Annotated in this window: 210 protein-coding genes, 4 tRNA genes, 4 pseudogenes and 1 riboswitch; of the genes and pseudogenes, 61 read left to right on the top strand and 157 right to left on the bottom strand. The window is 72.8% G+C overall.

Annotated elements, in window-relative coordinates; all coding sequences use genetic code 11:
• Window positions 1–125 precede the first annotated feature (125 nt).
• A complete protein-coding gene (locus tag ACGF4F_RS14650) occupies window positions 126–524 on the bottom strand; it encodes a VOC family protein (RefSeq protein WP_357437933.1) in 399 nt (132 codons plus the stop codon).
• An 83-nt stretch (window positions 525–607) separates the two neighbouring features.
• Between ACGF4F_RS14650 and ACGF4F_RS14655 the strand changes: the two genes are divergently transcribed.
• Window positions 608–1,408 (top strand): TetR/AcrR family transcriptional regulator, encoded by an 801-nt coding sequence (locus tag ACGF4F_RS14655; protein WP_357437937.1) that lies wholly within the window; start codon window positions 608–610, stop codon window positions 1,406–1,408.
• 63 nt (window positions 1,409–1,471) lie between these two features.
• Here ACGF4F_RS14655 and mdh read toward each other — a convergent pair whose 3' ends face one another.
• Together mdh and ACGF4F_RS14665 are read right to left on the bottom strand one after the other, a co-directional pair.
• Window positions 1,472–2,422, bottom strand: a complete 951-nt coding sequence (gene mdh, locus ACGF4F_RS14660; RefSeq protein ID WP_357437940.1) for a malate dehydrogenase — start codon at window positions 2,420–2,422, stop codon at window positions 1,472–1,474.
• Window positions 2,423–2,522: 100 nt separating this feature from the next.
• Window positions 2,523–3,386 (bottom strand): bifunctional methylenetetrahydrofolate dehydrogenase/methenyltetrahydrofolate cyclohydrolase, encoded by an 864-nt coding sequence (locus tag ACGF4F_RS14665; RefSeq protein WP_357437943.1) that lies wholly within the window; start codon window positions 3,384–3,386, stop codon window positions 2,523–2,525.
• 2 nt (window positions 3,387–3,388) lie between these two features.
• On the opposite strand from ACGF4F_RS14665, the gene ACGF4F_RS14670 reads away from it, so the two are divergent.
• Window positions 3,389–4,354 carry an ABC transporter ATP-binding protein gene (locus ACGF4F_RS14670; protein WP_393077939.1) on the top strand — a complete coding sequence of 322 codons (966 nt, stop codon included), beginning with the start codon at window positions 3,389–3,391 and terminating at the stop codon, window positions 4,352–4,354.
• 106 nt (window positions 4,355–4,460) lie between these two features.
• Here ACGF4F_RS14670 and ACGF4F_RS14675 read toward each other — a convergent pair whose 3' ends face one another.
• The 4 genes from ACGF4F_RS14675 to purN form a co-directional block, all read right to left on the bottom strand.
• Window positions 4,461–7,094: a glycosyl hydrolase gene (locus ACGF4F_RS14675; protein ID WP_393077730.1), complete on the bottom strand. Its 2,634-nt coding sequence runs from the start codon at window positions 7,092–7,094 to the stop codon at window positions 4,461–4,463.
• 155 nt (window positions 7,095–7,249) lie between these two features.
• Complete coding sequence (locus ACGF4F_RS14680; protein WP_357437951.1) at window positions 7,250–7,660, bottom strand: hypothetical protein; 411 nt, start codon at window positions 7,658–7,660, stop codon at window positions 7,250–7,252.
• Between the two features lie 264 nt (window positions 7,661–7,924).
• On the bottom strand, window positions 7,925–9,496 hold the full coding sequence (gene purH, locus ACGF4F_RS14685; RefSeq protein WP_357437953.1) for a bifunctional phosphoribosylaminoimidazolecarboxamide formyltransferase/IMP cyclohydrolase: 1,572 nt from the start codon (window positions 9,494–9,496) through the stop codon (window positions 7,925–7,927).
• A complete protein-coding gene (purN, locus tag ACGF4F_RS14690; RefSeq protein WP_357437956.1) occupies window positions 9,493–10,113 on the bottom strand; it encodes a phosphoribosylglycinamide formyltransferase in 621 nt (206 codons plus the stop codon). Before purN ends, purH begins: the two co-directional genes overlap by 4 nt.
• Before the next feature lie 245 nt (window positions 10,114–10,358).
• Between purN and ACGF4F_RS14695 the strand changes: the two genes are divergently transcribed.
• Entirely contained in the window at window positions 10,359–11,030 is a 672-nt protein-coding gene (locus tag ACGF4F_RS14695) for a DUF4190 domain-containing protein (RefSeq protein ID WP_073834829.1), read from the top strand.
• Between the two features lie 136 nt (window positions 11,031–11,166).
• Here the strand turns inward: ACGF4F_RS14695 and ACGF4F_RS14700 are convergent, their stop codons facing one another.
• Window positions 11,167–12,507: a DUF6350 family protein gene (locus ACGF4F_RS14700; RefSeq protein WP_357437962.1), complete on the bottom strand. Its 1,341-nt coding sequence runs from the start codon at window positions 12,505–12,507 to the stop codon at window positions 11,167–11,169.
• 157 nt (window positions 12,508–12,664) lie between these two features.
• Between ACGF4F_RS14700 and ACGF4F_RS14705 the strand changes: the two genes are divergently transcribed.
• Window positions 12,665–12,931, top strand: coding sequence for a DUF4190 domain-containing protein (locus ACGF4F_RS14705; protein ID WP_357437964.1), 267 nt, complete (start codon window positions 12,665–12,667; stop codon window positions 12,929–12,931).
• Between the two features lie 104 nt (window positions 12,932–13,035).
• On the opposite strand, the gene sucD is transcribed toward ACGF4F_RS14705, so the two are convergent.
• The 3 genes from sucD to ACGF4F_RS14720 all read right to left on the bottom strand — a co-directional run bounded on the left by sucD (window position 13,036) and on the right by ACGF4F_RS14720 (window position 16,101).
• Window positions 13,036–13,923: a succinate--CoA ligase subunit alpha gene (sucD, locus tag ACGF4F_RS14710; RefSeq protein ID WP_357437967.1), complete on the bottom strand. Its 888-nt coding sequence runs from the start codon at window positions 13,921–13,923 to the stop codon at window positions 13,036–13,038.
• Between the two features lie 2 nt (window positions 13,924–13,925).
• Window positions 13,926–15,104, bottom strand: a complete 1,179-nt coding sequence (sucC, locus tag ACGF4F_RS14715) for an ADP-forming succinate--CoA ligase subunit beta (protein WP_357437969.1) — start codon at window positions 15,102–15,104, stop codon at window positions 13,926–13,928.
• A 592-nt stretch (window positions 15,105–15,696) separates the two neighbouring features.
• Entirely contained in the window at window positions 15,697–16,101 is a 405-nt protein-coding gene (locus tag ACGF4F_RS14720) for a cobalamin B12-binding domain-containing protein (RefSeq protein WP_357437971.1), read from the bottom strand.
• Window positions 16,102–16,576: 475 nt separating this feature from the next.
• Between ACGF4F_RS14720 and ACGF4F_RS14725 the strand changes: the two genes are divergently transcribed.
• Together ACGF4F_RS14725 and ACGF4F_RS14730 are read left to right on the top strand one after the other, a co-directional pair.
• Entirely contained in the window at window positions 16,577–17,290 is a 714-nt protein-coding gene (locus ACGF4F_RS14725; RefSeq protein ID WP_357437973.1) for a M23 family metallopeptidase, read from the top strand.
• 253 nt (window positions 17,291–17,543) lie between these two features.
• Window positions 17,544–18,329: a M23 family metallopeptidase gene (locus ACGF4F_RS14730; protein ID WP_357437976.1), complete on the top strand. Its 786-nt coding sequence runs from the start codon at window positions 17,544–17,546 to the stop codon at window positions 18,327–18,329.
• Between the two features lie 55 nt (window positions 18,330–18,384).
• Here ACGF4F_RS14730 and pcrA read toward each other — a convergent pair whose 3' ends face one another.
• Window positions 18,385–20,784 carry a DNA helicase PcrA gene (gene pcrA / locus ACGF4F_RS14735; RefSeq protein WP_073834837.1) on the bottom strand — a complete coding sequence of 800 codons (2,400 nt, stop codon included), beginning with the start codon at window positions 20,782–20,784 and terminating at the stop codon, window positions 18,385–18,387.
• Window positions 20,785–21,079: 295 nt separating this feature from the next.
• On the opposite strand from pcrA, the gene ACGF4F_RS14740 reads away from it, so the two are divergent.
• Window positions 21,080–21,433, top strand: a complete 354-nt coding sequence (locus tag ACGF4F_RS14740) for a chorismate mutase (protein WP_357437978.1) — start codon at window positions 21,080–21,082, stop codon at window positions 21,431–21,433.
• Between the two features lie 175 nt (window positions 21,434–21,608).
• Here the strand turns inward: ACGF4F_RS14740 and ACGF4F_RS14745 are convergent, their stop codons facing one another.
• The 5 genes from ACGF4F_RS14745 to ACGF4F_RS14765 all read right to left on the bottom strand — a co-directional run bounded on the left by ACGF4F_RS14745 (window position 21,609) and on the right by ACGF4F_RS14765 (window position 27,358).
• Complete coding sequence (locus ACGF4F_RS14745; RefSeq protein ID WP_357437980.1) at window positions 21,609–22,625, bottom strand: dipeptide ABC transporter ATP-binding protein; 1,017 nt, start codon at window positions 22,623–22,625, stop codon at window positions 21,609–21,611.
• On the bottom strand, window positions 22,618–23,646 hold the full coding sequence (locus ACGF4F_RS14750) for an ABC transporter ATP-binding protein (protein WP_073834959.1): 1,029 nt from the start codon (window positions 23,644–23,646) through the stop codon (window positions 22,618–22,620). Before ACGF4F_RS14750 ends, ACGF4F_RS14745 begins: the two co-directional genes overlap by 8 nt.
• Window positions 23,647–23,670: 24 nt before the next feature.
• Entirely contained in the window at window positions 23,671–24,651 is a 981-nt protein-coding gene (locus ACGF4F_RS14755) for an ABC transporter permease (RefSeq protein WP_357437983.1), read from the bottom strand.
• Window positions 24,644–25,570 carry an ABC transporter permease gene (locus tag ACGF4F_RS14760; RefSeq protein WP_357437986.1) on the bottom strand — a complete coding sequence of 309 codons (927 nt, stop codon included), beginning with the start codon at window positions 25,568–25,570 and terminating at the stop codon, window positions 24,644–24,646. The genes ACGF4F_RS14755 and ACGF4F_RS14760 overlap by 8 nt, the downstream gene beginning before the upstream one ends.
• A gap of 147 nt (window positions 25,571–25,717) precedes the next feature.
• Window positions 25,718–27,358 (bottom strand): ABC transporter substrate-binding protein, encoded by a 1,641-nt coding sequence (locus ACGF4F_RS14765; RefSeq protein WP_357437988.1) that lies wholly within the window; start codon window positions 27,356–27,358, stop codon window positions 25,718–25,720.
• 431 nt (window positions 27,359–27,789) lie between these two features.
• Here ACGF4F_RS14765 and ACGF4F_RS14770 point away from each other — a divergent pair, with 431 nt between their 5' ends.
• Window positions 27,790–28,524, top strand: a complete 735-nt coding sequence (locus ACGF4F_RS14770) for a PIG-L deacetylase family protein (protein WP_357437991.1) — start codon at window positions 27,790–27,792, stop codon at window positions 28,522–28,524.
• 79 nt (window positions 28,525–28,603) lie between these two features.
• On the opposite strand, the gene ACGF4F_RS14775 is transcribed toward ACGF4F_RS14770, so the two are convergent.
• Window positions 28,604–29,284, bottom strand: coding sequence for a response regulator transcription factor (locus ACGF4F_RS14775; protein ID WP_073834844.1), 681 nt, complete (start codon window positions 29,282–29,284; stop codon window positions 28,604–28,606).
• A gap of 2 nt (window positions 29,285–29,286) precedes the next feature.
• Window positions 29,287–30,540, bottom strand: a complete 1,254-nt coding sequence (locus ACGF4F_RS14780; RefSeq protein ID WP_357438518.1) for a PspC domain-containing protein — start codon at window positions 30,538–30,540, stop codon at window positions 29,287–29,289.
• A 168-nt stretch (window positions 30,541–30,708) separates the two neighbouring features.
• Between ACGF4F_RS14780 and ACGF4F_RS14785 the strand changes: the two genes are divergently transcribed.
• The 3 genes from ACGF4F_RS14785 to ACGF4F_RS14795 all read left to right on the top strand — a co-directional run bounded on the left by ACGF4F_RS14785 (window position 30,709) and on the right by ACGF4F_RS14795 (window position 34,463).
• Window positions 30,709–32,445, top strand: a complete 1,737-nt coding sequence (locus tag ACGF4F_RS14785; RefSeq protein WP_357437995.1) for a PspC domain-containing protein — start codon at window positions 30,709–30,711, stop codon at window positions 32,443–32,445.
• Window positions 32,442–33,023, top strand: coding sequence for a hypothetical protein (locus ACGF4F_RS14790; RefSeq protein WP_393077741.1), 582 nt, complete (start codon window positions 32,442–32,444; stop codon window positions 33,021–33,023). The genes ACGF4F_RS14785 and ACGF4F_RS14790 overlap by 4 nt, the downstream gene beginning before the upstream one ends.
• Window positions 33,024–33,215: 192 nt before the next feature.
• Entirely contained in the window at window positions 33,216–34,463 is a 1,248-nt protein-coding gene (locus tag ACGF4F_RS14795) for a phosphatidylserine decarboxylase (protein WP_357437997.1), read from the top strand.
• A 61-nt stretch (window positions 34,464–34,524) separates the two neighbouring features.
• Here ACGF4F_RS14795 and ACGF4F_RS14800 read toward each other — a convergent pair whose 3' ends face one another.
• The 3 genes from ACGF4F_RS14800 to ACGF4F_RS14810 form a co-directional block, all read right to left on the bottom strand.
• Window positions 34,525–35,436, bottom strand: coding sequence for a CDP-alcohol phosphatidyltransferase family protein (locus ACGF4F_RS14800; protein ID WP_357438000.1), 912 nt, complete (start codon window positions 35,434–35,436; stop codon window positions 34,525–34,527).
• 344 nt (window positions 35,437–35,780) lie between these two features.
• Complete coding sequence (locus ACGF4F_RS14805; RefSeq protein WP_357438003.1) at window positions 35,781–36,695, bottom strand: NUDIX hydrolase; 915 nt, start codon at window positions 36,693–36,695, stop codon at window positions 35,781–35,783.
• A gap of 127 nt (window positions 36,696–36,822) precedes the next feature.
• Window positions 36,823–37,770, bottom strand: coding sequence for an NUDIX domain-containing protein (locus tag ACGF4F_RS14810; protein WP_357438006.1), 948 nt, complete (start codon window positions 37,768–37,770; stop codon window positions 36,823–36,825).
• Between the two features lie 144 nt (window positions 37,771–37,914).
• Between ACGF4F_RS14810 and ACGF4F_RS14815 the strand changes: the two genes are divergently transcribed.
• Window positions 37,915–38,331, top strand: coding sequence for a PspC domain-containing protein (locus ACGF4F_RS14815; protein WP_357438009.1), 417 nt, complete (start codon window positions 37,915–37,917; stop codon window positions 38,329–38,331).
• Window positions 38,332–38,338: 7 nt separating this feature from the next.
• Here ACGF4F_RS14815 and guaA read toward each other — a convergent pair whose 3' ends face one another.
• On the bottom strand, window positions 38,339–39,892 hold the full coding sequence (gene guaA, locus ACGF4F_RS14820; protein ID WP_357438011.1) for a glutamine-hydrolyzing GMP synthase: 1,554 nt from the start codon (window positions 39,890–39,892) through the stop codon (window positions 38,339–38,341).
• Between the two features lie 92 nt (window positions 39,893–39,984).
• A complete protein-coding gene (locus tag ACGF4F_RS14825) occupies window positions 39,985–41,679 on the bottom strand; it encodes a GMC family oxidoreductase (RefSeq protein ID WP_357438014.1) in 1,695 nt (564 codons plus the stop codon).
• 143 nt (window positions 41,680–41,822) lie between these two features.
• Here ACGF4F_RS14825 and ACGF4F_RS14830 point away from each other — a divergent pair, with 143 nt between their 5' ends.
• A complete protein-coding gene (locus ACGF4F_RS14830; RefSeq protein WP_357438016.1) occupies window positions 41,823–42,950 on the top strand; it encodes an LCP family protein in 1,128 nt (375 codons plus the stop codon).
• Window positions 42,951–43,001: 51 nt separating this feature from the next.
• On the opposite strand, the gene ACGF4F_RS14835 is transcribed toward ACGF4F_RS14830, so the two are convergent.
• The 4 genes from ACGF4F_RS14835 to guaB all read right to left on the bottom strand — a co-directional run bounded on the left by ACGF4F_RS14835 (window position 43,002) and on the right by guaB (window position 48,721).
• The gene (locus tag ACGF4F_RS14835) at window positions 43,002–44,462 is read right to left on the bottom strand and encodes a M1 family metallopeptidase (protein ID WP_357438019.1); all 1,461 of its coding nucleotides are present in this window, start codon (window positions 44,460–44,462) and stop codon (window positions 43,002–43,004) included.
• Between the two features lie 84 nt (window positions 44,463–44,546).
• Window positions 44,547–45,944, bottom strand: a complete 1,398-nt coding sequence (locus tag ACGF4F_RS14840; protein ID WP_357438022.1) for a M1 family metallopeptidase — start codon at window positions 45,942–45,944, stop codon at window positions 44,547–44,549.
• 67 nt (window positions 45,945–46,011) lie between these two features.
• On the bottom strand, window positions 46,012–47,130 hold the full coding sequence (locus ACGF4F_RS14845; RefSeq protein WP_357438025.1) for a GuaB3 family IMP dehydrogenase-related protein: 1,119 nt from the start codon (window positions 47,128–47,130) through the stop codon (window positions 46,012–46,014).
• A 28-nt stretch (window positions 47,131–47,158) separates the two neighbouring features.
• Entirely contained in the window at window positions 47,159–48,721 is a 1,563-nt protein-coding gene (gene guaB, locus ACGF4F_RS14850) for an IMP dehydrogenase (RefSeq protein WP_357438028.1), read from the bottom strand.
• A 198-nt stretch (window positions 48,722–48,919) separates the two neighbouring features.
• Here guaB and ACGF4F_RS14855 point away from each other — a divergent pair, with 198 nt between their 5' ends.
• Entirely contained in the window at window positions 48,920–49,330 is a 411-nt protein-coding gene (locus ACGF4F_RS14855) for a DUF5319 domain-containing protein (protein ID WP_357438031.1), read from the top strand.
• A gap of 18 nt (window positions 49,331–49,348) precedes the next feature.
• Here ACGF4F_RS14855 and ACGF4F_RS14860 read toward each other — a convergent pair whose 3' ends face one another.
• Complete coding sequence (locus ACGF4F_RS14860; RefSeq protein WP_357438034.1) at window positions 49,349–50,164, bottom strand: LuxR C-terminal-related transcriptional regulator; 816 nt, start codon at window positions 50,162–50,164, stop codon at window positions 49,349–49,351.
• A gap of 253 nt (window positions 50,165–50,417) precedes the next feature.
• Here ACGF4F_RS14860 and ACGF4F_RS14865 point away from each other — a divergent pair, with 253 nt between their 5' ends.
• Window positions 50,418–50,801 carry a WhiB family transcriptional regulator gene (locus ACGF4F_RS14865; RefSeq protein WP_357438037.1) on the top strand — a complete coding sequence of 128 codons (384 nt, stop codon included), beginning with the start codon at window positions 50,418–50,420 and terminating at the stop codon, window positions 50,799–50,801.
• Window positions 50,802–51,095: 294 nt separating this feature from the next.
• Here the strand turns inward: ACGF4F_RS14865 and ACGF4F_RS14870 are convergent, their stop codons facing one another.
• From ACGF4F_RS14870 to groES, 3 genes are all read right to left on the bottom strand, one after another.
• Complete coding sequence (locus ACGF4F_RS14870; RefSeq protein WP_357438040.1) at window positions 51,096–52,727, bottom strand: molybdopterin-dependent oxidoreductase; 1,632 nt, start codon at window positions 52,725–52,727, stop codon at window positions 51,096–51,098.
• A gap of 117 nt (window positions 52,728–52,844) precedes the next feature.
• Window positions 52,845–54,491, bottom strand: a complete 1,647-nt coding sequence (gene groL / locus ACGF4F_RS14875) for a chaperonin GroEL (protein WP_357438043.1) — start codon at window positions 54,489–54,491, stop codon at window positions 52,845–52,847.
• A 70-nt stretch (window positions 54,492–54,561) separates the two neighbouring features.
• Window positions 54,562–54,876 (bottom strand): co-chaperone GroES, encoded by a 315-nt coding sequence (gene groES / locus ACGF4F_RS14880; RefSeq protein ID WP_018222648.1) that lies wholly within the window; start codon window positions 54,874–54,876, stop codon window positions 54,562–54,564.
• A 436-nt stretch (window positions 54,877–55,312) separates the two neighbouring features.
• Here groES and ACGF4F_RS14885 point away from each other — a divergent pair, with 436 nt between their 5' ends.
• From ACGF4F_RS14885 to ACGF4F_RS14910, 6 genes are all read left to right on the top strand, one after another.
• On the top strand, window positions 55,313–56,533 hold the full coding sequence (locus ACGF4F_RS14885) for a methyltransferase domain-containing protein (RefSeq protein ID WP_357438045.1): 1,221 nt from the start codon (window positions 55,313–55,315) through the stop codon (window positions 56,531–56,533).
• Between the two features lie 51 nt (window positions 56,534–56,584).
• Complete coding sequence (gene ybaK / locus ACGF4F_RS14890) at window positions 56,585–57,064, top strand: Cys-tRNA(Pro) deacylase (RefSeq protein ID WP_357438047.1); 480 nt, start codon at window positions 56,585–56,587, stop codon at window positions 57,062–57,064.
• A 204-nt stretch (window positions 57,065–57,268) separates the two neighbouring features.
• Window positions 57,269–58,363, top strand: coding sequence for a substrate-binding domain-containing protein (locus tag ACGF4F_RS14895; protein WP_357438049.1), 1,095 nt, complete (start codon window positions 57,269–57,271; stop codon window positions 58,361–58,363).
• 115 nt (window positions 58,364–58,478) lie between these two features.
• The gene (locus tag ACGF4F_RS14900) at window positions 58,479–59,288 is read left to right on the top strand and encodes an ATP-binding cassette domain-containing protein (protein ID WP_357438051.1); all 810 of its coding nucleotides are present in this window, start codon (window positions 58,479–58,481) and stop codon (window positions 59,286–59,288) included.
• Entirely contained in the window at window positions 59,285–60,544 is a 1,260-nt protein-coding gene (locus ACGF4F_RS14905) for a sugar ABC transporter permease (RefSeq protein ID WP_073834866.1), read from the top strand. The genes ACGF4F_RS14900 and ACGF4F_RS14905 overlap by 4 nt, the downstream gene beginning before the upstream one ends.
• 23 nt (window positions 60,545–60,567) lie before the next feature.
• Window positions 60,568–61,749, top strand: coding sequence for an ROK family transcriptional regulator (locus ACGF4F_RS14910; protein WP_357438055.1), 1,182 nt, complete (start codon window positions 60,568–60,570; stop codon window positions 61,747–61,749).
• Window positions 61,750–61,809: 60 nt separating this feature from the next.
• On the opposite strand, the gene ACGF4F_RS14915 is transcribed toward ACGF4F_RS14910, so the two are convergent.
• Both ACGF4F_RS14915 and ACGF4F_RS14920 read right to left on the bottom strand, forming a co-directional pair.
• Window positions 61,810–63,570 (bottom strand): ABC transporter ATP-binding protein, encoded by a 1,761-nt coding sequence (locus tag ACGF4F_RS14915; RefSeq protein WP_357438057.1) that lies wholly within the window; start codon window positions 63,568–63,570, stop codon window positions 61,810–61,812.
• Complete coding sequence (locus ACGF4F_RS14920; RefSeq protein WP_357438060.1) at window positions 63,567–65,273, bottom strand: ABC transporter ATP-binding protein; 1,707 nt, start codon at window positions 65,271–65,273, stop codon at window positions 63,567–63,569. Before ACGF4F_RS14920 ends, ACGF4F_RS14915 begins: the two co-directional genes overlap by 4 nt.
• A gap of 268 nt (window positions 65,274–65,541) precedes the next feature.
• Between ACGF4F_RS14920 and ACGF4F_RS14925 the strand changes: the two genes are divergently transcribed.
• The 4 genes from ACGF4F_RS14925 to ACGF4F_RS14940 are packed head-to-tail and all read left to right on the top strand — an operon-like array spanning window position 65,542 to window position 67,608.
• Entirely contained in the window at window positions 65,542–65,925 is a 384-nt protein-coding gene (locus ACGF4F_RS14925; RefSeq protein ID WP_357438063.1) for a YbaB/EbfC family nucleoid-associated protein, read from the top strand.
• Window positions 65,922–66,248 carry a hypothetical protein gene (locus ACGF4F_RS14930; protein ID WP_357438065.1) on the top strand — a complete coding sequence of 109 codons (327 nt, stop codon included), beginning with the start codon at window positions 65,922–65,924 and terminating at the stop codon, window positions 66,246–66,248. The genes ACGF4F_RS14925 and ACGF4F_RS14930 overlap by 4 nt, the downstream gene beginning before the upstream one ends.
• Before the next feature lie 2 nt (window positions 66,249–66,250).
• On the top strand, window positions 66,251–67,300 hold the full coding sequence (locus ACGF4F_RS14935; protein WP_357438068.1) for a toxin glutamine deamidase domain-containing protein: 1,050 nt from the start codon (window positions 66,251–66,253) through the stop codon (window positions 67,298–67,300).
• Window positions 67,301–67,311: 11 nt separating this feature from the next.
• The gene (locus tag ACGF4F_RS14940; RefSeq protein ID WP_357438071.1) at window positions 67,312–67,608 is read left to right on the top strand and encodes a hypothetical protein; all 297 of its coding nucleotides are present in this window, start codon (window positions 67,312–67,314) and stop codon (window positions 67,606–67,608) included.
• Between the two features lie 36 nt (window positions 67,609–67,644).
• On the opposite strand, the gene ACGF4F_RS14945 is transcribed toward ACGF4F_RS14940, so the two are convergent.
• From ACGF4F_RS14945 to ACGF4F_RS14995, 11 genes are all read right to left on the bottom strand, one after another.
• On the bottom strand, window positions 67,645–67,899 hold the full coding sequence (locus ACGF4F_RS14945) for a hypothetical protein (RefSeq protein WP_073834870.1): 255 nt from the start codon (window positions 67,897–67,899) through the stop codon (window positions 67,645–67,647).
• 15 nt (window positions 67,900–67,914) lie between these two features.
• Entirely contained in the window at window positions 67,915–68,961 is a 1,047-nt protein-coding gene (tsaD, locus tag ACGF4F_RS14950; protein ID WP_393077758.1) for a tRNA (adenosine(37)-N6)-threonylcarbamoyltransferase complex transferase subunit TsaD, read from the bottom strand.
• Between the two features lie 5 nt (window positions 68,962–68,966).
• Window positions 68,967–69,419: a ribosomal protein S18-alanine N-acetyltransferase gene (gene rimI / locus ACGF4F_RS14955; RefSeq protein ID WP_357438077.1), complete on the bottom strand. Its 453-nt coding sequence runs from the start codon at window positions 69,417–69,419 to the stop codon at window positions 68,967–68,969.
• Window positions 69,416–70,093: a tRNA (adenosine(37)-N6)-threonylcarbamoyltransferase complex dimerization subunit type 1 TsaB gene (gene tsaB / locus ACGF4F_RS14960; protein WP_357438079.1), complete on the bottom strand. Its 678-nt coding sequence runs from the start codon at window positions 70,091–70,093 to the stop codon at window positions 69,416–69,418. The genes rimI and tsaB overlap by 4 nt, the downstream gene beginning before the upstream one ends.
• 81 nt (window positions 70,094–70,174) lie before the next feature.
• Window positions 70,175–71,026 (bottom strand): maleylpyruvate isomerase N-terminal domain-containing protein, encoded by an 852-nt coding sequence (locus ACGF4F_RS14965; protein ID WP_357438082.1) that lies wholly within the window; start codon window positions 71,024–71,026, stop codon window positions 70,175–70,177.
• Between the two features lie 118 nt (window positions 71,027–71,144).
• Window positions 71,145–71,846, bottom strand: a complete 702-nt coding sequence (gene ung / locus ACGF4F_RS14970) for a uracil-DNA glycosylase (RefSeq protein ID WP_357438084.1) — start codon at window positions 71,844–71,846, stop codon at window positions 71,145–71,147.
• Between the two features lie 59 nt (window positions 71,847–71,905).
• A complete protein-coding gene (gene tsaE / locus ACGF4F_RS14975; RefSeq protein WP_357438086.1) occupies window positions 71,906–72,388 on the bottom strand; it encodes a tRNA (adenosine(37)-N6)-threonylcarbamoyltransferase complex ATPase subunit type 1 TsaE in 483 nt (160 codons plus the stop codon).
• A gap of 13 nt (window positions 72,389–72,401) precedes the next feature.
• Entirely contained in the window at window positions 72,402–73,493 is a 1,092-nt protein-coding gene (locus ACGF4F_RS14980; RefSeq protein WP_357438089.1) for an alpha/beta hydrolase, read from the bottom strand.
• A gap of 106 nt (window positions 73,494–73,599) precedes the next feature.
• Window positions 73,600–74,718, bottom strand: coding sequence for an alanine racemase (gene alr / locus ACGF4F_RS14985; protein ID WP_357438091.1), 1,119 nt, complete (start codon window positions 74,716–74,718; stop codon window positions 73,600–73,602).
• Between the two features lie 111 nt (window positions 74,719–74,829).
• Entirely contained in the window at window positions 74,830–76,299 is a 1,470-nt protein-coding gene (locus ACGF4F_RS14990; RefSeq protein WP_393077763.1) for an NAD(P)H-hydrate dehydratase, read from the bottom strand.
• Window positions 76,300–76,355: 56 nt separating this feature from the next.
• Window positions 76,356–76,724, bottom strand: coding sequence for a holo-ACP synthase (locus ACGF4F_RS14995; RefSeq protein WP_073834878.1), 369 nt, complete (start codon window positions 76,722–76,724; stop codon window positions 76,356–76,358).
• Between the two features lie 222 nt (window positions 76,725–76,946).
• Between ACGF4F_RS14995 and ACGF4F_RS15000 the strand changes: the two genes are divergently transcribed.
• Together ACGF4F_RS15000 and ACGF4F_RS15005 are read left to right on the top strand one after the other, a co-directional pair.
• Window positions 76,947–77,243, top strand: coding sequence for a type VII secretion target (locus tag ACGF4F_RS15000; RefSeq protein WP_357438096.1), 297 nt, complete (start codon window positions 76,947–76,949; stop codon window positions 77,241–77,243).
• Window positions 77,240–78,982, top strand: a complete 1,743-nt coding sequence (locus tag ACGF4F_RS15005; protein ID WP_393077768.1) for an alpha/beta hydrolase — start codon at window positions 77,240–77,242, stop codon at window positions 78,980–78,982. Before ACGF4F_RS15000 ends, ACGF4F_RS15005 begins: the two co-directional genes overlap by 4 nt.
• Before the next feature lie 65 nt (window positions 78,983–79,047).
• Here ACGF4F_RS15005 and glmS read toward each other — a convergent pair whose 3' ends face one another.
• Both glmS and ACGF4F_RS15015 read right to left on the bottom strand, forming a co-directional pair.
• Window positions 79,048–80,961, bottom strand: coding sequence for a glutamine--fructose-6-phosphate transaminase (isomerizing) (gene glmS / locus ACGF4F_RS15010; RefSeq protein WP_073834880.1), 1,914 nt, complete (start codon window positions 80,959–80,961; stop codon window positions 79,048–79,050).
• Between the two features lie 247 nt (window positions 80,962–81,208).
• A complete protein-coding gene (locus ACGF4F_RS15015; protein WP_357438102.1) occupies window positions 81,209–82,984 on the bottom strand; it encodes a hypothetical protein in 1,776 nt (591 codons plus the stop codon).
• Window positions 82,985–83,283: 299 nt separating this feature from the next.
• Between ACGF4F_RS15015 and ACGF4F_RS15020 the strand changes: the two genes are divergently transcribed.
• From ACGF4F_RS15020 to ACGF4F_RS15035, 4 genes are read left to right on the top strand one after another with little or no spacing between them, the layout of a single operon-like run.
• On the top strand, window positions 83,284–83,973 hold the full coding sequence (locus ACGF4F_RS15020) for a DUF305 domain-containing protein (RefSeq protein ID WP_357438104.1): 690 nt from the start codon (window positions 83,284–83,286) through the stop codon (window positions 83,971–83,973).
• A gap of 4 nt (window positions 83,974–83,977) precedes the next feature.
• Complete coding sequence (locus ACGF4F_RS15025; protein ID WP_357438106.1) at window positions 83,978–84,883, top strand: MmpS family transport accessory protein; 906 nt, start codon at window positions 83,978–83,980, stop codon at window positions 84,881–84,883.
• A 47-nt stretch (window positions 84,884–84,930) separates the two neighbouring features.
• On the top strand, window positions 84,931–86,118 hold the full coding sequence (locus tag ACGF4F_RS15030; protein ID WP_357438109.1) for a pyridoxal phosphate-dependent aminotransferase: 1,188 nt from the start codon (window positions 84,931–84,933) through the stop codon (window positions 86,116–86,118).
• Window positions 86,115–87,224, top strand: a complete 1,110-nt coding sequence (locus tag ACGF4F_RS15035; RefSeq protein ID WP_357438112.1) for a beta-eliminating lyase-related protein — start codon at window positions 86,115–86,117, stop codon at window positions 87,222–87,224. Before ACGF4F_RS15030 ends, ACGF4F_RS15035 begins: the two co-directional genes overlap by 4 nt.
• 198 nt (window positions 87,225–87,422) lie before the next feature.
• Here the strand turns inward: ACGF4F_RS15035 and glmM are convergent, their stop codons facing one another.
• The 7 genes from glmM to ACGF4F_RS15070 all read right to left on the bottom strand — a co-directional run bounded on the left by glmM (window position 87,423) and on the right by ACGF4F_RS15070 (window position 92,902).
• Complete coding sequence (glmM, locus tag ACGF4F_RS15040) at window positions 87,423–88,778, bottom strand: phosphoglucosamine mutase (RefSeq protein ID WP_357438115.1); 1,356 nt, start codon at window positions 88,776–88,778, stop codon at window positions 87,423–87,425.
• 119 nt (window positions 88,779–88,897) lie between these two features.
• Window positions 88,898–89,362, bottom strand: coding sequence for a 30S ribosomal protein S9 (rpsI, locus tag ACGF4F_RS15045; protein WP_030501567.1), 465 nt, complete (start codon window positions 89,360–89,362; stop codon window positions 88,898–88,900).
• 20 nt (window positions 89,363–89,382) lie between these two features.
• The gene (rplM, locus tag ACGF4F_RS15050; protein ID WP_073834885.1) at window positions 89,383–89,826 is read right to left on the bottom strand and encodes a 50S ribosomal protein L13; all 444 of its coding nucleotides are present in this window, start codon (window positions 89,824–89,826) and stop codon (window positions 89,383–89,385) included.
• 190 nt (window positions 89,827–90,016) lie between these two features.
• Window positions 90,017–91,387, bottom strand: coding sequence for an MFS transporter (locus ACGF4F_RS15055; protein ID WP_393077775.1), 1,371 nt, complete (start codon window positions 91,385–91,387; stop codon window positions 90,017–90,019).
• Between the two features lie 122 nt (window positions 91,388–91,509).
• The gene (locus ACGF4F_RS15060) at window positions 91,510–91,803 is read right to left on the bottom strand and encodes a type II toxin-antitoxin system PemK/MazF family toxin (RefSeq protein WP_357438120.1); all 294 of its coding nucleotides are present in this window, start codon (window positions 91,801–91,803) and stop codon (window positions 91,510–91,512) included.
• Window positions 91,793–92,053, bottom strand: a complete 261-nt coding sequence (locus ACGF4F_RS15065; protein WP_265007346.1) for a DUF6364 family protein — start codon at window positions 92,051–92,053, stop codon at window positions 91,793–91,795. Before ACGF4F_RS15065 ends, ACGF4F_RS15060 begins: the two co-directional genes overlap by 11 nt.
• 153 nt (window positions 92,054–92,206) lie before the next feature.
• On the bottom strand, window positions 92,207–92,902 hold the full coding sequence (locus ACGF4F_RS15070; RefSeq protein ID WP_357438123.1) for a class I SAM-dependent methyltransferase: 696 nt from the start codon (window positions 92,900–92,902) through the stop codon (window positions 92,207–92,209).
• 146 nt (window positions 92,903–93,048) lie between these two features.
• Between ACGF4F_RS15070 and ACGF4F_RS15075 the strand changes: the two genes are divergently transcribed.
• The 5 genes from ACGF4F_RS15075 (at window position 93,049) to ACGF4F_RS15095 (ending at window position 100,810) form a co-directional block, all read left to right on the top strand.
• Window positions 93,049–95,244 carry a molybdopterin oxidoreductase family protein gene (locus tag ACGF4F_RS15075; protein WP_357438125.1) on the top strand — a complete coding sequence of 732 codons (2,196 nt, stop codon included), beginning with the start codon at window positions 93,049–93,051 and terminating at the stop codon, window positions 95,242–95,244.
• A 64-nt stretch (window positions 95,245–95,308) separates the two neighbouring features.
• A complete protein-coding gene (locus ACGF4F_RS15080) occupies window positions 95,309–96,742 on the top strand; it encodes an FAD-dependent oxidoreductase (protein WP_393077943.1) in 1,434 nt (477 codons plus the stop codon).
• A 35-nt stretch (window positions 96,743–96,777) separates the two neighbouring features.
• Window positions 96,778–99,309 carry a nitrite reductase large subunit NirB gene (gene nirB, locus ACGF4F_RS15085; RefSeq protein ID WP_357438129.1) on the top strand — a complete coding sequence of 844 codons (2,532 nt, stop codon included), beginning with the start codon at window positions 96,778–96,780 and terminating at the stop codon, window positions 99,307–99,309.
• Window positions 99,306–99,722, top strand: a complete 417-nt coding sequence (gene nirD / locus ACGF4F_RS15090) for a nitrite reductase small subunit NirD (protein WP_357438131.1) — start codon at window positions 99,306–99,308, stop codon at window positions 99,720–99,722. Before nirB ends, nirD begins: the two co-directional genes overlap by 4 nt.
• Window positions 99,722–100,810 (top strand): uroporphyrinogen-III synthase, encoded by a 1,089-nt coding sequence (locus tag ACGF4F_RS15095; RefSeq protein ID WP_357438133.1) that lies wholly within the window; start codon window positions 99,722–99,724, stop codon window positions 100,808–100,810. The genes nirD and ACGF4F_RS15095 overlap by 1 nt, the downstream gene beginning before the upstream one ends.
• An 80-nt stretch (window positions 100,811–100,890) precedes the next feature.
• On the opposite strand, the gene ACGF4F_RS15100 is transcribed toward ACGF4F_RS15095, so the two are convergent.
• The 4 genes from ACGF4F_RS15100 to ACGF4F_RS15115 all read right to left on the bottom strand — a co-directional run bounded on the left by ACGF4F_RS15100 (window position 100,891) and on the right by ACGF4F_RS15115 (window position 105,324).
• The gene (locus ACGF4F_RS15100) at window positions 100,891–101,514 is read right to left on the bottom strand and encodes an ATP/GTP-binding protein (RefSeq protein ID WP_357438135.1); all 624 of its coding nucleotides are present in this window, start codon (window positions 101,512–101,514) and stop codon (window positions 100,891–100,893) included.
• Entirely contained in the window at window positions 101,495–101,857 is a 363-nt protein-coding gene (locus ACGF4F_RS15105; RefSeq protein ID WP_073834894.1) for a DUF742 domain-containing protein, read from the bottom strand. The genes ACGF4F_RS15100 and ACGF4F_RS15105 overlap by 20 nt, the downstream gene beginning before the upstream one ends.
• 66 nt (window positions 101,858–101,923) lie before the next feature.
• Window positions 101,924–102,331: a roadblock/LC7 domain-containing protein gene (locus ACGF4F_RS15110; RefSeq protein ID WP_073834895.1), complete on the bottom strand. Its 408-nt coding sequence runs from the start codon at window positions 102,329–102,331 to the stop codon at window positions 101,924–101,926.
• The gene (locus tag ACGF4F_RS15115; protein ID WP_357438139.1) at window positions 102,328–105,324 is read right to left on the bottom strand and encodes a nitrate- and nitrite sensing domain-containing protein; all 2,997 of its coding nucleotides are present in this window, start codon (window positions 105,322–105,324) and stop codon (window positions 102,328–102,330) included. Before ACGF4F_RS15115 ends, ACGF4F_RS15110 begins: the two co-directional genes overlap by 4 nt.
• Window positions 105,325–105,769: 445 nt before the next feature.
• On the opposite strand from ACGF4F_RS15115, the gene ACGF4F_RS15120 reads away from it, so the two are divergent.
• On the top strand, window positions 105,770–106,951 hold the full coding sequence (locus ACGF4F_RS15120) for an ABC transporter substrate-binding protein (protein ID WP_357438143.1): 1,182 nt from the start codon (window positions 105,770–105,772) through the stop codon (window positions 106,949–106,951).
• Between the two features lie 189 nt (window positions 106,952–107,140).
• Here ACGF4F_RS15120 and ACGF4F_RS15125 read toward each other — a convergent pair whose 3' ends face one another.
• Both ACGF4F_RS15125 and ACGF4F_RS15130 read right to left on the bottom strand, forming a co-directional pair.
• Window positions 107,141–107,971 carry an ABC transporter permease gene (locus ACGF4F_RS15125; RefSeq protein ID WP_357438145.1) on the bottom strand — a complete coding sequence of 277 codons (831 nt, stop codon included), beginning with the start codon at window positions 107,969–107,971 and terminating at the stop codon, window positions 107,141–107,143.
• 101 nt (window positions 107,972–108,072) lie between these two features.
• The gene (locus ACGF4F_RS15130) at window positions 108,073–109,104 is read right to left on the bottom strand and encodes an ABC transporter substrate-binding protein (protein ID WP_357438148.1); all 1,032 of its coding nucleotides are present in this window, start codon (window positions 109,102–109,104) and stop codon (window positions 108,073–108,075) included.
• Between the two features lie 285 nt (window positions 109,105–109,389).
• Between ACGF4F_RS15130 and ACGF4F_RS15135 the strand changes: the two genes are divergently transcribed.
• The 4 genes from ACGF4F_RS15135 (at window position 109,390) to ACGF4F_RS15150 (ending at window position 114,861) form a co-directional block, all read left to right on the top strand.
• Complete coding sequence (locus tag ACGF4F_RS15135) at window positions 109,390–110,184, top strand: ABC transporter ATP-binding protein (RefSeq protein ID WP_357438151.1); 795 nt, start codon at window positions 109,390–109,392, stop codon at window positions 110,182–110,184.
• Window positions 110,185–110,186: 2 nt separating this feature from the next.
• Window positions 110,187–111,137, top strand: coding sequence for an LLM class F420-dependent oxidoreductase (locus ACGF4F_RS15140; protein ID WP_393077946.1), 951 nt, complete (start codon window positions 110,187–110,189; stop codon window positions 111,135–111,137).
• Window positions 111,134–111,442, top strand: a complete 309-nt coding sequence (locus ACGF4F_RS15145) for a cupin (RefSeq protein WP_148793507.1) — start codon at window positions 111,134–111,136, stop codon at window positions 111,440–111,442. The genes ACGF4F_RS15140 and ACGF4F_RS15145 overlap by 4 nt, the downstream gene beginning before the upstream one ends.
• 74 nt (window positions 111,443–111,516) lie before the next feature.
• Window positions 111,517–114,861, top strand: a complete 3,345-nt coding sequence (locus tag ACGF4F_RS15150; RefSeq protein WP_357438153.1) for a hypothetical protein — start codon at window positions 111,517–111,519, stop codon at window positions 114,859–114,861.
• Window positions 114,862–114,907: 46 nt separating this feature from the next.
• Here the strand turns inward: ACGF4F_RS15150 and ACGF4F_RS15155 are convergent.
• From ACGF4F_RS15155 to ACGF4F_RS15200, 10 genes and pseudogenes are all read right to left on the bottom strand, one after another.
• Window positions 114,908–115,192, bottom strand: a pseudogene (locus ACGF4F_RS15155) (phosphomethylpyrimidine synthase ThiC); the annotation flags it as partial.
• A 46-nt stretch (window positions 115,193–115,238) separates the two neighbouring features.
• Window positions 115,239–116,027, bottom strand: coding sequence for a bifunctional hydroxymethylpyrimidine kinase/phosphomethylpyrimidine kinase (gene thiD / locus ACGF4F_RS15160; protein ID WP_357438156.1), 789 nt, complete (start codon window positions 116,025–116,027; stop codon window positions 115,239–115,241).
• The gene (locus ACGF4F_RS15165) at window positions 116,024–116,797 is read right to left on the bottom strand and encodes a thiamine phosphate synthase (protein WP_393077788.1); all 774 of its coding nucleotides are present in this window, start codon (window positions 116,795–116,797) and stop codon (window positions 116,024–116,026) included. The genes thiD and ACGF4F_RS15165 overlap by 4 nt, the downstream gene beginning before the upstream one ends.
• Window positions 116,794–117,564, bottom strand: a complete 771-nt coding sequence (locus tag ACGF4F_RS15170) for a thiazole synthase (protein ID WP_393077790.1) — start codon at window positions 117,562–117,564, stop codon at window positions 116,794–116,796. Before ACGF4F_RS15170 ends, ACGF4F_RS15165 begins: the two co-directional genes overlap by 4 nt.
• Before the next feature lie 5 nt (window positions 117,565–117,569).
• Window positions 117,570–117,770, bottom strand: coding sequence for a sulfur carrier protein ThiS (gene thiS, locus ACGF4F_RS15175; RefSeq protein ID WP_357438162.1), 201 nt, complete (start codon window positions 117,768–117,770; stop codon window positions 117,570–117,572).
• Window positions 117,761–118,855, bottom strand: coding sequence for a glycine oxidase ThiO (gene thiO, locus ACGF4F_RS15180; RefSeq protein WP_393077793.1), 1,095 nt, complete (start codon window positions 118,853–118,855; stop codon window positions 117,761–117,763). The genes thiS and thiO overlap by 10 nt, the downstream gene beginning before the upstream one ends.
• Window positions 118,849–119,475 carry a thiamine phosphate synthase gene (thiE, locus tag ACGF4F_RS15185; RefSeq protein ID WP_357438168.1) on the bottom strand — a complete coding sequence of 209 codons (627 nt, stop codon included), beginning with the start codon at window positions 119,473–119,475 and terminating at the stop codon, window positions 118,849–118,851. The genes thiO and thiE overlap by 7 nt, the downstream gene beginning before the upstream one ends.
• Window positions 119,470–119,577: riboswitch (TPP riboswitch) on the bottom strand. It overlaps the preceding gene by 6 nt.
• Window positions 119,578–119,727: 150 nt before the next feature.
• A complete protein-coding gene (locus ACGF4F_RS15190; protein WP_357438171.1) occupies window positions 119,728–120,690 on the bottom strand; it encodes an aldo/keto reductase in 963 nt (320 codons plus the stop codon).
• Between the two features lie 147 nt (window positions 120,691–120,837).
• A complete protein-coding gene (locus tag ACGF4F_RS15195) occupies window positions 120,838–122,517 on the bottom strand; it encodes an ATP-binding cassette domain-containing protein (protein ID WP_357438174.1) in 1,680 nt (559 codons plus the stop codon).
• 41 nt (window positions 122,518–122,558) lie between these two features.
• Window positions 122,559–123,164, bottom strand: a complete 606-nt coding sequence (locus tag ACGF4F_RS15200; RefSeq protein WP_357438176.1) for a methyltransferase — start codon at window positions 123,162–123,164, stop codon at window positions 122,559–122,561.
• A 127-nt stretch (window positions 123,165–123,291) separates the two neighbouring features.
• Here ACGF4F_RS15200 and ACGF4F_RS15205 point away from each other — a divergent pair, with 127 nt between their 5' ends.
• Window positions 123,292–124,482: a hypothetical protein gene (locus ACGF4F_RS15205; RefSeq protein WP_393077797.1), complete on the top strand. Its 1,191-nt coding sequence runs from the start codon at window positions 123,292–123,294 to the stop codon at window positions 124,480–124,482.
• A 25-nt stretch (window positions 124,483–124,507) separates the two neighbouring features.
• On the opposite strand, the gene truA is transcribed toward ACGF4F_RS15205, so the two are convergent.
• From truA to ACGF4F_RS15490, 57 genes are all read right to left on the bottom strand, one after another.
• Window positions 124,508–125,341, bottom strand: a complete 834-nt coding sequence (truA, locus tag ACGF4F_RS15210) for a tRNA pseudouridine(38-40) synthase TruA (protein ID WP_357438181.1) — start codon at window positions 125,339–125,341, stop codon at window positions 124,508–124,510.
• Window positions 125,342–125,415: 74 nt separating this feature from the next.
• A complete protein-coding gene (gene rplQ / locus ACGF4F_RS15215; RefSeq protein ID WP_357438184.1) occupies window positions 125,416–125,973 on the bottom strand; it encodes a 50S ribosomal protein L17 in 558 nt (185 codons plus the stop codon).
• A gap of 34 nt (window positions 125,974–126,007) precedes the next feature.
• On the bottom strand, window positions 126,008–127,030 hold the full coding sequence (locus tag ACGF4F_RS15220; RefSeq protein ID WP_013735931.1) for a DNA-directed RNA polymerase subunit alpha: 1,023 nt from the start codon (window positions 127,028–127,030) through the stop codon (window positions 126,008–126,010).
• A 97-nt stretch (window positions 127,031–127,127) separates the two neighbouring features.
• Window positions 127,128–127,754 (bottom strand): 30S ribosomal protein S4, encoded by a 627-nt coding sequence (gene rpsD / locus ACGF4F_RS15225; protein ID WP_357438186.1) that lies wholly within the window; start codon window positions 127,752–127,754, stop codon window positions 127,128–127,130.
• Window positions 127,755–127,768: 14 nt separating this feature from the next.
• On the bottom strand, window positions 127,769–128,176 hold the full coding sequence (gene rpsK, locus ACGF4F_RS15230; protein ID WP_007073011.1) for a 30S ribosomal protein S11: 408 nt from the start codon (window positions 128,174–128,176) through the stop codon (window positions 127,769–127,771).
• A gap of 18 nt (window positions 128,177–128,194) precedes the next feature.
• On the bottom strand, window positions 128,195–128,575 hold the full coding sequence (gene rpsM / locus ACGF4F_RS15235) for a 30S ribosomal protein S13 (protein ID WP_073834916.1): 381 nt from the start codon (window positions 128,573–128,575) through the stop codon (window positions 128,195–128,197).
• A gap of 263 nt (window positions 128,576–128,838) precedes the next feature.
• Complete coding sequence (gene rpmJ, locus ACGF4F_RS15240) at window positions 128,839–128,952, bottom strand: 50S ribosomal protein L36 (protein WP_073834917.1); 114 nt, start codon at window positions 128,950–128,952, stop codon at window positions 128,839–128,841.
• A gap of 93 nt (window positions 128,953–129,045) precedes the next feature.
• Window positions 129,046–129,267 (bottom strand): translation initiation factor IF-1, encoded by a 222-nt coding sequence (infA, locus tag ACGF4F_RS15245; protein WP_007073013.1) that lies wholly within the window; start codon window positions 129,265–129,267, stop codon window positions 129,046–129,048.
• A gap of 268 nt (window positions 129,268–129,535) precedes the next feature.
• Window positions 129,536–130,036 carry a DUF1707 domain-containing protein gene (locus tag ACGF4F_RS15250; protein WP_393077803.1) on the bottom strand — a complete coding sequence of 167 codons (501 nt, stop codon included), beginning with the start codon at window positions 130,034–130,036 and terminating at the stop codon, window positions 129,536–129,538.
• Window positions 130,037–130,303: 267 nt separating this feature from the next.
• A complete protein-coding gene (gene map, locus ACGF4F_RS15255; RefSeq protein ID WP_393077806.1) occupies window positions 130,304–131,155 on the bottom strand; it encodes a type I methionyl aminopeptidase in 852 nt (283 codons plus the stop codon).
• Window positions 131,156–131,244: 89 nt separating this feature from the next.
• A complete protein-coding gene (locus ACGF4F_RS15260) occupies window positions 131,245–131,898 on the bottom strand; it encodes an adenylate kinase (protein WP_073834919.1) in 654 nt (217 codons plus the stop codon).
• On the bottom strand, window positions 131,899–133,227 hold the full coding sequence (gene secY / locus ACGF4F_RS15265; RefSeq protein ID WP_073834920.1) for a preprotein translocase subunit SecY: 1,329 nt from the start codon (window positions 133,225–133,227) through the stop codon (window positions 131,899–131,901).
• Window positions 133,228–133,462: 235 nt separating this feature from the next.
• Window positions 133,463–133,906 (bottom strand): 50S ribosomal protein L15, encoded by a 444-nt coding sequence (rplO, locus tag ACGF4F_RS15270; protein WP_148793479.1) that lies wholly within the window; start codon window positions 133,904–133,906, stop codon window positions 133,463–133,465.
• Window positions 133,906–134,088, bottom strand: coding sequence for a 50S ribosomal protein L30 (gene rpmD / locus ACGF4F_RS15275; protein WP_302771512.1), 183 nt, complete (start codon window positions 134,086–134,088; stop codon window positions 133,906–133,908). The genes rplO and rpmD overlap by 1 nt, the downstream gene beginning before the upstream one ends.
• A complete protein-coding gene (gene rpsE / locus ACGF4F_RS15280; protein WP_073834922.1) occupies window positions 134,088–134,702 on the bottom strand; it encodes a 30S ribosomal protein S5 in 615 nt (204 codons plus the stop codon). The genes rpmD and rpsE overlap by 1 nt, the downstream gene beginning before the upstream one ends.
• Before the next feature lie 33 nt (window positions 134,703–134,735).
• Window positions 134,736–135,125, bottom strand: a complete 390-nt coding sequence (gene rplR / locus ACGF4F_RS15285; protein WP_073834923.1) for a 50S ribosomal protein L18 — start codon at window positions 135,123–135,125, stop codon at window positions 134,736–134,738.
• Entirely contained in the window at window positions 135,122–135,664 is a 543-nt protein-coding gene (rplF, locus tag ACGF4F_RS15290) for a 50S ribosomal protein L6 (RefSeq protein WP_073834924.1), read from the bottom strand. The genes rplR and rplF overlap by 4 nt, the downstream gene beginning before the upstream one ends.
• Before the next feature lie 16 nt (window positions 135,665–135,680).
• The gene (gene rpsH / locus ACGF4F_RS15295) at window positions 135,681–136,088 is read right to left on the bottom strand and encodes a 30S ribosomal protein S8 (protein ID WP_013288624.1); all 408 of its coding nucleotides are present in this window, start codon (window positions 136,086–136,088) and stop codon (window positions 135,681–135,683) included.
• A gap of 70 nt (window positions 136,089–136,158) precedes the next feature.
• Window positions 136,159–136,344 carry a type Z 30S ribosomal protein S14 gene (locus tag ACGF4F_RS15300; protein WP_007073023.1) on the bottom strand — a complete coding sequence of 62 codons (186 nt, stop codon included), beginning with the start codon at window positions 136,342–136,344 and terminating at the stop codon, window positions 136,159–136,161.
• 1 nt (window position 136,345) lies between these two features.
• Window positions 136,346–136,915 (bottom strand): 50S ribosomal protein L5, encoded by a 570-nt coding sequence (gene rplE, locus ACGF4F_RS15305; protein WP_073834925.1) that lies wholly within the window; start codon window positions 136,913–136,915, stop codon window positions 136,346–136,348.
• The gene (rplX, locus tag ACGF4F_RS15310) at window positions 136,915–137,235 is read right to left on the bottom strand and encodes a 50S ribosomal protein L24 (protein ID WP_172896341.1); all 321 of its coding nucleotides are present in this window, start codon (window positions 137,233–137,235) and stop codon (window positions 136,915–136,917) included. The genes rplE and rplX overlap by 1 nt, the downstream gene beginning before the upstream one ends.
• Window positions 137,232–137,600 (bottom strand): 50S ribosomal protein L14, encoded by a 369-nt coding sequence (gene rplN / locus ACGF4F_RS15315; protein WP_007073026.1) that lies wholly within the window; start codon window positions 137,598–137,600, stop codon window positions 137,232–137,234. Before rplN ends, rplX begins: the two co-directional genes overlap by 4 nt.
• Before the next feature lie 98 nt (window positions 137,601–137,698).
• Window positions 137,699–137,977, bottom strand: a complete 279-nt coding sequence (gene rpsQ / locus ACGF4F_RS15320) for a 30S ribosomal protein S17 (RefSeq protein ID WP_073834926.1) — start codon at window positions 137,975–137,977, stop codon at window positions 137,699–137,701.
• Window positions 137,974–138,210, bottom strand: coding sequence for a 50S ribosomal protein L29 (gene rpmC / locus ACGF4F_RS15325; protein WP_007073028.1), 237 nt, complete (start codon window positions 138,208–138,210; stop codon window positions 137,974–137,976). The genes rpsQ and rpmC overlap by 4 nt, the downstream gene beginning before the upstream one ends.
• Window positions 138,210–138,635: a 50S ribosomal protein L16 gene (gene rplP / locus ACGF4F_RS15330; protein WP_073834927.1), complete on the bottom strand. Its 426-nt coding sequence runs from the start codon at window positions 138,633–138,635 to the stop codon at window positions 138,210–138,212. Before rplP ends, rpmC begins: the two co-directional genes overlap by 1 nt.
• A gap of 3 nt (window positions 138,636–138,638) precedes the next feature.
• On the bottom strand, window positions 138,639–139,508 hold the full coding sequence (gene rpsC, locus ACGF4F_RS15335; protein WP_148793473.1) for a 30S ribosomal protein S3: 870 nt from the start codon (window positions 139,506–139,508) through the stop codon (window positions 138,639–138,641).
• On the bottom strand, window positions 139,508–139,963 hold the full coding sequence (gene rplV, locus ACGF4F_RS15340; protein WP_357438197.1) for a 50S ribosomal protein L22: 456 nt from the start codon (window positions 139,961–139,963) through the stop codon (window positions 139,508–139,510). Before rplV ends, rpsC begins: the two co-directional genes overlap by 1 nt.
• Before the next feature lie 40 nt (window positions 139,964–140,003).
• Window positions 140,004–140,285, bottom strand: a complete 282-nt coding sequence (gene rpsS / locus ACGF4F_RS15345; protein ID WP_007073032.1) for a 30S ribosomal protein S19 — start codon at window positions 140,283–140,285, stop codon at window positions 140,004–140,006.
• Window positions 140,286–140,300: 15 nt separating this feature from the next.
• Window positions 140,301–141,140: a 50S ribosomal protein L2 gene (gene rplB / locus ACGF4F_RS15350; protein ID WP_148793471.1), complete on the bottom strand. Its 840-nt coding sequence runs from the start codon at window positions 141,138–141,140 to the stop codon at window positions 140,301–140,303.
• A 12-nt stretch (window positions 141,141–141,152) separates the two neighbouring features.
• Window positions 141,153–141,455, bottom strand: coding sequence for a 50S ribosomal protein L23 (gene rplW / locus ACGF4F_RS15355; protein WP_073834931.1), 303 nt, complete (start codon window positions 141,453–141,455; stop codon window positions 141,153–141,155).
• The gene (rplD, locus tag ACGF4F_RS15360; RefSeq protein WP_148793469.1) at window positions 141,452–142,102 is read right to left on the bottom strand and encodes a 50S ribosomal protein L4; all 651 of its coding nucleotides are present in this window, start codon (window positions 142,100–142,102) and stop codon (window positions 141,452–141,454) included. Before rplD ends, rplW begins: the two co-directional genes overlap by 4 nt.
• On the bottom strand, window positions 142,099–142,764 hold the full coding sequence (gene rplC / locus ACGF4F_RS15365; RefSeq protein ID WP_357438199.1) for a 50S ribosomal protein L3: 666 nt from the start codon (window positions 142,762–142,764) through the stop codon (window positions 142,099–142,101). Before rplC ends, rplD begins: the two co-directional genes overlap by 4 nt.
• Before the next feature lie 11 nt (window positions 142,765–142,775).
• Window positions 142,776–143,084, bottom strand: a complete 309-nt coding sequence (gene rpsJ / locus ACGF4F_RS15370; RefSeq protein WP_007073037.1) for a 30S ribosomal protein S10 — start codon at window positions 143,082–143,084, stop codon at window positions 142,776–142,778.
• Window positions 143,085–143,438: 354 nt separating this feature from the next.
• Window positions 143,439–144,632 (bottom strand): elongation factor Tu, encoded by a 1,194-nt coding sequence (tuf, locus tag ACGF4F_RS15375; RefSeq protein ID WP_073834934.1) that lies wholly within the window; start codon window positions 144,630–144,632, stop codon window positions 143,439–143,441.
• Between the two features lie 223 nt (window positions 144,633–144,855).
• Entirely contained in the window at window positions 144,856–146,952 is a 2,097-nt protein-coding gene (fusA, locus tag ACGF4F_RS15380) for an elongation factor G (protein WP_073834935.1), read from the bottom strand.
• A gap of 75 nt (window positions 146,953–147,027) precedes the next feature.
• Window positions 147,028–147,498: a 30S ribosomal protein S7 gene (gene rpsG / locus ACGF4F_RS15385; RefSeq protein ID WP_073834936.1), complete on the bottom strand. Its 471-nt coding sequence runs from the start codon at window positions 147,496–147,498 to the stop codon at window positions 147,028–147,030.
• A 1-nt stretch (window position 147,499) separates the two neighbouring features.
• Window positions 147,500–147,874, bottom strand: a complete 375-nt coding sequence (rpsL, locus tag ACGF4F_RS15390; protein ID WP_007465318.1) for a 30S ribosomal protein S12 — start codon at window positions 147,872–147,874, stop codon at window positions 147,500–147,502.
• Between the two features lie 579 nt (window positions 147,875–148,453).
• On the bottom strand, window positions 148,454–148,879 hold the full coding sequence (locus ACGF4F_RS15395; protein WP_357438524.1) for a hypothetical protein: 426 nt from the start codon (window positions 148,877–148,879) through the stop codon (window positions 148,454–148,456).
• A 587-nt stretch (window positions 148,880–149,466) separates the two neighbouring features.
• Window positions 149,467–149,835: a hypothetical protein gene (locus tag ACGF4F_RS15400; protein WP_357438202.1), complete on the bottom strand. Its 369-nt coding sequence runs from the start codon at window positions 149,833–149,835 to the stop codon at window positions 149,467–149,469.
• Between the two features lie 164 nt (window positions 149,836–149,999).
• Window positions 150,000–153,887 (bottom strand): DNA-directed RNA polymerase subunit beta', encoded by a 3,888-nt coding sequence (locus ACGF4F_RS15405; protein ID WP_357438205.1) that lies wholly within the window; start codon window positions 153,885–153,887, stop codon window positions 150,000–150,002.
• Between the two features lie 81 nt (window positions 153,888–153,968).
• Window positions 153,969–157,400 carry a DNA-directed RNA polymerase subunit beta gene (locus ACGF4F_RS15410; RefSeq protein ID WP_357438208.1) on the bottom strand — a complete coding sequence of 1,144 codons (3,432 nt, stop codon included), beginning with the start codon at window positions 157,398–157,400 and terminating at the stop codon, window positions 153,969–153,971.
• A 572-nt stretch (window positions 157,401–157,972) separates the two neighbouring features.
• Entirely contained in the window at window positions 157,973–158,359 is a 387-nt protein-coding gene (gene rplL / locus ACGF4F_RS15415) for a 50S ribosomal protein L7/L12 (RefSeq protein WP_357438212.1), read from the bottom strand.
• A 55-nt stretch (window positions 158,360–158,414) separates the two neighbouring features.
• Complete coding sequence (gene rplJ, locus ACGF4F_RS15420) at window positions 158,415–158,960, bottom strand: 50S ribosomal protein L10 (protein ID WP_073837339.1); 546 nt, start codon at window positions 158,958–158,960, stop codon at window positions 158,415–158,417.
• 445 nt (window positions 158,961–159,405) lie between these two features.
• On the bottom strand, window positions 159,406–160,095 hold the full coding sequence (locus ACGF4F_RS15425) for a hypothetical protein (RefSeq protein WP_357438215.1): 690 nt from the start codon (window positions 160,093–160,095) through the stop codon (window positions 159,406–159,408).
• Complete coding sequence (locus ACGF4F_RS15430) at window positions 160,092–161,003, bottom strand: ATP-binding cassette domain-containing protein (protein ID WP_357438217.1); 912 nt, start codon at window positions 161,001–161,003, stop codon at window positions 160,092–160,094. Before ACGF4F_RS15430 ends, ACGF4F_RS15425 begins: the two co-directional genes overlap by 4 nt.
• Window positions 161,004–161,080: 77 nt before the next feature.
• Window positions 161,081–161,797 carry a 50S ribosomal protein L1 gene (gene rplA / locus ACGF4F_RS15435; protein WP_073837336.1) on the bottom strand — a complete coding sequence of 239 codons (717 nt, stop codon included), beginning with the start codon at window positions 161,795–161,797 and terminating at the stop codon, window positions 161,081–161,083.
• An 83-nt stretch (window positions 161,798–161,880) separates the two neighbouring features.
• Complete coding sequence (rplK, locus tag ACGF4F_RS15440) at window positions 161,881–162,312, bottom strand: 50S ribosomal protein L11 (protein WP_073837335.1); 432 nt, start codon at window positions 162,310–162,312, stop codon at window positions 161,881–161,883.
• A gap of 184 nt (window positions 162,313–162,496) precedes the next feature.
• Window positions 162,497–163,213, bottom strand: coding sequence for a transcription termination/antitermination protein NusG (nusG, locus tag ACGF4F_RS15445; protein WP_073837334.1), 717 nt, complete (start codon window positions 163,211–163,213; stop codon window positions 162,497–162,499).
• Between the two features lie 35 nt (window positions 163,214–163,248).
• Window positions 163,249–163,650, bottom strand: a complete 402-nt coding sequence (gene secE / locus ACGF4F_RS15450) for a preprotein translocase subunit SecE (RefSeq protein ID WP_357438220.1) — start codon at window positions 163,648–163,650, stop codon at window positions 163,249–163,251.
• A 215-nt stretch (window positions 163,651–163,865) separates the two neighbouring features.
• Window positions 163,866–163,938: transfer RNA gene (locus tag ACGF4F_RS15455), tRNA-Trp, on the bottom strand.
• A 126-nt stretch (window positions 163,939–164,064) separates the two neighbouring features.
• Entirely contained in the window at window positions 164,065–164,457 is a 393-nt protein-coding gene (locus ACGF4F_RS15460; RefSeq protein WP_357438222.1) for a MaoC family dehydratase, read from the bottom strand.
• Between the two features lie 3 nt (window positions 164,458–164,460).
• On the bottom strand, window positions 164,461–164,907 hold the full coding sequence (locus tag ACGF4F_RS15465) for a MaoC family dehydratase N-terminal domain-containing protein (RefSeq protein WP_357438225.1): 447 nt from the start codon (window positions 164,905–164,907) through the stop codon (window positions 164,461–164,463).
• A gap of 127 nt (window positions 164,908–165,034) precedes the next feature.
• Window positions 165,035–165,202, bottom strand: coding sequence for a 50S ribosomal protein L33 (rpmG, locus tag ACGF4F_RS15470; protein ID WP_013288652.1), 168 nt, complete (start codon window positions 165,200–165,202; stop codon window positions 165,035–165,037).
• 130 nt (window positions 165,203–165,332) lie between these two features.
• A tRNA-Met gene (locus ACGF4F_RS15475) sits at window positions 165,333–165,405 on the bottom strand.
• 25 nt (window positions 165,406–165,430) lie between these two features.
• Window positions 165,431–165,503, bottom strand: a tRNA-Thr gene (locus ACGF4F_RS15480).
• A 96-nt stretch (window positions 165,504–165,599) separates the two neighbouring features.
• Entirely contained in the window at window positions 165,600–168,128 is a 2,529-nt protein-coding gene (locus ACGF4F_RS15485) for a bifunctional diguanylate cyclase/phosphodiesterase (RefSeq protein WP_357438228.1), read from the bottom strand.
• A 62-nt stretch (window positions 168,129–168,190) separates the two neighbouring features.
• Window positions 168,191–168,349, bottom strand: coding sequence for a hypothetical protein (locus ACGF4F_RS15490; protein WP_357438230.1), 159 nt, complete (start codon window positions 168,347–168,349; stop codon window positions 168,191–168,193).
• 407 nt (window positions 168,350–168,756) lie between these two features.
• Between ACGF4F_RS15490 and ACGF4F_RS15495 the strand changes: the two genes are divergently transcribed.
• Complete coding sequence (locus ACGF4F_RS15495; RefSeq protein ID WP_357438233.1) at window positions 168,757–169,317, top strand: DUF3592 domain-containing protein; 561 nt, start codon at window positions 168,757–168,759, stop codon at window positions 169,315–169,317.
• A gap of 116 nt (window positions 169,318–169,433) precedes the next feature.
• Here the strand turns inward: ACGF4F_RS15495 and ACGF4F_RS15500 are convergent, their stop codons facing one another.
• Together ACGF4F_RS15500 and ACGF4F_RS15505 are read right to left on the bottom strand one after the other, a co-directional pair.
• Complete coding sequence (locus ACGF4F_RS15500) at window positions 169,434–170,087, bottom strand: class I SAM-dependent methyltransferase (protein ID WP_357438235.1); 654 nt, start codon at window positions 170,085–170,087, stop codon at window positions 169,434–169,436.
• A 189-nt stretch (window positions 170,088–170,276) separates the two neighbouring features.
• Window positions 170,277–170,360, bottom strand: a tRNA-Tyr gene (locus ACGF4F_RS15505).
• A gap of 149 nt (window positions 170,361–170,509) precedes the next feature.
• Between ACGF4F_RS15505 and ACGF4F_RS15510 the strand changes: the two genes are divergently transcribed.
• Window positions 170,510–171,004, top strand: coding sequence for a YajQ family cyclic di-GMP-binding protein (locus ACGF4F_RS15510; RefSeq protein WP_357438236.1), 495 nt, complete (start codon window positions 170,510–170,512; stop codon window positions 171,002–171,004).
• Window positions 171,005–171,164: 160 nt separating this feature from the next.
• Window positions 171,165–171,263: pseudogene (locus ACGF4F_RS15515) on the top strand (DUF1275 domain-containing protein); the annotation flags it as partial.
• 52 nt (window positions 171,264–171,315) lie between these two features.
• Here the strand turns inward: ACGF4F_RS15515 and ACGF4F_RS15520 are convergent.
• From ACGF4F_RS15520 to ACGF4F_RS15555, 8 genes are all read right to left on the bottom strand, one after another.
• Complete coding sequence (locus ACGF4F_RS15520) at window positions 171,316–172,578, bottom strand: MFS transporter (protein ID WP_357438238.1); 1,263 nt, start codon at window positions 172,576–172,578, stop codon at window positions 171,316–171,318.
• 163 nt (window positions 172,579–172,741) lie between these two features.
• Window positions 172,742–173,620, bottom strand: coding sequence for a zinc metalloprotease HtpX (gene htpX, locus ACGF4F_RS15525; protein WP_357438241.1), 879 nt, complete (start codon window positions 173,618–173,620; stop codon window positions 172,742–172,744).
• Window positions 173,621–173,771: 151 nt separating this feature from the next.
• Window positions 173,772–175,235 carry a proton-conducting transporter membrane subunit gene (locus ACGF4F_RS15530; RefSeq protein WP_357438243.1) on the bottom strand — a complete coding sequence of 488 codons (1,464 nt, stop codon included), beginning with the start codon at window positions 175,233–175,235 and terminating at the stop codon, window positions 173,772–173,774.
• A 55-nt stretch (window positions 175,236–175,290) separates the two neighbouring features.
• Complete coding sequence (locus ACGF4F_RS15535; RefSeq protein WP_357438246.1) at window positions 175,291–176,796, bottom strand: NADH-quinone oxidoreductase subunit M; 1,506 nt, start codon at window positions 176,794–176,796, stop codon at window positions 175,291–175,293.
• A 118-nt stretch (window positions 176,797–176,914) separates the two neighbouring features.
• Entirely contained in the window at window positions 176,915–178,840 is a 1,926-nt protein-coding gene (locus ACGF4F_RS15540) for an NADH-quinone oxidoreductase subunit L (protein ID WP_357438248.1), read from the bottom strand.
• Window positions 178,837–179,244 (bottom strand): NADH-quinone oxidoreductase subunit NuoK, encoded by a 408-nt coding sequence (nuoK, locus tag ACGF4F_RS15545; protein ID WP_357438251.1) that lies wholly within the window; start codon window positions 179,242–179,244, stop codon window positions 178,837–178,839. Before nuoK ends, ACGF4F_RS15540 begins: the two co-directional genes overlap by 4 nt.
• Window positions 179,241–179,831 (bottom strand): NADH-quinone oxidoreductase subunit J, encoded by a 591-nt coding sequence (locus ACGF4F_RS15550; RefSeq protein WP_357438254.1) that lies wholly within the window; start codon window positions 179,829–179,831, stop codon window positions 179,241–179,243. Before ACGF4F_RS15550 ends, nuoK begins: the two co-directional genes overlap by 4 nt.
• The gene (locus ACGF4F_RS15555; protein ID WP_393077832.1) at window positions 179,828–180,418 is read right to left on the bottom strand and encodes a NuoI/complex I 23 kDa subunit family protein; all 591 of its coding nucleotides are present in this window, start codon (window positions 180,416–180,418) and stop codon (window positions 179,828–179,830) included. The genes ACGF4F_RS15550 and ACGF4F_RS15555 overlap by 4 nt, the downstream gene beginning before the upstream one ends.
• A gap of 232 nt (window positions 180,419–180,650) precedes the next feature.
• On the opposite strand from ACGF4F_RS15555, the gene ACGF4F_RS15560 reads away from it, so the two are divergent.
• Both ACGF4F_RS15560 and ACGF4F_RS15565 read left to right on the top strand, forming a co-directional pair.
• A complete protein-coding gene (locus ACGF4F_RS15560; RefSeq protein WP_393077835.1) occupies window positions 180,651–183,173 on the top strand; it encodes a carboxypeptidase regulatory-like domain-containing protein in 2,523 nt (840 codons plus the stop codon).
• 104 nt (window positions 183,174–183,277) lie between these two features.
• The gene (locus ACGF4F_RS15565) at window positions 183,278–185,806 is read left to right on the top strand and encodes a carboxypeptidase-like regulatory domain-containing protein (RefSeq protein WP_357438260.1); all 2,529 of its coding nucleotides are present in this window, start codon (window positions 183,278–183,280) and stop codon (window positions 185,804–185,806) included.
• A 69-nt stretch (window positions 185,807–185,875) separates the two neighbouring features.
• On the opposite strand, the gene ACGF4F_RS15570 is transcribed toward ACGF4F_RS15565, so the two are convergent.
• Window positions 185,876–186,283: an ester cyclase gene (locus ACGF4F_RS15570; RefSeq protein WP_357438264.1), complete on the bottom strand. Its 408-nt coding sequence runs from the start codon at window positions 186,281–186,283 to the stop codon at window positions 185,876–185,878.
• A gap of 161 nt (window positions 186,284–186,444) precedes the next feature.
• On the opposite strand from ACGF4F_RS15570, the gene ACGF4F_RS15575 reads away from it, so the two are divergent.
• Window positions 186,445–187,491 (top strand): glutathione S-transferase family protein, encoded by a 1,047-nt coding sequence (locus tag ACGF4F_RS15575; RefSeq protein WP_393077839.1) that lies wholly within the window; start codon window positions 186,445–186,447, stop codon window positions 187,489–187,491.
• 35 nt (window positions 187,492–187,526) lie between these two features.
• On the opposite strand, the gene nuoH is transcribed toward ACGF4F_RS15575, so the two are convergent.
• Window positions 187,527–188,489, bottom strand: a complete 963-nt coding sequence (gene nuoH, locus ACGF4F_RS15580) for an NADH-quinone oxidoreductase subunit NuoH (RefSeq protein ID WP_357438271.1) — start codon at window positions 188,487–188,489, stop codon at window positions 187,527–187,529.
• Between the two features lie 260 nt (window positions 188,490–188,749).
• Window positions 188,750–189,391: pseudogene (locus tag ACGF4F_RS15585) on the bottom strand (NADH-quinone oxidoreductase subunit C); the annotation flags it as partial.
• Window positions 189,392–189,604: 213 nt separating this feature from the next.
• Here ACGF4F_RS15585 and ACGF4F_RS15590 point away from each other — a divergent pair.
• On the top strand, window positions 189,605–190,651 hold the full coding sequence (locus tag ACGF4F_RS15590; RefSeq protein WP_393077841.1) for a glucose 1-dehydrogenase: 1,047 nt from the start codon (window positions 189,605–189,607) through the stop codon (window positions 190,649–190,651).
• A 21-nt stretch (window positions 190,652–190,672) separates the two neighbouring features.
• Here ACGF4F_RS15590 and ACGF4F_RS15595 read toward each other — a convergent pair whose 3' ends face one another.
• A complete protein-coding gene (locus ACGF4F_RS15595; RefSeq protein ID WP_357438277.1) occupies window positions 190,673–191,989 on the bottom strand; it encodes a DUF2252 domain-containing protein in 1,317 nt (438 codons plus the stop codon).
• Between the two features lie 29 nt (window positions 191,990–192,018).
• The gene (locus ACGF4F_RS15600) at window positions 192,019–192,594 is read right to left on the bottom strand and encodes an NADH-quinone oxidoreductase subunit B family protein (RefSeq protein WP_357438280.1); all 576 of its coding nucleotides are present in this window, start codon (window positions 192,592–192,594) and stop codon (window positions 192,019–192,021) included.
• Window positions 192,595–192,731: 137 nt separating this feature from the next.
• Between ACGF4F_RS15600 and ACGF4F_RS15605 the strand changes: the two genes are divergently transcribed.
• From ACGF4F_RS15605 to ACGF4F_RS15620, 4 genes are all read left to right on the top strand, one after another.
• The gene (locus tag ACGF4F_RS15605; protein ID WP_357438283.1) at window positions 192,732–193,292 is read left to right on the top strand and encodes a SigE family RNA polymerase sigma factor; all 561 of its coding nucleotides are present in this window, start codon (window positions 192,732–192,734) and stop codon (window positions 193,290–193,292) included.
• A complete protein-coding gene (locus ACGF4F_RS15610; protein WP_357438286.1) occupies window positions 193,285–194,490 on the top strand; it encodes a hypothetical protein in 1,206 nt (401 codons plus the stop codon). Before ACGF4F_RS15605 ends, ACGF4F_RS15610 begins: the two co-directional genes overlap by 8 nt.
• 207 nt (window positions 194,491–194,697) lie before the next feature.
• On the top strand, window positions 194,698–195,651 hold the full coding sequence (locus ACGF4F_RS15615; protein WP_357438288.1) for a hypothetical protein: 954 nt from the start codon (window positions 194,698–194,700) through the stop codon (window positions 195,649–195,651).
• 170 nt (window positions 195,652–195,821) lie between these two features.
• Entirely contained in the window at window positions 195,822–196,778 is a 957-nt protein-coding gene (locus tag ACGF4F_RS15620) for a hypothetical protein (protein WP_357438290.1), read from the top strand.
• Between the two features lie 53 nt (window positions 196,779–196,831).
• On the opposite strand, the gene ACGF4F_RS15625 is transcribed toward ACGF4F_RS15620, so the two are convergent.
• Genes ACGF4F_RS15625 through ACGF4F_RS15635 form a run of 3 tightly spaced genes read right to left on the bottom strand, consistent with a single transcriptional unit; the run spans window position 196,832 to window position 200,062 of the window.
• The gene (locus tag ACGF4F_RS15625; protein ID WP_357438293.1) at window positions 196,832–198,304 is read right to left on the bottom strand and encodes an aminotransferase class V-fold PLP-dependent enzyme; all 1,473 of its coding nucleotides are present in this window, start codon (window positions 198,302–198,304) and stop codon (window positions 196,832–196,834) included.
• Window positions 198,305–198,338: 34 nt separating this feature from the next.
• Window positions 198,339–199,718 carry an MFS transporter gene (locus tag ACGF4F_RS15630; protein WP_393077847.1) on the bottom strand — a complete coding sequence of 460 codons (1,380 nt, stop codon included), beginning with the start codon at window positions 199,716–199,718 and terminating at the stop codon, window positions 198,339–198,341.
• 32 nt (window positions 199,719–199,750) lie between these two features.
• Window positions 199,751–200,062: an MGMT family protein gene (locus ACGF4F_RS15635; RefSeq protein ID WP_357438297.1), complete on the bottom strand. Its 312-nt coding sequence runs from the start codon at window positions 200,060–200,062 to the stop codon at window positions 199,751–199,753.
• Between the two features lie 13 nt (window positions 200,063–200,075).
• On the opposite strand from ACGF4F_RS15635, the gene proB reads away from it, so the two are divergent.
• A complete protein-coding gene (gene proB, locus ACGF4F_RS15640) occupies window positions 200,076–201,233 on the top strand; it encodes a glutamate 5-kinase (protein ID WP_393077951.1) in 1,158 nt (385 codons plus the stop codon).
• Window positions 201,234–201,277: 44 nt separating this feature from the next.
• Window positions 201,278–202,519, top strand: coding sequence for a glutamate-5-semialdehyde dehydrogenase (locus ACGF4F_RS15645; RefSeq protein ID WP_357438303.1), 1,242 nt, complete (start codon window positions 201,278–201,280; stop codon window positions 202,517–202,519).
• Between the two features lie 390 nt (window positions 202,520–202,909).
• Here ACGF4F_RS15645 and ACGF4F_RS15650 read toward each other — a convergent pair.
• The 6 genes and pseudogenes from ACGF4F_RS15650 to ACGF4F_RS15675 all read right to left on the bottom strand — a co-directional run.
• Window positions 202,910–203,770, bottom strand: a pseudogene (locus ACGF4F_RS15650) (hypothetical protein); the annotation flags it as partial.
• Between the two features lie 79 nt (window positions 203,771–203,849).
• Entirely contained in the window at window positions 203,850–205,031 is a 1,182-nt protein-coding gene (gene moeZ / locus ACGF4F_RS15655) for an adenylyltransferase/sulfurtransferase MoeZ (protein WP_357438305.1), read from the bottom strand.
• 107 nt (window positions 205,032–205,138) lie between these two features.
• Window positions 205,139–206,026 carry a DUF3152 domain-containing protein gene (locus ACGF4F_RS15660; RefSeq protein WP_357438308.1) on the bottom strand — a complete coding sequence of 296 codons (888 nt, stop codon included), beginning with the start codon at window positions 206,024–206,026 and terminating at the stop codon, window positions 205,139–205,141.
• Between the two features lie 86 nt (window positions 206,027–206,112).
• Complete coding sequence (locus ACGF4F_RS15665; RefSeq protein WP_357438311.1) at window positions 206,113–207,021, bottom strand: DUF3152 domain-containing protein; 909 nt, start codon at window positions 207,019–207,021, stop codon at window positions 206,113–206,115.
• A gap of 5 nt (window positions 207,022–207,026) precedes the next feature.
• Window positions 207,027–208,133 (bottom strand): alpha/beta fold hydrolase, encoded by a 1,107-nt coding sequence (locus tag ACGF4F_RS15670; RefSeq protein WP_393077852.1) that lies wholly within the window; start codon window positions 208,131–208,133, stop codon window positions 207,027–207,029.
• Between the two features lie 46 nt (window positions 208,134–208,179).
• Window positions 208,180–210,240: a hypothetical protein gene (locus ACGF4F_RS15675; protein WP_393077954.1), complete on the bottom strand. Its 2,061-nt coding sequence runs from the start codon at window positions 210,238–210,240 to the stop codon at window positions 208,180–208,182.
• 917 nt (window positions 210,241–211,157) lie between these two features.
• Here ACGF4F_RS15675 and ACGF4F_RS15680 point away from each other — a divergent pair.
• Together ACGF4F_RS15680 and ACGF4F_RS15685 are read left to right on the top strand one after the other, a co-directional pair.
• On the top strand, window positions 211,158–211,796 hold the full coding sequence (locus ACGF4F_RS15680; RefSeq protein WP_073834371.1) for a TetR/AcrR family transcriptional regulator: 639 nt from the start codon (window positions 211,158–211,160) through the stop codon (window positions 211,794–211,796).
• A 65-nt stretch (window positions 211,797–211,861) separates the two neighbouring features.
• Entirely contained in the window at window positions 211,862–212,089 is a 228-nt protein-coding gene (locus ACGF4F_RS15685) for a DUF3107 domain-containing protein (protein WP_073834372.1), read from the top strand.
• Window positions 212,090–212,140: 51 nt separating this feature from the next.
• On the opposite strand, the gene ACGF4F_RS15690 is transcribed toward ACGF4F_RS15685, so the two are convergent.
• Window positions 212,141–212,785: a ferritin-like fold-containing protein gene (locus tag ACGF4F_RS15690; RefSeq protein WP_357438317.1), complete on the bottom strand. Its 645-nt coding sequence runs from the start codon at window positions 212,783–212,785 to the stop codon at window positions 212,141–212,143.
• Window positions 212,786–213,102: 317 nt separating this feature from the next.
• Here ACGF4F_RS15690 and ACGF4F_RS15695 point away from each other — a divergent pair, with 317 nt between their 5' ends.
• The 3 genes from ACGF4F_RS15695 to ACGF4F_RS15705 all read left to right on the top strand — a co-directional run bounded on the left by ACGF4F_RS15695 (window position 213,103) and on the right by ACGF4F_RS15705 (window position 216,738).
• Window positions 213,103–214,752: a DEAD/DEAH box helicase gene (locus ACGF4F_RS15695; protein ID WP_357438319.1), complete on the top strand. Its 1,650-nt coding sequence runs from the start codon at window positions 213,103–213,105 to the stop codon at window positions 214,750–214,752.
• 259 nt (window positions 214,753–215,011) lie between these two features.
• On the top strand, window positions 215,012–216,163 hold the full coding sequence (locus ACGF4F_RS15700) for an SAM-dependent methyltransferase (protein ID WP_357438321.1): 1,152 nt from the start codon (window positions 215,012–215,014) through the stop codon (window positions 216,161–216,163).
• Window positions 216,164–216,321: 158 nt separating this feature from the next.
• A complete protein-coding gene (locus tag ACGF4F_RS15705; protein WP_357438324.1) occupies window positions 216,322–216,738 on the top strand; it encodes a helix-turn-helix transcriptional regulator in 417 nt (138 codons plus the stop codon).
• Between the two features lie 4 nt (window positions 216,739–216,742).
• Here the strand turns inward: ACGF4F_RS15705 and ACGF4F_RS15710 are convergent, their stop codons facing one another.
• The 4 genes from ACGF4F_RS15710 to ACGF4F_RS15725 form a co-directional block, all read right to left on the bottom strand.
• The gene (locus ACGF4F_RS15710; protein WP_393077858.1) at window positions 216,743–217,783 is read right to left on the bottom strand and encodes a hypothetical protein; all 1,041 of its coding nucleotides are present in this window, start codon (window positions 217,781–217,783) and stop codon (window positions 216,743–216,745) included.
• Window positions 217,776–218,006 carry a heavy-metal-associated domain-containing protein gene (locus ACGF4F_RS15715; RefSeq protein ID WP_073834377.1) on the bottom strand — a complete coding sequence of 77 codons (231 nt, stop codon included), beginning with the start codon at window positions 218,004–218,006 and terminating at the stop codon, window positions 217,776–217,778. The genes ACGF4F_RS15710 and ACGF4F_RS15715 overlap by 8 nt, the downstream gene beginning before the upstream one ends.
• Window positions 218,007–218,151: 145 nt before the next feature.
• Complete coding sequence (locus ACGF4F_RS15720) at window positions 218,152–220,338, bottom strand: DEAD/DEAH box helicase (RefSeq protein WP_357438328.1); 2,187 nt, start codon at window positions 220,336–220,338, stop codon at window positions 218,152–218,154.
• A gap of 37 nt (window positions 220,339–220,375) precedes the next feature.
• Window positions 220,376–222,157: a BTAD domain-containing putative transcriptional regulator gene (locus tag ACGF4F_RS15725; protein WP_393077862.1), complete on the bottom strand. Its 1,782-nt coding sequence runs from the start codon at window positions 222,155–222,157 to the stop codon at window positions 220,376–220,378.
• A 142-nt stretch (window positions 222,158–222,299) separates the two neighbouring features.
• Between ACGF4F_RS15725 and ACGF4F_RS15730 the strand changes: the two genes are divergently transcribed.
• Window positions 222,300–223,121 carry a hypothetical protein gene (locus tag ACGF4F_RS15730; RefSeq protein ID WP_357438333.1) on the top strand — a complete coding sequence of 274 codons (822 nt, stop codon included), beginning with the start codon at window positions 222,300–222,302 and terminating at the stop codon, window positions 223,119–223,121.
• 60 nt (window positions 223,122–223,181) lie between these two features.
• On the opposite strand, the gene ACGF4F_RS15735 is transcribed toward ACGF4F_RS15730, so the two are convergent.
• On the bottom strand, window positions 223,182–223,931 hold the full coding sequence (locus tag ACGF4F_RS15735) for an SDR family NAD(P)-dependent oxidoreductase (RefSeq protein ID WP_393077865.1): 750 nt from the start codon (window positions 223,929–223,931) through the stop codon (window positions 223,182–223,184).
• Window positions 223,932–224,005 lie beyond the last annotated feature (74 nt).

A 224,005-nucleotide genomic window follows, 5' to 3' on the forward strand; every position in this document is an offset into this window, starting at 1 on the left:
CGGGGGGGTCGTTTCGGCTGTCCCCGCCCCGGGCGGGGGGCGGGGGGGGGGGGTGGGGGCCCCGCCCCCCGGGGGCGCGCGGTCCCCCGGGGGGCGGCCCCCGGGGTCAACGGCGCTACGCCGGATCAGCCCGCCTCGCCCGGGGCGTGCACCCACTCCACCAGCTGGATGATCACCCCGTTGGGGTCGGTGACCTGGAAGAAGCGCTCCCCCCACGGCTCGGTCTGGATCGGGGTCGTGACCGGCACGCCGGCGGCCTGGATCCGGGCGTGCTCGGCGTCGATGTCGTCCACCACGAAGGCGACGATCAGGCCCTGAGCCCGCTGCTGCTTCAGGCTCTCCGGCTGGATGCTGGCCAGCCCGGCCCGCAGGAAGATCAGGTTGAAGCCGACCCCCTCGCGGGCCAGCGAGACGAACCCGTCGGCCGCCATCTCCTGCCGGAAACCGAAGTGCCGCTGGACGAAGGCGGCCGAGGCCGCCACGTCGTCGACGTTGAGCGAGATGGCCGATGCGGTGATCTGCACGTGGTCTTCCTGATGTCGGGGGGATTACTTCGTACATTGTACAACGTACTGTGTACGGGGTTTTTGCCTGAGAGGATCGGCAGGTGCCCAACCACCGCAGCGGAGCCGACGACCCGGCCCGCACCCTGCGACTGCTCTGGCGGCAACCCGACGAGAGTCCGCGTCGAGGTCCGCGCCAGGGTTACTCGCTGGACGACATCGTCACGGCCGCGATCGAGCTGGCGGACACCGACGGGCTGGACGCGGTGACCATGCGGGCGGTCGCCCAGGCCGTCGGCGTCGCGCCGATGACCCTCTACACGTATGTGCCCGGCAAGGCCGAGTTGCTCGACCTGATGTTGGACGCGAGCTACGCCCGGATGCCCCGGCCGGACCGCTCCGGCGAGCCGTGGCGGGCCCGGGTGGCGGCGCTCGCCGAGGACAACCGCGGGCTGTTCGCCGCCCACCCCTGGGCCGCCGAGGTCGCCACCGGCCGACCGCCGCTCGGCCCGGGGCTGATGGCCAAGTACGAATACGAACTGCGCGCCTTTGACGGCACCGGCCTGCCCGACGTGCAGCGGGACGCGGCGTTGACGTACGTCCTCGACTTCGTCCGGGCCGCGGCCCGCTCGGCGGCCGAGGCACGGCTCGCGAGCCGGGAGAGCGCGTGGAGCGATGAGCAGTGGTGGGCGGCGAACGGCCCGCTGCTCGCCCGGGTGCTCGATGAGCAGCGGTACCCGACCGCGGTCCAAGTCGGCGCCGCCGCGGGGGCCGCACAAAACGCCGCGTACAGCCCGGAGCAGGCGTACAACTTCGGCCTGGCCCGGGTCCTCGACGGCCTGGGCGTCCTGATCGACGGTGGAAGCGGCGGTCGAGGCGGTTCCGGCGCGGGCCGGGCCGACTGATCCCCGCCCGGACGCGAAAGCGCCCCGCGACCGGCGGTCGCGGGGCGCTTCGGGCAGCCGGGATCACATGTTGGCGACGTCGGACTGCTTGGCGCGGACCGCCTCGGCGGCCTCCTTCAGGCTGGCCAGCTCGTCGGCGTCCAGGTCGGTCTCGACGACCCGCCGGACGCCGTCGCGGCCGATCTCGGCTTCGACGCCCAGGTAGACGCCGGAGATGCCGTACTGGCCGTCGACCCAGGCGCAGACCGGCATGACCTCGCCGGAGTCCTCCGCGACCGCCTTCGCCATCCGGGCGGCGGCGGCGGACGGGGCGTAGTACGCCGAGCCGGTCTTCAGCAGCGCGACCACCTCGGCGCCACCGTTGCGGGTCTTGACGACCAGGTCCTCGATCTGCTCGGCCGGCATGACGTCGCGCAGCGGCTTGCCGTCCACGGTGCTCTTCGACGGGACCGGCACCATGGTGTCGCCGTGCGAGCCGAGGGTCAGGGTCTTCACCGACTTCACCGGTACGCTCAGCGCCTCGGCCACGAAGTTGGTGAACCGGGCGCTGTCCAGCATGCCGGCCTGGCCCAGCACGCGGTTCTTCGGGAACTGGGTGGCCTTCTGGGCCAACGCGGTCATCTCGTCGAGCGGGTTGGAGACGACGATGACGACGGCGTTCGGGGCGTACTTGGCGACGTTCTCGGAGACCTGGCGGACGATCTTGGCGTTGGTCTCCAGCAGGTCCATCCGGCTCATGCCCGGCTTGCGGGGCAGGCCGGCGGTGATGACGACGACATCGGAGCCCTCGATGGCCTCGTAGCCCTCGCCGTTCGGACCGGTGGTGACGCCGACGACCTTGGTCTCGAAGCCCTCGACCGGACGCGACTGGTTCATGTCCAGCGCGATGCCTGCCGGCTTCCCCTCGATGATGTCCGTGATCACCACGGTGTCGAAGATGTCGTACTCGGCCAGGCGCTGCGCGGTGGTGGAGCCGTAGAAGCCGGCCCCGACGACAGTGACCTTCTTACCCATGGTCGTCCCACTCCCTGATACCAGTCGGTTTTCCGGACCGTATCAGCCATCCTGTCACCGATCCGGCCAGGGGCGGACGGTTATGACGTGCTTGGGATGGTCAGGCGCCACGCTCGGCGCGTTCCACCACGTTGGTCAGCAGCATGGCCCGGGTCATCGGGCCTACGCCGCCGGGCATCGGGACCAGCTTGCCGGCGACCTCGGCCACCTCCGGGTCCACGTCGCCGGTGTAGCGGCCCTTGCCGTCCGGGCCGATCACCCGGGTGATGCCGACGTCGACGACGGTGGCGCCCGGCGTGATCATGTCGGCGGTGAGCAGGCCCGGCACGCCGGCCGCGACGATGACGATGTCGGCGGCCCGGGTCTGCTCGGCCAGGTCGAGCGTGCCGGTGTGGCAGAGGGTGACGGTGGCGTTCTCGCTGCGCCGGGTGAGCAGCAGGCCGAGCGGGCGGCCGACGGTGTTGCCCCGACCGATCAGCGCCACCTTGGCGCCGATCAGCGCGACGTCGTGCCGGCGGAGCAGTTCGACGATGCCGCGCGGGGTGCAGGGCAGCGGGGCGTCGTAGCCGAGCACCAGCCGGCCCAGGTTGACCGGGTGCAGGCCGTCGGCGTCCTTCGCGGGGTCGATCATCTCCAGCGCCCGCTGGGTGTCCAGCTGGGCCGGCAGCGGCAGCTGGACGATGTAGCCGTGGCAGGCCGGGTCGGCGTTCAACTCGGCGAGGACGGCGTCGAGCTGCTCCTGGGTGGCGTCGGCGGGCAACTCCCGGCGGATCGAGGCGATGCCGACCTCGGCGCAGTCGCGGTGCTTGCCGTTCACGTACGCCTCGGAGCCGGGATCGGTGCCGACCAGGACGGTGCCGAGCCCCGGGACGACGCCCCGATCCGCCAGCGCCTTGACCCGTGTCCGCAGCTCGTCCTTGATCTCCGCCGCGGTCGCCTTGCCGTCCAGGATGATCGCCGTCACGTCTGGATCGTCTCACGCCGCGCGCCCGGCCGGCCCGCGACGGCCAACGGTGCCGATCTGCTACGCAGGCTTCGTCACCCAGAGTTACGCAATGTGGATTTCGCCACACGCCGGGGCGGACAGCCGACGCTCAACCAGGGTGGAACGGACGGCTGCTCATGCGGCTGGAGACCCCGACCGCCGGCCGGGCCAGCCTGGAGGGGAAGGACCTGTTCAAGGCCTCCGGCGCGGAACTACGCCGGCTGCGCCGGAACATGCAGATGGTGATGCAGGACCCGTACACCTCGCTCAACCCGCGGATGACGGTCGGCGACATCATCGGCGAGCCGTTCGACATCCACCCGGACGCGGCCCCGAAGGGCAGCAAGCGGCGCCGGGTGCAGGAACTGCTGGACGTGGTCGGGCTCAACCCCGAGCACGTCAACCGCTACCCGCACCAGTTCTCCGGTGGCCAGCGGCAGCGCATCGGCATCGCCCGGGCGCTCGCCCTGCGGCCCGAGATCATCGTCTGCGACGAGCCGGTCTCCGCGCTCGACGTGTCGATCCAGGCCCAGGTGATCAACCTGCTGGAGCAGCTGCAGGACGAGTTCGGGCTGTCGTACATCTTCATCGCGCACGACCTGTCGGTGGTCCGGCACATCTCGGACCGGGTCGCGGTGATGTATCTCGGCAAGATCGTGGAGACCGGCACCGAGCAGGAGATCTACGAGCGGGCCACCCACCCGTACACCCAGGCGCTGCTCTCGGCGGTGCCGGTGCCGGACCCGGGGGCACGGGCGACCCGGAGCATCATCCGACTCACCGGCGACGTGCCGAGCCCGGCCGACCCGCCGTCCGGCTGCCGATTCCGCACCCGGTGCTGGAAGGCGCAGGACATCTGCGCCACCCGGGAGCCGCACGCGGTGCTCCGCGCCGCGGACCCGCACCCCTCGGCCTGCCACTTCGCCGAGGTCCGCCCCGCCGCCTGACCGGGCTGGCCGCGACGCAGGCCCCGCCCCCGGAGGAAGAGGGGGCGGGGCCTGCGCGGTCGCGGCCTACGGGCCGGCCGGTCCCCAGGGACCGACCGACCCGAGGTCAGAGCTGGGCGAGGGGGAACGCCCAGATGCCACGGCCGTGGGTCGCGACGTAGACCGAGTTGTCCACCGCGTTGTACTCGACGTCCATGCCCACGGTCAGCGGCAGGCCGGAGCCGAGCCGCTGCCAGTTGGTGGCGCCGGGTGCGCGGTAGAGGGTGGCCAGGTCGGTGGCCAGCACCAGGGCGCCGTTGGACAGCTCCTTGATCGAGCTGGCCGGCACGTCCGGCAGGTTCGCCGAGACGTCCTTCCAGCTCGCGCCCGCGTCGGTGGTCTCGTAGACGTGGCCGAAGCCGACCCCCGGTCCCTCGGTGAACCGGCGGGAGAACCCGTTGATCGCGAGGAAGGCGTGCGCGGCGTTCGCCGGGTCGATCCCGACGCCCTGCACGAACCGGTTCGGGAAGTCACCCGGCAGGGTGAGCTGGTGCCAGCTCGACGGGTCGCCGACCTTGCCGACCGCGACGCCCCGGGCGAACCCGGCGTTGTTGCACGGCCCGCACCAGCCGACGTACGCCATGCCGTTGGAGACGGCGACCGAGGTGGCGGTGTGCCCCGCGCCCAGGTCGAAGACGTTCGTCCAGCCCTTGCCGTTCTGGATCGCGTAGCCCTTGGTGTTCACCCAGACGTGCTGGCCACCGGCCACCCAGACGTTGGCGTCGTGGTCGTCCGGCGCGAACGGCGCGATGAACCGGGCCGGCTCGTCGCCCGGCCGCGAGGTGTACGGCCGGATGTCCCGCGAGGTGGAGGTGCTCGCCGTGCCGGGGCCGGGGTTCTCGTTGCAGTTCTCGGTCACCCGCATGGCCAGGTTGGTGTACTCCTGGACCTGCCGGCAGCCGTTGGCCGGGTCGGCCAGGGAGTCGCCACCGTCACCGCCGAAGTTGGACCCCATCACGGTGTCGCCGGGGCGGAGCACCGAGACGCCGTTGTCCTGCAGGCCGCCGGAGACGACCGTGCCGGCCTTGGCCGGGTCCTTGCCCACCGCCACCGCGTAGTACTGGAGGGCGTCGATGGTGCCGTCGTTGAGACTCTCCCAGTCGGTCGCGTGCCCGGCCTTGTCGGTCTTGCCGTTGATCGGCCGCCGGTACACCCCGCCGTCGTTGCCCACGTAGACGAAGCCGTTGCCGACCGCCACCGAGTGCTGGTCGGAGTGGGTCGTCTTGCTGCAGGTGTTCTGCGCGTCGTAGATGTTCCAGCAGGAGAAGTTGAAGTTCCAGTAGGGACCGACGGTCTTCCAGGTGGCGCCGGCGTCGGTCGTCTCGTAGACCTCCTCCAGCCCCGCCCAGAGGTGGTTCGGGTTGGCCGGGTCCACCGCGAGGAACTGGTTGTACCAGGCCTGGATGCCCGGGCCGTAGCCCTTGCCACCGACGGCCTGCTTGAGCGCCGAGCCGGAGTTGCCCAGCTTCGACGAGTCCGCGATCTTGTTCCACGGGCCGGCCGGGTTGCCGGTGTTGGCGACGTAGATGCCGTCCAGGTAGCTGTTCACGTTGCCGGCCGGCTTGTTGAGCAGCCGCGGCGACTGGTTGATCGCGTACAGCCGGCCGCCGTCGGCGGAGAAGGCGAACGTCACGTAGCCGATGTCGTCGGCCGGCATGGCGCCGGTCGGGTTGACCTTCGTCCAGCCCCCGGCGGTGTAGTCGGCGGTCTCGTAGAAGCCGTTGTACGTGTCGCCGGAACGCCAGGCCGAGGCCACCACCACGTGCTTCGGGTTGCGCGGGTCGTTCGCCACGTCGTTGACGATGTTCTTGTACGCGGCGTTCGCGTCACCCGCGTTCGCCCCGCCCGGCAGGTAGCTCGGGTTCGGCGCGAACTCCTGCTTCCAGGCGCCCGAGGTGCTGCTCATCGGGTGCGAGAACAGGCCCCGGTTGGTGGCGACCCAGACCTTCCCGTCGAAGAACCGCAGCTTGTTGATGACCGTGCTCTCCAGCTCGGTCCCACCGACCCGGTCGGTCGGCTTGAACGCGCCGCTCTTCGGGTTGGCCAGCCGGTAGACGCCGGCGCCCACGTACGAGGTGCCGCCGGTGTTCGCCTCGCCGGTGGCGTACCAGAGCGAACCGTCGGCGGCGAGCACGAGGTCGCCGCTGGACAGCGTGGGCAGCGCGTCCGTGATCGGCGTCCAGCTCCCGCCGCCGGTCGAGGAGCGCCACACGCCGCCGTCCGCGCCGGCCGCGTAGACGTAGCCGCCGTTGTCCGCCGCGAGGCCGGTGATCCGGCCGGTGACCAGGCCGGCGCCGCCCGAGGAGTTCGACGCGTAGTCGCGGTAGCGCGGGTCGTCGCCGTCGTACTTGACGTTGGTGACCTCGCGCCAGGTGCCCTTGGTGGCGGCGAGCCCGTTGAGCTGGCTCAGCGCGTTGGAGTACGCGCCCGGCGAGACGATGCCCGGGGCGTAGCGGGCCTGGGCGAACTGCTCGGCGATGGTCCGGGCCTCGAAGGCCTCCTCGCCGGCCTCCTCGGACGACTCCCCGGCCGCCATCTCCGTGAACTCCCTGGGGTGCCAGGGCAGGTTGGCGCCGGGCTCGTCGGCCAGGCCGAGCTTCTCCTGCACCTCGTGGTTGGTGGCGACGACGCCACCGAGCGCGGCGGCCAGCACCAGCGCGCCCGCGATTGTCGCCGGCTTACGCCAGCGGGACTTGGACATGTGAATCCTCCGGGATTCAAGGGGCCCGGGCAGGTGGCCCGGGCTGGGAAAGCCGGGGCGGCGGATGGCCACCTGGGCAGGTTCGGGATCGGACGGATCGTCCGGATTCGACGGTCCGCAGCGCGCCGGTGCCGAGGGGCGGGCGCGTGGGCGGGTCAGGCGACGGTCGGCGGGGCCCGGGCGAGCAGGGTGCCGCGCGGCGGCAGCGGCAGGGCCGGCGGCCGGTAGCGGGTCGGGGCGACGCCCGGATGGGGCGGGCCGCCGACGGCCACGGGCGGGGCCGGGAGGAGATCGTCCGGTCCATCTGTGGAGACGACGCCGGGGCGGTGGTCACCACAGTGTCCGCCGACGAGTTCCGTCCGCAGGTCCCGGGGAGCGTCGGGAGGCGCTGGGCGCGCCACAACGGCTCGGGGGTCGACCGACGGCGTGTCGTGGCCGATCGACCGGTGCGCGGCGGTGACCACCGCGCCGGGACCAGGGGTTTCCCCGTGGGTGGGCGCCCCCAGACCGACCAGGACGAACGCCAGCGCCACGACGACGGCGGTCAACCGGTCGAACACGCGCATGGGGCGGACCTGTCGGTAGGAGGGGGCCGCTCGGGCGGGCGCCGCGAGGGACCCGGGCCGCGAACGGGGGCTGGCCGAGAGGAGAGAAGTATCGATCGCTTGCTGCCGGGGCCACGCTAGCAACAACTTTTGCCGGCGAGCAATGGCCAGGTGCTCCTACTTACGGCTGGTCAGCAGCCGCCATGTGACGGTGCCATCGGACGACGGCCCGGCACGTGCAACGCCGGGCGCGGCCGGCCGGCCGCGCCCGGCGGACGACGGTGCTCAGTGGAAGAAGTGCCGGGTGCCGGTGAGGTACATGGTCACCCCGGCCTCCTTGCAGGCGGCGATGGTCTCCTCGTCGCGGATCGAGCCACCGGGCTGGACGATCGCCCGGACCCCGGCCTCGATGAGGATCTTCGGGCCGTCGGCGAAGGGGAAGAAGGCGTCCGAGGCACAGACCGCCCCGCGAGCGCGGTCGGCACCGGCCCGGCGGACCGCGAGCTGCGCCGAGTCGACCCGGTTCACCTGGCCCATCCCGACGCCGACAGTGGCGCCGTCCTTGGCCAGCAGGATCGCGTTGCTCTTCACCGCACGGACCGCCCGCCAGGCGAACACCAGGTCGCGCAGGGTCGCCTCGTCGGCCGCCTCGCCGGTGGCCAGCCGCCAGTTGGCCGGGTCGTCGCCCTCGGCGTCGATCCGGTCCCGCAGCTGCACCAGCACCCCGCCGGTGACCTGCCGCCACTCGGCCGGCAGCGGGTTGAACTCCGGGGCGCGCAGCAGCCGGATGTTCTTCTTGGCCTGGAGGACCTCCACCGCACCCTCGTCAAAGCCGGGAGCCACCAGGACCTCGGTGAAGATCTCCGCGACCTGCCGGGCCAGCGCCACGCTCACCGGCCGGTTGACCGCGATCACGCCGCCGTACGCCGACACCGGATCGCAGGCGTGCGCCTTGCGGTGCGCCTCGGCCACGTCCGCGCCGACCGCGATGCCGCACGGGTTGGCGTGCTTGATGATGGCCACCGCTGGCTGCGCCGGGAAGTCGTTCGCGGCCCGCCAGGCGGCGTCCGCGTCGACGTAGTTGTTGTACGACATCTCCTTGCCGTGCAGCTGCGCCGCCTGCGCCAGCCCGGCCGGGCTCGCCGGGTCGGCGTAGAGCGCGGCCGCCTGGTGCGGGTTCTCGCCGTAGCGCAGCACCGCCTGCCGGCGCAGCGCCAGGCCGGCGAACTCCGGCCAGCCGTCGGCGGCCGGTGCCAGGGTGGCCGCGAACCAGTCGGCGACGGCCACGTCGTAGTCGGCGATGTCGGCGAAGGCCCGGGCGGCGAGGGCCCGCCGCTGGGCCAGCGTGAAGCCGCCCTCGGCGAGCGCGGCCAGCAGCGCCGGGTACGCCGCCGGGTCGGTCACCACGGCGACCGAGGCGTGGTTCTTGGCCGCGGCCCGGACCATCGCCGGACCGCCGATGTCGATCTGCTCGACGCACTCGTCCTGGTCGGCGCCGGAGGCGACCGTGGCCTGGAACGGGTAGAGGTTGGAGACCAGCAGGTCGATGCCGGCGATGCCGTGCTCGTCGAGCTGGGCGGCGTGCGCGTCCTTGCGCAGGTCGGCGAGGAGGCCGCCGTGGATCTTCGGATGCAGGGTCTTGACCCGGCCGTCGAGGATCTCCGGGAAGCCGGTCACCTGCTCGACCGGGGTCACCGGCACGCCCGCGCCGGCGATCGTGGCCGCCGTGCTGCCGGTCGAGACGATCTCCACTCCGGCCCCGTGCAGGGCCCGGGCCAACTCGACCAGACCGCTCTTGTCGTAGACGCTGACCAGCGCCCGTCGGATCGGGCGGCGCGCGTCCTCAGTGGTGCTCACGGAACCCTGACCTTTCTACCGGTGATCGTCCAACCTTCACGGACCAGCCGACCGACCTGCTCGACGAGCTGGCGACGCTCGGCCTCCTTGATGCGCTCGGTGAGCGTCTCCTCGTCGTCATCGTCCAGCACCGGCACGGCGACCTGGGCGACGATCGGCCCGGTGTCCATCCCGGCGTCGACGAAGAACAGCGTGGCCCCGGTGACCTTCACGCCGTAGGCGAGGGCGTCCCGGGGGCCGTGGATGCCGGGGAACGCCGGCAGCAGGGTGTTGTGGGTGTTCAGGTAGCGGTCGCCGAACGCGGCCAGGAACTGCGGGCCGACCAGCTTGAGGAACCCGGCGCTGAGCACCAGGTCGGGCCGATGCTCGGCGACCCGGGCGGTGAGCGCGGCGTCCCAGTCGGCGCGGGTCGGATGGTCCTTCAGTCGCTCCACGAAGGTGGGTACCCCGGCCGCGGCGGCCCGGTCCAGGCCGGCGATCCCGTCCCGGTCGGCGCCCACGGCCACCACTCGTGCGCCGTACCCGGGGTCGGCCGTGGCGTCCAGCAGCGCCTGGAGGTTGCTGCCGGAGCCGGAGACGAGGACTACGAGGCGGGCGACGGACGCGGGCTCGGTCACCCGGCCACCCTATCGGGCAGGCCGGGGCGTCCAGCGTGCGGGCGGTGAACCTCGCGGGTGATCTCCGGGTGGTGCGGGCACGATACGCTGCCGTCGCCCGGTTCGTTGGCGTAGGCCCGGCCCGGTGTCGGCATCGTGACCTTGGTTCCGGGCCCGTCTGCCGCGGGGTCCCGGTGCTGGGCGAAGTGATGCGCAGCAGCAACGGACCATGGACCGTCGACCCCCAGTTTGAGGAGCACCCCGCAATGCAGCCCGGTTACCCCGGTCAGGACCCGTACGGTCAGCAGCCCAACCAGAACCCGACCTCCCCGCAGCACCAGGACCCGTACGCCCAGCCGCCGCAGGCGCCGCAGTACGGGCAGCAGCCCACCTCCGGCCAGCCGTACGGTCAGCAGCCCGACCCGTACGCCCAGCCGCCGCAGGCACCGCAGTACGGGCAGCAGCCCACCTCCGGCCAGCCATACGGCCAGCAGCCCGACCCGTACGCCCAGCCGCCGCAGGCACCGCAGTACGGGCAGCAGCCCACCTCGGGCCAGCCGTACGGCCAGCCGACCTCCGGGCAGCCCTACCAGGACCCGTACGCGCAGCAGCAGCCGTACGGCGCCGCGCCGACGTACCCGGCCGCGGGCTACCCGCAGCCGCAGGGGCAGGGGCAGAACAACAACCTCGGCCTGATCGGCATGATCGCCGGTATCGCCTCGATCGTGCTGGGCCTCTGCTGCCCGCTGCTCGGCATTCCGGCCGGCATCGCCGGCGTGGTGCTCGGCGTGATGGGCCAGAAGAAGGCCCAGCAGGGCCTGGCGACCAACGCGGGCCAGGCCAAGGCCGGCCTCATCTGCGGCGGAATCGGCGTGGTCATCGGCATCATCAACGCCATCGCGGGCGCCGCGATCAACCTGAGCAACCTCGGCTCCTGACCCCAACAGAAGGGGGCGTCCGGCACCGCCGGCCGCCCCCTTCTCCTTTCCCAGCTCCTTGCCCAGCCCACACCCCACCGGGTCGATCAAGAAGTTTGCGTCCGGCTCGGCGGTCGTCCCGACGCAAACTTCTTGATCAACGCGGCGGGGCGGGTGGGCGCGGGGCGGCGGGGCGGGTGGGAGTGGCGCGGGAGGGGGTGGGGGTGGTGGTGCGGGCGAGGGTCTTGGTGGCGGCGGCGCCGAGCAGCGCGCCGGCGGCGACCACCAGGGTCGCCACCCCGGCCACCTGCCACCAGACCGGGCCGATCTCGGCGAGCCGGCCGCCGCCGAGCGGACCGCCGGAGAGCGCGGCGGCCAGGCCGAGCAGCGCCCCGGCGACCGGGCCGGCGAGCGCCGCCGGGACGAGCAGCGCGGGCCAGCCCACCGTCGCCCGCCCGTCGGTCGCGGCCCGCAACAGCCGCCGGGCCAGCAGCCAGCCGGCCGCCATCCCGGCCAGCACCGGCACCGCGAGCAGTCCCGCGCCGGCCCCGTCCATCGGGCCGCGCGGCAGCCCGGCCAGCAGCGGTACGGCCGGCAGCGCGCCGAGCGAGACCTCTCTGACCTGGACGGCGGTGCCGCTGCCGACGGCGAACCCGGGGCCGAGCAGATAACTGGCCGACCAGACGGTGGCGTTCGGGGCGTACGCGAGGCTGACCAGGGTGATCCCCGCCTGACCGGCCACCCCGGTCCGGTACGCGCCGATCATGTCGGCCGCGTCGCCGCCCCCGGTGGCCACCGACAGGCCGGCCGCCCCGGCACCCGCCGCGAGCAGCAGCAGCCCGGCGACCAGCCCGGTCCGCACCCCGTCCCGCAGCGGCGGCGGGGAGCGCCGGGCCAGCAGCACCGACACGGCCGTGGTGCGCGCCGCGCCGACCAGTGCGCACACCGTACCGAAGATCCAGAAGGTCACCGCGGCCCGGACCGGGGACACCTGCGGGCCACCGGCACTGACCGCGATCGCGGCGACGGCGCCGAGCAGCGCGTACCCGACGCCGACGGCGACCCCGGCGGTGAGCGCCTGCCGGGGCGAGCGACCGCCGCGCGCGCCGATGGCCCGGCTCACGTGCACGCCGGCCCGGGTGAGCCGCCAGACGGCGAGCACGGTGAGGGCGAGCGGCGCCAGGCCGAGCGGCCCGGCGGAGGTCCCCAGCGGCACCCCGTGGCCGAGCAGCCAGCCGGCGGCGCCGACACGCAGCGCACCGGGCAGCGAGCCGGCGTCCGCGCTGAGCTGGGCCAGGCCGAGCACCAGGGTGACCGGCAGCCAGGACGTCACGGCCGCCCACCCGGCCGCCACCCCGGCGGCGACGGGCAGCGGGGCCCGGCCGCGCGAGCCCTCCCCGGACCGGGGCGCGGGCACCCGCGGCGCCGGTCGGGCGCGGCCGGTCGGCCGGGCACCGGCGGCGGGACGGCGTGGCTGGTCAGGGGTGACGGGTGGCATCGCGTTCTACTCTGGCATGTCACGCGGGCGGCGGCAGTCCGATACCGCTCCGGCAGAGCGGCGAGTTCCCTGATCCACCGGCTCTCTGCCCCCGATCCGGTTAGCCTCGGCCCAGGACGTGACCGTTCGTCGCCGGCCCGTCCGTCCGGAGGAAGCCGTGAACGCTCCATACCCGCCGCCACCACCACCGCCGGCCCCCGGCCGGGACCGCACCATTCTCTGGGGCGTCCTGGGGATCGTCCTCGGCGTGCTCTGTTGCGGCATCCTGGGCATCGTCTTCGGCTACCTGTCGATCCGGGACGCGCGGCGTTTCGGGCGTTCGCAACTGCTCGGCTGGCTGGCCGTCGCGCTGGGCGTCATCAACCTCATCGCCAGCGCGATCGTCCGGGCTCGGGGCGCCCACTACCCCTACTGGTACCGCTGACCCGCCGGGCCGGCCGCACCGGACTCGCCCGCCCAAGCGCCGCGCAACAAGCCCGCGGGGGCCGACCGGACCCGGTCGACCCCCGCGGTACGTGACCCGGCAGCTCAGCGGCCGGACATGATCTCCCGCATCAGCTTGGCGGTCTCGGTCGGCGTCTTGCCGACCTTCACGCCGACCGCCTCCAGCGCCGCCTTCTTCGCGTCGGCGGTGCCCGCCGAGCCGGAGATGATCGCGCCGGCGTGGCCCATGGTCTTGCCGGGCGGGGCGGTGAAGCCGGCGATGTAGCCGACCACCGGCTTGGTGACGTTGGCCTTGATGAACTCGGCCGCCCGCTCCTCGGCGTCACCGCCGATCTCACCGATCATCACGATGGCGTCGGTCTCCGGGTCCGCCTCGAACGCGGCCAGCGCGTCGATGTGGGTGGTGCCGATGATCGGGTCACCGCCGATGCCGACGCAGGTCGAGAAGCCGATGTCGCGCAGCTCGTACATCATCTGGTAGGTCAGCGTGCCGCTCTTGCTGACCAGGCCGATCCGGCCGCTGCCGGTGATGTCGGCCGGGATGATGCCGGCGTTGGAGGCGCCCGGCGAGGCGATGCCCGGGCAGTTCGGGCCGATGATCCGGGTCCGCTCGCCCTTCGCCACGTTGTACGCCCAGAGCGCGGCGGTGTCGTGCACCGGCACACCCTCGGTGATCACCACGGCCAGCTCGATGCCGGCGTCGATCGCCTCGATGGCCGCGGCCTTGGTGAACTGCGGCGGCACGAAGATGACCGTGACGTCCGCCCCGGTCTCCTTCATGGCGTCGGCGACGGTGGCGAACACCGGCAGCTCGGTGCCGTCGAAGTCGACGGTCTGGCCCGCCTTGCGCGGGTTGACGCCACCGACCACGTTGGTGCCGGCGGCGAGCATCCGCCGGGTGTGCTTGGAACCCTCGGAACCGGTCATCCCCTGCACGATGACCTTCGAGTCCTTGGTCAGCCAGATAGCCATGATCAGACCCCCGCAGCCGCCAGCTCGGCGGCCCGCTCGGCCGCGCCGTCCATGGTGTCGACCCGCTCGATCAGCGGGTTGTTCGCGCCGTCGAGGATCGCCCGGCCGGCCTCCGCGTTGTTGCCGTCGAGGCGGACGACGAGCGGCTTGGTGACCTGCTCGCCGCGCTGCTCGAGCAGCGCCAGCGCCTGCACGATGCCGTTGGCGACCGCGTCGCAGGCGGTGATACCGCCGAAGACGTTGACAAAGACGCTCTTGACCGAGGGGTCGGAGAGCACGATCTCCAGGCCGTTCGCCATCACCGCGGCGCTCGCGCCACCGCCGATGTCGAGGAAGTTGGCCGGCTTGACGCCGCCGTGCCGCTCGCCCGCGTACGCCACCACGTCGAGGGTGGACATGACCAGGCCCGCGCCGTTACCGATGATGCCGACCTCGCCGTCGAGCTTGACGTAGTTGAGGTCCTTCTCCTTGGCGGCCTGCTCCAGCGGGTCCACCGCGGCCTGGTCGACCAGGGCCTCGTGATCCGGGTGCCGGAACGCGGCGTTCTCGTCCAGGCTGATCTTGGCGTCCAGCAGCAGCAGCTTGCCGTCCTTGGTCTTGGCCAGCGGGTTCACCTCGACCAGCGTGGCGTCCTCGGCGACGAACGCCTGCCACAGCTTCACCGCGACCTCGACGACCTGGTCGGCCACCTCGGCGGGGAAGCCGGCTGCGGTGACGATCTCGCGTGCCTTCGCCTCGTCCACGCCGACGTTGGCGTCGATCGGAGCCTTGACCACCTTCTCCGGGGTCTCGGCCGCGACCTGCTCGATGTCCATGCCGCCGGCCACGCTGGCGATGCAGAGGAAGGTACGGTTCGCCCGGTCGAGCAGGTAGGAGAAGTAGTACTCCTCGGCCACGTCCGCGGTCACCGTGATCATGACCTTGTGGACCGTGTGACCCTTGATGTCCATGCCGAGGATGTCGGTGGCCCGGGCCACCGTCTCCTCCGCGCCCTCGGCCAGCTTGACCCCGCCGGCCTTGCCGCGGCCGCCGACCTTCACCTGCGCCTTGACGACCACCCGGCCGCCGAGGCGTTCGGCGATCGCGCGGGCCTCCTCCGGGGTAGTGGCGACGCCGCCGGCGAGCACGGGCAAGCCGTGCCGCTCGAACAGGTCCCGCCCCTGGTACTCGTACAGGTCCACGATTGCGCGTCCCGTCCCGTCTCCGCGGCGCGCCCTCGCGCCGCCACCAGCGTTGGAAAATAAGTTTGACGCCTGTCATCAGATGAGACAGGCCATTTGCCGCAGCCTAACGAGATGGGAACCGGGGGCAACCGAGCGGGTGCGCGGTGTGCCGTAATGCACAGCCACCGTTCCCCGGTACGCCCAGGCGGCCCAGCGAAGAGATGTCCGCGCCGCGATCGGTAGACCCAGGCCTCTCCCCTACCGCATGGAGGCCGTACCGGGGCCGCTCCACCAACGACGGCGATCTGGTCGGGCGGACTCATTCCGGAGGGCGGGTCAGCCATCCGGGGGATTTACGGAAGAGGCGTAACCGCCCGGTGGGGGCGTCGTTGAGTCTGATGTCGGAGCGCTGGTACAGCGCGGCGACGGGAGCGGCCGATGCCCTGTCGGTCGAGGGGTGGCGGCGGGGCATCGTGCATAGAGGGGCCGGGCGTGTGAGGGGTGCGTCCGGCCCCTCCCCCCTGTCCGGAGTTCCCCGGTCGCGTCCGCCCGGCATTCTTCTTTACCGCCGCTCGCGCGGACGTCGATCGAGGACCGGGCGCGACCCGGGTCAGGCGACCGGCTGGGCGACGTTCTCCCGGACCCACTCGACGATCGACTGGGTGGTGGCGCCGGGGGTGAAGATCTTGGCGACGCCGAGCCGCTCCAGCTCGGGGATGTCGGCGTCCGGGATGATGCCGCCGCCGAAGACCACGATGTCGGCCGCTTCGCGCTCGGCGAGCAACTCCAGCACCCGCTTGAAGAGCGTCATGTGCGCGCCGGAGAGCACGGAGAGGCCGACCGCGTCGGCGTCCTCCTGGATGGCGGTCTCCACGATCTGCTCCGGGGTCTGGTGCAGCCCGGTGTAGATGACCTCCATGCCGGCGTCCCGCAGGGCACGCGCGACGACCTTCGCGCCCCGGTCGTGGCCGTCCAGGCCGGGCTTCGCGACGACGACCCGGATACGAGAGCTCATCAGGGCACACCTTTCACCGGCTACGGCACTGTCACCTGAACGAACGGTAACCCGCCCGGTCGGGTGCCGGGAACCCGGGCCGGCAGCGTTGGGGCCTGTCTCATACGACCGCGCCCGCATCAGGCGGATCCGACGTGCGGAACCCGGGCGGCAGTCACCTGGAGCACCGCGCCCACTACCGCGCGCCCCCGTACGCCCAAAGCCGGACGCCTCCGCCGAACGGTCACTGTCCGCGACGAACGGACAGTGATCGGGCCCTCCAACCGGCGGCACGAGACATGACAAGAGCGGATGTAAAGGGACAGAAAGAAACACTATTTCGGCGCTTTGGCTTGTGACCAGTGTGGCTGTTGGCTAACGTGTCCACGGTTGTCATCAGGTCCACGGACGGGTGACGACGCGGCCACCGGACGTTCGACGGAGCTTCATCGAACGGCTGGAGGTCGCATCGGATCCCCGACAACGGAGGGTGTGCGTGCGCCAGCGCCTGTCGTCTGAGCCCGATAGATATCGCGGTCGACGCCGCGTACCCACCCCCCCGCGGAGCCGCTACGCCGCGGTCGTGACGACCGCTTTCGTGGGAGCCGGCATCGTCGCCCTCGGCGCGAACGCCCTCCCGGACGCCAAGAGTGTCAGCCCGTCGGCCATCGACGAGCTCAAGCGGGCCTCGATCACCAGCGAGGACGTAGCGAGCCGCGCCGACAGTGCTGACGTGCCGACCCGCGCCGACCGCGGGCAGAGCAAGGCCGCGACCGAGCAGGACACCTGGCTGCTGCCCCTGCACGGATACGACTTCAACGCGCCCTACGGCGTGCGCTGGGGCAAGTTGCACACCGGCATCGACCTGGTCGCCCCGGAGGGCACGCCGTACACCGCGATCCACAGCGGCACGGTCACCAAGGCGGGCTGGTTCGGCGGCTACGGCTACGCGGTGATCGTCCAGCACCCGGACGGCAGCGAAGCCATCTACGGTCACTCCTCCGAGGTCAGCGTCAAGGAGGGCCAGCAGGTCAAGGCCGGCGACCAGCTCGGCCTGGTCGGCAACACCGGCCACTCCTACGGCTCCCACCTGCACCTGGAGATCCATGTCAACGGCCAGCCGCAGGACCCGGTGCCGTGGCTCATGAAGCGCGGAGTGGACATCCAGATGGAAATCGAGACAATCTACGCCGAGCCAGCCGCGTCCTGACGCTGCGCATCGTGCATTGACCGCCCGGATCGCAGGATCTGGGCGGTTTTTCGTTGGCGCAGAAGTTGGCTGGGTCACAGCGAGAAGTGTGAGCAGCGCCACGACCACGCATGATCCTTTTTTCCAGCAAATCGCACTGGAACGGGCTGAACCCGGACACGATCGATCACCAGTCCGACCCGGCCTCCCGGACCCAGTACCCGCCACGACCGGAGCCGACACCAGTATTTCGAGGTCACGTGCCCCTCGACTGATGAAGGTCCCCGTGCAGGAAGCCAGCTCCAGCCAGAACGAGAAAACCCCGGACGCCCCCGCCCGGCATCGGCGGCGCGCGAGCACGGGTCGCCGTGCCACCTACCTGGTCCTCGGCGCGGTCGCCCTGGTCGGCCTCGGCTTCGGCGGCGTCTCCGTCGCCACCACCGACCATGGCACCCCGGCACCGGCCGCCGTCGACTTCGACGCCCAGGCCCGCGCCGAGGACGCCGCCCGCGCCGACCGCTCCGTCCGCGAGTCGACCGCCCCGGTCACCCCGTCGGCCACCCCGGCCAGCCCCTCGCCGAGCCCGACTGCGGCCAGCCCCACGCCGACGAGGACGGCCACCGCCAAGCCGAAGCCGAAGAAGACGGTCCCGCCGAAGCCCGCCTGGGTCATCCCGATGAAGGGTGCCACGGTCACCTCCTGCTACGGGCCGCGGTGGGGCACCCTGCACGCCGGGATCGACTTCGCGATGCCCGCGGGCACCCCGATCCACGCGGCTGCGGCCGGCACCGTGGTCAAGGCCGGCGACGCCGGCGACGGGTACGGCAACTCGGTCTTCATCGACCACCGCAACGGCTACCTGACCCACTACGGGCACCAGAGCCGGCTGATCGTCAGCGTCGGCGACAAGGTGAGCGCCGGCCAGGTCATCGGCTACGAGGGCGCCACCGGCGACGCCACCGGCCCGCACCTGCACTTCGAGGTGCACCAGGGCGCCATGTGGAACCAGATCGACCCGGCGCCTTTCCTGCGCGCCCGGGGCATCGACGTGGCCTGCTGACGGCCACGGCACGAGGAGGGGCCCGGTCCGGCACCCGCCGGGCCGGGCCCCGCCGTCAGAGCTTGTCGATCGGGGCGTGCCGGAGCACCAGCCACATGGTCTGGTCGCCGAAGTCGATCTGCGCCCGGGCGCCCGGGCCGTGCCCCTCGACGGCCAGCACCCGGCCCAGCCCGTAGCGCTGGTGGTTGACCCGGTCCCCCACCGACACCTTCGGCGCCTGCCGCAGCTCGCTGGCCGTGGACAGCCGGCTGGCATCCACCCCGAGCCGCTTCGCGAGCTGGGTCGCCTTCGGCGTACCCCCGGTGAAGCCGCCCCGGCCGCCGGGCGCGCGGTCCGCGCGGCCGCCGACGCCGCCGCCACCGCCGGCCCACGAGGTGTACGAGGCCTCGAGGCGCTCCCAGCGGACCAGCTCCGGCGGCAGCTCCTCGAGGAAGCGCGACGCCGGGTTGTACGCCGGTGCCCCCCAGGCCGACCGGGTGACCGCCCGCGACAGGTAGAGGCGCTGCCGGGCCCGGGTGATGCCCACGTACGCCAGTCGCCGCTCCTCCTCCAGCTCCCGGTTGTCGCCGAGCGAGCGCAGGTGCGGGAAGACGCCGTCCTCCAGGCCGCTGAGGAAGACGACCGGGAATTCCAGGCCCTTCGCCGTGTGCAGCGTCATCAGGGTGACCACACCCTGGTGCTCGGGGTCGTCGGCGGGGACCTGGTCGGCGTCGGCGACCAGCGCCACCTGCTCCAGGAACCCGGCCACCGTGGCCCGCTCCTCCTCCTCGCCCAGCGCCTCGATCCGCTCGGTGTATTCGCGGGCGACGCTGACCAACTCCTGAAGGTTGTCCACCCGGCCGGCGTCCTGCGGATCCAGGCTCTCCTCCAGCTCGCTGAGGTAGCCCGAGCGGGTCAGCAGGGCCTCCAGCACGTCCTCGGGGGTGCCGGTCGCGGCCAGCTCGCGCGCCGAGTCGAGGAGCGCGACGAACTCGGCGATGCCGTTGGCGGCCCGGGTGGAGATCCCGGGTGCGTCCTTGGCCCGGCGCAGCGCCGCACCGAAAGAGATCCGGTCCCGGCTGGCCAGGGCCTCCACGCACGCCTCGGCCCGCTCGCCGATGCCCCGGCGCGGGGTGTTGAGGATCCGCCGCAGGCTGACCGTGTCGTCGTCGTTAACCACCGCGCGCAGGTAGGCCAGTGCGTCGCGGACCTCCTTGCGCTCGTAGAAGCGCACGCCACCGACCACCTTGTACGGCAGGCCGACCCGGATGAACACCTCCTCGAAAACCCGGGACATGGCGTTGGTGCGGTAGAAGACCGCCACGTCGCCGGGGCGGGTGTCACCCTGGTCGACCAGCCGGTCGATCTCCCGCGCCACCCAGTCGGCCTCGGCGTGCTCGGTGTCGGCCACGTAGCCGACGATCTGCTCGCCAGCGCCGGCGTCGCTCCACAGCCGCTTCGGCTTGCGGGAGGTGTTCCGGTCGATCACCGCGTTGGCGGCGTTGAGGATGGTCTGGGTGGAGCGGTAGTTCTGCTCCAGCAGGATCGTCCGGGCGTCGGTGAAGTCGCGCTCGAACTCGAGGATGTTGCGGATGGTCGCGCCCCGGAACGCGTAGATCGACTGGTCGGCGTCACCCACCACGCACAGCTCGGCCGGCGGGATCCCCTCGGTGCCGGAGACCAGCTCCTTGATCAGCACGTACTGGGCGTGGTTGGTGTCCTGGTACTCGTCCACCAGCACGTGCCGGAACCGGCGCCGGTAGCTCTCCGCGACGTGCGGGTGCGACTGGAGCAGGTGCACCGTGGTCATGATCAGGTCGTCGAAGTCCAGCGCGTGCGCCTCGCGCAACCGCCGCTGGTAGAGCGTGTAAGCCTCGGCCAGGGCCCGCTCATTGGGCCCCTTGGCCCGGGCGGCGAACGCCTCCGGGTCGACCAGCTCGTTCTTCAGGTTGGAGACCTGGGCCGCCAGGCCGCGCGCCGGGTAGCGCTTCGGGTCCAGGTCCAGCTCGCGGGCGACGAGCTGCATCAACCGGCGCGAGTCGTCCGCGTCGTAGATCGAGAAGGTGGACTTGAGCCCGGCGTGCTCGTGCTCGGCGCGCAGGATCCGGACGCAGGCCGAGTGGAAGGTCGACACCCACATCAACCGGGCGCGTGGGCCGACCAGGGCGGCCACCCGCTCCTTCATCTCGCCGGCGGCCTTGTTGGTGAAGGTGATCGCGATGATCTCGCCCGGGTGCACGTCCCGCGCGGCGAGCAGGTACGCGATCCGGTTCGTCAGCACCCGGGTCTTGCCGGAGCCGGCGCCGGCCACGATCAGCAGTGGGGAACCGGCGTGGGTGACCGCGTCCCGTTGGGGACCGTTCAACCCGTCGAGGAGTGCCTGCGGGTCCGGCCGGACGGCCCCGGGCCGGCGCGACGGGGCCGGGCGGGACTCCGGCGCGGGCGGGGGCGCGGGAATGTCGAAGAGAGGATGCATCGCACGGCGAGTCTATGCCGCCCGGCGGACACTTCCCGCCCACGCCGGCCCGGACGAGACGAAGCCGCCAGTGCCCCGTCCCATCTGTTGGCGGGTTTCCTTGCGCGCCGGGCCCGCCGGTCGGCATACTCGACGACGTGTTCGGTCAGCGCTTCTACTTTTACTACGGCACCGGGAGTCCGGCAGCCGTAGGTCGCGCCTGATCACAGACCTGCGAAAGCCCCGGGCTCCTGGAGCCCGGGGCTTTTTCGTCCCGGGATCCGGGCACCGGGCCCGAGACCCGAAGGGTACGACGATGATGACTGACGTGGTGGAGTCCAGCGGCAGCCCGGCGCGACACGACCGGACCGGCGACACCGACCCGACCGGGGCCGCTGCGGCGCGGACCGGCACCGACGACTCGGCGGCCGCCGAGCGGATCGTGGCCATCCGCGAACGGATCGACGAGATCGACCGCACGATCATCGCCCTCTGGCAGGAGCGGGCCGCGCTGTCGCAGGAGGTCGGGGCCACCCGGATGGCCTCCGGCGGCACCCGCCTCGTGCTGTCCCGGGAGCGGGAGATCCTGGAGCGGTTCCGGGAGGCGCTCGGCGCGGACGGCACCCAACTCGCGCTGCTGCTGCTCCGCGCCGGCCGTGGCCCGCTGTGAGGAGCTCGGACGGCGGCTTCAGGTCGTGGCGCGGCGAAAGACCGGCCTTCATTCGGTCCGAAGCGCCGCCCAGCGGCGCGGAGGCCGAATTATGGCCGCCAGCCGAGCTGGAGTCGCCGGACATGACGAACCGCCTGCCGGCGTCGAGCTGACGCCGGCAGGCGGTCCGGATCGATCAGGCCACCTCGTGGGCGGGCACGATCTCCCGCCGCTCGGCGAAGTGGCAGGCGCTCGGGTGATCCGAGCCGGGGCGGATCTGGAGCAGCGGCACCTCCTGGGCGCAGAGGTCCTGCGCCTTCCAGCACCGGGTGCGGAACCGGCAGCCCGAGGGCGGGCTGATCGGCGAGGGGACGTCACCGGTGAGCCGGATGATCGCCTTGTTGTCCCGCAGCGTCGGGTCCGGCACCGGCACCGCCGACAGCAGCGCCTGGGTGTACGGGTGGGTCGGCCGCTCGTAGATCTCGTCCTCGGTGCCGATCTCCACCATCTTGCCCAGGTACATCACGGCGACCCGGTCGGAGAGGTGACGCACGACCGACAGGTCGTGGGCGATGAAGACGTACGACAGACCGAACTCGGCCTGGAGCTTCTCCAGCAGGTTCATCACCTGCGCCTGGATCGACACGTCCAGGGCCGACACCGGCTCGTCGCAGACGATGACCTCGGGCCGCAGGGCGAGCGCCCGGGCGATGCCGATGCGCTGCCGCTGACCGCCGGAGAACTGGTGCGGGTACCGGTTGATGTGCTCCGGGTTCAGGCCGACCAGGTCGAGCAGCTCCTTGACCTTGGTCCGGCGGCTGCCGCGCGGGGCCACCTCGGGGTGGATCTCGAACGGCTCGCCGATCAGGTCACCGACCGTCATCCGCGGGTTCAGCGAGGTGTACGGGTCCTGCATCACCAGCTGGATCTGCCGGCGCAGGCGCCGCAGTGCGCCACCGGACAGCTTGGAGATGTCCTGCCCCTTGTAGAGCACCTGGCCGCTGGTCGGCCGCTCCAGGTTCATCAGGACCCGGGCGAGCGTCGACTTGCCGCAGCCGGACTCGCCCACCACGCCCAGGGTCTCGCCGGCCTTCAGGTCGAAGGAGACGCCGTCGACCGCCTTGACCTGACCGATGGTCTTCTTGAACACGATGCCCCGGGTCACGGGGTAGTGCTTGACCAGGTCACGGACCTCGATGATGTTCTCAGTCACGGTTCACGAGCTCCTCGGCGAAGTGGCAGGCGCTGGCCCGGCCGCTGCCGATCTGCAGCAGCGGGGGCAACTTCTCCCGGCACACCGGCTGCGCCATGGGGCAGCGCGGGTTGAACGGGCAGCCCGACGGGATGTTCATCAGGTTCGGCGGGAGGCCCTTGATGGTGCGGAGCTCCTGCCCCTTCTCGTCCAGCCGGGGGATCGAGTTGAGCAGGCCGAGGGTGTACGGGTGCGCCGGCTTGGCGTACAGGTCGTACACGTTGGCTTCCTCGACGATCCGGCCGGCGTACATCACCGCGATCCGGTCCGCGACGTCGGCGACCACGCCGAGGTCGTGGGTGATCAGGATCATGCCCATCTGCCGCTCCCGCTGGAGCTCGCCGAGCAGGTCCATGATCTGGGCCTGCACGGTCACGTCCAGCGCGGTGGTCGGCTCGTCGGCGATCAGCACCTCCGGGTCCAGCGCCAGCGACATCGCGATCATGGCGCGCTGCCGCATGCCGCCGGAGAACTGGTGCGGGTAGTTGCTGAACCGGCCCTTGGCGTTCGGGATCTTCACCTGGTCGAGCATCTCGATCGCGCGCTTCTTGGCGTCCGAGCGGCTCATGCCGCGCCGGACGCGGAACTGCTCGGCGATCTGGAACCCGACGGTGAAAACCGGGTTGAGGGCGGAGAGCGAGTCCTGGAAGATCATCGCAATGCCCTCGCCCCGGATCCTTCGCCGCTGCTCGGCGGACATCTTGAGCATGTCCTTGCCGTGGAAACGGACCTGGCCACCGGTGACGAAGCCGGGCGGAGTGTCGAGGATGCCCATGATGGTCTGCGCGGTGACGCTCTTGCCGGAGCCGGACTCGCCGAGCACGGCGAGGGTCTCCCCCGCGTCGACGTGGTACGTCACCCCGTTGATGACCTTGGCGACGCCGTCCCGCGTGCGGAACTCGACCCGCAGGTCGTCAACCTCGAGCAGGCGGCCCGAGGGGCGGCCGGATCCGTCGGCGCCCGGCGCGGACTGCTCGGACACGAGAATGTCGGACAACTGAATCCCCTATCGGAGCTTCGGGTCGAGGGCCTCGCGGACCGCCTCGCCGAGCATGACGAAGCTCAGCACGGCGGTGACGAGGAACGCGGCGGGGAAGAACAGCAGGTAGGGCGAGACCCGGATGTAGTTCTGCGCCTCGCTGATCATGATGCCCCAGGACACGACGGGCGTCTTCAGGCCGATGCCCAGGAAGGACAGGGTGGCCTCGGCGCCGATGAAAGAGCCGACCATGATCGTCCCGTACACCAGCAGCGGGGCGAGGCAGTTCGGCAGCAGGTGCTTGAGGATGATCCGGCCGGTGCCGGCGCCCAGCGCCCGGGCCGCGACGATGTAGTCGGCCTCCTTGGTGGCCAGCACCGAGGAGCGCATCAGCCGCATCACGACCGGCCAGCTCAGCACGGTCAGCGACATGATGACCAGACCCATGATCGTCCACTCGTTGTTGTCCGAGCCCGAGCCGTTGAAGGTGGTCAGGATGACGATCGAGCCGAGCACGAACGGCAGGCCGAAGAAGATGTCCGCGATCCGGGAGAGCAACGCGTCCACCCAGCCGCCGCGGTAGCCGGCGATGATGCCCATGGTGCCGCCGATCAGCAGCGTGCCGATCACGGAGAGCAGCGCCACCATGATCGAGGCGCGGGCGCCGTAGATGGTCCGGGCGAAGACGTCCCGGCCCTGCACGTCGTAGCCGAACCAGGCGTCGGCCGAGGGCTTCACCTGGCTGCGGGCCAGCGCGCCGTTCACCGCGTCGCCGGAGGTGAACAGCGACGGGAAGGCCGCCATCAGCACGAAGATCACGATGAGCGTGGCGGAGATCCAGAACAACGGCTTGCGGCGCAGGTCGATCCAGGCATCACCGAGCAGACCGCGTGGCTTCTGCTGCTTCTGCGCGCTCTCCGGGAGCCCGGCGTTGGCCGGGGCGCTGGCCTCGGACGGCTGCTCGGGGCGGGGGGTGCTGACAAGCGATGCGGCGCTCGGGTCACTCATAGCGAATCCTCGGGTCCAGGGCGGCGTAGAGCAGGTCCACCAGCAGGTTCATCACCAGATACACGACGACCAGCACCACCACGATGCCGACAACGGTAGCGCTCTCCTTGGTGACGATGGCGCGCAGCACCTGACGGCCGATGCCGTTGATGCCGAAGATGCCCTCCGTGATGATGGCGCCACCCATCAACGCGCCGAGGTCGGTGCCGAGCAGGGTGACGACCGGGATGAGCGAGTTGCGCAGCAGGTGCACGCCGACCACCCGGCGCATGGGCAGGCCCTTGGCGATGGCGGTACGGACGTAGTCGGCACGCCGGTTCTCGGCGATGCTGGTGCGCGCCACCCGGGCGACGTACGCCGTCGAGGCGCTGCCCAGGACGAAGCCGGGCAGGAGCAACTCGGTGATCCGCATCTCGCTGGAGACGGTGGGGTGGACGATGTGCCAGTTGACGCCCAGGAGCCACTGGAGCACGAAGCCGATGACGAAGACCGGCAGGGCGATCAGGAAGAGGGTGGAGACCAGGACCAGGTTGTCCAGGAACCCGTTGCGCCGGAGACCGGTCAGCACGCCCGCGCCGAGGCCGATGACGGCCTCGATGGCCAGCGCCACCACCGCCAGCTTCAGCGTGTTGGGGTACGACGTCAGGATGATGTCGCTGATTTCCCGGCCGCCGAAGGTGATGCCGAAGTCACCCTGGAACAGGTTCTTCATGTAGCTGGCGTACTGCAACCAGATCGAGTCGTCGAGGTGGTACTTCGCGGTCATGACCGCTCGGAAGTTCTCCGGGCAGCCCCGGTCGCCGCACTTGCCGGCGAACGGGTCGCCGGGCACCGACCAGACGAGCCAGTAGATCAGGAATGTCGTGCCGATGAACACCGGCACGAGTTGCAGCAGCCGTCTCAAGAGATAACGGCCCATGGGGTGGTCCTCCAGACAAGGGGCGCGTCGGATCGGCCGACACGGGTGGCGACAACGTGCGAGGGGTTTGTTGTACACCCCCTCGCGGAACGGCCCCGGGTCGGGCTCACCGGTAGGCGAGCCCGACCCGGGGTCAGACCGTTCGGATCAGAGCTCGACCGAGGTGATGTCGAGCTCGCCGACGTTGGTCAGCTCCATCTTCTTGATCTTCTCCGAGTGGCCGGACTGCTGGCCACCGAAGTAGATCGGCATGGACGGGACGTCCTCGTCGATGAGCTTGACGGCCTCAGCGAACTTCTTGTGCGACTCCTCGAGGCTGGGGGCCGCGGAGGCCTCCTTGGCGAGGGCGTTCACCTGGTCGTTGCTGTACAGACCGTCGTTCGAGGAGCCACCCTTCACGTAGAGCGGGTTGATCCAGTTCTCCACGTCCGGGTAGTCCTGCTGCCAACCGGCCCGGTAGGCGCCGTCCATCTTGTGGGCGTTGATGTTCGCCCGGAAGACCGCGAAGGTCGGCACACCGACGGCGACGGCGTCGATACCCAGGTTGGTCTTGACCTGCTGGGCGACGGCCTCCATCCACTCCTTGTGGCTGGCGTCGGCGTTGTAGTACATCTTCAGCTGCCCGGTGAAGCCACCGGCCTCGGTGAGGAGCTGCTTGGCCTGCGTCGGGTCGAACTTGCAGGCGGTGCAGTTGCCCGGCTCGGCGCCCGGGGTCAGCGGGTTGGCCCAGCTGTCGGCCGGCTTGCGGTTACCGAAGAAGATCTTGTCGGTGATCTCCTGCCGGTTGATCGACAGCGAGATCGCCTTGCGCAGCTTCGGGTTCTTGAACCGCGCGTCGTAGATCGGGAAGGCGATGATGCCCGTCGACGGGGTGGTGGAAGCGATGGCCCGGTCGCCCAGGTCGGTCTTCCACTTGTCACCGGCCAGCGACGAGACCGGGACCTGCTGCTGGAAGTCCAGGTTACCCGAGACCAGGTCGGCGTACGCCGCCGTGTCGTCCTGGTAGATCTTGACGGTGACGTCCTTGATCTTCATCTTGTCGCTCAGGCTGTAGTCGTCGAAGCGGGTGAGCTTGATGTCGACGTCGTCCTGCCACGAGACGAACTTGACCGGGCCGTTACCGATCGGCTTCTTGCCGAACTCCTCCGCCTTCTGGTTGAAGAAGGCGTCCGGCAGCGGCATGAAGGCGCTGTAGCCCAGCTTGGTCGGGAACACCGCGGTCGGCGCGGAGAGCGTGACCTCGAAGTTCCAGTCGTCGACGACCTTGAGGCCGGACATCTCCTTGACCGTCGGGGTCGGGGCCTTCTTCGGGCCGTCGCCGTCCGGGTCCTCCGGGTTCAGGTCCGAGTAGCCCTGGATGTCGGCGAAGAAGCTGGCGTTCTGCGCGCCGTTCGGGGCGTACGCCGCCCAGTTCCAGGCCTTGACGAAGCTCTCGGCCTTGACGGTGGTGCCGTCGTGGAACTTGGTGTTCTGCTTGATCTTGATCTTGAAGACCTTGGAGTCGCTCGTCTCGATCGACTCGGCGACCGCGTTCTGCGGCGCCCCACCGTTGTTGGGGTACTCGACCAGACCGGTCCACATCCAGTCGATGATCGCGCCGCCGCCGGTCTCGGTGGTGTTCGCCGGAACCAGGGGGTTCTCCGGCTGGGTGCCGTCGATGACGATGGCGCCGTCCTTGCTGGCGCTGGCGTCGCCACCGTTGTCGTTCCCGCTCGAGCAGCCGGACGCGACGAGCGCGAAAGCCGCGCCCACCGCGAGCGCGCCGCTCGCCCGCTTCGAGACTCTCATTCCGAGGGGCCTCCTCTTTCTAACCTGGTTCCGTCGTGGGTTTCACGCACGTCTTGGGGGGTGACACCAACCGCCGACCCGAACCACAGGCCGCCGGCTTACCGCAGAGGAAATCGGGACACCCCAGGGGTACCGATCCGCCGGGCACCGCACCCCCCGAGGACACCGCGCAGGGCCGACGGCCACATGCCGCCGCGCAGCGGCGGCGTCACGTGGTCGGCGGGCCCGACGAGTTGCCTCACACCCGGGGGTGAGGTGCTGCAACTGTGACACCCACCGGCCGCTTCCGTGAAGGTGCCGTTATCAAGACGTTAGTTGGCCGCCACGTTGCCGATACTTGAGAAAAGATCATGAAATCGACGTGCCGTACCGGTCTGAACAGGCAAAATCCGGCCACAACGGTCGAAGGGCGACGCGTAGTCTCGACGACTGTGAGCCTTCCTGCCTCCGCTTCGGTACTTCCCGACGTACGCCGGGCGCTGGCAGTTTTTGCCCATCCGGATGATGTCGACTTCGGCTGTGCGGCCACCATCGCCGGCTGGGTGGATGAGGGTATCGAAGTGGCGTACCTCATCGTCACCCGGGGGGACTCCGGCGGCTTCGACGACACCCCGCGCGCGGAACTGCCCGCCCGACGTGAGGCGGAGCAGCGGGCGGCGGCCGCTGCCGTCGGCGTACACCGGGTCGACTTCCTCGACGGCCACCCCGACGGCATCCTCTCCCCCAGCCCGGAGCTACGCCGCGACATCGCCGCCGGGATCCGCCGGTTCCGCCCGGACCGGGTGCTGACCAGCTCCCCGCTGCGCCGCTGGGAGCACCTCACCGGCCCGAGCCACCCCGACCACCTGGCCGTCGGCGAGGCCACCACCTGCGCCGTCTACCCCGACGCCCGCAACCGCTTCGCCTTTCCCGAGCTGATCGACGCGGGCCTGGAGCCGTGGGTGGTCCGGGAGATCTGGTACGCGGGCGGGCCGGCACCGGACCACGCCGTCGACGTCACCGACCGGGTGGACCGGAAGATCGCCGCGATGCGGGCGCACCACTCGCAGACCGCGCACCTGGACGTGGTGGCCTGGGTGCACGACCTGCTCGGCAGGATCGCCGGCGACGCCGGACTGCCCGCCGGCCGGCTGGCCGAGGCGTTCACCGTGCTGCGCACCGAGTGATCTGAACCGGTCACCGGCAGCCCGGACAGCCCGCGGCCCCGGCGCCACGAGGGCACCGGGGCCGGCCGGTCGGGGCGATTCAGACCAGGCGGCGGTCGGCCGCCCAGCGGGACAGCTCGTACCGGTTGGACATCTGCAGCTTGCGCAGCACGTTGGAGACGTGCGTCTCGACCGTCTTTATCGAGATGTACAGCTCCCGGGCGATCTCCTTGTACGCGTACCCCCGGGCCAGCAGCCGGAGCACCTCACGTTCGCGGTTGGTGAGCTGGTCCAGCTCCGGGTCGGCGACCGGCGCGTCCGGCCGGGCCGCGAACGCGTCCAGCACGAACCCGGCCAGCCGCGGGCTGAACACGGCGTCGCCGTCGGCCACCCGGCGGATCGCGTCGGTCAGCTCCTCCGGCGAAATGGTCTTGGTGACGTAGCCCCGGGCGCCCGCCCGGATCAGCCCGATCACGTCCTCCGCCGCATCGGACACACTCAACGCCAGGAACCGCACCTGCGGGTGGGTACGCCGCATCGCGTCCAGCACCGCCCGGCCGCCACCGTCGGGCATGTGCACGTCGAGCAGCACCACGTCGGGCTGGGTGGCGGCGATCCGGCTGACCGCCTCGGCCACCGTGCTGGCCTCACCCACCACCTCGACGCGCGCGCCGAGCTCGGCGCGTACGCCAGCCCGGAACATGGCGTGGTCGTCGACGAGGAACACCCGCAGCCGCCCGTCGCGGGGCTGCGCCTCCTCGACCGGTTCGTGCTCGGCCATGGTCACCTGTCCCTTTCCGTCGTGCCGTGCGAGCCGCTGATCGGCAGGATCAGCCGGACCTCGGTGCCTTCCCCGGGCGCGGAGCGGATCTCCGCCCGGCCCCCGTGCCGCTTCATCCGCCCGATGATCGAACCCCGGACGCCGTGCCGGTGATCCTCCACCGTATCCGGGTCGAAGCCCTTGCCCCGGTCCCGGACGAAGGCGCTGACCTGGTCCGGCTCCACCTCGGCGTAGAGCGACACCGTGCGTACCTCGGCGTGCCGGGCCGCGTTGACCAGCGCCTCCCGGGTGGCGGCGACCAGCGCGCCCACCCGCTCGTCGGTCTCCCGGTCGCCCACCACCACGACCTCGACCGTGATGGCGAAGGTGTCCTCCACCTCGGCGGCGGCCTGCTCCAGGGCGGCGGCGAAGCGCTCGGTCGGCGAGGCGGTCGGCTTGTAGAGCCAGTTCCGCAACGACCGCTCCTGGCCCCGGGCCAGCCGCTGCACGGTCTTGACGTCGCTGGCGTTGCGCTGGATGAGGGCCAGGGTGTGCAGCACCTGGTCGTGCACCATCGCGGCCAGCTCGGCCCGTTCCTGCTCCCGGATGCGCCCCTCCCGCTCGGAGCGGAGCTGGTTCCAGGTACGCCAGAGCACCGGGCCGGCCACCACGCCCACGCCGGCCAGCCCGACCAGCGCGAAGATCACGCCGTTGAGCACGGCGTCGAAGTTCTGCACCGGCGAGTAGACCGCCGCCACGCCGATGATGCCGACCGCGACGAGCACCCCGCCGCCGACGAAGCGGAGCACGAACGCCCGCCGGTCGCTCTCCTCCACCACCGCGCCCAGCCAGGGCACGGGCATCGACCCGCCCCCCTGCCGGCGGCGCTCCGGGGCGGACTGGTGCCAGATCACGCCGGCGCCCACCGCGATGATCGCGACCAGCCAGCCGGCGGTGCCGGCCGCGCCGACGGAGTGGAAGGCCATCATCTGGACCATCAGCACGCCGAGCCCGATCGCCACGAACGGCAGGAGCTGGGCGAGGTCGCGGCGGGGCGGGACGGCGGTGTCGCCGGGGCGCGGTGGCACCACCGCCCAGAAGGCGGCGTAGAGGAGCAGTCCGAGGCCGTTCAGCCCGAGCAGCACCATGAAGGCGATCCGGACGCGGAGCACGGAGACGCCGAGGTGCTCGGCGATGCCGGCGGCCACCCCCGCGGCCAACCGGTGCTCGGTGGCCCGGTAGAGCCGCGGTGGGGGCGGGGTCGTGGTGGTGCTGATCGGAGGCTCCCAGGTCGGGGACGGAGGCGGTGCCGGTCCGATCGTCACACGGCTGGCCGGCCCCCGACCACGGGGACGCCCCCGACATTCGGGGGCCGAGGATCTCAGGGTGGGGTCAGGGTCGGGTCCGGAGGACGCTCGGGCGACCAGGGCAGCAGGATCGAAGGCATGACCGACGACCCTGCCCGTCCGCCCCGGCCCGGGGCGGCACCATCGGACGGGCCACCGCCACCCCCGCCGCCGGGGCCGGCGGCCACCCCTGCCGATGCCCCGACACCGCCGCCGGCCGGATCCGCCGGCCCGCCGCCGGGCGCGGGTTCCGCGCCGTTCGCTGACGCGCCACCCCCGGGGTACGCCCCACCGCCCGGCACCGCCGGCTTCACCTCCCGGTACGGGCTGGTCCGCCCGCGGGACGGCCGCTACCTGGCCGGCGTCTGCGCCGCCATCGGCCGGGCCACCAACACCGACCCGGTGCTGTGGCGGGTGCTGCTCGCCGTGCTGGGCTTCTTCGGCGGCATCGGCATCCTGGTCTACGTCACCGCGTGGCTGATCATCCCCGGCGAGGGAGACACCGCCTCGCCGGTCGAGTCGATGCTCGGCCGGGGCCGGTCGAGCATGTCCCCGATCACCGTGATCGTGCTCAGCATCGCGGTCGCGGTCGGCTTCGGCTACGTCGTCACCAACGCGTTCCGGGCGATCCTCCTCGGCGCGGTGATCCTCATCGGCGGTGCGCTGCTGCTCAACCGGGACCAGCGCAACCCGCTGGGCCGGCAGCCGGCCACCGCCGCGCCCGGCACGCCACCGGGCCCGCCGGCCTGGCCCGCGCCCGGCGCCACCCCGCCGGCCGGTACGCCCGCCCCGGCCTGGTCCGGCTCCGCCACCGCCGGCCCGGCCGCGGCGCCGACGACCGGCGCGCCCGGCTGGCCGGCGAGCGCCCCGGCGAACCCGGGTGGCTGGGCGGCCACCACGGCGTCGCCGGCCTGGCCGGCGGCCGCACCCACCCGGACCGGTGACGAGCCGGTCGGCGGCACCCCGCCGGCTCCCGACGCCGGGTCCGCCCCGGAGGCCCCGGCCTGGTCCGACCCCGAGCGCACCGCCGCGCAGCCGGCCTGGCCGGGCGCGCCGACGACGGGTGCCCCGCTCGGGCAGCCGGTCTCCGTGCCGGCGCCGGTGGGCGCGCCGCTGCCGCCGGGCGGCTACCGGCCGCCGTTCGCGCCGCACGGCCCGTACGCCCAGGCGTACCCGCCGGCGCCGCCGGCCCCCGCACAGCCGGCGCGGCCACCGAAGCGGCCGAAGGAGCGCTCCGCGCTCGGCGCGGTCACCTTCTCACTGATCTTCCTGGCGCTGGGCGTGGTGACCGTGCTCGACCTGCTCGACGTCTTCACCGTCGGTGCGGCCGGCTACTTCGCCGCGGCGCTGGCCACCATCGGGATCGGGCTGCTGGTGGGCACCTGGTTCGGGCGGGCCCGCTGGCTGATCGCGCTCGGCCTGGTGACCGCGGCGGCGCTCGGCATCGCCACCGTCGCCGACTCCTACGACCGGATCCGCGGCATCGACGGCAACGTCACCTGGGCCCCGCCCAGCTACCGCGACCTGGCGGACCGCTACGAGAACAACTTCGGCGACGCGGTGCTCGACCTGCGGGCGGTGGACTTCGACAAGAAGGACACCCAGGTCACCGTGGAGGTCAACTTCGGCAAGGCGACGGTGGTCGTACCGCCGAACGTGGACGTCACCACGGTGGCCGACGTGAACGCCGGTAACGCCACCGTCTTCGGTCGGCAGACCGGCGGGGTCAACGGCCGCCAGTGGGAGACCACCGACCTCGGGCCGGACGGCCGCGGCGGGGGCACCCTGCGCCTGCTCGTCCACGTGAACGCCGGAGACCTGGAGGTGACCCGGTGAAGGCCCACCGCACCGACGTCGTGTCGTTCGCCTTCGGGCTGGTCTTCCTCGGCCTTTCCGTCTGGTGGCTGCTCGCCCGGATCCTCGGGCTGACCCTGCCCCCGGTGGGCTGGTTCCTGGCAGGCGGGCTCATCCTGATCGGGCTGCTCGGCCTGGTCGGCGCGCTGCGCTCCGGGCGGCACGCCGACAGCGGACCGGTCCACCAGCGACCCGAAGCGACGGCCGCCTCGTCCTATCTGGAGACCGCCCCGACCGGCGGAGCGCCCACCGCCCCCGAGGCCGACGAGTGGGCCACCGACGCGGTGGCCGACTGGCCGGTCCAGGCGCGGGAGGACCGGCCCGGCGGCGGCGAGCCGCACTGGTCGCCCACCACCCCCCCGGGCGACCCCGGCGACCTCGCCACCCGCGAGCTGCCCGCCGTCGAGCCGGCGGCCGGGGGAGGTCCCGGCGAGAGCGCGCCGGTGACCCGCGAACTGCCCGCGGTGGACGGTCCGGAGCAGCCAGGCGGGCGCGGTGCCTCGGCCGGTCCGGGCGCCGACGGGGCTACGGCCGACCGGTCGGAGCGGCCGCCGAGCTGACCACGACGGTGCAGGGCGGCGACGCTGCCGCCTATGCTGGCTGGTGGAGATCTCGCCTCCGCCGGCCGGCCCACCGCGTGACCGTCCCGGCCGCGGCCGGTGCCTCCGGTCGTCGGGGCCCGTCCCGACCGGCCAGGTCACCGTGGTGGTCCCGCCGCCGTCCGTCGCTACCTCGTCAGGAGCCCGTCCGACATGACCCAGTCCCCCGCCGTGCGCACCCCCGGTCCGTTCGGTGCGGTCGGCATCGGCGAGCGTGCCGCCCGTACCCTCGTCAGCGAACTCGCCCGGCGCAACGACCCGAAGGCCGGCCTGCTGGTCGGCGCGACCCCGGAGTCCGCGGTGCTGGCGGCGGCGATCGAGGCGCTGCTCCCCGGCGACCGGCTCACCGTGGTGCCGGCGGATGACTTCTCCGCCGCCGCGCTCCGCGAGCACGTGACGGCCCAGGGCCGCTGGGTCGCCGACCGGGTACGGGTGGCCGACACCCTCGCCGAGGCGGACGCCGCCGAGGTGGTCATCGCCGCCGAACCGTTCACCGGCAGCGCCGACGAGACCCGGGTGGCCGTCGACGGGCTGTCGAAGTACCTGACCGAGGGCGGGGTGCTGAGCGTGGCCGCGCCGGTCTTCCGTACCGAGGGCGCCGGGGCCGAGCTCGACCGGCAGGGTGTGCTGCACGGGGTCCGCGTCGACCTGGTGCTGCGCAACTCCCCGCCGGTACGCGTGCACCACCTCCGCTTCACCCCGGCGACCGCCGCGCTGGCCGCCAAGCTGTCGCCGGCGTACCGGCCGTCGAGCGTGCCGCTGACCCGGACCATGCACATCGACTCCAACGGCGTGGCGGCGGCCGGTATCAGCCTCGGCCTGGCCGCGCTGGCCCGGGTGGCCCGGCCGAAGTCGAAGCTCTGGCTGCTGCCGGCGCTGGCCGCCGCCCCGGTGGCCGCGTTCTTCCGGGACCCGGAGCGGGACGTTCCGGAGGACCCGTCGGCCGTGGTCGCCGCGGCGGACGGCCAGGTGCTCTCGGTGCAGCGGCTGCACGACGAGCGATTCGGTGACGGCGAGTGGCTGCGCGTCGCGGTCTTCCTGTCCGTGCTGGACGTGCACGTCAACCGGTCGCCGGTGGCCGGCAAGGTGATCGACTACTTCGTCGCGGACGGCGGGTTCGTCAACGCGATGAAGCCGGACGCCGAGCACAACGTGGCCGCGTACACGGTGCTGGACACCGAGCACGGCACCGTGGTGGTGGCGCAGCGTACCGGCCTGATCGCCCGGCGGATCGTGCAGCGGGCACCGGTCGGCGCGCTGCTGGCGAAGGGCGAGCGCTTCGGCCTGATCCGGTTCGGCTCGCGGACCGACGTCTACCTGCCGGCGGACGCGGCCGAGCCGCTGGTCGGCCCGGGCGACAAGGTGGTCGGCGGCGCCACCGTGATCGCCCGCTGGCGCTGATCCCGGATACGAAGAAAAGGGGCGCCGCTCGTCGCGGCGCCCCTTTTCGCGTCGGTACGGGTCAGGCGGCGCGGCGCTGGTGCAGCCAGAGCACCGGACCGCTGACCAGGTAGCCCACCACCACGAGGCCGAAGGTGAGCCGGATGTCGACCAGCGCGCCGATCACCGGGGCCAGCCAGAGCCACGGCGGCAGCTTCACCAGCCGGGCGAGCTTCGCGTACGGGAAGCTGGAGACCATGGCGAAGGCGAGCAGGGCCACCCCGCCGACCATCACCAGGCCGGAGACCGGCACCCCGATCGCCACGGTCAGGGCCAGCACGGCCGCCGCCATGGTGGTCGGTACGCCGCAGAAGAACCGGCCGTCCTTCGGCGAGACGTTGAACCGGGCGAGCCGGATCGCGGCGCACCCCGCGACCAGGGCGCAGGCGACCGCGGCGGCCGCGGCCGGGACCGAGCCGGCCAGCGAGGCGTAGACGACCACCGGGGCGGCGAGGCCGAACGAGCACATGTCGGCCAGCGAGTCCATCTGGGCGCCGAACGGGCTGGCCACGCCGAGCTTGCGGGCCAGCGCGCCGTCCAGGCCGTCGAACGCGACGCAGGCGATCAGGCAGAGCGCCGCCACCCGGACCTCGCCCCGCATGGCCAGGAAGATCGCCAGCATGCCGAGCATCAGGCTGCTCAGCGTGCAGGCGTTGACCAGGGCGAACTTGGCACGGCGGGCGGTGGTGCGGTCACCCGGCAGGAGCGGGATCGACATCCCCGGCGAGTCGTCGACCGGCGCGGCGGGGGCGAGTGCGGGGCTTACCGGCCGCACCGCCTCGACCTCCGGGTCGAACCGGCCGTAGCGGCGGCGCTGGCGGTCGGTCCAGCGGTGGTCGGGGGTGACCAGGTCGGCCGCGCTTGCGGCGGCGCCGTCCCGGCGGCCCACCCGGACCAGCAGCACCTGGCGGGCGAACGTGCTGCTGCGGCGCAACCGGCCCGCCCAGCGACGCCCTGCGGGGCGCGGACTGTCACTCGTACGACGCCGGCGCCATGGGGCTCTCGGCACGTTTCCTCCATCACCGGATCGGCTGAACCGCCGTGGGGGCGGGTGTCCGGCTGTCTCGTGCCGGACCCATTCTGGTCCGGCAGCCCGTTTGCGGAGTACACCATTGCACAGGCAAGTGGGGCTTGGCGATAGCTGCCGGCGGTACTTATAACTCCCTTAACCGCGCGGATCGCTCAGATCTTCCCATCTCGGGCGTCATCGCCCGTTTTCGTTCGCCAAGTACCCCCGACTGTACCGGAGGCCGCCCACCCCGAGCCGACGAGCGGGTGTCACCTGCGCCGATGTCCGGTTGCCCGGGCCGCCACGTCCGTCATCCGCAGGCCGCCCACCCGGTCCGGACCGAACCAGGCGGCGCGCGCGGTGGACCCGCCGGCCAGTTCTGTGACGACCGCCTCGGTCGGGGCGTCGACGCGTACCCGGTAGATCACCCGGACGCTGTGCCAGTCCATCGGCCGTCCCTCCGGGCCGAGCGCGGCGGGGTTGTGCAGGCTGTCCACCGCCAGCAGGTCGACCACCCGGCCGAGCTGGCCGGCCTCCTCCACCAGCTCGCGGAGCAGCCCGGCCGCCGGCTGCTCGCCGTGGTCGGTGCCACCGCCGGGCAGGTGCCACTTCCCGGCCCCCGGATACCCGTCGGCGATCATCGTGAGCAGCACCCGCCCGGCCGGGTCGGTGACCAGCCCGTACGCGGCGAAGCGCTGCCGGCGGTCGGCGGGTGCCGGGGCGGCCTGCCCGAGCGGCAGGGCCCGGGGTAACTCCGACGGCAGCGGCGTGACCGGCAGCCCGAGCAGCTCGGCGGTGAACGGCATGAGCGGCAGGGCCGCCGCCCCCGCGGACGTGTACCAGCCCAGCTCGTCGCTGCCCCCGGAGGGCTCCGGGCGAAGCGTCCCGCTCCGCGCCTCGACGTCGAAGACCAGCCGGTCGGTGTGCACGGTGACACCGGCGTCCCGGAAGGTGGCGACGTCTGCGACCGCGGCCCGCACCCCGGTCACGTCGACGGCCAGGCCGGTCTCCTCGGCGAACTCCCGCAACACCGCGTCGGCGGGGTGCTCGGCGTGCTCCAGCCCACCCCCGGGCAGCTGCCACACCCCGGGGTACGGACAGGCCGCGGACCCCCGCACGAGCAGCACCCGCCCGTCGGCGTCCCGCAACACCCCGTACGCCCCGATCCGCCGCCGTTCCTCCACCCCGCACCACTCCCGTCGCCGCCACCTGCGTCGATCATGAGGTTAGCGGCCTGGCGATGGACGTACCGCACCGTCAACCTCATGATCACCGAGGGCTGACGGGCCGGCGGGGGGGGGGGGGGGACGATCAGATGAGTTGGGCGGCCTGGACGGCCTCGGCGGTGACCTCGGTGAGGCGGTCGGTGGGGAGGGCACCCAACTCCTCGCGGCGGAACCAGCGGGCCTCGCAGGTGGAGCCGCCGATGTCGGCCACGGTGGGCGGGGCCGGTTGGTCGACGACCACCCGGTAGAAGGCGCGTACGCCGTGCCAGTCGATCGGGTAGCCCTCCGGGCCGAGCGAGGCCGCGTCCCGGTGGCTGGCGACGCCGAGGAGCTCGACCAGCCGGCCGGTCTGCCCGGTCTCCTCGACGAGCTCGCGGATCAGCGCGGCGCCCGGCTGCTCCCCGTAGTCGGTGCCGCCGCCGGGCAGGTGCCAGCAGCCGGCGCCCGGGTACCCGTCGGAGACCCGGGTGAGCAGCACCCGCTCCTCCGGGTCGGTCACCACGGCGTACGCGGCGAAGCGCTGCGCCCGGTGCAGCCCGTCCGGCCCGGGGACCGCGTAGAACGAGGGGAACTCGGGGACCTCCTCCGGGACGATGTCCCCGGTGGCGGAGGGCAGGCCCAGGGCCCGCGCGGTGAACGACCGCAGCGGCAGCTCCCTGGCCTCGTCGAGGGTGAACCAGCGGGCCAGGTCGGTCGGCCGGCCCTCCCGTGCGGTCAGCGTCCCGCCGCGCACCGAGACGGTGTAGAGCAGCCGGTCGGTGTGGATGGTGATGCCCCGCTCGGGCAGCGCCCGCATGTCGGCGATCACGTCCCGGAGGCCGGCGACGGCGACCGAGAGCCCGGTCTCGGCCGCGGTCTCCCGGACGACCGTGTGGTTGGGGTCCTCACCATGATCGACCGCCCCGCCGGGCAGGGACCAGGTGCCGGGGGTGCCGGAGCGGTCCGATGCGCGGACCAGCAACACTCGGTCGTCTGAATCAGCACAAACTGCGTATGCCGCGATCCTGCGGAGCGGCTCCAGCGAGGTGGTCACGGGACAAAATTCTCCCCCGCTACCGTTACGTCCATCGAAAAGAGTCAGATTCCTGACTCTTTGCTGGCGCCTCAGGGATCGGTCAGGGTAGGAGTCCGGGCGGTCACCGAGGTCGTCCGGCACACCGCGCGGGACCGTGGACGCATGACCTACCAGAGCACCCCTCACGCCCCGTACAAGCAGCTCCGTCGTCCCACCACCGACCGGATGGTCGCCGGCGTCGCGAGCGGCCTCGGCCGCTACTTCGCCGTCGATCCCACCCTGGTCCGGGTGGTCTTCGCCGTCGCCACCCTGCTCACCGGCGGGCTCGCCGCGCTGGCGTACCCGATCATGTGGTTCCTGATGCCGGAGGAGCCGGCGAGCGCCCCCGCCTGGCCGCACCCGGCGGGCACCGCGCCGGGCTGGCCGCCGGTCCCGCAGGCGACCGCCGCCCCCACCCACGCGGGGACGACGCCGCAGACCGCGCCCGCCCCGCCCGCGCCGCAGGCCGGGCCGACCCCGCCGGCCGGACCCACGCCGGAGCCGGCGCCCGGGACCGCTCCTCAGCCGCCGGCGGCCTGAGCCCGAATCACTCCCACTCGATGGTGCCCGGCGGCTTGCTGGTCACGTCCAGGACCACCCGGTTCACCTCGGCGACCTCGTTGGTGATCCGGGTGGAGATCCGGGCGATCACCTCGTAGGGCAGCCGGGACCAGTCCGCGGTCATCGCGTCCTCGCTGGAGACCGGGCGCAGCACCACGGGATGCCCGTACGTGCGCCCGTCACCCTGCACACCGACGCTGCGCACGTCGGCCAGCAGCACCACCGGGAACTGCCAGACGCCCCGGTCCAGCCCGGCGGCGGACAGCTCCTGCCGGGCGATCAGGTCGGCCTTGCGGAGCAGGGCAAGCCGCTCCTCGTCGACCGCGCCGATGATCCGGATGGCCAGGCCCGGGCCGGGGAACGGGTGCCGCCACACCATCGCCTCGGGCAGCCCCAGCTCCAGGCCGAGCGCCCGGACCTCGTCCTTGAACAGCGTGCGCAGCGGCTCGACCAGCGCGAACCTCAGATCCTCCGGCAGGCCGCCCACGTTGTGGTGGCTCTTGATGTTGGCGGTGCCGGTGCCACCGCCAGACTCCACCACGTCCGGGTAGAGCGTGCCCTGCACCAGGAACTCGACGTCGCCGTGCGCGGCGATCTCCCGGGCGGCGGCCTCGAAGACCCGGATGAACTCGCGGCCGATGATCTTGCGCTTCTGCTCGGGGTCGGTCACCCCGGCCAGTGCGCCCAGGAACCGCTCCCGGGCGTCGACCACCTTGAGCTTGATGCCGGTGGCCGCGACGTAGTCCTTCTCCACCTGCTCGGCCTCACCGGCCCGGAGCAGGCCGTGGTCGACGAAGACGCAGGTGAGCTGATCGCCGATGGCCTTGTGCACCAGCGCCGCGGCGACCGCGGAGTCGACGCCACCGCTCAGGGCGCAGAGGACCTCCTTGTCGCCAACCTGCTCCCGGATCCGGGCCACCTGGTCGTCGATGATGTTCTCGGGCGTCCAGGTCGGCTCGATCCCGGCGATGTCGTAGAGGAAGCGGGTGAGCATCTCCTGGCCGTGGGCGGTGTGCCCGACCTCCGGGTGGAACTGCACGCCGGCCCGCCGGCCGACCAGGTCCTCGAACGCGGCGACCGGCGCGCCGGCGGACTCGGCGGTGACCGTGAAACCGGTCGGCGCCTCGGTGACGCAGTCACCGTGGCTCATCCAGACCGGCAGGTCGTCCGGGAGATCGCGGAGCAGCACACCGGCCTCCGGGCGGGCGTGCAGCGGGGTGCCGCCGTACTCCCGGTTGCCGGTCCGCGCGACGGTGCCGCCCAGCGCCTGGGCCATCGCCTGGAAGCCGTAACAGATGCCGAAGACCGGGACCCCGGACTGGAACATGTCGGCGTCGACCTGGGGGGCGCCCGGCGCGTAGACGCTGGCCGGGCCGCCGGACAGGATGATCGCGGCCGGGTTCTTCGCCAGCATGTCGGCGACCGGCATGGAGTGCGGGACGATCTCCGAGTAGACCTTCGCCTCGCGTACGCGGCGCGCGATGAGCTGGGCGTACTGGGCTCCGAAGTCCACCACGAGGACGGGGCGAGGCGTGCTCATGTGCAGCAAGCCTACCGACAGTCACCGCCGGACCGGGCGCGGCCCGGCCGCGTCCCGCCGTGAGGTCGATGACAGCCCTCCGGGCGACCCCCTCAGCGCAGCGCGGCGGGGGCGTGCCCGGGGACGGCGGGCCGGTGCGGGGCGACCGGGTCGAGCCGCCGGTACGCCGACCCGAGCGGCGGCCGGGGGTCCGCCTCGCCCTTGTTCGGCCAGCACGACATGGCCCGCTCGGCCTGGGCGGTGATGGTCAGCGACGGGTTGACCCCCAGGTTCGCCGACACCGCCGCGCCGTCCACCACGTGCAGCCCAGGGTGGCCGTAGACCCGGTGGTACGGGTCGATCACCCCACGCTCCGGGGTGGCCCCGATCACCGCCCCGCCGAGGATGTGCGCGGTCATCGGAATGTTGAACGGCTCGGTGATCGCCCCGCCGGGCGTGCCGTCGATCTCCTCGGCGAGCAGCCGCACCGCCTGGTTGCCGGCCGGGATCCAGGTCGGGTTGGGTGCCCCGTGCCCGGGGCCGGAGACCAGCCGCCGACCGAACCACCCGCGCCGGACCCGGGTGGTGAGCGAGTTGTCGACCGACTGCATGACCAGGGCGATCACGGTCCGCTCGGACCAGCCGCGCACCGAGAGCAGCCGGGCCGCCAGCCGGGGCTGCCGGACGATGCTGCCCAGCCAGCGCCGGACCCGGTGCGGGCCGCCGTCGACCAGCAGCGACTGGAGCAGGCCCATCGCGTTCGAGCCCCGGCCGTAGCGGACCGGCTCGATGTGGGTCTGTGGGTCCGGGTGGAACGAACTGGTGATCGCCACCCCCTCGGTGAAGTCGAGCCCGCGCTGCCGGGCCTGCCGTGGGGCGACCGAGGCGCCCAGGATCGCCTCCGAGTTGGTCCGGGTCAGCTCGCCGAGGCGGGGTGAGAGCCCGGGGAGCGCACCAGTGGCCCGCATCTCGTGCAAGAGCCGCTGGGTGCCCAGCGCGCCCGCCGCGAAGACCACCTGGTCGGCGTGGATCACCTGGCGGCGCCGGCGCACCCAGGCGCCGGTGCGCACGGCGTGGACGTCGTACCCGCCGCCGGTGGCCGGCCGGACCGCGGTCACCGTGGTCAGCGGATGGACCTGGACGCCGAGCCGCTCGGCGAGCCACAGGTAGTTCTTGACCAGCGTGTTCTTCGCGCCGTGCCGGCAGCCGGTCATGCATTCGCCGCAGTGGCGGCAGCCCGTCCGGTCCGGCCCGGCCCCACCGAAGTACGGGTCGGGCACCCGCTCGCCGGGCCGGCCGAGGTGCACGCCCACCGGGGTGGCGTGGAAGGAGCGCCCCACCCCCATCCGCTCGGCCACCGCCCGCATCGCCTTGTCCGCGCCGGTGCGGACCGGGTACGTGGTGGCGCCGAGCATCCGCTTCGCCTGGTCGTAATGCCGGGCCAGCTCGTCCCGCCAGTCGGTGATGTCCCGCCACTGCGGGTCGGCGTAGAACGCGTCGAGGGGTTCGTAGAGGGTGTTCGCGTAGACCAGGGAGCCGCCACCCACCCCGGCTCCGGAGAGCACCAGGACCCCGCCACCGGCCTGCCGGTCGGCCGAGCGCAGCAGGTCGATCCGCTGGAGGCCGTAGCAGCCGAGCTTCGGCGCCCACAGGAAGCGCCGGACCCGCCAGGAGGTCTCCGGGAACTCCTCGTCCGCGAACCGCCGGCCGGCCTCCAGGACGCCGACGTGATAGCCCTTCTCGGCCAGGCGGAGCGCGGTGACGCTGCCCCCGAATCCGGACCCGACGACCACCACGTCGTACCGCATGAACGCATCATTACCGACGAGTAGCCATCGCGCCAGGGCCAGTTTTCGGAGATCATGCAGAGCGCTCGACGGGCCGGGAGCCGGGCCATGCAACCAGCGGCGCCCCCTGACGCGTCGAGTGGACATCGGGGAAGGGGTCCACCATGCCGGGCGCGACACCGAGACGACGCTGGCCACTGGGGTTGGCCGCGCTGACGGCCGTACTGCTGGTCGCCGCCGGGGCGGTGGTGGCCGCCCGGCTGGTCTCCCGCCCGTCCCCCGGCGCCTCGCCCGGCCCCGCCGCCGGCGCGGCCACGCCCACGGCGTCCGCCGGCACCCCGAGCCCGACCCCGGCCAGCCCCACCCCGCCGCCGGGCGCCGACCTCACCGGCCCGCTCAACCTGCTGCTGGTCGGGGTGGACACCCGGGTCACCGTGCCCGGCTGGGAACCGCACGGCGACGCCGTGCTGGTCCTGCACGTGCCGGCCGGGCTGGACCGGGCGTACCTCTTCTCCCTCCCCCGCGACCTGGTGGTGGACATCCCGGCCTTCCCGAAGTCCGGCTACCCGGGCGGCCGGACCAAGCTGACCCACGCGATGAGCTACGGCAGCCGGGTTCCCGGCGACAAGGCCCACCCCAGCACCGCCCAGGGGTACGAACTGCTGCGCACCACGGTCAGCCGGTACACCGGCCTGCGCATCGACGCGGGCGCGGTGATCAACTTCGGCGGATTCGACAAGCTGGTCGACATCCTCGGCGGCGTGGACCTCTATGTGGACCAGCGGGTCGCCTCGATCCACCGCCGGCCCGACGGGCGCTACCGGGACCGGGCCGGCAGCACCTACACCGGCCCGCAGATGGTCTACGAGAAGGGCGACCGCCACCTGACCGGCTGGCAGGCGCTGGACTACGCCCGGCAGCGCTACACCGCCGGCGGCGACTACACCCGGCAGCGCCACCAGCAGCAGCTCATCCGGGCGCTGGCCCGGAAGATCCTCGACCAGGGGCTGGCCCGGGACCCGGCGCGGGTCGACCAGGTGGCCGCCGCCCTCGGCGACACCCTGGTGTACGCCGGCGGCGGGCGCCGGCTGGTGGAGTTCGCGTACGCCCTGGGCGGGCTGCCCGCCGACGGTTTCGTCCTGGTCGGACTTCCTGGCGACGCGGTGGGCAAGGGTGGGTCCTACCGCGGCGAGCAGCTCCAGCCCGTGGGCCGGCAGTTCCTGGCGGCGCTGCGCGGCGGCACCGCGGACGCGTTCCTGACCGCGCACCCGGCGCTACGCATCAAGACCTGACCACGGTCGGCCGGAACGGCCCGCGGTGCCGGCGTTGACCGCGGCCCTTCCTCACAGCCGCTTCGGTGCGGCCGGCCGCTCGGTGTCGTAGAGCCAGGCGTCGAAGAGCTTGCCGAGCTTCTTGTGCGAGATCCGCTCGGCCAGGGCCACGAAGTCCTGCGTGGTGGCGTTGCCGTTCTTCTTCTCCTCCGCCCAGGTCCGCAGGATGGAGAAGAAGGCGGCGTCGCCGACGGCCACCCGCAGCGCGTGCACGGTCATGCCGCCCCGCTCGTACACCGACTGGCTGAACAGGTTCGCCACCCCCGGCTTGCCCGGCGGCGTGCGCCAGACCTGCCCCGAGGCACCCGCGTACTTCTGGTCGAAGGTGCGCTGGACGGTGGACTGGCCGGTGTGCTCGGCCCAGAGCCATTCGGCGTACGTGGCCAGGCCCTCGTTGAGCCAGATGTCCTGCCACTTCTGCAGCGCCACGCTGTTGCCGAACCACTGGTGGGCCAGCTCGTGCGCGACCACCCCGGTGTTGTCGCCCTGCCGGAAGAAGCTGGCCGAGTAGACCGGGCGGCTCTGCGTCTCCAGCGCGTACCGGATCCGGTCGTCGGCGACCACCACCCCGCCGTACGCGTCGAACGGGTACGGCCCGAAGACGCTCTCCAGGTAGTCGGCGACCTCGGTGGTCCGGGCGATCGACCGGTCCGGCGCGCCCTCGGCCACCTTCGTGGTGACCGCGCTGTACACCGGCCGTCCCCGGTGCTCCCCGGTGGTCACCCGGAACTTCCCGATCGCCACCGTGGCCAGATAGCTGGCCATCGGCGACCCCTCCGACCAGCGCCAGGTGGTCCAGTCGCCCCGGGTGGTCCGTCCCTTCGGGACACCGTTGCTGACCGCGGTGAGCCCCTTCGGCACGGTGATCTCGAAGTCGTAGGTGGCCTTGTCGGAGGGGTGGTCGTTGACCGGGAACCAGGTGCTCGCCGACTCCGGCTGGCCGAGCGCGATCGCCCCGTCGGCGGTGTGCAGCCAGCCGCCCTCGCCGAGCGCGTCGTTGGGCAGGGCGGCCGGCTCGCCGTCGTACCTGATCTGGACGACGAAGCCGTTGCCGGAGGTCAGGCCGGTGGCCGGGGTGACCACCAGCTCGTCGTCGGTGCGGGCGTGGGCGGCCTGCGCCCCGTCCACGGTCACCGACCGCACGGTCAGCCCGGCCAGGTCCAGGTTGAACGCGGATAGGTTCGCCGTCGCGGTGGCCCGCACCTCGGTGGTGCCGGTGAGCTGGTCCTTGGCCGGGTCGTAGCGCACCCGCACGGTGTAGTGGGTGACGTCGTAGCCGCCGTTGCCGTAGCTCGGGAAGTAGGCGTCGCCAGCCCCGGCCGCACCCGGCCCGGAGGTCCGCGCGGCCGTCGCGCTGGGCGGCCCGACGGTCGGCGTCGCGGCCGGGTCGGCCGAGCCACAGCCGGCGAGCAGCAGCGTGCCGCAGGCCAGCAGCCCGAGGCGTCGTCGTCCGCTCCGCCGTGCCCGCGTCATCGCCCTCGATCCCTCCTCGGCCCGTCTTCGCCTGCCCGGGCCGCTCCGCCCGCGGCAGCCTACCGATCGATGATCACGCCCGCGTCACGGCAGGGCCGGCGCGGTGGCACCGACCAGCCAGGCGTCGAAGAGCGGGCGCAGCGACCGGCCGGCGACGCGCTCCGCGTAGCCGATGAAGTCGGCGGTGGTGGCGGTGCCGTTCCGCCGCTCGGCCAACCAGCCGCGCAGCATGCGGAAGAAGGTCTCGTCGCCGACCGCGCGGCGCAGCGCGTGCACGGCCAGCGCGCCGCGCTGGTAGACCGCGTCGCCGAACATCGCCGCCCGGCCCGGGTCCACCGTCGGTTTCGTCCAGTCGGTCACCGCGTACCGGTCGGCGACGGCCTGCGCCACGGTGCGGACGCCGTCGTGCTCGTTCCAGAGCCACTCGGCGTACGTGGCGAAGCCCTCGTTGAGCCAGATGTCGCTCCACCGCGACAGCGAGACACTGTCGCCGAACCACTGGTGGGCCAGCTCGTGCGCCACCACCTCGGTGTTCGGCCGGCCGCCCCGGAAGAAGCCCGGCCCGTAGACCGGCCGGGTCTGGGTCTCCAGCGCGTACCGGATGCGCTCGTCGGCAACCGCGATGCCGCCGTACGCGTCGAACGGGTACGGCCCGAACCGCCCGGCCAGGAAGTCGGCGACCTCGCCGGTCCGGGCCAGCGCCCGGGCAGCCGGCCCGTCCGCCGGCAACCCGGCGGCGACCGCGGTGACCAGCGGCTTCCCGGCGTGCGTGCCGGTCGACACCCGGTAGTTCCCGATCACCAGGGTGGTCAGGTAGCTGGCCATCGGCGACCCCTCGGACCAGCGCCAGGTGGTCCAGCCGTCCTTGCTGGACTGTCCCTTGGGCACCCCGTTGCTCAGCGCGGCGAGCCCGTCCGGGACGGTCACCTCGAGGTCGTAGGTGGCCTTGTCGGAGGGGTGGTCGTTGACCGGAAACCAGGTGCTCGCCGACTCCGGCTGGCCGAGCGCGATCGCCCCGTCGCCGGTGGCGTGGAAGCCGCCGTCGCCCAGCTCGCCGCTGGGCAGCGGCTGCGGCACCCCGCCGTACGCCACCTCGACGGTGAACCGCTTCCCGGCCGGCAGCCCGTGCGCCGGGGTGACCACCAGCTCGTTGCCGTCCCGCCGGTGGGTGGCCGGGGCGCCGTCGACGCGTACCCGGTCGACGGTGAGGCCGGCGAGGTCGAACTGGAACCGGGACAGCCCGGCGGTCGCGGTGGCGGTGACGGTGGCCTGGCCGGTGAGCCGGTCGCTGGCCGGGTCGTAGCGGACCTGCAGCGCGTAGTGGGCGACGTCGTAGCCGCCGTTGCCGGCCCCCGGCACGTACGGGTCGCCGAGGTCGGCCGCCCCTGGTCTGAACCGCGCGTTTGCGTCCTCGTCGGTGCACCCGCCCGCCAGCAGCGCGACCGCCAGCACCGCCGCCGACCAGCGCCGCCCCCGTGTCATCCGCCGAGCCTAGACGCGCGACGGCGCGGGTGAGACCGAATCCACACCCGCGCCGTCGCCGGTCGAGTCAGCGGTCGAGGACCAGGCCGACCTTCTGGAACTCCTTGAGGTCGCGGTAGCCGCACTTGGCCATCGCCCGGCGCAGGCCGCCGAAGAGGTTGAGCTGGCCGTCCGGCTCGTCGGCCGGGCCGAAGAGCAGCTTCTCCATCGCGCCCAGCGGCTCGCCGGCCACCTCGAACGCACCGCGCGGCAGCGACGGGTGGCTGGCCGCCGAGTGCCACCAGGCACCGCCGGCCGGGGCCTCCGCGCAGCGGGAGAGCGGCTCGCCCAGCATCACCGCGTCCGCGCCGCAGCCGAGCGCCTTGGCGATGTCGCCGGAGGTCTGGATGTCGCCGTCGGCGATCAGGTGCACGTACCGGCCGCCGGTCTCGTCCAGGTAGTCCCGGCGGGCCGCGGCGGCGTCGGCGATGGCGGTGGCCATCGGCACCCGGATGCCGAGCACCGACTCCGTGGTCGACCAGTCGTCGCCGCCGATGCCGACGATCACGCCGGCCGCGCCGGTACGCATCAGGTGCAGCGCGGTCTTGTAGTCGGTGCAGCCGCCGACGATGACCGGCAGGTCGAGGTCGGCGATGAACTCCTTGAGGTTCAGCGGCTCGTCGGTGGTGGAGACGTGCTCGGCGGAGACGATCGTGCCCTGGATGACCAGGATGTCCACGCCGGCGTCCAGGATCACCGGGGCGAGCGCGAGGGTGTGCTGCGGGGACACCCGGACGGCCACCGTGCCGCCCCCGGCCCGCAGCTCGCGGACCCGCTCGGCGATCAGGTCCGGACGGATCGGCTCGGCGTACACCTCCTGGAGCCGCTTGGTCGCCCGCGCCTCCTCGTCCAGGCCGGCCAGCTCCTCCAGCACCTTGGTCGGGTTCTCGTACCGGGTCCACAGGCCCTCGACGTTGAGCACGCCCAGGCCGCCGAGCTGGCCGAGCTGCACTGCCGAGGAGGGGCTCATGGTCGCGTCGGACGGGTGCCCGACGCAGGGGATGCCGAACTGGTAGGCGTCGAGCTGCCAGGCCGTGGAGACGTCGTCGACGTCCCGGGTGCGGCGGCTCGGCACGATGGCGATTTCGTCCAGGTGGTAGCCGCGCTGCGCGGTCTTGCCCAGCCCGATCTCGACCACGTCACGCATGGGGACTCCAGGTGGTTGGGGGTGATGGTCAGCGGGTGTGGTAGTTGGGCGCCTCGACCGTCATCTGGATGTCGTGCGGGTGGCTCTCCTTGAGCCCGGCCGCGGTGATCCGGATGAGCTGGCCACGCTCGTGCAACTCCGGGATGCTCTCGGCACCGGCGTACCCCATCGCCAGCCGCAGCCCGCCGACGAGCTGGTGGGCGACCTGGGCGAGCGGGCCCCGGTAGGGCACCTGGCCCTCGACGCCCTCCGGGACCAGCTTCTCGTCGCTGGTCACGTCCTGCTGGAAGTAGCGGTCCTTGGAGTACGACTTGGCCTGGCCGCGGGACTGCATCGCGCCGAGCGAGCCCATCCCCCGGTACGCCTTGTACTGCTTGCCGTTGATGAAGAGCAGCTCGCCCGGGCTCTCCTCGCTGCCTGCCAGCAGGCCGCCGAGCATCACCGTGTCGGCGCCGGCCACCAGGGCCTTGGCGATGTCGCCCGAGTATTGGATGCCGCCGTCGCCGATCACCGGCACGCCGGCCGGGCGGGCCGCCCGGGCGGCCTCCATGATCGCGGTGATCTGCGGTACGCCCACCCCGGCCACGATCCGGGTGGTGCAGATGGCGCCGGGGCCGACGCCCACCTTGACGCCGTCCGCGCCCGCGTCGACCAGCGCCTTCGCACCGGCGTACGTGGCCACGTTGCCGCCGACGATGTCGATGGCGACGTCCTTCTTGAGCCGGGCGACCATCTCCAGCACGGCGCGCTGGTGGCCGTGCGCGGTGTCCACGATCAGCACGTCGACGCCCGCGTCGACCAGGGTGCGGGCCCGCTTGTACGCGTCCTCGCCCACGCCGATCGCGGCGGCGACCCGGAGCCGGCCGGCGGAGTCCTTGGTGGCGTTCGGGTACTGCTCGCTCTTGGTGAAGTCCTTGACCGTGATCAGGCCACGCAGCTTGCCCGAGTCGTCGACGATCGGCAGCTTCTCCACCTTGTGCTGCCGGAGCAGCGCCAGCGCCTCGTCCTTGCTCACCCCGACCGGGGCGGTGACCAGCGGGGTGCGGGTCATGATCTCGCGGACCGGGGTGGACGGGTCGGAGACGAAGCGCATGTCGCGGTTGGTGACGATGCCGACGAGCTCGCCCTGCCCGTCGACCACCGGCACGCCGGAGATGCGGTAGCGGCCACAGAGCGAGTCGACCTCGCGGAGGGTGTCGTCCGGGCTGGCGGTCACCGGGTTGGTGATCATGCCGGACTCGGAGCGCTTCACCAGGTCGACCTGGAGCGCCTGGTCCTCGACGGAGAGGTTGCGGTGCAGCACACCGATGCCGCCCTGGCGGGCCATGGCGATCGCCATCCGCGCCTCGGTGACGGTGTCCATCGCGCTGGACAGCAGCGGGATGTTGAGCTCGACGGTGCGGGTGAGCTTGGTGCGGGTGTTCACCCGGCTCGGGACGACGTCCGACTCGCCGGGCTGGAGCAGCACGTCGTCGAAGGTCAGCCCGAGCGGCACCACCCGCGCCGAGCCGGCCGGCAGTTCGGGCAGGTGACCGCCCAGCTCGCCGCCGTCGACGCCGGCAGTAAGGTCGGTGCTGGGCGAATTCTCCACGATTGCTCCCCTGAGCTGTTTCGGACGGGCTTCAGCGAGGCGGCGCGCGCCTGGACCGGCGCACGCCGAGATGACGGCGCGTCGCTTCATCGTACCCACCAACCAGCGCGGGTCCCGGCAGCGGCGGGCCAGGGTAGGCGGCGCCACAGGGAGTCCCGGGGGCGGACTTTTCGGTGTGGCGGGGACTACGGTGAGGGGGTGCACGACGAGCCCATCGACCCGTTCAACGGCGACCCGGCCGATCCGGCTGCCAGCCTGCACGACCCGCGCGCGGACGACCCGCTCGACCCGCTGACCGAGGTCGAGCGGCAGGATGTCCTGGAGGACCTCGCCGACCTGGAGATCTACCAGGCCCTGCTCCAGCCGATCGGGGTGCGTGGCCTGGTCATCGAGTGCGAGGACTGCCGCGAGCCGCACTACTTCGACTGGGACCTGCTCCGGGGCAACCTGCGCCACCTGCTCAACTCCGGGCGCCCGCGGGTGCACGAGCCGGCCTACGACCCGGACCCGGACCACTACGTCAGCTGGGACTACGCCCGGGGCTACGCGGACGGCGTGCACGACACCCTGACCGAGGGCACCGAGGACGACCCGTCCGCCGAGGACTGACCGCCCGGCCGGTGCCGCTCAGGCGACCAGGCCGGCGCGGAAGCCCGCGGCCACGGCGTGCGCCCGGTCCCGGGCGCCCAGCTTGCGGAACAGCCGGCGGGCGTGCGTCTTGACGGTGTCCTCCGAGACGAACAACTCCCGCCCGATCTCCGCGTTGCTCTTCCCCTCGGCCATGCCGAGCAGCACCTGAAGCTCCCGCTCGGTCAGCCCGATGGCGCTGCGGGCGTTGGGCGTGGCACGCTGCGGACCGCCCGCCGGCGCCGGCTCGGCATCGGCCGGATCGGGGGCGTCCTCGCCCCGCTGCACCGGCACCACCGTGGGCGCGCCGCCCGGCACCTCCGGCGGGCCCGCCGACCAGGCCGGCGCCGGTCCGGCGGGGGTACGCCCCGGCGCGGCCGAGCGGGCCGTCCCGCCGACCGCCGCGGTGTCCCGGGCCGGGTCGGTCACCCGGTGCTTGGCCGCCCGTCCGGGAGCGGCGAGCAGCAGCAGGGCCTTCGCCACCGCGCTGGTCAGATCATGGTCGGCACCCTGGATGAGCCCACGCGCTCCGGCGCTGATGGTGGCCGCCGCCGCCTCCGACTCCTCGGTTCCGAGCAGCAGCACCGCGGCCTGGGGCGCCCGGGCGAGCACCCGCCGGACGAAGCCCGCGCTGTCCGGCCGGGTGAGGGCGGTGTCGGCGAGCACCACGTCGACGGGGCGTTCGGCGAGCCGCAACATCACCTCGGGATCGGAGACCGCCGTCCGGACGACGCCGGACAGCCCGAGCCGCGCCGCCGCGGAGGCCAGGTGCTGGGCCGCGATTGGTGTCCGAACGCATACGAGAACGCTACGCACAGTCGTCTCCTCTCCGACTCAGAGCAGACCACGGCGGGGCCGGGTCAGGAGGAGGTTCCGGGCAATCATCAGAACTTTTCCGACAGATGGGGCATATGCCACCAACCGTCCGAGGTTTTCGATCAAAGATGTGTGAGCGCTGGACAGCCCGGGTACGAGGGGTCAGGCCGGAAACGGGTGTCCCGCGCGGACCGCCGACCGGTAGCTGGCCACGAAGGATTCTCCGCGGTGCCGCGCGGGAGGAGGGGTGCTGATGTCGAACGTACGCAGACTGCCTGGACCCATTGTCGACCTGTGGGACTGGCAGCGGCTCGGTGCCTGCCGGGGGAGGGACAGCGCTCAGTTCTTCCACCCCGACGGCGAGCGCGGCTCCTCGCGGCTGCGCCGCGAGTCCGGCGCCAAGGCCGTCTGCCGGGCCTGCCCGGTACGGGCCGAGTGCGCCGCCCACGCCCTGTCGGTCCGCGAGCCGTACGGCGTGTGGGGCGGGTTCAGCGAGGCGGAGCGGCTCCGGCTGCTCGCCCTCGGCTGGGAGGACCTCGCCGACCGCCGGCACACCCGGGTCGACGTGGCCCGGCTGGAGGCCCGGCTCGGCCAGCCGCACAGGTCCACCGTGCCGGAACAGCGCAAGGTCGCCTGACCGGCCGACACCGGCCATCCCGACGCCGCGTCCCGAACTCCGGGGCGCGGCGTCGTGTGTGCGCCGTCGGGCCGGACCCGCCAGGCGACGCCGGCTCCGCGCGGGGAGACAGGTTCTCGCTCCCTTTCGAGCTGACATCACGAACGACTCGGCACGCGCATGAGTCGTTCACGACATCAGCTCCACAGCGAGCGAGCAGGGCCTCTCCGGCCCCGCGCCGCCAGCCACCCGCGGCGGCCACCCTCGCCGCGCACGTGCCCGTCGTGGAGATCGACCCGGCGTCCGCCGGCCGGTTCAGCCGACGGTCACCCGCACCGTGTGCCAGCCGGTGGCCCCGTCCGGCGCGACCGGCCGCCGCTCCCCCGGCTGGGTCTCGCCGTCGGCGTCGGTGGCGCGTACCCGGAGGGTGTGCTCGCCCGGGGTGGCGGCCCAGCGCCACGACCACTGCACCCAGGTGTCCACCGAGACCGTCGGGGCGAGCGTCGCCTGCTGCCAGGGGCCGCCGTCGACGCGTACCTCGACGGTCCGGATGCCCCGGTGCTGAGCCCAGGCCACCCCGGCGACCGTGACCGGGCCGGCGGTGAGCCGGTTGCGCGGGCGCGGCGTGTCGATCCGCGACTGGGTCTTGATCGGCGCCTGCGCCGACCACCCGCGCGGCACCCAGTACGCGTCGAAGTCGGCGAAGCGGGTCAGCTCCAGCTCGGTCACCCACTTGCACGCCGAGACGTACCCGTAGAGCCCGGGCACCACCATGCGCACCGGGAAGCCGTGCTCGACCGGCAGCGGCTCGCCGTTCATGCCGACCGCGAGCAGCGCGTCGCGACCGTCCCGCAGCACCGCCGTCGGGGTGCCGCAGGTCCAGCCGTCGACCGAGCGCCCGACCACCTGGTCCGCGCCCTCCTCCGGCTCGGCCTCGTCCAGCAACTCCTTGATCGGTACGCCGAGCCACCGGGCATTGCCGATCAGGTCCCCGCCCACCTCGTTCGAGACGCAGGCCAGCGTCACGTAGCGCTCGACCATCGGCCGGGCGAGCAGGTCGGCGAAGCTCAACTCGATCGGCTTGCGTACCCGGCCGTGGATGCGCAGCCGCCAGGTCGCCGGGTCCACCTGCGGCACCACCAGGGCGGTGTCGATCCGGTAGAACTCCTGGTTCGGGGTCACGTAGGGGGCAAGCCGGCTCACCGACAGGTCCGCGCCGGCCGGCACCGGCGGGGCGGGCGCCACCGGGGCGGGCAGGGCCACCGCCTGCCGGGCCGCCGAGACGCCCCGCCGGCCGGCCAGCCAGTGCCCGCCGAGCCCCGCCACCGCCGCCGTCCCGGCCAGCAGGCCGACGTCGCGCAGGAACCGCCGCCGCGGCCCCGGATCCCCGCTCTCCAGCGGCTCCCACCCCGCGACGGGCTCCTCCCGCGCGAGCGCGGCGACGGCCGGGGGTGGGGTGGGCCCGGGTGAGGTGGCCCGGTGTGGTGTGGCCGGGCCCGCCGGCCCCGGATCCACCCGCAGCGGGCCGGCGACGAAGGCCCAGAGCGTCAGCGCCCCCAGCCCGCCGCCGACCAGCGAGGGCAGCGCGTCGGCGGCGTCCGCGCCGGCCCGGGTCAGCGCGGCGGCCACCCCGAGGGCGGCGAACCCGGCGATGCCGGCCGGGCCGGCCCAGCGTCGCCGGGCCGCGAGCACGCCGAGCAGCGCGGCGAACGCGGCCAGCAGCACCGCCGTCCCGACCAGCAGGGCGATCTTGTCGTACCGGCCGAAGAGCGCGATGGCGAACTGCTTGAGCGGCTCGGGCACCAGGTCGACCACCAGGCCGCCGACCGCGATCAGCGGCGCCGAGCGGGGCCCGGTGAGGACGGCCACCGGCTCGGCGGAGCCGATCGCCACGGCCGCGGCGGTGACCCCGGCCAGCGCCGCCCGGCGGCGGGACATGCTGCTCACGCCGACCAGTGTGGGCGCGCCCAGCGGCCGACCGCCAGCCACGTCAGCGTTCCGTAAGCAGATACGGATCAGGGCACACCGCGTGGGCGGTGTGCCCTGACTCAGGCCGTACGGGGATCAGAAGCCCGGGCCGTGCTGGTGGCCGTGACCGTGGCCGTGGCCGTGGCCACCGCCGGCGGCCGGCTCGGCCTTCTCCGGCTTCTCCACCACCAGGCTCTCGGTGGTGAGCAGCAGGCCGGCGATCGAGGCGGCGTTGGTGACCGCGTTGCGGGTCACCTTCACCGGGTCGATGATGCCGGACTTGACCAGGTCCACGTACTCGCCCTTGGCGGCGTCGAGGCCGTGGCCCCACTCCTTGCCGGCGACCTTCTGCACCACCACGTAGCCGTCGTGGCCGGCGTTCTGGGCGATCCAGCGCAGCGGCTCGACCAGCGCCTTGCGCACGATCGAGACGCCGACCTTCTCGTCACCGGTGAAGCCGAGGTCGTCGTCGAGCGCCGGCAGGATCTGGGCCAGGGCGGCGCCGCCGCCCGGAACCGTACCCTCCTCCACCGCGGCCTTGGTCGCCGCGATGGCGTCCTCGATGCGGTGCTTGCGCTCCTTCATCTCGACCTCGGTGGCCGCGCCCGCCTTGATGACCGCGACGCCACCGGAGAGCTTCGCCAGCCGCTCGGCCAGCTTCTCCCGGTCCCACTCGGAGTCCGAGGCCTCGATCTCCTTGCGGATCTGGGCGACCCGGTCGGCGACCTCGGAGGCCCGACCACCACCGTCGACGACGGTGGTGGTCTCCTTGTCGACCACCACGCGGCGGGCGGTGCCGAGCACCTCCACGCCGACCTGGTCGAGCTTGTAGCCCAGCTCCGGGGCGACCAGCTCGGCACCGGTCAGGATCGCCATGTCCTGCAGCATCGCCTTGCGGCGGTCGCCGAAGCCGGGAGCCTTCACCGCGCAGACCTTGAGGGTCTTGCGGATCGCGTTGACCACCAGGGTGGACAGCGCCTGGCCCTCGACGTCCTCGGCGATGATCAGCAGCGGCTTGTTCTGCTGGAGGACCTTCTCCAGCAGCGGCAGCAGCTCCTCGATCGCCGAGATCTTCTGGGTGGTGATCAGGATGTACGGGTCCTCCAGGACCGACTCCTGCCCCTCCACGTCGGTGACGAAGTTGGGCGAGATGAAGCCCTTGTCGAACTGGAGGCCCTCGGTCACCTCCAGCTCCGTGGTGAGCGCGGAGCCCTCCTCGACGGTGATGACACCGTCGCGGCCGACCTTCTCCATCGCCTCGGCGATCAGCTCGCCGATGGTGGCGTCCTGTGCGGAGATCGTCGCGACGTGCGCGATCGACTCCTTGTCGGCCACCTCGACGGCCCGGCCGAGCAGGGCCTCGGAGACCTTGTTCGCCGCCGCGTCGATGCCCCGCTTGAGGCCGGCCGGGTTGGCGCCGGCCGCGACGTTGCGCAGGCCCTCGCGGACCATCGCCTGGGCCAGCACGGTCGCGGTGGTGGTCCCGTCGCCGGCGACGTCGTTGGTCTTGGTCGCCACCTCCTTGACCAGCTGCGCGCCGAGGTTCTCGTACGGGTTGGTGAGCTCGATCTCCTTGGCGATGGTCACGCCGTCGTTGGTGATCGTCGGTGCACCGAACTTCTTGTCCAGGACGACGTTGCGCCCGCGCGGGCCGAGGGTGACCTTGACCGCGTCCGCGAGAGCGTTGACACCGTGCTCGAGCAGGTGCCGGGCGTCGTCCGAGAAGCTGAGGATCTTCGCCATCGGTATCCCTTCGAAGCGACGCTGCCCCGGCCCGGCGAGCCGGACCGGGGCAACGACACTGATCGGTTGCTTACTTCTCGATGACCGCGAGGACGTCGCGGGCGGAGAGCACCAGGTACTCCTCGCCGGCGTACTTGACCTCGGTGCCGCCGTACTTCGAGTACAGGACGGTGTCGCCGACCTTCACGTCGATCGGAACGCGGTTGCCCTTGTCGTCGATCCGGCCCGGGCCGACAGCGAGGACGGTGCCCTCCTGCGGCTTCTCCTTGGCGGTGTCGGGGATCACGATGCCCGACGCCGTGGTGGTCTCAGCCTCGTTCGCCTGGACCACGATCCGGTCCTCGAGCGGCTTGATCGCAACCTTGGTCGCGGTAGTCACGGGCATACCCTCCTGGGGTACTGGTTTCGTTGCCGGTCGGCACGCCGACCGGCGTCAATCTGCCACATGCCACCGGGCGGGGCCGTCGTCGCGGGTGCCGGTCCGCCTGGCGTTCAACCCCCGGACACCAGGGCCCGGGCGTTGGCACCCTCAGGGTGAGAGTGCTAATCGCAGGTTATTCCTCGGCTAGCACTCCGTCAAGGAGAGTGCCAACGCAATGGCCCCCGTGTCGCCCACACCTTCGCCCCCGGCGAGCTGGCAACCCTTCGTCGCCGCCACCGCCGCCCTCCGGGTGGCCCGGCACGCCGCCCTCGCCGGCTCGGCGAGGTGGCGGGGTCCCGGCCCACCAAACCCGCCACGTCGGCGACGTCGCGGGATCCCGCCCCGCCGGCCCCCGCCAGGTCGGCGACCGGGCGCCGACCAGGGCCGGGAGAATGGGCGGATGGATCTCGACCAGCTCGCCGCGCTGCGTACCCCCGAGGGGTCGGCCGCCCTCGCGGCGGCCGCCGAGGTGGCCGGCGGCGACCCGCTGGCCGCGGCGGCCCGGCTCCGCTCGGCGGGGTTCCCGGCCGGGCTGGCCGCCGCCGCGCTCACCCAGGCCGAGCTGCGCCGCCGAGCGGTCGGCAAGTTCGGGCCCGGGGCCGCCGGCATGTTCCTCACCCGCCCCGGGCTGGAGCAGGCCACCCGCCGGGTGGTCGCCGACCGGCGGGCCGCGCGGCTGCGCGCCGCCGGCGTGCGCACCCTCGCCGACCTGGGGTGCGGTCTCGGCGCCGACGCACTCGCCGCCGCCCGCGCCGGCATCCGGGTGTACGGGGTGGAGGCCGATCCGGTGACCGCCGCGATGGCCGCCGCGAACGCCGAGGTGGCCGGGCTGGCCGACCTGTTCACCGTGGAATGCGGGGACGCGACGGCGTTCGACGTGACCCGGGTGGACGCGGTCTTCTGCGACCCGGCGCGACGGGCGACCGGCACCGGGCGGCGGATCTTCGACCCGAACGCCTACTCGCCGCCCTGGGATTTCGTCACCGGGCTGGCCGAACGGGTGCCGCGGACCGTGGTGAAGGTTGCCCCGGGGCTGGACCACGCGCTGATCCCGGCGGGCGCCGAGGCGGAGTGGGTCAGCGTGGCCGGCGACCTGGTCGAGGCCGCCCTCTGGTGCGGCGAGCTGGCCGAGGTGCCCCGCCGCGCGACCGTGCTGGAGGAAGGGCCCCCGCACAACGGCGCCGGCAGCGGAACGGCCCCCTGCCATCAGCTCACCGGCTCCGGCGACGCCGAGGCGCCGGTGGGCGCGGTCCGGCGGTACGTGTACGACCCCGACCCGGCGGTGGTCCGCGCGCACCTGGTCGCCGAGCTGGCCGCGGAGCTGTCCGCGACCCTCGCCGACCCGAGCATCGCCTACCTGTACGCCGACGCGCCGGTGGCCACCCCGTACGCCCGCTGCCTGACGGTCACCGACGTGCTGCCGTTCTCCCTGAAGCGGCTGCGCGCCCTGCTGCGCGAGCGCCGGGTGGGCCGGGTCGAGATCCTCAAGCGTGGCTCGGCGCTGGAGCCGGAGCAGCTGCGCCGGGACCTGAAGCTCGCCGGCAAGGCGGCGGCCAGCCTGATGCTCACCCGGGTGGGCGGCGCGCCGACCGTGCTGATCTGCCAGCCGGTGCCGGGCTGAGCCCGGATTTCGACTCGCCCCGCCGGGCCGGGCGGGGTTAGCTTGTCGGGCATGGCGGGACAGGGCACTCCGGCGACAGCGCTGCTGACGAAGCGCAAGATCAGCCACAGCACCCACCCGTACCAGGTCTCCCCGGACGCGCCGAACTACGGCGCGCTGGTCGCGGCGGCCCTCGGGGTGCCGCCGGAGCGGGTGTTCAAGTCCCTGGTCACCGAGGTCGACGGCGGGCTGACCGTGGCGGTCGTGCCGGTCACCGGGGAGCTGGACCTCAAGGCCCTGGCCGCCGCGGTGGGCGGCAAGCGGGCGACCATGGCGGACCGGGCCGTGGCCGAGCGGGCCACCGGCTACGTGCGCGGCGGGATCAGCCCGCTGGGCCAGCGCAATCGGCTGCCCACGGTGGTCGACGCGTCCGCCCTGGACCACCCGACGGTCTACGTCTCGGCGGGTCGCCGCGGCCTGCAACTGCAGCTCGCCCCGGCTGATCTGGTCGCGCTGACCGACGCCGTCACCGCGCCGATCGCCGCCGCCTGATCCACCCGGGAGTCGCTCCGCGGGCCTTCCCGCACCTCGCGCGGGGAGCGCTCTCAGCCTGGTGACAGCGGCGTTGCTGAATTGTTACCGCCGCCAACAAACTACCGACCTCGGCAGTCTTGCGCTCGTCACACGCACGGGAATACGTTGCCGGACACAACAAACCACCGACCACTCCCCCACCCCCGGAAAGGACCCGTGCACATGCGCAAGGGCTTCCTCACCTTCGCCGCCGTCGGCCTGCTGGCCACCGGCAGCATGGCCGCCTGTGGTGACAACGGCGGTTCCGACCAGGCCGGCAGCGCCAAGAAGCCGAAGATCGGCGTCATCCTCCCGGACAGCAAGTCCTCCGCGCGGTGGGAAGGCGCGGACCGCAAGTTCCTGGAGGAGGCGTTCAAGGCCGCCGGCGTCGACTACACGATCCAGAACGCCCAGGGCGACAAGTCCGCCTTCTCCACCATCGCGGACGGCATGCTCACCAGCGGCGTGACCGCCCTGATGATCGTCAACCTGGACTCCGGCACCGGCAAGGCGGTGCTCGAGAAGGCGAAGTCGCAGGGCGTCGCCACCATCGACTACGACCGGCTGACCCTGGGCGGCTCCGCCCTGTACTACGTCAGCTTCGACAACGAGGCAGTCGGCAAGCTCCAGGGTGAGGGCCTGAGCAAGTGCCTGACCGACAAGGGCGCCAAGAGCCCGGTCATCGCCTACCTGAACGGCTCCCCGACCGACAACAACGCCACCCTGTTCAAGAACGGGTACGACTCGGTGCTCAAGCCGAAGTTCGACGCCAAGGAGTACGTGAAGGGCCCGGACCAGTCCGTTCCGGACTGGGACAACGCGCAGGCCGGCGTGATCTTCGAGCAGATGCTCACCCAGACCAAGGGCAAGATCGACGGCGTGCTCGCGGCCAACGACGGTCTCGGCAACGCGGCCATCTCGGTGCTCAAGAAGAACCAGCTCAACGGCAAGGTCCCGGTGACCGGCCAGGACGCCACGCCGCAGGGCCTGCAGAACATCCTCGCCGGTGACCAGTGCATGACGGTCTACAAGGCGATCAAGAAGGAGGCGGACGCGGCCGCCGATCTCGCCATCTCGCTCGCCAAGGGCCAGCGGAAGGACACCGGCCAGTCGGTGAAGGACCCGGAGAGCGGTCGGGACGTCGCCGCCGTGCTGCTCGAGCCGAAGGCCATCTACAAGGACAACGTCAAGGACGTCGTGGCCGACGGCTTCGTGACCAAGGAAGAGCTCTGCACCGGGGCGTACGCGAAGCTCTGCACCGACGCCGGCATCAGCTGACCCGTACGCGCACCATCCCGCTCCGGCGACGCCGCCCGGCACGGTGCCCACCGTGCCGGGCGGGCGCGCCACCGGACGGGTTCCGAGATCTCCCCTCCGCGCAAAGGAGACCCCCGTGTCCGCAACCCCCCTGCTGGAGCTACGCGGGATCGACAAGAGCTTCGGTCCCGTCCAGGTCCTGCGCGACGTCGCCTTCTCCGCCCATCCCGGCGAAGTGACCGCGCTGGTCGGCGACAACGGCGCCGGCAAGTCCACGCTGGTCAAGTGCATCAGCGGCATCTACCCCACCGATGCGGGTGAGTTCCTCTTCCAGGGCAAGCCGGTGCACATCAACAACCCCCGGGACGCCGCCGGGCTCGGCATCGAGGTCGTCTACCAGGACCTCGCGCTCTGCGACAACCTCGACATCGTGCAGAACATGTTCCTCGGCCGGGAGAAGCGCAGCGGGATCGTGCTCGACGAGCCGACCATGGAGCAGCTGGCCGCCGAGACGCTGGCCGGGCTGAGCGTCCGCACCGTCAAGTCGCTGCGCCAGCACGTCTCCAGCCTCTCCGGCGGTCAGCGCCAGACCGTGGCGATCGCCAAGGCGGTGCTCTGGAACAGCAAGCTGGTCATCCTCGACGAGCCGACCGCCGCGCTCGGCGTCGCGCAGACCGCACAGGTGCTGGAGCTGGTCCGCCGGCTGGCGGACAAGGGCCTGGCCGTGGTGCTCATCTCGCACAACATGAACGACGTCTTCGCCGTCTCCGATCGGATCGCCGCGCTCTACCTCGGCCAGATGGTCGCCCAGGTGAAGACCACCGAAATCACCCACTCGCAGGTGGTCGAGCTGATCACCGCCGGCCGCTCCGGCAACCTCGGCCTCGCCACCGAGTCGGGCAACGGCCACGAGCCCGCCGACGCGACCCCAGGAGCCCTCCGATGACCACCACCGTCGTCCAGCAGGAAGGGCCCGCGGCCGTCACGCCGGCGCCCACCGTCGGCGACCACGTCCGCAGCTACCTCGCCCGGGTACGCGGCGGCGACCTCGGTTCCCTGCCCGCGGTCATCGGCCTCGTCGTGCTCTGCGTGGTCTTCGCGATCGTCCGCCCGGTCTTCTTCTCCGCGGCGAACTTCGCGAACCTGTTCACCCAGGGCGCCGCGGTCACCGTGATCGCAATGGGCCTGATCTTCGTGCTGCTGCTCGGCGAGATCGACCTCTCCGCCGGCTTCGCCAGCGGCGTCTGCGCGGCGATCCTGGCCAACGTGGTCAGCGTCCTGGGCTACCCCTGGTACGTGGCGGTGCTCGCCGCGCTGGCCACCGGCGTGGTGATCGGCCTGACCCTGGGCTTCCTGGTGGCCAAGGTGGGCATCCCCTCCTTCGTGGTCACCCTGGCCGGCTTCCTCGCCTTCCAGGGCGTGGTGCTGCTGCTCATGAAGGAGGGCACCAACATCTCGATCAGCGACGGGGTCATCGTCGGCATCGAGAACGACCGGATCCCGCCCGCCATCGGCTGGGTGCTGGCCGCCGTCGCGGTCCTCGGGTACGCCGCCGCGCAGCTGCTGCGGCACCGGAACCGGGCCGCCCGCGGCCTGGTCACCGACCCGATCGCGGTGGTGCTCGCCCGGATCGCCGGGCTCGCCGTGCTGATCGGCCTCGCCGTCCTCGTGCTCAACCAGGAGCGCAGCATCAACCCGCTGATCACCTCGAACAAGGGCATGCCGGTGGTCGTGCCGATCATCGGGGTGCTGCTGGTCTTCTGGACCTTCGTGCTCAACCGCACCGCGTACGGCCGGCACCTCTACGCCGTCGGCGGCAATCAGGAAGCCGCCCGCCGGGCCGGCATCAACGTGGACCGCATCAAGATCTCCGCCTTCGTGATCTGCTCCGGCATGGCGGCGATCGGCGGCATCATCGCGGCGAGCAAGGACCGGTCCGTCGACCCGAACACCGGCGGCAGCAACGTGCTGCTGTACGCGGTCGGCGCGGCGGTGATCGGCGGCACCAGCCTCTTCGGTGGCAAGGGCCGGATGATCAACGCGGTGCTGGGCGGCGCGGTGGTGGCTGTCATCATCAACGGCATGGGACTGCTGGACCTGAGCTCCGGCCTGAAGTACATCTTCACCGGCCTGGTGCTGCTGCTCGCCGCCGGCGTCGACGCGCTGTCGCGGCGGCGCTCCGCCGCCACCGGCACCCGCTGAACTACTCCGGAATGGTCGTAGCAATGCGCACAGGTCCCAGCCAGGACGAGATCCGTCGGCAGAACCTGGGCGCACTGCTGCGTTACGTACACGTGCACGGCGCCACCACCCGCGCCGAGCTGACCACCGCCCTCGGGTTGAACCGCAGCACCATCGGCGCGCTGACCGCCGACCTGGCCGGCGCCGGTCTCGTCAGCGAGGGGGCGCCGAAGGAGACCGGCCGGGCCGGGCGACCCTCGCTGGTCGTCCGGCCCGAGTCGGCCCGGGTCTACGCGTACGCGTACAGCGTGGAGGTGGACCGGCTGCGGGCCGCGCGGATCGGTCTCGGCGGTGTGGTGCTCGACCGCCGGGAGCTGGACCGGCCCCGCAACCTGGTCGCCGGCGAGGCCGCGCCGCTGCTGGCCGGCGCGGTCAAGGAGATGCACCAGTCGGTGCCGGCGGGCTCCATCTGCATCGGGGCCGGTGTCGCCGTCTGCGGCATGGTCCGCCGGGAGGACGGGCTGGTCCGGCTGAGCCCGACCACCGGCTGGGTGGACGAGCCGATCGGCGCGGCACTCGCCGCCGAACTGGGCACCGACGTACCGATCGCCGTCGGCAACGTGGCGGACGTGGCCGCCTTCGCCGAGCACGCCCGAGGCGTCGCGGCCGGCTGCGACAACGTCATCTACCTGTACGGGGACGTCGGCGTCGGGGCCGGCATCATCGCCGGCGGCCGGCGGCTCACCGGGCACGGCGGCTACAGCGGCGAGGTCGGCCACATGGTGGTGGTCCGCGACGGGGCCCGCTGCGAGTGCGGCCGCCGGGGCTGCTGGGAGACCGAGATCGGCGAGCACGGGCTGCTCCGGACCGCCGGCCGCTCCGACGCCCGGGGCCGGGACGCGATGCTGGCCGTCTTCGACGCGGCCGACCGGGGTGACGCCCGCGCCCAGGCCGCCGTCCGGCAGGCCGGTGACTGGCTCGGCTTCGGCGTGGCCAACCTGGTCAACATCTTCAACCCGGAGATGGTCATCTTCGGCGGCACCATGCGCGACCTCTACCTGGCCGCCGCCGCCCAGGTCCGCAGCCGGCTCAACTCCAACGGGCTGCCCGCCTGCCTGGAGCACGTGCGGCTGCGTACGCCCAAGCTCGGCGCGGACGCGGCGCTGATCGGGGCCGCCGAACTGGCCTTCGACCGCCTCCTCGCCGACCCCCTCGACGTCGGCTGACCGATCCGATCACCCCGGCGGGTGAACTTCCGCGTGCCAGGAGGGGCCCTCCGGCAGCCCTCAGCCGTGCCAGGAGCGCCAGAGCGCGGCGTACGAGCCGCCGGCGGCGACCAGTTCGTCGTGCGAGCCCAGCTCGGTGATCCGGCCGTCCTCCACCACCGCCACCCGGTCGGCGTCGTGCGCGGAGAAGAGCCGGTGCGCGATGGCGATGACCGTCCGCCCCGCCAGCACGGCAGCCAGGGAGCGCTCCAGCGCCCGGGCGGCGCGCGGATCGATCAGCGAGGTGGCCTCGTCCAGCACCAGCGTGTGCGGGTCGGCGAGCACCAGCCGGGCCAGCGCGAGCTGCTGCGCCTGGGCGGGCGAGAGCTGGTGCCCGCCCGCCCCGACCAGGGTGTCCAGCCCGTCCGGCAACGCCTCCGCCCAGCCCAGCGCGTCGACGGCGGCCAGTGCGGCGCGTACCTGGGCGGGCTCCGCGTCCGGCCGGACCATCGCCACGTTCTCGGCCAGGGTGCCGATGAAGACGTGGTGCTCCTGGCTGACCAGTGCGACGTGGCTGCGCAGCTCGGCCAGGGGCAGGCCGGTGAGCGGACGGCCGTCCACGGTGACCGAGCCGGAGCGGGGTGGGTGCACCCCGGCCAGCAGCCGCCCCAACGTGGACTTCCCCGCGCCGGACGGGCCCACCATGGCCAGCTTCTCCCCCGGCCGGGGCACCAGGGTCACGCCGTGCAGCACGTCGTGTCCCGTCCGGTAGGCGTACCGGACGTCGTGGGCGGCCACCCGACCGGCACCCCGCCCCGGCCCGCGACCGGTGGGCGCCGCTGGCGCGTCGGCCGGCTCGGCGGTGGGGTCGGCCGCCACCCCGAGCAGCCGGGCCAGTGAGGCGCCGCCGACCTGCAGCTCGTCCAGCCAGGCGAGGAGCCGGTCGACCGGATCCACCAGTTGCTGGGCGTAGAGGGTGGCGGCGGTGACCTGCCCGAGGCTCACCCAGCCCTTGAGATAGAACCAGCCGCCGATGAGCAGGGTGGCCACCACCGGTACGACGTACCCGAACTCGGCCACCGGCCAGAAGACCGTGCGCAGGTAGAGGGTGTACTTCTCGGCCGCGTACGACCGGCGGATGTCCGCGTCGGTGCGGGCCCGGCGGCGGGCCTGCTGCCGCAGCGCCTCGGTGGTCCGGGAGCCCTCCACCACCTCGTTGATCCCGTCGGTGATGTCCGAGTACGCCGCGTTCTCCCGCAGGTAGCCCTCCGGCGCGCGGCGCAGGTACCACCGGGTGCCGGCGACCAGCACCGGGACCGCGAGCAGCGCGGGCAGCACCAGCAGCGGGCCGGTCAGCAGCAACGCGCCGAGGATCAGCAGCACGGTGACCGCCGAGATCAGCGTCTCCGGCACGGCGAACCGCACCGTCCGGGAGAGCGCGGCGACGTCCCGGGAGGTGCGGGTGAGCAGGTCGCCGGTGCCGGCGCGCTCCACCGTGGCCAGCGGCAGGGCGAGCACCCGCTCGACGAACTCCTCGCGCAGCTCGGCGAGGACCCGCTCGCCGAGCCGGGCCGAGGCCAGGTGGGCGAAGCGGACCAGCACCGACTGGGCGACGATGAAACCGGCGATGGCCAGCGCGATCCGGTCGACGGTGACGCTGCCGACGCCCCGCGAGATCCCCTCCACCAGGTCGCCGAGGAGCCGGGGCGCGACCAGGCCGGCGGCCGCGGCGAGCGCGTGCAGGCCGAGCGCGGCGGCCAGCCCGCGCGGATGGCGGCGGACCAGGGTACGCGCGTACCGGCGGACCTGGCCGGCGTCGGCGACGGGCAGGGCGGCGCTCACCGGTCCTCCTCCCGGCTCACCGTGGCCGCGTAGCGCGGCTCGGCGGCGAGCAGTTCGTCGTGGCGGCCCTCCGCGACCACCTTGCCGTCCTCCACGAACACCACGTGCTCGGCACGGCCCAGCACCAGGGGACTGGTGGTGCAGACGAGGGTGGTCCGGCCGGGGCGCGCGGCGCACAGCCGGTCGGCGATCCGCGCCTCGGTGTGCGCGTCCACCGCGCTGGTCGGCTCGACCAGGATCAGCGTCTCCGGGTCCGCGACCAGGGCCCGCGCCAGCCGCAGCCGCTGTCGCTGCCCGCCGGAGAACTCCCGGCCGCGTTCGGCCACCTGGCTGTCCAGCCCGCCGGGCAGCGCGTCGACGATGTCGGTCGCGCCGGCCACGCCCAGCGCCGCCTCGACCGCGGCCCGGTCGCCCCGGTCGTGCGGGTCCAGCTCCACCCACAGCGGGCCGGTGAAGAGCTGCGCGTCATTGTCGACCACCAGGATCCGCTCGCGCACCGTGGCCAGCGCCACGTCCCGCAGCGGTACGCCGTGCAGCGTCACGTCCGCGTCGACGTACCGGCCGAGCCGGTCGGCGATCTCGGCCGCGTCCTCGGGGACGCTGGCCACCAGCGCGGTGAGCCGACCCGGTCGCAGCACCAGCCCCGACCCGACGTCCACCAGCTCGCCGGGCCCGTCGGGCAGCGGCCGGGGGCGGGCCGGGTCGGTGAACTCCGGGGCGAGGCGGAGCAACCGGACCACCCGGCGGGCGGCCACGTGCCCCCGGGTCAGCTTGTCCGCGGCCTCGGTGAGGTTGCGCAGCGGGCTGACCAGGAAGGCGGTGTAGCCGTAGAACGCGACGAGCTGACCGGCGCTGATCTCGCCGGCCAGCGCGAACCGGGCCCCCAGCCAGGTCACCAGCACCAGGAAGACGCCGGGCAGCAGAATCTGCGCCGCCTGGAGCAGTGACTCCACCCGGGCCACCCGCAGGCCGTCGGCGCGCAGCGCCTGGGACTGCTCCCGGTAGCGGGCGCCGAGCACCGGTTCCCCGCCCACGCCGCGCAGCACCCGCAGCCCGGAGACGATGTCGGCGGCGCGGGCGGTGAGCCGGCCGGTCGAGTCCCGGTAGGCCGCCTGCTGCCGGTGCAGCGGCCGGATCAGCAGCGCCACCAGCCCCATGAGCAGCGGCACGCCGAGCACCACGACCAGCCCGAGCGGCACGGACGCGGTGAGCAGGATCATCGCCACGGTGACAATCGCCACCACCGACCCGGCGCCCCGGGCGGTGATGTCGATGGCGCTGCCGATGTGCTCGATGTCGGCCGTACCGATGCTGACCACCTCGCCGGCGGCGACCCGGCGGGGCAGCGCGGCACCGAGCCGGTTGGTGGCGTCCACGGCGACCTGCACGGTCCGGTACGCGGCGCCGAGCCAGTTGTGCACCGCGCAGCGGTGCCGGAGGATGCCGGCGGTGGCCTGGAGGAGGCCCAGCCCCAGCAGCACGAGCCCCCAGCGCAGCAGGGCGTCCGGGTCGCGGTGGGTGAGGCCGGCGTCGACGGCCTGCCCGACCGCGGCCGGCATCAGCGCCTGCGCCACCATCCAGACGACGCCGAGCGTCAGGCCGGCACTGAAGATCAGCGGGTGTCGACCGGCCAGCCAGACCAGGTAACGGGTGGCGGACCGGGCGTCGGGGGTGCCGGGATCGCCGGCCGGTGAGAAACGCATGACACTCCGACGCTAGGTGGCCGGCACCGGGCCACGCCAACCAATTCCCGCCGCTCGCCGGGCAGTGCCGGATCAGCGATCGACCTGCGTGAGGTCCCACACGTGCGGCGGCTCACCGGGTGCCGCGCGCCAGCCTCCGCCGAGCCAGTCAGCTCGACCTCCACAGTGGTCGGTGACGCCCGATCCCTGGGCCTTGCCGTCGGCCGCTAGGCTTCGCCGAGGGCGCGCCTCGGGCGCCTTGCCGCACTCGACCGGAACGGAGTGGCGCGTGACCGACCAGCACGACCGACCGGACGGCCTGATGGGTCGCTTCACCACCGCCCGGGGTGCCGCACATGCGGCGGGCGGTCTGGTGCACGTCGAGGTCGACGGGACCGGCGACCTGCTCGCCCTCGACCTCGACCCCCGCGCCATGCGGCTACCAGCGGTCGATCTGTCGGCCGCGATCCGGGAGGCGTTCCGCGATGCCCGGACGCAGGTGCAGGCGCAACTCCAGGAACGACTGGCCGCTCAGCCGCCTACCCTGCCCCAGGGCCTGGGGCCGCTCCTGAACGACCTCGGCTTCACCGCGCAGCGCCGGCTGGACGACATGGCCGCCGCCGCCCAACAGATCGCCGACCGGCTCGGCAGGATGGACGGGACGACGCGATGACCCAGCCGATGCACACCGAGCCGGAGGTGCTGGCCGGCGCGGCACAGGCGATCGCCGGGGTCGCGGTGGAACTGGAGACCGGCCTCGGCGCGCTGGAGGCCACGGTCACCAGCGAAAACCCGTGGGGCGCGGACGAGCCCGGCTCGGTCTTCGGCGCCGCGTACACCGAGGTGCTGTCGCAGGCCCTGGAGGCCTACGGCTCGCACGTGCAGCTGCTGCTCACCGCTGCCGAGGGGCTGGCCGACTGGGCGCAGCAGGTGGTCGACACGGACCAGCAGGCGGACCAGCTCTTCGCGGCCCTGCATGGGCGGCTGGGGGGCTGAGGGTGGGTCTCGAACTTCCCGCCGAGCTGACCGAGCCGCTGAGTTGGATCGGTCTGGAGTGGCCGGAGGCGGACGAGGAGCTGCTCTTCGCCGCCGGCCAGCACTGGTTCTCCTTCGGGCTGACGTTGCAGTCCGCGGCGATGCAGGCTGACGGCGCGGCGGCGGCGGTCTGGCAGCAGAACTCGGGCGACACGGTCGACGCGTTCAAGGGATGGTGGACGCGGGCCGACGGGCCGCAGCTGCGGCTGCTGGAGGACGCCATCGCGGCACAGCTCATCGGTGCCGTGCTGATGATCTTCGCGGCGATGACGCTGGCCATGAAGATCGCCTTCATCGTCCAGCTGATCATCCTGCTGGTCCAGGTGACCATGGCGATCGCCGCCGCGGTCGCCACCTTCGGTGCCTCCACCGGTGCCGTCCCCGGCTTCGTGGCAGTCACCCGGATGATCTGCCAACGGCTGATCCGGATGATCGTGCAGCAGGTCCGCACCGTGCTCAAGCACATCCTGGAACAGGCCAAGCGGCTGCTCAAACTGGTCCGCAAGGTGGGCGAGAAGCGGGCCGCCCGCAAGATCGAGAAGCAGATCGCGGACGCACTCAAGCGGGTCAACCCGCGGTTCAAGCCGCCGCACCCGGACTACTCGGCGAACTGCACACACTGTGTGCAGACGTACGAGTTGCGGCGGCGGGGCATCGACGTCGAAGCGACGGCTCTGCCGCAGAAGTTCCACCCGTGGGGTGGCCGACCCCTTGGCGACATCGAGCAGACCTGGGGACGGAGGTTCACCTCCGGCGGCCAGGCCGACATCGAGCAGGCGTTCCAGAACTTCGGTCCCGGTTCACGCGGCGTGGTCGCCATCCGCTGGAACAACGGCGGTGGCCACGTGTTCAATGTGGAGAACGTCGGCGGCAAGGTGCGCTTCATCGACGGCCAGAACGCCGGGCGTGACGTGGCCGACTACTTCACCAAAGGACACGGCACCTCGTTCGTCCGGCTGGACGACATCCCCATGCCCGGCGGGCTCACCGAGTTCGTCCGGCCGCCCGGTTAGGATCCCCCGTCATGGCTGTCACCTACGAGCAGGCCCGCGACATCGTCCGCCACGCCACCGAGCCCGACTGGCCGTTCGGCACCTACTGCCTCGACGACCGTCGGATCGTGGAGAACGACGACTTCTTCGTCTTCGAGGTCGGGGCGCGGGAGTTCCTGGTGGACGGCGACATGTCGTACGCCATGGCCGGCTCGGTGCCGGTGGTGCACAAGGCGGACGGGCGACTGGAGTACGTGCCCTCCTTCCAGATCGGCACCGACTCGTCGATCCGCAACCGGCCCAACCCCGCGCCCACCCTGCGCGCCTGACCCACCCCGGTCGACCGCCGGCTCGTTCAACAGTTGTCAGCGATCGACCTGGGTGAAGTCCCAGGCGTGCGGCGGGCGGGCGACCAGGGTCGGCGGCGGGTCCGGCAGGTCCCGCGGGCTGCTCCGCCACTTGGAGATGACCACGAGGCGGTGGTCGGTGGAGGAGAACACCTCGCTGGACAGGTGCAGCGGGTCGTGCTCGAACTCGGGCAGCACCGTCTCGCAGACCCAGGTGATCAGATCGGCGAAGCCGTACGGCTCGGCCCTCGCCTCCCACATCCGGACGATCACGTCAGCCCCTCCCGCTCACACGCTGACCACGGTCAGCGGCATCGCGGAGTCGGCGGGCAGGTCGAGGCGGCTCGGGGCGACGCCCGAGGCGACCAGGTGCGAGCCCAGCGCGGCCACCATGGCGCCGTTGTCGGTGCAGAGGTTCGGGCGGGGCGTACGCACCCGGATGCCGTGCCGGGCCGCCCGGTCCTCGGCCATCGCCCGCAGCCGCGAGTTGGCCGCCACCCCGCCGCCGATCACCAGCGTCTCGATGCCACTGCTCCGGCAGGCGTCCAGCGCCTTGCCGACCAGCACGTCGCAGACCGCCTCCTGAAAGGACGCGGCCACGTCGGCGACCGGGACCGGCTCGCCGGCCCGCTGCCGCGCCTCCACCCAGCGGGCCACCGCGGTCTTCAGCCCGGAGAAGGAGAAGTCGTAGCGGTGGCCGGCCAGGTCCTTGGGCGCGGTCAGGCCACGCGGGAAGGCGATCGCCGCCGGGTCACCGGCCCGCGCCTCCCGGTCGATCCACGGGCCGCCCGGGAACGGCAACCCGAGCAGCCGGGCCACCTTGTCGAACGCCTCGCCGGCGGCGTCGTCGATGGTCGAGCCGAGCGGGGTCACCCCCCGGGCCAGGTCGTCGACGCGCAGCAGCGAGGAGTGCCCGCCCGAGACCAGCAGCGCGATCGCCGGCTCGGGCAGCGGTCCGTGCTCGAGCGTGTCCACCGCGACGTGTGCGGCGAGGTGGTTCACCCCGTACACCGGCTTCTCGGCGGCGACCGCGTACCCCTTGGCGGCGGCGACCCCGACGAGCAGCGCGCCCGCCAGGCCCGGCCCGGAGGTGACGGCGATGGCGTCGATGTCCGCGATCGTCACCCCGGCCTGCTTCAGCGCCCGGTCCATGGTCGGCACGATGGCCTCCAGGTGAGCGCGGCTGGCCACCTCGGGCACCACGCCGCCGAACCGGGCGTGCTGCTCGACGCTGGAGGCCAGCGCGTCAGCGAGCAGGGTGTGCCCGCGGACGATGCCGACGCCGGTCTCGTCGCAGGAGGTCTCGATGCCGAGGATCAGGGGTTCGTCAGCCATGCTCGTCAGTCCTCGTTGCGCTGCATGACCAGCGCGTCGGTGTTGCTCGGTTGGTAGTAGCCGCGGCGCACGCCGATCGGCTCGAAGCCGTATGTCGCGTAGAGGCGCTGCGCGGGGCCGTTGTCCGCGGCGACCTCCAGCAGCGTGCTGCGCACGCCGCGCCGGGCCGCCTCGGCGAGCAGCGCCTCCAGCAGCGCCCGGCCGATCCCCCGGCGCTGCGCGTCGCGGCGGACCGCGATGTTCTGCACCCACGCCTCGTCGGGCGGCGCCACCAGCAGCCCGGCGTAGCCGAGCACGGTCCCGTCGGCGTCGGTGGCCACCAGGTAGCAGTGCCCGTTGGCCAACTCGTTCCAGAACATCGCCGGGGACCACTGCTCGGCGCCGAACAGGTCCGCCTCGAGCGGAAGCACCTGGTCGATGTGCCACCAACGGAACCGGCCGAGCCGTACCCCGGTCACGGCAGGACCGGCTTGTGGCCGGTCGCCGCGACGGCGTCCGGGCGGCGCAGGTAGAGCGGGGTGAGCGGCTCGCTCGGGGCGCCCGCGCGGATCCGCTCGGCGGCGAGCCGGGCCAGCGCCGTCGCGTCCGGATAGCGCGGCTCGCCGCGCACCGGCAGGCCGAGGACGTCCGCGTACCGGTGGGCGCCGTCGCCGACCGCGACGGTGACGGCCAGGCCCCGGGCATGCTCCGCGGCGACCGCCGGGGCGTCCACGTTCGGCCCGGCGATCCGCTGACCGGCGCCGTCGTAGACGGCCCAGTAGACCTCACGGCGCCGCGCGTCGCTGGCTGCCAGGACCGGCTCGCCGGCGGCCACCGGGTGGCCGATCCCGTCCAGCGAGCAGACCCCGTACGTGGGGATGCCGAGCACCTGGCCCATGGTGGCGGCGGTGACCAGGCCCACCCGCAGCCCGGTGAACGGCCCGGGGCCGAGCCCGGCGACGATCGCGGCCAGGTCGGCGGCGCGAGCGCCGGCGTCGGCCAGCACCGCGTCGACCTGCGGGGCGAGCAGTTCCCCGTGCGCCCGAGCGTCGACCGTGCACCGCTGCGTGCGGGCCGCGACCGCGTCCGCCGAGACCTCGACCAGGGCCGCGGTCACCGCGGGCGTCGAGGAGTCCACCACGAGTACGAGCACAATGTGCCAGCGTAGCCGCCGCTGCGGTTACCGGCGGTGACGCCCCTCCCCGCCGGACGGCACGCGGGTGGGCCGGCGGGCTCAGCTCGGCGTGCGGAAGATCCGGAGGAACGACGGCAGCAGCCAGGGTCGCGGGCCGCCGATCCGGACCCGGCCGGTGAGCACCGCGCGGGCCCGGCTGACCCGGCCGAACATCATCAAATTGAACGTCGGCGGATGGAAACGGATGGCCACGTCCGGCCGCTCCGCCGGCTCGGCGAACCGCACCCGCCCGTGGTCCAGGACGAGCGTCAGGGGCGTCGACCAGGCGGAGGTGAACCGCACGACGATCCGGGGCCGCCGGGGCGGGTCGACGCCGTCGAGCAGCCGGCCGTAGCCGTGCCGGACCACCCCGGCCATGAACAGCTCCAGGAACAGCGCGGCGTCCCGCGGTGGCAGGGTCCACGGCCGGTGCGCCGCGCGGGCGATGTCGTGGCCGTGCACGAGCAGCTCGTTGACCAGGTGGGCGAGCAGGCCGGCAAGCGGCACCCGGGCGTCGCCGAGCCAGGGCACCACCTCGTCCGGCCCGCGGCCCGCGCAGCGCGCCAGCAGCCGGTCGACGTCCCCGCGCAGCCGGTCGAGCAGACGCGCGGGGTCACGGTCGGCCAGGTGCCGGAGCACCAGGTCGTTGGCGTCGGCCACCGTGTCGACGGTGACCAGCGGAAGCTGCTCGTCGAGGCCGGGAATCGGCAGTGGTTCGGTGGCCGGGTCGACCAGCCGGACGTAGTACCAGGCCAGCGACACCAGATGGGCCAGGGTGTCGGTGACCGTCCAGTCGGCGGTCACCATGGCGTCGGGCCGGACGGAGCCGGCCAGCGCGAGGAACCGGTCGGCGTTCGCCGCCAGCGCGGCCGGGGCCGTCGACCAGCCGCCCGGGGTGATGGTCGTCGACACCGCTTCCTCCCCGTTTGTCGCAACCGGGGCCGAGCCTACTACCGTACGCCACGAAGCGATAGCCCTACGTCGATGACGGTCCGGGTCCGGGCCGCGCTGGCGGCCCAGGCCCGGACCGTCAGCCGGCGGAGCGTTCCCAGTCGATGGTGGGTAGGCCGGCGTCGGCGAGGGCCTTGTTCGCCGCGCTGAACGGCCGGCTGCCCAGGAAGCCGCGCGGGTTCATCGGGCTCGGGTGGCCGGCCTCCAGCACCACGTGCCGTGGGTTGGTGACCAGGGCCGCCTTCTTGCGGGCGTAGCCGCCCCACAGCAGGAACACCACCCGCTGGTCGAGGGCGTCCAGGGCCCGGATGGTGGCGTCGGTGAACTCCTCCCAGCCCCGGTTGGCGTGCGAGCCGGGGGTGGCCTGCCGGACGGTGAGCACCGAGTTGAGCAGCAGCACGCCCTGCGCCGCCCAGCCGGTCAGGTTGCCGCTGCTCGGCTTCGGCACGCCGAGGTCCTCGCCGAGCTCCTTGAAGACGTTGCGCAGCGACGGCGGCACCGCCACCCCCTCGCGCACGCTGAAGCTGAGCCCGTGCGCCTGCCCCGCCCTGTGGTAGGGGTCCTGCCCGAGGATCAGCACCCGGCACTCGGCCGGCCCGCACAGCCGGTAGGCGGAGAACAGGTCCTCGACCGGCGGGAAGACGGTCTGGGTCGCGTATTCCCCGGCGACGAACTCGGCCAGCGTGGCGGTGCGGGCCGGATCGAGGTGCGGGGTGAGCGCTGCCCGCCACGGGTCGGGGAGGCGCGCCAGCAGGTCGAGGGTGGGGGCGTCCTGGGGCATGGCAACCTTTCGCCGGATTGATCGGTCCCGGGCACTGTAGGAGCCGGGTGTGACAGTCCTCAGTCGAGGGTGGCGAGACGCTGCGCCCAGTCGCCGTCGACCGGCTCGCACGTCACCACCCGGGTGTCGTCCTCCCGCCGGTCGATCCGGACCCGCAGGTGCGCGTCGGCCAGCTGCTCGACCATCCCCTCGCCCCACTCGACCACGGTGACCGCCTCGTCCACCGAGGCGTCCAGGTCCAGGTCGTCGATCTCGGCCCGCGGGTCGGCGGACTCCCCCAGCCGGTACGCGTCGGCGTGCACCAGGGTCACCCGCCCGCCGCGGGCCGGGTCCGGCCGGTGCACCCGGGCGATCACGAAGGTCGGCGAGGTGATGTCGCCGCGTACGCCGAGGCCGGCGCCGATGCCCTGGGTCAACGCGGTCTTGCCGGCACCCAGCGGGCCGCTGAGCAGCAGCAGGTCACCGGCGCGCAGCACGCCGGCCAGCCGGCGGCCGAACTCGTGGGTGTCGTCGACCGTCTTCAGCTCCACGACGACGGTCACCGCGCCTCCAGGATCAGAGTTCGGCAAGGAACTGTTCCAGTGCCGTGTTCACTTCATCGGCGTGCTCCAGCATCACCACGTGCCCACTGTCGTGGATCTTCACGAACTTGGCGTGCGGCAGCCGCCGGACGATCTCCTCGGAGTGGGTCACCGGGGTGATCATGTCCTTGTCCCCCACGATCACCAGCACCGGCGTGCCGGCCAGCGCGGCCAGCGCCGGGAAGCGCGAGTGGGTGGCCAGCGTGCGCAGGTAGCGGGTGACCGTGTCGGCCGAAGTCCGCGAGTTCATCTTCTCGACGTACGACACCAGGGCCGGGCTGGGCTTCGCGGTGCCGAAGCCGTACCGGCGGGTCAGCAGCCAGGCGACGTTGGACGTCGACTTCCGGGCCTTGTCGATCATCGTGCCGCCGTACCGGGTGGCGTTGCTCATCATGTAGAGCATCGGGGCACCGACCCGGCCGAGCAGCGCGGGCGCCACCAGCTTGGTCTCGGCGAGCAGGCCGCCCGAGGTGGCCATCAGCACCGTGCCGACCACCCGTTCGCCGAACAGCTCCGGGTAGAGCTCGGCCAGCGCCATGATCGTCATGCCGCCCATCGAGTGCCCGACCAGCACCAGCGGCCCCTCCGGGGCCACCTCGTCGAGCACCCGGCGCAGGGTCCGGCCCAACCTGGCCAGGTCGTACTCGCCGGTCTCCAGCTTCCCGGAGCGGCCGTGCCCGGGCTGGTCGTACGCGACGACCCGGTAGTCGCCCCGGGCGGCGAGCAGCTGGCGCTGGAAGTGGAAGGTCCCCATGTCCAGGCAGAAGCCGTGCACCAGCACGACGGTCGGGTGCCCGGCGACCGGCCGGGTCGGCTCGACCACCTCCACCTGGATGTCGGTGCCGTCCGGCATCTCCAGCAGGAACGACTCGTCGCACCGCTGCTGGCCGAAGTCCTCCTGCGCGTACCGGTCGGTGGGGTCGGCCTTGAGGCGGCGGGTCAGGACCCGCTCGCTCACCACGCCCGCGGCGAGCCCCGCGGCGGCGACACCGACGGCGGCGCCGACCACTCCGGCGACCCGCCCGGCGGCGGTCCGCGGCCGCGGGACACGGAAGCGTCCGCTCACGGTGCTGTCTCGGTTCGCGACTGCGGGGCTCGCAACCCCGGCTCATGCGCGCATTCCGGCTCGGCCGCGTCCCACGCGAGCCGCCCCGGAACGCGCGTCCTCGCGCTCACGGTCGTTCGCCGTCGTAGACGCGGGGCACCCGGACCCCGCCGAACCGGGTCACGATCTCGTAGTTGATCGTGCCGACCGCCTCGGCCCAGTCGTCGGCGGTGGGCTCGCCGGCCGCGCCGCTGCCGAAGAGGGTCGCCACATCGCCGGCCGCCACCTCGTCGTCGCCGCAGTCCAGCACGAACTGGTCCATGCAGACCCGGCCGGAGATGGTCCGCCGCCTGCCGCCGAGCTGCACCGGACCGGTGTTCGAGGCGTGCCGGGGCACCCCGTCGGCGTACCCGAGCGGGATGACGGCCAGGTTGGCCTCCCGCTCGGTGAGGTAGGTGTGGCCGTACGACACGCCGGTGCCGGCCGGGACCCGCTTGGTCAGCATCACCCGGGCCCGGGCGGTCATCGCCGGGCGCAGCCCGAACTGCTCGCCGGCCACCGGGGACAGGCCGTAGACCGCCAGACCGGGGCGGACCAGGTCGAAGTGGGTGTCCTGGCGGGTCAGGGTGGCGGCCGAGTTGGCCAGGTGCCGGTAACGGGGGCGCAGCCCCGCCTTCTCGACCATGGCCAGCCCCTCGTGGAAGACGGCAAGCTGCCGGTCGATGGTGGGGTGGCCGGGCGAGTCGGCGTACGCGAAGTGGCTCCACACCCCGACCACCTCGACCAGGCCGTCGGCCTCGGCCTTCGCGGCGGCCTCCAGCAGGGCGGGCCAGTCGGCGACGGTAGCCCCGCCGCGCGCCAGGCCGGTGTCGATCTTCAGGTGCACCTGGGCCGGGCGCTCCGCCCGGCCGCTCGCCTCGATCATCTCGTCGAGCTGGGCGAGGCTGGCGCAGCCCAGGTCGACGCCGACCGCGACGCCGTCGTGCAACGGCAGCCCCGGCGCGAGCAGCCAGGCCAGCACGGGCGCGGTGATCCCCGCCTGGCGCAGGTTGAGCGCCTCGTCGAGAGTGCAGACCCCGAGCCAGTCCGCGCCGGCGTCGAGCGCGGCGCGGGCGGCCGGCACCATGCCGTGGCCATACCCGTCGGCCTTCACCACCGCCATCAGCTCGGCGCTGGTGCCCGCCCTCAGGTGGGCCACGTTCTCCCGGATCGCGTCCAGGTCGACGCGCACCTCCGACTGCCACATGCCCCCAGCCTACTTCCGCCGGTGATCACCCTGGCCCGGAGCCGCGTGGTCCGCCCGCTGGCACGCCCGCGGACACACCCGTCCGCCGGCCGCGCCGGTGGGCCGCCGCGGTCAGCCCAGGCGGGCGATCACCGGGCGGAGCGCGGTGGCCACGTCGGGTGCGGTCACCGGACCACCCCGGGCCGCCTCCCGGCCAGCCAGCCCATGCAGGTACGCCGCCGCGGCGGCCGCCCGCTCGGCGGGCAGCCCGGCCGCGAGCAACGCGCCGAGCAGCCCGGCCAGCACGTCGCCGGTGCCCCCGGTGGCCAGCACCGGGGTGCCGGTCGGGTTGACGTACGCCCGGCCGGCCGGGGTGCCGATGATCGTCCGGTCGCCCTTGAGCAGCACCACCGCGTTCATCCAGGCGGCCAGCCGCAGCGCGGCCGACACCCGGTCCGCGCCCGGGGTCTCTCCGCAGAGCCGGGCGTACTCGCGGTCGTGCGGAGTCACCACGATCGGCGCGTCCCGCTTGCGCAGCAGGTCCGCCATCGCGCCGTCGACCAGCAGGGTGAGCGCGTCGGCGTCGAGCACCGCCGGCACCGGCGCGCTGAGCACGGCCCGCAGCTCCGTGGCGGCCTCCTCGCCGGTGCCCAACCCGGAGCCGCAGACCCAGGCCTGCACGCGGCCGGCATCGGCGACCCGGCCGGTGGCGATCACCGACGGGTGGTGGTGCAGCACCTCCGCGCGGGCCCCGCCCGCGTACCGGACCATGCCGGTCGGACCGGCCAGTGCGCCGCCCACCGAGAGCACCGCCGCCCCGGGGTACGTGGCCGAGCCGGTCGCCACGCCGACCACGCCCCGGCTGTACTTCTCCGAGGACGGGCCGAGCCGCGGCCACCAGTCGACCACGTCCGACCACTCGGTGACCCGCAGCGCGGGGGTCCCGCGCAGCCACGGCCCCAGCCCGATGTCGACCAGGTCCACGTGCCCGGCGAGCGCGGCGGCCGGGCCGACCACCAGGGCCGGCTTCAACGCCCCGAAGGCGACCGTCACGTCGGCGCGCACCGCGCACGGGCGGCCGGAGGCGGTGAGCGGCACGTAGCCGGTGTCCACCGCGACGCCGCTCGGCACGTCCACCGCCACCACGGTGGCCCGGGCACCGTCCCGCCCGGAGCGCCCCGCCAGGCTCGCCGCGAGCTGCTCGGCGGTCTCCCGCAGCCCGCCGGTGCCGCCGATCCCGACGATGCCGTCCAGCACCAGGTCCACCACGGCCGGCGGCCGGTCCACCAGCCGCCCGCCGGCGGCCCGCAGCGCGGCCAGCCCCTCGGCGTGCGCCCGGCCGGGACTGAGCAGCAGAGTCGAAACCGCGGCGCCCCGGCGGGCCAGGTGCGCGCCCGCGTACAGGGCGTCGCCGCCGTTGTCGCCGGAGCCGACCAGCAGCAGCACCTGGGCACCGTAGACGCCGCCCCGATCGGAGAGCAGCAGGGCGCAGCGGCGGGCCAGCCCGGCGGCGGCCCGCTGCATCAGCGCCCCGGGCGGCAGGGTGGCCAGCAGGCCGGCCTCCGCCGCGCGTACGTCCGCGACCCGCCACACCGGTCTCATGCCACCCCGTCCCGTCCGTTGTTTCGCCAGGCGGGCCGGCCAGCCCGCCGGTCGCCTCACCGCTCCGCGACCACCATCGCCGACGCGATCCCGCCGTCGTGCGACAACGACAGATGCCAGCGGTTGATCCCGCGGTCGGCCGAGGCGGCGGCCACCGTGCCGGAGACGGTCAGCCAGGGCCGGCCGTCCGGATCCGGCACGATCTCGCAGTCGTGCCAGCGCAGCCCGCCCGGCGCGCCGAGCGCCTTGGCCACCGCCTCCTTGGCCGCGAACCGGGCGGCCATCGACTCGGGCGAGCGCGGGTTGCCGGAGCGGGTGAACCGCTCGGCCTCGGTGAACAGGCGGTCGGCGAGCAGCGGGGTCCGTGCCAGGGCCCGGGCGAACCGGTCCACCAGCACGACGTCGATGCCGACAGCCACGATCACGGACCTCACCCTACCGGCGGTCGCGGCCGCACATTAGCCGCCGGCTGCGCGGTGGACAACGCCTGTGGACAACCCGGGGGTACGGCCGCCGCCGGCTGTCCACAGGGCCGGTGGGGGTGCGCGGACGACGCCTAGCGTCCCGGTTGCCTGGTCCTGCAGGCGACCGTTGGTTCCGCCGCCGGTGAGCCCCGCCGGCGGCCCGTTGTCCGGGGGAGTCCGCCGATGACCGAGGAGCCGTTCACCGTCGAGCCGGAGCTGCTGCGCGGGGTCGCCCGGCAGTTGGGCGACGACGCGTACCGGCTGGCACACGGGCTGGCCGGCACGCCGGGGCTGGTGGTGCCGGCCGACGGCTGGCGGGCCGGGGCCGCGCTGGCCGAGCTGGAGGCAGCGGTGCACCGGTGGTCCGGGGCGCTCGCCGCCCGGGTGGCGAGCACCGCCGACGCGGTCCGCGGCGCCGCCGACGGCTACCAGGCGACCGACGAGCGGGCCGCCCGCCGGCTGGCCGGGATCCCCCGGTGACGGGCCCCGCCAGCACCTCGGCAGCCCGCTCCACGCCCGCCCGACCCGGTCCGGCCGGCCCGGGCGACGCGCCGACCCTGCGCCGGGAGGCCGCGCGGCCGGGGTCCGCATCCGGCGCGCGGGTTCCGGCCGGTGATACCTCCGCTCCGGTCGGATACGCCCAGCTCTGGGCAGCCGACCCGGGTGCCTGGACCCGGGGCGGGGCGGCCTGGCGGGGGCTGGTCGGCCCGGTCCGGCAGCGGGCGGACGGGCTGGACGCCCGAGTGGCCGCGCTGCGGCCCGGCTGGTCCGGCGGGGCCGCCGGCGCGGCGCAGGGCCGGATCGGGGCGCTGCGCGGCGCACTGACCGACGTGCTGCCCGCGCTGGTCGAGGTCGACCAGGTGCTCGCCGAGTTCGCCGCCCGGCTCGCCACGGCGAAGGCCCGGCTCGCCGCCGCCGTGGCGCACGCCGACGCGGGCGGCCTGCTGGTGGACCGGGTGGGTGCGGTCCGGCCCGATCCGGCCCACCCGCGCCGCGCCCCGGCCGGGCCGGGGGTCGCCCAGGTGGCGGCCGAGCTGCGGGCCGCACTGGCGCTGGCCGGTGGCGCGGACCGGGAGGCCGCCGCCCGGCTGGGCGAGCTCAGCACGGCGGCGGCCACCGGCTGGGTGAGCGTCCCGCCCGGCGCGCGACCGGCACCCGGCGCCGGGCCGGCTGAGGTGAGCCGCTGGTGGGCGGGGCTCACCCCGGCCGAGCGCCGCTGGCTGGTCGGCCACGAGCCGGCCCGCATCGGTCACCTCGACGGGGTGCCGGTGGCAGCCCGGGATCAGGCCAACCGGCTGCTGCTGGGCGAACGGCGGGCGGGGCTGGTCGCTGCCCGCGTGGGGCTGCTGCGTCCGCTGCCGCTGGGGCCGCCCGAGCTGGCCCGGCTGGCCCGGCTCGCCCGGCTGGAGGCGGCCCTGCGCGGCCTCGACGGGCTCACCGAGCGGCTGGACGAGGCGAGGGCGCCCCGGGCGTACCTGCTCGGGCTCGATCCGGCCGGGGACGGGCGCGCGGTGGTGGCGCTGGGCAACCCGGACCGGGCGGCAGCCGTGCTGACGTACGTCCCTGGAATGACCGCGGACCTCGCCGACGCCCCCGGCGAGCTGGGCCGGGCCGCGCGGGTGTTGGAGCGGTGCACGGCGCTCGGCCCGGGCGAGGAGACGGCGGCCGTGCTCTGGCTGGACTACGACGCGCCGGACCACCTGCTCGAGGCGGCCGGGGCCCGGCAGGCGGAGGACGCCGGGCCGGCGCTGCACCGGTTCCAGGAAGGGCTGCGCGCCTCGCACGACGGCCCGCCGGCCCGGCAGACCGTGCTCGGCCACAGCTACGGCTCGCTGGTGGTCGGCACCGCCGCCCGCGACCACGGGCTGAGCGCCGATGCGCTGGTCTTCGTCGGCTCCCCCGGTGCCGGGGTCGACCACGCGAGCGAGCTGCGGATGCCGCCCGGGCAGGTCTGGGCCAGCACCGCGCCGGACGACGTGATCCGGCTGGCCCGGCCGCCGGACGAGCTGGCCCGCCGGGCGGTGCTGGCGGGGACGCCCCTCGGCCCGGTGGCGGCGGTGCTCGACCGGCACGATCCCGGGCTGTGGTTCGGGCGCGACCCGAGCGACCCCGGCTTCGGCGGCCGGCGCTTCCCCAGCGGCCGGTACGGCCACACCGGCTACTGGGAGCCCGGCAACCCGGCGCTGGACGGGATGGCCCGGATCGTGCTGGGCCGATGAGCGCGGCGGGTACGGAGACGACGCGGCCCCTCCACCCGGGAGCGGAGGGGCCTGGCCGGGGTGGACTACTCGACCGTGACCGACTTGGCCAGGTTGCGCGGCTGGTCGACATCGTGCCCGCGCGCGGCGGCGATCTCGGCGGCGAGCACCTGGAGCGGCACCGTGGTCACCAGCGGCGCCAGCAGCGTCGGCACCCGCGGCACGTAGATCAGGTGGTCGGCGTAGCGGACGACCGCCTGGTCGCCCTCCTCCGCGATCACGATGGTGCGGGCGCCCCGGGCGCGTACCTCCTGGATGTTGGAGACGACCTTGTCGTGCAGCATGCCCCGGCCGATCGGCGACGGCACGATGCAGATGACCGGGGTGCCCTTGTCGATCAGTGCGATCGGGCCGTGCTTCAGCTCGCCGGCGGCGAAGCCCTCGGCGTGCATGTACGCCAGTTCCTTGAGCTTCAGCGCGCCCTCCAGCGCCACCGGGTAGCCGACGTGCCGGCCGATGAAGAGCACCGTCGGCTCGGACTTCAGGTCACGGGCGAGCTCCCGGACGGGCTCGATCCGGTCGAGCAGCTCGCGCAGCTTGCCCGGCACCTCCTGGAGTTGCTCGACGACCGCGCCCACCTCGTCGGCGAACTTGATCCCGCGTACCTGGGCCAGGTGCAGGCCGATCAGGTAGCAGGCGACGAGCTGGGTGAGGAATGCCTTGGTCGAGGCGACCGCGATCTCCGGGCCGCCGTGGGTGTAGAGGACGGCGTCGGACTCGCGCGGGATGGTGGAGCCGTTGGTGTTGCAGATGGCGAGCACCCGGGCCTTCTGCTCCTTGGCGTGGCGCAGGGCCATCAGGGTGTCCATGGTCTCACCGGACTGCGAGATGACCACGATCAGCGTGGAGCGGTCCAGCACCGGGTCGCGGTAGCGGAACTCGCTGGCCAGCTCCACCTCGCAGGGGATCCGGGTCCAGTGCTCGATGGCGTACTTGGCGACCAGGCCGGAGTGGTAGGCGGTGCCGCAGGCGACGATGAAGATCTTGTCGACGTCGCGCAGGTCCTGCTCGCTGAGCCGGACCTCGTCGAGGGCGATCTCACCGGTCTCGGTGAGCCGGCCGAGCAGCGTGTCGGCGATGGCCTGCGGCTGCTCCTCGATCTCCTTGAGCATGAACCAGTCGTAGCCGCCCTTCTCGGCGGCGGAGGAGTCCCAGTCGATGTGGAAGTCCTTGCCGGTGGCGGGCTGGCCGGCGAAGTCGGTGATCTCGATGTCGTCCGGGGTGATCAGGACGATCTGGTCCTGGCCCAGCTCGACCGCGTCGCGGGTGTGCTCGATGAACGCGGCCACGTCGCTGGCCAGGTAGTTCTCGCCGTCACCACGGCCGACGACCAGGGGCGAGTTGCGCCGGGCGCCGACCACCGCGCCGGGGATCCCGGCGTCGACGGCGAGCAGGGTGAACGCGCCCTCCAGCCGCTGGCAGACCAGCCGCATGGCGGAGGCGAGCAGCTGCGGGCTGTCGACCTCGCCCGCCGCGCGCAGGCCGGCCAGCGACCGGGCGAGCAGGTGGGCGGCGCACTCGGTGTCGGTGTCGCTGGCGAACTCGACGCCCTCGGCCTCCAGTTCGGCGCGGAGCCGGGCGAAGTTCTCGATGATGCCGTTGTGGATCACGGCGACTCGGCCGTCGGGGGACAGGTGTGGGTGGGCGTTGCGGTCGGTCGGCCCGCCGTGGGTGGCCCAGCGGGTGTGGCCGATGCTGGTGGTGCCGTCGCCGATGCCGATCGGGCTGGCCGCGCAGGACTCCGGATCGGTGGCCGCGCGCTCGGCCAGGACCTTCTCCAGGTTGGCCAGCTTGCCGGCCTTCTTCTCGATCAGCAGCTCGTCGTCGCAGACGACGGCCACCCCGGCCGAGTCGTAGCCGCGGTACTCCAGCCGCCGCAGTCCGTCCAGCACGATGCCGAGCGCCGGGCGCGCGCCGGCGTAACCCACGATTCCACACATGGTCCGCAGCCTAACCCAGTTTCGCTCACCACGCGTGCTCGGAAGCCGGGTAAACAATCACTGAATCTGAGCGAACTGATGGTCAGAGGGCAAGGATCGGACAAATCCCCACCAACGAGCGACGCATGGGAGGGCCCACCCGCCAGCCCCCCGCTTCGGGCGCCACGGCCAGTGGCCGGAAACAAAAGGGCTCCGGCCCGGCGGAGCCGCCGGGCCGGAGCTGTCGTGCCTTGAGTGTGCCGGTGGGTCAGCTCGTCTTCACCGATCCGGTGACCGCGCTGTCCCGCACGGTGCCGCCGATGGCGTCCACCGAGCCGTTCACCTTGCTCTCCACGATCGACACCACGGAGGCGCCGGTCGCGGCGACCGAGCCGTTGAGGGTCGAGTTGAAGGCGATCAGACCGGCGCCCGGCGCGACCTTGGTGGCGCCGTTGACGGTCACCCCGTCGAGGCAGGTGATGCCGGACTTGATGTCGAGCCCACCGTTCTGCCTGTTGGTCAGGACGGTGGTGCAGGCCGGGTAGCTGGGCTGGGTCTGCACGTTCAGCTCCTCGAACGCGACCGCCCGGGCGTTGTTCGTCCGCGGGTCGTCCAGCTTGAGGACGTCGAGGCCCTTCTGGATGTCGTTCGAGTAGATGTATCCGTTGTGGTAGTACGTCGACCAGGCCCCACCGAGGATGTTGCGGGTCTCCGAGAGCGGGCCCCGCTCCCAGTAGGCGAGCTCGACCGGGTTGGCCGAGTCAGTGAAGTCGATCACCGAGATGCCGCCCTGGTACCACGCCTGGACCATGATGTCGCGGCCCATGGCCGGGATCAGCGAGCCGTTGTGCGCAACGCAGTTCTCTCGGGTGGTGTTCAGCCGCGGGATCTTGAAGTAGCTCTTGAAGACCAGCTTGCGGTCGGCACCGGAGCCGACGATGTCGTAGATCGCGTCCGCGCCCTGGTTGGTCCGGTAGCTGCTGGTGCAGATCGCGCTGCTGCCGCCGCCGAGCTCATCGGTAAAGATGACCTTGTTGCCGGCGTTGTTGAACGTGGCCGAGTGCCAGAACGCGAAGTTCGTGTCCCGGACCTGGCTGATGATCCGCGGCGCCTCCCGGTCGGAGATGTCCATCAGGACGCCATCGCCCATGCAGGCGCCGGCGGCCAGGTCAAGCTCCGGGTAGGCGGTGATGTCGTGGCAGCCGCTGGTGGAGTTGGCGCCGGTGGCTCCCGGGAAGAGAACCGGGGTGGCCACCACCGCGGCAGCGGTCGGGTTGTCCAGCGGCACCTTGATGATCGAGATCTTGTCGTGCGGCGGCTTGCAGTACGCCCCGCTGCCGTTCGAGGGCGGGCCGTACGACTGGACGTAGATGTAGGCGTTCTTGCCGTCCTTGCTCGGCACCAGCGTCTGCGTGTGGGAACCGCAGTCGGTCCGGACCGACTTGATGTACCGCGGGTTCGCCTTGTCGCTGATGTCGAAGATCCGGACGCCCTCCCAGGAGCTTTCCTGACTCACCGAACCGACCGCGCTGCTGCACGAGTCGTCGGTCCTCGGCTGGTCGACCGCGAAGAACAGCAGGTTGCCGATGACCGACGGGTCGCCCTGCGAGCCGGGGCAGACCACCTGGCTGACCACCTGAGGCGAGCTGGGGTTGCTGACGTCGAAGACGTTGAAGCCCGCGTAGTTGCCGGCGAAGACGTAGTTGCCCTGGAACGCCAGGTCCGAGTTGTACGTCCCCTCGCTGGCGAACCCGCCGAACTTCGGGATGTTGGCGATCTGCCGGAGGTTCGCGGTGCTGGCGATCTCGTCGACGCCCGGGATGGTGTTGGTGGCGGCCACGTCGTTGGCCGCCTCCTCGCCGATGCAGTACTCGGCGAAGTTGTCCCCGGCCGCCCGGAACGATTCGCAGATGTCGGTGTTCTCGGTGGAATCGGTGGCGCCGCTCGCCGGCGCCGCAGCCACCACGGTGGTCAGGAAAAGGGCGCCTGTGGCGGCAAGGCTGACGGTCAGCCTTCGGCTCCCTCGTGGGGTTGCTTGGAACATATGGACACCCTTCGTCATCGGGTTGAGCAGGGTGTCGGGACGATAACCTGGCGTTCGAGACAAGATTGTGACCCAGCTCACACTAAACGCTCGCTTGTGGTCACGGTTCAGTGAATGTGGTGGCGGTGCGACGGCACGAATAACCGCAGGTGGGACCAATCGAACCTTTTCGCTGCCCGCGATCTTCCCGGTGCAGGTCAACGCCGCGTTACGATCCCGGCCATCCTCGGGCGGACGGCGGGAGTCGAGTTGTGCTAGGTGTACGGTTCCGATCTCTTTTTGGACGGTCGCGGGCGATTGTGCTGGTCGAGTTGGCCGTGCTCGCCATGGTGGCCGCCGGGGCCGCGGCGGTCGTCTGGTGGCCCGACGACCAGCCGAAACCGGCGGCGAAGGCGAGCCCGCCCGAATCGCTCGCCCTGCCCGGCCTGCCGAAGGCAACCGCACCGGTGCTGCTGCCCGGGGCTCCCGGCGAGCCGGCGAAGACCCTCCCGGCAAATGAGATGCCGCCCGTGCCGCGCCCGTCGTACAACAACGCCGACGTCCGGTTCGTGACGATGATGATTCCGCACCACGAGCAGGCGCTCGTGATGGCCAAGCTGGTGGCGGACCGGGGAAAGAACCCGCAGCTCAAGATCATTGCGGACCGGATCCTGGCGGCCCAGGAACCGGAGATCAAGACACTGGAGACCTGGCTGACGGACCGGGGTTTGAACCGGAACTCCGGCCCCGGCCACCAGCACGGCATGGCCGGCATGCAGTCAGCGGAGGCATTGGATCAGCTCACCGCCGCCCGGGGCGCCGAGTTCGACCGGATGTTCGTCACCATGATGGTCGAGCACCATCAGGGCGCGATCGACATGGCGGGCGAGGTGCTGGCGCTCGGAGTCGACGGCGTCCTCAACGAGATGGCCAGCAGTGTCACCGTGGAGCAGGGCGCTGAGATCAAGCGGATGCGCGAGGCGCTGGGCACCCGTCCCCCTGCGAGCTGACCTGATGTCCGAGCCAACGCCGACCCCCCAGCCGTCGGCCGACGGGGGCCACACCGATCCCACCACCCCACCGGCGCCCGCGCCCTGGACACCACCCGATCCGCTCGCCGGCCCCCAGCCCTGGGTGCCGCAGGCGCCGTGGTCGCCGACCCCCTGGTCGCCCGGCTCGACCGGCACACCCGGCCCGACGGGCGGGGCGGGCACGGCGGGCGGCATCGGGACGCCGGGCAACACCGGCCAGCCGGACGCGACCGCCGACCCGGCCCGCACCGGGCCGCCGGGTTCCGCCGACGCGCCGCGACCGGCCGTCCCGCCCGTCACCCCGGTCCCGCCGCCGGCTCACCCCTGGCCCGGGTACGCCGCACCCGGCTGGCCCCCGGCCGGCTACCCGCCGCCGTACGCGTACCCGGGGATGCCGCCGACCCGGACGAACGGCGGCAAGATCGCGGCGATCATCGTCGGGGTGGCAACCGTCCTGGTGCTGCTCTTCTGCGGCTGTGTCGGCCTGGGCGTGCTCGGCAACTCGTTCGGTGATCCGGTGACGTCCGGGGAGCCCTACGGCGACCCGGGCTACGGCGAGCCGGAGGAGGACGCCACCGCCGGGCAACCGAGCCCCGCCACCACCCCGTCGGGCGGGCCGGGCCGGTTCGAGGTGGTGTACGAGGTGACCGGCACCGAAGCGGTGAACGTCCAGTTCTACGACGCCAACGGCGACTTCCTCCAGGTCGACGAGGTGCAGTCGCCGTGGCGGCTGGCATTCACCGCCAACGACCGGCAGCGGGTGCAGATCGTCGCCTTGCCCGCCAACCGGGGCGGCGACCCGATCACCTGCCAGATCACCATCGACGGGAAGGTCGTCTCCCGGGATTCGAGCTCGTCGGGAGCGATAGCGACCTGCTTCGGGTGGTGAGACCGGCGAGTCGTGCGACGCGGGCGCCGGGCCGTAGGCTGGCCCGCGTGACGACGACCGATCCGCTGGTGGCCCGGATGCGGCCGTTCGGCACCACCATCTTCGCCGAGATGTCCGCGCTGGCCGTGCGCACCGGGGCGGTCAACCTCGGCCAGGGCTTCCCGGACACCGACGGCCCGCCGGAAATGCTCGCGGCGGCCGCCGAGGCACTCCGCTCCGGCCACAACCAGTACCCGCCGGGCCCGGGGATCCCGGCGCTGCGCGCAGCCGTCGCGGCCCACCAGCGCCGCTTCTGGGATCTGACGTACGACCCGGACGGCGAGATCGTGGTGACCGCCGGCGCCACCGAGGCGATCGCCGCCAGCATCCTCGCCCTCTGCGAGCCGGGTGACGAGGTGGTCTGCTTCGAGCCGTACTACGACTCGTACGCGGCCTCGATCGCGCTGGCCGGTGCCGTCCGCCGCCCGGTCACGCTCCGTCCCGCCGCCGACGGCCGGTACGCCGTCGACCCGGCGGAGCTGCGCGCCGCGTTCGGGCCGCGTACCCGGCTGGTGCTGCTGAACACCCCGCACAACCCGACCGGCAAGGTGTTCACCCGCGACGAGCTGGCCCTGGTCGCCGAGCTGTGCCAGGAGCACGGCGCGTACGCGGTCACCGACGAGGTGTACGAGCACCTGGTCTTCACCGACGCCGCCGCCCCGCACGTACCGCTGGCGACGCTTCCCGGGATGCGGGAGCGGACGCTGCGCATCTCCTCGGCCGGCAAGACCTTCTCCTGCACCGGCTGGAAGGTCGGCTGGGTGAGCGGGCCCGCCCCACTGGTCTCCGCGGTGCTGCGGGTGAAGCAGTTCCTCACCTTCGTCAACGCCGGGCCGCTGCAACCGGCCGTCGCGCTGGCGCTCGGCCTGCCCGACGCCTACTTCACCGACTTCCGGGACGGCCTGCAGCGACGGCGGGACCAGCTCGTCGCCGGGCTCACCGACGCCGGGTTCGACGTGCTCGCCCCCGAGGGCACATACTTCGTCACCGCCGACGTCTCCCCGCTCGGCGGCCGGGACGGGGTCGAGTTCTGCCGATCGCTGCCGGAGCGCTGCGGTGTGGTGGCCGTGCCGAACCAGGTCTTCTACGACGATGCCGAGGCGGGGCGGCGGCTGGTCCGGTTCGCCTTCTGCAAGCGCCCGGAGGTGCTGACCGAGGCGGTGGACCGGCTGCGCCAACTGAAGGGGAACCGATGACCGACCCGAACGCCGGCCGGCTACGCCGGATGGCGGCGCAGCGCAGCTGCGACACGGTGCTCTCCGGCAGGCCGCCGGCCTCCGTGGCCGAGCAGCTGGAGGCGCTCCGGGCGATCACGACCGACGACCTGTTGCCCGACTTCTACGGCGAGGGCGGGGCGGTCGAGGAGCTGGAACGCCGCGTCGGTGAACTGCTCGGCGCCGAGGCCGTCGCCTTCTTCCCCACCGGCACGCTGGCCCAGCAGGTCGCCATGCGGTACGGCGCCGAGCTGACCGGACGCAACGGCGTCGGCCTGCACCCGCTCAGTCACCCGATGCTGCACGAGCGGGACGCGCCCGCCGTGCTCGGCGGTCTGCGGCCGGTACGCACCACGGACGCGCCGCGCAACCCGACCGCCGAGGAGATCGCCGGGCTCGACGAGCCGATCGGCACGCTGCTGCTGGAGCTGCCGCTGCGTGACGCCGGGTTCGTCCTGCCGACCTGGGACGAGCTGGTCGCGGTGGTCGAGGCGGCCCGGCGACGGGGCGCCCGGGTGCACCTGGACGGTGCCCGGCTCTGGGAGTCCACCGTCCACCTGGGACGCTCACCGGCCGAGGTCGCCGCCCTGGCCGACAGCACGTACGTCTCGTTCTACAAGTCCCTCGGCGGGCACTCCGGTGCGGCGTTGGCCGGCTCCGCCGAGCTGGTCCGCTACGCCCGGGCCTGGCGGCACCGCTACGGCGGAAACCTCTTCCAGCAGTCGCCGGCCGCCCTGGCCGCGCTCGCCGGCCTCACCCACGAGCTGCCCCGGCTCGCCGGCTACGTGGCGCACGCAGAGGTGGTCGCGACGGCGCTGGCCACCCTGCCCGGCGCCCGGGTGCACCCGGCGCCCCCGCACACGCACCAGTTCCGGCTCTGGTTGCCGCACCCGGCGGACGCGCTCAACGCCGCCAACCTCGCGCTCGCCGAGGAGGAGAAGGCCTGGTTCGTCGGCGGCTGGCGGGACACCGAGGTGCCCGGCATCGCGCTGGCCGAGGTGACGGTGGCCGCCCCGGCGCTGGAACTGGACGCCGACCAGGTGGTCGACCTGGCCGACCGCTTCCTGCGCCGGCTGCCGCCGCGCTGACCACCGGGCGTCCCGGGCGCGGCGGGGGCACCTGCTCGCCGCCCGGCTGGAGCTGGTCGCCAGGATGGCCCGAGCCGCCGGGACCATCGCCCCTCTCTCCCTTTGGAGCTGATGTCGTCAACGACTCGGCTCCACAGGAGACAGACAGCGGTGTCAGCCGGCGCCCGCCCGGCCCCCTGAGCGAGGCCGGAACGGCGGTCAGCCGGCCGGGCTGGCGGTGCGTACCTGCTCGGCGATCCGCTCCGCCACGGACCGGGCGGTGGTCTCGGTGGCCGCCTCGACCATGACCCGGACCAGCGGCTCGGTGCCGGAGGGGCGCAGCAGCACGCGGCCGGTCTCGCCCAGCTCGGCCTCGGCCCGCTCCACCTCGGCCCGGACGGCTGGCGCGGCGGAGCCCACGGTCCGGTCGCCCACCGGCACGTTGATCAGGACCTGCGGCAGCTTGGTGACCACGGCGGCCAGCTCGGCGAGCGACTTGCCGGTGGCCGCCATCCGGGACATCAGGTGCAGCCCGGTGAGCACCCCGTCGCCGGTGGTGGCGTACGCGGGCATGACGATGTGGCCGCTCTGCTCGCCGCCCAGGGCCAGCCCGGAGGCGCGCAGCTCCTCCAGCACGTACCGGTCGCCGACCTTGGTCTCGAGCAGCCGGATGCCCTCGGCGGACATGGCGAGCTTCAGGCCGAGGTTGCTCATCACGGTGGCGACCAGGGTGTCCTCGGTCAGCGCGCCGGCCTCCCGCATGGCCAGGGCGAGGATCGCCATCACCTGGTCGCCGTCGACCTCGTCGCCGTCGGCGGTGACCGCCACGCACCGGTCGGCGTCGCCGTCGTGGGCGATGCCCAGGTGCGCGCCGTGCTCCACCACGGCGGCCCGCAGCGCGTCCAGGTGGTTGGAGCCGCAGTCGTCGTTGATGTTGAGCCCGTCCGGCTCGGCGCAGATCGCGATCACCTCGGCGCCGGCCTCCTGGTACGCCACCGGGGCGACCTCGGCGGCCGCGCCGTTGGCGCAGTCGACCACCACCTTGATCCCGTCCAGCCGATGCGGCACGGTGCCGACCAGGTGCTGGACGTAGTGGTCGGCGCCGTCGAGCAGGTCGTGCACGCGGCCCACCCCGGCGCCGATCGGCCGCTCCCAGGCGGTGGTGGCGTTCGCCTCGACCGCCGCCTCGATCCGCATCTCGATCTCGTCGGGCAGCTTGTGCCCGCCGGCGGCGAAGAGCTTGATCCCGTTGTCCGGCATCGGGTTGTGTGAGGCGGAGAGCATGACGCCCAGGTCGGCCTTGGCCTCCGCGGTGAGGAACGCCACCGCCGGGGTGGGCAGCACGCCGACGCGTACCACGTTGGCGCCGGCGCTGGTGAGCCCGGCCACCACCGCGGCCTCCAGCATCTCGCCGCTGGCCCGGGTGTCCCGGCCGACCACGGCGAGCGGCGGATGGCTCTTGTCCGACTCGGCGAGTGTGTGCGCGGCGGCGACCGCCACCGCGAGCGCCAACTCCGGGGTGAGATCCGCGTTCGCCCGCCCGCGTACGCCGTCCGTGCCGAACAACCGACCCATACCCGCCAACCTCCGAAGGAACTGCCGTTGCGAGGAGAGGAAAAGCGAACGGCCGGGCCACCTCCCCGTAGAGGAGGCGGACCCGGCCGTCCGTCAGAAGTACAAGGCGCTGCTGATGATCAGCGCTTCGAGTACTGAGGAGCCTTACGGGCCTTCTTGAGGCCGTACTTCTTGCTCTCCTTGACCCGGGCGTCACGGGTCAGGAAGCCGGCCTTCTTCAGGGCCGGGCGGTCGTCCGGCTCGCTGACGATCAGCGCCCGGGCGATGGCGAGGCGCAGCGCGCCGGCCTGGCCGGTGGTGCCGCCACCCCGCAGGTTGGCGATCACGTCGAACGCCTCGGCCTTCTCGGCGGTCACCAGCGGGTCCTTGATCAGCTGCTGGTGCACCTTGCTCGGGAAGTAGGCCTCGAGGTCACGGCCGTTGCAGGTGATCTTGCCGCTGCCGGGGACGATGCGAACCCGGACGATGGCCTCCTTGCGCCGACCCACGGTCTGGATCGGGCGGTCGCCACGAGGCGCGCGGGCGACGGGCGCCGGCGCCTCGGTGGCCTCAGGGGCAACCTCGGTGGCGGTGATGTCGGTCATGCTGCTTCCTTCGCCCGCGCTCACTGCGCGATCTGCTTGATCTCGAACGGCACCGGCTGCTGCGCGCCGTGCGGGTGCTCGGCACCGGCGTAGACCTTCAGCTTCTTGAGAATCTGACGGCCGAGCTTGTTGTGCGGGAGCATCCCCTTCACGGCCAGCTCGATGGCCCGCTCGGGACGCTTGGTGAGCAGCTCCTCGTAGCCGACCTGCTTCAGACCACCCGGGTAACCGGAGTGGCGGTAAGCGATCTTCTGCTGGCGCTTGTTGCCGGTCAGCGCGACCTTGCCCGCGTTCACGATGACGACGAAGTCGCCCGTGTCGACGTGCGGCGCGAAAGTCGGCTTGTGCTTGCCACGCAGCAGCGTGGCGGCGTGGGTCGCGAGGCGGCCCAGCACGACATCAGAGGCGTCGATGACGTGCCACTGACGCTCGATCTCACCCGGCTTCGGGCTGTACGTACGCACAGGTCTACCTTGTCTCGTCGTCGGTCTGGGGTCGCGCGCCGAGGTGACCAGGCGCGCACGAACGACCAAGCGTACCTGATGCGGCACGCCTCTGAATGTCGTACAACAGCAGGCAACGATACCCGGCCGCCCGGCGGCAGGTCAAAACGGGGTGCTCCCCGCGCGGCCCGCGCTTCCACCATGGCGCAGGTCACACGCCGGACAGCTTACGTGGCCCCGGCCGCAGGTACACCACCCAGGTCACCGCGAAGCAGAGCGCGTACCAGCCGATGAAGGCCAGGTAGGCCGCGTCCGCGGTCCCGGCGGCGAGGAAGGACTGCCGGAAGGCCACGTTGACCAGCACCCCGCCCGAGGCGCCGACCGCCCCGGCGATGCCGATCAGCGCCCCGGACCGCCGCCGGCTGCGGCGCTCGGCCGCCGCCCGTTCTCCGGTCCGCTCCGCCTCGGCGGCGGCCCGGGCCCGGAAGATCGCCGGGATCATCTTGTACGTCGACCCGTTGCCGATCCCGGAGAACACGAAGAGCGCCAGGAACCCGACCAGGTAGAGCGGGAACGACCGCTCGCGCGCGGCGTACAGCACCAGCGTGGCGCCCACGGCCATCGCCGCGAAGTTCCAGAAGGTGACCCGGGCTCCGCCGAGCCGGTCGGCGAGCTGGCCGCCGACCGGCCGGATCAGCGAGCCGATCAGCGGCCCGAGGAAGGTCAGCCAGGCGGCGTCGACCGGAGTCGGGAACCGGTCGTGGAACTGGAGCTGGAGCACCTGGCCGAAGGCGAACCCGAAGCCGATGAACGAGCCGAAGGTGCCCACGTAGAGCAGCGACATCACCCAGGTGTGCGGGTCGCGGGCGGCGGCGCGCAGCGCCCCCGGCTCGTTGCGCGCCCCGGGGACGTTGTCCAGCCAGCGCGCCGCGGCGAGCGCCGCGAGCACGATCAGCGGCAGGTAGACCGCCGGCACCAGCCGGGGGTACGCGGCCCCGGCGGTGGCCAGCACGGCCAGCCCGACGAGCTGCACCGCCGGCACGCCGAGGTTCCCGCCGCCGGCGTTGAGCCCGAGCGCCCGGCCCTTGAGCCGGTCCGGGAAGAACAGGTTGATGTTCGCCATCGACGAGGCGAAGTTGCCCCCGCCGACCCCGCTCAGGCAGGCCAGCACCATCAGTGTCGAGTACGACACCCCCGGCTCGATCAGCAGCGCCATCGGCACCGCCGGCACCAGCAACAGCAGCGCGCTGACGACGGTCCAGTTCCGCCCGCCGAACCGGGCCACCGCCAGCGTGTACGGCAGCCGCAGCACCGCGCCCAGCGCGGCCGGCACGGCGGTGAGCAGGAACTTCCCGGCCGGGTCGATACCGTACTCCGGGCCGAGGAAGAGCACCGTCACCGACCAGAGGCTCCACACGGAGAAGCCGACGTGCTCGGCGAAGATCGAGACGTACAGGTTGCGGCGGGCGATCGGGGCCCCGGCGGTGTCCCAGAACCCGGGGTCCTCGGGGCGCCAGTCGGTGATCGACCGCCGGCGCCCGGCGTCGGGGGCCGGGGCCCGGGGGGAAGCGAGCGTGCTCACGGCGACTCCTCCTCGTCGATGACGAGGGGGACGCTAGGAACGCCTGGTTTCCCGGCCGTGCCCGTCCCGGGTCGGGCCGGAAACGGAGACCGCACGTCCGCCGGGAGCCGGCGGTGAGCCGGTCAGAGCTCCTGGAGGATGCGCAGCGCCCGGCCGACCCGTTGCATGGTCTCGGTGTCGGCGACGTCCACGCACTCGGTGAACCACTTCTTCATGGGCGACGAGAGCCGGTCGGGCATCACCACGTAACCGCCCATGGCCACCGCGAGGGGCGAGTCCCGCAGCAACGATTCCTCGACCACCTCGGCCACGATCACGATCGGTACGTCGGTGGAGTTGTAGACGTCGGAGCTGATCACCAGTCCGAGCCGTTCCCGGGCGCCGGAGATGCGCCAGATCTCTCCCCTACGCAGCACGCGGACGTCCGCCGCCGAAGAGGGCGTCGTCGACCATCGCGGCCTCCTGGGCGTCGGCCAGGGCCGCGGACTCCAGATCCAGGCCGGCGCGGCCGACGGCGGCGGCGTGCGCGGTGAAGACCTCGCGCAGCGCCTTCTCCCGGGCGGCCTGGTCCATCCAGGCGGAGAGGGAGAGCCCTTCCCGCTTGGCGAACCGGCGCGCCTCCTCGATCGTCTCGTCCGAGAACGACAACGTCACCTTGGCGGTCATGCCGGACAGATTACCCACTGGTATGACCAGCAGTCATCCCCACTCGCGCCCGTCGGCGAACCGGACACCGGGGCACGGGCGGGGCGGACGGGACACCCCCCGTGGGCACTCAGGCTGGCCGGCCTCGACGCGGCGGTCGAGCCGCGCCGACCGTCACGGGCGGCGGCCGCCGAAGACGGCGAACCGCCACTCCTTGAAGAAGCAGTCCACGTCGGCCAGGCCGGCGTCGGTGAGCCAGCGGCACTGGTCGGTCACCGGCGCCGGCCGGTCGTGCCGCATCCGCTCCCGGGCCGCGGCGATCTCCTCGGCGTCCGAGCCCAGCTCGGTGATCCGGGCCGTCCAGACCTCGTCGTAGCGCCGGTCCAGCGCCGGGGTCGGGCCGGCGACCTGCTCGGCGTTGACGAACACCCCACCGGGCACCAGCGTCTCGGCCGCCCGCCGGTAGAGCGCCCGCTTGCCGTCGTCGGCTAGGTGGTGGATGGCCAGGGCCGAGACCACCGCGTCGTAGCGGCCGGCGGGCAGCGGGTCGGTCAGATCGGCGAGCACCGTCCGGTGCGGCACCCCCCGGGCGGCCAGGTGGCCGGCGGCCACCGCGAGCATGCCCGGGGCGGCGTCGACCAGGGTCAGCCGGACGCCCGGCACCGCCGCGGCGACCAACAGGGAGAGCAGGCCGGTGCCCGCGCCCAGGTCCAGCACCTCGGGGGTACGCCCCGACGCGTGCGCCGCCCGCAGCGGCGGTGCGGCGACCTGGACCGCGGTGCCGTAGAAGGCGTCGAAGCAGGGCACCAGCCGGCGCCGGGCCTCGTCGTAGCTCCCCGCCACCGCGTCGAACGCGTCCGCCACACTCATCGCGCCTCCCATTATTCAGGATTTCCGTCTCATATTCTAAACCTGACCATCCGGTCCGTCACTCCCGTGCGGTGTGAGGCGCTCTTGACAGGACCGAAACAGACGGGACCCGGACCGGAAACCGCCCGCCGGCACGCTTTCCCGGCATGACACAGGGTGCCCGCGTGACGACGCGACCGGGGGTTCATCGCCGGGAGGTCGCCACGCACTGCCCGTACTGCGCGCTCCAGTGCGGCATGGTGCTGCGCGAGGCCGAGGGGCGGATCGAGGTCGTGCCCCGCGACTTCCCCACCAACCGGGGCGGGCTGTGCCAGAAGGGCTGGACCGCCGCCGAACTGCTCGACCACCCCGACCGACTGGCCACCCCGCTGCTGCGGGACCGGCCCGGCGCGCCGCTGCGCCCGGCGAGTTGGGACGAGGCCCTCGACCGGGTGGCCGCCGGGATCCGCGCCGTCCAGGACCGGCACGGGCCGGACGCGGTCGCGGTCTTCGGCGGTGGCGGGCTGACCAACGAGAAGGCGTACGCGCTCGGCAAGTTCGCCCGGGTGGCGCTGCGTACCCGGCACATCGACTACAACGGCCGCTGGTGCATGTCCTCGGCCGCGGCGGCCGGGCTGCGCACCTTCGGCGTCGACCGGGGGCTGCCCTTCCCCCTCGCCGACCTCGGCCGGGCGGACACCCTGCTGCTGGTCGGCGCGAACCCGGCCGAGACCATGCCGCCGCTGCTGCGGCACCTCGCCGACCAGCGCGCCCGGGGCGGCCAACTGATCGTGGTCGACCCCCGGCTCACCGCCACCGCCCGGCAGGCCGACCGGCACCTGCAGCCGTTGCCCGGCACCGACCTGGCGGTGGCCAACGCACTGCTGCACGTGGCGCTCACCGAGGGCTGGCTCGACCGGACGTACGTGACCGACCGGACCAGCGGCTTCGACGAGGTCCGGCGGACCGTGGCCGGGTACTGGCCGGCCGAGGTGGAACGCCTCTCCGGGGTACCGGTGGCCGACCTGGAGGCGACCGCTCGGGCGCTCGCCACCGTGGACCGCGCGATCATCCTCACCGCGCGGGGCGCGGAACAGCACGCCAAGGGCGTCGACACGGTCAGCGCGTTCATCAACCTGGCGCTCGCCCTGGGCCTGCCCGGCCGCCCCGGCTCCGGGTACGGCTGCCTCACCGGGCAGGGCAACGGCCAGGGTGGGCGGGAACACGGGCAGAAGGCCGACCAGCTCCCCGGGTACCGGCGGATCGACGACCCGGCGGCCCGAGAGCACGTGGCGCGGGTCTGGGGCGTACCCGCCGACGACCTGCCCGGGCCCGGGGTGCCCGCGTACGCCCTGCTGGACTCGCTCGGCACCGCGACCGGCCCCCGGGCGCTGCTGGTCTTCGGCTCCAACCCGGTGGTGTCGGCGCCCCGGGCGGCCCGGGTCGAGTCCCGGCTGCGCGCCCTCGACCTGCTCGTGGTGGCCGACTTCGTGCGCTCCGAGACGGCCGACCTGGCCGACGTGGTGCTGCCCGTCGCGCAGTGGGCCGAGGAGGACGGCACGATGACCAACCTGGAGGGTCGAGTGCTCCGCCGGCGGGCGCTGCGCGAGCCGCCGCCCGGGGTCCGCACCGACCTGGCCGTCCTCGCCGGCCTGGCCGCCCGACTGCACGCTGGGGCCCTTCGTCATCGCACTCCGCACCGCACTGACCCCTTCCCAACGCCCGGGCCCGCTGCCAGCGGCGGGGGCAACGCGGCCGGCGGGCACGGCTTCCCGGCCGATCCGCGCGCCGTTTTCGAGGAACTGCGCCGGGCTTCGGCCGGCGGGCCGGCGGACTACGCCGGGGTGACCTGGGAGCGGGTCGAACGGGACGAGGGTGTCTTCTGGCCCTGCCCCGACCCGGACGGGCCGGACACCCCCCGGCTCTTCACCGAGTCCTTCCCGACCCCGGACGGGCGGGCCCGGTTCCACCCGGTGACGCACCGACCGGCCGCGGAGGAGGTGTGCGCGGAGTACCCGCTGCACTTCACCACCGGCCGGGTGCTCGCCCACTATCAGTCCGGCGCGCAGACCCGGCGGGTCGACGCGCTGCGCCGGGCCGCCCCGGAGGGCTTCGTCGAGCTGCACCCGGACCTGGCCGACCGGCTTGGCGTGGCCGGGGGCGACGAGGTGCGCGTCGTCTCCCGCCGGGGCGAGCTGCGGGCGCCGGCCCGGCTCAGCCCAACGATCCGGCCGGACACCGTCTTCGCGCCGTTCCACTGGCCGGGCGCGGCCCGCGCCAACTCGGTCACCAACGACGCCGTCGACCCGGTCTCCGGTATGCCGGAATTCAAGATCTGCGCGGTCCGGGTGGAGAAGGCATGAGCGAGCGAATCATCCGGCACAGCGCGGCGGAGTCGCCGTGAGAGTGGTCATCGTCGGCTACGGGATGGCGGGCGCGCGGCTCGCCGCCGAGCTGCACGCGCGGGCAGGCGACCGGAAGGTCACCGTGCTCGGGGCGGAGCAGCACCGGGCGTACAACCGGATCATGCTCTCCGCCCTGCTGGCCGGGAAGATCGACGAGCCGGACGTGGAGCTGGCCGAGGTCGCCGGGCAGGGCGTGGACGTCCGGACCGGGCTGGCGGTCACCGCGATCGACCGGGCCGCCCGGGAGGTACGCACCGCCGACGGCGATCGCCACGGCTACGACCATCTGGTCCTCGCCACCGGCAGCCGGGCCGTGGTGCCGCCGCTGCCCGGGCTCGACCCGCTGCCCGACCGGGTGGTCCCGTTCCGCACCCTGGACGACTGCCGGCGGATCCTCGCCGCCGCCCGGGGCGCCCGCCGCGCCCTGGTGCTCGGCGGCGGGCTGCTCGGGCTGGAAGCCGCGCGCGGGCTCGCCGCCCGGGGGCTGGACGTGACCGTGGTCCACCCGACCGGATGGCTGATGGAACGACAGCTCGACCCGACCGCCGGGGCGGTGCTCGCCGGCACCCTCGCCGGGCTGGGCGTACGGACCGCGTTGGCCGTCCCGGCGACCGGGGTGGCCGCCGACGCCGACGGGGTCCGCCTCGACCTCGCCGACGGCCGCTCGCTCCACGCCGACCTGCTGGTGCTCTCCTGCGGCGTACGCCCGGACACCGCCCTGGCCGCCGCGGCCGGGCTGGCCGTGGATCGGGGCGTGCTGGTGGACGACCGGCTGCGGAGCAGCGACCGGCACATCTCGGCGATCGGCGACTGCGCCCAGCACGCCGGGGCGCTGACCGGGCTGGTCGCCCCGGCCTGGGCGCAGGCCCGGGTGGTGGCCGAGGTGCTGGGCGGCGAGGACCCGCTCGCCCGGTACCGGCCGCGGCCGGTGGTGACCCGGCTCAAGGCGGCCGGCATCGACCTCGCCGCGATGGGTGACACCGCCGACGGCACACCGCCCGCCGGCACCGCCCCGGATGACGGCGGACCGGTCGAGGAGCTGACCTTCGCCGACCCGACCCGCGGCACGTACGCCCGGCTGCGGATCCGCGACGGCCGGTTGACCGGGGCGATCCTGCTCGGCGACAACCCGGCCGTCGGCACGGTGGTGCAGCTCTTCGACCGGGGTGACCCGGTGCCCGCGGACCGCCGGGCGCTACTGCTCGGGCGGGCGTTCGGCGCCACCCCGGCCACCCCCGCCGCGTCCCCGGCGCTGATGCCGGACGCGGCCACGGTGTGCCAGTGCAACGACGTCCACAAGGGTGCGCTGGTGGCGTGCTGGCGTGCCGGCGCCCGGACCGTCGAGGAGCTGTCGGCGGCGACCCGGGCGGCGACGGGCTGCGGCGGCTGCCGGGACGCGGTGGCCGGCATCGCCGACTGGCTCGCCGAGGCGGACCCGGTGGCGGTGACGCGATGAACGGAGTGCGGGGACGGGAAAGCGGAGGTGATGGCATGCGGGGCGGCAATCTGGTGGTCGTCGGCAACGGCATGGTCGGGCAACGCTTCGTCGAGGCGTTGCGGGCCCGGGACCACGACCGGCGCTGGCGAGTGACGGTGCTCGCCGAGGAGCGGCGGCCGGCGTACGACCGGGTCCGGCTCTCGGCCTTCTTCGACGGGGTCGGCGCGGCGGAGCTGAACCTGCACACTCCCGACGAGGGGGTGGTGCTGCACCTGGACGAGCCGGCCACCGGGATCGACCGGACGCGGCGGGTGGTGACCACGGCGACCGGCAGCCACCCGTACGACGCCCTGGTGCTGGCCACCGGGTCGTACGCCTTCGTGCCGCCCGTCGGCGGCGCCGACCTGCCCGGGGTGTTCGGCTACCGGACGCTGGACGACCTGGCCGCGATCCGGGAGCACGCCCGGGGCCGGCGGACCGGGGCGGTGATCGGCGGCGGCCTGCTCGGCCTGGAGGCGGCGAACGCCCTACGCCTGCTGGGCCTGTCCACCAGCGTGGTCGAGTTCGCACCCCGGCTGATGCCGGTACAGGTGGACGAGGCAGGCGGGGCGATGCTCCGCCGTTACGTCGAGGAGCTCGGCGTCACCCCGTACCTCGGGGTGGCCACCACCGCGCTGCGCCCGGGCCCGGACGGCGCGGTCGCCACGCTGGAGCTCTCCGACGGCCGTACGGTCGACGCCGAGTTGGTCGTGGTGGCCGCCGGCATCCGGCCGCGGGACGAGCTGGCCCGGACGGCGGGCCTGCCGCTCGGGCCCCGGGGCGGGGTGCTGGTCGACGCCACCTGCCGGACGGCGGACGAACGCATCTGGGCGGTCGGCGAGTGCGCGGCGGTGGACGGCACCTGCCACGGCCTGGTCGCTCCCGGGTACGCGACCGCCGAGGTGGTCGCCGACCGTCTGCTCGGCGGGGCGGCCACCTTCCCCGGCGCGGACACCGCGACCAAGCTCAAGCTGCTCGGGGTGGACGTGGCCTCGTTCGGTGACGCGCACGGCACCACCCCGGGCTGCCTCGACGTCACCTTCACCGACCCGGCCACCCGCACGTACGCCAAGCTGGTCCTCTCCGACGACGCGCGCACGCTGCTCGGCGGCGTCCTGGTGGGCGACGCCAGCGCGTACCCGACATTGCGGGCGAGTGTCGGCGGGCCGTTGCCCGCTCCCCCGCTGGCCCTGCTGGCGCCGGCCGGCGGCGCGCCCGCCGGGGTCGGCGCGCTGCCGGCCGCGGCCCAGGTCTGCTCCTGCAACGCGGTGACCCGGGCGGACATCGACGCGGCGATCGCGGGCGGGGCGGGGGACGTGCCAGCGCTGAAGGCGTGCACCCGGGCCGGTACGAGCTGCGGTTCCTGCCTACCGATGCTCAAGCAGCTCCTCGACGCGGCCGGGGTGCGGCAGTCCACCGCGCTCTGCGAGCACTTCGACGCCAGCCGGCAGGAGCTGTTCGACATCGTCCGGGTCCGCGGCATCCGCACCTTCTCGCAGCTGATCGCCGAGCACGGGCGGGGGCGCGGCTGCGACATCTGCAAGCCGGTGGTGGCCTCGATCCTCGCCTCCCTCGGCACCGGGCACGTGCTCGACGGCGAGCAGGCGTCCCTCCAGGACACCAACGACCACTTCCTGGCCAACCTGCAACGGGACGGCAGCTACTCGGTGGTGCCCCGGATCCCGGGCGGGGAGATCACCCCGGAGAAGCTGATCGTGATCGGCGAGGTGGCCCGGGACTTCCGGCTGTACACCAAGATCACCGGCGGGCAGCGGATCGACCTGTTCGGGGCCCGGGTCGAGCAGCTCCCGCAGATCTGGCGCCGGCTGATCGACGCCGGCTTCGAGTCCGGCCACGCGTACGGCAAGGCCCTGCGCACGGTGAAGTCCTGCGTCGGTGAGACCTGGTGCCGGTACGGGGTGCAGGACTCGGTCGGGCTGGCCGTGGCGCTGGAGCTGCGCTACCGGGGACTACGCGCCCCGCACAAGCTCAAGGCGGCGGTCTCCGGCTGCGCCCGGGAGTGCGCCGAGGCGCGCGGCAAGGACTTCGGCGTCATCGCCACCGAGACGGGCTGGAACCTCTATCTCGGCGGCAACGGCGGCTTCCGGCCCCGGCACGCCGACCTGTTCGCCACCGACCTGAGCACCGACGAGCTGGTCACGCTGATCGACCGCTTCCTGATCTATTACATCCGGACCGCCGACCGGTTGCAGCGCACCGCCGCCTGGCTCGAGGCGATGGAGGGCGGGCTCGATCACCTGCGCTCGGTGCTGGTGGACGACTCGCTCGGGCTCTGCGCCGAACTGGACGCGGCGATGGCGCGGCACGTCGCGTCGTACTCGGACGAGTGGCGGGACGTGCTGGCGGACCCGGAGCGGCTGCGCCGGTTCACCTCGTTCGTCAACGCCCCCGACGTGCCCGATCCGTCCATCACGTTCACCGTCGAACGCGGCCAGCCGGTGCCCGCGCGCGGCGCACCACCGGCGGCCGGCGCCGACCGCCGCCGCCAGCCCGTGGCGCTCGGCCTTCCGGAGGTACGCCGATGAGCCAGCGCAGCGAGCGAATTGGTCCGCCCAGCCTCTTGACCTCGTCGCGACGCCGGGCGCAGCGAGGTGACGCGACCAGGAGGCTCGACTGGACGTCGGTCTGCCCGCTCGACCGGTTGGACCCCGATCGCGGGATGGCCGCGCTGGTCGACGGCGTGCAGGTGGCGCTCGTCCGGACCGGCGGCGAGCTGTACGCGGTCGACAACCTCGATCCGGTCGGCGGCGCGTACGTGATGTCCCGGGGGATCGTCGGCAGCCGCGGCGGCGTGCCGACGCTGGCCTCCCCGCTGCACAAGCAGGTCTACGACCTACGGACCGGGTGGTGCCTGGACCTCCCGGACGTGGCGCTGCGGCGACACGAGGTGCGCTGCCGGGACGGGCAGGTCGAGGTGCGGCTGCGGCAGGAGGAGTGATGCGGGAGGAACTGGCCGGCTTCACCATCGGGGTCACCGCCGACCGGCGACGCGACGAGCTGGCCGCGCTGTTGCAGCGGCGCGGCGCGCGGGTGGTGCTCGCCCCGGCCCTGCGGATCGTGCCGCTGGCCGACGACACCGACCTGCGCGAGGCCACCCGGGCCTGCCTCGACCGCCCGCCGGACGTGCTGATGGCCAACACCGGCATCGGGATGCGCGGCTGGCTGGAGGCGGCCGAGGGGTGGGGCCTGGGCGAGCCCCTGCGTGCCGCGCTCGCCCAGTCCTACGTGGTCTCCCGCGGCCCGAAGGCGACCGGCGCGATCCGGGCCGCCGGGCTGCGCGAGCACTGGTCCCCGGCCTCGGAGAGCTGCGACGAGGTGATCGACCACCTGGTCCGGCGCGGCGTGGCCGGCCAGGTCGTCGCTCTCCAACTGCACGGCGAGCGGCAGCCGGAGTGCACCGAAGCGCTGGAAGCGGCCGGTGCCACGGTGCTCGAGGTACCGGTCTACCGGTGGGCGCCGCCGACCGACCCGGCTCCGCTGCACCGGCTGATCGACCTGGTCGCGGGGCGGATGGTCGACGCGGTCACGTTCACCTCCGCCCCGGCGGCGGAGGCGCTGCTGCGGGCGGCCGGGGACCGCACCGAGACGGTGCTGGCGGCGCTGCGGGGGGACGTGCTGGCCGGTTGCGTCGGCGCGGTCACCGCCGAACCGCTGGTCCGGCGGGGGGTGCCGGTGGCCGCCCCGAGCCGGGCCCGGCTGGGCGCCCTGGTGCGGACGATCGTGGACGAGCTGCCCCGCCGGACGGTGACCGTGCGGGCCGGCGGGCACCAGCTGACGCTGCGCGGGCACGCCGCCGTGGTCGACGGGGAGTTGCGGCCGCTCGCGCCGGCCCCGATGGCGGTGCTGCGGGCGCTCGCCGCGTCGCCCGGCAAGGTGCTGTCCCGCACCGCCCTGCTGCGTACCCTGCCCCGGGGCGCGGACGAGCATGCGGTGGAGATGGCGGTCGCCCGGCTGCGGGTCGGACTGACGGCGCCCCGGGTGGTGCAGACCGTGGTCAAGCGCGGCTACCGCCTCCGCGTGGACTGACGGCAGCGGGGGCTGCCTTCGGCGCACCGACCCGGCCGAGCCGCCCGTCCGGTCCGGCTACGGACGGGACGGGCGGGCGGTCAGCCGACCGAGGCCGGGTAGCCCCGGTCGTGCTCGGCCTGCAGCCGGAGCATGGCGTGCTCGACCACGGTCACCAGCACCTGCTTGACCGACTCGCGCTGCCGGGCGTCGCACATCACCAGCGGCACGTCGGGCGAGATGGCCAGCGACTCGCGGACCTCCTCGAGCTCGTACTGCGCGGCGCCGTCGAACCGGTTCAGCGCCACCACGTACGGCAGGTTGCGGTTCTCGAAGTAGTCCAGCGGGGCGAACGCGTCGCTGATCCGCCGGGTGTCCACCAGCACCGTGGCGCCCACCGCACCCCGGATGATCTCGTCCCACATGAACCAGAAACGGGTCTGGCCCGGCGTGCCGAAGAGATACAGGATCAGGTCCTGGGCCATGGTGATCCGGCCGAAGTCCATGGCGACCGTGGTGGTCTCCTTGCCGGGCACCTTCGACGGATCGTCGATGCCCACCCCGGCCGCGGTCATCAGCGCCTCGGTGGTCAGCGGCGTGATCTCGGAGATCGCGCCGACCAGGGTGGTCTTGCCCACCCCGAAGCCACCCGCGACCACGATCTTCGCGGAGATGATCTCCCGGCTGCGGCTCGCCCCGGCGGGGTCATAGTTCGCGAAGTCCACTTAGCACCCTTCCCAGCAAGTTCATCCGCTCCTGGAACCCCGTCGCGGGAGCGGCAGTGTGTAGCGTCAGCAGGCCCTCGGCCACCAGGTCGGCGACCAGCACCCGGGTGACGCCCAGCGGCATCCGGGTGTACGCGGCGATCTCCGCGAGCGACTGCGCCCGGCCCTCGCAGACCAGCGCGATGCGGTACTTGTCGTGCCCGGCGAACCGCGCCTCGGCCGACTGTGTGGGCGTGCAGGAGAGCACCGCCTCCAACGCGATGTTCTGCAACGGCTCGGTGCGGCCGCGGGTGACCGCGTACGGTCGCACCAGCGCCCCACGCGGATCCCGCCGTGGTTCCATCTCGCGATCACCTCCCTCCGTACGGAGCCGGTCGGCTCCCGGTCACCAGGTCACATCGAACGCCGGTCAGGACCGGACAGCATCCCGCGGCAGCGGGACCAGCGCCTGGCCGACCCGCTCCACCAGCAGCGCCATCTCGTAGCCCACCTGGCCCACGTCGCAGCTCCGGGCGGCCAGCACCGCCATCGAGGAGCCGTCGCTGATCGACATGAGGAACAGGTATCCGCTGTCCATCTCGATGACCGTCTGGAGCACCCCGCCGGCGCTGAACATCCGCGCGGCGCCCTCGGTCAGACTCACCACGCCGGAGGTGATCGCGGCGAGCTGGTCGGCTCGGTCCGCCGGCAGGTCGCGGGAGGAGGCGAGCAGCAGCCCGTCCGCGGACACCGCCACCACGTGGGCGATGCCCGCCACGCTGTCGGCGAAGTTGGTGAGCAGCCAACCCATGTCCTGCATGGCCGCTGGCCTGTTCATCGGTTCGTCTCCTTGGTCGAGTTGCTGTTCAGGTCCGCGCCGGCCGTCCGCCCCCGCTGCACACCACGGTGGTAGGCCGACAGCAGACCGCGTACTTCATCCGGCGTGCGCTTGGCGCGGGACCGGCCGCCCTTCGGCTCGATGCCACCGGGAACGAGCTGGGCCTGCGGCACGCGCTTCGGCAGGCCGGAGCGGGTGATCCCGCCGGTGCTGGGCTCCGCGGCCTGGCTGGCCCGCGCCCAACCGTCGTCGGCCGCCGTCCGCCAGGCGTCCGGGTCGATCGCCGGCGGCGCGGGCGGGGGCACGGCGGCGGGCGGCGGGGTGTACGGCGGTGGCGAGGCCATCGCCGACGCCTGGGCGCCCGGGGTACGGGTCGGCAGCGGCGGCGCGGTGGCGGATCGCTTCGGGGCGGCCGGCGGGTCGTCGTCGAACCGGGGCCGGGCGAAGATCGTGGTCTCGTCCTCGCCGTGCGAGCGGAACCAGACCGCCTCCATCTCCCGGAAGATCGGCGCCTCGGTCGGGTGGGCCGCCAGTGGCGCGGCCGGGGCCGGCTTGGCGATGTCAACCGGCGGGGCCGACGCGAGCGGCTGGTACGCCGACACGGCGGGGTACGCCGGCGGCGCGGAGGTGGGGCCGGGAGGCGTGGCCGGCGCGCTGGTTGCGGCCACCTCCCCGCCCGGGGTCCGCTTCGGCAGCGGGGCGAGCGCGGGGTACCCGAGGGTGGGTCCACCCACCGCGTAGCCGGCACCGGAGACGGGGGTCGCCGGGGCGGGCGGCAGCACGGGCGGCAGCGCGCCCGTCACGCCCCCGACCTGCACGGCGGGGCCGGTGTCCCGCGCCTCGTCCAGCGACTGCCAGCGGGCAGGCGGCGTGGGGGTCCGCCACTGGTCGGTGAGCGTGGCCGTGGTGGTCCGCCCCGCGCCGGCCAGCGGTTCCGCGGCGTGGCCCACCGGATTCAGCGGGGCCTGCTCGACGGCGAGCGGCTGGCGCGGCCGGCTCAGCTGGGCCGGGCCGCGGTTCGCCGGCAGCACCACGGTGGAGTTCGGCAGGGTCACCTGGGCGACGGTGCCGCCCTCGACGTTGCGGCGCAGCTCGACCCGGATGCCGTAGCGGGCGCCGAGCCGGCTGACCACGGCCAGGCCCATCAGCCGGAACGCGGCCACGTCGACCGTGGGCGGAGCGGCCAGCCGCCGGTTCAGCGAGTCGAGCTGCTCGTCGCTGAGGCCGAGGCCGCGGTCCTCGACCTGGATCAGCACGTAGTCCCGGATCCGTCGGCCGTCCGCGACCACCGTGGTGTTCGGCGGCGAGAACCGGGTGGCGTTGTCCAGCAGCTCGGCGACCAGGCGGACCACGTCGTTGACCGCGTGCGCGGCGACCGAGATGTCGGTGTCGACGGTGCCGAACTCGATCCGGTTGTAGAGCTCCACCTCGGACTGGGCGGCCCGCAGCACGTCGACCAGGAGCGCGTCGTCCCGGCGCGGCACGGCCGAGTCGGCGCCGGCCAGCACCAGCAGGTTCTCGTCGTTGCGGCGCATCCGGGTGGCCAGGTGGTCGAGTTCGAAGAGCTGGGCCAGCCGCTTCGGGTCCTCCTCGCCCCGCTCGATCGCGTCCAGCTCGCCGATCATCCGGTCGACCAGGTTCTGCGAGCGCCGGGCCAGGTTGAGGAACATCGCCGAGACACTGGTCCGCAGCGCCGCCTGCTCGGCCGCCACCCGGACCGCTTCCCGGTGGACCACGTTGAAGGCCGCCGCCACCTGGCCGACCTCGTCGCGGTTGGTCAGCTGGATCGGGTCCCGGACCTGCTGGACGATCTCGTCCACGCCACCGTCGCCGATGGCGTTGACGTTCTGCAGCCGGTTGACCGCGTCCGGCAGGTCGTGGTTCGCCACCGCCAGGGCGCCCTCGCGCAGCCGGCGCAGCGACTCGTTCAGCGAACGGGCCAGGACCACCGCCAGGGTCACCGCGATGAACAGGGTGAGCAGGACGATCAGGCTCTCCACGACGGCCTGCCGGATGACGGCCGACAGGACCCCGTCGGCGTCGGCGAGCAGCTGGTTCTGGAGCTGGATCTCGGCCCACCGCATCAGGTCGTTGACCGCACCCATGGCGGCCGAGGCGTCGTCCCGACCGACCAGCGGGGCCTTGTTGACCGAACGGGACACGTCGTTCGCGACCCGGTCGGCGAGCTGCACCGCGTCACCGGAGACCGTGCTGTCCACCAGGGCACGCTGTGCCGGCTCGGCGGCCTGGGAGAAGGCGATCAGCGCCTCCTGCTGGGCGGTCAGGGTGCCGACGAAGGAGGAGAACTGTTCCTCGTCGATCCGGCCGGCGGCGAGCGCGGTGAAGACCACCGCCTGCTCCTCGGCGACCTCCGCCTTGGCGTGGGCGAACGCGGCCACCGCCCGCCGGGCATCGGCGATGCCCTCCGCGCCGGGCTGCTGGGCGAGGGTGTCGCCGTACGCGACCAGGTCGCCGAGGATGATGCCGTAGCGCAGGGTCGCCTTTGCCACCGGCATCTGTTGCCGGTCCAGGACCTCCTGCCGGGTGCCGTTCAGGGCGGCCAGGTGGTCGTCGATGACCTTGAGCCGGCTGCGGACCGAGGCCGGCACGTCGCCGAGCCCGATCCGCTCCTCCTGGTACGCCGCGATCCGCTCGTCGGTGCTCCGTACCCGCAGGTTGTAGTCGTCCGGCTTCTGCTCCGCCCCGGCCAGGTACGCGGCCGCCGCCATCCGCTCCTTGTGCAGGTCCTGGGCCAGCGCCGACACGTCGATCGACAGCGCGGTCAGCGACCGGATCCGGGTGGCGTCGTACGCGCCCTCGCCGATCGAGACGAGTCGGATGGTCGCCAGTGCGATGACGGCTGCCACCGGAACAACCAGGATGAGAGCGAGCTTGGAACGGATCCGCGCGTCTCGCAGCCGAGGCAGCCTCCGTCGCCGGTTCCGCTGATCGGCGTCAGTGCTCTCGGGCAGGGTCGTAGGTCCGGTGCTCACGACATCGCCTCCGTCGTTTCTTCCACGCTTGACCCGCCGACCCGTGCCTGGTGCAGCGGCCAGCGCCACGCGCGGCACGGGCGGAATTTCATCAGAAGAGATCCGACTTGGGAAGCCGCAGTGAGACAGGAAACGGTCGGCGGCGGCCCAACCCCTGATCCGGTCAACTATTACCTTCATTTCCTCAAGCCCCTGAACAGGGCATGTAACTCCAAGGTGGTCATTCGTATCTGCGCAGTAATTACCGGTTAACGGTCCGTGCCCCCAGCATGTGGGACGACCGTCCCACGCAACTCCCGGCAGCGCGCTTGACCACAGGGCCTGGCATTGGCAAGGTTTTGCAGGCTTCGCGCACACCGTACGGCAGACCAATCCCGTTTCTCCACTGAGGACGGACAAGCGGCGGTGATCGGGCCCGCGCCCACGCCGCACCTGGAGGACTGAGTTGAGCCCCATCCGCTCCGCGAGCATCGCGGCGCTCGCATCGGCCGTGCTGGCCACCACGCTCACCGGCTGCCAGTTCGGCGGGGAGCAGCAGGACATCGGCCCCATCGTCATCGCGGCGGACCTCGAACTGTCCGGCGGCTCCGCGCCGGTGGGCAAGGTGTACCAACGCGCGCTGAAACTGAAGGTGGACCAGCTGAACTCCTCCGGCGCACTCGGCGGCCGAAAGATCGAGCTCCAGGTGAAGGACAACCGCTCGGACGCCGCCGAATCCTTGCGCAACATCAACGATTTCGCCAATGACTCGCGGATCAGCGCTGTCATCATGGGCGGTTGCAACGATTGCGCGGTCGGCGCCGCCCGGACGATCGGCGAGAAGCGCATTCCCACGATCGCGCTGGCGTCCGCCAGCGCCGTCACCGAACCGGTCGCCGAGCGCAAATACGTCTTCAAGCTGGCGCCGAACGCCGGCGACAGCGCTGCCGCGCTCACCGCCGAACTGGCCCGGAAGGGCCTCCGCAAGGTGGCCGTGCTGCACAGCGCCGACCAGTCCGGCCAGGAAGGGTTGACCGCGCTGCGCCGCGAGTTCGGCAAGGCCGGCATCCGGCTGCTCCGTGCCGAGGCGGTACGGCCCACCGACACCGACGTCAGCGGCCAGGTCTCGCAACTGGTTGCGAAGAAGCCGCAGGCACTGGTCATCTGGACGTCACCGGAGCAGGCCTCGCTCGCGGCCGACAACGCCCGGGAGAACCGCTACCCCGGGTCGCTCTTCTTCGACGCCGCGGCGGCGGGCGACCTCTTCCTCGGCGCCTCGGCCAAGTCGACGGAACAGGCGACGCTGATCTTCACCCAGACCATGGTGATCGACGACGTCATCGCCACCACCCCCGCCAAGGCGGCCCGGCGACAGTGGTTCCAGGGCTACACCGCCCTTTACGGCGGCTACCACGGCATCTCCTCGTTCGCGGCCGACGCCGTGCAGCTCATCGCGGACGCCGAGCTGCGCTCCGGCAGCGCGGCCGGCAAGGTGAACCGGGACGCCCTGCGCGACGTCCTGGAGACCTCGCAGCTCGACGGCCTCTCCGGCCCGATCCGGATGACGCCGGACAACCACTCCGGGCTGATGCCGCAGGCGCTGACGACGCTGGTGGCTCGGGGTGGGCGTTGGCGGCTCGCTGGTTAGTCGCTCTGGTGGGTGTGGCCCCAGCACAACCGGCTCCGGGCGGTCAGGCTTGATCCCTCCGCCGGTTGCGCTGGGGCCACACCGTCGCTGGTTCCGCGCCGTCCGCCCCCGCTTGGTTGATCTCGGGTGTCTACGGTCGGCGTCCGGTCCACTGTCGGCGTTGTGAATCGCGTGCGTGCCTTGTGGTGGTTACCTGGCGGAGGTGGTGGCTCTGACCCAGGGGAGGGCCAGGCGCTCGAGCAGGGTGAGGGCGGAGTAGAGCACGATGCTCATCAGCGCCACCAGCACGATCGCCGCCCATGCCGTCGGGTAGTCGCCGGTGCCGTTGTACTGGATGATCTGCTGGCCCAGCCCGGGTTGGTCCGAGTAGAACTCCCCGATCACGGCGCCGATCGCGGCGAGCGGCATGGCCACCTTGAGCCCGACGAAGATCTGCGGCAGCGCGGCCGGGAAGCGCACCTTCCGGAACGCCTGCCACCACGACGCGTTGAGCGACCGGCCCAGCTCGGCGAGGTCCGCCGGAGTGGTGGTCAGCCCGGTCGCGGTGGACAGCACGATCGGGAAGAAGCAGAGCAGGAACACCATGGTCAGGATGGGTTTCTCCCCCCAGCCCACGGCGACCACGAGCAGCGGCCCGAAGGCGATCTTCGGCACCGCGTTGACCGCCACCAGCAGCGGCGCGAACATCCGCTCCACCCGGCGGGAGGCGGCCAGGGCCATGCCGATCAATACCCCGACGGCCGACGAGAGCAGAAAGCCGAGCAGGGTCATCCAGGTGGTGATCCCCAGCGCCGGCAGCAGCACGTGCGCCGACCCGGTCAGCGAGCGCCACACCGACTGCGGCGGGGGAAGCACCGCCTGGTGGATCAGGTGCAGCGAGGTGACCAGCCACCAGGCGGCCAGCGTGATCACCAGCCCGAGCGCGGGCAGCAGCACCATGGTCGGGCGTACGGCCGACCGGCGCGGGACGGGCGGGGTCTGCGCTGGCGCCCCCGGCCCTGCCTCCGTCAACTGCGTCAAGGTGTCCTCCTCTCTCGGCCGGTCAGCCGACCGGCACGCGAAGGGGGTGCGCCTCGCCGGAACCCCGGCGAGGCGCACCCCCGTAGTCCGAGCTGGCCCGGTCAGGCCTTCGGCGCGAGGTTGAAGTCGATGATCTGGTCGGGGGTCATGTTCTGCTTGAGCGCGCCCGCGCCCTGGAGCAGCGCGATGGACTTGGCCACCCGGCCACTGTCCAGGGTGCCGATCGCGGTGCCGGAGTTGCTGGACCGGACGTACGCGGCCATCAGCTCAAGCTCGGCCTTGGCCGCGGCCGGGTTGGTGGCGTCCACGTTCCTCTTCAGGATGTCCGCCGCCTCCTGCGGGTTGGCGAGGGCGTACTCGAGGCCCTTGAGCAGCGCCGCGGTGAACTTCTTGACCATCTCCGGCTTCTCCTTGGCGATCTTCGCCGAGGTGATCAGCGCGTTGCCGTAGAGGTCCTGCATGACGTTGCTGTACGGCAGCACGACCGGCGTCTTCTTGGTCACCGCCGCGACGGTCGGCTGGCCGACGACGAACTGCCCGATGCCGTCGACCGAGCCGGAGCCCAGCATGCCGATCAGCGCCTGCGCGTCATTGTTGACCCAGGTCACCTTGCTGGCGTCGATCCCGGCCAGCTTGGCGTACGTCGGGAAGAGGTTGTACACGACGGAGAACTTGGTGTCGGCGAGCCGCTTGCCCTCCAGGTCCTTCGGCGTGGCGATGTTCTTGCCCTCGACCGAGACGATGGCGGCCATGGTGCGCTGCTGGATCGCCGCCACCGCGACGAAGTCCTTGGCCTCGCCGTTGCCCATCTGGAGGATGCCGCCGGTCAGGTCGATCGGGCCGAAGTCGGCCTGGCCGCCGGTGATGGTCTGGATGACCTGGCCGGTGCCCTGGCCGGGCTTGATGTCCACGTCGAAGCCGGCCTCCTTGAAGAAGCCCTTCTCCTTCGCCACCCAGGCGTACGAGTCACGCCCGAAGTTGCCGAACGAGGTGAGGTAGGTCACCTTCTGCAGGGTGCCGCTGGCCGCGTTCTTGGTGTCCGCGGACTTGTCCGAGTCGCCGCTGCAGCCGGCGACGAGGGCGAGGGCGGTGGCCAGCGCGGCGGCGGCGACCGTACGGGTCAGCCTTCTCATTTATGCACCATGTCCTTTCCGACCAGGCCATATCTGCCTGGGCGGGTCGTGGTTCGACGGTGCCGGCCGGAGGGGACAGCCGACCGGTCCGTCGTGAGGGGACTATTCGCGCGCAACAGCGTACGAGAAGCTGGTTGACCTCAGTCGGGCGTCCGGGTTGCGGAACGGAAACGAAGTTGCCTGACGGAAAGCGGACTGCCGTCTACCCCGGACGGTGCTACGCGAAGTCGATCCCGCTACGCTTGCCCGGCTCACGTTCGCGACGTGGAAGGGAGCCGGCGGGAGATGATCCGACTGTCCGGGGTGTCCCGCACCTTCGACGGCCGCTCGGGACGGGTCGAAGCCCTGCGCGGCATCGACCTCGACGTCGCGGAAGGCGAGTTCGTCGCCATCCTCGGCCGCTCCGGTTGCGGCAAGTCGACACTGCTCCGCATGATCGCCGGCCTGCTCCCGGCCACCGCGGGCGAGATCACCGTGGCCGGGACGCCCATCACCAAGCCCCGCCGGGACATCGCCATGCTGTTCCAGCGGCCCGCGCTGCTGCCCTGGCGTTCGGTGCTGGACAACGTCCTGCTGCCGGTGGAGATCTTCGGCTGGAGCCGGACGAAGCACCGGGACCGGGCCCGCGAGCTGCTGGCGATGGCCGGGCTCGGCGGTTTCGAGAAGCGCCTGCCGCACGAACTCTCCGGCGGCATGCAGCAGCGGGTCTCGCTGTGCCGGTCGCTGATCGGCGAACCGCGCGTGATGCTCATGGACGAGCCCTTCTCGGCGCTCGACGCGCTCACCCGGGAGGAACTCTCCGGCGAACTCCAGCGGGTGCACATGGAGACGAAGGCGACCATCGTCTTCGTCACCCACTCCATCGACGAGGCGGTGCTGCTCGCCGATCGGGTGGTCGTGCTCAGCCCGCGCCCCGGCCGGATCCGCAAGGTGGTCGAGGTGGACGTCCCCCGGCCGCGCACCCTCGGCCGGCACGCGCACCTGGCCGACGTGGCCCGGATCAGCGCCGACCTGCACGAGCTGCTGATGGAGCGGGACGCGCCCGCGCAGCCGGAGCCGGCCGGGACGGCCCGGCAGTGACCATGCGGGTGTCGGTGTTCACCGAGCCGCACCGCGGAGCCAGCTACGACGACCAGCTCCGCTTCGCCCGGCGGGTGGAGGAGACCGGTTTCGAGGGCTTCTTCCGGGCCGACCACTACCGGTCGATGGGCGACGACCCGGGCCTGCCCGGCCCCACGGACGCCTGGCTGACGCTGGCCGCGCTGGCCCGGGAGACCTCCCGGATCCGGCTCGGCACGCTGGTCAGCTCGGCCACCTTCCGGCTGCCCGGGCCGCTGGCCGTGCTGGTCGCCCAGGTCGACCAGATGAGCGGCGGCCGGGTCGAGCTGGGCCTCGGCGCGGGCTGGTACGAGCGGGAGCACACCGCGTACGGCATCCCGTTCCCCCCGGTCGCGGAGCGGTTCGACCGGCTGGCCGAGCAGCTGGAGATCATCACCGGGCTGTGGCGTACCCCGGCGGGCGAGACGTTCAGCTTCGCCGGCCAGCACTACCAGCTCCTCGACGCGCCCGCGCTGCCCAAGCCGGTGCAGCGGCCCGGCCCGCCGGTGATCGTCGGTGGGCGCGGCCCCAAGCGCACCCCGGAGCTGGCCGCCCGGTACGCCGACGAGTTCAACCTGCCGTTCAAGTCCGTCGCCGAGACGGCCGCCGCATACGACCGGGTACGCGAGGCGTGCGACCGGACCGGGCGCGCCGAGTCGGGGCGGTCGCCGCTGGTGCTCTCCGCCGGGGTGGTGGTGGCCATCGGCCGTACCGACGCGCAGGCGCAGCGCCGGGCGGCGCCGCTGCACGTCAAGAGCGCCCTCCCCCCGGAGGATCCGGTGATCGGCTCCCCCGCCCAACTCGTCGACCGGCTCGGCGAGTTCGCCGCCGTCGGCGCCACCCGGGTGCACCTGCGCCTGATCGACTTCGACGACCTCGACCACCTGGAGCTCATCGCCGCCGAGGTGCTCCCCCAACTGGACGGAACCCGATGACCGACCTCTCCGCCGACCTCGAACTCGGCCCCGTGGGCCAGGAGATCGTCTTCGAGAACGACAAGGTGCGGGTCTGGCACATCCGCCTGGAGCCGGGCGAGCGGCAGCCGCTGCACCGGCACGACCACCCGTACCTGGTGGTCGCGATCCAGGGCGCGAAGAACGTGGTGCAGACCATCGACGGCACCACCATCGATGCCGACGAGCCGACCGGCGGGGTGGTCTATCGCGACCCCGGCGCCGTGCACATGCTGACCAACGTCGGCGACACCACCTACCTGGCCCGCCTCGTCGAGCTGAAGTAACCACCCCGACACCAGCGCGCCGCACCCAGAGTGGTAAGTGGCGATCGACCCCACCTGCCCGTAACGTGCCGGACATGGCCTTTCGGACGTGGGGCAGGCTGCTGCTCACGGCGCTCGTGGTGAGCTTGCTGGCCGGGGCCGGCCAGCTCGGCATCGCATACGGGTTCGGCGTCGTACGCCTCAACGGCGCGTTCATCGACGGCTCGGTCAACCGGTGGCCGGCCCAGCTCGTCTGGGTCGCCTGGTTCGCGGCGATCGCCGCGGTGACCGGCGCCGTCCTCACCGAACGGTTCGCCCGGCGGGACGGGCTGCCCGGCGGCACCAGCGAACAGCTCGCCGTCGCCGGTGCCGCCGCCCTGGGCGCGATCGTCGTCGCACCACTGTGCATGCAGCCGGCCCGCGCGGCCGAACTCGGCGGCACCATCGAGCCGGTGTGGGCGGTCGGCATCTGCGCGATCCTCGGCGCGGTGGTCGGGGCGGGCGCCGCGATCGCCGTCCTGCTCAAGCCGCCGCTGGGCTGGAACATCGCGCTTTCCGCGGGGGCCGTCTGGCTGCTCGCGCTGGTCTCCGCCGCGCCGTCGGTGGCCTCGACCGGGCCGCTGCTCAGCGTACGCCTGGGGGTCCTCGAACCGTCCTGGCTGGACCCCGCGCCGGCGCAACGCCTGGCCGCGCTGATCATGCCCACGGTGGCCCTGCTGGCCGGCGCGGCGGTCGGGGCGCTGGCCCGCCGGCGCGGGCACTCCCCGCTCGTCGGCGGGGCGGCCGGGGCGGCCGGCCCGGTCCTGCTGGCCTTCGCGTACCTAACCGCCGGCCCCGGCGTCGCGACCGACCACTACCAGCTCGCCCCCTACTACGGGGCGCTGGTCGCGGTGGCCGCCGGCGCGCTCGGCTCGGCCGCCACGACGGTGCTGCGCCGGCCGGTCGCGGAGACCGAAACCACCGCGATCGAGCCGACCGACATCCTCCAGCCCCTGCCGTCGTCGCCCGCCGGTCCCGGCGACCCGGGCTTCGCTGCGGAGCCGGCCACCGACTCCCTGGCGGCTGCCGAAGGTACGGCCGTCCAGTCGAGCCTTCGCGAGGCCGGACGGGAGCCGACCCCCCGGAGTGCCGGCGCCCCCACGCCCGCCCACTGGGACTGGCCGCGGGCCTCCGCTCTCACGCCGTCGCCCCGGCCGGCCCACCGGCTCCGGGCCGACCGGACGACCCCCGACCGCACCGGCCCGGACGACCGCACGGTTTCTGCCGAGCACACCGCGTTCGAGGACCGCCCGGCCCCGGCCGGGCCCATCGAGATCGAGGGCTCCAGCACCTCCGCCGACCGCGCCGGCGTTGGCCACCACACCGTTGCCGCCGACCACGCCGCCTCCGTTGAGCCCGCCACCCCGGCCGGCCGGAGTGGCGCCGACGAGCGCAGCTCCGCTGACGAGCCGGGTTCCCTCGCCGGGGCCGCCGCTGCCGGGCCGGAGCCGGAGGCTTCGCCGAGCCCGGCCGGCGACGCCGGCAGTGATGTGCCCGGGGCTGTGCGGGACGCCGACGACCTGACGCAGACTCTGCCGGTGCCCGGGCTGCTGCCCCCGCGGCGGCGCACCGCCGCCATCGACGTGCTCGCCGCCGGCCGCCCGGCACCGGACCAGGCGGTCAAGCCGCACGAGTCGACCGCCGCCGCCCCAGCCCCAGCCCCAGCCCAGACCCCGGCCCCGGCCCCGGCCCCGGCCCCGGCGACGCTTCCGGAGCGGGTGCCGTCGCCGGACGTCGCGGCGCTCGCGGGCGCGGCGCCGTCGCCGCGGGCCGAAACGCCGGCCGAGCCGCAGCCGGACCACAGCACGCCACTCGGGGAGGCAGCCACGACGTCGCCCACCGTTCCACCGGGCGGCGGCCGGCCCGACCACGAGGCGCCGGCGCGGGCGGACGGAGACGACTCGGCGACCCCCGCACCCGCCGCGCGACCGACTGCCGGCCGCCGGTCCCGCCGGCAACCGCCACCGGCGCCGGCCGCGGCCAAGGCGGTCCCAGCCGAAGCGGTCAGCGGCAGGCTGGCCGACGCCCAAACGGGCCCGCGAACGGGTTCGCCTGCCGTGGACGCCGCCGCGCCGGTCCAGGTCGGGCAGGAGCCGGCCGCAGCCGCGCCGGCGAACCCCTCGGCGGCGGAGGAGGCGGCCGGTGCCGGCGATCCGGGCTCGACGAGCACCCGCCCGGGCAGCCGATCCAGGCGCGGACGCAAGACCCGTACCGGCCCGGCAACCGCAACGTCCCCGGCCGGCGCGGCGAGCCCCGTCCCGGCCCCGTCGACCGGGGCGACCCCAGCCGAGGCGGCACCCAGCTCGGCGGCCTCCACCGAGGCGAAGCCGACCGAAGGCACGCCCGCCGCGGCGGCCTCGACGGAGGCGAAACCGGCCGAAGGCACGCCCGGCGCGGCGACCCCCACCGAGGCGAAGCCGGCCCAAGCGACCCGGGCCCACCGGAGGCCAGCCCGGACGGCCTCGCCCGAGGCGGCCCCGGACCGCGCGCCCCGGATCGAGGCGGACCCGGCCCAGCCGGCCCCGATCGAGGCGCCGCACGCCCGGGCGACGCCGGAGGTGCCCCCGGCCGACCCGCACCCGGCTGCGCCGGCGGTCGACGTACCGGCGCGCTCGGCGTCTCCGGCGGCGCCGCCGGCCCCCCGGGCGGCCGGCGACGTCGACCAGCTGCCCGGCGGCCGGACGCCGCTGTTCGGTGCCGAGCCGGCCGACGCCACGGCGGATCCCCAGACCAACGAGGGTGGACGCCGGACCCGGAGTTACTTCTTCTCCGACGACGAGCCTGCGGCGACCGGCCTGCCCGGGCCGGCCGACGCACCGGCGTCGCCGCGCCCGCGCTTCCCGATCTTCGAGGACGTGACGGATCGGCCGGACGAAGCCCTGCCGACCGGCCCGGTGGCAGTCCCGCCCAGCCAACCGGTCGGCCCACGGGACGGTGCCGGGCCGGGCAGCGGCGGCGGCGACCCGACCGGTGCCACCGGCAGCACGACGGGCACTCCGGACCGGACGGAGGCGCCGACCGGGGCAACCCGGATCGAGCCGATGCCGCGTCCCCGCCACCGGGCCCTGCCGGACCTGGGCCGGGACGCCCGGTGGGACGCCTTCGCCAACGCCCGGCAGGCGACCCCCGTCCTGCCGAACGCCCCGCAGGCCGGCGGCCGGCACGCCGACACCACCGGATCCCCGACCGCAGGCGAGGAGGGCGGGGAGCCGGGTGACGGACGGTCGAAGCTCCGTGGCCTGTTCCGGCGTAACCGGGCCAAGGGCACGCCGGGTGACGTGGGCCGCGAGTCCGAGTCGCTGGCGCAGGACGAGGAGTACGTCGACTGGGTCGCCGGACTCGCCTCGGACGACGGGCAGGACATCCCTACGCTACGCGGCGGCCGCCACCACCGCGACTGACCCTCCGGTCCGGGCCGGCCACCTGGCGGGTCCGGACCGGGGGCGCTCAGGCCAGCGGCAGGTAGACCCGGGAACCGGCCGAACGGAACTCGGCGGACTTGTCCTGCATGCCGCGCGCCGCGTAGTCCGCCAGTTCCTGGGTGATCTTCATGGAGCAGAACTTCGGCCCGCACATCGAGCAGAAGTGCGCGGTCTTCGCCGGCTCGGCGGGGAGCGTCGCGTCGTGGTATGACCGCGCTGTCTCCGGATCGAGCGCGAGGTTGAACTGGTCCTCCCAGCGGAACTCGAACCGGGCTCGGGACAGCGCGTCGGCCCAGGCCTGCGCCCCTCCTCGACGTAGACCTTGGGTCGTGCCAGCATGGCAGCCTCCTGTCGGCTCAAGCGGACCAGCCGAAGTGGTCCAGCGGGCCGGACCCCGCGCCCAGTTCCCAGTCCCGCGCGCCGGCCAGCGCGCGGGCGACGTACTCCTTGGCGGCGGTGACCGCGACCGGGACCGGATCGCCGGCCGCCCGCCGGACGGCGATCGCCGCCGAGAACGAGCAGCCGGTGCCGTGGGTGTGCCGGGTGGGCACCCGGGGCCCCCGCAGCAGCCTGGTCGCCCCGCCGCCGACCAGCACGTCCACCGACTCACCCGCGGCGTCCACGTCGCCGCCGGTCACCACCACGTGCGCCGGGCCGGCGGCCGCGAGGGCCTCGGCCGCCGTGACCATCTCCTCGACCGTGGTCACCGGGCGTCCGGTGAGGGCCGCGGCCTCCGCGCAGTTCGGTGTCGCCACCTCGGCGTACGGCAGCAGCCGCTGCACCGCCTCCACCACCCCGAGCGGGTGTCCACTGGTGGCGACCAGCACCGGATCGACGACGAGCCGGGGCAGTCGCCCCGCCTCCGCCGCCTCGGCGATCGCATCGGCGACCGCCGGGGTGCCGAGCATGCCGGTCTTCACCGCGCGCACGGCGAAGTCCCCGAGCACGCTGTCGAGCTGGTCCCGGACGGTCTGCGGGGGCAGCGGCAGGACGGCGTCGACGCCCCCGGTGTTCTGCGCGGTGATCGCGGTGATCACGCTGGTGCCGTACGCGCCGAGGGCGGCGAAGACCTTGAGGTCGGCCTGGATGCCCGCGCCGGCGCCGGAGTCTGATCCGGCGATGGTGAGGACTGTCCGCGGTGTCACGTCTCCCCCAGGGTGGTTGCTGTTGAGGGCTGCGGCCGACCGTGCCCACTCCGGGCGGTCAGGCTTGATCCCTCCGTGGGCACGGTCGGCCGCAGCCCCGTCGTGGAGACCTCCGTCGGGGCGTGCCAGCTTTGCGGCACGGGGGTGACTGTCTCGCGATAGTTCTCGGTCGGCCGGGTGACCGCCTCGTGGAAGCTCTCGGTCAGCGTGGCGGCCGCCACGCCGGGATCCTCGGCGCGCATGACGCCACCCAGCACCGCCACCCCGACGGCGCCCGCCTCGAGGCACGCGGTGACCTGCTCGGGCGTCTCGATGCCGCCGAGGGCCAGGGCCGGCACCGGGCTGAGCTCAATCAGGTCGGCGAGTCGCCCCGGGAGCAGGGGTGGGCCGTAGCCCGGCTTGGTTCTGGTCGCCCAGACCGGCGACAGCGTCACGTAGTCCTCTGTGGTGAGTCGGCGCAGCTCCGCCTCGTCGTGGCAGGAGCGGCCGACGAGGCCGACGACCGGCGGTGGATACGGGCCGGCGGCGGGGAGGTGGATGGCGTCGCCGTCGAGCGGGTCGGAGCCGGCGACGACCAGGGTGCCGCCCGCCTCGGCGAGGATCGCCCGCAGCTCGCCGGCGAGGGCGGCCCGCTCGGCGCGGGGCAGGTCCTGCTCCCGTAGCACCACCCAGCGCACTCCCCCGCCCACGGCCGCTGCGATCACCTCGGGCAGCGGCTTCCGCGCCACCCGCCGGTCCGTCAGCACCACCAGGCCGGACGGTGCGGTCACAGGTCCGGCCTTCCCTCGTCGGGGGTGGAGGCGAGGGCGTGGAAGCGGCGGGCGATCCGGCCCGCCCCGCACGCGAGCCGCCCGGCTTCCACCGCGTACCGCATGGCGGTGGCCATCGCCACCGGGTCGGCGGCCCGGGTGACCGCGCTGGCCAGCAGCACCGCGTCGCAGCCCAGTTCCATGGCGAGCGCGGCGTCCGAGGCGGTGCCGATGCCGGCGTCGAGGATCACCGGCACGTCGACGCTCTGCCGGATCAGCCGGATGTGGTGCGGGTTGCTCACGCCCAGGCCGGAGCCGATCGGCGCGCCGGCCGGCATCACCGCCGCGCAGCCCACGTCGGCCAGCCGCCGGGCCAGGACCGGGTCGTCCGAGGTGTAGGGCAGCACGGTGAACCCGTCCGCCACCAGCTCCTCGGCGGCGCGCAGCAGCTCCACCCCGTCGGGCAGCAGCGTGCGTTCGTCGCCGATCACCTCCAGCTTCACCCAGTCGGTGTCGAACGCCTCCCGGGCCAGCTGGGCCACCTTCACCGCCTCCGACGCGGTGTGGCAGCCGGCCGTGTTCGGCAACACCCGTACGCCGCACCGGTCGAGCAGGTCGAGCAGGCCGCCGCCGCTGCCCGGTGCGGTGTCGACCCGGCGGAGCGCCACGGTGACCAGCTCGGTGCCGGAGGCGCGGATCGCCTGCTCCAGCACGTGCAGGTTGGCCGCCCCGCCGGTACCGAGGATGAGCCGGGAGCCGAACGCGGTCCCGCCGATCTCAAGGGCCATGGCGCTCACCCGCCCTGGGCGGCGCTGAGCACCTCGACCCGGTCGCCGTCGTGCAGGGCGGTCGCCGACCAGCCGCCGCGCGGCACCACCTCGCCGTTGACCGCGACCGCCAGGCCGCGCCGCTGGTCGGTGACCTCCCGGACCACGTCGGCGACAGTCGCTCCGCCGGGCACGCTCCGCCCGGCGCCGTTGACGATCAGTTCCATCTGGGCTCCTCCTCGGGTACGAACCGGTCCGGGATGAACGGGGCGAGCAGCGGGTCCGGCTCGCCGGTGACGATCAGCTCGGTGATCAGGTCGGCGGTGACCGGGGTGAGCACGATGCCGTGCCGGTGATGGCCGGTGGCGACGAGCACGCCCGGCCGGCCGGGCAGCGGCCCGATGATCGGCGCGTTGTCCGGCGTACCGGGGCGCAGCCCGGCGGACGCCTCGACCAGGTCGTACTCGGCCAGCTCGGGAACCAGGTCGACGGCGGCGCGGAGCAGCCGGAGCACCGCCCCGGCGGTCACCTCGGTGTCGGTGCGCTCCTCGACGGTCGCCCCGATCACCACCTCGCCGCTGTCCCGGGGCACCAGATAGATCGACTCGCCGTCGGCGTACCCCCGGATCACGTGCCGGAAGCCCGGCGCGCCGCCACCGGGCGCGCGGAGCCGGAGCACCTGCCCCTTCACCGGCCGGACCGGCAGCCCGGTGAGCGCCGCCGCGCCGCACCCGGCGGCGACCACGGTGAACCGGGCGTCCACGTCGGAGAGCCGGGCGACCGGGGCGGGGCGGAGCGCGACGCCGGCCAGCTCGGCCGCCGCGCGCAGCGCCGCCACCAGCCGGCGCGGGTCGACCTGATGGTCGCCGGGGGCGACCGCGCCGCCGCGCACCCGGGGGGCCAGCGCCGGCTCGCGGTCCCGCAGCGCGGAGGGACGCAGCGGCGTGATCGGCAGCTCCAACCCCTGCTGGTACGACCAGAGCCGGCGCGCCTCGGCCAGGTCGTCGGCGGTCAACCCGACCACCAGCGTGCCGTCGGTGCGGTACCCGACGTCGGTGCCGGCGTCCTCGGTCAGCTCGGCGGCGAAGGCCGGCCAGCGGGCGGCGGAGTCGGCGAGCAGCCTGGTCAGCTCGTGCTCGCCGAAGTACGCCTCGGCCACCGGCGACAGCATCCCGGCCGCCACGTGCGACGCCCCGGAGCCCGGTGCCGGATCGTGGACGACCACCCGCAGCCCGCGCTGCGCGCACCGCCACGCGATCGCCAGCCCGACCGGTCCCGCCCCCACGATGGCGACGTCCGGCCGGGTCAGCACGCCAGTGCCCCGAGCAGTTCGGCGGTGGTCCGGGCCGGGTCGGCGGCCTCGGACAGCGCCCCGACCACCGCCACCCCGTACGCCCCGGCGGCCCGCAGCGCCGGCACCCGCGCGGCGGTCACCCCGCCGATCGCGATCACCGGTACGTCCACCGCCCCGGCGACCGCGCGTACCCCCTGGGGGCCGATCGGGTCGGGCAGCCCTGGCTTGGTGGCGGTGGCGTGGCAGGGGCCCACGCCCAGGTAGCTGGCTCCGGCGGCGACCGCCGCGACGGCGGCCCCCGGTTCCCGAGCGGTGGCGCCGAGCACGGCGGTGGAGCCGAGCACGTGGCGGGCGGCTGCCACGGGCAGGTCGTCCGCGCCGACGTGGCCACCGGCCGCGTCCACCGCGAGCGCCACGTGCAGCCGGTCGTTGACCAGGCAGGTCGCCCCGTGCAGCCGGCACAGCGCGACCACCCGGGCGGCCAGTTCGTACGCCTCCCGGTCGGTGGCGCCGTCCGCCACCCGGACCTGGACGACCAGTTCGGCGCGGGCCACCGGCAGGGCGGCGCGCAGCACGGCGAGCGGATCCCGGCCCGGCCGGGTGTCGGTGATCAGATGCAGACGTCCCAGGGACGGCACGGCAACACTCCTCCCTGCGCCGGCATTACCCGGATCAGGTTCGACGGTCGGGGGCTGCAGCCCCCCTCTCAGCCCGGTGCACCGGGCTCCCGTGGGTCACTTGTGGCCTACCGTACGACGTCCGCCGCGGGCACGCCAAGGCCGGGTGGCACTTTTCCCACCCACCGCCGCCACGGGTGCCGCCAGCAGGCCGGAGCGGACAGCACGCTGCCCCGGTGCCGTGGGACGGCGCCGGGGCAGCGGAAAGCCGGGTCAGAGGATGGCGTCGAGGGCGGCCAGGTCCTCGTCGGTGGGCTGCCAGGCACCCGCCTCGGCGTTGGCGCGTACCTGCTCGGGCGTGGTGGCACCGGCGATCACCGAGGTCACCGCCGGGCGGGCGGCGAGTCCACCGATGGCCACCTGAAGCATCGAGATCCGACGCTTCGCCGCGTACGCCTCGATCGCCTCGATGGTGTCCCAGTCCGCCGCGGCCAGCCGCTCGGCGTACCGGCCGCCGCCGGAGAGCCGGCTGCCGGCGGGCGGCGCCTCGCCCCGGTGGTACTTGCCGGTGAGCAGGCCGTTGGCCAGCGGGAAGAACGGCAGCATGCCCAGGCCGAACCGCTCGCAGGCCGGGATGACCTCGGCCTCGACGCTCCGCTCCAGCAGACTGTAGTGGTTCTGCGCGGAGATGAAGCGGGTGCGGCCCTGCGACGACGCGGTCCAGTCGGCGTCGGCGATCTGCCAGCCGGCGAAGTTCGAGTTGCCGAGGTAGCGGACCTTGCCGGCACGGACCAGGTCGTCCAGGGCAGCAAGTGTCTCGTCGATCGGGGTGTCCGGGTCGGGTTCGTGCATCTGGTACAGGTCGATGTGGTCGGTGCCGAGCCGGCGCAGCGACGCCTCGACCGCGCGGGCGATGTAGCGGCGGGCACCCCGGGCACCGAAGTCCGGCCCGTTCAGGCCGTGCATGTCCATGCCGAACTTGGTGGCGACCACCACGTCGTCGCGGTGGCCCTTGAGCGCCTGCCCGAGCAGCTCCTCGGAGCTGCCCTGCGGCTCGCCGTAGATGTCGGCGGTGTCGAAGAAGTTGATCCCGGCGTCGAGGGCGGCCTCGACCACCGCCCGGGTGCCGTCGAGGTCGAGCTTGCGGCCGAAGTTGTTGCAGCCGATGCCGACCACGGACACCACGAGCCCGGAGTCGCCCAGCCGGCGGTACGTCATCTCACTCACGAGATCCACCCTATGCCCGGGCGGGGAACGCAACTGGTCGAGCCCCGAGGTCGGGGACGACCCGGTGAGTCGGTCACGACATCAGCTCCACAGCGGCGCTCACCCGGGTCCGCCGCGCCGAACTCGCGGCGGACCCGGGGCGAAGGCACGGCCCGGTCAGCCGACGTCCCAGACCGGCTCGGGGGTCTCCACCACCTCGCCGTCGCCGCGGAACAGCACGAACCGGTCGAAGGAGCGGGTGAACCACCGGTCGTGGGTCACCGCGATCACCGTCCCCTCGAACGCGGCCAACCCCGCTTCGAGCGCCTCGGCGGAGGCCAGGTCGAGGTTGTCGGTCGGCTCGTCGAGCAGCAGCAGGGTGGCCCCGGAGAGCTCCAGCAGCAGCACCAGGAAGCGGGCCTGCTGGCCACCGGAGAGGGTGCCGAAACGCTGGTCGCCCTGCCCGGCCAGCTCATACCGGGACAGCGCCGCCATCGCCGCGTGCCGGTCCATCCCGGCCCGGTGCTCGTCGCCCCGCCAGAGGATGTCGACCAGCGTCTTCTCCAGCAGCTCCGGCCGGTCGTGGGTCTGCGAGAAGTGCCCGGGCCGGACCCGGGCGCCGAGTCGTACCACCCCGCCGTGGGCGACGGGGGCGAGCGCGGCCGCGCCGTCGACCGGCGCGTTGGCCGGGTCCGGGTCGCTCCCGCCGCGGGCCAGCAGGCGGAGGAAATGCGACTTGCCCGTCCCGTTCGCGCCCAGCACGGCGACCCGGTCGCCGTACCAGAGCTCCAGGTCGAAGGGGTAGGTCAGGCCGTCGAGCTCGAGCTGCTCGCAGACCACGGCCCGCTTGCCGGTCCGCCCGCCGGTCAGCCGCATCCGGATGTCCTGGTCCTTCGGGGGTACGGGCGGCGGCCCGGCCTCCTCGAACTTGCGCAACCGGGTCTGCGCCGACTGGTAACGCGAGGCCATGTCGGAGTTGTACGCGGCCTTCTGCTTGTACATCAGCACCAGCTCGCGCAGCTTCTGGTGTTCCTCGTCCCAGCGCTTGCGCAGCTCGTCGAGGCGGGCGTGCCGGGCCACCCGCGCCTCGTGCCAGCTCGCGAAGCTGCCCGGGTGCACCCAGGCGCTGCCACCTTCGACGGCGACCACCCGGTCGGCGGTCTGCGCCAGCAGCTCCCGGTCGTGCGAGACGTAGAGCACCGACTTGCCGGACTCGCGCAGCCGTGCCTCCAGCCACCGCTTGCCCGGCACGTCGAGGAAGTTGTCCGGCTCGTCGAGGAGGAGCACCTCGTCGGTGCCCCGGAGCAGCAGTTCGAGGGCGAAGCGCTTCTGCTGGCCGCCGGAGAGGGTCCGCACCGGGCGGTCCCGGGCGGCATCCCACGGCAGGTCGAGGACGATGGTGGTGACGGTGTCGAAGAGCACCTCGGCGTCGTACCCGCCGACCTCACCCCAGGCCGCGAGCGCGTCCGCGTACGCGAGCTGGGCCTTGCCGGCGGCGGTGCTGTACTTGCCGCGGACCTCGGCCGCCCGCATGGCCGCCTCGGTCTCGGCGAGCCGGCGGCCGGCGTCGCGCAACGCCGGCGGGGCGAGCGCGAGGGCCAGGTCGGCGAGCGCCGAGTCGTCACCGATCATGCCGATGAACTGCCGCATCACGCCGAGACCGCCGGAGCGGGCGATCGCGCCGGTCTTCACCGGCAGGTCGCCGGCGACCATCCGGAGCAGGGTGGTCTTGCCGGCGCCGTTGGGCCCGACGAGGGCCACCTTGGCGCCCTCACCGACCCGGAACGACACCTCGGCGAAGAGCTCCCGGCCGTCCGGGAGGAAGTGCCCGACCCCTGCCACGTCCACGTATCCCACGCGGGCATCCTGCCCGAGGGGACGGCACGGGCGACACTCGATTATCGGGTGACCCGCAGCACCCGGTAGCCCTTCTGGCTGGCGTGCCGCTCGACCTGCCAGCCCTGCTCGACGAGCCAGCGGTGCAGCGAGTCGCCGCCGAGGTGCCGGGCGACCACCAGCCACGCCACCCCGTCCGGGGCGAGCCGGGGCAGCCAGCGCAGCAGCAGCCCGTGCAGCTCCGACTTGCCGATGTGGATCGGAGGGTTGGACCAGATCTGGGCGAAGGAGACGTCGGCTGGTACCCCGTCCGGCGCGGCGACCCGGACCCGATCGGCGGCCCCGACCCGGGCGGCGTTGGCGGCGGTGAGCTCACGCGCGCGCTGGTTGACGTCGACCGCCCAGACGGTGGCGGCCGGCGCGCTGGTGGCGAGTACGCAGGTGATCGGCCCGAACCCGCAGCCGACGTCGAGCAGCGGGCCGGTGGTGGCGGCGGTGGGCAGCTCCGCCTTGCGCAACAGGACGGCAGTGCCGGGGTCGAGCCGGTCGGCGGAGAAGACCCCGCCGGCCGAGGCGAGGGTGTAGTCGCGCCCGGCGACGGAGAACTGGACCTCGCGCGGCTGGGCGGCGCTCGTGGGTTCAGCGGTGAAGTAGTGGTCGCCGGTCACGTCCGGCATTGTCGCACCGGCCCCGGACGGCACCGCCGACGGTGTGGGCGAAGTAGATGCGACACCACTTCGCTTGATTTTCCCGATATTACCCCCGAAAGGGACAATGGGTCCTAGGGTAACGCACATGGTGTATCGGTACGAGTCCGATGAGGACGGCTTCCTGGAGTACCCGAGGCCCGGGTCGGAGCCGTCCGTACCCGCGGCACCTTCACCCGCGGGCCCCTCGCCGTCCCGCTTCCCCACTCCGTCGCTGCCCCCGCCGGTGCGGCGCACCCGACCGCCCGTCGACGTCACCCCGGCCCCGGCCCCGGCGGCGGCCCGGCAGGCGACCGCTCCGGTCGCCACCCGGGCCACCGGGCCGACGCCGCCGCCGACGTCCACCGCCGCACCGCATCGGGAGGCAGCGCCGCCGGTGTCCACCACCCCGGGCCGCCCATCCGCGCCGGCCGCGGAGCCCCCCGTCACCCACCCGGCCGACGAGCTGGACCTGGCCGAGCCCGCCAGGCCCATCCGCAGGCGCGGCGGCGGCCGGACCTGGCAGGTGCTGATCGGCGGCGCCGCCGTGCTGGTGCTGCTCGCGCTCTGCGGCCTGGCCGTCGCCGCCCTGCTGCAGGAGCGGACCGGCAACCCGCGGGCCGGCCAGCAGACCGGGCAGCCCGTGGTGGAGCAGTCGGCCGCGGCCGACGGGAAGGACCTGGACTCCCGGGACACCGACCAGTCGGCGCTCACCGCCAAGGAGGTCTTCCCGGGCCGGCAGCTCGTGGTAGCCAGCGGCCAGCCGGCCTACCAGGTGCTCAAGTCGCAGTCCAGCGGCAGCTGCGCGGTCGCGGCGACCGGTGAGATCGCCGACCTGCTCGTCCGCCTCGGCTGCAACCAGGTGGTCCGGGCGACCCTCCGCTCCCCTGACGGGGACTACCTGATCACCGCCGGCCTGTTCAACCTGACCGACGTGGCCAGCGCCCAGCGGGCCCGGGACCGGATGCGGCAGCTGCTCGACGAACGGCAGGGCCGGCTGCAGGGCATGTCGGTCGACAACAGCACCGAAGCCGTGGCGAAGGCCGCCGCCCGGGTGGGCTGGCAGGTACGCGGGCACTACCTCGCCTACTGCCTGGTCACCCGCGCGGACGGGCAGCGGATCAGCTCCACCGACGCCAACGCGCGCGACATCCTGTACGACCTGATCGAGGTCCACCTGAACCGCGGCGTGCTGGAGCGCCGGGCGAACGGCGGGGTGGCCAGCCAGCCCACCCAGCCGCAGACCGACGACAGCGCCGGCCAGAACGCGACCGACCAGCGGAGTCCCCGCAACAACTGACCGGCGGCCCGGCGCCGGAAGGACGTCAGCCCTCGGCGACCGGGACCCGGAGCCGGCGGGTGAGATCGGCGCGGCGGGCGTACTCGGCGGGGTCGTCCGGATAGCCGACGGCGACCAGGGTCAGCCCGTGCGCCGGGGCCACGGTCACCTCGCTGGACCGTTCTCGCCGGCTCAGCAGGCTGGCCGGCCACTCCACCGGCCGGCGACCGTCCCCGGCGACCAGCATGGCGCCGACCAGGCTACGCACCATCGCCTGGCAGAACGCGTCGGCCTGCACCGTGGCGACCAGGATCCCGTCCGGGTCGCGCCGCCAGTCCAGCCGGGTCACCTCGCGCAGCGTGGTGGCGTTCTCCTTGCGCCGGCAGTACGCGGCGAAGTCGTGCTCCCCCACCAGGCCGGCGGCGGCGGCGTTCAGCGCCGCCAGGTCCAGCGCCTTCGGCCAGGCGAGGGTGTCGGTGCGGCGCAACGGCTCGGCACCCCACGGAGCGTCGGTGACGCGGTACTCGTAGCGGCGGAAGGTGGCCGAGAAGCGGGCGTCGAAGTCGGCCGGAACCTCGGTCATGGCGCGTACCCGCACGTCGGGCGGGAGCAGCCGGGCCAGGCGGCGCAGCAGGCCCCCCTCGTGCTGCCGCCACCCGGCGGTCGGCAGGTCGAGGTGGCAGACCTGCCCGGTGGCGTGCACGCCGGCGTCGGTGCGGCCGGCCACGGTCAACCCGGTCGCGGTGCCCGCGCCGAGGATCAGGTCCAGCGTCTCGACCAGCACCCCGGCGACGGTGCGCCGGGTGGGCTGGGCGGCCCAGCCGGAGAAGCCGGTGCCGTCGTACGAGACGTCCAGCCGCAGCCGGGTCCGCTCGTCCACCTCGTACCTCCCGTTGACGGCGTCGGGCCCGGCACCCCACGAAGGGATGCCGGGCCCGACGATGCTGCCTCTGCTCAGGCCTTGTTCTCGTTGGCCTCGTCGCTGTCCTCGCGGGCGGCAGCGGTGTCACCGGAGACGTGCACCGGCGGCTCGGAGTCCTGGTCGGCCGGGGCCGACGCCGGGGTCTCCTCGGCCGGGGCCAGGGCCTCGACCTTGTCCTGCTGCGCGGCCTTGCGGGCGGCGGTCTTCTTGTTCGCCTTCGGCTCGGCGACCTGAAGCTCCTCCACCAGCTCGATGATCGCCATCGGAGCGGCGTCACCCTTGCGCGGGCCGGTCTTCACGATCCGGGTGTAGCCACCGTTGCGGTTGGCGTACCGGGGCGCGATCTGGTCGAACAGGGTGTAGACCACGTCCTTGTCCTTGACGACGGCCAGCACCCGCCGACGCGAGGCGAGGTCGCCCCGCTTGGCCTTGGTGATCAGCTGCTCGGCCAGCGGACGCAGCCGCCGGGCCTTCGTCTCGGTGGTCTGGATCTTGCCGTGCTGGAACAGCGAGGTGGCCAGGTTGGCCAGCATCAGCCGCTCGTGCGCGGGGCTGCCGCCGAGGCGGGGGCCCTTGGTGGGCGTGGGCATTGTTGGTGCTCCTCAGATGTGGCGGCAGCCGGACTTAGAGCTGCTCGGTCTCGCGGTAGTCGTCGGTGTCGTAGTCGGCTTCGCCGAAGGCGTCCACGACGTGCGCCGGGTCGAAGTTCGGGGCGGAGTCCTTCAGCCCCAGGCCCATCCCGGCGAGCTTCATCTTGACCTCGTCGATCGACTTCTGACCGAAGTTCCGGATGTCGAGGAGGTCCGCCTCGGTACGCCCGATCAGCTCACCAACGGAGTTGATGCCCTCGCGCTTGAGGCAGTTGTAGGAGCGGACGGTGAGGTCCAGCTCCTCGATCGGCAGAGCCAGGTCGGCCGCCAGCTGGGCGTCCTGCGGGGACGGCCCGATGTCGATGCCCTCAGCGGTCTCGTCCAGCTCCCGGGCCAGCCCGAACAGCTCCACCAGCGTCGAACCGGCCGAGGCCAGCGCGGTACGCGGGCCCATCGACGGCTTGGTCTCGACGTCGATGATCAGCCGGTCGAAGTCAGTCCGCTGCTCGACCCGGGTCGCCTCGACCCGGTAGGTCACCTTGAGCACCGGCGAGTAGATCGAGTCGACCGGGATCCGGCCGATCTCCGCGCCCGCCTGCTTGTTCTGCGCCGCCGTGACGTAGCCCCGGCCCCGCTCGACGGTCAGCTCCATGTCGAGCCGGCCCTTGCCGTTCAGGGTGGCGAGCTTCAGGTCCGGGTTGTGCACGGAGACACCGGCCGGGGGCTGGATGTCACCGGCGGTCACGTCGCCCGGGCCCTGCTTGCGCAGGTACATGCTGACCGGCTCGTCGTGCTCGGAGCTGACGCAGAGCTCCTTGATGTTCATGACGAGCTCGACCACGTCCTCCTTGACCCCGGGGATCGTGGTGAACTCGTGCAGCACGCCGTCGATCTTGATCGAGGTGACGGCCGCACCCGGGATGGACGACAGCAGCGTACGCCGCAGCGAGTTGCCCAGGGTGTAGCCGAAGCCCGGCTCCAGCGGCTCGATGGTGAACCGGGACCGGGTCTCGTTGATCGACTCCTCGGAGAGGGTCGGTCGCTGGCTGATGAGCATCTTTTCTCTTCTCTTCCGGGGCGCCCGCCATATGACGCCCACGACACAAACTGTTCCGGTGGCCCGCCCCGAGGGGGCGGGCCACCGCAACGAGCCCTTACTTCGAGTAGAGCTCGACGATCAACTGCTCCTGGACCTGGGTGTCGATCACCTGGCGGGCCGGGAGCGAGTGCACGAGGATCTTCAGCTGGCTCGGGATGGCCTCCAGCCACGCCGGGACGGTCCGCGAGCCGGCCTCACCCTGCGCCACCAGGAACGGGGTGAGCTCCTTGCTCTTCGCACGCACCTCGATGATGTCGTGCTCCTTGACCCGGAACGACGGGATGTCGACCTTCTTGCCGTTCACCGTGAAGTGACCGTGCTTGACCAGCTGACGGGCCATGTCCCGGGACTTGGCGTAGCCGGCCCGGTAGACCACGTTGTCCAGCCGCGACTCGAGGATCTGCAGGAGGACCTCACCGGTCTTGGCCTGCTTGCCCACGGCCTCCTCGTAGTAGCCGCGGAACTGCTTCTCCAGCACGCCGTAGACCCGGCGGGCCTTCTGCTTCTCACGGAGCTGGAGCAGGTACTCCGTCTCCTTGGTGCGGCCGCGGCCGTGCTGCCCGGGCGGGAACGGCCGGGACTCGAACGGGCACTTCGGACCATCGCACTTGCTGCCCTTGAGGAACAGCTTCATCTTCTCCCGCCGGCAACGGCGGCAGTCAGCACCGGTGTAACGAGCCATCTCTCTCTAACCTCTCAGACCCGGCGACGCTTCGGCGGACGGCATCCGTTGTGCGGCTGCGGGGTGACGTCGGAGATCTGACCGACCTCGAGGCCCACGGCCTGCAGCGAGCGGATGGCGGTCTCCCGGCCGGAGCCGGGGCCCTTGACGAACACGTCGACCTTGCGCATGCCGTGCTCCATGGCCCGACGCGCGGCGGCCTCGGCGGCCAGCTGCGCGGCGAACGGGGTCGACTTGCGCGAGCCCTTGAAGCCGACCTGGCCCGCGGAAGCCCAGGAGATGACCGCACCGGTCGGGTCCGTGATGGACACGATGGTGTTGTTGAAGGTGCTCTTGATGTGCGCCTGCCCGTGGGCGACGTTCTTGCGTTCCTTGCGCCGGACCTTCTTGACGGCGGCTCCGGCACGAGCCTTCGGTGGCATAAGTCTGTGCGCTCCTAGTTACTTCTTGCCGGGCTTCTTCTTGCCGGCGACGGTCCGCTTCGGGCCCTTCCGGGTCCGCGCGTTGGTCTTGGTCCGCTGGCCACGCACGGGCAGGCCCCGGCGGTGCCGGATGCCCTCGTAGCAGCCGATCTCGACCTTGCGGCGGATGTCAGCGGCGACCTCGCGGCGCAGGTCACCTTCAACCTTGTAGTTGCCCTCGATGTGATTACGGAGCTGGACCAGCTCCTCATCCGTGAGGTCCCGAGCGCGCTTGTCCGGCGAGATGCCGGTGGCGGCGAGCGTCTCCAGGGCGCGGGTACGGCCGACCCCGAAGATGTAGGTGAGCGCGATCTCCATCCGCTTCTCGCGGGGGAGGTCCACGCCGACTAGACGTGCCATGTGCGGGCGTACTCCTCGTGATGTTGTGGCGGAGGTGTGGACCCGTCCCACCCCGCTACCGACCGTCCCTGTCCTTCCGGCGTCACGCGCCGGCGACCGGGATCGGTCGCTGCCCGAGCGGGCCCCGGCCTCCGACCGGGGGTCCACCACGAGGGGGTACGCGCTGCGTACCGCTCGCGGCTGGGACGAGCTGGTGATGTGTTTGTCGGGATCTGCCGCCCGGGCCTGTTCCGCCGCCGCTCGTCACGGTCGGCGGGAACGGCTCAGCCCTGGCGCTGCTTGTGGCGCGGGTCCTGGCAGATGACCATGACCCGGCCGTGCCGGCGGATCACCCGGCACTTGTTGCAGATCCTCTTGACGCTCGGCTTGACCTTCACGGTTGCCTTACTTCCCATCTGGCCCGGAGACGCGACGGTGCGCGACGCCGGACGTCGAAGACGGACACGGGGACTTCCCGGCCGTCGTCAGGCTTACTTGTAGCGGTAGACGATGCGCCCGCGGGTCAGGTCGTACGGCGAGAGTTCGACGACGACCCGGTCCTCCGGCAGGATGCGGATGTAGTGCTGCCGCATCTTGCCGCTGATGTGAGCCAGCACCTTGTGGCCGTTCGCGAGCTCCACGCGGAACATGGCGTTCGGCAGGGGCTCGATGACCCGACCCTCGATCTCGATGGCTCCGTCTTTTTTCGGCATGTCCTCCGCTGTCCTGACGTCGGTTGCTCCGGACGGCCCACAACGTCTTACACGGGTGAACTGACCAAGATCAGGAAACCCGCGCCAGCCGCGGCTCCAGCTCCCACCGAAGCGCTGGGTGGGCATGCCGGAGTGGACGCTGTGCGCCGATCAGAAAGTGTACGCCCGCCTGCGCGCCGTCGCCAAACCGGCCGCGCATCCGGCCACTCGACGGTGGAAATCCATCCGGCCTCGGCGACGTGCTGTGGCGCTGGCCACAGCACGTCGGTCACCGGCCCCGCCGCCGTTCCCGCCGTGCCTGGCGGCGCTGGGTCGGGTGCGGCCCGCCGTCGGACACGCCCACCGTCCGCAACAGCAGGAGGGCGCCCCAAGGGCCGAGCACCCAGGCCGGCCAGTAGCCGGAGAAGTTGCCGGAGCCGATCGAGACGATCAGCCAGATCGGGATCAGCACGGCGGCCACCCGCAACCAGGGCGACCAGATCCCGAGCAGCCAGCCGGACGGGCGTGCCGCCGCGGCGGCCCCTCCCTCGCTCGCCGGCAGGGGGCCGGGCGGTGCGGGCGCCAGGGCGGATCGCTGCGCTGGCGCCGGACCCGGCAGGTCGGCCACGATCTCGGCCAGTTCGGCGTACGTCTTCGCGCCGTACGTCCGGCCCAACCGCTCGTCGTACTCGTGCAGGTCGAGCCGGCCCTCTTCCAGGGCCGTCCGGAGCCGTTCCGCCGTCGCCTGCCGGTCGGTGTCGGCCGCCCGCATCTCCCTCTCCCCGTCCATGAAGGCAAGCATGACAGCGCCGGGCCACTTCGCAGTAACGCCCCTGCCCGAACGATCGGCGCAGGCGGCCTGCGATCGACCGAGAACGCCCAATCGGCACGCTGGGAACCGGATGCCGCGAACGGATCGGACTCCCCGCCGGCCGGCGTCACCCCGCCTGGGCAACCGCCAGCAGCCCGAGGTGTCGCCGGCGCCACCGCCCGGCCGCCGACTCGTTCACACGTGCCTAGCGAAGGCAGGGTCGGCGCGGCCGACACCCGGAAACCGTCAGACCGCAGGCGAGTCGGCCGGCTGGCGGGCGGTGACCAGGTCGCCGAGCCGGGCCCGGCCGCCGTCCTCCGCGGTCAGCACCCACACACCGTCGTTCAGCAGGGCCATCGAGTGCTCGACGTGCGCCGCCACGGAGCCGTCCCGGGTGACCACCGTCCAGCCGTCGGCCTGCTCGACCGTACGCGGCGAGCCCATGGTGATCATCGGCTCGATCGCCAGCGCCATGCCGGGCACCAGCCGGGGGCCCTTGCCGGGGCGCCCGTGGTTGAGCACGTGCGGGTCCTGGTGCATCTCGGTGCCGATGCCGTGCCCGCCGTACCCGTCGACGATGCCGTAGCGGCCGGCCTTGCGGACCGCGTGCTCCACCGCGTGGGAGATGTCGGTGAGCCGGCCCTTCCCGCCGGCGGCACCCCGGGCGGCGGCGGCGATCCCGGCCCACATCGCGTCCTCGGCCACGGCCGCCATCTTCAGCAGGGCCGGGTCGGCCTCGCCGACGCCGAGGGTGATCGCGGCGTCGCCGTGCCACCCGTTGAGCACCGCGCCGCAGTCGATCGAGATCAGGTCACCCTCGCGGAGCACCTGCTTGGACGACGGGATGGCGTGCACCACCTGCTCGTTGACCGAGGAACAGATCGACGCCGGGTAGCCGTGGTAGCCCTTGAACGACGGCACGGCACCGGCCTCCCGGATGGTGGCCTCGGCGATCGCGTCCAGGTCGGCCGTGCTCACACCGGGGGCAACCGCCTCCCGCATCCGACGCAGCGCGCGGGCCACCACCAGACCGGCAGCCCGCATCATCTCGATCTGGTCGGGGGTCTTCAGCTGGATGTCCAGCTGGGGACGACGCATGGAGGCGTTACCTTTCGTTGCGCGGAACAGCGGGGCACGTCGCACGTACCCCGCTGTTCGCACTCTATCCGCCAGAGGCCGGCGGGACGTCAGCCGCCGTAGGAACGGAGGGCGTCGATGGCGCGGACGGTGACGTCCTCCACCGGCCCGGTCGCGTCGATGCCGACGAGCTTGCCCTGGGCGCCGTAGTAGTCGACCAGCGGCGCGGTCTTCTCGGCGTACTCCCGGAGCCGGGCGGCGATGGTCTCCGGCTTGTCGTCGTCCCGCTGGAACAGCTCGGCGCCGCAGCGGTCGCAGATCCCCTCGCGGGTGGTGGCGTCGAACTCGACGTGCCAGATCTTGCCGCAGCCCCGGCAGGTACGCCGGCCGGACAGCCTCCGGATCACCTCGTCGTCGTCGACGACCAGCTCCAGCACCAGGTCCAGCGCGGTGCCGAGGTCGGCGAGGAGCTTGTCCAGCGCGGCGGCCTGCGGGGTGGTACGGGGGAAGCCGTCGAGCAGGAAGCCCTCACTGGCGTCCGGCTCGGCGAGCCGGTCCCGCACCATGTTGATGGTGACCTCGTCCGGGACCAGCTTGCCGGCGTCCATGTATCGCTTGGCCTCGACGCCGAGCGGGGTGCCCTGGGAGACGTTCGCCCGGAAGATGTCCCCGGTCGAGATCTTCGGCACCGACAGGTGAGCGGCGATGAACTCCGCCTGTGTGCCCTTGCCCGCGCCCGGCGGGCCAACCAGAACGAGTCGCATCTACCGCAGGAACCCTTCGTAGTTCCGCTGCATGAGTTGGCTCTCGATCTGCTTCACGGTCTCCAGACCGACGCCGACCATGATGAGCACAGCGGTGCCGCCGAACGGGAAGTTCTGGAACTGCTGGTTGTCGAGCCAGATGAAGAAGAAGTTCGGCAGGATCGCGATGATGCCCAGGTAGAGCGCACCCGGCAGGGTGATCCGGCTGAGGATGAAGTCGAGGTACTCGGCGGTCGGCTTGCCGGGGCGGATGCCCGGTACGAAGCCGCCGTACTTCTTCATGTTGTCCGCGACCTCGGTCGGGTTGAACGTGATCGACACGTAGAAGTACGTGAAGAAGATGATCAGCAGGAAGTAGATCGCGATGTGCTCCGGCGCGCTCGCCTTCACGATGTGGTTCTGGATCCAGGCCTGGGTCTTGCCCGGGTTGGTCTGGTCGAAGAACTGGAGCGCGAGCGTCGGCAGGTAGAGCAGCGACGAGGCGAAGATGACCGGGATGACGCCGGCCTGGTTCACCTTCAGCGGGATGTAGGTGGAGGTGCCGCCGTACATCCGCCGGCCGATCATGCGCTTGGCGTACTGCACCGGGATCCGGCGCTGGGCCTGCTCGATGAAGGTGACCGCGCAGATGACCACCAGCACCAGGGCGATGACGAGGAGGAACATCCCCCAGCCCTTGGTGGTCTTGATCTTCCAGCCCTCGCTGGGGAGCCGGGCGGCGATCGAGGTGAAGATCAGCACGGACATGCCGTTGCCGACGCCGCGGTCGGTGATCAGCTCGCCGAGCCACATCACCACACCGGTGCCGGCGGTCATGGTCATGACCAGGATGCCCAGGGTCAGCCAGTCCGGGATGCCGGTGTCCCGGGGGACGATCGGCCACTGGTCGCAGCGGTTCTGGAAGAGCTGCCCGGAGCGGGCCAGCGCCACGAACGCCGAGGACTGGAGGATGCCCAGACCCAGGGTCAGGTAGCGGGTGTACTGGGTGATCTTCGCCTGGCCGGCCTGGCCCTCCTTGCGGAGCTGCTCCAGCCGCGGGATGACCACGGTCAGCAGCTGCAGGATGATCGACGCGGTGATGTAGGGCATGATGCCCAGCGCGAAGACCGAGAGCTGCAGCAGCGCGCCACCGCTGAAGAGGTCCAGCAGGTTCAGCACGCCGGTGCCGCCGCCCTGGATGGCGTCGAGGCACTTCTGGACGTTGCCGTACGAGACGCCGGGGCTGGGCAGAGTGGCGCCGAGCCGGTAGACCGCGATGATGCCTACTGTGAACAGCAGCTTCTTGCGCAGGTCAGGCGTACGGAACGCACTGAGAAAGGCGGACAGCAACTTCTTCCTCCTGCGCGACGCGGGCCGCCGGTCTGATTCCTGGCGGATCCGGGGTGGGTGCCGGGCGAGTGCCCGATATCCATAGCTGGGATGGGACTCTAACAGCCCGATCCCGGTCGGGGCAGATGCGCCCGGCTACATAAAACGAATCCGATGTTACCCGGCGCACATTCGCCAGGTAGACCATGGCGCCCGCCCAGTCACGCGGACCTGAGCGGGCGCCATGTGTCGTGCCTTACAGCTCGGTGACCGAGCCACCGGCAGCGGTGATCTTCTCCTTGGCCGACGCGCTGAACGCGTGCGCCGACACCTGGAGGGCCACACCGCCGAGGTCGCCGGTGCCGAGCACCTTGACCGGCTGGCCCTTGCGGACCGCGCCGGCCTCGACCAGCTCGACCGGGCCGACCTGGCCGCCGTTCGGGAAGAGCTCGGCGAGCCGGTCCAGGTTGACCACCTGGAAGACGACCTTGAACTTGTTCTTGAAGCCCTTCATCTTCGGCAGGCGCATGTGGATGGGCATCTGCCCACCCTCGAACGCCGGCGAGATGTTCTTCCGGGCCTTCGAACCCTTGGTACCGCGGCCGGCGGTCTTGCCCTTGGAGCCCTCACCGCGACCCACCCGGGTCTTCTCGGTCTTGGCCCCCGGCGCCGGACGCAGGTGGTGGACCTTGATCGTCATTACTCGACCTCCTCGACCTTCACGAGGTGGTTGACCGCGAAGATCATGCCGCGGATCTCCGGCCGGTCCTCCTTGACCACCACGTCGTTGATCCGCTTGAGACCGAGCGAACGCAGCGAGTCACGCTGGTTCTTCTTGGTCCCGATCTCGGACCGGACCTGGGTGACCTTCAGGCGCGCCATCAGGAAGCCACCCCCGCCCGGGACGCCAGCATCGCGGCCGGCGCGACGTCCTCGACCGGCAGACCACGACGGGCCGCGACCGCCTCCGGCGACTCGAGCGCCTTCAGGGCCGCCACCGTGGCGTGCACGATGTTGATCGGGTTGGACGAGCCGAGGCTCTTGGAGAGCACGTCGTGGATGCCCGCGCACTCCAGCACGGCGCGCACCGGACCACCGGCGATGACGCCCGTACCGGCCGAGGCCGGCTTGAGCAGCACCACGCCGGCCGCGTCCTCGCCCTGCACCGGGTGCGGGATCGAGGCGCCGATCCGCGGCACCTTGAAGAAGTGCTTCTTGGCCTCCTCGACACCCTTGGCGATCGCCGCGGGCACCTCCTTGGCCTTTCCGTAGCCCACGCCGACGGTGCCGTCGCCGTCGCCCACGATCACCAGGGCGGTGAAGCTGAAGCGACGACCACCCTTCACGACCTTGGCGACGCGGTTGATCGCGACGACCCGCTCAAGGTGCGGGGTCTTCTCGACGGGCGCGTTTCCGCGGCCGCCCTCACGGCGGTTGTCGCGGCGACCACCCTCGTTGCCACCGGACCCGCCGCCACGGCGCTGTTGACCTGGCATCAGCAGCCTTCCTTCTCTCTCGTGACGGGGTTTCTAGAACTCGAGCCCGGCTTCGCGGGCGGCGTCGGCAAGCGCGGCGACCCGCCCCGCGTACCGGTTGCCACCGCGGTCGAAGACGACCTTCGAGATGCCGGCGGCCTTGGCCCGCTCGGCGAGCAGGGCGCCGACCTTGCCGGCCAGGGCGCTCTTGTCGCCCTCGGCGCCGCGCAGCGAGGCGTCCAGGGTCGAGGCCGACGCCAGGGTGTGACCCTTGGTGTCGTCCACGATCTGGGCGACGATGTGCCGCAGGGAGCGGGTGACGACCAGGCGGGGACGCTCGGCGGTGCCGCTGATGTTCTTGCGGACCCGGAAGTGCCGACGCGCACGCCCGACGGCACGCTTGGCGGCGACGCCGCGGCGGCGCTTGAGCAGCGTGGCGCTCACTTCTTACCTGCCTTTCCAGCCTTGCGGCGGATGACCTCGCCCTGGTACTTGACGCCCTTGCCCTTGTAGGGCTCCGGCGGGCGGATCTTCCGGATGTTGGCGGCGATCTCACCGACCTGCTGCTTGTCGATGCCGGCCACGTGGAACAGCGTCGGCTTCTCCACCGTGAAGGTGATGCCCTCCGGCGCCGGCACGAGCACCGGGTGCGAGAACCCGAGCGCGAACTCGAGGTCCTTGCCCTTGGCGGTGACGCGGTAACCGGTGCCGGCGATCTCGAGGCTCTTGCGGTAGCCCTCGGTCACGCCGACGATCATGTTGGCGACCAGCGTACGGCTCAGGCCGTGCAGCTCCTTGGCCTTGCGCTCGTCGTTCGGCCGGTTGACGTGCAGCGCGCCGTCCTCGCCCCGCTCCGCCGTGATCGGCTCGGCGAGGACGTGGGTCAGCTCGCCCTTCGGGCCCTTGACCTTGACGGTCTGGCCGTCGATCGTGATGTCGACGCCGGCTGGCACCGGGATCGACTTACGTCCAATACGCGACATTTCTACCTGTCTCCCGTTACCAGACGAAGGCGAGGACTTCCCCGCCAACGCTCCGCTTGCGGGCCTGCCGGTCGGTGAGCAGCCCCTGGGACGTCGAAATGATCGCCACGCCCAGCCCGCCGAGCACCCGCGGGAGCCCGTCCGACTTGGCGTAAACCCGCAGACCGGGCTTGGACACGCGCTTGATGCCGGCCAGGCTCCGCTCCCGGTTCTGGCCGTACTTCAGCTCGACGACCAGTCGCTTGCCGACGGCGCCCTCCTCGGGCTCCTCGACCGACCAGGTGGCGATGTAACCCTCGGCCTTGAGGACCTCGGCGATGTTCGCCTTGATCTTCGAGTAGGGCATCGTCACCCGGTCGTGGTACGCCTGGTTGGCGTTACGCAGACGCGTGAGCATGTCTGCGATCGGGTCGGTCATCGTCATGGAATTCGTCAGCCTTTCTCGCCGCGGTTCCCCGGGCACGCCCGGGGCCTACGGCGAAGAGCAATAGCTATTACCAGGAAGCCTTGGACACGCCGGGCAGCTCACCGCGGTGGGCCATCTCCCGGATGCACACCCGGCAGAGACCGAACTTGCGGTAGACCGCCTTCGGACGCCCGCACCGCTGGCAGCGGGTGTACGCGCGAACCGAGAACTTCGGCTTCGCGGCCGCCTTGAGGATCAGCGCCTTCTTGGCCATCTCAGTTCTCCTTGAACGGGAAGCCCAGGAGCTTGAGCAGCGCCCGGCCCTCGTCGTCGGTCGTGGCGGTCGTGACCACCGTGATGTCCATGCCCCGCTGGCGATCGATCTTGTCCTGGTCGATCTCGTGGAACACCGACTGCTCGGTCAGACCGAACGTGTAGTTGCCGTGCCCGTCGAGCTTGCGCCCGTCGAGGCCGCGGAAGTCGCGGATACGCGGCAGCGCGATGGACAGCAGCCGGTCCAGGAACTCCCACATCCGGTCGCCGCGCAGGGTCACCTTCGCGCCGATCGGCATGCCCTCACGGAGCTTGAACTGCGCGATGGACTTGGTCGCCCGCCGCACCTGCGGCTTCTGGCCGGTGATGGTGGCCAGGTCGCGAACCGCGCCGTCGATCAGCTTGGCGTCCCGAGCGGCCTCGCCGACACCCATGTTGACGACGATCTTGACCAACCGCGGCACCTGCATGGGGTTGCCGTAGTTGTGCTGCTTCTGCAGCTCGGCCACGATCTCGTTGCGGTACCGCTCCTTGAGGCGCGGCATGGTCTTGGTTTCGGTAGCCGTGGTCATCACAGGTCCTTACCGGTGCTACGCGCGATGCGGACCTTCTGGCCGTTCTCGTCGATCCGGTAACCGACGCGGGTCGGCTTGCCGTCGGAGTCCAGGACCTGCACGTTCGAGACGTGGATCGGGGCCTCCTGGGTGACGATGCCACCGGTCTTGGCGCCACGCTGGGTGGTGCTGATGCGGGTGTGCTTCTTGACCCGGTTCACGCCCTCGACCAGGACCTTGTCCTGCCGCGGGTAGGCCGCGATGACCTTGCCCTTGGCGCCCTTGTCCTTGCCGGCGATGACGACGACCGTGTCGCCCTTCTTGACCTTCACGGTCACAACACCTCCGGCGCGAGAGAGATGATCTTCATGAACCGCTTGTCCCGCAGCTCCCGGCCCACCGGGCCGAAGATACGGGTACCGCGCGGGTCCCCACCGTCCTTGATGATGACGGCGGCGTTCTCGTCGAAGCGGATGTACGAGCCGTCCGGCCGCCGCTTCTCCTTGGCGGTGCGAACGACGACGGCCTTGACGACGTCGCCCTTCTTCACACCGGCACCGGGGATCGCGTCCTTGACCGTGGCCACGATGACGTCGCCGATGCTCGCGTAGCGCCGACCGGAGCCACCGAGAACCCGGATGCACAGGATCTCCCGGGCACCCGTGTTGTCGGCGACGCGCAGTCGCGACTCCTGCTGAATCACGTCTATCTCCTATGTCTGCCGGTTCTCCGGCCGCCCAGAGGCGGCCGGAGCCTGGCGGAACCTGCGCCCGACCGATGCCGGCCGAGCTCGAGCCTTCGCTACTTGGCCTTCTCGAGGATCTCCACGAGCCGCCACCGCTTGGTGGCGGACAGCGGCCGGGTCTCCATGATCAGGACCCGGTCGCCGATCCCGGCGGAGTTCTGCTCGTCGTGGACCTTGAGCTTGCTGGTCCGGCGCATGATCTTGCCGTACAGCGCGTGCTTGACCCGGTCCTCGACCTCGACCACGACGGTCTTTTCCATCTTGTCGCTGACCACGAGGCCCTCACGCACCTTGCGGCGGGCCCGCGCGGCGGCGGTGGTGGTGTTCTCACTCATGATGCAGTCACCTCAGTCGGCGCGGCCGAGAGACCCAGCTCACGCTCACGCATGATCGTGTAGATCCGGGCGATCTCCCGACGGATGACCTGCAGCCGCCGGTTGTTGTCCAGCTGCCCGGTTGCGGCCTGCACGCGGAGGTTGAACAGCTCCGCCTTCGCCTCACGCAGCTTCGTGACCAGCTCCTCCTCGGAGAGCTCACGCAGCTCGGAGGCCTTGACGCCCGCTGCCATCAGGATTCACCCACTTCGCGCGTAACAATGCGGCACTTCATCGGGAGCTTGTGGATCGCGCGACGCATCGCCTCTCGCGCGATCTGCTCGTTGGGGAAGGACATCTCGAAGAGGACCCGCCCCGGCTTGACGTTGGCGACCCACCACTCGGGCGAACCCTTACCGGAACCCATCCGGGTTTCCGCCGGCTTCTTGGTGAGGGCCTGGTCCGGGAAGATCGTGATCCAGACCTTGCCACCACGCTTGATGTGCCGGGTCATCGCGATACGCGCCGACTCGATCTGGCGGTTGGTCACGTACGCCGGCTCGAGAGCCTGGATCCCGAACTCGCCGAACACCACCCGGTTACCACCCTTGGACGCGCCGTGGCGGTCCGGGTGGTGCGGCTTGCGGAAGCCCTTCGGGGGCTTGCGCGGCATCAGCATCTGTCAGCCCTCCTGCTGCGTTTCTGCCGGAGTCGACGCGGCCGCGGCGACAGCACCGCTGTCGATCGGCTCGCCGCTCGGCGTCTCGGCCTGCTGCGCGATGGTGGTCGCGGCAGCCCGGCCGGCCTCGGTGCCGCCGGCGGTCGTGCCGGACGAACCCGACCGGCCACGGCGCGGCCGCTCGGGACGCTCGCCGCGCTCACGGCGCGGGCGGGACGGACCGGCCTCGGCCGGAGCCTCCCGGCCCGGGACGGCGTCGCCCTTGTAGATCCAGACCTTCACGCCGATCCGGCCGAAGGTGGTACGGGCCTCGAAGAAGCCGTACTCGATGTTGGCCCGCAGCGTGTGCAGCGGAACCCGGCCCTCGCGGTAGAACTCGGTCCGGCTCATCTCGGCGCCGCCGAGACGGCCCGAGACCTGCACCCGGATGCCCTTGCAGACCGGGTTCTTCATCGCGGACTGCATCGCCTTGCGCATGGCCCGACGGAAGCTGACCCGGCTGGACAGCTGCTCGGCGACGCCCTGGGCGACCAGCTGCGCGTCCGACTCGGGGCTCTTCACCTCGATGATGTTCAGCTGAACCTGCTTGCCGGTGAGCTTCTCCAGCTCGCCCCGGATCCGGTCGGCCTCCGCACCCTTACGGCCGATGACGATGCCCGGCCGGGCGGTGTGGATGTCGACGCGGACCCGGTCCCGGGTGCGCTCGATGTCTACCTTGGAGATGCCGGCGCGCTCCAGCCCCTTGGACATCATCCGGCGGATCTTGACGTCCTCGCCGATGTAGTCCTTGTAGAGCTTGTCCGCGAACCAGCGGGACTTCCAGTCGGTCGAGATGCCGAGCCGGAATCCGGTCGGGTGAACCTTCTGACCCATTACTCGGCACCCTCCGTCGTGCTCTGCCCCTCGGCGGCCGCGGCCTGCTTGGCCGGAGCGGCCTTCTTCGCCGACTTCTTCGGCGCGGCCGGCGCCACCGCCTCGACCGCCACGGTGATGTGGCAGGTGCGCTTGCGGATCCGGTACGCCCGGCCCTGCGCCCGCGGTCGGAACCGCTTCATGGTCGGGCCCTCGTCGACGAACGCCTCGCTGACGAGCAGCGCGTCGGGGTCCAGCCGCTCGTTGTTCTCCGCGTTGGCGATCGCGCTCGCGAGCACCTTGTACACCTGCTCGCTCGCAGCCTGCGGCGCGAACTGCAGCACCGTGAGCGCCTCCTTCGCGGGCAGGCCGCGGACGAGGTTGACCACCCGGCGCGCCTTCATCGGCGAGATGCGCACGTGCCGCGCAACCGCCCGCGCGCCCGGAAGCACCGGAGCGTCGCCCTTTCCTGGCATCGCTGTAACCCCTTGTTCCTCTATCCGTATGCCCGCGGCGTCAGCGCCGGCGGCTCTTCCGGTCGTCCTTCTCGTGACCCTTGAACGTGCGGGTCAGCGCGAACTCGCCGAGCTTGTGCCCGACCATGGCCTCGGTCACGAACACCGGGACGTGCTTGCGTCCGTCGTGCACGGCGATCGTGTGCCCGAGCATCTCGGGGATGATCGTCGAGCGCCGCGACCAGGTCTTGATGACGTTCTTCGAGCCCTTGTCGTTCTGCGTCTCCACCTTCTTGAGCAGGTGGTCGTCGACGAACGGGCCCTTCTTCAGGCTGCGAGGCATCTGTCAGCTCTCCTGTTAGCCGCGCTTGCGGGTGGCGTAGCGGCGGCGGACGATCAGCCGGTCGCTCGGCTGGCCCTTACGACGGGTGCGGCCCTCGGGCTTACCCTGCGGGTTGACCGGGTGGCGACCACCGGAGGTCTTACCCTCACCACCACCGTGCGGGTGGTCGACCGGGTTCATCGCGACACCACGGACAGTCGGGCGCTTGCCCTTCCACCGCATCCGGCCGGCCTTACCCCAGTTGATGTTCGACTGGTCGGCGTTGCCGATCTCGCCGATGCTGGCCCGGCAGCGCACGTCGACCCGCCGGATCTCACCGGACGGCATGCGGAGGGTCGCGTACGCGCCCTCACGGCCGAGCAGCTGGATACCGACGCCGGCCGAGCGGGCCAGCTTGGCGCCACCGCCCGGACGCAGCTCCACGTTGTGGATCGTGGTACCGACCGGGATGTTGCGCAGCGGCAGGTTGTTGCCCGGCTTGATGTCGGCGCTCGGGCCCGACTCCACCGCGTCGCCCTGCTTCAGGTCCTTCGGCGCGATGATGTAACGCTTCTCGCCGTCGGCGTAGTGCAGCAGCGCGATCCGCGCGGTGCGGTTCGGGTCGTACTCGATGTGCGCGACCTTCGCCGGCACGCCGTCCTTGTCGACCCGCTTGAAGTCGATCAGACGGTACTGGCGCTTGTGGCCGCCACCGTGGTGCCGCGTGGTGATCCGGCCGTGGGCGTTGCGACCGCCCTTCTTCGGCAGCGGGGCCAGCAGCGACTTCTCGGGCGTCGACCGGGTGATCTCGGCGAAGTCGGCGACGCTCGAGCCACGCCGGCCCGGCGTCGTCGGCTTGTACTTACGGATAGCCATTGTCTACACCCCTCAGCTGACCGGGCCGCCGAAGGCCTCGATACGGTCACCGTCAGCCAGCTTCACGATCGCCCGCTTGGTGGCCTTGCGCTGACCGAAGCCGGTCTTGGTGCGCTTGCGCTTGCCCTCGCGGTTGAGCGTGTTGACCGTCAGGACGCGGACGTTGAAGATCTGCTGGATAGCGATCTTGATCTCGGTCTTGTTCGCGTCCGGGTGCACCAGGAAGGTGTACCAGTTGCGGTTCAGCTCGCTGTAGCTCTTCTCCGAGACGACCGGCGCGACGATGATGTCGCGCGGATCGGCGATCGTGCTCACTTGCCACCCTCCTCGGTGGTCTCGGCGGGAACGCCCAGGAACTCGTCCAGGGCCTCCTTGGTGAAGACCACGTCGTCGGCGACCAGCACGTCGTACGTGTTGAGCTGGCCGGCCTCGATCAGGTGCACCCGCGGCTCGTTGCGCAGCGACACCCAGTTCAGCTCGTCGGTGCTGCTCAGCACGACCAGGACGCGACGGGCGTCGGTCAGCTTCGCGAGCGTGGCCAGCGCGGCCTTGGTCGACGGCTTCTCGCCCGAGACGAACGCCTCGACGACGTGCACCTGGCCGGCGCGGGCCCGGTCGGAGAGGGCGCCACGCAGGGCGGCGGCCTTCATCTTCTTCGGGGTGCGCTGGCTGTAGTCGCGCGGCACCGGGCCGTGGACCACGCCACCGCCGGCGAACTGCGGCGCGCGGGTCGAGCCCTGGCGGGCACGACCGGTGCCCTTCTGCTTGTACGGCTTCTTGCCTCCACCGGAGACCTCGCCGCGGGTCTTGGCCTTGTGCGTGCCCTGCCGGGCCGCCGCGAGCTGAGCCACCACGACCTGGTGCATCAGCGCGATGTTGGCCTGGGCGTCGAAGATGTCGGCCGGCAGCTCGACGGAGCCGCTCTTGGTGCCTTCGACGCTGAGGACGTCAACGGTGGTCACTTGGCCGCACCGCCCTTCTTCGCCTTGCTCTTGGCCGCGGTACGGACCAGGACCAGCGCGCCCTTGGGGCCGGGGATGGCGCCACGGACGAGCAGGAGGTTGTTCTCGGTGTCGACCGCCTGGACGGTCAGGTTCTGGACGGTGTAGCGCACGCCACCCATCCGACCCGCCATCCGGGTGCCCTTGAAGACGCGACCCGGGGTCGCGCACGCGCCGATGGAGCCCGGCGAGCGGTGCTTGCGCTCGACACCGTGGCTGGCGCGCAGACCGTGGAAGCCGTGCCGCTTCATCGGGCCGGCGTAGCCCTTGCCCTTGGTCTTGCCGGTGACGTCGATGGTGACGCCGGCCGGGAACTCCTCGACCGTGACCTCCTGGCCCAGCGAGTAGTCCGCGGCGTCGACGGTGCGCAGCTCGACGATGTGCCGGCGCGGCGCGACGTCCGCCTTGGCGTAGTGCCCGGCGATCGGCTTCTTGACCTTGCGCGGGTCGATGGCCCCGTACGCCAGCTGGACCGCGGAGTAGCCGTCCTTGTCGGCGCTACGAACCTGGCTCACGACGCACGGGCCGGCCTGAACCACGGTCACCGGGACAACGCGGTTGTTGTCCCAGACCTGGGTCATGCCGAGCTTGGCGCCCAGGATCCCCTTGACTTGCCTGTCCATTTGTCCGGTCCCTACAGCTTGATCTCGATGTCGACGCCAGCCGGCAGGTCGAGGCGCATGAGCGAGTCGACCGTCTTCGGGGTCGGGTCGATGATGTCGATCAGCCGCTTGTGCGTGCGCATCTCGAAGTGCTCGCGCGAGTCCTTGTACTTGTGCGGCGAGCGGATAACGCAGAAACGGTTGATCTCCGTGGGCAGCGGCACCGGGCCAGCGACCTGCGCCCCGGTACGCGTCACCGTCTCGACGATCTTCCGAGCCGAGGAGTCGACGACCTCGTGGTCATAGGCCTTGAGCCGGATGCGGATCTTCTGTCCCGCCATGGTGGCTTCTGTTCCTTCTCTCGATGCCGCTGTGTTGCGGGCGCCTGTACCGGCTGGCACAGGCCCACTTCCGCCGACCCCCGCGGTCGGGCGTGTCGCGCCCGTGGGCCGGGCTCCGCCCCGGGACTCCGGACCGGTTCTCCGACCACGCGGTGGGTCATGGCGCCGATCGCGTTACCGCGACCTGGACGCCGCGCGAGGGTGGTTGACCGCCAGGGGCGATCAACCACCCTACGCGAGACTGTCGGTCACCCGGAGGTCCAGCAGACACCGGACGCAGGCGACTGACCGTCGTTACGCAACCTGACTAGTATGCCGCACGACCGGCGGCGACGCTAATCGGGGTTACCCAGCTCACTTGATGATCTTGGTGACGCGACCCGCGCCGACCGTACGGCCACCCTCCCGGATCGCGAACTTGAGGTTCTCCTCCATCGCGATGGGCTGGATCAGCTTCACGGTCATCGTGGTGTTGTCGCCCGGCATGACCATCTCGGTACCCTCGGGCAGCGTGACGACGCCGGTGACGTCCGTGGTCCGGAAGTAGAACTGCGGACGGTAGTTCTGGAAGAACGGGGTGTGGCGGCCACCCTCCTCCTTGGAGAGGATGTAGACCGTCGCCTCGAACTCCGTGTGCGGGGTCGTGGTGCCCGGCTTGATGACGACCATGCCGCGCTCGACGTCCTCGCGCTTGATGCCGCGGAGCAGCAGACCGACGTTCTCGCCCGCGCGGGCCTCGTCGAGCAGCTTGCGGAACATCTCGATGCCGGTGCAGGTGGTCTTCATCGACTTCTCGCGGATGCCGACGATCTCCACCTCCTCGTTCGGCTTGAGGATGCCGCGCTCGGCGCGACCCGTGACCACGGTGCCGCGGCCGGTGATGGTGAAGACGTCCTCGATCGGCATGAGGAACGGCTTCTCGGTCTCGCGCTCCGGCTGCGGGATCGCGGTGTCGACGGCGTTCATCAGGTCCAGGAGCTTCCCGGTCCACTCCGGGTCGCCCTCGAGGGCCTTCAGCGCCGAGACCCGGACGACCGGCAGGTCGTCACCCGGGTACTCCTGCGAGGAGAGCAGCTCGCGGACCTCGAGCTCGACGAGCTCCAGGAGCTCCTCGTCGTCGACCATGTCGCTCTTGTTGAGCGCCACGACGATGTACGGCACGCCGACCTGACGGGCCAGCAGCACGTGCTCGCGGGTCTGCGGCATCGGGCCGTCGGTCGCCGCCACCACCAGGATCGCGCCGTCCATCTGGGCGGCACCGGTGATCATGTTCTTGATGTAGTCGGCGTGACCGGGGCAGTCGACGTGCGCGTAGTGACGCGCCTCGGTCTGGTACTCGACGTGCGCGATCGAGATCGTGATGCCGCGGGCCTTCTCCTCCGGCGCCTTGTCGATCTCGTCGAACGGCGTGTACGGGTTCAGGTCCGGGTACTGGTCGTGCAGGACCTTGGTGATGGCCGCCGTCAGCGTCGTCTTACCGTGGTCGATGTGACCAATGGTGCCGATGTTGACGTGCGGCTTAGTCCGCTCGAACTTCGCCTTCGCCACTGGTGTCCTCCTGTGGACTTTCTTGGTTCGTTCGCCCCGGTGCGCCGGGTCGGCGCTTAGGACTCTGTCGACAGCCTTTCCGACCTGACGGCCGGAGAGCCTTTGTGGGTTCTGCGGCGATGAAGCCTACAGGCCCGGATTCACACAACTCGCCCGAGGTGGCCGCGGGCGGGAGATCCCTCCCGCGACCAGCCCCGGCTCATCGGATCAGCTCAGGTGAGCGTCACTCACCAGTCGCCTTGGCGATGATCTCCTTCGCCACGCTCTGCGGAACCTCGGCGTAGGAGTCGAACTGCATGCTGTAGCTAGCCCGGCCCTGGGTCTTCGACCGCAGGTCGCCGACGTAGCCGAACATCTCCGACAACGGCACCAGGGCCCGGACGATGCGGGCGCCGTGACGCTCCTCCATCGCCTGGATGATGCCGCGCCGGGAGTTGAGGTCGCCGATGACGTCACCCATGTTCTCCTCCGGAGTGGTGACCTCAACAGCCATCATCGGCTCGAGCAGCGCGGGGTCGGCCTTGCGGGCCGCCTCCTTCATCACCATCGAACCGGCGATCTTGAATGCCATTTCCGACGAGTCGACCTCGTGGTACTGGCCGTCCAGCAGCGTCAGCTTGACACCCACCAGCGGGAAGCCGGCGAGAATGCCGTACTGCATCGCGTCCTGGGCACCCGCGTCCACCGAGGGGATGAACTCCCGCGGGATGCGGCCACCGGTGACGGCGTTGGCGAACTCGTAGGTCGGCGAGTCGTTGTCCAGCGGCAGCGGCTCGATGCTCACGATCACGCGGGCGTACTGGCCGGAACCACCGGTCTGCTTCTTGTGGGTGTACTCGACCTTCTCCACCGTGCGGCGGATGGTCTCGCGGTACGCCACCTGCGGCTTACCGATGTTCGCCTCGACGTTGAACTCGCGGCGCATCCGGTCGACCAGGATGTCCAGGTGCAGCTCACCCATGCCGGAGATGACCGTCTGGCCGGTCTCCTCATCCAGCTTGACGCGGAAGGTCGGGTCCTCCTCGGCCAGCCGCTGGATGGCGGTGCTGAGCTTCTCCTGGTCGGCCTTGGTCTTCGGCTCGATGGCGACCTCGATGACCGGCTCCGGGAAGGTCATCGACTCCAGGATGACCGGGTTCGCCGGGTCGCACAGCGTGTCACCGGTGGTGGTCTGCTTGAGACCCTGCACCGCGATGATGTCGCCAGCCTTGGCGGAGCTGCGCTCCTCCCGCTTGTTGGCGTGCATCTGGTAGATCTTGCCGATCCGCTCCTTGCGGTCCTTGGTGGAGTTGACCACCTGGGTCCCGGACTCGACCACGCCGGAGTAGACCCGGACGTAGGTGAGCTTGCCAAGGTGCTTGTCGGTCTGGATCTTGAAGGCCAGGCCCGAGAACGGCTCCGAGGTGGACGGCTTCCGCTGCATCGGGGTCTCGCCGTCGGTCGCGGTGCCCTCGATGGCCGGGATGTCCAGCGGCGACGGCAGGTACGCGACGACCGCGTCGAGCATGGGCTGGATGCCCTTGTTCTTGAAGGCGGTGCCGGTGAAGACGGGGTTGGCCTTGCCGGCGATGGTGGCCCGGCGGATGGCGGCCTTGATCTCCTCGACGGAGATCTCCTCGCCCTCCAGGTACTTCTCCATCACCGCGTCGTCGACGTCGGCGAGGGTCTCCATCAGCTTCTCGCGCCACTCCGCGGCGGAGTCGGCGAGGTCGGCCGGGATCTCCTCGATCGCGTAGTCCTCACCCTTCTGGGTCTCCCCGCGCCAGGTGAGGGCGCGCATCTCGATCAGGTCGACCACACCGATGAAGTCGGCCTCGGCGCCGATCGGGATCTGGAGGACCAGCGGGGTGGCGTTGAGCCGGTCGATCATCATCTGCACGCAGCGGAAGAAGTCGGCACCGGTCCGGTCCAGCTTGTTGACGAAGCACATCCGGGGGACGTTGTACTTGTCCGCCTGGCGCCAGACGTTCTCCGTCTGCGGCTCCACGCCGGCGACGCCGTCGTAGACCGCGACCGCACCGTCCAGGACCCGCAGCGACCGCTCCACCTCGACCGTGAAGTCGACGTGGCCGGGCGTGTCGATGATCTGGATCGTGTGGCCCTTCCACTCGCACTTCGTGGCGGCGGAAGTGATGGTGATACCGCGCTCCTGCTCCTGCTCCATCCAGTCCATGACGGCAGCGCCCTCGTGGACTTCACCGATCTTGTAGGTGATACCGGTGTAGAACAGGATCCGCTCGGTGGTAGTGGTCTTACCGGCATCGATGTGCGCCATGATGCCGATGTTGCGTACGTTGGCGAGCGCGTCTGCGGCGGCCACTTCAATCCCTACTTATCGTCGTCTCGACACAACTGGTGGCGGTTCCGGCGCCTCGTGGGCGCCGGAACCAAGGTGTTACCAGCGGTAGTGCGCGAAGGCCTTGTTGGACTCGGCCATCTTGTGCGTGTCCTCGCGCCGCTTGACGGCGGCACCAAGGCCGTTGCTCGCGTCCAGCAGCTCGTTCATCAGCCGCTCGACCATGGTCTTCTCGCGCCGGGCGCGGGAGTAGGTGACCAGCCAGCGCAGGCCCAGGGTGGTCGCCCGGGCGGGCCGGACCTCGACCGGGACCTGGTAGGTGGCGCCACCGACGCGGCGGCTGCGCACCTCGAGGGTCGGCTTGACGTTGTCCATCGCCCGCTTCAGGGTGACGACCGGGTCGGTGCCGGACTTCTCGCGGCAGCCCTCGAGGGCGGCGTACACGATGCTCTCGGCGAGCTGGCGCTTGCCGCGCAGCAGGATCTTGTTCACCAGCTGGGTGACCAGCGGCGAGTTGTACACCGGGTCAGCGACCAGCGGCTTCCGCGGAGCGGGTCCCTTACGCGGCATGTCAGCTCTTCTCCTTCTTCGCGCCGTAGCGGCTGCGCGCCTGCTTGCGGTTGCGGACACCCTGGGTGTCCAGCGAACCGCGAACGATCTTGTACCGCACGCCGGGGAGGTCCTTCACCCGGCCACCGCGGACGAGCACGATCGAGTGCTCCTGCAGGTTGTGGCCGACGCCCGGGATGTAGGCGGTCACCTCGATCTGGCTGCTGAGCTTGACACGAGCGACCTTGCGCAGCGCCGAGTTCGGCTTCTTCGGGGTGGTGGTGTACACGCGGGTGCACACGCCGCGCCGCTGGGGGGACCCCTTCAGCGCCGGGGTCTTGGTCTTGGTCGTCTTGGCCTGGCGGCCCTTTCGGACCAGCTGCTGGATGGTGGGCACCGGGTTTCTCCGCTCCCTTCGGCCGCTGCGAGGCGACCGCGCTGTCTGCTCGTTAGCCGACCTGATGGACGGCTCTCCTACATTCCAACCAGGGCCACCTGACGGGGGTCCCAGCACCCGCGGTCGGGCGTGTCGCCCGGGTCACGGCCCCGGTGCGCCGCTCGCGCGTCGTACCGGGTTTCTGTCACCGGCACAGGAAATTCCAAACACCGGATCTTGGACTTGGTCGTGCCGCCGCACGATCACCGGAATCCCGGTGCCAGCGCACGCACGCATTGCCCGGGCATGCCCGGGCACAAGGGGAAAGGGTACCTACCACAGCCGCGCAGGTCAAAACGGAGCGGTCCGGTTCAACCGCCTCGCGGTCCGCCGGCCGATCGTCTCTTCCCTGCCCGCCCACGACGGGCACCACGGCGACAAGTGTACCGGCTTCGCCCCGCATCGACCCGGGGGCCCCGGTTCCGCCCGGCCGGCGGACCCCCCACCGCGGCGGTCTTCCCTCGTCGGCCGGCGGACCGGTCGCCGGACTCGGCGCCATCGTGTCCTGGCGGCGGCTGTTCGACCCGTCCGCCTACCGGATCACGTGAGCTGCACCACCAGCGCCACCCCGAGCCCGAGCAGGCTGAGCAGCAGCCCGACTCCCCCGCAGCTGAGACCGGCCACGGCCAGTCCCCGCCCGGTGAACCGGACCCCCGGCGGCGGTGCCGGGCGCCGGATCTGCCGGCGGGCCAGCAACCCGGTCACGATGGCGGCGCCGCCGGCGAGCGCGCCGAGCACCGTGAACGCCCCGGCCGCCCAGGCGCCGCCGAGGTTCGGCCCGGCGATGCCGAAGCAGAAGACCAGCAGCGAGACCAGGATCGAGGCGATCCCGGAGACCAACGAGCCGATGGCGAGCCCCGAGGTCACCGGGGGCACGTCCAGGTGGACCACGCCGAACGGGGTGCCGGGGACCGGGTCGACCCGCTTCGGCGGGCGCGGGGCCTCCTGCGGGGGCGGCGGCAGCACCCCCGGCCGCGGACCGGCTGCCTGCGGCGTCGGGGCCCAGGCGCCGCCGGGCGGCACGCTGCCCGGGCCCGCCCACCCGCGGGCGGGCACCGGCGGGGTTCCCGGGTACGCTCCGGGCCCCGTCCAGCTGGCGGGGGCGGGCGGCGGCCCGTGGTGCGGTCCGGGGCCGGTCGGAAGGGGGTGTCCGACATGGGGCGGAGCCGGCCGCTGGCCGGGCGAGGCACCCGGGGCCGACGCCCCGACCGGCGGGTACGGGCCGTCGGGCGGCCACGGCCCCGGCGGGGAGGACTGCGGGGCGGCCGGCGGCGGAGCGTACCCCGGGCTGGCGACCTCCGGCGACGCGCTCGGCCCCTCGTCCGGCCCGACCCTCGGCGCGGCCCACGGGCTGGTGGGGTCCGGGCCCGGCGTCGGCGCGGCGGCCGCTGGCCCGGCGACGGACCGGGTCGGGTCGTCTCCCGGCGGTGGGGCCGGCTCCGTCACGTGGTCCTCCTGTCGACATGGCTCACCCGCCGCGCGGCGGACACCGGCCAGGCTACCGTCGCGGGTCCCGCCGCCGGGCCCGGGCGCGGAGCCGCTCCCCCGCCCGGTCAGTCGACGTTCTGGGGGTAGTCGTGCCCGAAGGGACTGTCCGCGAGCCGGACCACTCCGATCACCACGGCCACCACCACCGCGACCGCACACAGCACCAGGCCCGTCCAGGCCAGCCGCTCCCCGCGCCGTAGCCAGTCCGCACCGGTGAGGAACCCGCCCGAGGCGTACGCCTCCCGCCGGGCCTGGCGGGCGAGCCACAGGGCGATGGTCGACGGCACCACCCCGCCGATGAACAGCCCGGTCAGCCCACCGATCAGCCCCAGGGCGAAGACGGCGCGGGCCTTCGTCGAGCGGACCGGCTCAGGATCGAGCGGATGGCGCGGCCCCTGCTGGGCGACGGGCACCTGCCCGGGCGCGGTCGTCATGCCGTCCATCATGCCCCGGCCCGCCGCACCCGACACTCAGGAGGAGCAGACCGTCAACCGGTCGCCGGCGGGTCGCGGGCACCGGCACCACGCCCGACGGGAGACCTGGCCGCGGACGCGACGAGGCCCCCGGCGGGTGCCGGGGGCCTCGTCGTTGCTGGTGCTTAGCGGTACGACCCGAAGTCGAAGTCGTCCAGCGGCACCGCCTGGCCGCTGGCCGGCCCGAAGCCGTAGTCGGTCTCCGGGTAGCCGGTCATCGAGTAGACCTTGGCCTTCGCCTCCTCGGTCGGCTCGACCCGGACGTTGCGGTACTTGCTGATGCCCGTACCGGCCGGGATGAGCTTACCGATAATCACGTTCTCCTTGAGGCCGATCAGCGAGTCGCTGCGGGCGTGGATCGCCGCGTCCGTCAGCACCCGGGTGGTCTCCTGGAAGGAGGCCGCCGACAGCCAGGAGTCCGTGGCCAGCGAGGCCTTGGTGATACCCATCAGCACCGGGCGACCCGCCGCGGGCTCGCCGCCCTCGGAGACGAGCCGGCGGTTCTCCGACTCGAAGAGCGCCCGGTCGACCAGCACACCCGGCAGGAACTCGGTCGAGCCGGAGTCGATGACCGTCACCCGCTTGAGCATCTGGCGGATGATGATCTCGATGTGCTTGTCGTGGATGAGCACACCCTGCGAGCGGTAGACCTCCTGAACCTCCTGGGTCAGGTGGACCTGGACCGCGCGCGGGCCGAGGATGCGCAGCAGCTCGTGCGGGTCGATGGTGCCCTCGGTGAGCTTCTCGCCGACCTCGACGTGGTCGCCGTCGTGGGCTCGCAGCCGGACCCGCTTGGAGATCTTGTCGTAGACGATCTCGTCGCTGCCGTCGTCCGGTACCACGATGATCTTCCGCGACCGCTCGCCGTCCTCGATCCGGATCCGACCCGGGGTGTCGGCGATGGGCGCCTTACCCTTCGGGACCCGGGCCTCGAAGATCTCCTGGACCCGGGGCAGACCCTGGGTGATGTCCTCACCCGCGACACCACCGGTGTGGAAGGTACGCATCGTCAGCTGCGTACCCGGCTCACCGATCGACTGGGCGGCGATGATGCCGACCGCCTCGCCGACGTCCACCGTCTTGCCGGTCGGCAGCGAGCGGCCGTAGCACGCACCGCAGACGCCCAGCTTCGACTCGCAGGTGAGCACGCTGCGCACCCGGACGCTCTCCACCCCGGCCGCGACGATCCGGTCGACCAGGATCGAGTTGATGTCCTGACCCCGCTCGGCCACCACGGTGCCGTCCGGCCCCTTGATGTCGTCGGCCAGGGTACGGGCGTGCACGCTGGTCTCGGCGTGCTCGTGCACGACCAGCTTGCCGTCGATCCGCTCGCCGATCTGCATCGGGATGGCGCGGTCGGTGCCGCAGTCCTCCTCGCGGATGATGACGTCCTGCGAGACGTCCACCAGACGCCGGGTCAGGTAACCCGAGTCGGCGGTACGCAGGGCGGTGTCCGCGAGACCCTTACGGGCACCGTGCGTGGAGATGAAGTACTCCAGCACGGACAGACCCTCCCGGTACGAGGCCTTGATGGGCCGCGGGATGATCTCGCCCTTCGGGTTGGCCACCAGACCACGGATCGCCGCGATCTGCCGGAGCTGGAGCAGGTTACCGCGGGCACCCGAGTTGATCATCTTCCACAGCGGGTTCTCCTGCGGCAGCGCGGTGTCCATCTCCTTGGCGACCTCGTTGGTCGCCTTGGTCCAGATCTCGATGAGCTCGCCGCGGCGCTCCTCGGCGGTCATCAGACCACGCTGGTACTGCTTGTCGATCCGGTCGGCTTCCTTCTCGTACCGCTCCAGGATCTCCCGCTTGCGCGGCGGAGCGATGACGTCCTCCATGCCGATGGTGACGCCGGACCAGGTGGCCCAGTGGAAACCGGCCTCCTTGAGTCCGTCGAGGGTGGCCGCGAGAGCCACCTTCGGGAAGCGCTCCGCGAGGTCGTTGACGATCGCGGAGAGCTGGCCCTTGCGGATCTCGTAGTTCACGAAGCGGTAGCCCGGCGGCAGCGTCTCGTTGAACAGGACCCGGCCCAGGGTGGTCTCCACCGTCACCGGCTCGCCCTCGACCCAGCCCTCGGGCGCGACCCACGGCTCGGCGCCGGCGCCGTTGTCGACCCCGACGACGTCCCGCAGCCGGATCTTGACCGGAGCCTGCAGGTGCAGCTCGCCGTTGTCGAACGCCATCCGCGCCTCGGCGTCCGAGCTGAACGCCCGGCCCTCACCCTGGCCACCCGGAGTCAGGTGGGTGAGGTGGTAGAGGCCGATGACCATGTCCTGGGTGGGCATGGTGACCGGCTTGCCGTCGGCCGGCTTGAGGATGTTGTTCGACGACAGCATCAGGATCCGCGCCTCGGCCTGGGCCTCGGCGGACAGCGGCACGTGCACCGCCATCTGGTCACCGTCGAAGTCGGCGTTGAACGCGGTGCAGACCAGCGGGTGGATCTGGATGGCCTTGCCCTCGACCAGCTGCGGCTCGAAGGCCTGGATGCCCAGCCGGTGCAGGGTCGGCGCCCGGTTCAGCAGGACCGGGTGCTCGCCGATGACCTCTTCCAGCACGTCCCACACGACCGGCCGCTGCCGCTCGACCATCCGCTTGGCGGACTTGATGTTCTGCGCGTGGTTGAGGTCGACCAGCCGCTTCATCACGAACGGCTTGAACAGCTCCAGCGCCATCTGCTTGGGCAGGCCGCACTGGTGCAGCTTGAGCTTCGGGCCGACCACGATGACCGAACGGCCGGAGTAGTCGACGCGCTTGCCCAGCAGGTTCTGGCGGAACCGGCCCTGCTTGCCCTTGAGCATGTCGGACAGCGACTTCAGCGGGCGGTTACCCGGACCGGTGACCGGCCGGCCGCGGCGGCCGTTGTCGAACAGCGCGTCGACGGCCTCCTGGAGCATCCGCTTCTCGTTGTTGACGATGATCTCGGGCGCGCCGAGGTCGATCAGCCGCTTGAGGCGATTGTTCCGGTTGATCACCCGGCGGTACAGGTCGTTCAGGTCGGAGGTCGCGAAGCGGCCACCGTCCAGCTGCACCATCGGACGCAGGTCCGGCGGGATGACCGGGACGCAGTCCAGCACCATGCCGAGCGGCGAGTTGCGGGTGTTCTGGAACGCCGCGACGACCTTCAGCCGCTTGAGCGCCCGGATCTTCCGCTGGCCCTTGCCGGTGCGGATGGTCTCGCGCAGGCTCTCGGCCTCGGCGTCGAGGTCCATGTTCTGGACCAGCGCCTTGATGGCCTCGGCGCCCATGGCACCGGTGAAGTACTCGCCGAAGCGGTCGCGCAGCTCGCGGTAGAGCAGCTCGTCGGTGACCAGCTGCTTGGGCTCGAGCTTGCGGAAGGTGTCGAGGACCTCGTCGAGGCGGTCGATCTCGCGCTGGGCCCGGTCGCGGATCTGGCGCATCTCGCGCTCGCCGCCCTCCTTGACCTTGCGCCGGACGTCCGCCTTCGCGCCCTCGGCCTCCAGCTCGGCCAGGTCGGCCTCGAGCTTGGCGGCCCGCTTCTCGATCTCCGAGTCGCGGCTGTTCTCGGCCTGCCGCTTCTCGGCCAGGATCTCGTTCTCGATCGTCGAGAGGTCACGGTGACGCGCCTCGGCGTCCACGCTCGTCACGACGTACGAGGCGAAGTAGATGATCTTCTCGAGGTCCTTCGGGGCGAGGTCCAGCAGGTAGCCCAGCCGGCTCGGCACGCCCTTGAAGTACCAGATGTGGGTCACCGGAGCGGCCAGCTCGATGTGACCCATCCGCTCCCGGCGAACCTTGGAGCGGGTCACCTCGACGCCGCAGCGCTCGCAGATGATGCCCTTGAAGCGGACCCGCTTGTACTTACCGCAGTAGCACTCCCAGTCCCGCTGCGGACCGAAGATCTTCTCGCAGAAGAGCCCGTCCTTCTCCGGCTTCAGGGTGCGGTAGTTGATGGTCTCGGGCTTCTTGACCTCGCCGTGGGACCACTGACGGATGTCGTCGGCGGTGGCGAGGCCGATGCGCAGCTCGTCGAAGAAGTTGACGTCGAGCACTATGTCCCCTATGTCGTCGTCTGTACTGCCTAGCTAACGGGCGGGTTCGGGGGCCGGCGAACCGGCCCCCGAACCATCACCTCAGACCTCTTCGACCGAGCTCGGCTCGCGCCGGGACAGGTCGATGCCCAGCTCCTCCGCGGCCCGGAACACCTCGTCGTCGGTCTCGCGCATCTCCAGGGCCACGCCGTCGCTGGACAGCACCTCGACGTTGAGGCACAGCGACTGCAGCTCCTTGAGCAGCACCTTGAACGACTCGGGGATGCCCGGCTCGGGGATGTTCTCGCCCTTGACGATCGCCTCGTAGACCTTCACCCGGCCGAGGACGTCGTCGGACTTGATCGTCAACAGCTCCTGCAGGGCGTACGCGGCGCCGTACGCCTGCATCGCCCAGCACTCCATCTCACCGAAGCGCTGGCCACCGAACTGCGCCTTACCACCCAGCGGCTGCTGCGTGATCATCGAGTACGGGCCGGTCGACCGGGCGTGGATCTTGTCGTCGACCAGGTGGTTGAGCTTCAGGATGTAGATGTAGCCGACCGCGATCGGGTCCGGCAGCGGCTCGCCGGAGCGACCGTCGAACAGCCGCGCCTTGCCCGTACGCCCGATCAGCTGGTCGCCGTCCCGGTTGGGCAGGGTCGACGCGAGCAGGCCGGCGATCTCCTCCTCGCGGGCACCGTCGAAGACCGGAGTGGCCACGTTGGTGTCCGGCTCGGACTCGTGCGCGTCGATCGAACGGAGCTGGCGCTTCCACTCCTCGTCGTCGCCCTGGACGCTCCAGCCGGTCTTGGCCACCCACCCGAGGTGGGTCTCCAGGACCTGGCCGATGTTCATCCGGGACGGCACGCCGAGCGGGTTCAGCACGATGTCGACCGGGGTGCCGTCCTCCAGGAACGGCATGTCCTCGATCGGCAGGATCTTGGAGATGACGCCCTTGTTGCCGTGGCGGCCCGCGAGCTTGTCACCGTCCTGGATCTTGCGCTTCTGGGCCACGTAGACCCGGACCAGCTCGTTGACGCCCGGGGGCAGCTCGTCGCCGTCCTCCCGCGAGAAGGTACGCACGCCGATGACCGTGCCGGTCTCACCGTGCGGCACCTTCAGCGAGGTGTCCCGGACCTCACGCGCCTTCTCGCCGAAGATCGCGCGGAGCAGCCGCTCCTCCGGGGTCAGCTCGGTCTCACCCTTCGGGGTGACCTTGCCGACCAGGATGTCGCCGGGGACGACCTCGGCACCGATCCGGATGATGCCGCGCTCGTCGAGGTCGGCGAGCATCTCCTCGCTGACGTTCGGGATGTCGCGGGTGATCTCCTCCGGACCCAGCTTGGTGTCCCGGGCGTCGACCTCGTGCTCCTCGATGTGGATCGAGGTGAGCACGTCCTGCTGCACGAGGCGCTGCGACAGGATGATCGCGTCCTCGTAGTTGTGGCCCTCCCAGGTCATGAACGCCACGAGCAGGTTGCGCCCGAGCGCCATCTCGCCCTCGTCGGTGCACGGACCGTCGGCGATGACCTGACCGGCCTCGACGCGGTCGCCCTCGAAGACGACCGGCTTCTGGTTGACGCAGGAGCCGGCGTTGGAGCGGCGGAACTTGTGCAGCAGGTACGTCCGGCGGTGGCCGTCGTCCTGGTGGACGGTGATGTAGTCGGCGCAGAGGTCCTCGATCACACCGCCGACCTCGGCGACGACGACGTCACCGGCGTCCACGGCCGCGCGGTACTCCATGCCCGTACCGACCAGCGGCGACTCGGCCTTGACCAGCGGCACCGCCTGGCGCTGCATGTTCGCGCCCATGAGCGCGCGGTTGGCGTCGTCGTGCTCGAGGAACGGGATCATCGCGGTGGCGACCGAGGTCATCTGCCGCGGCGACACGTCCATGTAGTCCACGGCCTCCGGCGGCACGTCCTCGGTCTCGCCGCCCTTACGGCGGACCAGGACGCGGTCCTCGGCGAACGACCCGTCGGACTTCAGCGGGGCGTTGGCCTGCGCCTTGACGAACCGGTCCTCCTCGTCCGCGGTCAGGTAGTCGATCTGGTCGGTGACCCGACCGTTGACGACCTTCCGGTACGGCGTCTCGATGAAGCCGAACGGGTTGACCCGGGCGAAGGTGGACAGGGCGCCGATCAGACCGATGTTCGGGCCTTCCGGCGTCTCGATCGGGCACATCCGGCCGTAGTGGGACGGGTGCACGTCGCGGACCTCGAAGCCGGCCCGCTCCCGGGACAGACCACCCGGGCCGAGCGCGCTCAGCCGGCGCCGGTGGGTCAGGCCCGCCAGCGGGTTGGTCTGGTCCATGAACTGGGACAGCTGCGACGTACCGAAGAACTCCTTGATCGCCGCCACCACCGGGCGGATGTTGATCAGGGTCTGCGGCGTGATCGCCTCGACGTCCTGGGTGGTCATCCGCTCACGGACGACGCGTTCCATCCGGGACAGGCCGACCCGGACCTGGTTCTGGATCAGCTCGCCCACAGTACGCAGGCGACGGTTGCCGAAGTGGTCGATGTCGTCGGCCTCGTAGCCCTCCTCACCGGCGTGCAGCCGGCAGAGGTATTCCACGGTGGCGACGATGTCGTCCTCGGTCAGCGTGCCGGTGGTGATCGGCACGTCCACTTCGAGCTTCTTGTTGAACTTGTAACGACCGACCTTGGCGACGTCGTACCGCTTCGGATTGAAGAAGAGGTTGTCGAGCAGGGTCTGGGCGTTCTCGCGGGTCGGCGGCTCGCCCGGGCGGAGCTTCCGGTAGATGTCCAGCAGCGCCTCGTCCTGGCCGCCGATGTGGTCCTTCTCGAGCGTGGTCATCATCAGCTCGGACCAGCCGAACTTCTCGCGGATCTGCTCCGCCGACCACCCGATGGCCTTGAGCAGGACGGTGACGGCCTGCCGGCGCTTGCGGTCGATGCGGACGCCGACCGTGTCGCGCTTGTCGATGTCGAACTCCAGCCAGGCACCCCGGCTCGGGATGACCTTGACGCTGGAGAGGTCGCGGTCGGAGGTCTTGTCCGGCTGCTTGTCGAAGTAGACGCCCGGCGAGCGGACGAGCTGGCTGACCACGACGCGCTCGGTGCCGTTGATGATGAAGGTGCCCTTCGGCGTCATCATCGGGAAGTCACCCATGAACACCGTCTGGCTCTTGATCTCGCCGGTGGTGTTGTTGGTGAACTCCGCGGTCACGAACAGCGGGGCGCAGTAGGTCAGGTCCTTCTCTTTGCACTCCTCGATCGAGGCCTTGACCTCGTCGAAGCGCGGAGCCGAGAAGGAAAGCGACATGGTGCCGGAGAAGTCCTCAATGGGACTGATCTCGTCGAGGATCTCCGCGAGACCCGAGCGTGCGTGCGGGTCGTCCGCCGACCGGCCCTGCCAAGCCTCGTTGCCGACGAGCCAGTCGAAGGACTCGTTCTGGATGGCGAGGAGGTTGGGGACCTCGAGGTGTTCGGTGATCCTGCCGAAAGAAACTCGGCGGGGCGCAAAAGCGCTCGACGTACGACTGGTCTTCGCAGGGCGGGAAGCTGCCAAGATGCGTCCTTCCGAGGACCGGTGCTGCAGAACGGCTGGTACGCGTGCACTCCAATGACCCCACCAGAAATATCCGCAAACGGACATTTCCGAGCAGGGGTCAAGTCGGAAGGCAGCGCAAACTAGCAGTGTAGCCGAGAGGCTAACCGCTGTCCAGCCCACCCCGCAGGATCGTCGCGGAACTTGCCTCGGGACCTCGAAAACCAGGTCTACCGGGCCGCTCGGAACGCGACGCTCCTGCCGGGCCGCTCGGGTGTCACGGCGATGGTGCTGCCGCTGCCATACCCGAGAGGTGGCCGTTGCAAGCGCGGAAGGTCTTGCTGGTGTCAGCGTGCCTGGCAGCCCGGTGCCGCGTCAAGGGCCGGTTACCGTTCGGGGTGTCTTTCCCACCGACGGGCTACCGGCAGGCGCCGCTGTGAACCCGGTGCGAACGACCTGGACGCCCTGCTCACGCCGCTCCCACCGGATGCCACCAACCACAGCGGGCGGCGATCCGTTCCCGGATCACCGCCCGCCGCGACGCGGTGTGCCCCGGCTCACGTGAGCCGGACGCGCGTCAGGTCAACGCAAGGTCACTTGAGGGTGACCTTGGCGCCCTCGCCCTCGAGCTTGGCCTTGGCCTTCTCGGCGGTCTCCTTGTTGACCTTCTCCAGGACCGCCTTCGGCGCGGCCTCGACCAGGTCCTTGGCCTCCTTCAGGCCCAGGCCGGTCAGCTCACGCACGACCTTGATGACCTGGATCTTCTTGCCACCGTCGGCGTCGAGGATGACGTCGAACTCGTCCTTCTCCTCCTCGGCCGGGGCGGCCGGGCCACCGGCGGCCGGGCCCGCGGCCACGGCGACCGGAGCGGCGGCGGTGACCTCGAAGGTCTCCTCGAACTGCTTCACGAACTCGGAGAGCTCGATCAGCGTCATCTCCTTGAACGCGTCGAGCAGCTCGTCGGTGCTGAGCTTCGCCATGTCTGGCGTCCTTTCCTGAATGGTTTAACTAAGAACGTGGGTGCGCCGCGGGGCCTCAGGCCGCCTCGGCGCCCTCCTTCTCGCGCTTGTCCTGCAGGGCGGCCGCCAGACGCGCGGTCTTGGCGAGCGGAGCCTGGAACAGGGCCGCGGCCTTGCTCAGGTTGCCCTTCATGGCGCCGGCCAGCTTCGCCAGCAGCACCTCGCGGGACTCCAGGTCGGCGAGCTTCGTGACCTCGGCCGCGGAAATGGCCTTGCCCTCGAAGACACCGCCCTTGATGACGAGCTTCGGGTTGGCCTTCGCGAAGTCGCGAAGCCCCTTCGCCGCCTCGACGACGTCGCCCGAAACGAAAGTCAGCGCGGTAGGACCGGAGAACAGCTCGTCGAGGCCGGAGATGCCCGCCTCGGTCGCCGCACGCTTGGCCAGCGTGTTCTTCGCGACCGTGTAGCTGGTCTCCTTGCCGAGCGAGCGCCGCAGCTGGGTGAGCTGCGAAACCGTGAGTCCGCGGTACTCGGTCAGCACGGTCGCCCCCGCGTTGCGGAAGCTCTCGGTCAGCTCGGCGACGGCCGTGGCCTTGTCGGCCCGGATCGGCTTGTCCGCCATGTCCCTCCTCTCTCGTTACTCGGAGCTGGTACGCCGGCGACGAGCGGACGCTCGCGACGGCGGCGGAGGCATCACGACAACGAGAAAAGCCCCGGCGCAGGGCGCACGGGGCGAGGGCCGGAGCAACGCGCATGGTCGGCGGACCACGCACAGCGCCGATTTTCGCTTGCCGCCCTACGCGGGTCGCCCGTCATCGCGGGACCTTCGACCGTGCCAGGGCACGGTGACCAGCGGTCTCTGGGTGGAACTACGGGACAAGGTTACGCGACGTGTCCCGCTACTTCCAAATCGCCCCCGGAGTGCCCCCGGTCACCCTCACCCCGGGTTGATGACCCACCCCGGGGTACGGCCCGTTGCGCCATCGCCCGGGCGGGACAGGCCGGTGTGCGGCACACCGAGTGATCAGGGCGAGCATGCCCGCTCGGGGCTCGGACCGGCGGGCGGGTCAGGCGCGGGTACGGCGGCCCCAGGCGTAGCCGGCCAGGGCCACCACCGCCCAGACCAGCGCCCAGGCGCTCAGGAGCAGCGCCGCCGAGGCGGTCAGGTCGCCGGTCAGCGCCCGGGCGGTCGGCATCACCGGCGGCGCCAGCCACGGCAGCACCGAGTCGCTCAGCCCCAGCACCAGGGCACCCACCGCGCCGACCGAGAGCACCGCCACGCCGTACCCGGCGCTGCGGGTGATCGCCCGGCTGGCCAGGGCGCCCAGCGCCACGGCCGCCGGCAGGGCGAGCAGGTGGGCCCAGAGGCCGAGGGCCACTCCGGCGGCCACTGACCGGTCCCCCGGCCCGGTCTCGCCGGTCACCCCGCCGACCAACCAGGGGAAGACCAGCGCGACGGCCACCGTGCCGAGCCCGGCCACGGCCGCCGCCAGCAGGCCGGCGGCCCGCTCCCGGACCGGGCCCATCACCACCCGGGCCAGCCGGCGCTGCACGTCCGGCTCGACGTCCAGCAGGATCTTGGTCTGCCAGGCCAGCACCGGGAACAGCACCACCGCCGAGACGCCGTACGCCTCCGCCGGCCGGGCCCGGCCGCCGCCGTAGAGGACGCCGAGGGCCAGCAGGCCGGCCAGCACCGGTGCCAGCGCCCGTCCGGTACGCAGGAAGCCGGCCAGCCGCAGTCGGACCAGCGCGGTCACCGGGCCACCTCCGGGGCGGGACCGGCATCGTCAGTCCCGCCGCCGGGCGTCGCCATGGCGTCGACCGGCGCACCGGGGCCGGCGACCCGGTCGGGTCGTGCACCCGCGCCGTCGCACGCTGGTTCGGCCGGGGCGGATGGGGAGTCGTGACCGGGCCGCGCGGCGGGAGGCGGGGCGGCGTGGTCGCGTACCCGGAGAACGTGGTGGCCGGCGGCGCGCAACCGGGCGACGGCGTCCGCCACCCCCGCGGCCGGTACCGCCAGCTCGACCACCACCATGGCCGCACCCTCGGTCGGCGCCTGCGCGGTGACGGCGCCGTCGGCGACCGTCCAGCGCGCTGCGCCGGGCAGCCGCACCGTCTCGCCGCGGTGGTCACTGACCAGCACCGCGCCGCCGCCGGCCAGCACCTCGCCGATCAGCTCCGGCACCAGCTCGCGGGCGGCGGCATCCAGCCCCTCCCAGGGCTCGTCGAGGACGAGCAGGCCGGGCGGGCGCAGCATCGCCTGGGCCAGCCCGACCTTCTGGGCGGTGCCCTTCGACAGCTCGGGCAGCCTGACCCCGTGGAACCGGGCCAGGCCGAGCCGGTCGACCCAGTGCCGCACCGCCCGGTCGGCCGCCGGACCGGAGAGACCGGCCAGCCGCCCCATCCCGGTGAGGTACCCACCCACGGTGAACGGCTGGTCGGCGGGGAACCGCTCCGGGACCCAGCCGACGGCCGCAGGACGGTCGACCACCCGACCCCGGGTCGGCCGGAGCACGCCTGCGGCGAGCTGGAGCAGGGTGGACTTGCCGACGCCGTTGCGCCCGAGCACCACCGCCACCTCGCCCGGGCCGATCCGCATCTCCGCGCCGCGCAGCACCCACGGACCGCGCCGGTGGTAGCGCAACCAGACGTCCTCCAGCCGCATGCGGCGAGCCTGCCATACGGGAATGACGAACGGGGCCCCGCCAGGTGAGTGGCGGGGCCCCGTCAGGGCTGTCGTGCTCAGGCCTCGGCCGGAGCCTCGGTCAGGTTCTTCACCGCGTTCGGGTCGACCGGGACGCCCGGGCCCATGGTGGTGGTGAGGGTGACCTTCTTCAGGTACTTGCCCTTGGCCGCGGACGGCTTCGACCGCAGCACCTCGTCCAGCACCGCCGCGTAGTTGTCGATCAGCTGAGACTCGGTGAACGAGGCCTTGCCGATGATCAGGTGCAGGTTGGAGTGCTTGTCCACCCGGAAGGTGATCTTACCGCCCTTGATGTCCGAGACGGCCTTGGCGACGTCCATGGTCACCGTGCCGGTCTTCGGGTTCGGCATCAGGCCGCGCGGGCCCAGGATCCGCGCGATCCGGCCGATCTTGGCCATCTGGTCCGGGGTGGCGATCGCCGCGTCGAAGTCCAGCCAACCGCCCTGGATACGGGCGACCAGCTCGTCGGTGCCCACCTCGTCCGCGCCCGCGGCGGCGGCCTCCTCGGCCTTCGCGCCGGCGGCGAAGACGATCACGCGGGCGGTCTTACCGGTGCCGTGGGGCAGGTTGACCGTGCCGCGGACCATCTGGTCCGCCTTGCGGGGGTCGACGCCGAGGCGCATCGCGACCTCGACCGTGGCGTCGAACTTGACGGAGGTGGACTCCTTGGCCAGCTTGACGGCCTCGGCGGGAGAGTAGAGCTTCGACCGGTCGATGACCTCGGCGGCCTTGCGGTAGCTCTTGCTGCGCTGCATTTCTCGTAACTCCTGTGGTCTATGGCGGGCCGCGGCGTCCGCAGGCCCTCCCACGAACTGATCGGGTGGGGCGGTGACCGAGGTCAGTCGGTGACGTTCAGGCCCATCGACCGGGCGGTGCCGGCGATGATCTTCTCAGCCTGGTCGAGGTCGTTGGCGTTGAGGTCCGCCATCTTCTTCTCCGCGATCTCCCGCACCTGGGCGCGGGTCACGCTGCCGACCTTCTCCTTGTGCGGGACGCCCGAGCCCTTGGGCACGCCGGCAGCCTTGATCAGCAGCCGGGCGGCGGGCGGGGTCTTCAGCACGAAGGTGAAGGTCCGGTCCTCGTAGACGCTGATCTCGGCGGGGACGATGTCGCCCCGCTGCGACTCGGTCTGCGCGTTGTAGGACTTGCAGAACTCCATGATGTTCACGCCGTGCTGGCCGAGCGCGGGGCCGACCGGCGGCGCCGGGGTGGCCTGGCCCGCCGGCAGCTGAAGCGTGAACGTCTTGACGAGCTTCTTCTTCGGAGGCATGTCTCTTCCTGGGGCTTGGAACTGGGATTCTCGCCGGCCGCGGGCGCGCACGGTCAGCACGGTGCGACAACGGCGACGTTCTAGGGTAGCGCAGACGTCCGTCGCCCCTCCGCCGAGGTGCGGCGGGGCGGCGAAACGACGCACCGGCGGCAGGCCCAGGGGCCCCCGCCGGTGCCGACGTACGTCAGATCTTGGCGACCTGGTTGAAGTTGAGCTCGACCGGAGTCTCCCGGCCGAAGATCGACACCAGCACCTTGAGCTTCTGCTGGTCGGCGTTGATCTCGCTGATCGTCGCCGGCAGCGAAGCGAAGGCGCCGTCGGTGACGGTGACCGAGTCACCGACCTCGAAGTCGAGGACCTTGACCTCGGGCTTGGCCTTCTTCTGCTCGGTCTCGACCGCCGGGGCCAGCCACTTCAGCACCTCGTCGAGGCTCAGCGGCGCCGGCCGGTCGGCCCGGTCGGTCGCGCCGACGAAGCCGGTCACACCCGGAGTGTTCCGGACGCAGGAGTAGGACTCCGCGGTCAGCTCCATCCGGACCAGGATGTAGCCCGGGAAGACCTTCGCCTGGACCTGGGACCGCTTGCCGTTCTTGACCTCGACCTCTTCCCGGGTCGGCACCTCGACCTGGTAGATGTAGTCCTCCATGTCGAGGGACGTGATCCGGGTCTCGAGGTTGGTCTTGACCTTGTTCTCGTAGCCGGCGTACGAGTGCACCACGTACCAGTCGCCGGGGGCGTAGCGCAGCTTCTGGCGCAGCTCGGCGACCGGGTCGAACTCCTGCTCCGGCTCGGTGGTCGGGAATTCCGGCGCGCTGGCGGCCTCGACCGACTCATCGTTGGCCGCCGTCGCCACCGGAGACTGCTCGTCCCGGGTCTCGGCGGTCTCGTCGTACTCAGGCACGCTCGCTCACTTCCGTCTGTCTCGCTGGTAGCCGGTCAGCTGGGGTTGCCGAAGACCCACAGCACCGCCTTCGCGAAGCCGTAGTCCAGGCCGGCCACGATCGCCAGCATCACCGCGACGAAGGTGACCACCACAGCCGTGTAGGTCAGCAGCTCCTTGCGGGTCGGCCAGATGACCTTACGCAGCTCGGCCACGACCTCGCGGAAGAACCGCGCGATGCGGGCGAAGAGCCCGATCCGCTCGGTGTCCTTCCGGGTCTTCCGGCCCTCGGTCGACTCGGCGCGGGCCCGCTTGCGGGTGGCGGTGCCGCCCCTGGAGACCGGCTCGTCCGCGTCGGTGGCGTCGTCCTCGGCCTCGCCGTCGGCCTCGTCGACGACCGCGTCGTCACGCAGACGCTCGTCGTCGGCGTCCTCGCCGCGCCGCTTGTTCTCGGCCACTTCGCCCTCCGTGCGGGATGTCGGGTCGCACGCCGATGGGCGTGCGCGGCGTGTGGTCACGCCGGCCGGACCAACCGTCCCGCGACGGGCCGCGGCCGGCGGACCGACCGGGAGGGCCCCGAATGCCTCGGAACCAACCCCGCCGATGCCACCACCACGGGCCGGACGCCGCCCTGCGGACGGCGCGACCCACGGGAACGGTCAGGCCTGAGGCGCAGGGGTGACAGGACTTGAACCTGCAGCCTGCGGTTTTGGAGACCGCTGCTCTGCCAATTGAGCTACACCCCTGTGCGGCAACTCACCCCACCCGGACACGCAGTGCCGGGCAGGGGTCACTTGCCCCACGGCGGACCAGTGTACGGGTAGTCGTGCGACTTTCCCAACCGGTCTGCCCCTCGCGCGTCGACAGACCCCTCAGCGGGGCGTCCGGACGGTCGCCCGAGCCTGCGACAGGACCTTCTCCCCCAGGCACGTCGCGGTGACTTCGAGCCTGGTCAGGCCGTCCTCGGTGACCTCCTTGACGACCGCGCTGACCTCGATCTCGGTGCCCTCGTCGGTGTCCGGCACGACCACCGGCCGGGTGAACCGGACGCCGAAGTCGACCACCGCGTCCGGCGCGCCGGCCCAGGTGGTGACCGCCCGGCCGACCAGCGCCATGGTGAACATGCCGTGGGCGATCACGCCGGGCAGGCCCACCTTGGTGGCGGTCCGGTCGCTCCAGTGGATCGGGTTGAAGTCGCCCGAGGCGCCCGCGTAGCGGACCAGGTCCGCACGGGTCACCCGGAACGTCTGGGTGGGCAGCTCCACGGTTCAGGCCTCCCCGCGTACGACGATCTTGGACCAGGCGGCGACCACCGGCTCGCCGTCGGCGGTGCTCACGTCGGTACGGGTGGTCAGGAAGCCGTGCCCGCCCCGGTTGGTGATCTCCTCGATGGTGTTCACGCAGACCAGCTCGTCGCCGGCCACCACCGGCCGGGTGTACGCGAACCGCTGGTCCCCGTGCACGACCCGGCTGTAGTCGACGCCCAGCGCCGGGTCCTCGATGATCTGCCGGCTGGCGGCCATGGTCACGAGCACCGGGAAGGTCGGCGGCGCCACCACGTCGGGGTGGCCGAGCGCCCGGGCGGCCTCGGGGTCGTGGTACGCCGGGTCGGTGGCACCGATGGCGGTGGCGAACTCGCGGATCTTTTCTCGGCCCACCTGATAGGGGGCGGTCGGCGGGTAGGTCCGGCCGACGAAGGACGGGTCCAGAGACATGTCGCGAACCTACACGGAAAGCACGAACGCCGATCCGCGCGGGCTGGCGGCTCGGGGCCGCCGTCCGTCCGTGCGGATCGGCGTTTCGGAGATGCTGCGGGACCGGGCCGGCGGAGCCGGCCGTGGGTCAGCGGGTCTCGCGGTGGACCGTGTGCTTGCCGTCCCGGGGGCAGAACTTCTTCAGCTCGATGCGGTCCGGGTCGTTACGACGGTTCTTGCGCGTGATGTAGTTGCGCTCCTTGCACTCCACACACGCCAAAGTGATCTTCGGCCGGACATCGGTCGCCTTCGCCACGGCGGAGTGCCTTCCTCGCTAACGGGTAACAACTACGGCGCATGAGCCTACGCGTTGACGGCGCAGACATGCAAAGTGGGCGCCTGTGGCGCCCATCCCACCGACCACCGGGTGACCCGGAGGACGAGAGTAGCGGTGGCCGGACTTGAACCGGCGACACAGCGATTATGAGCCGCTTGCTCTGCCATCTGAGCTACACCGCCGTGGCGGGTCCAGCCGGACCCTTTGAGCCCCCTTACGGAATCGAACCGTAGACCTTCTCCTTACCATGGAGACGCTCTGCCGACTGAGCTAAGGGGGCCTACCCGAGCACCCCGTGGGGTGCCGCGCAGGGGAAACAGTACACGACCTCGCCCGCGAGGTGAAATCGGATCCCCCGTTGCCGCGTTTCCACAGCTCAGGGCACCGCTCGCAGGCGCGGCAGGTCACCGACGGAGATCGTCTCGGGCTCGACCTGGGCACCGAACCAGGCCTCCAGCCGCTCGTACGGCAGGGGCCGGCTGAACAGGAAGCCCTGGCCGATCTCGCAGCCGATGTCCTGGAGCAGCTCCAGGGTCAGCTCGCTCTCCACCCCCTCGGCCACCACGGCCAGGCCGAACTGCTGGGAGAGCGTCACCACGGCGTTCACGATCGCCAGGTCACCCGGATCGGTCGCCATCCCCTGCACGAAGGAACGGTCGACCTTCACCTCGTGCACCGGCAGCCGGCGCAGTTGGGCCAGGGACGAGTTGCCGGTGCCGAAGTCGTCCACCGAGAGCCGGACGCCGAGATCACGTAGCCGCCGCAGGGTGGGTATCGGACGTTCCGTGCCGTCCAGCACCCCGGCCTCGGTGATCTCCAGGGTGAGTCGCTGCGGCGGCACGCCGTACTCGTCCAGCAGCTCGCGTACCAGGGTGGGGAAATGCTGGTCGGTGAGGGTACGGGCGGCGAGGTTGACCGACACGGCGAGCGCCCGCTCGCCGTGGCTCCAGTCCCGGCTGCGGCGCAGGCTCTCCCGGAGCACGAACTCGGTGAGCCGGCCCAGCTGGCCGGTGTGCTCGGCCACCGCCACGAAGTCGTCCGGCGCCACCGTGCCGTGCGCCGGGTGCTCCCAGCGGGCCAGGCACTCCACCCCGACCAGGCGCCGGTCCCGCAGCGTCACCTTGGGCTGGAAATAGACCTCCAGCGCACCGGCGTCCAGTGCGCGACGCAGGTCGCTGGCGAGACCGAGCCGGCGCAACGACCGGGACTCCAGCGCCGGGCTGTAGAGCTGCACGCTGCCTGGCACGGACTTCGCCGCCGTCGCCGCCAGGTCCACCCGCTGGAGCAGGGTCACCGCGTCGCTGCCGTGGTCCGGGTGCACGGCCACCCCGACCGCGGTGTCCACGTCCAGGGTGAGCGCGTCGAAGACCATCTCGTCGCGGATCTGCTCCCGCAACTGCCCGGCCAGCTCCAACGCCGCCTCGGCGCTCTCCAGCCGCAGGGTCACCAGGAACTCGTCGCCGCCGGCGCGACCGACCAGGGCCGACGAGGGCGCGCAGGCGCGCAGCCGCTCGGCGACCTCGACGAGGACCTTGTCGCCGGCCGCGTGGCCGAGCGACTCGTTGACCTGGCGCAGCCGGTCGACGTCGAACAGCAGCAGCGCCACCACCTCGCCCGGTGCGGCGATCTTGACCGCCTCGGCCACCGCCGCGGTGACCCGGCGCCGGTTGGCGAGCTTGGTCAGCGCGTCGTGGTTGGCGTCGTGCCGCAGCCGGTCGACCAGGCGGGAGTTTTCCAGGGCGACCGCGGCGTGCGCGGCGACCGTCTCGAAGACCGGTATGTCGCTCTGGGTGAAGTGGCCCACGTCGCTCAGCCGGTTGACGACCTCAAGCGTGCCGATGACCGCCTGACCAGAACGCAGTGGCACCACGATGACGTCCTTGACGTTGGCGTCACTTGCCGCCCGGCGGGCCTCTTGCTCCGCACCGAAGGCACGGCCGACCGCCACCGTGCGGCCTTCCGTCGCGGCCCGCTCCCGCAGCACCGCGGGCGTGTAGACCACGTCGAGCAGACCCTGGTCGTCGACCCGGGCGGTGAGCAGCAACTCGGGATGCCGACCCTGCGCGGGCAACCAGAGCGTGGCGTACTCGGCCTGCATCAGTGCTCGCACCCGGCCGAGGAGGGCGTCCGCAAGCGTGCCGTCCTGACCGCGCTCGGCGGTGGCCCGGGTCAGGTCGTACATCTGGGCGAGGGTGCGGTGCTGCCGGAAGAACCGCGCGTAGGACCGGTATACCAGGACCAGCGCCGCCGCCAGCGCCGCCTGCAACAGCACCGACCACCACGTGGTTCTGACCGCGATCAGGATCATCAGACCCATCGAGGTGTTGATCGCGGCGGTGAGCAACGGGGCCGGGGCGCTGCGGAGCGCGTCTCGCCCGGCCTGCCACCCCTGGAGAAGGGTGTGCACACCGGCGACGGCGGCGAAGCTGACGACGATGACCGAGGCGACGGCGGTGAACAGGATCATCCACGTGCCAGGCCCCACCCCCCGCATGGGCGGTAGGGCCTGGAGGACGAGCACGGCCAGGGAGGTGCCGGCGGCCGCCTTGGCCACGTTGAACCAGAACTTTGCCGGCGGCAGGCGATGCCGCGTCTGGGTGACCATCGACGCGACGGTGTAGATCACCACAACCGTCAGGGGCGGCAGCAGGAAGAGCGCCACGACGAGTGGGATCTCGGTCAGCGTCATGCCGAACGACTGGCGCCGGACCACGAAGTTGAGCACCGGAATGCCAACTGCGATCATGATCGCCAGCAATGCGGCAGCCAGCCCCCACTCGCCGGAAGGCTCGTCTGAAACCAACCCGGTGATCGTGGCGCAGACGACGGCGAACAGAGCCAGCGGTCCGGTGATGAGCCAGGCGTGATCGATGGATCTCCGTCGCGACCGTTCACGGCCAGCCATGGCGCTCCCTACGGGCTTCGGGCTGCTCAGGCTCCTTGCCCGTCAGATGTTTCCCGTGTCAGTCAGTAACCACCGTCGGTGGGGGCGACGGTCCAGATGATGTCCGCATTCGCGCGGTCGCCAGCGGTGTCGCTGTAGTGCCCGAAGCTGAACCCGATGGCCGCGGCGGCGGCGATCGCGAGGACCGAGCCAAGCAGTCGGCCCAACCGTTGACCAGACATGATTACTCCTGTCGGGGGGGCGTCACAGGGGTTAGGGTTCCACGATCGTGCCACAGGGCTCGCACATAGGAAAGCGCCGGCAGCCGGGCGGGCCCGTGCGGTGGACTCCTTCCACCGTTCGGCCCACGCCCTGCGGCACACCCGGCCAGATCAGGGCGGCCCCGGACCGGTGAAACGCTTCGCTCACTGTGGATTCCGACCTAACCCGCAAATCGATCATCGGCCCCCGGGGTCATCGTCCGTAGCCTCCCCCGGCAGGTCGGCAGCCCCTTCCCCCTGGCGCCACCCCGGACCGCCGGCCATAGGTCACCATACATGCGTGGAGTCGAAATCCAGACCCCTGACGTCATCTTTCCGTCACCCCGCTCGACCCGGCGAGAGTTGCGCCGGCAGGCCACGATGATCGGGTGATCGCGCAACGCCCCTCGTCGGTGTGGCCGGCCCTCGGCGCCGTCCTGCTGGTCGTGGCCGGCGGCGCGCTGCTCTGGCTGCCGTTCCACACCCAGCACGCGCTCGACGACTGGGAGAAGGAACTGCGGGGCAGCGGCACACCGGCAAACGCAAAGGTCTACGACCGGGTCACCAAGTCCGGCGGCAACCGGACGAGCGCATCAACCACCATGTACTTCCGATACGAGCTGGCCGGCCGGACGTACGAACAGGAGGTCGGCTGCGTCGAGGTGTGCTGGTCGCCCGGCGACGAGGTGAGGATCTGGGTGAATCCCGATGATCCGGGAGACTTCGTCACCGACTTCGACCAACTCAGCGGACACCGGGGCCGCATTCAGGGCGGGCTGGGCGTGGTCGGGTTCGGGATCCTGGTCGTGGCGGTGCCGCTGCTGCTCTCCCGCCTCCCGTTCGACCACTGGTTCCCGCGGCGTACGCCGCCACGCCGGTCCAGTGCCCGGATCGGGGGCAGTGGCAGGTTCACCAGCCGTTCCAAGCACAAGCGGAGCAGCCGACGCTGACCGGCCCCGGCACGGGTGGCGCCACGGCCTCGGCAGGTCACCGACCCGACGAAGGCCCTTGACCTGCGTTTCCGCAGGAGTGCTTCCGGCCCGGATGCCCGTCCCGTCTGCCAACCTCAGGCGCGGCGGAACTCCGCGCGCCAACGGATCCCACCGTCGGGGGCGACGATCTCCTCGACCCGGGCCGGGGTCAGCGGGCCGGCCGCGAAGGCGTCGACCTCGGCCCGGGCCAGCGGCCAGGGCGGGCCCTCGACGACCTCGTCGTTCCGCCGGCCGGCCGCGATCACCAGCAGCGTCCCGCCCGGCGCGACCAGCCGGCCGACCGCCGGGATCGCCCGCTTCCGCAGCTCGACCGGCAGTGCCTGCACGTTCATGCTCTCCAGCACGAAATCGAACCCGCCCAGCCAGTCGTGCGGCGGGTCGAGCAGGTCGGCGGTCTCGTACCGGACCGGGGAGTCCGGGTGGCGGCGGCGGGCTTCCCGTACCGCCGTGGGAGAGATGTCGAAGGCGACGGTGGCGAAGCCGAGGCGGGCCAGATGTTCGGCGTCGCGGCCGAAGCCGCACCCGACGACCACGGCGCGCCGACCAGATCCGTCCGGCCGGGTCCGGTCGGTCCACTCGCTGAGCAGGGAATGCGCCCGGTCGAGGTCCCACGGGACGACCGCCTCGCCCCGCTCGGCGTCGGCGTAGAGCCGCTCGAACCAGCCGGCCGGATCGCCCTCGGTGGTGGCCGCAGAAGACAACCGGTCGGTCAGCTCGTTGTCGTGCACGGACGCCTCCTCGCCTCCGGGAAGACCTGGACCCGTGGCTCCGAGTCGGCGCGAAGGGCCTGTTGGTCGCCCCACCCCAGCCTCCGTACGTGCCCGACGGATGACCAAGGGCGACAACGATCATCACGGGTAGGAGACGACGAAGGCCCCCAACCGACGTTTCCGTAGGTTGAGGGCCTTGCCGATCCCTGGTGGCGGGTAGAGGATTCGAACCTCTGTAGCTTTCGCGACGGATTTACAGTCCGCTCCCATTGGCCGCTCGGGCAACCCGCCAGGGCGTTACCACCACGCTATCGCGCGGCAGCGGTAGCAAGGATAGCGGTTGCCCCCCGGGCCGCCGCAACCGGGTACCGTCAGGGGGTCCCACCGCTGGTCAGCGGGGGACGGAACAGGACAGAACGCCGGACAGCAGGAGCATGAGCATGGCAGCGAACCCGTCCTTCGACATCGTGAGCAAGGTCGACCGGCAGGAGGTCGACAACGCCCTCCGCCAGGCGGAGAAGGAGCTCGCGACGCGGTTCGACTTCCGCGGCACCGGCGCGGAGGTCTCCTGGTCGGGGGAGGAGGCGATCAGCCTCCAGGCGGAGACCGAGGAGCGGGTCCGGGCCGCCCTGGACGTCTTCAAGGAGAAGCTGGTCAAGCGGAACATCTCGCTCAAGTCGCTGGACGCCGGCGATCCGCGTTCCTCAGGCAAGGTCTTCAAGATCGACGCCAAGGTGATCCAGGGCATCGACTCGGACAAGGCCAAGGCGATCAGCAAGAAGATCCGGGAGGACGGCCCGAAGGGCGTCCAGGCGCAGATCCAGGGCGACCAACTGCGGGTCACCGGCAAGAAGAAGGACGACCTCCAGGCCGTCATCGCGCTGCTCAAGGGCGAGGACTTCGGGGTCGCCCTTCAGTTCACCAACTACCGCTGAGCATCCCGGCCGGCCCCGCTCCGGGGCCGGCCGGCCCGCCGTACACCGCCGCGCCCGAATCGGCGGCCGCCAGCGGCACCAGATCCCGGATGTCGCGCCGTCCGACCCGCCGGAATGCCGCAACCTGTCCAATATCAGGCGAGCAATAGCGGAGCGGATCCGCTCAGCGGGTGAAGATCAGCAGCAGGATCACCGTCACGATCGCGCTGATCAGGATCGAGCCGACGCAGCCGATCCGGTTCGAGAAGAAGACGAACATGCCAGCGCTGTACCCGCCTGGCGCCGCTTCGATCCCCGCGAGGGTCGACCGCTCAGGCGGCGACCGCCGCGTGCTCGGCGCGTACGGCCGTGGCCTCGGCGCGGGCGATGGGGCCGGCGGGCAGTGCGGCGACGGCGGCCCCGACGGCGACGGCTGCCCCGGCGAACAGGAAGGCCCAGGGCACGCCGCCGGCGTGGTCGACGATCAGCCCGGCCACCGATCCCCCGGCCGCGCTCGCCGCCACCGACATGGTGACCACCCAGGTGTACGCCTCGTTCAGCATGCCGGCCGGGGCGATCCGGCCGACCAGGGTGTTCTCCAGGGTCAGCGCCGGGGCGATGGTGGCCCCGCCGAGCACCAGCGCGATGCCGAGCGCCAGCGGGGCCGGCATCACCGCGTACACGGCGAAGCTGGCCGCCACCGCGCCGAGCAGCCAGGCGAACTGGCGGGTCATGTTGACTGCCGGTCGGCGTACCCCGAACCAGAAACCCCCGACCGCGCTGCCGATGCCCCAGACGGCGAGCAGCACCCCGGCCAGGCTCTCCGGGTCGTCGGCGGTGGCCTGCCCGGCGAAGGCCGGGACGATCACGCCGGCGGCGCCGAAGGCGATGCCCAGGCTGGCGACGCAGAGCAGCAGGGCCGGGAAGCCACCGACCCGCAGCGGGCCGAGGCCCTTCGCCTGGTGCTCCTGCGGGTGCGGACGCCAGCCGCGCATCACCCGGCCGAGTGCGACGGCGGTGGTGCCGACCAGGGTGACCACGGCGGACCCGACCAGCGCGGCGGCGGCGTCGGCGGCCAGCACGAAGCCGGCCACCAGCAGCGGGCCGAGCACGAAGACGATCTCGAAGAGTGAGGTCTCCGCGGCGAGCGCGGTGTTGCGCAGGTGGGCCCGGCCGGTGGCGGGGGCGGTGAGGTCGTTCCAGGCGCCCCGGATGGCAGCGGTCAGCGGCGGGTAGGTGGCCCCCGCAGTGCCGGCGGCCAGGTAGATCAGGGCGAGGTTGCCTGCCCCGGACCGGCTGGCCGCGAGCAGGCCGAAGAGGGCGAGCGGGTGGGCGACCGCGGTGGCCAGCAGCACCGGCGTGGGGCCGACCCGGTCGGCGATCCGCCCGGCGATCGGGCTGAGCGCGGCGCCGGCGAGCGCGTAGATGCCGCCGGCGACCGCGGCGAGGGAGTAACGGTGGGTCACCGCCTCGACCACGAGCAGCAGCGCGAGCGGGGTCATGCCGATCCCGAGGCGGCCGATGATGCCGAGGATCAGCAGCATCGGTGCACCGGGGACCCGCCAGACGCCCAGGTACTGGCGCAGTGCGGCCAAGGAGGCACCTCCGGGGGGAGACAGGTAATGAGCGGAAGCCCCTTTGACCCTAACGCCGCGACTCGCGGTGGGGATGGTCGGTTCGCTCACATCGCCCGGCAGGGCGGGGCCGAAGACGGCTCCGCCCGCGTCCCGGCGGGGACGCGGGCGGAGACGAGCGCGGTCAGCGCTGGAACTGCACCGGCCCGGCGCTGCGGGCCATCTGCTCCAGGCGGGCCACCCGCTGCTCCATCGGCGGGTGGGTGGCGAACATGGCGGCGATGCCGCCACCCCGCTTGAACGGGTTGTCGATCATCAGGTGGGCGGTGCTGGTGAGCTGGCCCTGCGGCGGCAGCGGGCGCATCTGCGTACCCATGTGGATCTTGCGCAGGGCGCTGGCCAGGGCCAGCGGGTCCCGGCTCAGCTCCGCGCCGGACTGGTCGGCCTGGTACTCGCGGCTCCGGCTGATCGCCAACTGGATCAGGGTGGCCGCGATCGGGCCGAGGATCAGGGTGAGCAGCAGCACCGCCGGGTTCGGGCCGTCCTCGTCGTCGGAGGAGCCCAGCGGGATGAACCAGGCGATGTTGGCCAGCATGGTGATGATGCCGGCCAGACCGGCCGCCACGCTGGAGATCAGGATGTCCCGGTTGTAGACGTGGGACAGCTCGTGCCCGATCACGCCGCGCAGCTCGCGGTAATCGAGGATCTCGACGATCCCCTGGGTCACGCAGACCGCCGCGTTCTGCGGGTTACGCCCGGTCGCGAAGGCGTTGGGCTGGGCGGTGGGGCTGACGTACAGGCGGGGCATCGGCTGGCCCGCCTGGGTGGACAGCTCACGGACCATCCGGTACAGCTCGGGGAACTGTGCCTCGCTGACCGGTTGCGCCCCCATCGAGCGCAGTGCGAGCTTGTCCGAGTAGAAGTAGGTCACGCCGTTCATCAGCAACGAGACGACGACGGCGATGACGAGGCCACCGCTCCCGCCGAACCAATAGCCGACCGCGAGGATCAGCGAGGTCAACAGGCCGAGCAGTGCTGCGGTCTTGAGACGGTTGTGATGCACGATCGCTCCTTCGGTGCGCGGATCCACGCGGGGCCCGCTGACCGGTTCAACACCACCGGTACCCGTCAACCATCCCGCCCATTACTGAAAGTTGGCTGAGGATTCCTGTGCGACGGCTGTGCCGGCTGGGCACCGAGGGACAAACCGCCGCTCAGCGGGCGGCCAGGTCCAGCACGAGCTGCGGCGCGAAGCCCACCATCACGGCGAGGGCGGTGGCCACCCCGAGGGCCGCGACCACCGTCCGGGCCGGCCGGGCGGTGGCCGCGCCGGGTGCCGCGTAGAGGGTGGCCACCAGGCGCAGGTAGTAGGCCAGGCCGAGCACCGCGTTCACCGCCACCACCAGAGCCAGCCAACCGGCGTGCCCGGCCAGCAGGGCCCGGACCACGGTCACCTTGGCGAACAGGCCGGCCAGCCCCGGCGGCAGCCCGGCCAGCCCGACCAGCGCGAGCGCGAACGCCCCGCCCACCCACGGGTGGCGGCGAGCCAACCCGCGCAGGTCGGCGAGGGTGCCGCCGTCGCCGTCCGCCGGCCGCAGCGCGACCACCGCCGCGAAGGCGGCCAGCTCCAGCAGCACGAAGAAGACGAGATAGGCGACGGCCGCCGCGTACGCCGCGGTGCGGGCGTCGGCGGTGCGGCCGGCGGCCAGCGCCAACGCGCCCAGCGGGGCGAGGACGTAGCCGGCCTGGGCCACCGAGGACCAGGCGAGCAGCCGGACCGTGCGCCGCTGGCGCAGCGCCACCAGGTTGCCCACGGTCATGGTGAGCACGGCGAGCAGGGCGAGCACCGGCCCGGTGACGGTGGCCGGCAGGGCGCGCTGCACCACCGCGAGCAGGGCCACCACCCCGCCCAGCTTCGACGCCGTCGACAGGTACGCGGCGACCGGCAGCGGCGCGCCGTCGTAGGTGGCCGGGGCCCAGGCGTGGAACGGCACCGCGGCGACCTTGAACGCCAACCCGACCACCACCAGCGCCACGGCCACCGTGGTGAGCGGCAGATCGCGGACCTCGGCGCTGGCGGTGAGGGTGGCGCCGAGCCGGTCCAGGTGCAGGCTGCCGGTCACCGCGTAGAGCAGCGCCGCGCCGAGCAGGGTCAGGGCGGTCGCCACCACGCTGACCACGAAGAAGGTGACCGCCGCCTCGGCACCGGCCAAGCTGCCCCGGCGCAGCCCGACCAGGACGTAGAGCGGCAGAGTGAGCGTCTCCAGCGCCACCACCAGGGTGATCAGGTCGCCGGCCGCGCCGAGCAGCACGCCGCCGGTCATCGCGCAGGCGAGCAGGAAGCAGTATTCCCCCACCGGAATCCGGCCGGCCCGCAGCAGCGGACCCGACAACGCCAGCACGCCGAGGGTGAGCAGGGCGACGACCGCCGCGACCAGGGCCGCCCGCCCGCCGAACACGTACGAGCAGTCAGGGCCGACGCAGAAGGTGCGCCGCTCGTCCCCCGTACCGACCAGGGCCGCGCCGAGCGCGGTGGCCGCCGCGCCGGTGGCGGCGACGGCCACGGTGACGGCGGCCCGCGCCACCAGCAGGTCGGCCAGGAGCACGAGTACGGCGGTGCCGGCGGCCAGGTACGCCGGCAGCAGCGCCACGTGATCCACGCTCTGCACCAGACTCATCCGGGCTCACCTTCGTTCGCGACTGCGGGGCTCCGCTCCGCCGCACTCCCCGCGCTCAATCGAAGACCGCCAGCAGGGCGTTGACCGGGCCGGTGGCGTAGGACAGCACGAGGGCCGGGGCCAGGCCGACGGCGAGGGCGAGCAGCACCAGCGGTGCCCAGGCGGTCAGCTCCGCCCCGGCCAGCCCCGGCGCGAGCCGCCCCACCGCCGGACTGGGCCGCCCGTGGCTGACCCGGCGCAGCAGCCGCAGGAAGTACGCGGCGGTCAGCGCCCCGCCGAGCGCGGCCAGCACCGCGAGCGTGGTCCAGAGCCCGCCACCGCGCCGGACCGCGGCGATCACGGCGAACGCCTCGCCCCAGAATCCGGCCAGTCCGGGCAGCCCCAGCGAGGCGACCGCCGCGAAGCCGAGCAGCCCGGCCAGCCGGGGCGCCGTCTCGCGCAGCCCGGACAGGTCCGCGAGCGACCCGGTGTGGGTACGGTCCTTGATCGCCCCGGCCAGGAAGAAGAGCAGCCCGGTGATCACGCCGTGCGCGATGTTGCCGATCAGCGCGGCCTGCAGGCCGGTGGCGGTGAGCGTGGCCACCCCGAGCAGCACGAAGCCCATGTGCCCCACGCTGGAGTACGCGATCAGCCGCTTCAACTCGTCCTGCGCGAGGCAGACCAGGGACCCGACGAGGATCGCCGCCACGGCGAGCACCCCGAGCACCGGGGCGGCCCAACGGGCGCCCTCCGGGGCCACCCCGACCGCCACCCGGATCAGGCCGTACGTGCCCATCTTGAGCAGCACCCCGGCGAGGATCACGCTGCCGACGGTGGGCGCCTGGGTGTGCGCATCGGGCAGCCAGGAGTGCAGCGGCCAGAGCGGGCTCTTCACCGCGAACGCCAGTGCCAGCAGAGTGAACGCGGCGAGCTGGGTGCCCCGGGAGAGCCCGGACCCGCCGGTCAGCGCCACCAGGTCGGCGGTGCCCGCGGCGGCGACCACCACGTAGACGCCGACCAGCAGCAGCACCGAACCGAAGAGGGTGTAGAGGACGAACTTGCGGGCCGCCCGCCGCCGGTCCTCGCCACCCCAACCGGCGATGATCGCGTACATCGGGAGGAGGACGACCTCGAAGAAGAGGAAGAAGAGCACCAGGTCGAGGGCGAGGAAGGTGCCCAGGATGCCCACCTCGACCACCAGCAGCAGCGCGACCAGGGCCCGGCCGCTGCCACCGCCCTCGGGCACCCGCCACAGCGTGTAGCCGCAGCAGAGCAGGGTGAGCAGCGCGGTCAGCACCACCAGCGGCCAGGAGATCCCGTCCACCCCGAGGTGGAAGCGCAGGTCCAGGCCGGGCACCCAGGGCAGGTCGAGCTGATGCCAGGGCTGCACCGCGGGCGACGGCCCGTAGCCGAACCAGCCGTGGTCCCCACCGAGGAGCGGCAGCGCGGCGAGCAGGGTCAGCGCCGCGGCGGCGGTGCCGACCAGGCGCCCGGCCCGGTCGCCGGGGGTGGCGGCCGCCGCGACCGCGCCCAGCGCGGGCAGCGCGAGGACCGCGACCAGCAGGAACTCTCCGAAACTCATGCCGGCGGCCTCTCCGCTCGCGACTGCGGGGCTCGCAAACCCGGCTCACTCCTCGCGCTCACCGACGCCCCCTCAGTTCGCGACTGCGGGGCTCGCAAACCCGGCTCACTCCTCGCGCTCACGGCAACACCCCGATCAGTGCCACGGCGAGGCCGATGAGCAGGGCGCCGGCCAGCACGCCGGCCGCCGCGCGCGGCAGCGCCGCCCGGTGCAGGGCGGCCAGCCCGCCGCCCAACTCGACGGCGGCCCGGCCGCTCCCCTCCACCAGGCCGTCCACCCCGACCTCGTCACCGGTACGCACAGCCCGGGCGAGCGCGGTCGTCGGGCGTACCACGAGGGCGTGCTGGACGTCGTCGAGCCGGAACGCCCGGGCGAAGGCCGGCCGCAGCGGACCCAGGAAGCGGGCCGGGTCGGCGGCCGGGTCGCGACGCCAGCCGGCCCAGGCGACGCCCGCCCCGACCAGCAGCAACACCAGCGGCAGCAGCAGGTTCGGCGCGAGGTGGACCAGCTCGACGGCCTCCCCGGTGCGGTCGGCCGGCTCGCGGAGGCGGTCGGCGAACCACGGCGCGAAGGCGGCCAGCCCGAGCAGTGCGGCGGGAACCGCGAGCAGCAGCACCGGCCAGCGCAGCACCGCCGGCGGGTCGTGCGGATGGGCCAGCGGGAGTCGGGACGTACCGAGGAAGGCGCGCAGCAGCAGGCGGGTGGCGTACCAGGCGGTGACGGCGACGCCGAGCAGCCCGGCCAGCCAGACGAGCCAGCCGACCCAGGCGTAGCTCGGGCCGCCGCCCTCCAGCGCGGCGGCTTCGGCGGCGGCGAGCACGCCGTCCTTGCTCCAGAAGCCGGACAGCGGCGGCAGCCCGGCGAGCGCGCCGAGGCCGATCACCGTGCACCAGAAGGTCACCGGCATGGCCGTCCGGAGGCCGCCCATCCGGGACATCAGGGTGGTGCCGACGGCGTGGATCACCGCGCCGGCCGCGAGGAAGAGCAGCGCCTTGAACGCGGCGTGGGTGAGCAGGTGGAACAGCGCCGCCGCGGGCGCGCCGACGGCGAGCGCCCCGGTCATGTAGCCGATCTGGGAGACCGTCGACCAGGCCAGCACCCGCTTGATGTCGTCCTGGGCGGTGGCCGCGAACGCGCCGAGCAGCAGCGTGATCGCCGCCATCACCCCGAGCACGGCCAGCGCGATCGGGGCCCGCTCGAACAGCGGGAAGAGCCGGGCGACCGCGTACACGCCGGCGGCGACCATGGTGGCGGCGTGGATCAGCGCGGAGATCGGGGTGGGACCGGCCATCGCATCCGGCAGCCAGGTGTGCAGCGGGAACTGGGCGCTCTTGCCCGCCACCCCGGCGAGCAGCAGCAGGCACGCGGCGGTGAGCGTCGCGGTGGAGTAGTCGTGGGCCAGCACGTCCGCGATCCGGAAGCTGCCCGCGCCGACGCCCAGCAGCGCGATGCCGAGCAGGAAGCCGACGTCCCCCACCCGGGTGACCAGGAACGCCTTCACCGCGGCGGCCGGCGCCTCGGGCAGCCGCCGGTCGTGGGCGATGAGCAGGTAGGAGCAGAGGCCCATCACCTCCCAGCCGACCAGCAGCAGGATCAGGTCCCCGGAGACCACCACGGTCAGCATCGCGGCGGTGAACAGGCTGATCTGCGCCGCGTACGGCGGGTAGCGGTGGTCCACCTCGACGTCGTCGTGCGGCCCGCGCTTCAGGTAGCCGATCGAGTAGACCTGCACGGCCAGGGCCACCGCGGCCACCGCCGTGGCGACCAGCACCGCCACCCCGTCCAGCCGGTAGCCGAGGGTGACCGTCAGTCCGCCGAGGTCGATCCAGGTGGTGGCGCCCTCGACCGGGCGGTCCACCCGGACCAGCAGGGCCACCGCCGCCAGCAGCGCCAGCGCCGCGCCGGTCACGCCGAGCGCGATCGCCACCCGCCGGGCCCGGTCCTCTCCGGTCGCCGCGCCCCTGGGCGACGGCGGCAGCAGCAACCCGACCAGACCCACCAGCAGGGGTACGCCCGGCAGCGCCGCCGCGAGCAGTCCGGTCACTTCTCCCCCTCCGGGGCGTCGGTGGCCGGCCCGCCCGACGGCGGGCCCGCCGGGCCGGTGGGCCGCTCGACCGTCGCGCCGGCAGGCACGGGCACCGACACCTCGGTCAACGGCACGTCGTCGACGGTCACGCTGGCCCGCAGCCGGTAGAGCTGAAGCACGATGGCCAGCCCCACGCCGATCTCGGCGGCGGCGAGCACGATCACGAAGAGCGCGAAGACCTGGCCGGAGTGCGGCAGCTGGGCCCGGACCGTGGTGTCGGCGGTGACCAGGATCAGGTTCACCGCGTTCAGCATCAGCTCGACGGCCATCAGCACGAGGACGGCGTTGCGGCGGCGCAGCACGCCGTAGACGCCGAGGCCGAACAGCAGCGCGGCGGTGACGTACGGGATGACCGGCCTCACGCGCGCCCGCCCTCGTCAGCCACCACACCGGCCGGCTCGGGCCGGGCCGGCGGGCCGTCCGCCGGTCGGCGTTGGGCGCCGGGCGCGCCGGGCCGGCCGATGTCGGTGCGGGACAGCACGATCGCGCCCACCAGGGCGGCGAGCAGCAGCACCGAGAGCAGCTCGAAGGGCAGCACCCACGAGCGGAAGACCTGCTCGCCCAGGCGGTCGGCGGTGCCCGCGGCGGGCAGGTCGACCCGGGACCAGCGGAACGCGTGGACCAGCAGCACGGCCAGCCCCAACCCGCTGCCGCCGCCGATCAGCGCGGCCGGCCAGCCCGGCCGGTCCAGGTCGTCGGAGGCGCCGATCGGGGCCCTGGTCAGCATCACCGCGAAGAGCAGCAGCACCACCACCGCGCCGACGTAGATCAGCACCTGCACCCAGGCCACCAGCTCGGCGGTGAGCACCAGGTAGTCGCCGGCCAGCGCGCCCAGGCAGACCACCAGCCAGAGGCCGGCCCGGACCAGGTGCCGGGTGCCCACCACCAGCGCGCCGGCGCCGACCGCCACCGCGCCGAGGGCCACCAGCAGCACGTCCGCACCGGTCATGACGCGGCGCCTCCGCCCTGCTCGGTGCCGGGCTCCGGGCGTACCCGGGACGGGGCCGGACGCGGGGCGGGGCCGGCGGCCTTGCGGGCGGCGGTGGTCTCCTCCTTCGAGGGTTCGCCGCGCGGGTCGTGGGCCGGCGGGGGCGGGACGGTGCCCATCCACTCGCCGAGGTGGTCCTTGTCGTGCAGCAGGTCCTTGATGTCGTACTCGGCGTACTCGAACTCGGGCGACCAGTAGAGCGCGTCGAACGGGCAGACCTCGACGCAGATGCCGCAGTACATGCAGAGCGAGAAGTCGATGTCGAACCGGTCGAGCACGTTGCGCTGGCGGGGACGGGCGGCGCCGGGGACCGCCACCTCCTCCTTGTGCGAGTCGATGTAGATGCACCAGTCCGGGCACTCCCGGGCGCAGAGCATGCAGACCGTGCAGTTCTCCTCGAGCAGCGCGATCACCCCGCGCGAGCGGGGTGGCAGCTCGGGGGCGACGTCCGGGTACTGCTGGGTGGTCGAGCGGCGGGTCATCGTCCGCAGGGTGACCGCCAACCCCTTCGCCAGCCCCTCGCCGGGAACACCGGTCCGCTCGCTCATGCCGCCCATCCTGCCCTGTGCCCACGCCCCGCGCGACCACCACCCGGCTCTTGGCTGCGCCGGGGGTGACCGGCGCGGCGTCGACCGGTCGGGTGACGTGCCGCTCCCGCCGATCAGGTGGACCTGTCCGCCAATCGGCTCGACCGCCCGCACGGCAGCTCAACGGGAACATCGAGGACTTTGTTGATCATCTATGCTGCTCCGGCGGACCAGCATTGGGGGACCACGGGGAATGAAACTGAGCAAGAGGTGGACGCGGGCCCTGGCCGCGACCGCCGTCGTCGCCGCCGTTCTGGCAGGCGCGCCGGCCGCGCAGGCCGTGCCGACCTACACCGTCACCGGTACGGTGACCGACCGGGCCACGGGAACACCACTGCAGGGCGCCTGCCTCGACCTGTACCAGACGCCCGACCGGTTGCTCGCCACCCGCTGCGCCGACGAGCAGGGGCGCTACACGTTCTCCGGCCTGACTCGCACAATCCAGCCGCGCCTGCGAGGGCAGGCGGCGGGGCACGCGGAGCTGTGGTGGCCCGCTGAGCCTGATTACTACAACGCGGATCAGCTGCGCTACCCGACCGACGGCAGCACCACCATCAAGGCGGACCTGGCGCTGACGGTGGCGGTCGGTGGCTTCGCCGGTCGGATCACCCAGCCGGACGGCAGCCCGGCATACGCCTCCGAAGTCACCGCCATCGCGGTCGGGACTGCCTACTGGGCGGCGAAGGCGCCGACCGACAGCGACGGCCGCTACCGGCTCGACAATCTCCCGGTCGGGTCATACCGGCTCGCCATCGGTCCGCGGGGCTGGGCGTCGACCCAGTGGCTGCCCGGCACTGGTAACCCGCCCGTCGCCACTGTCTTCGACGTCACCCCGGGCGCCACGACCACGGTGGACGGGCGGTACCTGACGGCGAACACCGCGTACGAGGGCGGCACGCTGACCGGCGTGGTGACCAGGGCCGCGACCGGCGCGCCGGTCGCGGCCGCCTGCGTGACCGCGGTCTCGGTCTACAGCGGCCAGGACGCCGCGACGGCGTGCACCGACGCCACCGGCCGCTATCGGCTCGCCAGTCTGTCCACCAACCTCGGCTACAAGCTGCGGGTACGCGCCGACGGCTTCCCCGCGCACTGGGCGCCGAACGCCGTGGACAGCCGCAACGGCTCCACGTACTTCCCGCAGTGGAACACCGACAAGATCGTCGACATCGCCCTACGGGCGGGCGGCGGCACGGTACGCGGCCAGCTCACCGACTACCCGGGCGCGACCCCCGCGCTGACCAACTCGGTCCGGGTGTTCGCCGTCGACAACTCCTGGTCCGCCTGGACCGAGGCCGTCGACGGGCGGTACCAGTTCGACCACGTGCCGCCGGGCGACTACCGGATCGCGGTCAAGCCGCTGGAACGTACCCTCCAGTACCACCCGGGCAAGGCGACCGCGGCCGAGGGCAAGATCGTGCACGTCGCCGACGGCGCGGTCACCACGGTCGACGAGCAGCTCGTGCCCCCCGGTGCCGTCGAGCTCAGGCTGGTGGACGCGGTCACCGGATCGCCGGTCAAGGCCTGCGCCCGGCTGGTCACCGCGCAGGAGGTGGCCTGTGGTGACGCCGGTACGGTCATCTTCCCGAAGGTGTGGGCCACCGGCGACACCCCCGACCGGATCCTTGTCGATCCCAAGCCGACCCACTGGAGCAAGGACGTCAACCCGGTCGCGGTGGTCAGCGGTGAGACGACCCGGCTGACCGTGTCGCTGGAGCCGGGCGCCGCCCTGGAGACCAGCGTCGTGGACGCCAAGGACGGCTCCGTGCCCCCGAAGACCTGTGTCCGCCCGGTCAGCACCTCGAAGCTGCTGGTCAGCCCCACCCAGCAGGAGCCAACGTCCGGCGGCGGCTACTGCTCCGACAGCAGCGGCAAGATCCGAATCGGGCCGCTGCCGTCCGGTCCGGTGCAGCTGCTGGTCATCCCGCCCGCCCCGTACGGCGCCCAGTGGTACACCGAGCAGGGGGGCACCGGTGACCAGCGGGCCGCGAAGGCGTACCCGCTGCGGGTCGGGCAGACGATGACCGCGCCGCCGATCCGACTCGACCGGGGCGGTGCGCTGACGGGCCGGATCACCGACCGGTCCGGCAAGGCCGTCAGCAGCTGCCTCCAGCCGTTCGGCCGGAGCGCGGATCTCAACTATCCCCCGCTGCGGACCTGCGCCGGCAGCTCCGGCAGCTACACCCTGGAGCGTCTCGGCCCGTACCGCTGGCCGTTGAACGTGGACCGGCAGGCTCTCAGCGAGACGAACATCCTCGCCCCGGCCTGGTCGGGCAACGCCACCAACCGCTTCGACGCGACCCTCGTGCAGGTGACCGCCGGCACCACCACGGCCGTCCCGGCCATCGTGCTGCCACCCGCCGCCCGGATTCGAAGCATGGACGTCGGCACCACCGCCAAGCAGATCGGCCAGGTGGAGGTGTACCAGCCGACCACCGGTGACCGGATCGACTATGGTGCCGTCCTCGGTGCCGGCAGCACGCTCACCGGCCTCCCGGCCGGACCGATCGTGCTACGCGCGGTCCTCACCAACGGCACCCCGTGCTGGTACGTCGGGCCACCCATCGGGCCGCGGACGCACGGGGGCCTGGGACCGACCCCGATCGTCCTCACCGCCGGGCAGGTGGTCGAAACCCTCCGCCTGGTGCCCGGGGAGACCTGCAAGCCGGTCCGGACCGACATCCGTACCGGTCCGGCCGTGGTGGCGGGCACCCGCTGACCGGCCCCGGCGGGCCGGACCGACACCACCGGCCCGCCGGGCACCAAGCTTCTCTTGATCATCAATTCTGCTCCGGCCGACGAGCCCAGGAGGACCACGGCCCAATGAGACTCACCAAGAGGTGGACGCGGGCCCTGGCCGCGACCGCCGTCGTCGCTGCCGTCCTGGCGGGCGCACCGGCCGCGCAGGCCGTGCCGACCTACACCGTCACCGGTACGGTGACCGACCGGGCCACGGGAGCACCGCTGCCCGGTGCCTGCCTCGACCTGTACCAGACGCCCGACCGGCTGCTCGCCACCCGCTGCGCGGACGAGAGCGGCCGGTACGCCTTCGCCGGCCTGACCAGCGGCGTGAGCCCCCGGCTGCGGGCGCGGGCGACGGGCCACGCGGAGCTGTGGTGGCGGTCCGCGCCCGACTACTACAACGCCACCTTCATCTTCGCCTCCCAGGCCACGAACGGCGTCTTCATGGCGGACCTCGCGCTGCCCGTCGCGGCGGGCGGCTTCAGTGGCCGGATCACCCAGCCCGACGGCAGCCCGGCGTACGCCACCGAGGTGACCGCCAGCACAGCGGACGGCAGCTGGACGGCCAAGGCCCCGACGGACAGCGACGGCCGCTACCGGCTCGGGAATCTGCCGGTCGGCACCTACCGGCTCGGGATCGCCCCTCGGGGTTACCCTCCGAAGCAGTGGGTGCCCGGCAAGACCGACCCCGCCGCTGCCACGGTCTTCGAGGTGACCGCCGGCTCGACGACCACCGTCGACGAGCGCTACCTGGTGGGGAACAGCACGTTCCAGGGTGGCGTGCTGACCGGGAAGGTGACCGCGGCGGCGACCGGTGCGCCGGTCGCCGGGGCCTGCGTCACCGCCTTCTCCGGCCTCAAGGGGAATGAGGCCGGGCAGGCGTGCGCCGACGCCACCGGCCGCTACCGGCTCACGGTCGCCACCAACGATCCGTACAAGCTGCGGATCCGCGCAGACGGCTTCCCGGAGCAGTGGGCGCCGAACGCGGTGGACAGCCGCAACGCCCAAGCGTATGCCGCGCAGTTCGGCAAGGAGGTGGTGGTCGACGTCGCCCTGCGGACGGGCGGCGGCACGGTACGCGGCCAGCTCACCGACTACCCGGGCGCGACCCCCGCGCTGACCAACTCGGTCCGGGTGGTCGCCGTCGACAACTCCTGGTCCGCCTGGACCGAGGCCGTCGACGGGCGGTACCAGTTCGACCGGGTGCCGCCCGGCGACTACCGGGTGGCAGTCAAGCCGCTCGACCGCAACATCCAGTACCACCCGGGGAAGACGGTCCTGGACGAAGGCGCCATCGTGCACGTCGCCGACGGCGAGGTCACCACGGTCGACGAGCAGCTCCTCGCGCCGGGGGCGATCGAGGTCACCCTGATGGACGCGGTGACCGGCGCGCCGGTGTCCGGCTGCGCCCGGCTCTCACTGGCTGCGGAGCGGGCGTGCGCCGACAGCTCTGGCCGGATCACCTTCCCGAAGGTGTGGGCCACCGGCACGAGCCTGGAGGGAGTCACCGCCCAGCCCGGCCCCACCCACTGGCAGAAGGGGGTCGGATCGGTGCGGGTGGTCAGCGGCGAGACGACGCGGCTCACCATCCCGCTGGAGCCGGCCGCCGTGCTGGAGACCACGGTGGTGGACGCGACCAGCGGCTCGACGGTGCCGCAGGCCTGCGTCCGGCCGGTCCAGTCGGCCAAGCTGGTCACCTCCGCGCTGCGGCAGGAGGTCAGCCAGTCCACCGGCTACTGCTCCGACGCGAGCGGCCAGGTGCGGATCGGGCCGCTCCCGGACGGACCGGTGCAGCTGCTGGTCCTGCCGCCGTCACCGTACGGGGCGCAGTGGTACACCGAGACCGGCGGCACCGGCGACCGGCGTCTGGCGAAGGCGTACGCACTGCGGGCCGGGCGGATCCTGACCGCGCCGCCGATCAAGCTCGACCGGGCCGGCTCGATCACCGGCAGCATGCGGGACGAGTCCGGCGACGGGGTGAACACCTGCGTGCAGGTCTTCGGCAACCACCCGGACCTGACCTACGACAATCCGCTGCAGCGCTGCAGCTACGACGACTCCGACCAGACACCCGGCCGGTACGTAATCAAGGGCCTGGGGCCATACCGGTGGCCGGTCCACGTCGCCGGCGCGAGCTCGGTCTCCGGCCCGGCCCTCGCTCCGGCCTGGTCGGGGAACACCACGGACCGGTTCGCGGCGACCCTCGTCCAGGTGACGGCCGGTGCCACGACGACCGCGCCGGGCATCGTGCTGGTGAAGGGTGCCCGGATCCGGACCCTGTACCTGGGCCCCTCTGGAGGGCAGGGCACGGTGGAGGCGTACCACCCGATGACCGGGGACCGGGTGGCCTTCCTAAGCACGACGGACCCGTCCCGGATCGGGCTCCCGGCCGGACCGGTGCTGCTGCTCTACCGGCTCATCAACGGTACGGAGTGCTGGTACGTCGGGCCGCCCATCGGCGCCCGGTTGCACCGCACGCTGGGACCGACGCCGGTCAACCTCACCGCGGGACAGGTGGTCGAAACCGTCAGCCTGGTGACCGGGGAGACCTGCAAGCCGGTCCGGACCGACATCCGTACCGGTCCGGCCGTGGTGGCGGGCACCCGCTGACCGGGCCCGGGCGGGCCGGACCGGCACCACCGGTCCGGCCCGCCCGACCGTTTCGGGGCCGAGGCGCGCTCACACCGGCGGGAGCACCTCGACGCCGAGCTGCTGGAGGACCTGGAACAGCTCGTTGACGCTCCACACGTCCACGATCCGGCCGCTGTCGTCGAAGCGCAGGAAGGTCGCCCCCGAGTAGCTGACCACCCGGCCGGTCGGCGGCACCGGGCCGAACTGCCCGGCCTGGGTGCCGGCGGCGCGCCAGTGCACGGCCACCCGCGCACCGGAGGCCACCACCTCGACGATCTTGTAGCGCAGGTCGGGGAACGACGCCCGGCGGTCCCGGTGCCAGGCCAGGGCGGCCGCCGGCCCGGTCCCGCCCAGCCCCGGGCAGTCCTCAGCGACCAGCTCGTACGCGGTCTCCTCGCGGGTCGCGTTCCACACGTCGGCGATGAAGCGCCGGGCCACGGCCTCCACATCGGTCACCGCGGCAGCGTAGCCCCCACTCCCCGCGCCGAGCCTGCCGGACCGGCCCGGAACGACCATGATGGGACAGGGCCGACAGCGACAGAAAACGGAGGTAGCGGCGTGAGCGCGAGGAGTGAGCCGGGGTTGCGAGCCCCGCAGTCGCGAGCCGAGGTGGCACGGTGACGGAGAGCAACGAGGAGATCCTGAACCGGACCGGCGGGAAGTACGTCGAGCCGGGCGGCGAGTTCACCCGGGACCAGCGTTACATCGCCACCCGGATCACGGCGGACGGGCGGGACGGCTGGCCGGTGGAGTCCGGCCGTTACCGGCTCGCGGTGAGCCGCGCCTGCCCGTGGGCGAACCGCCTGATCATCGTCCGCCGGCTGCTCGGGCTGGAGGACGCGATCTCGATGGCGGTGGCCGGGCCGACCCACGACGCCCGGAGCTGGACCTTCGACCTGGACCCGGGCGGGGTGGACCCGGTGCTCGGCATTCCGCGGCTGGCCGAGGCGTACTTCAAGCGCTTCCCCGGGTACGAGCGGGGCATCACCGTGCCGGCGATCGTGGACGTGCCGACCGGGCAGGTGGTCACCAACGACTACGCACAGATGAGCCTGGACCTGTCCACCGAGTGGACCGCCTACCACCGCGAGGGCGCGCCGGAGCTGTACCCGGAGCGGCTACGGGACGAGATCGACGAGGTCAACGCGGTGGTGTTCAAGGACGTGAACAACGGCGTCTACCGGTGCGGCTTCGCCGGCAGCCAGGAGGCGTACGAGAGCGCGTACCGCCGGCTCTTCGACCGGCTCGACTGGCTGAGCGAGCGGCTGAGCGGGCAGCGCTACCTCGTCGGCGACACCATCACCGAGGCGGACGTGCGGCTGTTCACCACCCTGGTCCGCTTCGACCCGGTCTACCACGGCCACTTCAAGTGCAACCGGCAGAAGCTGACCGAGATGCCGGTGCTCTGGGCGTACACCCGGGACCTGTTCCAGACCCCCGGCTTCGGCGACACCGTCGACTTCGACCACATCAAGCGGCACTACTACGAGGTGCACCGGGACATCAACCCGACCGGTATCGTGCCGCTCGGCCCGGACCTGTCGGGCTGGCTCACCCCGCACGGGCGGGAGGCCCTGGGCGGTCGCCCCTTCGGCGACGGCACCCCGCCCCCGCCGCCGGCCGAGCCGGTCGACCCCGCCCACACCCCGCTGCGGATCGACTGACGTCGAAAGGCCCTCCGTCACGCGGGGGCCCTTCCTCACATGACCAGCCGGACGGCCGCGGTCAGGACGAGCTGGGCGAGGGCCAGCGGGACGAGCACCAGCCAGCAGAGCCGCTGGAGCTGGTCCTCGCGCAGCCGCGGGTACGACACCCGGAGCCAGATGATCACGAACGCCACGGCGAAGACCTTGAGCAGGGTCCACAGCCAGCCCAACTGGGCGTCCGCGAACGGGCCCTGCCAGCCGCCGAGGAAGAGCACGGTGGTCAGCGCGGCGATCACCACGATGCCGACGTACTCGGCGAGCAGGAAGAACGCGAAGCGCAGGCCGGTGTATTCGGTCATGTAGCCGAAGACCAGCTCGGAGTCGGCCACCGGCATGTCGAACGGCGGCCGTCGGATCTCCGCCAGCCCGGCGACGAAGAAGATCACCATCGCCGGCGCCTGCCAGAGCAGCCACCACGGCCGCCACGCCTCGACGATCCCGGGCAGGCTGAGCGTCCCCGCCGCCATCGCCACCGACGCGGCGGCCAGCACCAGCGGCAGCTCGTAGCCGAGCAGTTGGGCGGCGCCGCGCAGCCCGCCGAGCAGGCTGTACTTGTTGGCCGAGGCCCAGGCCGACATCAGCACCGCGAGCACGCCGATGCCGACCACGGCCAGCACGAAGAACAGGCCGATGTCCAGCGGCTGCCCGACCAGGTCACCCGGGCCGAGCGGGATCACCAGCAGGGCGAGCAGGTACGGCACCAGGGCCACCGCCGGGGCCAGCCGGAACACCGGCCGGTCCGCGTCGCGCGGGGTGACGTCCTCCTTCTGCACGAACTTGATGCCGTCGGCGACGAGCTGCGCCCAGCCGTGGAAGCCGCCCGCGTACATCGGGCCGAGCCGGCCCTGCATGTGCGCCATGACCTTGTGCTCGGCCTGCCCGACGATCAGCGGCAGGGTGAGGAACGCGACCAGCACGCCGGCCACCCGGATGACCAGCTCCAGCCAGGCGGGCATCAGGCGTCCCCCTCCTCGGGCGTGGGCTCGGCGGCCGGCTCCTGCCGGGGCGGGCCCGTCGGCCGCTCCCCGGGCGTCGGCCGGCCGGGCGGCCCGGACTCGGCCGCTGGCAGGTCTGCCGGCTCCTGCCGGGCCGGGCCGGTCGGCCGCTCGCCTGGTGTCGGCCGGGCCGGACCCGCCGGTCGCTCCGCGGTGGTGGGCCGGGCCGGGCGCTCGCCCGGGGCGGGGCGCGGCGGGCGTTCCCGGGCCGGGCGGGCGGGCGTACCCCCGCGCGGGCCCTCGCCCATCCCGGCCGCGCCGGCGGGCGTGGGCGTCGTCCCCCACTCGCCCGGCGCCGGTACGCCCGGCGGGCGAATCGGCCGGCGACCGCCGCCCGCCTCCGACTCCCCCGGTTCCTTGGCGCCCGGCCAGGGCTTGGCGACCCGGGAGGCGAGCACGAACTCCTTGCGCAGCGGATGCCCCTCGAACTCCGGCGGCAGCAGCAGCGGCTTGAGGTCCGGATGCCCGTCGAACCGGATGCCGAACATCTCGTGCGTCTCCCGCTCGTGCCAGGAGGCGCCGGGGAAGATGCCCACGACCGAGGCGAGCCGCGGCTCCTGTCGCGGCACCCGCGTCCGCAGCAGCACGCCGTGCCGGCGGCTCGTCGACCACAGGTGGGCGACCACGTCGAAGCCGTCGGCCAGCTCGTCCACAGCCGAGAGCCAGTCGAAGTAGTCACAGGCCAACTCGGCGTCGTCGCGGACGGCCCGCACCGCGTCCTGCCAGGCGTCCGGCGGTACGTCGACCGTCGCACGGGCGTGCGCCTCGCCACCCGAGCGCCCGACGGTCACCGCGTCCTCGGCCAATCCGGCCGCCCGCAGGAGCACGCTGCGCGCCCGGTCACCGACCTCTTCCGGCGTCATGCCCGCGATCCTACGGGCCACCGGCGTGGACGGACCGCCTCAGGCTGGGCAGCTGACCCGCTGCACTGCCGCTCCCCGCCGCCCGATCCCGGCGTGGCCGGGTCCCCGCCCGCCACCAACCACGCGCCCGAGCACCCGGCGGCTCGTCCGGCCGCACCGGGCCGGCTTGGCGGTTTCGACACCGAGACCACGCCCGCAGGAAAGAATTGAGCGGTGCGTGCTGTGACTGTGACTCCCGGCGTCCCGAACTCGCTGCAGCTGACCGAGGACTGGCCCGAGCCCGCCCCCGAGGAGGGCGCGATCCTGGTCGAGGCGCTGGCCGTGGGCATCTGCGGCACCGACCACGAGATCATCTCCGGCGCGTACGGGGAGGCGCCGCCCGGACAGGAGCGGCTGGTGCTCGGTCACGAGGCGCTGGGCCGGGTGGTGGAGGACCCGACCGGCACCCTCCAGCCCGGCGACCTGGTGGCCGGCATCGTCCGGCGCCCCGACCCGGTGCCCTGCCCGAACTGTGCGGTGGACGAGTGGGACATGTGCCGCAACGGGCAGTACACCGAGCACGGCATCAAGGGACTCTCCGGGTACGCCCGGGACCGGTGGCGGGTGCAGCCGAAGTTCGCCGTCGGCCTGGACCCCTGCCTCGCCTCAGTGGGGATGCTGCTGGAACCGACCAGCGTGGTGGCGAAGGCCTGGGACCACATCGAACGGATCGGCCGCCGCGCCGAGTGGAAGCCGCAGACCGTGCTGGTGACCGGGGCCGGGCCGATCGGTCTGCTGGCCGCGCTGCTCGCCACCCAGCGCGAGCTGTCGGTGCACGTGCTGGACCGGGCCACCACCGGGCCGAAGCCGGACCTGGTCCGCTCGCTCGGCGCGACCTACCACACCTCCAAGGTGACCGAGCTGGACTTCGAGCCGGACGTGGTGGTGGAGTGCACCGGCGCGCCGGTGGTGGTGCTGGACGCGATGTTCCAGGCCGGGCCGACCGGCATCGTCTGCCTGACCGGGGTGTCCAGCGGCGGCCGGACCATCGACCTCGACGCGGGAGCCCTCAACCGCGACCTGGTGCTGGAGAACAACGTGGTCTTCGGCTCGGTGAACGCCAACCGGCGGCACTGGGAACTGGCCGCCGAGGCCCTCTCCCGGGCCGACCAGGGCTGGCTGAACTCGCTGATCAGTCGCCGGGTGCCGGTGGAGGCGTACGCCGACGCGTACACCTCCGGACCGGACGACATCAAGGTGGTGCTGGACTTCACGGCCTGAGCCGGCGACCGGCCCGCAGGGTCAGCTGCCGGGCAGCCGGCCGTTGCGGAACAGGTCCACGAAGAGCTGGTGGTCCTCGCGGGCTCGGACCCCGTACGCGTGCGCGAAGTCGACCAGGTATTGGACGAAGCCCGGCGCGTCGGCGTCGACCGCGGCGACGATCGCCTCCTCGGTGGAGTAGTCGACCAGATCGTGGCTGGACTCGTCGTCGGCGACCGAGTGCATCCGGGCCACCGCCCGGCCGAGGTCGGTGAGCACCCCGGCGAGTTCCTCAGGCTCGTTGACGTCGGCCCAGTCCAGGTCGGCCGCGTACGGGGAGACCTCGGCGACGAGCTGGCCGACCCCGTCCAGCTCGGTGAACCCCACCCAGGGGTCGGCGTACGCCTGGAGCGCCCGCTGCGACTCGGCGGTCCGGTGCCCCTGGTGCCGGAAGTAGGACCGGACCCGCTCGTCGTCGATGTGCCGCGCCACCGCCGGCACCTGGGCCTGCTTCAGATAGATGACGACGTCGTTCTCCAGCGCCTGGGTGTGCCCCTCGAGCAGCAGGTTGTAGGAGGGCAGCCCGGCCGAGCCGATGCCGACGCCCTTGCGCAGCACCACGTCCTTGATGTTGGCGGCGACCGGGCGGGGCCGGGCGGTCGCCGCCGGCAGGGTGGCCAGGTAGTCGTGGAACGCGGCGCAGACCTTCTCCCGGGTCGCGGCGTCGACCTGGAAGACGCCGTCGCCGAGGGAGAACCGGCGGTCGTAGTTGTCGATGGTGGTCTGCTCGGCGAGCAGGTCCACCCGGGTGTTCAGGCGGGCCTGCTGGAGCACCCGGCGCAGCACGCCGTCGGCGTTCTCCAGGGTGATCGAGCCGATCGCGTCGTCCCCGCCGGCCGCGATGGCCCGCAGCTCGGTCAGGTACGACCGGGCAAAGCCGGTGACCAGGTCGCCGATCACCCGATCGGAGAGCGCCTTCGCATAGCCGAGCAGGGCCACACTGGCCGCGAAGCGCTTCAGGTCCCAGGAGAACGGCCCGACGTACGCCTCGTCGAAGTCGTTGACGTTGAACACCAGCTGCCCGGAGGCGTTCATGTAGGTGCCGAAGTTCTCGGCGTGCAGGTCGCCGTGGATCCACACCCGGCTGGTCCGGTCGTCGAGGTATCGGTCGCTGGCGAAGTCGCCGCGCTGGTCGGCGTAGAAGAGTGACGCACTGCCCCGGTAGAAGGCGAACGGGGAGGCGGCCATCTTGCGGAACTTGCGGCGGAACGCCGCCGGGTCGAGCGCTATCGACGCGCCGAACTCCTCGGTCAGCACGTCGACGATAACGGCGGAGCGCTGGTCCGCGGACTGGGTCATGGCCCGCAGGCTAGACCGGCCCCGCCACCTCAGCCGGTTGGCGGGCGGACCGGCGGCGCGGTGAGGGATTCCACCGGGCGCGGCGTGCTCTCCGCGGGCCGCGGGTCGACCGGTGGGGCGAGCCGGTCGGGGCGGGCCACCCCGCCGACGCCGGACTCCTCGGCGGCGATCTTCTCCTGCAGCCGGAGGATGCCGTGCAGCAGCGCCTCCGGGCGCGGCGGGCAGCCGGGCACGTAGACGTCGACCGGAATGAGCTGGTCGACTCCCTTGGTCACCGAGTAGGAGTCCCAGTACGGGCCGCCGCAGTTGGAGCAGGCGCCGAACGAGATCACGTACTTCGGCTCGGGCATCTGGTCGTAGAGCCGCTTGATCGCCGGGGCCATCTTGTCGGTGACCGTGCCGGAGACCACCATGAGGTCGGCCTGCCGGGGGCCGTGGGCGAACGGGATCACCCCGAGCCGGATGAAGTCGTGGCGGCCCATGCTGGTGGCGATGAACTCGATGGCACAGCAGGCCAGCCCGAAGTTGAACACCCAGAGCGAGTAGCGCCGGCCCCAGTTCAGCACGAACCGGATCGGCTCGCCGAGCACCGCCGGAACCTGCACCTCGGGCCTCCCTCACCTGTCCCCGATGTGACAGTCAACCACAGCGCCGGAGGTGGCAACCCGCGCAACCGTCGCCGGCGTCGATGCGTGTGACGGATGTCGATCGCGTCGGCGGCGACGCGCACGGGGAGGACCAGATGACGGTGACCAGGGAACCGCGGCTCGGTGAGCCGCCACCTGAGCGGACCGCGGAGCGCCCGGAGCGGGCCGAGGCGATCGACTTCGACGGGCTCTACCATGCGCACTTCCGGTCCCTGACGCTCCAGCTCGCCGCGTACTGCGGGGACCTGTCGCAGGCCCAGGACCTGGTCCAGGAGGCGTTCTGCCGGGCGTTCGCCCGCTGGTCCCGGGTGTCCCGCTACGACGACCCGGTGGCCTGGGTACGCCGGGTCGCCTGGAACCTCGCCACCAGCCGCTGGCGACGGCTGCGGACTGCCCAGGCCTGGCTGCGCCGGCAGCGGGAGGAGCACGTGCCCGGGCCGGACCCGGACCGGGTGGCCCTGACCGCCGCCCTGGCCCAGCTGCCGCCCGCCCAGCGGCGCGCGGTGGTGCTGCACTACCTGGCCGACCTCTCCGTCACCCAGATCGCCCAGCAGGAGGGGGTGCCGGAGGGCACGGTCAAGTCCTGGCTGCACCGGGGCCGGGCGGCGCTGGCCGCGCAACTGGCCGGCACGAACGAGGTGGACGACGATGAGTGAGTTCGAGGACATCCTGGTCAGCAGCGAGTTCGCCGCGTTCCGCGCGGCGTACGCCCAAGCGGTGCAGCCGGCCGGCCCGGACATCGTGCGCCGGACCGTACGCCGCCGGCGGCGCCGGACCGCCGTGGCCACCGCGGCGGCCGTGGTGCTCGCCGTGGCGATCCCGGTCGCGGCGAACGCGGGCCTGGACCGGCGCTCCGGTCCGCCGCCCGTACCGGCCGAGACCCGGTCATCGACCCCGTCGGCGACCACCCCGTCACCGGCCCCGTCGCCGAGCGCGGCGGCGACGCCGAGCACGGCCGGCCCCACCGCGGCGGCACCGGACGGCCGGATCAGCAGAGCACAGCTCCTCGCCGCCCGGGTCGACCTGCCCGCCTGGCTGCCCGGTCCGGTGTGCAAGGCGGGGCCGACCCGGATCGCGGCCAGGTACCGGACCGAGGGCGACGTCCTGCTGGAGGACCTCGCCTACGGCGACGTGGACGGCGACGGTGCGGTCGAGACCGTCGCGCTGCTCCGGTGCTCCGTCTTCCAGCGGGGCCCGTCGCAGGTGGTGGCGTTCGACCGGGACACCGCCGGGGGGATCGTGACCCTCGGCCAGGTCACCCGTTCCGACCGACCGACGCCGGAGTGGCTGCTGACGACGCAGGTCACCAGCCGCGGGACGGTCCGGGTGGAGATGGCGGACATCAGCCCCGGAGGCGGCTGGTCGCTGGACTGGTCACAGCGCCAGTGGCGCGGATACCGGTGGACGGGCAAACGGTTCACCCAGGTCGAGGGGCCCACCTCGTTCGGCCCGAACCCGCATCTGGCGGACCTGTCGGTAACCGCGAGCGACCTGGCCTGGGGGCCGAAGGAAGCCGACGGCACCCGCACCGGCACGATCAAGGTCACCGTCCGGAACCTCAGCCGGGTCCCGGCCGGCCTGGTCGAGGTGCATCTGCGGATGCAGCCGGGCGCGACGGCCGACGGCGGCGACTGGTCCACCTGCCAGGACCGCCCGCCACCACCCGACGATGCCCTCAGCTGCCGATTCGGGCCCCTCGGCCCGGGCGCGTTGCGCACCTTCCGGTTCGGTCTCCGGGATTCGAGCGTCATGTCCGGCACCGGCGTCGCCGAGGTGGCCCCGATCGGCACCGACGCTGACCCGCTGATGGACTCGTCCTGGGAGAACAACGAGGACCGCTACCGCTACCGCTGACCCGACCTGCTCGTACGGCCCGCTCGGTGACCACCCGGCGGGCCGTACGCGGTTCTCCGGGTTTGTCGACGGCGGGGCACCGGTGCTCCTCGACCGTCGCGTTGCTGACAAATGTGATCGCAACCCAGGCCGGGTCCGGAACGTGCTACCAGCGACACCGCGGCGGACGACCCGTCGCGGCAACGGGGATCACGGGAGGACTTTGACATGACCACACGTACCAGGCGCCGGCTCGCCGCCGTCCTGATCGGCCCGACCGCGGCGCTGCTGGCGTTCGCCGCACCGGCCACAGCCGCACCGGCCGGCGGCCGGCTCGACGCCGACGTCTCGGTGGGCCGGCTGGTGCTCGACCCGACCGAGCGCGGCTACCGGGGCAGTCTGCCGGTCACGGTGACCAACCGCGGGTCAGCCGAGACGTACTTCAACGTCACGATCGTCGAGCCGGTCGCCGGTTCCATCGGCAACCTGTCCCCGGACAGCCCGTGCGGCTACGGGAGTCCGCAGGACAACCGGCGGGTGATCAGCTGCTCGGTGCCCGGTCCCAACCTGAAGCCGGGCGAGCGGCGGTCGTTCTCGGTCGCCTTCGCGGCCCTCACCACGCCGCGGAACGTGGCGATGAGCGCGGACGGGGGCCGGATCTCGGTCAACGTCGGCGACGGCAACCCGGCGATCGCCGACCGGGAGAGCTTCGGGGCACTCTTCCGCTCCACCTCGGGTTCCCTGCGCAACCCGGTGCCCTACGTCCAGGACAGCCAGGCGCGGGCGTCGATCAGCGCGGCGGGTGCCGCGACGCTGGTGCGGCAGCCGGACGGCAGCTACCACGGCCGACTGCCGGTGACCGTCCGGTGGGCCGGTGACGCCGCGCATGAGTTCCTCTTTGTCGATGCGCCCACCCTGCCGGCGGACGTGCAGATCTGGGGCACCGACCCGCAGGACCTGCCGGGCTCCCTCACCAGCTTCATCGTGCCGGGCGGGCGCTTCATGGCCGGCGAGGAGCGCAGCTTCGACGTGCTGCTCCGCGCCGACCCGGGCACCGTCCCGGGTGACCTCGGCGAGGTCACCTTCCAGCTCGACACGCGGTGGGGCATGGATCTGGTGCCGGACGCCGACCCGGCGGACAACCTCGCCTCGTTCACTCTGACGGCGGCCGACGCGAGTTGACCATCCACGAGGGCCCGGGACCGCACCGCACGGGTTCCGGGCCCTCGTCATGGATGCGGGTCGCCGGGCCCGTTTCGTCCACCGGGGACACCCGCAGTCGATCTCGCTCGTTATCGTGCTGGTCGATGTCCGCCCACAGCGGCGTGACACCGACCACGGGGAGGAACTTCATGGCAGTCACCATGCCCATCGGCCGCCGGATCGCGGCCGGCCTGCTCGGCTCCGCGCTTGCGCTGCTCGCGGCCGGGGCGCCGGCCGCCGCAGCGCCGAACCAGTCCAGTGACACGCTGTCCGTCACCGCGCAGCAGCTGGTGCTGGAGCCGACCGACCGGGGCTACGTCGGCACGCTGCAGGTGACCGTGACCAACGGCAGCCCCACCGCGCAGTCCTTCGGCCTCACCTTCACCGAGCCGGCGGTCGGCTCGCTGACGACCACCGACCCGCTCGCCGGCTGTGTCTACCTCGAGAAGGTGAACGGCCTGCGCCAGATCCACTGCGGGGGCGGCGCGGTCATCGAGCCCGGCGCGAGCCAGCTGGTCCGCATCGGATTCCACGTGCTCACCCGGACGCGGGACTACCCGATGATCGTCGACGGCGGCCAGATCATGGTGCTGCCGGAGACGGGCGGCATCGCCGCCGACACCACCACCTACGCCACGCTCTTCCGGTCCACCAAGGGCAAGCTTCGCAACCCGGTGCCCTACGTCCAGGACACGCTCAGCAACGCCAGCATCACCGCCCATGACGTGACGCTGTATCGAACCTTCCCCGGTGCGGAATACCACGGCGAGATGCGGGTCACCGTCACCTGGAACGGCGACGCGGGCCACGATTTCCTGCAGGTCGAGGCGAACCTTCCCGCCGGGGCCCTGGTCACCGGAACGGACCCGTGGCTCGAGCCGAACGGCTTCCCCGGCACCTGGTTCGAGGTCCCCGGCCACAGGTTCATGGCGGGCGAGTCGCGGACCCTGACCGTGTACTTCAGCGCTCCGGCGGACACCCTGCCCGGTGCCCTCGGCACCGGCTCGTTCAACCTCCGGGCCCAGTTGTTCATCGACGAACTCGCCGACGTCTCCCCGGCCGACAACACGCCGTCGTTCGCGCTGACGGCCATCGACCAGACCTGATCGCGCTCCAGGGCCGGGGCCGGCACCACGTCGGTTCCCGGCCCCGGACGGGCTCACCAGGTCGGGCGTTGCAGCAGCCCGACGAACTCCACGAGCAGCCGCTCGCGCAGCCGCACCGGGGCGGCGTCAAGCAGGGTGTGCACCGCCGCCATCCGGTCCGGCGCCGGCCCGGCTCCGAGCCCCAGGCCGGCCGCCAGTCCGGCGATCAGCTCCGGGGTGAGCGCCGCCGGGGTCAGCGACGCCGCGAGCGCGCGCAGCTCCGGCGGCAGCGCGACCGGACCGGCCGCCCGCGCGGCCACCGCCGCGTCGGCCAGCGCCGGGCCGAACTCGGCCACCCGCGGGGCCACCACCGCGGTCACCGTGAGGTGCACGCTGGCCGGCAGGCCGGCGTACCCGAGCTGGGGCTGGGTGTGCCAGCCGCGGGCGGTCAACTCGTCGACCAGCACGAACAGGTCGAGTCCCGGGTCGTCGCTGGTGAAGCAGACCACGGTGGACTCCGGCTCGGCCAGCAGCCGGAGCCCGTCGACCGCGCGTACCGCGTCGGCCAGCCCGGACACCGCCGCTCGGGTCAGCGCCGCCAGCCGCAGGTAGCCGGTCTCGCCCAGATGGCGCAGGGTGGCGTAGGCGGCGGCGATCGGGCCGCCCGACCGGGTCGAGGCGATCACCGGGTTGACCATCGTGTACCCGGGCCAGTCCGCGTACCCGAAGTACTGCGGCGCTCGCAGCCCCGGATCCCGGTGCAGCAGCACCGACACCCCCTTCGGGGCGTACGCGTACTTGTGCAGGTCGACGGAGATCGAGGTGACCCCGTCGACGGCGAAGTCGAACGCCGGCACCGGCTCGCCGAGCCGGCGCAGCCAGGGCAGCGTCCAGCCGCCGAAGCAGGCGTCCACGTGGCAGCGCACCCCGGCGGCCGCCGCCACCGCCGCGATCTCCGCGACCGGGTCGACCACGCCGTGCGCGTACGCGGGGGCGGAGCAGGCGACCAGCACGGTCTCCGGCCGGATCGCGGCGGCCACGTCGGCCACCGCCGGACGCAGCGTGACCGGGTTCACGGGCACGGTGTCGAGGGCCACCCGCAGGTAGTGGGCCGCCTTGGCGAACGCGGCGTGCCCGCTGGCCGGCACCACGAGCCGCGGCTCGGCGAGATCCGGCCGGGCGTCCCGGGCCGCCTTGACGGCCAGGATCAGTGACTCGGTACCGCCGCCGGTGACGCTGCCGACCACGTCCGGGGCGCTCGTGCCCGGCCCGCCGCCGAGCAGCCGGGCGGCCGCCCCGACCAGGGCGTTCTCCATCGCCAGCAGGGACGGGAAGGCGGTCGGGTCGAGTCCGTTGACGTGGACGCTCTCCGCGTACGCGGCCCGGGCCAGCTCGTCCAGCCCGGCCACCCCGGGGTCGTAGACGTACGCGAACAGCCGCCCGCCGTGGGTCGGCCGGTCGGCCGCGCGCAGGGCCCGGATCTCCGCCAGCACCCGCTCCGCGGGCACCCCCTCGACGGGCAGCGCGCCCGTCCCTTCCTCGGTCATCGATGGCGCCCTTCCTCGGAAGCGGTTTGGCGGCTCATGCGCCCGCGGTCGCGGCAGCCGACTGCGGCGGGCCGGCGGCGAGTTGGGCGGGGGTCAGCGTGTAGGCGCGCAGCAGCAGCACCGGGGCGGCGACCAGCAGGGCCGGCAGGATGGTGAAACCGAGCAGCACGCCGAGGCGGGCGCCGGCGGGCTGGTCGGCGGCGACCCCGGTCGACGACGACACGTACCCGGAGAGCTGGAGGACCAGGCCGTAGATACCGGGGCCGAGGGCCAGACCGAACGTCTCCCCGGCCGTCCACAGCCCGGTGAACACGCCGGCCTGCCGCCGCCCGGTGCGCGCGGTGTCGTACGCGATGCAGTCCGGCAGCATGGCGAGGGCGAAGACCTGCTGGCCCGCGTACCCGACGCCAATCAGCGCGACCACGGCGTAGACCCCGGTGGCCGGCAGCGCGGGCGCGGCGACGAGGGCCAGCGCGCCGGCCGCGAAGAGCAGCGACGCGACAACCAGCGCGGCCCGCTTGCCGACCCGCGCGCCCACCCGGCTCCAGAGCGGCATGACCAGCAGCGCCGGCCCGACGAAGCAGGCGAAGAGCAGGGTCGGCCCGGTCTCCGGGGCGCGGAGCACCTGGCCGGCGAAGTAGCTCACCCCGGCCAGCACGGTCGCCACCCCGGCGGACTGCACCACGAAGCAGACCAGCAGGGCCCGGAACGGCCGGTTCCGGCCGGCGACCGCGAGCTGGGCGCGCAGGCTCGGTTCGCTCTCCCCCATCGTGCCGGCAGGCGCGGACCGGGTGCCGAGGAACGCGCCGACCGCGCCGGCCACGATCAGCGCGGCGACGAACAGGCCCATCCAGCGGTGTCCCGGCACCCCGTCGCCGCCGGCGGTCACCACGGCCGGGGCCACCGCGCCGGAGACCAGGATGGCCAGCGCCAGCACGGCGATCCGCCAGCTCATCAGCCGGGTACGCCCCGCCGGGTCGCCGGTCAGCTCGGCCGGCATCGCCACGTACGGCACCTGGAAGAAGGCGAACGCGGTCGCGGTGGCCAGGAACGCCACCGCCACGTACGCCCCGGCGGCCGGGCCGGCCCCGAACGGCGCGGCGAAGATCGCGGCGAAGAGCACGGCCAGCGCCAGCCCGCCGCCGAGCAGGTACGGCCGGCGGGCACCCCAGCGGGACCGGGTGCGGTCGGAGATCCGCCCGGCCACCGGATTGACCAGCACGTCCCACGCCTTGGGCAGGAGCACCAGCAGGGCGGCCGCCCCGGCCGCGACGCCCAGCGTGTCGGTGAGGTAGGGCAGCAGGAGCAGCCCGGGCACGGTCCCGAACGCCCCGGTGACCAGCGAGCCCAGCGCGTACCCGAGGTGCACCCGGCGGGGCAGCCGGCCGCCCGGCTGCGACCCCGTCCCGTCCATGAGCCCGAATGCTACTCACGTTATGGCGTGGATCACATCCCCTCCTCCGGCGACCAGGCAGCCGCCATGTCCACCCCCGACGGGCGCAGCGGACAGCCCTCGGCCCGCAGCCGGGCCCGCGCCTCCACCTCGTGCCCGGGTGGCAGCCGTCCGGCCGAGTTCACCACCCGGTGCCAGGGCACTCCGCCCCCGTGCCGGGCCATGATCGAGCCGACCAGCCGGGCCGAGGCCCGCCCCGAGCGCTCGGCGAGCGCGTCGGCCACCGCCCCGTACGACATCACCCGGCCCGGCGGGATCCGCTCGACCAGGTCGAGCACCGCCTCGACGTACTCCTCAGGCGTCATGACCGGCCACGATATGGGAACGCGTCCGGGCCCGGGGGACCCGGACGCGCAGAATGGTCGGGTGCGCGAAGCAGTCACCTCGGCCCGCCGGATCGTCGTCAAGATCGGATCGTCCTCGCTGACCACGGCGGCGGGCGGCCTGGACGACACCCGGGTCGACGCCCTGGTCGACACCCTCGGCGCACTGGCCGGCGCCGGCCGCGAGGTGGTGCTGGTCTCCTCCGGCGCGATCGCCGCCGGTCTCGCCCCGCTCGGCCTGCCCCGACGCCCGCGCGACCTGGCCACCCAGCAGGCCGCCGCCAGCGTCGGGCAGGGCCTGCTCATCGGCCGGTACGCGGCCAGCTTCGCGCGGCACGGGCGCACCGTCGGCCAGGTGCTGCTCACCGTGGACGACGTGACCCGGCGGGCGCACTACCGCAACGCGTACCGGACCCTGCGCAAGCTGCTCGACCTGCGGGCGGTGCCGATTGTCAATGAGAACGACACGGTGGCCACCGAGGAGATCCGGTTCGGCGACAACGACCGGCTGGCCGCCCTGGTCGCCGCCCTGGTCGACGCCGACCTGCTGGTGCTGCTCTCGGACGTGGACGCGCTGTGGACCGGCGACCCGACCCGACCCGGCAGCACCCGGATCACCGAGGTGCACGGCGAGGGCGACCTGGCCGGTGTCGACATCCGCGGCGCCGGCCGGGCCGGCGTGGGCACGGGGGGCATGGTGACCAAGGTCGAGGCGGCCCGGATCGCCACCGGCTTCGGCATCCCGGTGGTGCTCACCGCCGCGCCGCTGGCCACCGCGGCGCTCGCCGGCGAGCCGGTCGGCACGTTCTTCCACCCGAGCAGCCGCCGCCCGGCCGCCCGGCTGTTCTGGCTCGCGCACGCCACCGCGCCCCGGGGCCGGCTGCACCTCGACCCGGGCGCGGTGCAGGCGGTGGTCGGCCGGCGCAAGTCCCTCCTGCCGGCCGGGATCACCGCCGTGGACGGTGCGTTCACCGCCGGCGACCCGGTCGACCTGGTGGACGCCGCGGGCGCGCCGGTGGCCCGGGGGCTGGTCAACTACGACGCGGTGGAGCTGCCCGGGCTGCTGGGCCGCTCGACCTCGGAACTCGCCGCGGCCCTGGGCCCGGCGTACGAACGGGAGGTCGTCCACCGTGACGACCTGGTGCTGCTGTGAATCCGGGACGGGTGGCCGTCCCACTGACGCCTGAGGAGTGCAGGATGAGCGTCGTCGAGCAGGCCCGGCGGGCCCGGGACGCGGCGGAGGCCCTCGCGGTCGCCCCGCGTACGGTCAAGGACGCCGCGCTTCACGCGATGGCCGACGCGCTGGTGGCGCGTACCCCGGAGCTCCTGGCCGCGAACGCGACGGACCTGGCGGCCGGGCGCGAGGCCGGGCTGACCGCGGCGGTGCTGGACCGGCTGGCGCTCGACGCGGACCGGGTGGCCGGCATCGCCGACGCGCTGCGCCAGATGGCCGCGCTGCCCGACCCGGTCGGCGAGGTGGTCCGCGGCTCGACCCTGCCGAACGGGCTGGAGCTGCGACAGGTCCGGGTGCCGTTCGGGGTGGTCGGCATCATCTACGAGGCCCGGCCGAACGTGACCGTGGACGCGGCCGGGATCTGCCTGAAGTCCGGCAACGCGGCGCTGCTGCGCGGCTCCTCCTCGGCGGCCCACTCCAACGCCGCGCTGGTCGCCGTGCTCCGGGACGCGATCGCCGCGGCCGGCCTGCCGGCGGACGCGGTGCAGCTCCTCGACGCCACCTCGCGGGACTCGGTGAAGGAGCTGATGCGCGCGCGGGGCCTGGTCGACGTGCTGATCCCGCGCGGCGGGGCCTCGCTGATCCGGACCGTGGTCGAGGAGTCGACCGTGCCGGTGATCGAGACCGGGGTGGGCAACTGCCACGTCTACGTGGACGCCGCCGCCGACGTCGCCAAGGCCGTGGCGGTCACCCTCAACGCCAAGACCCAGCGCCTCTCCACCTGCAACACCGCCGAGTCGCTGCTGGTCCACGCGAACGTCGCGGACGCCTTCCTGCCGGCGATGCTGGCCGCCTTCGCCGACGCCGGGGTCACCGTGCACGGCGACGCCCGAGTCGCCGCCCACTCGGCCGCGGTGGTCCCGGCCACCGAGGAGGACTTCGCCACCGAGTACCTCTCCGCCGACATCTCGGTCGCCGTCGTCGACTCGCTCGACGCGGCGGTCCGGCACATCCGGCGGTACGGCACTGGCCACACCGAGGCGATCGTCACCGACTCCCAGTCTGCGGCCCGGGAGTTCGTGGCCCGGGTGGACGCGGCGGCGGTGATGGTGAACGCGTCCACCCGGTTCACCGACGGCGGCGAGTTCGGTTTCGGCGCCGAGATCGGCATCTCCACACAGAAGCTGCATGCCCGGGGCCCGATGGGGCTGCCCGAGCTGACCAGCACCAAGTACGTGGTCACCGGGGACGGCCACCTGCGCTGACCCGCCTGGGCGCCGCCCTGCTCAGACAGCCGGTGCGGCCGGCTCGGGCGGCGCGGGCGGCGCGGGCGGCGCGGGCGGCCCCGCCGGCTCCGGCCCGGACAGCGGCACGACGGGCGGCAGCACCACGGGCGGCGGCACCGGCGCGCCGGCGTCCGGCGACGGGTCGGCGGACCACGGCGGCGTGCCGGGCGGCGGCACGAACGGCCGGGCCAGCGGGGCGGACGGCGCCACGACGTCCGAGGGCAGCTCGATGGCCGGCGCGACCGGCGGCGGCACGGCGTCCGCGGGGGGCGCCGGGCGCGGTGCCGGCACCGCGGGCGGGCTCGGCAGCGCGGCCGGCTGCGGCGGCACGAACCGGCTGCCGGACAACCGGGCCTCGGGGGCGCTCGGCCGGCAGGCCCGGATCGCGCGCAGCGTGGTGTGCACGTCGAACTGGTGGCCATCGTCGCTGTCCCAGCCGCCGTCACTGCGCTGGGTCTCGGCGAGCCGCTGGCGCGCCGCCACCATCAGCCACTGCTCCTCGCCCACCTCGACCCGGCGCAGCGTGGCGGCCAGCCAGGCCACGTCGGCCGGGGACAGCTGCGGGATCCGCTCGGCCAGCACCGCCTGGATCCGCGCCGACTCGTAGTACATCTGCTGGCGGTGCAGCACGGCCGCGGCCAGCCAGCCGGTGGAAAGGAAGGACGGCCAGCTCCCGTCGGGGGCGAGCTGCGCGGCGAGCGCCTGCGCCGCCGCCTGCACCACCCCGGCGTACGCCCCACCGACCCGGTGGTCGAGCGGGCCGGCGGCGCGGGCGTCCAGCCCGGCGACGGTCAGCCAGAACCCGGCGTTGGCGGTCAGGTACAGCTGCGCCTCCGGGTCACCCGGGGTGGCCCACTCGGGGGCGAACCCGGCCAGTGACGGGTCCTCGTCCCAGCCGCCGTCCGGCAGCTGCCGGGCGGCCAGCCAGTCCAGGGCGTGCCGGGCGGCGGGGCGGCTCAGCCCCCCGAGGTCGTCCAGCTCGGACAGCCGGAAGCAGGTCGCGTCGACCGAGGCGACCTCGCCGTCGAGCAGGGCGGGCCAACCACCGCCGGGTGCCTGCCCGGCCTCGGCCGCGTCTAGCAGTTCGGCCGGCACCGGGGCACCGGTGCGCAGCCGGGAGAGGCGGGCGCGGTCCACCGCGTCCCCATGCGCCACGACGAAGCCGATGGCGGCGTCCAGATCGACCACGACGGAGACGCTACCTGCGGGAACGTGCTCCCGCCTCGGTATCTCGGCTGAGGAGGGCCCGGCTCACCGGCGGGTACGAGCGGGCCCTACCGGCATCGCGGAAGGGCCCGCTCGGTCCGACTCAGTAGGCGGGCAGCGACGGGTCGATCTGCTTGATCCAAGAGAGCACGCCACCCTGGACGTGCACCGCGTCCTTGAAGCCGGCGGCCTTCAGCGCGGCGAGCGCCTCGGCGGAGCGGACGCCGGACTTGCAGTGCAGCACGATCTGCCGGTCCTGCGGGAGCTTGGCGAGCGCCTCACCGGAGATGATCTCGCCCTTGGGGATGAGGGTCGCGCCGGGGATCCGGACGATCTCGTACTCGGCGGGCTCCCGGACGTCGACCAGGAAGACGTCCTTGCCGGCGTCCTGCCACTCCTTCAGCTCCAGCGCGGTGATGGTCGAGTCGACCACCGCCTCCTGCGCCTCGACGGAGACCGCGCCGCAGAAGTCCTCGTAGTCCTCCAGCAGGTCGGTGACCGTCGGGTTCTCGCCGCAGAGCACGCAGTTGGGGTCCTTGCGGACCTTGATCTTGCGGTAGCTCATCTCCAGGGCGTCGTAGACCATCAGCCGGCCGACCAGCGGCTCGCCGATGCCGGTGAGGAGCTTGATCGCCTCGTTGACCTGGATCGAGCCGATGGACGCGCAGAGCACGCCCAGCACGCCACCCTCGGCGCAGGACGGGACCATGCCGGGCGGCGGCGGCTCCGGGTAGAGGCAGCGATAGCAGGGGCCGTGCTCGGCCCAGAACACCGACGCCTGGCCGTCGAACCGGTAGATCGAACCCCAGACGTACGGCTTGCCGAGCAGCACCGCCGCGTCGTTGACCATGTAGCGGGTGGCGAAGTTGTCGGTGCCGTCGACGATCAGGTCGTACTGGGAGAAGATCTCCTTGACGTTGTCCCGGTCCAGCGCGGTGTTGTGGATCTCCACGGTGACCAGCGGGTTGATCTCGCGGATCGACGCGGCGGCGGACTCGGCCTTCGACCGGCCGACGTCGGAGACGCCGTGGATGACCTGCCGCTGGAGGTTCGACTCGTCGACGGTGTCGAAGTCGATGATGCCGAGGGTGCCGACGCCGGCGGCGGCGAGGTACAGCAGGGCCGGCGAGCCGAGACCGCCGGCACCGACGCAGAGCACCCGGGCGTTCTTCAGCCGCTTCTGCCCCTCCACCCCGACGTCCGGGATGATCAGGTGGCGCGAGTAGCGACGGATCTCGTCTACGGTCAGCTCGGCGGCGGGTTCGACGAGCGGGGGCAGCGACACGGTGGACTCCCCGGGATCGGCGGCGGGACCCGGTAATTGTCACTCGCCGCGGTAGGGATCGGCCATGATGAGCGACACGTAGCCCGACATGCGGGAGCGGGAATAGCTCAGACCCCTTCGGTCAACGCCCCCTCGTAGCGGACCCCGTCGACGTACGGCCAGGCGTTGGGCAGGCAGCCGTCCAGTCCGTACGTCTGCTGCTGCATCACCGGGGCCGGCTCGCCCGGCCTCGGGCAGGCCTGGTGCAGCTCGCCGAACTCGTGCCCGACCTCATGGTTGATCACGTACGTCCGGTAGACCTCGAGCGGCGCACCGTAGTCCGGCACCGCCTCCATCCAGCGCGCCAGGTTGATGACGACCCGGCCGGGCAACCGGCAGGAGGTGTACCGCTGGGTGCTCAGGCCTCCGTCGGCGCACATCCGCTCCGAGGTGGCCGGGGTGGCCAGGTAGATGGTGAAGTCGGCGGCGGACGCCTCGGCCACCCGCTGCACCCGCAGTTCCCGGGAGGCGATCCAGCTCCGGGGGTCGCCGAGCACCGCGTCCACCGTGGCGGCGAACTCGTCCGCGTCCTGGCCGGTGTCCTGCTCCACCTCGACGCGGTAGCGGCGCAGCGGCCCCTCGTACCCCCGGACCGGTGAGCGGCCGTCGGCCGCGGCGAAGCTGCCGGGGCCGACGGTCGGGTAGCCGCTCGGCGCCACCCGGGGTTCGTCGCGCCCGCCGTCCGCCGACCGCTGGTTCGAGGTGGCCACCGGGGGCCGGTCGGCGGACCGGTGGACCAGGACCGGCAGACCTGCCACGCTGCCACCCGCCGCCAGCACGGCGATCAGGAGCAGGGCGGTACGACGGCGCCGCCACCGCAGCCGGCGCGGCCCGGGCGGGACCGGGGCGGTGGTCCCCGGATGGGCCGGCGGGCGGTCGAAGTCGAGCCGGGCCGGACCGTCGGGCGGCGGCTGACCGGGCTCGGCATTCGGGCCGGAAGGGGACGGGGAGGTCATATCGCCAGCGTGTCACGCGATTGGGGTGAGCGGCCGCCTTTGCTGCAAGATAACGCGAATGGTTCTCATCATGCCGTCGGGGCACGTCAGAGCGCCGGACCGGTGTACCGCTTGCCGTTCAGGTAGGGCCACGGGTTCGGCCGGCAGCCGTTGAGGAAGAGGGTCTGCTGCTGCATCACCGGTGCCGCCTTCCCCGCCCCCGGGCACCCCTCGTGATGGTGCCCCAACTGGTGGCCGACCTCGTGGTTGATCACGTAGAGCCGGTACGTGTCCAGCGGCACCTTCGCCGCGACCAGATGCGGCGCCGAGGTACGCCAGCGGTCCAGGTTGATGACCACCTTGCCGGGCACCCGGCAGGACGTGTAGGGCCGCCCGCCCACCCGGATGTCGATTCCGCCGGCGAGACACAGCCGGCCGGCGGTGTCCCGGGTGGCCAGGTAGACGGTGAAGTCGTACCGCTCGCCGGGGGCCACCCGCTGCAGCCGGAGCCGGCCGCTGTCCACCCAGCTCCCGGGCCCGGCCAGGGCTCGCTGCACGGCGTCGCCGAAGGCCGGCACCTCCTCGCCGGAGCCGTCCTCCACCGCCACCCGGAAGCGCCGCAGCACCCCTGCCCGGCCCAGCACCTCGCCCGACCGGTCGTCGTACGCGAAGCTGCCCCGCCCGTGCGCGGGCACCGGACCGGGCAGGCTCAGCACCGCCTCCGGGCTGACCGGGCTCGGCGTCGACGACGGGCTCACCGGTGCGGACGGCGTCGGCGCCGGAGTCGTCGGGGCGGACGGCGTCGACCCGGTGCTCGACGGTGCCGGCGGCTGGATCAGCCCCTCGTCGCCGACCAGCACCTCGGCCCAGGCCGACGGCCGTTGCACCGCGGCGGCCACGGCGATCCCGGCGGCGCTCAGGAACGCGAGCAGTACGATCGCGGATCGCCAGCGGACTGTCGGGCGACGGGCGGCAACCGGCGCGGCGGCGCGACGCGGACGGGGGGCGGAGGACATCGCGCTCAGCCTGCCATGTCCCGGCGGAGGGCGCTGTCCTCCGTTCCGGCGAGCAGACCGTCCCGGGGGTCGGCGGGCACCGCGCCACCCCGGGCCTCGGCGGACCCTCCGCCGACCCACGGCTCGGCGGGCACCGCTCCGGCCCGCGACCCGGCCGCCGCCGCGTCGGCCCGGGCCTCGGCGAGCAGTGCCAGGACGGCCCGCGCCACGGTCCGGGGCACCTCCAACTGGGCCACGTGCCCGACCCCGTCGAGCATCAGCAGGCGGCTGTCCGGGATCACCCGGGCGGCCTGCGGCGCCACCCGGACGTCCACCAGCCGGTCCTGCCGTCCCCCGACCACCAGGGTGGGCGCGCGCACCGCCGCCGCCAGCCGCCACAGCGAACCGGTGCCCGGCAGGTACGACCGCAGGAAGCTGGCGACCAGGCCCCGGAACGTCCGGACGTACACGGCGGCGTAGTGGTCCGCCTCGTAGCGGATCCGGATCTCCTCGATCGCCTCCTGCCGGCGCTGGTCACAGATCCGGGTCAGGTCGGCGATGCACGCCTCCATCACCTCCTGGGCCAGCATCTCGGGGGCGAGCTGAGTCAGCCGCCAGGCGGCCACCCGTTCCCCTCCGGGGATCGCCAGCAGCGGCAGCATCCGCCCCTGCAACGAGCGGCGGAAGTCCAGGAACGGCAGCGCCGGGGAGACCAGGGTCAGCGTCCGGACCAGGTCCGGCCGCAGCGCCGCCACCCGTACCGAGACGGCACCGCCGAGCGAGTTGCCGAACAGGTGCACCGGGCCCCGGCCGCTGTGCTCGATCCAGCGGATCACCCGGTCCGCGAAGGCCGGCACGGTGTATCGCCGGCCAGGCTCGCTGCGGCCGAAGCCGGGCAGGTCGATCGCCTGCCCGTCGAGCCGGTCGGCGAGCAGGCCGGCCAGGTCCGTCCAGTTCTGCGACGAGCCGCCCAGGCCGTGCACGTAGAGCGCCGGCTCGGCGCCGGGGCCGGTGGCCGGGGTCTCCCGGACGTACGTCACCGCGCCGTCGAGGCGTACGCCCCGGCCCGGCCAGGGCGGCGGGACATGGTGCGCGGGCAGGAGATGATCCGGCCAGAGGGCGGCGCGTTTCATGGCTCCAGTGTTCCCGCGCCCCGGCCGCCCGACACCGGCCTTCGGCTCAGGCGAGCAGCGCTTCCAGCCGGCGGTTCACCGCGGCCAGGGTCGCCCGGACCGCCGCCTGCCGGGGATCGCCGGCCACCAGCGCCGAACCGGCCAGCTGCTCCACCCAGCCGGCGCAGACCAGCAGCACCACCACGGTCGCCACCTCGCAGTTGCCGAACGGCACCACCGCGGCGTGCTCGACGAAGCAGCGTCCCCGCTCCCCGGTCGAGGCCGCGCGGCCGAGCAGCTCGTCCACCGCCGCCGCGGCGGCCACCGCGCAGAGCCGCAGCACGTAACCGTCGACGGCCGGCCCGGTGGCGTGCCCCTCCGCCGTCCGGTCCCCGGCGATCAGGCGTACCTCCACGGTGGCGTCGAGGCCGAAGGTGCTCATCTGGACGTGGTCGATCAGCACCCGGGGCCCCGGCGCGCCGCTGGTGTCCAGCGGTCGGGAGGGTGCGGTCTCCGTCGTGGTCATCTGCCCGCCCGAGTACGACGTACCGAGCGTGACCGGGCTTCCGGTGGCCGCGCCGGCCGGGGCGGCGGCGAGCGACGACTCCTCCACCGTGGCCCGGCCCCGGTGGGTCGCGGCCTGCCGGCGCCGGCGGGGCGGCTCGGCAGCCGGCTCGGCGCCCTCGGTCGGCAGCTCCGCGGGCCGGCCGGCTCGCGCCTCAGGCGCGCCGAACGGGCCCTCCGCCGACCGGCTCGGGACCGGTCGGGGCGCGCCCGGTCGGTCCTCGGCCACCCGCGGCTCGCCGGTGGCCCGCTCCGGGCGCGTCTGGGCCGACCGGCGACGGACCGGGGGCGGTGCGGCGACGGGAGCACCGGGCAGGTTCTGCGGGGCCGCGGCCAGCCCCATCCGCTCCTGGAGCAGGCGGGCCACCATCCGGCTCACCTCCGCCGGGTCGGCGCCGTCGGCGAGGTCGAGCCGGAGGCTGTGCGCCCCGGCCGGGGTACGGCGCAGCGCCGCGTCCCGGACGCCGGCCACCTCCCGGACGGCGTCGAGGATGGCGTTGACGTCGAAGCCCTCGGGCCGCTCGCGCAGCGGCGCGGGCTCGTCGTCACGGCGCAGGTGGGTGGCGATGCGGGCGAGTTCCGGGGTTTCGGCGGGCGGTTCCACGGCTGGCGGCTCCGGCACGACGGGCACGTCCGGTTCGGCGGGGACGCGCTGCGGCAGCACCGCCGCGGCGGGGTCCGCCGGCCGGGTCTCGGCGGCCGGCTCGGCCGTCGGCACCGGTTCGGGGGCGGACCGGCGGGCCGCGTAGGGGGGCGCGCTCGTCGGGGCGGGCGCGGGGGTGCGGTCGACGCGGGACCCGCCGCCGGCGACGGGGCCCGGCGTCTCGTCGGTGCGTGGCCGGTACGACGCGCCCTCGCGCTCCTCCGCCCGGGCGCCGGCCGGCGGGCCGTACCCGGCGGGCGGGGCGCTGGCCGGGGCCTCCCGCGGCACCGGCGGGGCGCTGGTCGAAGCGGCGTGCGGCGGCGCGCTGAACGGGGTCACCGGCACCGGCGGCCCGGCCCAGGAGGGCCGTTCGCGGCTCTCCCGCGCCACCGGCTCGTAGGCCGGGTGGGATTCGGCGTCGCTCCGGGACACCTCGTACGGCCGGGCCGGCTCGGGGCGCGGTGGCCCGTACCCGGACGGCGGCTCGGCCCGGACCGGCTCGTGCGGGCGGGTCGGCTCGCCGCGCGGCGGCTCGTGGGGCGTGGGCTGCTCGGCCGGCTCGGGTGCCCACTCGGCGGCGCGCTCGTCGCGGGCGCGGCGGCCGACCGGCTCCTCCTCGCGGGCGCGGCGGCCCGTTGTCTCGTCCTCCCGGGCTCGGCGGCCGGCCGGTTCCGCCTCGCGCGACCACGCCGGCGCCCAGCCGCCGCCCCAGCCGGGCTCGGACCACTCCGGCTCTTCGGCCGGCGACGGTCGGCGTTCGTCCGCCGGCGCGCGCGGGTCGTCGGCCGCCGGGGTGCGCGGCTCCTCGGGCGGGTCCACGGCCGGCCCGGCCGGCGGCGCCGACGAGGGGCGCTCGGCCCAACCCCGGGAGAGCGACGGCGGCCCGGCTGGCGAGTCGGCCGGGGCCCAACCGCGCGACAGCGACGGCGGCTCGCCCGGCCCTCGGTCGGCCCAGCCCCGGGACCCGGACGGCGGCTCGGCCGGTGACTCCGGCAGGCGCTGGTCGGCCCAGTCCCCGGCCGCGGCCGGCGACTCGGGCGGGCGCGGGTCGGCCCAGCCCCGGGAGAGTGACGGGGGCGGCTCGGCGGCGGCCCGCTCGGCGGCCGGGGCGTGGAAGCCGGGCGGGACCTCGAAGCCGGAGGCGGCCGCGCCGACCGGCGGCACCTGGAGGGCCGGCGGCGCGGAGGTGGGTCCCCTGCCCTCCGCCCGGCGCGACACGCGGCCGGGCAGCGCTTCGTCCGATGAATGCCGGGCCGGTGGCGGCTCCGCCTCGGCGGACGGCTGCTCCACCGCGGGGGCGGGCCGCTGGGCCGGGACGACCAGGCGGTCGGCGTCGGTCTCCCGGCGTGGCTCGTCGACGGGCGGGGCACTCACCGGCGCCTGGCGGGTCACGGGCGACTCCTCCCCGGCGTGGTCCACGCCGTTGACGTGGCGGCCGTTGACCCGGCCCGACGGTTCCTCGGCGGGCAGCCCCGGCAGCGGGGCCGGGAGGTCGCCGTGGCGGGGCGACGAGGCGCCCCAACCGGTGAGATCGGCGCGGGGCCAGGCGGCCGGCGGCTCCGCGCCCCGGGCCCAGCCGGACGCCGGGGGCGCCCACCCGCCGCCGGTGCGGGCCAGGTCGTCGTGCTGACCCGTCCCGTCGCCGTGCTCTCCCGGGGTGGCGGCTCCGGGTTGCCCTGAATCACTCACCGCGCGCTCCTTGGTCGCCCCCGCTGAGGCTACCGTGTGGCGACAGTGGCGATAAGTTACAGCGGCGGGCCAATTCCGCGACGGGTTCACGAGCCCCGACCGGTTCGGGTGATAAGTGCCGGCTCGTACGATGAAACTCGGAGGTTCCCATGACCGCTGTGGGGAACGGTGCACAGACCGCCGGCCGGCCCACCCGCCTGCCCCGCTCGGCGCGCCGCAAGCAACTGCTCGCCGCCGCCCAGGAGGTGTTCGTCGCGCAGGGCTACCACGCTGCCGCGATGGACGACATCGCCGAGCGGGCGGGAGTCTCCAAGCCCGTGCTCTACCAGCACTTCCCGGGCAAGATGGAGCTCTACCTCGCGCTGCTGGACACGCACTGCGACGCCATCGTGGCGAAGGTGCGCGACGCGATGCGCGGCACCAACGACAACAAGGAGCGGGTCAGCGCGTCGGTGCGCGCCTACTTCGACTTCGTCGATCACGAGAGCGAGGCGTTCCGCCTGGTCTTCGAGTCGGACCTGCGCAACGACCCGGCCGTCCGGCAGCGGGTGGAACGGGTCGAGCAGGGCTGCATCGCCGCGATAACCGACACCATCATCTCGGACACCGGCGTGAGCCGGGCGCACGCCGAGCTGCTCGCCTCCGGCCTGGTCGGCGCCGCCGAGACGGCCGCCCAGTTCTGGCTGGCCAGCGGCCGGCAGGTGCCCAAGGCGGAGGCCGAGGCGCTGGTCGCCGCCCTCTCCTGGCGGGGCATCGCCAGCTTCCCGCTGCAAGGCGAGTCAGCCTGAACATCGGTACGCCAGATCGGATAGCCTTCTCACGGCGGCTTTTTCGCCCCAGTTGAGGAGGCACCGTGGAGGTCAAGATCGGCGTGCAGTACGCGCCGCGTGAGCTGGTCCTGGAGAGCGGGCAGTCGCCGGCCGAGGTCGAGCAGATCGTGACCGACGCGATCGCCAAGGGGGAGGGCACGCTCTCCCTGACCGACGAGAAGGGCCGGCGGGTCATCGTGCCGGTCGGCAAGGTCGCCTACGTCGAGATCGCCGAGGCCGCACCCCGCGCGGTCGGGTTCACCGTCCGCTGATTTCCGGCCGGAGCCGCTGCGGCGGGCACCCCGCCACGGCGGCTCCGGGCGTCAGTTGTTCAACCCCGCAGCGGTCATCCGCGCGGTGTGCGCGTCGGTCAGCCGGCGGAACAGCGCCGACACGTCCACCCCCTCCCGGCGCGCGATCAACGCGGTGAGCGCGCCCCGGTCCGCGGCGGCGACCCGGCCGGCCTGGGACAACGCCTCCCCGACCAGCCGCCGCGCCCACATGGAGAGCCGGTTGGCCACCCGGGGGTCGGCCTCGATGGCCGCCCGGATCTCGGTGGCGGCGAACTCGGCGTACCGCGAGTCGTGCAGCACGTCGAGGATGAGCTGCCGGTCCGGCCCGTCGAGCCCGTCGGCGATCTCCCGCAGGAAGTCGTCGCTGACGGCGTCCCCGACGTAGGCCTTGGTCACCGCCTCCAGCCAGTCCTTCGGCTCGGTCGAGTCGTGGTACGCCTGCAACGCCTCGACGTACGGGGCCATCGCCTCGTCGGGCCGTACGCCCAGCGCCGTGATCCGGTCGGCGATCCACCGGTAGTGCGCGATCTCGGCGGCGGCCATCTCGCTGAGCGCGGCCCGCCGGGGCAGGTCGGGGGCGAGGCGGGCGTCGGCGGCCAGCCGGTCGAAGGCGAGCAGTTCGCCGTACGCCACGAGGCCGAGCAGGTCGACCAGGGCGGGATCGGGGGCGGGCACGAGCGCAGGCTACCGCCCGGCCGCCATCCCCGCTGACCCCGTCGATCTGTGGCCCAGGTCACGCCTGCTACCCCCGGAACAGCGGCCCAGCAGCGGAATCAGGACGGCCCAGGGGCTGTTCAGGTAGTATGGAACAGTTGCCGTGGGCACCGACCGATCAGCAGAGGACATCAACCGAGCTGATCACTGTCCGGCCCCCGGCGCGCGTGCGGCCCGGTCCGGCTCGGCGTACCGCCCCCGACCGTGTGGCCCGCGCCAAACCGACCGCGCCCTGAGGACATGAGGGGCGCACCACGAGAGGGCACCCCCAAATCCATATGAGCGAGCAGATTCAAGGCCAGGAACTGGCCCCCACCGCTCCGGTTCGTCCGGAAGCTCCCACTTTCGCCGAGCTCGGCGCCCGCCAGGAGACCGTCGAGGCCCTCGCGGCCGCCGGCATCACCCGCGCGTTCGCCATCCAGGAGTACGCGCTGCCGATCGCGCTGCGCGGCGTCGACCTGATCGGCCAGGCGCCGACCGGCACCGGCAAGACCCTCGGCTTCGGCATCCCGCTGCTGGAGCGGGTGTTCGCCCCGTCCGAGGGCAGCGACGGCCTGCCGCAGGCGCTGGTCGTCGTACCCACCCGCGAACTGGGCATCCAGGTCGCCAGGGACCTCGACGCCGCCGGCCGCACCCGGGGCGTCCGGGTGCTGCCGATCTACGGCGGCGTGGCCTACGAGCCCCAGATCGAGGCGCTGCGCAAGGGCGTCGAGATCCTGGTCGGCACCCCGGGCCGGCTGCTGGACCTGGCCAAGCAGAAGCACCTGCGGCTCGACCGGGTGCACGCGCTGGTGCTCGACGAGGCCGACCGGATGCTCGACCTGGGCTTTCTCGACGACGTCGAGAAGATCCTCGCGATGCTGCCGGAGGACCGGCAGACCATGCTCTTCTCGGCCACCATGCCGGACCCGATCGTCGCCCTGTCCCGGCGCTTCCTGCGCCGGCCGGTGACGATCCACGCCGGGCACACCGCCGAGACCGGTCCGTCGCCGCAGACCCAGCAGCTGGCCTACCGCACCCACTCGATGAACAAGGTCGAGATCGTCGCCCGCATCCTCCAGGCCGAGGGCCGAGGCCTGACCATGATCTTCACCCGCACCAAGCGGGCCGCCGACCGGGTCGCCGAGGACCTGGACTTCCGCGGCTTCGCGGTGGCCGCCGTGCACGGCGACCTGGGCCAGGGCGCCCGGGAGCGGGCGCTGCGGGCGTTCCGCGCCGGCAAGATCGACACGCTGGTCGCCACCGACGTGGCGGCCCGGGGCATCGACGTCACCGGCGTCACCCACGTGATCAACTACGACTGCCCCGAGGACCAGGACACCTACACCCACCGGATCGGCCGTACCGGCCGGGCCGGGGCGACCGGCGTCGCGGTGACCTTCGTCGACTGGGACGACATGCCGCGCTGGCGGATCATCGACAAGACCCTCGGGCTCGACATGCCCGAGCCGCCGGAGACGTACCACACCTCCGCGCACCTCTACACCGACCTGGACATCTCCCGCGAGATCACCGGCACCCTGCCGACCGCCGAGCGCACCCGCGCCGGGCTGTCGGCGGAGGTCGAGGAGGACCTGGGCGGTGGCCGGTCGCGCCGCGGCGAGCGCGGTGCACGGCGCGGCGAGGGCCGGGGCCGGGAACGCCGACGGGGTCGGGGCGGCGACGCCGCCGCGACGCCCGCCGAGGACGACAGCGGCGCCGAGTCGGCCGCCGAGGAGGGCACCCGCACGCCGCGCCGCCGCCGGCGCCGCCGGGCCGGTGAGACGGTCGCCGGCGAGCCCACCGCGGCGGTCACCGCCGAGGGCGGGGCCGAGCCGGCCGTGGCCGCAGCCGCCGAGGGCGAGACGCCGACCAAGCCGCGCCGCCGCCGGCGCCGCCGCAGTGGTGGTGCGGGCAGCGGTACGCCGGCCGAGGCGACCGCCGACTGACAGCGATGGGCGACGGCCCTCGGACCGGTACCGGTCCGAGGGCCGTTCCCGCTTCAGATCGACTCCACGTCCCGCACGTCGCGGGGTCCGGGCTCCCTGACACCGCAACATCCCGCACCCGGAGTGGACCAACAGACCGCTGCGTCAAGGCCGCAGAGCGCTCTGCAGCCACGGGCGCAGTGCGGCAGGGATGGCGACGCGGGACACCCGCGAGACGGGGCGCGGCGGTGGCCCGCCCGACGACGAGGAAGATGAGGCCATGCCGGAACCGCTGGACGCCGCCCTGACCGAGGTACGGGCGCTGCTGCTCGACCCCACCCTGACCCGGGCGGTCGCCGCCGGGCGGCGCCGCGGCGAGCGTCCCTCGGTGGTCCGCGCCGAGCTGCGCCCGGTCACCCTGAAGGCCGGCCTGCGGCTGCAGATCGCCACCTCGGACGGCGTCCGGCCGTACACCCGCAACGTGGCGCCGGGCGCGGAGGCCGGCGCGGCGGTCGACGCACTGCTCGCCGAGCCCTTCGGCAACTGGCATGTGGAGACGGCCGACACCACGCTCCAGCTCCGGGTGACCAAGTCGGGCGTGGCGCAGGTGCACCGGGCGGCGGCGAGCCGACCGGCGCCGGAGCCGGGCGGCCACGACCGGGCCAAGGACTACCTGCTCGACCCCGGCGACCCGATCTTCGCCGAGATCGGCGGCTCGGCGGCCAAGCGCCGCCAGGTGGACGCGTTCCTGCGCGCGCTGGCGGCCACCCTGCCCGACGACCTGACCGGGCCGTTGCGCGTGGTCGACCTCGGCTGCGGCAACGCCTACCTGACGTTCGCGGCGTACCGCTATCTGATCCGGCGCGGGCTGGACGTGACGCTGGTCGGGGTGGACGTCCGCGAGGACCAGCGCCGCCGCAACACCGAACTGGCCGAGCGGCTGGGCTGGGCCGACCGGGTGAGCTTCGTGGCCGGCACCATCGCCGAGGCGGTGGTCGAGCCGGCACCCGACCTGGTGCTGGCGCTGCACGCCTGCGACACCGCCACCGACGAGGCGCTGGCCCGCGCCGTCCGGTGGAATGCCCGATGGGTGCTCGCCGCCCCCTGCTGCCACCACGACGTGGCGGCCCAGCTCCGCGCCCGTCCGACCCCGGGGCCGTACGAGCTGCTCACCCGGCAGGGCATCCTGCGCGAGCGGTTCGCGGACGTGCTGACCGACGCGCTGCGGGCCGGCCTGCTCCGGCTGCACGGCTACCGGGCCGACGTGGTGGAGTTCGTCGACTCCCGGCACACCCCGCGCAACCTGCTGATCCGGGCCCGGCACACCGGGCACACGCCGACCGCCAACCAGCGGGCGGAGTATCGGGAGCTGGTCGACCAGTGGGCCGTGACGCCCCGGCTGGAGACCCTGCTGTCCGGATCGCCGACCTGACTGCGGCCGGTCGCGGTAGTTGATTCGGGACAACCGATCTGCCGTCCCGGCCGTCCCGCCACCCGACCGATCAGTCAGTTACTTCGACCCTCGTTCGTACTACCCTGTCGGAGGCCGCACCGTCCGGTGCTCGCGCCGGAGAGGGAAGACCCGGAGGGATGGGTTCCGCAGAGGTTTCGCCGCAGATGGCGTTCGCCCGGTTCGTGCGGCGCGCCATCGACGACGCCCGCGAGGAGCGCGGCTGGACGGTGACCGAGCTGGCCACGCACACGGGTGTGGGGCGGTCCACGGTGTTCCGCTGGCTGGCCGGTGACTGGCAGGACTACCCGGAGCTGGCCAAGGTGCGCGGCTTCTGTGCCGCACTCGACCTGCCGGTGGCGGCCGCCTTCCGCGCTCTCGGCCTGCCCGACGCCGGCCAGGTCCCCCGCCGCCGCGCCGAGGACGCCCCGGTCGAGGCGGACGTCCGGGTGATCCTGGCGCGGCTGGCCGATCCCAACGTCCCGGCCGAGGAGAAGCACCACATCCGGGACCTGCTCCGCTACCTGGCGCGCCGCCCGGTCCGCCGGGCCGGCTGACGCCTCAACCGACCGTCACGGTGAATGCGGCGGTACGCACCACGCCGCCGACCTGGAAGTCGAAGAACATCCGGTAGCGGCCCGGCCCGGGCGCGCTGAGCGAGAACGTGACCGGGTCGCCGTCCCGCCGGGTCTCCGGGTGCACGTGCACGTAGCCGAGGTCGCCCTCGCGCAGCGCGACCAGGTGGCCGTACGCGCCGAGGTAGGGCTCCAGCGCCGCGGCCGGACCGCCGGGGGTGAGCACCTGGAACCGCAGCGGGGTCGCCGCCCCCGCCGCCGGGGTGCCCTCGTATCCGACGGTGAACCCGTCGACCGTGGTCGAGGTGGCCGGGGCCGGCAGCGGCCGGGGCGCGTACCCGCCGGGCGCGGCCAGGTCGGTGCCGAGGGTCACGGCGGTCTGCCGGCCGTCGTCGGCGACCGCGGTGAAGTCGGCGTACGCCCGCCAGACCCCCGCCTCGGGCAGGGTCAGCGGCACCGACCAGGTGCCGTCCGCCGCCATCGTCGGGTGCAGGTGCTGATAGCCGATGAGGTCGCGGCGCACCACGATGAGGTGCATCGGCTTGTCGTGCACGACGGCGAACCGGGTGACCGGTCGCCGCCGCTCGTCCCGGATCTGGAACCGCAGCTCACCGGCCCGGCCGGGGGTGAACTCCATCGTCAGGGGGGTGAGCGTGTAGCCGGCCGAGCTGAGCGAGAGCCCGACCGCGTCCGCGCCGTCACCCTGGGTGACTGCGGCCCCGCCGTGCGAGTGCGCGCCGGTGCCCGGCGCGTGGCTGTGCGTCGCGGTCGCCGGGGCGGCGCCGGACGCGGTGGTCGGCGGCGGGTTCAGCCGTCCGAGGCCGAAGCCGAGCAGCACGGCGAGCACCAGCCCGCCCACCGTCAGGGCGAGCCGCAACGTGGCCCGGTCCACCATGCCGGGGCCCGCCCCGGGCGGCAGGTCGCGGTCGAGCACGGCCGGCGACGCGTCGGGACCGGCCGGGGTTGACGCGTCGGGACCGGCCGCGGCCGGTGCCTCGGGACGGGTGACGGACGGCGACTCAGGCAACGCCGCCGGCCAGTTCGTAGCCCGCCTCGTCCACGGCGGCCCGGACCGTCTCGACCGGCAGCGCATCGCTGCTGGTGACGGTGGCCGTACCCGCGGCGAGATCGACCCGGACCTCCTCGACGCCGGGCAGGGCGGACAGCTCCTCGGTCACCGCCCGCACGCAGTGCTCGCAGGTCATCCCGCTGACGGCGTACGTCTGGGTGACGGGTCGCTGCTCGGTCATGCGCCCACGGTACCGCCAACCGGGGTGCCGCCCGGGGCACCGTCGCTGACGGTGGCGACGCTCGCAATCCGGCCGGCCGGGGAACTTACCCCGGCCGGTGGACGACTACCTCAGATCGAGGGCGCGACCGGAAGCCGTCGACGGATCAGCCGGCGATCGCGAGGGCCAGCGGGAGCACTTCCGGGGCGCCGGCCCGGCGCAGCAGCCGAGCCACCATGGTCATGGTCCAGCCGGAGTCCACCAGGTCGTCGACGAGCAGCACCGGCCCGTCCAGCCCGCCCAGGGCGTCGGCCAGCTCGTCGGGCAGCGCGAAGGCGTCGTGCAGGGCGCGTACCCGCTGGGCGCTGTTGCCGCGCGGCCCGCCGGCCCCCGACGGGCCGGGCCGGACGACCCGGCCGAGCAGCGGCAGCCGGCCCACGGCGGCGATCCGCTCGGCGAGCGAGCCGACCAGCGCCGGACGGGTGCGGGAGCCGACCGCCACCACGCCGACCGGCCGGCGCGGCCACGGGTCGTCGCCGTGTGCCCACGCCTTCAGCACCTCGACCACGGCCGCCGCGACGTCGTCGGGGACCGCGCCGTCCGCCGCGTCCGGCCCGACCAGGCCGCGCAGCCGCCCACCCCAGCCCAGGTCGGAGAGGCGACCCACGGCCCGGCCGGGCAGCGCCTGCTCCGCCGGGGGGATGCGTCCCTTCAGGGGTACGCCCACCGCGTCGAGGCCGGTCGGCCAGAGCTTCTTCGGCGCGATCGCCACGCCGGGGCGGCCGAGGAAGGCCTGCGCAGCGGTGAGCGCGGTGTCGCTGACCTCGGCGCCGACCACCGGGCCCGCGCAGTTGTCGCAGCGGGCGCAGTCGCCCGCCCCGCCGTCGTCCAGGCATTCCCGCAGGTAGCGCATCCGGCAGCCGGTCGTGCTCGCGTACCGGAGCATGGCCTGCTGCTCGGCGGCGCGCGCCTGGGCGACGCGCCGCAACCGGGGCTCGTCATAGACCCAGGGCTCGCCGGTGGCGAGCCAGCCGCCGCGCACCCGGCGGACCGCGCCGTCCACGTCGAGCACCTTGAGCATCAGCTCCAGCCGGGTCCGGCGCAGGTCGACGATCGGTTCGAGAGCCTGGGTGGAGCTGGGCCGGTCCGGGTGCAACGCGGCGAGCACCGCCCGCACCTGCTGCTCGGGTGGGAAGGCGAGGGAGGCGAAGTACCGCCAGATCGCCGCGTCCTCGGCGCCGGGGAGGAGCAGCACCTCCGCATGCTCCACGGCCCGACCGGCGCGGCCCACCTGCTGGTAGTAGGCGATGGGCGAGGGCGGCGCGCCGAGGTGCACCACGAAGCCGAGGTCCGGCTTGTCGAAGCCCATGCCGAGCGCGCTGGTGGCCACCAACGCCTTGATCTTGTTGTCCAGCAGGTCCTGCTCGGCGGCGCGGCGGTCGGCGTCGTCGGCCTGGCCGGTGTACGCGGCCACCTGCCAGCCCCGGGCGCGAAGGAACTCCGCCGTCTCGCCGGCCGCCGCGACGGTGAGCGTGTAGATGATCCCGGAACCGGGGAGCCCGTCGAGGTGGTCGGCGAGCCAGGCCAGCCGGTGGGCCGGGCTCGGCAGGTCGACCACACCCAGCCGCAGCGATTCCCGGTCGAGGGTGCCGCGCAGCACCAGGACGTCCGGTCGCTGCGCGGCCGGAGCGGTCAGCTCGGTACCGAGCTGCTCGGCGACGTCCTCGGTGACCCGGGCGTTGGCGGTGGCGGTGGTGGCGAGCACCGGGGTCCGCTCGGGCAGGTTGCCGAGGAAGGTCCGCAGCCGGCGGTAGTCCGGCCGGAAGTCGTGCCCCCAGTCGGAGACGCAGTGCGCCTCGTCCACCACCAGCAGCCCGGTGGTGGCGGCCAGCTTCGGCAGCACCCCGTCCCGGAAGTCCGGGTTGTTGAGGCGTTCGGGGCTGATCAGCAGCACGTCCACCGTCCCGGCGTGGATCTCGGCGGTGATCTCGTCCCACTCGTCGAGGTTGGCCGAGTTGATGGTGCGGGCCCGGATGCCGGCCCGGGCCGCCGAATCGACCTGGTTGCGCATCAGCGCCAGCAGCGGCGAGACGATCACGGTCGGGCCGGCTGCCTCGCCTCCCACGCCGGCGGCGGGCCCGGCGGCGCCGGCTTGGCGGAGCAGCGCGGTGGCCACGAAGTAGACCGCCGACTTGCCCCAGCCGGTGCGCTGCACGCAGAGCACCCGCCGGCGGTCCACCACCAGCGCCTCGATGGCCCGCCACTGGTCCTCACGGAGCCGGGCGTGCTCCCCCGCCAGCCGCCGCAGCACCGCCTCGGCCCGCTCCCGTACGGCCACCCGATCCTGGCTCATCCGGCATTTCTACCAGGCGCCTGGGCGGCGTCCGGGATCACGAGGGCAAGTTGGCCGGCGGGGGTGGCAGGAAGAGCAGCACCTCACGGAGCGGATCGCTCACGGCGGGCGGCAGGAGGCACCGCGCGGCCAACTCCTCCATCGAGGCGTACGCGCCACGCACGCGCCGGTCCAGCACCAGGTGCTGCGCCTGCGCCGGGCTCAGCCCGGGCAGCCCGATGATCACCTGGTCCGCCACCGCGTTGATGTCGACGAGACCACCGTCGTCGTACGCCCCGGGCAGGTCGGGGCGGCCGATGCGCAGTTCCCCGCGCGCCGTCGGATAGTGGTAGAGCAGGTAGCGGGCATGCTCTCGGCGCAGCCGGCGGTCGTCCGCCGGCGGCCGGCGGCCCCAGTGGGCGCGGAACCAGCCGAGCAGCCGCCCGTTGAGCAACACGACGTGCACCGCGCCCGCCAGCCCGGTGATCAGCCAGATGGTGATCAGGAAGCCCTCGAAGTCGGTGACCTCGTCGGTCTCGCTGCCGCCGACGCCAGCCAGGAAGGCCACGGCCACCGCCAGGTAGTAGGCCGCCGCGAGCCCGTTGCGCCAGCTCCGTCGCCAGATCGCGTACAGGAGCACCACCAGCCAGGTGAGGAGGCCGAAGGAGGCCAGGGCGGTGAGCGCGGACACGACAGTGGTGCCGATGCTCAGCCAGCGTGGCACGCCGCGGCGCGCGACCGCGGGCATCGGCACCGGCGGCGGGCCGTCGGCGGGCCAGCCGGCGGTGTCGGGCGGTAGCCAGCCGACGGGCGGCGGAGGGACCGGTCCGGCAGCCGGGACCGACGGCGACGCCGATCCGGGCGGTGCGGCCGGGTGCCCAGGTGCGACCGGTGCGGCGGGCGCGGCCAGGTGCTCGGGTGCGCCAGGCGCGGCCGGGTGCTCGGATGCGGCAGGCGCGGCGGGCGCGGCGGGCGCGGCGGCGGCGAGCCTCTCGGCCGGTCGCGCCGACTGGACCGGCACGGCCGGGGCCGGGTCCGGTGCGGTGAGCGCGCGCTGCGGAGGCGGGAGCAGCAGTGTGCCGTCCGAGCGCAGCATCCGTCCGTGCAGCTCCTGTAACACCTCGCCGGGCTCGATGCCGTACTCCTCGCGGAGCAGGACGGCGAACTCCCGGTACGCGGCGAGCGCCTCCGCCTGCCGGCCGCTGCGGTACAGCGCCAGCATGAGCTGGTACCGCAGCCGTTCCCGGACCGGGAACTCGGCCACCAGCTCCACCAGTTCGCCGACCAGCTCGCGGTGCCGCCCGCTGTCCAGTTCCAGCTCGGCGCGGGTCTCCAGGGCGACGGCCCGCAGCTCCACGAGGCGGTGCCGTGCGGTGTCGAAGTACAGCCCCGGGAACCCGGTGAACGGGTCACCCTGCCACAGGTCCAGCGCGGCGGTCAGCTCCGCCAGCGCCTCGGCGGTACGCCCGGCCGCGTGCTGCTGCCGGGCCCGGTGCACGCCGCGCTCGAAACGGACCGCGTCGACCGACTCCGGCGGGACCCGCAGCAAGTAGCCGGCGTCGGTGAGGGTCAGCACCCGCCCCGGCGTACGCGGGGACCGGTCCGGTTCCAGCACCCGGCGCAGCCCGGCGACGTACTTCTGCACGACGTTGGGGCCGTTCGCGGGCGGGTCCTCCGGCCAGACCGCCTCGACGACCTGTCCGGTGGAGACCGGGCGGCCGGCGGAGAGTAGCAGCACGGCGAGTACCGCCCGCTGCTTGCCGGCGCCGAGATCGAGTGGGCGGTCCGCGTACCAGGCCCGCTGCGGCCCGAGGATCTCGAAGCGCAAGACCTGTGACATGCGAGTTTCCCGCTCCTACACCCCGCCCCGTACGCCGACGGCGGCCCGCGGCAGTCGGACCGCAGCATATCGGCAGCGGGACGGCCGTGGTGACCTGCCAAGATCTCCCCGCAACAGCCCCCTGGGAAAGTGAGTCAACGAAATGACGCAGCGTATCGGCACCGCCGCGACGATCCGGCGGGTCGCGGGCATCGCGACGGCCGTGCTGGCCGCCACCGCCCTGTCCGCTGGGTGCGGCACGATCAAGGACGGCGCCTCCACCGGCGCCGGATCCACCCCTGCGGCGTCCCCGTCCGTCGACCCGAAGCAGGCGCTCCTCGCAACAGTCCCGGACGAGGCCACGAGCGCGTTCCGGTTCACCGGCAAGGACGCCTCCACCAGTCTGAGCGGGCGGATCGATCCGGCGTCGAAGGCGCTGGAGATGAACATGGCGATGCCACCCGAGGACGGGATCACCGTGAAGATGTCGTTCCTGGTCATCGAGGACAAGGTCTGGATGAAGGCGAAGTTCAGCGGTAAGCCGGGCCTGCCGAAGCTCCCGGAGAAGTGGATGGCGCTGGACAAGGCCAAGCTGACCGACGCCAGCGGCGTGCCGAGCTACGACGGCGCGGACCAGGGCAACGCGGGCCCGCTGCTCGACGCGGCGACCTCCGTCGAGCAGCAGGGCCCCGGGAAGTACGCCGGGTTCATCGACGTGACCGGCGGCGAGGCGGCCAAGGCGCTGGACGACGGCGAGGCGGCGGCGCTCGGCGAGGCGGGCAAGCACGTGCCGTTCACCGCACAGGTGGGGCCGGACGGGCACCTCACCTCGCTGGTGTTGGAGATGCCCGCGGCCGGTAAGCAGAAGGCGTACCAGTACGTCGTCGCCTACACCGACTTCGGCAGCACGGAGAAGATCACCGCGCCGACCGGGAGCGCGGTGACGAAGGCACCTTCGCTGGCGTACGAGCTGTTGAACGGCTGACCCACGACGGGCGGGGGCGGCGGCCACACGGGGGGCCGCCGCCCCCGCGTCGTTGTCGGGTCAGCGGCCGAGGACCGAGCCGCCGTTGACCCCGAGGACCTGGCCGGTGACGTAGCCGGCGGCGGGGCTGACCAGGTAGCGCACGGCCGCCGCGATGTCGTCCGGCACGCCGGCCCGCCCGACCAGGGTGGCGCCGACCCGCTTGGCGTGCCCCTCCGGGGTCATCCGGTCGCCGAAGAACTCGGTCTCCGCGACGTACCCGGGGCTGACCACGTTGACCGTGATCTGCTCCGGACCGAGCTGCGCGGCCAGGTCGTACGCCCAGCCGTGCAGCGCCGCCTTCGCCGCCGAGTAGGGCCCGGCCCCGCCCCGCTGGGCGGCGATCGAGCTGATCAGCAGCACCCGTCCGCCGGGGCGGCGCAGGGCGGGCCGCAGCGCCTCGGTGAGCAGGACGGCGGTGAGCACGTTGGCGTCCAGGTTGGCCCGCCACCAGGCCGCCACGTCGGCGACCGTGTCGGTCGGGCCGCCCAGGTAGCCGCCGGCGTTGTTCACCACGGCGTCGACGGTCCGCTCCCCCACCGCCGAGACCACCCCGGCGAGCTGCGCCGGGTCGGTGAGGTCCGCGGTGACCGCGCTGACCGCCTCCGGCCGCCCGCACTCCGCCCGGATCCGCTCGGCGGTGGCCAGCAGCACGTCCGCCCGCCGCCCCACGATCAGCACGTCGTACCCGTCGGCGACAAGTCCCCCGGCCACCGCCGCCCCGATCCCGGTCCCACCCCCACTGACCACCGCGAGCTTGCTCTCCCCCACGACGCCTCCCCTTTGGCGGTTGATCAAGAAGTTTGCGTCATCCTACGGCGGAATCCTGACGCAACCCTCTTGAT

Origin of the sequence: Micromonospora sp. NPDC047740 (assembly GCF_043204735.1) — a bacterium.
Classification (GTDB): Bacteria; Actinomycetota; Actinomycetes; order Mycobacteriales; family Micromonosporaceae; genus Micromonospora.

What these genes read in the sequence shown, in the direction of transcription:
- mdh (WP_357437940.1), bottom strand. Translation starts at nt 2,422, where the DNA reads ATGGGTAAGAAGGTCACTGTCGTCGGGGCCGGCTTCTACGGCTCCACC.
- ACGF4F_RS14675 (WP_393077730.1), bottom strand. Translation starts at nt 7,094, where the DNA reads ATGTCCAAGTCCCGCTGGCGTAAGCCGGCGACAATCGCGGGCGCGCTG.
- ACGF4F_RS14680 (WP_357437951.1), bottom strand. Translation starts at nt 7,660, where the DNA reads ATGCGCGTGTTCGACCGGTTGACCGCCGTCGTCGTGGCGCTGGCGTTC.
- ACGF4F_RS14695 (WP_073834829.1), top strand. Translation starts at nt 10,359, where the DNA reads ATGCAGCCCGGTTACCCCGGTCAGGACCCGTACGGTCAGCAGCCCAAC.
- ACGF4F_RS14700 (WP_357437962.1), bottom strand. Translation starts at nt 12,507, where the DNA reads ATGCCACCCGTCACCCCTGACCAGCCACGCCGTCCCGCCGCCGGTGCC.
- sucD (WP_357437967.1), bottom strand. Translation starts at nt 13,923, where the DNA reads ATGGCTATCTGGCTGACCAAGGACTCGAAGGTCATCGTGCAGGGGATG.
- ACGF4F_RS14720 (WP_357437971.1), bottom strand. Translation starts at nt 16,101, where the DNA reads ATGAGCTCTCGTATCCGGGTCGTCGTCGCGAAGCCCGGCCTGGACGGC.
- ACGF4F_RS14730 (WP_357437976.1), top strand. Translation starts at nt 17,544, where the DNA reads ATGAAGGTCCCCGTGCAGGAAGCCAGCTCCAGCCAGAACGAGAAAACC.
- pcrA (WP_073834837.1), bottom strand. Translation starts at nt 20,784, where the DNA reads ATGCATCCTCTCTTCGACATTCCCGCGCCCCCGCCCGCGCCGGAGTCC.
- ACGF4F_RS14740 (WP_357437978.1), top strand. Translation starts at nt 21,080, where the DNA reads ATGATGACTGACGTGGTGGAGTCCAGCGGCAGCCCGGCGCGACACGAC.
- ACGF4F_RS14755 (WP_357437983.1), bottom strand. Translation starts at nt 24,651, where the DNA reads ATGAGTGACCCGAGCGCCGCATCGCTTGTCAGCACCCCCCGCCCCGAG.
- ACGF4F_RS14760 (WP_357437986.1), bottom strand. Translation starts at nt 25,570, where the DNA reads ATGGGCCGTTATCTCTTGAGACGGCTGCTGCAACTCGTGCCGGTGTTC.
- ACGF4F_RS14765 (WP_357437988.1), bottom strand. Translation starts at nt 27,358, where the DNA reads ATGAGAGTCTCGAAGCGGGCGAGCGGCGCGCTCGCGGTGGGCGCGGCT.
- ACGF4F_RS14775 (WP_073834844.1), bottom strand. Translation starts at nt 29,284, where the DNA reads ATGGCCGAGCACGAACCGGTCGAGGAGGCGCAGCCCCGCGACGGGCGG.
- ACGF4F_RS14785 (WP_357437995.1), top strand. Translation starts at nt 30,709, where the DNA reads ATGACCGACGACCCTGCCCGTCCGCCCCGGCCCGGGGCGGCACCATCG.
- ACGF4F_RS14795 (WP_357437997.1), top strand. Translation starts at nt 33,216, where the DNA reads ATGACCCAGTCCCCCGCCGTGCGCACCCCCGGTCCGTTCGGTGCGGTC.
- ACGF4F_RS14815 (WP_357438009.1), top strand. Translation starts at nt 37,915, where the DNA reads ATGACCTACCAGAGCACCCCTCACGCCCCGTACAAGCAGCTCCGTCGT.
- guaA (WP_357438011.1), bottom strand. Translation starts at nt 39,892, where the DNA reads ATGAGCACGCCTCGCCCCGTCCTCGTGGTGGACTTCGGAGCCCAGTAC.
- ACGF4F_RS14825 (WP_357438014.1), bottom strand. Translation starts at nt 41,679, where the DNA reads ATGCGGTACGACGTGGTGGTCGTCGGGTCCGGATTCGGGGGCAGCGTC.
- ACGF4F_RS14830 (WP_357438016.1), top strand. Translation starts at nt 41,823, where the DNA reads ATGCCGGGCGCGACACCGAGACGACGCTGGCCACTGGGGTTGGCCGCG.
- ACGF4F_RS14835 (WP_357438019.1), bottom strand. Translation starts at nt 44,462, where the DNA reads ATGACGCGGGCACGGCGGAGCGGACGACGACGCCTCGGGCTGCTGGCC.
- ACGF4F_RS14840 (WP_357438022.1), bottom strand. Translation starts at nt 45,944, where the DNA reads ATGACACGGGGGCGGCGCTGGTCGGCGGCGGTGCTGGCGGTCGCGCTG.
- ACGF4F_RS14845 (WP_357438025.1), bottom strand. Translation starts at nt 47,130, where the DNA reads ATGCGTGACGTGGTCGAGATCGGGCTGGGCAAGACCGCGCAGCGCGGC.
- ACGF4F_RS14865 (WP_357438037.1), top strand. Translation starts at nt 50,418, where the DNA reads ATGTCGAACGTACGCAGACTGCCTGGACCCATTGTCGACCTGTGGGAC.
- groL (WP_357438043.1), bottom strand. Translation starts at nt 54,491, where the DNA reads ATGGCGAAGATCCTCAGCTTCTCGGACGACGCCCGGCACCTGCTCGAG.
- groES (WP_018222648.1), bottom strand. Translation starts at nt 54,876, where the DNA reads ATGCCCGTGACTACCGCGACCAAGGTTGCGATCAAGCCGCTCGAGGAC.
- ACGF4F_RS14885 (WP_357438045.1), top strand. Translation starts at nt 55,313, where the DNA reads ATGGATCTCGACCAGCTCGCCGCGCTGCGTACCCCCGAGGGGTCGGCC.
- ybaK (WP_357438047.1), top strand. Translation starts at nt 56,585, where the DNA reads ATGGCGGGACAGGGCACTCCGGCGACAGCGCTGCTGACGAAGCGCAAG.
- ACGF4F_RS14895 (WP_357438049.1), top strand. Translation starts at nt 57,269, where the DNA reads ATGCGCAAGGGCTTCCTCACCTTCGCCGCCGTCGGCCTGCTGGCCACC.
- ACGF4F_RS14905 (WP_073834866.1), top strand. Translation starts at nt 59,285, where the DNA reads ATGACCACCACCGTCGTCCAGCAGGAAGGGCCCGCGGCCGTCACGCCG.
- ACGF4F_RS14910 (WP_357438055.1), top strand. Translation starts at nt 60,568, where the DNA reads ATGCGCACAGGTCCCAGCCAGGACGAGATCCGTCGGCAGAACCTGGGC.
- ACGF4F_RS14920 (WP_357438060.1), bottom strand. Translation starts at nt 65,273, where the DNA reads ATGCGTTTCTCACCGGCCGGCGATCCCGGCACCCCCGACGCCCGGTCC.
- ACGF4F_RS14930 (WP_357438065.1), top strand. Translation starts at nt 65,922, where the DNA reads ATGACCCAGCCGATGCACACCGAGCCGGAGGTGCTGGCCGGCGCGGCA.
- ACGF4F_RS14940 (WP_357438071.1), top strand. Translation starts at nt 67,312, where the DNA reads ATGGCTGTCACCTACGAGCAGGCCCGCGACATCGTCCGCCACGCCACC.
- tsaD (WP_393077758.1), bottom strand. Translation starts at nt 68,961, where the DNA reads ATGGCTGACGAACCCCTGATCCTCGGCATCGAGACCTCCTGCGACGAG.
- ung (WP_357438084.1), bottom strand. Translation starts at nt 71,846, where the DNA reads ATGCCCCAGGACGCCCCCACCCTCGACCTGCTGGCGCGCCTCCCCGAC.
- alr (WP_357438091.1), bottom strand. Translation starts at nt 74,718, where the DNA reads ATGTGGCAGTCGGAGGTGCGCGTCGACCTGGACGCGATCCGGGAGAAC.
- ACGF4F_RS14990 (WP_393077763.1), bottom strand. Translation starts at nt 76,299, where the DNA reads ATGAGACCGGTGTGGCGGGTCGCGGACGTACGCGCGGCGGAGGCCGGC.
- ACGF4F_RS15000 (WP_357438096.1), top strand. Translation starts at nt 76,947, where the DNA reads ATGACCGAGGAGCCGTTCACCGTCGAGCCGGAGCTGCTGCGCGGGGTC.
- glmS (WP_073834880.1), bottom strand. Translation starts at nt 80,961, where the DNA reads ATGTGTGGAATCGTGGGTTACGCCGGCGCGCGCCCGGCGCTCGGCATC.
- ACGF4F_RS15015 (WP_357438102.1), bottom strand. Translation starts at nt 82,984, where the DNA reads ATGTTCCAAGCAACCCCACGAGGGAGCCGAAGGCTGACCGTCAGCCTT.
- ACGF4F_RS15025 (WP_357438106.1), top strand. Translation starts at nt 83,978, where the DNA reads ATGTCCGAGCCAACGCCGACCCCCCAGCCGTCGGCCGACGGGGGCCAC.
- ACGF4F_RS15035 (WP_357438112.1), top strand. Translation starts at nt 86,115, where the DNA reads ATGACCGACCCGAACGCCGGCCGGCTACGCCGGATGGCGGCGCAGCGC.
- glmM (WP_357438115.1), bottom strand. Translation starts at nt 88,778, where the DNA reads ATGGGTCGGTTGTTCGGCACGGACGGCGTACGCGGGCGGGCGAACGCG.
- rpsI (WP_030501567.1), bottom strand. Translation starts at nt 89,362, where the DNA reads ATGACCGACATCACCGCCACCGAGGTTGCCCCTGAGGCCACCGAGGCG.
- ACGF4F_RS15065 (WP_265007346.1), bottom strand. Translation starts at nt 92,053, where the DNA reads ATGACCGCCAAGGTGACGTTGTCGTTCTCGGACGAGACGATCGAGGAG.
- ACGF4F_RS15070 (WP_357438123.1), bottom strand. Translation starts at nt 92,902, where the DNA reads ATGAGTGTGGCGGACGCGTTCGACGCGGTGGCGGGGAGCTACGACGAG.
- ACGF4F_RS15075 (WP_357438125.1), top strand. Translation starts at nt 93,049, where the DNA reads ATGACACAGGGTGCCCGCGTGACGACGCGACCGGGGGTTCATCGCCGG.
- ACGF4F_RS15080 (WP_393077943.1), top strand. Translation starts at nt 95,309, where the DNA reads ATGGCGGGCGCGCGGCTCGCCGCCGAGCTGCACGCGCGGGCAGGCGAC.
- nirB (WP_357438129.1), top strand. Translation starts at nt 96,778, where the DNA reads ATGCGGGGCGGCAATCTGGTGGTCGTCGGCAACGGCATGGTCGGGCAA.
- nirD (WP_357438131.1), top strand. Translation starts at nt 99,306, where the DNA reads ATGAGCCAGCGCAGCGAGCGAATTGGTCCGCCCAGCCTCTTGACCTCG.
- ACGF4F_RS15095 (WP_357438133.1), top strand. Translation starts at nt 99,722, where the DNA reads ATGCGGGAGGAACTGGCCGGCTTCACCATCGGGGTCACCGCCGACCGG.
- ACGF4F_RS15105 (WP_073834894.1), bottom strand. Translation starts at nt 101,857, where the DNA reads ATGGAACCACGGCGGGATCCGCGTGGGGCGCTGGTGCGACCGTACGCG.
- ACGF4F_RS15110 (WP_073834895.1), bottom strand. Translation starts at nt 102,331, where the DNA reads ATGAACAGGCCAGCGGCCATGCAGGACATGGGTTGGCTGCTCACCAAC.
- ACGF4F_RS15130 (WP_357438148.1), bottom strand. Translation starts at nt 109,104, where the DNA reads ATGAGAAGGCTGACCCGTACGGTCGCCGCCGCCGCGCTGGCCACCGCC.
- ACGF4F_RS15135 (WP_357438151.1), top strand. Translation starts at nt 109,390, where the DNA reads ATGATCCGACTGTCCGGGGTGTCCCGCACCTTCGACGGCCGCTCGGGA.
- ACGF4F_RS15140 (WP_393077946.1), top strand. Translation starts at nt 110,187, where the DNA reads ATGCGGGTGTCGGTGTTCACCGAGCCGCACCGCGGAGCCAGCTACGAC.
- ACGF4F_RS15145 (WP_148793507.1), top strand. Translation starts at nt 111,134, where the DNA reads ATGACCGACCTCTCCGCCGACCTCGAACTCGGCCCCGTGGGCCAGGAG.
- ACGF4F_RS15150 (WP_357438153.1), top strand. Translation starts at nt 111,517, where the DNA reads ATGGCCTTTCGGACGTGGGGCAGGCTGCTGCTCACGGCGCTCGTGGTG.
- ACGF4F_RS15170 (WP_393077790.1), bottom strand. Translation starts at nt 117,564, where the DNA reads ATGGCCCTTGAGATCGGCGGGACCGCGTTCGGCTCCCGGCTCATCCTC.
- thiS (WP_357438162.1), bottom strand. Translation starts at nt 117,770, where the DNA reads ATGGAACTGATCGTCAACGGCGCCGGGCGGAGCGTGCCCGGCGGAGCG.
- ACGF4F_RS15205 (WP_393077797.1), top strand. Translation starts at nt 123,292, where the DNA reads ATGGTGTATCGGTACGAGTCCGATGAGGACGGCTTCCTGGAGTACCCG.
- rplQ (WP_357438184.1), bottom strand. Translation starts at nt 125,973, where the DNA reads ATGCCCACGCCCACCAAGGGCCCCCGCCTCGGCGGCAGCCCCGCGCAC.
- ACGF4F_RS15220 (WP_013735931.1), bottom strand. Translation starts at nt 127,030, where the DNA reads ATGCTCATCAGCCAGCGACCGACCCTCTCCGAGGAGTCGATCAACGAG.
- rpsD (WP_357438186.1), bottom strand. Translation starts at nt 127,754, where the DNA reads ATGGCTCGTTACACCGGTGCTGACTGCCGCCGTTGCCGGCGGGAGAAG.
- rpsK (WP_007073011.1), bottom strand. Translation starts at nt 128,176, where the DNA reads ATGCCACCGAAGGCTCGTGCCGGAGCCGCCGTCAAGAAGGTCCGGCGC.
- rpsM (WP_073834916.1), bottom strand. Translation starts at nt 128,575, where the DNA reads ATGGCACGTCTAGTCGGCGTGGACCTCCCCCGCGAGAAGCGGATGGAG.
- infA (WP_007073013.1), bottom strand. Translation starts at nt 129,267, where the DNA reads ATGCCGAAAAAAGACGGAGCCATCGAGATCGAGGGTCGGGTCATCGAG.
- ACGF4F_RS15250 (WP_393077803.1), bottom strand. Translation starts at nt 130,036, where the DNA reads ATGGACGGGGAGAGGGAGATGCGGGCGGCCGACACCGACCGGCAGGCG.
- map (WP_393077806.1), bottom strand. Translation starts at nt 131,155, where the DNA reads ATGCGTCGTCCCCAGCTGGACATCCAGCTGAAGACCCCCGACCAGATC.
- ACGF4F_RS15260 (WP_073834919.1), bottom strand. Translation starts at nt 131,898, where the DNA reads ATGCGACTCGTTCTGGTTGGCCCGCCGGGCGCGGGCAAGGGCACACAG.
- rplO (WP_148793479.1), bottom strand. Translation starts at nt 133,906, where the DNA reads ATGACGATCAAGGTCCACCACCTGCGTCCGGCGCCGGGGGCCAAGACC.
- rpmD (WP_302771512.1), bottom strand. Translation starts at nt 134,088, where the DNA reads ATGGCGCGCCTGAAGGTCACCCAGGTCCGGTCCGAGATCGGGACCAAG.
- rpsE (WP_073834922.1), bottom strand. Translation starts at nt 134,702, where the DNA reads ATGCCAGGTCAACAGCGCCGTGGCGGCGGGTCCGGTGGCAACGAGGGT.
- rplF (WP_073834924.1), bottom strand. Translation starts at nt 135,664, where the DNA reads ATGTCGCGTATTGGACGTAAGTCGATCCCGGTGCCAGCCGGCGTCGAC.
- rpsH (WP_013288624.1), bottom strand. Translation starts at nt 136,088, where the DNA reads ATGACGATGACCGACCCGATCGCAGACATGCTCACGCGTCTGCGTAAC.
- ACGF4F_RS15300 (WP_007073023.1), bottom strand. Translation starts at nt 136,344, where the DNA reads ATGGCCAAGAAGGCGCTGATCCTCAAGGCGGCCGCGAAGCCGAAGTTC.
- rplE (WP_073834925.1), bottom strand. Translation starts at nt 136,915, where the DNA reads ATGACCACGGCTACCGAAACCAAGACCATGCCGCGCCTCAAGGAGCGG.
- rpsQ (WP_073834926.1), bottom strand. Translation starts at nt 137,977, where the DNA reads ATGAGTGAGAACACCACCACCGCCGCCGCGCGGGCCCGCCGCAAGGTG.
- rpmC (WP_007073028.1), bottom strand. Translation starts at nt 138,210, where the DNA reads ATGGCAGCGGGCGTCAAGGCCTCCGAGCTGCGTGAGCTCTCCGAGGAG.
- rplP (WP_073834927.1), bottom strand. Translation starts at nt 138,635, where the DNA reads ATGCTGATGCCGCGCAAGCCCCCGAAGGGCTTCCGCAAGCCGCACCAC.
- rpsC (WP_148793473.1), bottom strand. Translation starts at nt 139,508, where the DNA reads ATGGGTCAGAAGGTTCACCCGACCGGATTCCGGCTCGGCATCTCGACC.
- rplV (WP_357438197.1), bottom strand. Translation starts at nt 139,963, where the DNA reads ATGCCAGGAAAGGGCGACGCTCCGGTGCTTCCGGGCGCGCGGGCGGTT.
- rpsS (WP_007073032.1), bottom strand. Translation starts at nt 140,285, where the DNA reads ATGCCTCGCAGCCTGAAGAAGGGCCCGTTCGTCGACGACCACCTGCTC.
- rplB (WP_148793471.1), bottom strand. Translation starts at nt 141,140, where the DNA reads ATGGCTATCCGTAAGTACAAGCCGACGACGCCGGGCCGGCGTGGCTCG.
- rplC (WP_357438199.1), bottom strand. Translation starts at nt 142,764, where the DNA reads ATGGACAGGCAAGTCAAGGGGATCCTGGGCGCCAAGCTCGGCATGACC.
- rpsJ (WP_007073037.1), bottom strand. Translation starts at nt 143,084, where the DNA reads ATGGCGGGACAGAAGATCCGCATCCGGCTCAAGGCCTATGACCACGAG.
- rpsG (WP_073834936.1), bottom strand. Translation starts at nt 147,498, where the DNA reads ATGCCGCGTAAGGGACCCGCTCCGCGGAAGCCGCTGGTCGCTGACCCG.
- ACGF4F_RS15400 (WP_357438202.1), bottom strand. Translation starts at nt 149,835, where the DNA reads ATGACGACCGCGCCCGGGCAGGTGCCCGTCGCCCAGCAGGGGCCGCGC.
- rplL (WP_357438212.1), bottom strand. Translation starts at nt 158,359, where the DNA reads ATGGCGAAGCTCAGCACCGACGAGCTGCTCGACGCGTTCAAGGAGATG.
- rplJ (WP_073837339.1), bottom strand. Translation starts at nt 158,960, where the DNA reads ATGGCGGACAAGCCGATCCGGGCCGACAAGGCCACGGCCGTCGCCGAG.
- ACGF4F_RS15430 (WP_357438217.1), bottom strand. Translation starts at nt 161,003, where the DNA reads ATGCGGCTGGAGGACGTCTGGTTGCGCTACCACCGGCGCGGTCCGTGG.
- rplA (WP_073837336.1), bottom strand. Translation starts at nt 161,797, where the DNA reads ATGCAGCGCAGCAAGAGCTACCGCAAGGCCGCCGAGGTCATCGACCGG.
- rplK (WP_073837335.1), bottom strand. Translation starts at nt 162,312, where the DNA reads ATGCCTCCGAAGAAGAAGCTCGTCAAGACGTTCACGCTTCAGCTGCCG.
- ACGF4F_RS15465 (WP_357438225.1), bottom strand. Translation starts at nt 164,907, where the DNA reads ATGTCTCTGGACCCGTCCTTCGTCGGCCGGACCTACCCGCCGACCGCC.
- ACGF4F_RS15485 (WP_357438228.1), bottom strand. Translation starts at nt 168,128, where the DNA reads ATGGCTGGCCGTGAACGGTCGCGACGGAGATCCATCGATCACGCCTGG.
- ACGF4F_RS15490 (WP_357438230.1), bottom strand. Translation starts at nt 168,349, where the DNA reads ATGTCTGGTCAACGGTTGGGCCGACTGCTTGGCTCGGTCCTCGCGATC.
- ACGF4F_RS15510 (WP_357438236.1), top strand. Translation starts at nt 170,510, where the DNA reads ATGGCAGCGAACCCGTCCTTCGACATCGTGAGCAAGGTCGACCGGCAG.
- ACGF4F_RS15530 (WP_357438243.1), bottom strand. Translation starts at nt 175,235, where the DNA reads ATGAGTCTGGTGCAGAGCGTGGATCACGTGGCGCTGCTGCCGGCGTAC.
- ACGF4F_RS15535 (WP_357438246.1), bottom strand. Translation starts at nt 176,796, where the DNA reads ATGAGTTTCGGAGAGTTCCTGCTGGTCGCGGTCCTCGCGCTGCCCGCG.
- ACGF4F_RS15550 (WP_357438254.1), bottom strand. Translation starts at nt 179,831, where the DNA reads ATGACCGGTGCGGACGTGCTGCTGGTGGCCCTCGGCGCGGTGGCGGTC.
- ACGF4F_RS15555 (WP_393077832.1), bottom strand. Translation starts at nt 180,418, where the DNA reads ATGAGCGAGCGGACCGGTGTTCCCGGCGAGGGGCTGGCGAAGGGGTTG.
- ACGF4F_RS15560 (WP_393077835.1), top strand. Translation starts at nt 180,651, where the DNA reads ATGAAACTGAGCAAGAGGTGGACGCGGGCCCTGGCCGCGACCGCCGTC.
- ACGF4F_RS15565 (WP_357438260.1), top strand. Translation starts at nt 183,278, where the DNA reads ATGAGACTCACCAAGAGGTGGACGCGGGCCCTGGCCGCGACCGCCGTC.
- nuoH (WP_357438271.1), bottom strand. Translation starts at nt 188,489, where the DNA reads ATGCCCGCCTGGCTGGAGCTGGTCATCCGGGTGGCCGGCGTGCTGGTC.
- ACGF4F_RS15595 (WP_357438277.1), bottom strand. Translation starts at nt 191,989, where the DNA reads ATGACCCAGTCCGCGGACCAGCGCTCCGCCGTTATCGTCGACGTGCTG.
- ACGF4F_RS15605 (WP_357438283.1), top strand. Translation starts at nt 192,732, where the DNA reads ATGACGGTGACCAGGGAACCGCGGCTCGGTGAGCCGCCACCTGAGCGG.
- ACGF4F_RS15610 (WP_357438286.1), top strand. Translation starts at nt 193,285, where the DNA reads ATGAGTGAGTTCGAGGACATCCTGGTCAGCAGCGAGTTCGCCGCGTTC.
- ACGF4F_RS15615 (WP_357438288.1), top strand. Translation starts at nt 194,698, where the DNA reads ATGACCACACGTACCAGGCGCCGGCTCGCCGCCGTCCTGATCGGCCCG.
- ACGF4F_RS15620 (WP_357438290.1), top strand. Translation starts at nt 195,822, where the DNA reads ATGGCAGTCACCATGCCCATCGGCCGCCGGATCGCGGCCGGCCTGCTC.
- ACGF4F_RS15625 (WP_357438293.1), bottom strand. Translation starts at nt 198,304, where the DNA reads ATGACCGAGGAAGGGACGGGCGCGCTGCCCGTCGAGGGGGTGCCCGCG.
- ACGF4F_RS15630 (WP_393077847.1), bottom strand. Translation starts at nt 199,718, where the DNA reads ATGGACGGGACGGGGTCGCAGCCGGGCGGCCGGCTGCCCCGCCGGGTG.
- ACGF4F_RS15635 (WP_357438297.1), bottom strand. Translation starts at nt 200,062, where the DNA reads ATGACGCCTGAGGAGTACGTCGAGGCGGTGCTCGACCTGGTCGAGCGG.
- proB (WP_393077951.1), top strand. Translation starts at nt 200,076, where the DNA reads ATGGGAACGCGTCCGGGCCCGGGGGACCCGGACGCGCAGAATGGTCGG.
- ACGF4F_RS15645 (WP_357438303.1), top strand. Translation starts at nt 201,278, where the DNA reads ATGAGCGTCGTCGAGCAGGCCCGGCGGGCCCGGGACGCGGCGGAGGCC.
- ACGF4F_RS15660 (WP_357438308.1), bottom strand. Translation starts at nt 206,026, where the DNA reads ATGACCTCCCCGTCCCCTTCCGGCCCGAATGCCGAGCCCGGTCAGCCG.
- ACGF4F_RS15665 (WP_357438311.1), bottom strand. Translation starts at nt 207,021, where the DNA reads ATGTCCTCCGCCCCCCGTCCGCGTCGCGCCGCCGCGCCGGTTGCCGCC.
- ACGF4F_RS15670 (WP_393077852.1), bottom strand. Translation starts at nt 208,133, where the DNA reads ATGAAACGCGCCGCCCTCTGGCCGGATCATCTCCTGCCCGCGCACCAT.
- ACGF4F_RS15680 (WP_073834371.1), top strand. Translation starts at nt 211,158, where the DNA reads ATGACCGCTGTGGGGAACGGTGCACAGACCGCCGGCCGGCCCACCCGC.
- ACGF4F_RS15695 (WP_357438319.1), top strand. Translation starts at nt 213,103, where the DNA reads ATGAGCGAGCAGATTCAAGGCCAGGAACTGGCCCCCACCGCTCCGGTT.
- ACGF4F_RS15700 (WP_357438321.1), top strand. Translation starts at nt 215,012, where the DNA reads ATGCCGGAACCGCTGGACGCCGCCCTGACCGAGGTACGGGCGCTGCTG.
- ACGF4F_RS15705 (WP_357438324.1), top strand. Translation starts at nt 216,322, where the DNA reads ATGGGTTCCGCAGAGGTTTCGCCGCAGATGGCGTTCGCCCGGTTCGTG.
- ACGF4F_RS15715 (WP_073834377.1), bottom strand. Translation starts at nt 218,006, where the DNA reads ATGACCGAGCAGCGACCCGTCACCCAGACGTACGCCGTCAGCGGGATG.
- ACGF4F_RS15720 (WP_357438328.1), bottom strand. Translation starts at nt 220,338, where the DNA reads ATGAGCCAGGATCGGGTGGCCGTACGGGAGCGGGCCGAGGCGGTGCTG.
- ACGF4F_RS15725 (WP_393077862.1), bottom strand. Translation starts at nt 222,157, where the DNA reads ATGTCACAGGTCTTGCGCTTCGAGATCCTCGGGCCGCAGCGGGCCTGG.
- ACGF4F_RS15730 (WP_357438333.1), top strand. Translation starts at nt 222,300, where the DNA reads ATGACGCAGCGTATCGGCACCGCCGCGACGATCCGGCGGGTCGCGGGC.